Source organism: Cupriavidus sp. WKF15 (genome assembly GCF_029278605.1).
Taxonomy (GTDB): Bacteria; Pseudomonadota; Gammaproteobacteria; order Burkholderiales; family Burkholderiaceae; genus Cupriavidus.
In genome coordinates, this window is sequence record NZ_CP119573.1 from 397,485 (window position 1) to 622,602 (window position 225,118).

The window sequence follows — 225,118 nt, forward strand, 5'->3', positions numbered from 1 at the left end:
GACGAACTCACCCCCACTGCCCGCATCGCCGGCGCCTGCAACGCGGTGCTGCGGCGCGACGACGGCACGCTGGTCGGCGACCAGTTCGACGGCGCGGGCTTCGTGCGCGGCATCCAGCGCAAGGGCTGCCGGCTTGAAGGCGCTCGCGCCATCGTCACGGGCAGCGGCGGCGTGGGCAGCGCGATCGCCGCCTCGCTGGCCGCGGCCGGCGTGGCGGAGCTGGCACTGTTCGACACGCGCGACGCCTCGTCGCTCGCGCTGCGTGACCGGCTGCTGGCGCACTACCCGGCCCTGCGCGTGACCACCGGCTCGGCGGATCCCGCCGGCTACGACGTGGTGGTCAACGCAACGCCGCTCGGCATGAACGCGGGCGATGCGCTGCCCTTCGATGTCGCCCGCATCGATCCGGGCGCCATGGTTGGCGAGGTGGTGATGAAGTCCGAGTACACCCCGTTCCTCGAAGCCGCCATCGCGCGCGGCTGCAAGGTCCAGGTCGGCACCGACATGCTGTTCGAGATGATTCCCGCCTACCTGGAATTCTTCGGCTACGGCACCGCCACGCCGGACGCCCTGCGCGCCGTAGCCCGCCTTAAATACTGAAAGACAGCCGGGGAATGCGCCACGGGCCCCGCACCGTGCGCGCACGCCCGTCACAAAAATACCGGATGCCGCCCCCAGGTCTTCCAGGCATGCCGGAAAGCACATCGCACCCATTGGTGGAGACAGACAAATGACCACAATCAACAAGGAGATCACGGCCCCCGCCGTGGCCGGCCACTCGCTGGCCGACAAGATCCGCGCCGGGTTCACGCTCGGCAAGGTGCGCTGGGGCATGCTGGCGCTCGTGTTCTTCGCAACCACGCTCAACTACATCGACCGCGCCGCCCTGGGCGTGCTGCAGCCAGTGCTGGCCAAGGCCATGGCCTGGACCGCGCAGGACTACGCCAATATCAACTTCTGGTTCCAGGTCGGCTACGCCATCGGCTTCGCCCTGCAGGGACGATTCATCGACATGGTCGGGGTCAAGCGCGCCTTCGCGCTGGCCGTGCTGCTGTGGAGCCTCGCCTGCGGCGCGCATGCACTCGCGGCCTCGGCGGTCGGGTTCATGGTCTGCCGCTTCTTCCTTGGCCTGACCGAAGCCGCCAACTACCCGGCCTGCGTCAAGACCACGCGCATCTGGTTCCCGGCCAGCGAACGCGCCGTGGCCACGGGCATCTTTAACGCCGGCACCAATGTCGGCGCCATGCTCACGCCGATCATGCTGCCGCTGATCCTGCAGGTCTGGGGCTGGCAGGCAGCCTTCCTGATCGTGGGCGCGCTCGGTGCGATCTGGCTGGTGTTCTGGCTCATCAAGTACTACAACCCGGACGAGCATCCCACGGTCAGCCAGGCGGAACTGACGCACATCAGCCGCGATGTCGAGCCGGCGCCGCAGCGCATTCCTTACTCGCAGATCCTGCGCATGCGTGGTACCTGGGCTTTCGCGCTGGCCTATGCCATCACCGCGCCGGTGTTCTGGTTCTACCTGTACTGGCTGCCGCCGTTCCTGAACCAGCAGTACCAGCTCGGCATCAGCGTGACGCAGATGGGCATTCCGCTGATCGTCATCTACCTGTGCGCCGACATCGGCAGCGTGGGCGGCGGCGCGCTCTCGTCCTGGCTCATCAGCCACGGCATGCCTGCCGTGCGGGCGCGGCTGGTGTCGATGCTGGCCTTCGCGCTTTGCATCACCTCCATCACCCTTGCCGCCGGCGCGAGCAGCCTGTGGATGGCCGTGGCCGCGATCTCCGTCGCCATCGGCGCACACCAGGCCTGGACCGCGAACATCTGGAGCCTGGTGATGGACTACACGCCCAAGCACGTCGTGAGCTCGGTGTTCGGCTTCGGCGGGATGATCGGCGCGATCGGCGGCATGTTCATGACGCAGCTGGTCGGCTACGTGCTCACCGTCACGCACAACAACTATGCGGTGCTCTTCACGATGATTCCGTGCGCCTACTTCATCGCGCTGACCTGGCTGTTCTTCCTGGCACCGCGCAAGGTGCCGACCGCCACCACGGCCTGAGCACGCAGGCTGTCACCGTCACAACGAACCGACAACAACAATCCGGGAGACCTTCCAATGCATAAATCCATGGTTGCGCTGCTCGCGCTTGCCGCGGGCAGCCTGCCCGCGGCCGCCCAGACCAACAGCGGCGTCACGCTCTACGGCCTGATCGACACCACCATCCGCTTCAGCACCAACGAGGACGCGGCTGGCCATTCGCGCACGCAGATGACCGACGGCGTGCTCACCGGCAGCCGCTGGGGCCTGCGCGGCACCGAAGACCTCGGCGGCGGCAACAAGGCCTGGTACATCCTCGAATCGGGCTTCGCGCCCGACACCGGCACCAGCCAGCAGGGCGGGCGCCTGTTCGGCCGCACCGCGGTGATCGGGCTCGACGGCGACTATGGCAAGCTCGCGCTGGGCCGCCAGTACACCCTGGCCCACGAAGTGCTCTCCTCCTACGAGGCGATGGCCTTCGCCAACAACTCGATCGTTGGCTACCAGGGCGGCAACTACACCGGGCTGCGCTACGACAACACCCTCAAGTACATCAAGTCGTTCGGCCCGGTGCAGGCCTCGGCAGCCTATACGTTCGGCGAAGTGCCGGGCAGCATCAAGAACAGCTCGGCCGCTGCGGGTGCGCTCGTCTACAGCAACGGGCCGCTTGAAGTCGGCGCGGTCTATCAGCAAACCCAGAACGTCACCAGCGCATTCTTCGGCGCCGTACCCGCGGCGCAGGCCAGCAAGCAGACAGTCTGGGGGCTCGGCGGCACGTGGAAGGCCGCGCGCGCACAGTATTACCTGGGCTACACCAACAACCGGCTGGACGTGGCCGACTACCGCAACAACGTCGGCTATATCGGCACACGCTACACGCTGACGGATGCGCTCGCGTTCATCGGCACGTTCCAGTACGACTGGCTGCGTCATGCCGGGCAGAGCGGCAAGCGGCTCACCACGGCGGGCATGCTGGACTACAGCTTCAGCAAGCGCACGGATGTCTATCTGGAGGTGGATTACACCCACCTGCAGGGGGCGTGGATCGCGCTGAACAGTTCGCCCGCGTTCAACAACAGTGGCAATACGTACGGCAATGGCACGCGGTTGGGCGTGGTGGCCGGCGTGCGGCACAAGTTCTGATGTGGCGGGCGCCGTTGGGGGGCGCCGTGTTCTGCAGCGGCAGTCCGCCCCCTGAAGCCGCTTGTCGGCCGCACCTTGCGGGTGGAATAGGTTCCCCCGCCAGCATTCAGGGTCGAAGTGGAGCGTCGCGGGCGTTCGCCCACCCCGTGCTGTCGGACAATGTTTCAATCAAGGGGCAGGACGCCTCATCGCCATTGGCCTTGCATTGCCCGATCAGATGCGTCAGTTCGGCGCGCAATCGTTCGAGATCCCTCAAACGTTGCTCCACCAGACCGAGCTTTCGCTCGGCCAGTACGCGGGCCCTGCTGCACGAGTCACCATCACTCTGTTGCAGCAGCACCCGGATTTCATCAAGGGTAAACCCGAGCGACTGGGCCCGGCGGATGAAGAAGATCCGCTTCAGGCTCGGTTGCGTATACTGCCGAATGGTTCCATTGACACGCTCCGGCACCGGCAGCAAGCCGCACCGGTGGTAGTAGCGGACCGTCTCCACGCCTACACCAGCCGCCTTGGCCAGCTTACCGATCGTCAGGGTGTGCGCCATCGCTTGACTCCGTACCGTGGTACGGAACTAGTCCAATGCGTCATTGAAAAAGCACCCCGTTCGTGGTTAGATCGGGTGCATGGGAAAAATGAATTTGACCGAGCTCGAGCGTGAACAACTGCTGGCGGCGACTCGCAGCCGAACCATTCGGGCAGCCGACGCGCGCCGGGCCAAGCTGATCCTGATGCTTGAAGACGGCGAATCGCGCGACGCGATCATTGAGCGGCTGGGGTGCGATTCGCGTTTCATCTCGCGTTGGTCGAGTCGGTTTCTGGCCGAGCGGCTTGCAGGCTTGTACGCGCGCCATCCTGGACGAGCGCCCCTGAAGCCGCCTGAAAAGCTCGAGGCGCGTGTTCTGAGCTACACGCTCAAGCGCAAGCCCGCGGACGGGTCGACGCATTGGAGCAGCTACAAGCTTGCCGCGGAACTGGGGGATGTGTCGGTCTCGGCCGTGCAGCGCATCTGGCGCAAACATGGCGTGCGCCCGCACAGGTTGGAGCGGCACATGATCTCCAACGATCCCAACTTCGAGACCAAAGCCGCAGACGTGATTGGGTTGTATCTGAATCCGCCCGCGCATGCGGCGGTGTTCTGCGTGGACGAGAAGACCGCGATCCAGGCCCTGGATCGTAAGGACCGGCTGTTGCCACTGTCGCCAGGGCGTGCCGAGAGTCATGGCTTTGAATACAAGCGTAACGGCACGCTCAGCCTGTTTGCTGCCCTCAACACGGCAACCGGGGAGGTGATTGGCAAGACCGCACCACGCCATACCAGCGAGCAGTTCGTGGCCTTCCTCACCGATGTTGTGGCCAGTCAGCGGCCGGAGCAAGAAATCCATGTCATCTGCGACAACGTGAGCAGCCACAAAACCGAGCGCGTGCAGACCTTCCTCGAAGAACACCGTAACGTGCAGTTGCACTACACGCCGACTTACACGTCGTGGCTCAATCAGGTCGAGAACTGGTTCGCGCGCATTCAGCGCGATGTGATCGCGCGCGGCGTCTTCACCTCGGTGAAGGACCTGGACCGCAAGCTGATGCGCTATATCCGTCAACACAACAAGAATCCCAAGCCAATCAAGTGGAAGTACGACGATCCATCTCGGCGAATTCGCCCGGTGCCAATTCAATGACGCATTGGACTAGGCTACGTCCAAAACCCCTCAATGGGAAAGGGCAGACTGCATTTCGATATGGAACCGGGGGCCGGAACGCCAGGGATGGTGACGTCTGCCGCCTACCGGCCGCGATGGCGAAGGGACGTGATGAGTGCAGTCAAGCTGAAGTCGATCATCACCTGCCCCAAGTGCGCCTATGCAAAAGAAGATACGATGCCGACAGATGCCTGCCAGTGGTGCTATGAGTGCGAGCGCTGCCACATGTTACTGAGGCCGAAGGCCGGTGATTGCTGCGTCTTCTGCTCATATGGGACCGAACGGTGCCCGCCCATGCAGCAGCAAACTGGCTTGTGCTGTTCGCCGGCGGCCGTCACTCGCCGCTGACGCCAGAGCCGGGGCATCATGCAATCACAAATCATTCGCGTTTTTCCCCGGGAATATGGCTGGGCACTGGAGGTCGGCGACCTCAATGCAAAGGTCCAGATATTTCCGACCATGGAAGCCGCAATCGCTGCGGGTTGGGGCCTGGCGAGGCAGGAGAACGCGGAGTTGCACATACACCGCCACGATGGGAACCTGCGCTGGCGCACCAGCGGCTGCGACCAGCACTAGCCGCGGGCGCCGCTATCCGGCGACAGGCGGAAATACGTACCACGCGCCATCGCCATGGCGGAAGAAGGCAATCGACAGGCGCCGCGCGGATTGGGTCGATTCGACGCACACGAGGCAACCCTTGTGGTTGGCAAGGTGCCTGAAGCAGGCAACCCGCGCCGGGCTCTCATCGCTTGGCGACAACCACTTTTCTACCTGCGCGCGTAGTGAATTCTCTGTATTGCGCATCGTGGCACTCCTTCCGAGGCACACCTCACTGGTACCGCAAACAACTGGCACCTCCTTGATTTCAAGGTTAGATGGAGGGCCTCACCAGCGCCTTAGGCAAGGGACAACAATACGCATCGGGACGGACTGAATCGCACGTAGGAAATTCCTGACAGGAGGTGTCCAGGCACCCCGGGGCAATGTATAGGCCGTATCTGCCCTTCAACGCGGCTTGCCGATCGCCGCAAGAAGTTGCAGGCCCTCGCCAGTGATGCAGATGTGCCTGTGGTCAGGCGCAGTAGCCTCCAGCCGGACAAGCTGGCGTTCGACCAGCGCGCCGATGTCGGCAGGGTCCAGTTCCCGGTGGCCTTCCATATCACCGAGAACCATCAAGGCGGCGATCTCATGAGGACTCAGCATCTCCTGTCTCCGGCGGTGATCGAGGGTCGTGTCCGGTACGCCGCCTGAAGCCTCTTGCCGGCCCCGGGCCGGTCGCCGGCACGTCTTCGTCACTATAGGAGTCGACGCCCGAAGAGATGCGAGGGATTCCGCCGCATTTGCGTTCAATCAAATCGGGGCGCGCCATCCACCCCCGCCAGCATGGCCAGCGCCGAAACCGCCACCGCATATCCCTTGACGCCCAGGCCTGCCATCACCGCCTTCGCCACCGGTGAAATCCATGAGTGATGCCGGAACGCCTCGCGCGCATGCACATTCGAGATGTGGTACTCGATTACCGGCACCGCGGCCCCCTTGATGGCGTCATGCAGCGCAATCGACGTATGCGTCAGCGCTCCCGCATTAAGCACCACGCCGGCCATCTCGCCGCGCGCGCAGGCTTGCCCTGCCTCATGGATCCAGTCGATCAGCTGTCCTTCGTAGTTGGTCTGCCGGCATTCGGCCCGCAGGCCAAGCGCTTGCGCGGCCGCCTGGCAGATCCGCTCCACGTCGGCCAGCGTTTCGCTGCCGTACACCGCCGGCTCGCGCGTGCCCAGCAGGTTGAGGTTGGGGCCGTTGAGCACCAGTACTGTCTTCATTGCGTCTCCCGGAATGAACAAGGCCGCGCCTCTGGCGCGGCCGTCACCGATAGCCTATCGTTAAGCCTCCGCATAACAATCCGGCAATATGGAAACTCAGAATGCGCTGTCAGCGAACAATGATCCCTTCCTGCGGGATCTGCGCCTGTTCTGCACGGTGGCGCGCCGCTCCAGCTTTATTGCCGCGGCCCATGAGACAGGCATTTCACCCGCGCACGTGAGCAAGCGCATCGCGATGCTGGAGGCGATGCTCGGCACCCGCCTGTTCCATCGCACCACGCGGCGCGTCAGCGTGACGGCGGAAGGCGAAAACGCGTTCGCGTGGGCCCGCAAGATCCTGGAGGACGTCGACGGCATGCTTGAAGCGGTGGGCGGCGCGGGCAAGGCGGAAAGCGAGCCGCGCGGGCTGCTTCGCATTGCCACCAGCCTGCGGCTCGGGCGCCGCTTCGTGGCGCCGGTGCTGGCGCTGCTGCGGCAACAGCATCCGGGGCTCGAGGTCTGGCTGGAACTGCTGGACCGGCGCGTGGACCTGATCGGGGAGAACTTCGACCTGGACATCCGCATCGGCGAAGTCGAGGAACCGCACCTGATTGCCAGCCGCATTGCCAGCGGCAGCCGCGTGCTGTGCGCGGCGCCGGCCTACCTGGCGCGCCGCGGCGCGCCGCGCCAGCTGGCCGAACTGGCGCAGCATGACTGCCTGCTCCACCGCGAACGCGACCAGGCCTTCGGCGTGTGGCGGCTGCACGGCCCCGCCGGCATGGAAATGGTCAAGGTGACCGGCCCGATGGCGTCGAACCACAGCGACGTCACGCGCGAGTGGGCGCACGAGGGCTACGGCATCATCATGGCCTCGGTCTGGGACGTGGCCGACAGCATTCGCGCAGGCGAGCTGGTGCAGGTGCTGCCGGCGTGGCAGCAGCCGGCCGACGTCTGGGCCGTGACCAGCGCCCGGGCATCGTCGTCGGCGCGCATGCGCGTCTGCATCGACTTCCTCAAGGCCCGCCTGTCACAGGGCCCGTTCGCGCTGGCGAGTTCGCTGCACGGGTAGAAGCCGGCCCGCGCGGCGGCGCGAGGGTCTGTAACAGACCCTAAAGCGTGCGCATGATCGACAGCGCGGTGTCCTGCAGCACCTGCAGCACGCGCGCGCAGGCCGCGTCCGCGCTCTCCTCGCCGATCTGCATATTGACCGACAGCGCCGCAATCACCTTGCCGTGGCGGTCGCGCAGCGGCACCGCCACCCCGCGCACGCCGATCTGCAACTGCTGCTCCACCACGGCATAGCCCTGAGCGCCGGCCTTGCGAATCTCTTGCAGCAGCCGGTCGTGCTGGAGGATCGTGTAGGGCGTATAGGGCGTCAGCACGCACTGGTCCAGCCACTCCCTCACCGTGTCCTCGGGCTGCGACGCCAGCATCATCACGCCGGCCGAGGCCAGCGGGGCCGGCACGCGCGCACCCAGCACGAAGCCCGTGCTCATCACGCGGCTGGTGCTGGTGCGGGAGATGAATACCAGCTCCCAGCCATCGAGCACGCTCAGGTAGGCGGCCTCGCCGACCTGCGCGGTGATCTGCTGCAGGAACGGCTGCACCAGGCGCGGCAGCCGTGCCGAATCGAAGTAGGACCAGCCGACCTTGAGCACGCGCGGCGTCAGGCTGAACAGCGTGCCGTCGCTGGTCGTATAGCCCAGGTGCTCCAGCGTGAGCAGGTAGCGCCGCGCGGCCGTGCGCGTCAGGCCAGTCAGCTGCGCCGCCTGCGACGGCGTGAGGCGGGGATGGTCGTTGTCAAAGGCCTCCAGGATCGCCAGGCCCTTCTCCAGCCCGGCGATCCAGTCGCGCCGGTTCAACGGTTCTTTTTCCATGCTCGCTTATGGTTAACCCGGGTAATGCGCGACAGTCGCGCATGATCGCGCGATTATCGCTCTTTTAGGCGCGAATTGCGATTGTTTGGCGCGCTCGCGACTTCTACGCTTGCTGCATACCGGCCCCGACCTTCACCGCATCATGTCTGCAGCCTCTCGCCCCAAACCGCTTCCGAAGTCGATCGCCACCGTCTCGCTCTCCGGCACCCTTCCCGAAAAACTTGAGGCCGCCGCGGCTGCCGGATTCGACGGCGTGGAAATCTTCGAGAACGACCTGCTCAACTTCGACGGCTCGCCCGCCGAAGTGCGCCGCATGGCGGCCGACCTCGGCCTGCGCATCATGCTCTACCAGCCGCTGCGCGACTTCGAGGCCATGCCGGCGGAACTGTTCGCGCGCAACATGGCGCGCGCCGAACGCAAGTTCGACGTGATGAAACAGCTTGGCGCCGACACGGTGCTGGTCTGCAGCAATGTCCAGGACATCGCCATCGACGACCCCGCGCGCGCCGCCGCGGACCTGCGCCAGATGGCCGAGGCCGCCGCCCGGCGCGGCCTGCGCGTCGGCTATGAGGCCCTGGCGTGGGGCCGGCACACGCGCCGCTGGCGCGAGGCGTGGGACATCGTGCGGCGCGCGGACCACCCGGCACTGGGCCTGGTGCTGGACAGCTTCCATACGCTGGCGCTGGGCGACACCCTGCAGGGCCTGGACATCGTGCCGGCCGAGAAGATTTTCTTTGTGCAATTGGCCGATGCGCCGCGCATGTCGATGGACGTGCTGGGCTGGAGCCGGCACTACCGCAACTTCCCTGGACAGGGCGACCTGCCGGTGACCGACTTCGCGCGCGACGTGCTGCAGGCTGGCTATACCGGCCCGCTCTCGCTGGAAATCTTCAACGACGAATTTCGCGCCGCCCCGGCGCGCCAGACCGCGCTGGACGGGCTGCGTTCGCTGATCTGGCTCGAATCCGAGGCGGGCGGCTTCGCGCTGCCGGCGCCGCCGGTGTTCGAAGGCGTCGACTTCGTCGAGTTCGCGGTCGACTACGTGGCCGGGCGCGAACTCGCGCAGCGGCTGGCGTCGCTCGGGTTCGTGCATGCCGGGCGCCATCGCTCCAAGGCGGTCGACCTGTACCGGCAGGGCGACATCAACCTGATCCTCAATGCGGAGCAGGACAGCGCGGCCGCCGAACACTTCCAGCTGCACGGCCCGTCTGTTTGCGCGATCGGCCTCAAGGTCGACGATTCACGCCGCGCCATCGCGCGTGCCCGCGCGCTGCTGTGCAAGGAGTGGCGCGAACCGGTGGGCCCGCAGGAACGCGTGATTCCCGCGCTGCGCGCGCCCGACGGCATGCTGTTCCACCTGATCGACGACATCGACGCCGCGCGCAGTATTTACGAGAGCGACTTCGAGCTTCGCCCGCTGCCGCAAGAAGCCGCCGCGGGCGCGGGGCTGACGGCGATCGACCATATCGCCCAGGCCCTCCCTGCGCACCGGCTCGACACCTTCGTGCTGTTCTACCGCTCGGTGTTCGGCATGCAGGCCGAGGCCGTCCACGAGATTGCCGATCCGTATGGCCTGGTCAAGAGCCGCGCCATGGTCAGTGCCGGCCAGCGCGTGCGCATTCCGCTCAATGTCTCGGAGAGCGGGCGTACGGCCACGGGGCGTTTCGTCACCGCCTACGCGGGCTCGGGCGTGCATCACATTGCCTTCCGGTCCACGCAGCTCGCGCATACGGTCGAAGCCATCGACCGCAGCCGCTCGGCGATGCTGCATGTGCCCGACAACTACTTCGAAGACCTGGCCGCGCGGCTGGCGCTCGACGATGACCTGCTGGCCCGGCTTCAGCGCCTGGGCCTGCTCTACGACCGTGACGGCCATGGTGAATTCCTGCACACCTACACGGAGCCATTCCACGAGCGCTTCTTTTTCGAACTCGTGCAGCGCGATGGCTACGTCGGCTACGGCGTGGCCAACGCGTCGGTGCGCATGGCCGCTCAGGCGCAGCTGCGCCACGGCTGATGCCGGCCGTCCCGCTTTTTCAAGACAACCATACACTTCCCACAGGAGACTCTGAATGCTCGATCCTTGCATCATCTCGGTTGCGATTACCGGTTCCGTACCGCGCAAGAAAGACAATGCCGCCGTGCCGGTCACGGTAGCCGAACAGATCGAAAGTACTCACGCCAGCTATGAGGCGGGCGCCTCGCTGGTCCACCTGCACGTCCGTGACGCGCAGGAGAACTCCAGCTCCGACCCCGAGAGTTTCGCCGCGCTGCAGGAGGGCATCCGCAAGCATTGCCCGGGCATGATCGTGCAGTTCTCCACCGGCGGACGGGGCCGTGAAGCCAGCCAGCGCGGCGCCATGCTGTACCTGCGCCCGGACATGGCATCGCTGGCCACCGGCTCGGTCAATTTCCCCACCAGCGTCTATGAGAACCCGCCCGACTTCATCCGCTCCCTGGCGGCCAGCATGCGCGAGTTCCAGGTCAAGCCCGAAATCGAGATCTTCGACCTGTCGATGCTGTACAGCACGGCCGAACTGGTAAAGGAGGGGCTGCTCGCGCCACAGCCGCATGTACAGTTCGTATTCGGCATCCGCAACGCGATGCCGGCGCGCCGCGAAGTCCTGGCGTTCGAAGTCGAGCAACTGCAGAAGGTGCTCCCCGGCGCAACCTGGACTGCAGCCGGGATCGGACGGCACCAGCTCGAAGTCAATCACTGGACACTGGAGCTTGGCGGCCATTGCCGAACCGGGCTGGAAGACAATATCCGCTGGGACAAGGACACGCTGGCCCGCAGCAATGCGCAGCTGGTGCAACGCGTTGCGCAACTGTGCGAGCAGTATGGCCGCGCCGTGGCGACGCCCGCTCAGGCCAGGTCCCTGCTCGGCTTGCAACCCCTGGCGGCTTAGCCTCGATATGTCAGACCGGCGGCCCGCCCGGCGGCCGCCCGGGCGTCACGCGGGGACGTTCGCCGCGGGCGTGCCCCGTTCGCGCGCCGCCGCGGCGGTTCCGCCCACGCCGCTGGCGGCGATGAATGCTACGCCGAGCACCGACCACGCATCCGGCACGGAACCGAACACCATCCAGCCGCCGAGCATGGCAAAAGCGATCTGCAGATACAGATACGGCGTCAGGACGCCCACCGGTGCGCGCGCATAGGCCAGCACCAGGCAAAGGTGACCGGCGCAACCGGCCAGCGCCATGCCGGCCAGCATGGCCCAGTGCATTGCGCTGACGTGCCAGACCCACGAGAACGGCAACGCCGCCGTGAGCAGCACCGTCGCCACAGAGCCCGTGTAGAAGTGCGTCGTCCCGACGCCGTCGGCACGCGTCAGCGCGCCGGTCAGCAACTGGTAGCCGGCGTTGGACAGCACCACGCCCAGCGGCAGCAGCATGGCCGGGTGGAAGTCGGGGCCGGGGCGTATCACCATCACCGCGCCGGCAAACCCCAGCAGCAGGAACAGCCACCGCACCGGCGAGACCCGCTCGCCCATCAGCGCTGCCGCGGCGAGCGTGATGGCCAGCGGCGTGAGCATTGCCACCGCGGTGAAGTCGCCCACGGGCAGGACCTTGAGGCTGAAGAACGCGCACAGGCTCGACACCAGCATCAGCGCCGCGCGCATGCATTGCAGGACCGGCCGGCGTGTGTGTAGCAGGTACCGGCCGCGCGCCGGCAACAGGACTGCGCCGGTCAGCGCCGTCTGCGCCAGATAACGCACCCACAGCGCCATGACCACCGGGACGGCGCCGCCGACGCCCTTGGTCAGCGTATCGAGCGTGGCAAAGCAGGCTACCGCCGCGATCATTAGCGCAATGCCTTGCGGCGTGTGGTGGTCCTTCATGGCGGGGTTGGCTGCTTGTTGCGCCGCTGGCAGTGGGTTGCGCGGCGTGGATTGGGGGATGGGAGCAGGTTACTGTTGCCAGCGGGAAAAACAATTGGGCTGGGAGGAAAGTCAGAATGCGCGTTGAGCGAATAATCGGTGGGCTGCCGGACGGCGCTTTTTGTCGTTCTTGGCCGGCGCCGCCGTTTCGCCGGCGTAGCCGGCGGGGTTATCTGGTCCGGATTGGCGTGTCGTGCTTGGCATGCGCTGCTGTTTCGCCGGCGTAGCCGGCGAGGGCTTTGTGGCTATGACTGGCTCGTCGTGCTTGGCAGGCGCCGCTGTTTCGCCGGCGTAGCCGGCGACCTACTTCTTGTCCGAGCGACAAGAAGTAGGCAAGAAGCGCGTCGCCTGGCGGCTGGCCATCAACGATGCGCTTCTTGTGTTCAAGCGGCTTTGGTCTCGCGATGCGTGGATGCCCATTCGACCCTGCTCCGATAACCGGCTCTTGTACGGTCCCCATGTAGGGCTCGGGTACAGCGTTCCAAAAGCGTCAGTGGTGGGACGCCTGCGGCTGCGCTGCGCGCGCGTCCTAGTCGGTTTGCGACGGGCATAATCGTCGCCAGTGCCAATGGTTCGGTTTCTCTGCTTCGCTGCGGCGCGGTTTGCCTGCGGCCTGGGTGCTCAGACTAGGGCTCTGCGCGTAGCGCAGCCGAAGGCGATTACACGATGGCGGTAGCAGCAGGGGCCACGGACAGTTTCGGGGCTCGTTCAATCAGCGCTCTAATCCTGCCCACGGACGTGCACCACGCGGCAGGCAGCCGGGCACACTCTGAAGCCCATACCCGTACAACACCCTTAGCCCACTACGATCAATATTCGCCCGCTAGGGCAAGTAAACGCGCTTTTTGGTTACTTTTTGTCGCTCGGACAAAAAGTGACTCGCCGGCTACGCCGGCGAAACAGCAGCGCCTGCCAAGCACGACAAGCCAGCCTCCCCTAGGCCTACAGTTGCCCCCCTGCCGCCTCCCCCTTCTGTCCTATAGTGAAATGCCTGCGGTACGTGGGAACAAGACACAGGAAGACGCGCCATGACGACCTGGAAGCCGGATCCGAGCTTTTACCCATCCCCCCGCCTGGCAGCCAAGGCCCCGCCGGAGACCATTGCCTACGTGGCGATGTTCGATCCCGAGCGCAAGCAACCCGACGCCATCGCCGTGGTCGACGTGGACCCCGCGTCACCGCGCTACGCCAGCATCGTCGGCAAGGTCGCCATGCCGCATGCGGGCGATGAATTGCATCACTTCGGTTGGAATGCGTGCTCGTCGTGCCTGTGCCCGAACGCGCCGCATCCGCATATGGAACGGCGCTACCTGGTGGTACCGGGGCTGCGCTCGTCGCGCATCTACATCCTCGACACCAAACCCGATCCGCTCAAGCCGTTCCTGACCAAGGTCATCGAGCCCGAGATGCTGGCCGAGCGCACCGGCTACAGCCGCCCGCATACCGTGCACTGCGGACCGGGCGGCATCTATGTGACGGCGCTCGGCAACGCCGAGGGCAAGGGCCCCGGCGGCATCGCCATGCTCGACGCGCAGAGCTTCGACCCGCTCGGCCGCTGGGAGGTCGAGCGCGGTCCGCAGTACTTCGCCTATGACGGCTGGTGGCACCTTGGCTACGACACGCTCGTCACCAGCGAATGGGGCACGCCGGACATGGTCGAGGACGGCCTCGTGCCCGACATCCTGCTCGGCGCGCGCTACGGGCGCCGCCTGCATTTCTGGGACTTCACGCGGCGCAGGCACCTGCAGGAGATCGACTTCGGCGACGAGTACCAGCTCGTGTTCGAGCTGCGCCCGGCCCATGACCCGACCCGGGCCTATGGCTTCGTCAACTGCGTGATCAGCCTGAAGGACCTGTCGTCGTCGATCTGGACCTGGTATCGCGACAAGGACAAATGGGCCGTGCGCAAGGTCATCGAGATCCCGGCCGAAGCCGCCGATCCCGACCAGCTGCCGCCCATGCTCAAGGGCTTCAAGGCGGTGCCGCCGCTGGTGACGGACATCGACCTGTCGATGGATGACCGCTTCCTCTACGTGTCCTGCTGGGGCACGGGAGACCTGCTGCAATACGATGTGTCCGACCCGTTCGCGCCGAAGCTCACAGGCAAGGTGCGCCTTGGCGGCATCGTCTCGCGCGCCACGCATCCGGGCGCGAAGAACGGCGCGCTCAATGGCGGGCCGCAGATGGTCGAGATCAGCCGCGACGGACGCCGCATCTACTTCACCAACTCGCTGTACGGCGCGGTGGACCCGCAGTTCTATCCCGAAGGCATCGACGGCTGGATGGTGAAGCTCGATGCCGCCCCCGAAGGCGGCCTGTCCATCGATCCGAAGTTCTTCATCGACTGGCCGAAGGGCCATCGCCCGCACCAGGTGCGGCTGCAGGGCGGGGATTGCTCGTCGGATTCGTACTGCTATCCGTGATGGGTCCATCGGCCACCTTGGCAACCGCATCGGCCCAGTGGGCGGCATGGTGGCCCTGGGTCGTCATTGCCGCGCTGGGCCTGTTCCACGGCATCAACCCCGCCATGGGGTGGCTGTTCGCCGTGGCGCTGGGCCTGCACCGCCACAAGCGCAGCGTGGTGCTGCTGTCGCTGCTGCCGATCGCGCTGGGCCATGCGCTGGCGGTGGCGGTATTCGTAGCGGCGGCGCTCACGCTTGGCAGTGTGGTGGATGCAAGCCTGTTCGCGCGCGTCGGCGGGCTCGTGCTGATCGGCTGGGCCGGCTGGCACATCCTGCGTGGCCACCGCGGCCGGCCGCGCGTGGGCATGCAGGCCGGCATGGCCGGGCTCGCCTGCTGGTCGTTCCTCATGGCGGGCGTGCATGGGGCCGGGCTGATGCTGGTGCCGGCACTGATGCCGCTGTGCGCGTCGCCGCTATCGGGCCGCATCGTCGGGGGCAGCGCCGTGGCACCCGCCGTGCTTGCGCTGGGCCTGCATACCGGAGCCATGCTGCTGGCCATCTGCGCGGTGGCGTTGCTGGTCTATGACCGCGTAGGGGTGGCCTTCCTGCGCACGGGATGGATCAACCTGGACCTGGTCTGGAGCGTCGCGCTGGCGTTGTGCGGAGTGGCGCTGTTGGTGTGGTGATTGCCGGCCGCCGAACGCTCCCGCCGGGTCTCACCGCAGCAGGAACGGCAACACCGTCTCCAGCAACAACTCCGGCGCCTCCTCGGCAATGTAGTGGCCGCACGGCAGGCCGTGCCCGCTGACGCGACGCGCCACCTTGCGCCACTCGTCGAGCGGGCGGAAACATTGGCCCACGGCGCCCTGCTCGCCCCACAAGGCCAGCATCTCGCACTCGACCATGCGCCCGCCCGCCAGGTCGGCGCGATCGTGTTCCAGGTCGATGCCCGCGCTCGCGCGATAGTCCTCGCACAGGCCGTGGGCGGCGCCAGGGCTTTGCAGGCAGCGCAGGTACTCGGCCATCGCGGCCTCGGTGAACGGCGCCAGCCCGGCGCTGCGTGCGCCCATGGTGCTGCGCAGGTAAAGCGCCGGGTCGGCCTCGATCAGCGTCTCGGGAAACGGCGCGGGCCGGATCAGGAAGAACCAGTGCCAGTACGCCGTGGCGAAGGCCAGGCTGGTCTGCTCGTACATCGCCAGCGTCGGCGCGATGTCTAGCGTGACCAGGCGTTCGATGCGTTCGCCGTGGTCCAGTGCCATGCGGTGCGCCACGCGGGCGCCGCGGTCGTGCGCCATGACGCGGAAGCGCTCGAAGCCGAGCGCTGCCATCAGCCCGACCTGGTCGCCCGCCATGGTGCGCTTGCTGTAGTTGGCGTGGCCGGGCAGCCCGGCGGGCTTTTCGCTGTCGCCGTAGCCGCGCAGGTCAGCGGCCACCACCGTGAAGTGGCGCGCGAGGGTCGCCGCGACCTTATGCCAGATCACATAGGTCTGCGGATGGCCGTGCAACAGCAGCAGCGCCGGCCCCTGACCGCCCACGACGGCGTGGATGCCGACGTCCGCGCATTGCACAAGGCGATGTTCGAATCCCTTGAATCCCTCCAGCACGCATGTCTCCTTTCGTATTCAATGACCCGCAAGAGGCATTGAAGGTGAAGGCAGTGTAATCAGGAAATCGATTGCCATCGTTTCCGACGACGACGTTCATTCATTCCTGCTGCTCACGAATGCGCGCCTGCACCGCGCCCGCGCGAGCGTTGGCACAGCGTCAGGCGACGTTGAAGAAATGCGTGCCGTCGCGCTCAAGCTGGGCGATCAGCCCGAACTCCCAGTCCAGGTAGGCCTGCATCGCGGCGGCCGCATTGTCGGTGCCTTCGTACGGGCGGCGATAGCGGTCCGTGCGCGGCACCGACAGATGGGTCTCGCCGCTTTCCACCGGCAGTCCGGCGGCCAGCCATGCGAGCGTGCCGCCTTCGAGCACGTAGATCCCGGCCTGTGTCAGCGCGCGCAAGTCCTCGGCCGCGAAGCGTGCAAGCTGGCTCGTGCCGCATGTCAGCACATAGCGGCGCGCGGGCGGAATGCGCTTTAGCGCCTGGGCAAGCTGCGCGCGGATGACAAACCACGCACCGGGGATGTGGCGCTTCACGTAATTGGCACTGGCCGTGAAGTCCAGCACGACCGTCTGTCCATCCTGCGCTTCCAGCCACGCGTTCAGCGTGGCCGGCGACACCGCCTCCACGGCCGCCGCATCGGGTGCGGGCACGCGCGGCACGCCGGTTTCGCTGCGCAGCGCCACATCGACTGGTGCCACCACCCACGCGTCCCAGCCCATCTGCGCCAGCCATGACGCGCTCATGTCGGCGCGCACGCCGTCATCGTCGGCCAGCACGATGCGCGCGCCGCGCACGGGTGCGCTGTGATCGGTCTCCTGCACGAGCTGCCCGCCCGGTGCGTTGATGAAGCCGGGCAGGTGGCCGTCGGCGAATTCCTCGGGCGTCCTCACGTCGAAACGGTAGAGCGTGCGTCCCGGCGCTTCCAGCGACTTCAATGCGGCGTGTTCAATGCGCTGCACCCCTGCACGTGCAGCGATCGCGCGTGCGCCGCGGCGTGCCTGTTCGCGATTGGCTGCGCCGATTTCCAGCGGCGCACGGCGGCTCGCGCCGTGGTCCAGCGTTTGCCCCGCCAGCGTCCAGCCGATGGTGCCGTTGCGCAGCGCCGCCACCGGGTTCGGAATGCCGGCATTGATCAGCGACTGCGTGCCGATGATGCTGCGCGTGCGGCCCGCGCAGTTGACGACGACCTGGGTCGAAGGGTTCGGCGCCAGCTCGCGCACGCGCAGCACCAGTTCGGCGCCCGGCACGCTCGTGGCCGTGGGAATGCTCATGGTCTGGTACTCGTCGAAGCGGCGCGCGTCCACCACGACCACGTCGGCGCCGCTGTCGATCAGCGCCTTGACCTCCGGCGCGGTCAGCGACGGCGTGTGCCGTTTCGCCTCCACCACTTCGCCGAAGGACTTGCTGGGCACGTTGACGTCGCGGAACACTTCGCCGCCGGCAGCGATCCACGCACCGAGCCCGCCGTCGAGCAGGTTCACATCCGAATAGCCCAGCTTGCGCAGCACGCTTGCCGCGCGCGGCGCCAGGTCGGCGTCGTCATGCTCGCCATAGATGACGATCCGCGTGTCGCGTCGGGGAATGCGCGGCCATGCTTCCAGCTCCAGTTTCGATAGCGGGAAATTGGCGGCCCAGAGCGGATGCGACTGGGCAAACGGATCTTCTTCGCGCACGTCGATCAGCGCGATCTCCTTGCGCGCGAGCAGCGCCTGGCGCACGGCCTGGCTGGTGATCAGCGGAAACTGTTCAGCGGAAGCGGTCATGATGCGGCGGAATCCTTCGAGCGGTCCCACGGATTGGGCAGGTAGGGGTTGGAGTAGCCCGAGATGAATGGCTTGCGTTCACCGGCCTCGGTATAGACACTGCGGCGCACGCCGCCGATGTTGCCGCCGTACACGTGGATGCTGATCGAGACGCGATCGTCGTACGCGTTGTGCACGCGGTGGATATCGCCCACCGTCGGCGAAACCGCCTCCACCTGTCCCGGCTCCAGCCTGGTCGGCTCGCCGTGCGCCAGCGGGCGTCCTGCGGCATCGATCACGAACGGCTGCGAATACTCGGCGCCGCGCAGCATGCCGATCAGGCCCCAGACCGTATGGTCATGGATCGGCGTGCGCTGGCCCGGGCCCCAGACAAAACTCACGACGGAAAAGCGCTCGGCCGAATCGCAGTGCAGCAGCATCTGCTGGTAGTACTCGGGATGCGGCTGCGCGAACGCATCGGGCAGCCAGTCATCGCGCGCAACCAGCCTGGCCAGCAGCGCCCCGCCTTCGCGCAGGATGCGCGGCTCGCCGGGCTGCTCGTCGAGCAGCGTCGACAGGCCGGTGATGAACTCGCGCAGCGGCGCAAGCGTTGCGCGGCTGGCGGTGGGGGATTCGCTCACACATGTCTCCTGATTGGTCATTGTCCGAGCGCCGCGCGGCCCGCCGCGAGCAGGATCGAATCGTTCTGCGGCGTATGGATGCGGCTGCACAGCACGTCGCGGTAGTGGCGCTCCAGCGGGTTGTTGCGGCTCAGGCCGTGGTTGCCCGAAAGCTGCAGCGCCAGCTCCACCGCGCGGATTGCATTGCCCGTGACCGTGAACTTTAGCAGTCCGCTGTCGACCGGTGTCGGCGGCGTGCCGGCATCGGTGCGCGCGGCGGCATCGTCGAGCAGCGCCTGGTTGGCATGCAGCAGCGCCGCGATCTCGCCGATCGCCTCCTGCACGCGCGGCAGCGTCGCCAGCGGCGCGCCAAGGCTGGCGGGTGTCCGTTCACGCACAAAGCCGCGGATCCAGTCGAAGCCCGCGCGCGCCACGGCGTCGTAGAGACTGCCGAGCAGCACGACCATCCATGCCTGCTGGTCCGCGTTGGCGTCCACATCGGCCTGGCTCGCGCCGGCGGGTGCCCATGCCGAGGGCGCGCGGATATCGACGGCGTTCTCCGGCGGGATCCAGACATTGTCGAGCACGGTCTCATGGCTGCCCGATGCGCGCAGGCCCATGTGGTTCCAGTTCTCCACCACGCGGATGCCGGCCGCATCGGCCGCCGGACGCGGCACCAGAAAGACGCCCACGCGCGGCTGCGGCTCATCGGTGCGCGCCCACACCGACAGCCAGCGCAACGCGGGGATGCCGGTGCTGTAGAGCTTGCGTCCGCTCAGGCGCCAGCCGTCGGCCACGCGCGTCGCGACCGTCGCGGGCAGGCCGCCGCGCGCGGGAGAGCCCAGGTCCGGCTCCACGCGCAGGGAATTGATCAGGCCGCCCTCTTCCACCGCGCTCGCGAACACCTGTTGGCGTACCGGCTCGGACCAGCGTGTATCCGCGCGGCCAATGGCACGGTGTTGCAGGTAGGTCATGGCGAGCACCAGCGCCGTCGCGGCGTCACCGCCGGCCACCGCGCCGATGATGCGGCGCGCCTCGGCCAGGCCGGCACCGCCGCCACCGTAGGCGCGCGGCACGGCCTGAGAGATCAGGCCGTACTGGTGCAGCAGTGCGAAGTTCTCGTGCGGAAAGCTGGCCGCGGCGTCGTGCTGCGCGGCGGTGGCCGCAAAGCGCGGCCTCAGCCCGGCGAGCACATCGCCGAGCCGCGCCTCGCTGCTGGGCAGCCGGCGCAGGGAAGACAGGGACATGGTGGATTCCTGGCAAGGCGCGGTGCGCGAACGCACACCGCTGGTGAACGCCACATAGCGTAACGCCGCCGCGCCGCTTCTGAAACGACGCATCCCGCATATGGTCTGTCGTTTTTATTCGTTCGGTCTTGCCAGGAACGGGCGTAACTTGCGGCTCAGTTCCTTTGTCATTTCCTCGTTTCCTCGTTTCCTCGTTTGACTCTTTCGCACCTCGCCTTGCGCCTTGCGCGCAAGCGCATCGTTGCCCCTTCCCGTCAGGAGAACCACGCATGAGCGTCGATATCATCGGCATGATCCAGAGCCAGAAGCAGTCCGAGATCCACCGCCCCACGGGCCCGGTGATCGACCGCGATTATGTCCGTGCCTTCGCCCAGGCCCACGAGCAGGCGGGCTTCGACCGCATCCTGGTGCCGCACCATTCGACCGGCCCCTCGGCGACGCTGACGATCTCCTACGCGGCCACGGTGACCGAGCGCATCCACTTCATGCTGGCCCACCGACCCGGCTTCACCGCGCCGACGCTGGCCGCGCGCCAGATCGCCACGCTCGACCAGTTCAGCGGCGGCCGCCTCGGCGTGCACTTCATCTCGGGCGGCTCCGACGACGAGCAGAAACGCGACGGCGACTACCTGAACCATGACGAGCGCTATGCGCGCACCGACGAATACCTGGAGATCCTGCGGCGCATCTGGACCGAGGACAAGCCGTTCGACCACGAAGGCAAGTACTACCGCTTCAGCAATGGCTTCTCCGAGGTCAAGCCTGCACAGAAGCCGCATGTGCCAATCTACTTCGGCGGTGCGTCCGAAGCCGCGCTCAAGGTCGCGGGCAAGCACGCCGACGTGTACGCGCTGTGGGGCGAGTCGCTCGACCAGGTGCGCGAGCTGACCACGCGCGTGCGCGCCGAAGCGGCACAGCACGGCCGCGAGGTGCGCTTCTCGGTCTCGTTCCGCCCGGTACTCGCGCAGACCGAGGAAAAGGCATGGGCGCGCGCCGACAGCATCCTCGAGCGTACCCGCGCGCTGCGCGTGCAGCAGGGCTACAGCCGCGGCGGTCCGCAGCAGAGCGAAGGCGCGCGCCGCCTGCTTGCCGCGGCGGAGCACGGTGACCGCGTCGACCAGCGCCTGTGGACCGCGATCGCCCGCGAGACCGGCGGCCGCTCCAATTCCACCGGCCTGGTGGGGACGCCGGAGCAGGTGGCCGATGCACTGCTGCAGTACTACGACCTGGGCGTCACCACCTTCCTGATCCGCGGCTTCGATCCGCTGGAAGACGTGATCGACTACGGCCGCGAGCTGATTCCGCGCGTGCGCGAACTGGTCGCGCAGCGCGATGCAGGGCACCAGTCCGCGCGCAAGGCAGCCTGAATCCGGCAAACAACAGGAACGCGGGAAAATCCATGAGCCAAATCGAACCGGCCGCCACGCTTGCCAGCGCGGCCAGCCACAACGCGCGCCGCCGCTGCGTGCTGCGCGCCGCTGGCGCGGCCGCTATCGCCGCGCCGGCACTGATCCTTGGCCGCCAGGCCTGGTCCGCACCGCGCAAGCTGACCTTTGCCTGGAACCAGAATTCGTTCTGCCTGACACCGGTCGTGGTGGCGCAAGAGCGCGGCTTCTTCGAGAAGAACGGGCTGCAGGTCGAGCTGATCAACTACAGCGGCTCCACCGACCAGCTGCTCGAATCGATCGCCACGGGCAAGGCCGATGCCGCGATCGGCATGATCCACCGCTGGCTCAAGCCGCTGGAAGCCGGCTTCGACGTCAAGATCATCGGCAGCTCGCACGGCGGCTGCGTGCGGCTGGTGGGCGCGAGGGCAGCGGGCGTGACCAGCCTGCAGCAGCTCAAGGGCAAGACCGTCGGCGTGAGCGACCTGGCCGCGCCGGGCAAGCACTTCTTCACCATCCTGCTGGCCAAGCACGGCATCGATCCCGACAAGGACATCACCTGGCGCCAGTATCCCGCCGACCTGCTCGGCGTGGCGGTGGACAAGGGCGAGATCCAGGCCATTGCCGACGGCGACCCCAATCTCTATCTGCTCGAAAAGCGCACCAACGGCGCCTATGTCGAACTGGCCACCAACCTGACCGGCGAGTACGCGCGCAAGGTCTGCTGCGTGGTCGGCGCGCGCGGCGAACTGGTGCGCAATGACCGCCCGGCCGCGGCATCGCTGGCGCGCGCGATCGTGCAGGCCACCGAGTTCGTCAACGAGAACCCGAACGAGGCCGCCAGGGTCTTCGCCAGGTACTCGCCCAAGATCAGTCCCGATGACCTGCGCAAGCTCTACGCCACGCTGACCTACACGCACCACCCGACCGGCCTGGACCTGCAGGAAGAGATCGGCTTCTACGCCGAGGATTTCCGCCGCATCGGCGTGCTCAAGAAGACCACCGATGCCAAACGCCTGGCGCAGCACGTCTACGCCAACGTCCTGGGGTAACGCCATGACCACAAGCCACTCCGCACTCGACCCGGTGCTCGCGCGCAGCGCCGGCGCCGCCTCGGCACCGGCACGCGACGCCTGGCGGCCCTGGCGCGCAGGCATCGCCGCGGCCGGCGCCTGGGCGGCCTTCGGCGCCATCACATGGCGCTGGCCCAACCAGGTGGCGGGCTTCTCCGACTGGGCCTACACCGAGGAACTCGGCATCGCCGCAGTGTCGGTGGCCGTCGTGCTGGCGCTGCTGGCGCTCGCCGGCCGGCGGGCACCGCTGCCGCGCGGCGCGCTGGCCCGCCTGCATGCCGCCGGGCCGTGGCTCGTCGCGATGGCCGTGGTGCTGTCCGCGTGGGAGATCCTGACCGCCAAGACCGCGATCCTGCCCACGCCGTTCTTCGCGCCGCCGCAGGCGCTGATCGAAGTCTATGTCGATGACTGGCCCCGGCTTGGCGACAGCGCCCTCAACACGCTCAAGCTGCTTGGGCTCGGCGTGGCGTATGGCGGCATCGCCGGCTTCCTGATCGGCGTGTCGATCGGCTGGTCGCGCCGCATCGGCTACTGGGTGCATCCGGTCCTGCGCGTGCTGGGCCCGTTGCCTTCCACCGCGCTGCTGCCGCTGACCTTCTACTTCTTCCCGTCGAGCTACTCGGCCGCAGTGTTCCTGATCGCGCTGGCCACGGCCTTCCCCGTCGCGGTGCTGACCTGGTCCGGCGTGGCCAGCGTCAGCAAAAGCTACTACGATGTCGCGCGAACGATGGGGGCATCGGGCTGGTTCCTGGTGTTGCGCGTCGCTATCCCCGCAGCGTTGCCCCAGGTATTCGTCGGCCTGTTCATGGGCCTGGGCGCCTCGTTTTCCGTGCTGGTCACGGCCGAGATGATGGGCGTGAAGTCCGGCCTCGGCTGGTACCTGACCTGGGCACAGGGCTGGGCCTCCTACGTCAATATGTATGCCGCGCTGATCGTGATGGCGCTGCTCTTCTCCGGCGTCATCACGCTGCTGTTCACCGTGCGCGACCGCGCGCTGTCGTGGCAGAAGGGAACCGTCAAATGGTAGCCATCGCTGAACGCCCTGCCGCCGCAAGGGGGCCCACCCCGACGCCGGCAACTGGCGCACACATCGATATCCGCAACGTCAGCCATTGGTTCGGCAGCGGCGACAATCGCTTGCAGGTGCTGGACGGCGTGGACCTGACGGTCGAACGCGGCGAGTTCGTCGCCCTGCTCGGCCCCAGCGGCTGCGGAAAATCCACGCTGCTGCGTCTGGTCGCGGGCCTGGACAAGCCGGTCGCTGGCGAAATGCTACAGGACGGCGCGCCCATCACCGAGCCCGACCCGTCGCGCATCGTCGTGTTCCAGGACCCGACGCTGTACCCGTGGCGCCGCGTGTGGGACAACGTCGCACTCGGGCTGCAGGCACGCGGTATCGTCAGGCAGGAACGCCATCGTGTCGATGGGGCGCTCAGGCGCGTCGGCCTGGAATCGTTCGGGCGCGCCTTCCCGCACCAGCTTTCGGGCGGCATGGCGCAGCGCGTGGCGCTGGCGCGCGCGCTCGTCAACGACCCGCGCCTGCTCGTGCTCGACGAACCGCTCGGCAAGCTCGACTCGCTCACACGCCTGGCCATGCAGGGCGATCTCGTCGAGCTATGGCAGCGCGCGGGCTTCTCGGCGCTGCTGGTCACGCACGATGTGGAAGAAGCCTTGTTCCTGGCGCAGCGCGTGATCATCTTCAGCGACCGGCCGGCGAAGATCCGCGCGGAAATCGCCGTGGACCTGCCCTACCCGCGCCACCGCGGCGATCCGCGCCTGACCGCACTGCGCCACGAAGCGCTGCGCCACCTCGGACTGGATGCAAGCTGGTGACGATGTCCTGGCTTGACGGGGCGGTGCGCCCAGTGCGCCCATGAACGGCCTGCCCGCGCAGGCCTGGCTCAATACCCTGCTGGTCCTGCTCCAGAACGCCCAGCTTGCACTGCTGCGGCTCTGCCATGCACTGGGGCTCAGCGGGGACGCCCACGGCCAGCCCGCCTGGCCGTGGGCGCGGCGTATTGCGGGCGAAACGCTGCTGATCGACCTCGGCCTCGCGCGCCAGCTTGCCTGGTCGCTCGGCGCGACGGTGTTTGCGCTGGCGTTGATGACGCTTGCGATTGCATGGTGCCGCCACCGCGGTGGCCTGCTTGCCGTAGCCGCCCTGGCCCTCGTTGTGGCACCGTGGCCGTCGCCCTCGTTGCTGCTCGGCTCTGCGGCGCCGACCAGCTTCCACACCAGCCCCACACAGTTCTCGGTCGATGCCATCGCGCTCGGCGCCACCGTCTATGCGCAGCGCTGCGCGTCCTGTCACGGCAACGACGGCCGCGGGGAGGGACCACTGGCGGCTTCCCTCAAGCGCTGGCCGCCCACGCTGGTCGGTCCGCTGCTTGCGCGGCGCGCGGATGGCGAGTTGTTCTGGCATGTCGTGAACGGCATGCGGGACGCGAATGGCGAGCCCACCATGCCCGCGTTTGGCGCGACGCTGAGCGACGCGGACACGTGGGCGGTGCTCGATTACATGAAGGCGCTGGCCGCGGGCAGCGGCGCTGCCGCCAACGGCAGCTGGCCGGTGCCGTTGCCATTGCCCGATACCCTGGTGCAATGCGGCGCGGATGCGTTGCCCCTTCCGCTGGCGCAGTGGCGTGGCGGGCAGCGGGTGCGCGTGGTGGCGTTCAATGGAGACCCGGCTTCGCTGCCGATGCTGGATCCGCGGTTCCAGACCTTGCTGCTGACGCGCGATGGCACCTTGCCTGCCGGCTTGCCGCGCTTTCGTACCAACTGCGTGGCGGTGTCCGCGCAGGCGTGGGCCGTCTATGCGCAGATCGCCGGCGTGCCCGCCAACCGGCTGGGCGGGACGGAGTTGCTGGCGGACCGCGGCGGCTGGCTGCGGGCGCGCGGTACGCCGGGCACGAGGGGGTGGTCGGATACGGACATGGTTTGCCGGTCAGGCGCCGCGGCCGGGACACCGCGCGAAGCGCCGCGCGCCGATGGGCTCACGGCGCTGCTCCTGCGCATGGATGCGGAACCGGTCAGGTTTGTGAAGGGAGGCTTTGTTCACTGAGGCTGAGGCTGAGGCCGTGTACCGGCGCGCTCGGCCGGGAAATGACCGGCTTAGCCGCCGGCGCACTGCCTGCGCCAGTCGGTCGCGCTGCAGCCAAACGCGGCGCGGAACCAGTGGCTGAAACTGCTCGGCGTGGAGAAGCCCAGCAAGCCGGCCACTTCGCCGACCGGCTGGTCGCTTTCCTTCAGGTGGCGCATCACCAGTTCCATGCGGACCTGGTCGAGCAGCGATGAAAACGTCAGTCCTTCGGCGCTGAGGTAGCGGTGCAGCGTGCGGCGGTCGACGCGCAACCGGTGCGCCAGTTGCTCTGCCGTGCAACGGCCGGATGGAAGCAAGGAGAGGATCAGCTCGCGGCACGATTCACGCACGCCTTCATCGCGGTGCCGCAGTGCGGCCTCGAGGTAGTCCCGCGCAAAGCGCGCGGCGCCCGGGTCGCCCGGCGTGCGCGGCATCTGCAGGTCGGCCGCCATGCAGACCATGCCGTTGAACGACTGGTTGAACTTCGGCAGCGTGCCAAAGAACGCACGGTGCGCCGCCGCGTCGGCCGGTGCGCGATGCGTAAAACAAACCTCGACCGGCTGCCACCGGGGCCCGATCAGCTCGCGCATGATGCGGAACTTCACGCCCACGGCGAGTTCCATCGCCTGCCGCGTGGACAACCCCGGGCTCGGCAGCAGATCCTCGCGAATGACGACGGTATGCCCGTTGTCGTCGATGTGCGTGACCAGCGTGGCGCTGAGCAGCTTCAGGTAGCGGCACAAGGTATCGAGCGCCTGCCGCGGCGTCGGCTCTTCCCTCAGCACCAGGCTGATGGGCCCCAGGTTCGAGAACGACCGCTGCGCAACCAGCCGCAGCGCGAAGTCTTCCAGGCCGGTGGCGCGCGCGGTGAGTTCCAGCAGCTCGCGCACGGCATGGCTGGGAATCAGTTGCTCCGGATTCTCCAGCAGCCCGGCCGACAGCCCTACCGCGCGCAGGTAGGCGTGGGGATCGTGCCCGAGCGACGCCACCAGCTCGATGTAGCCGTTCAGGCTGGCGCTGCGAATCAGCTTGCCGACGGATTGCATGGCTCCCCCGATTGGCTCCGCCCGGGGGCGGAGCGTGACGTCACGTTCGCTGTGCCGGTAGCCCTCAGTCCGGAGTGAAGTTGATCGAGCGCAGCAGCTTGCCCTGGCGTTCGGACGACTCACGCGCGTCCCTGGCAAGCTCTTCGCTGGAGGCCGCCGAGCCGATCTCCATGCCGAGCTCTTCGATCTTCTTCTGGACAGCGGGCGACTGCATGACCTTGAGCGTCGCTTCGCGAAGCCTGGCGAGCACGGCAGGCGGTACGCCCGGCGCGGACCAGAGTCCCATCCAGCTCACTTCCTTGAGATCCGGAAAGCCGAGCTCGGCAAACGTGGGCACGTCAGGCAGTGCCGGAATCCGCTTCGGGTAGGCAATCGCGAACGCCTTGAGCTGACCCGACTTGATGAACGGCAGCGAGGTGGCCGGGCCGTCGAACATGAGCGGGACGTGGCCCCCCATCACGTCCTGCAGCGCGGGCGGCGACCCCTTGTAGCTCACGGCACCTGCGGTCAGGCCTGCCAGCCGGTTGAACTGCACGCCGATGGTATGGCCGCGCATGCCGGCACCGAAGTTCGCGTAGTCGACCTTGCCCGGGTTCGCCTTGATGTAGGTGATCAACTCGCCGAGGTTCCTGGCGGGCAGGCCGGGCTTGCCGACCAGGATGAGCCCCTGCCGGGTCAGCTGCGCCACGGGCACGAGGTCCTTGAACGGGTCATAGGTGACCTTCATGACCTGGGGCACTTCCGAGACGATGCCCTTCTGGACCAGCAGGAAGGTGTACCCGTCCCGCGGAGCGGACAGCAGGCCATGCACGCCGATGGTTCCCGCCGCGCCGGCCTTGTTGTCGACGATCAGGGTCTGTCCGAGCGGGCGCTGCAGCTCATGTGCGAAGAGCCGCGCCAGGATGTCGGCGGTGCCGCCCGGCGGCGCTGCCACGATGATCCGTACGGGCTTGGTCGGCCATTCTGCGGCATTCGCAGCCGGCAGCAAGGGAACAGAGGCAATCATCAGTGCCAGCGCCTGGCGGGCAAACTTCGGGAAAGGCTTCATCGCGGTTCCTTAGGGGGGTCTCTTGGTCCGTGGCATCGCTGGACGCCTTGGCCTGGCTCTGATATGGCCGTCAGGAACATTCTGTGGGCGCGCGCAGCCGCCCGCTTTGCATCGCGCGACAGAAATGTGCAGATCGTGACAGCGGGCGCTCCGCCCGGCCCCTGTTTCCCGGCGCGGCGCCGGTCCGCGTGCGCATGTGGCGCCCGCGACGCCCGCGCCAGGCCTGTCCCAACTAGACAAATGCATGTCCCGGATCGACAAGCGGTCGCGGCGGGCGCGCCAGATACTCAGTGGACCGGATCACAGCCGGAAACATGGAGACCAGCGCATCGGGCCGACACGGCCGTCTCCTGAACCGACCACAGCACTCCCCTGGAGACACAACATGAACTTTCTCGACGGCCACCTGTTCCCCGAGAACCAGCAGCCCCTGATCATCACCGCGGCGCCCTACGCCCCGGGCTGGCTGCCTTCGGACTTCCCCGAAGACATTCCGGTCACCATGGAAGCACAAATCCAGAAGGCCGTGGATTGCTACAACGCCGGCGCCACCGTGCTGCACCTGCATGTGCGCGAACTGGACGGCAAGGGCAGCAAGCGGCTGTCCATGTTCAACGAGCTGATCGCCGGCGTGCGCAAGGCCGTGCCGGAGATGATCATCCAGGTCGGCGGCTCGATCTCGTTTGCGCCCGAAAACGAGGGCCAGGCCGCCAAGTGGCTGTCGGACGACACCCGCCACATGCTGGCCGAACTCGAACCCACGCCCGACCAGGTCACGGTGACGGTCAACACCTCGCAGATGAACGTGACCGACCATGCGGAAGACGCCGACTTCCGCGGCACCTCGCGCGAGAACCCGGCCATCTTCGAGGCCTACAAGGAAATGACCGTGCCCGCGCAGCCCGGGTGGGTGGAGGAGCACGTCCGCCGCCTGACCGCCAAGGGCATCCAGAGCGCCTTCCAGTGCTACAACACCAACAGCTTCGAGTCGGTGGAACGCCTGATGCGCCGCGGCTTCTACAAGGGCCCGCTGGTGATGAACTGGGTGGCAATCGGCGGCGGCATGGACACGCCCAATATCTACAGCCTGGGCAACTTCATGCGCGGCGTGCCCGATGGCGCGGTGGTGACGGTGGAAAGCAATGTGCGCAATGTGCTGCCGGTCAACATGATGGGCATTGCCATGGGCTTGCATGTGCGCTGCGGCATCGAAGACGGCATCTGGAACCAGAAGCGCACTGCCAAGCAGAGCACGGTGAAGCAGATCGAACAGCTGGTGCGCATCTCGCACGAGTTCGGCCGCGAGATCGCCACGGCCAAGGAGGCGCGCGAGATCAGCAAGATCGGCGTGTTCTACGACACCGTGGAAGAGTCGCTGCAGGCAAATGGCTTCGCGCCCAACCGCAACGGCGGCAACCAGGGCTTCCTGCGCAAGACACAGTGATTCCGCAGCGGCTCCGGGCGCCGGCCTCTCCTGCTAGGTGTTTACGATGAATCCTATATAGGAGGATTGACACGGCACGGGTGCGTGCATACCTTCAGAGCCGGTGACACAGCGCCAGAGCGCGGCACCGGAATTGCCAAGCATCCGCCCCCAAGCCGTCATGAGCACCCTGATTCGCAGCGCCCTCCTGGTCAAGTATTCCGAGATTGCCCGAACCATTGGCGTCGACCCGGAGCGCATGATCCACCACGTCGGCGCCGACCGGTCATGCATCGTCTCGCCCGACCTGCATGTCCCGGAGCCATGGCTCGCGAAGGTGCTGGATTCCACCGCGCAGTCGTCCGGCTGCGCCGCGGTCGGCCTGCTGATGGCCGAGTCGTGGCGGCTGTCCGACTTCGGCCCCATCAGCCTGCTGTTGCAGCACCAGCCGACGCTGCGGCATGCGCTGGGCCAGCTCGAGACCTATCGCCACCTGCTGAGCGAATCCGTATTCGTCCATGTGGAGGAAATCGGCGATACGGCCATAGTCCGGCAGCAGCTGATCACGGAGCGGCCGGTTCCGGGGCGCCAGCCGGTCGAGCTTTCCGTTGGCGCACTGCTGTGCCTGATGAAGTCGATGCTGGGCGGGGCGTGGAAGCCGCGCAGCGTGCATTTTTCGCATGCCGCGCCGGCCAGTCTCCACATCCACCACCGGCTGTTCGGAGCCAGGGTCGAGTTCGGCAGCGACTTCGACGGCATCGTCATCGACCGGCGGGACCTCGACCGGCCCAATCCGCTCGGCGACGTGAATCTCGCGCGCTACGCCCGGGAATTCCTCGAACAGAACCCGCTCGGGCGTCAGCTTTCCACGGCCTCCAATGTCCGCCGCGCGGTCCACATGCTCCTGCCGCGCGGACAGGGCAGCATCGATCATGTCGGCCAGCAGCTCGGCATGAGTCCGCGCACGCTGCAGCGTCGGCTCGAGCAGGAAGGCCTGGAGTTCTCGTCGCTGGTGAATGAAGTCCGGCGTGGGCTGGCCTGCCGCTATCTGGGCGACAGCCGTTATCCGGTGTCGCAGGTGGCCATGCTGGTGGGGTTCGCCGAGGTCAGTACCTTCTCGCGCTGGTTCAGCGCGCAGTTCGGCACGCCGCCGACGCGCTGGCGCGCCGAGCAGAGCCGCTGAAATCCCGGTATCGGTATCGCTCCGGCGCTGGCAACGCAGCCAGCTGGCGCGATCCGCCAAGTTGTGGCGCCACCCGTCAAGCACTGCGGCCTGGAACTGCCGAGAATCGCTGTCAACCGAGTGAAGCAAAAGGAGACAGCATGAAAGCGGCACAAGTGATTCCGGGCGCCGACGGCGGCCGCATCGAGGTGCGGGATATCCCCGTTCCGCAGCCGGGCCCCGAAGATGTGCTGGTCCGGGTTCGTGCCTCCGGCCTCAACTACGGCGAGCTCAAGTACATGGGGGAACACCGGGCCGGCAACCCGATGACCGCTGGCGTCGAGTTCGCCGGCGAAGTCGTCAGCGTCGGCGAGAAGGTCAGGGACTGGCGCGAGGGTGACCGCGTCATGGGCCATGGCCGCGGCTGCCACGCGCAGTTCGTGATCGCGGCGCCGCTGGCGCTGATGCCGGTGCCCGACGATGTGTCATGGGTCGATGCGGCGGCATTCCCTAATGTGTTCATCACCGCCCACGACGCGCTCGTGAGCAATGGCGAGCTGAAGGCGGGCGAATCGGTGTTCATCAACGGCGCCTCGGGCGGCGTCGGCATGGCGGCGATCATGATCGCGTCGGCGCTCGGCGCGCGGCCGGTGATCGCGTCCTCGCGGTCGGCGGAAAAGCTCGAACGCCTCGCCAGGTTCGGCGTGGACGTCGGCGTCAATGCGTCGCGCGATGCGCAGGTCGAGGCCATCATGGCAGCCACCGACAAGCGCGGCGTGGACATCATCATCGACACCATCGGCGGGACCGTCTTCGAAGACCATATCAAGAGCCTCGCGGTGAAAGGACGCCTCGTCAATATCGCCCGGCTTGGCGGCGGCGCCACCGCCCAGGTCGATATCAACAGGCTCTGGCTGAATCGCCTGAAGCTGATCGGCGTCACGTTCCGCACGCGTACCGAGCAGGAGCGTATCGCGTGCATCCAGGCGTGCGCGCGCGACCTGCTGCCCTCGTTCCGCGGCGGCAAGCTGCGCCTGCCGATCGACAAGACCTTCCCCATGGATGCGATTGGCGACGCCTACGCCTATATCGCGAGCAGCCAGCACATGGGCAAGATCGTGCTCACCGCTGACTGACAGCGGACGTCTCAACCGGTCACCAGCCTCGGTTCCCCCCCGACAGTCGAATCCAGCGCAGCAGGCTGCATCGCCCGACCGCGATGCCTGTCGCTTCCAACGTTCAAGGAGTGGTCATTATGCAAATCAATCAACTTACCTGCTCGATCGGCGCCGAACTGACTGGCGTGAGCCTGGCCGACGTCGCGCGCGACGATTCGCTCTTTGCGGAAATCAAGGCGCTGCTGTTGAAGCACCGAGTGCTGTTCTTCCGCGACCAGGACATCACGCGCGACGAGCATGTCGCGTTCGCGCGGCGTTTCGGTGACCTGGAAGACCACCCCGTCAACAATACGGTGCCGGGCTATCCGGGACTGATCGAGATCTACAAGAGCGAAAAGCGCGACCACTTCGAGAACACCTACCACAGCGATGCCTCGTGGCGCGCGAGCCCGCCCAAGGGTGCGGTGCTGCGATGCATCTCGTGCCCCGACGTCGGTGGCGACACCATCTGGGTGAATATGGTTGAGGCGTACAAGCACCTTCCCGAAGAGATCAAGCAGAAGATTGCGCACCTGCGTGCCAAGCACGGCATCGAGCATTCGTTTGGCGCGATCATGACCGCGGAGGAGAGAGAGGAGCTGGTACGCAAGAACCCGCTCGTCGATCATCCTGTCGTCAGGACCCATCCGGAAACCGGCGAGAAAATCCTGTACGTGACGCCGTTCTCGACCCACTTCATCAACTACCACACGCCGGAGAATGTGCGCTTCGGACAGGACAAGACGCCGGGTGCAAGCCTGCTTCTGAATTACCTGCTCAGCCAGGCCGCGATACCGGAGTACCAGGTGCGCTTCCGCTGGCGGCCCAACAGCGTGGCGATCTGGGACAACGTCGCCACGCAGCACTATGCGGTCAGTGATTACTGGCCGGCGCCGCGCCGGATGGAACGCGCGACGATCATGGGGGACCGGCCGTTCTGATTGCGGCAGATGGCCGGCTCGGCCGGCCAACACCGTTGTCTCGTCGATTGCCATACATTGGTTTCGCAGACTGCATTACCATCCATACCTTTCCCAGAAATCCTGGTACATCCCGCCCAGGCTCAGTCCTTCCGCGATCACGCCCAGTGCAATCAGCACCACGGTAATCAAGGGATAGGCCCACCATGCCATGAACATGTCATCGGTGTTCCCCTTGACCTGGAACAGGTCCAGCATAAACGCACCCGCAGCGAGCGCGATCAGCGTGACGGCCCACATCATGCCGAAAATTTGCGGCGCGGATGCGTAGGCGGGACCTGCCACCTGCGGAGCCACCACATGCAGGGTGGCGCCGGGGTTGCCGGGTGTGGCGATCAACTGCGCACCTTGTCCGTGGTGGTGCATCTGCGCGGCCAGTGCGGCTGGCAGCCACTGACTGACGTGCCCCGCTTTGCCGAGACATCGGTCGATATCTTGTATCCCCAAGTTCAACTCAGTATCACTGACCGCCGTCGTCACCGCGTGCCGCATCCGCTTGTCTAACCCACTGAACCAGAAGTGTTTGAGACGCTTCGGTGGCGTCTGCCCGGCGCGCAACAGCGTTGTCAGCGCGGTGTCAAGCTCATCGGCATCGGCCGAGATGGGACGATACCAGTAGCCATGCGGCTTCGTTCGCCCCAGCACATCCGGGTGGCACACCAGCAATGCCAGCGCCAGTTCCGAACAATCCGGCTCCATTTTCCCTTCGTGCAATTGACAGGCCAGGACAAGCAGGCTTCCCGATAGCGCCTTGTCATCCCTCCACAGGTGACGCACAGACGCCGGATCCTTGCCTGAGTCCCACAACAGATTCGACGGCGACAACTCCAGCTTGCGCATGACGCGCTGCAACTCCTCCAAGTCGGCTTCCCGTTCGGTTTGCAGGACGACGCGGAGATTCCCTGCCCGTTGCAACGGCTTCACTGTTTGCACCAGCGGTTGGAGCAGCAGGCCCAGCACGTGGGCCAGTTGGCTCGTGCCCGCGGGCACCGCCAGCTTCAGCGGCAATATCTTGTCGGGATTGGTCGGGGCACTGCCCTCCAGTCCGAGCATGCGCTCCGCGATGTCTTCCTCCGCAGCAAGCACCACGCTTCCCACCACCGCCACGCACTTTTGCGCCCACCTGTGCCAATAGCATTCGCGCTCTTCGCAAAGGTTGTTCCACGCGTAGGTTCTCCAGGCGGGCCTTTCAAACGAGAAGTAATAAAACAAACTGAGAACGACAAAAGACGCGTATGCGGCCGGAAACAACAAGGTCATGTAAAAGTCGAACGTGCCAGCCGGCTTTCCCTTGGGCCATGCGTCGATCACGATCAGAGCGGTGATCGCCTGAATCACCACATAGATGATGAGATAGGGCCAAATGCCGGGCCAGGCAACTTCCGGTCGCTTGCTCGGCACGGGACAGAACCACGGCGATGTCATCTGATCTTGACTCCCGAGTATCGCGGCAGCACGACGCTGCCGCATTGCGAACGGCAGCCCGTGACGACCAGCGGGCGGCCCTCGTCGCTCATGCCTTCACCGCCCTCGGTGAGCGGGTTGTCACCGTGGATGGGGCAGGACACGATGTCGCCAACGCGGGCCGCGCGGCGTCCGTCGAGGATGTAGGTGGATGAGGCGGTCTTGACGCGGCCGCCGTGGGTGGTGGGGTCATTTAGCAGGGCAGGTTCTTTCATTTCTTGGGTGGCAGATTCTTGGGACGGATGGAATCGTCACAGGACAGGTATTCCTGACCTGAGGGTGTACGCAGGCCCTTGAGGTAGTCCGGACGATCAGAGGCGCGAAAACGGTCGCCCTTGATTCCTGGCGGCAGTTCCTTTCTCAGGTCGATGCCGGGAATGAGCGGATACTGCTCAACAGAGTAGTCGCGTGATCCCCATTTCTTTGCGATGTAAATGCGGTCTGCTGTAGCTGTCACGATGTAGTCAGCAGAGTCCAAATAGGGAGTTTGGGTGTTGCTAATGTAATATCCGCCGCTCTGAAATGTGCGTCCGGCGTCCGTCGAGTAGATGAACGCAATATTGCAGCCTTTGTCGGGGCAAGCCCCATTAGGATGGAAGGATGAAGGAACCACGATGTACCGGCCGGATGGATCAGCATTGATCAGGCGGCCACGATAGTTCTCGATACCTCCCCCCCGCCCGAATCTAGTCCGAATGCCCAATTTGATGTCGTTGTAGTACGTCGTGCCATAGTGACAATCCTTGTAGTTCTCCAGCGAGATGAAACGGTGATCGTCGATCCGGTAGATCACCTGCGGCGGCACATCGTAGTGCTGCTCGACGGTGGAAGGATTCGACCCCTGCACAGCGCATCCTGCGGTCAATAGTATGGCGGCAGTGCTGAGGATATTTGCGCGCATCAGCTTCTCTCCCGCTTGGCCCGTTCAGCCTGTGTCCGTGCGATGGCGTCCGAGACCGTCTCTTTGTCGATATAGGCCGTTGGCATGTCCGGCCTGAGCAATACGTCGTTCTCGAAATAGGCATCCGTGCATTGCGTCCAGTCCGCGTCCATCATCAAACCGCGCCAGAATGCTCGGTCGTCGAAGGACTCGCAAAAGCCTATGGGCAAGTCGTAAGATGCCACCCGTTGCATGAACTTTCTATTCATTGGAAGCGTGCTGTGGTCGGCGGGCTCGGCCTTGTAATGCTTCAATCTATCCCGGGCCTCCTCCACTGTTTCCTTCGTTATCACCCGGCGACCGTCGTTGTAGATGTCGGCGCCTCGGTCTAGATATCGCTCCGGCTCGAGGATCGACTCAAAGTAGGGATAATCTCGTTCAAGGTATTCGCCAGTATCTGGGGCAGTCGCGCCCATCTCATCGACCTGCGGGTCCGTGACGGACACATCAAAATCCTTCGTATCCTCGGCCGTCAGCGGGTTCGGCACTGGCTCCGCGTTGATATGTACGGTCTGATTTGCCGACGGCACCGCCCACAATTTGACGGCATTGAAGAACGGCCCCCGGTTACCGTCCCAAAACTCCTTGGGATGGTCCGGGTCGTAGAGCCTGCCGACCTTCATATCGGGCAGAGTGCCGTACGGCTTCTGGCCGGGTGCGTCCCCGCACGGCGTCAAGCGCGCAAGCATGCGCTGCTTGACCGTATCCCCGAGCAGGTCAATCAGCGCGTCGTTGACACCCTGCCAGCCAATGCTTTTCAGCGAAGTCAATCCCATCACGTGATCATGCGGGCTGAAATAGGCATAGAGGCGGCCATGGTTGTCACGCTCCTTGATGTCTGGTGTGATCTGGATATCCGGGTGCCAGCGCTTGCCGTCCGGGCCTTTCCCGACCGCCAGCAATCCCTTGAGCCGATCGTCCAGCATCCGCCGGTCAGCCTTGATCCGGTTGGCGATATTGCAGAACGTCCGGACACGCGCCTCGGCCGTGGGACGGTTATTCCCGCACGCGGCAAAGTCCGTCGGCTTGTCATCCAGCGCGAACGGCGAGTTCATGACGAACAGCGCATCCGGGGCACGCGTCTCGCACAAGGCCGTCGCTGCCATGGCGATCATCGTGCCCTGGCTGTGCGACATGATCGTCACGGTGTCATGCGGATAACTGCTGCGAATCTTGTCGATCAGGTTCGCCAGCCGTTTGGCAGCATGCGGGTAGTAGTCTCGCAGCGGGGCGTTCTGCAACTGGCGCTCAGGCTCGGTGTTCAGCAACTGAAGATCGACCATGCTCAGGATGGTCCGGTCGAACCCCTTGTGGCTCCACATCTGCTGAAGATTGTTTGTGCCGTTCTGGAATGCGCCACCGCCCCAGAACCAGGGGCCGATGTCGTTTTCCGCCCGCTTCCAGAAGTCCGCCCCCTTGAGATTGCGCAGCGGCACCTTGTATCGGCCCTGATGCTCATCGGGCTCGCGGTAGCCCCAGTAGAAGCGGATAACCGGGGATTTTATGGGCTTACTGGAGCTGTATCGACGCTCGTGCATCTGCTTCGTATCCGAGTCGCGGTCTGCATACTCATTGGGCTCCAGCTTGAAATCGGTTTCCTGAAGTCCAAGGCGTTCGTTCAGCCCGTCACATATGGCCTTTTCAGCCGGGTCATACCACTCCCCTTCAGAGTTGACCCCATGCACAAAGATGATCACCCCCGGCATGTGCGGCGGAATCCGCGCTTCGGCCCGCACGCAGAAGCTCGCGGGCGTCATGTACGACTCCCAGAACGGATTGCCATTGACGTCCCGCTGCATCGGCACCACTCGCGTCGCCTCTCTCCGCCAGTCTCGCGGCGGGGCCGTCGCCTCGTTGTCGGCATCCACCTCTGTACGTTCGCTATTGCTGTTCTCACTCATGTTCACAGCCCCAGTTTCACGCGCAGCAGTTCCATACCCTGCGCAATATCCTTGGCCAGCAGCGAGGTCTCGCCATTGACATTGGTCACACCCTCGACAATTTGTCCATCAGCGAAGGAGGAACAGAGGAACAGCACATCCGACAAGCAACGCGACGCCGACAAGAGGCGCAATTCGATTTGCGCACCCCGAGTTGACAATGCCCGATATTCTCGTGCGCATCAGTGTCTCTCCCGCTTTTCCCGTTCAGACTGTTCTCGCGTGATGGCGGGGCGAATCGAATCGTCACAGGAAAAGTATTCCTGACCCGATGGCGTGCGCAGTCCCTTAAGGTAGTCCGGACGGTCAGAGGCGCGAAAACGGTCGCCCTTGATTCCTGGCGGCAGCTCCTTTCTCAGGTCGATGCCGGGAATGAGCGGATACTGCTCAACAGAGTAGTCGCGTGATCCCCACTTCTTCGCGATGTAGATGCGATCCTCCGTGGCCGCGACAATGTAGTTGGCCGAATCCCGATATGGCCTCCATGTATTGCGCATGTAATAGGTGCCCAGGAACGAGCGCCCGCCATCTGTCGAGTAAATGAACGAGATATTGCATCCCTTGTCGGGACAGGATTCTTCGGGAGGGAATGAAGAAGGAATCACAATGTAGCGACCGGAAGGATCAGCATTGATCAGTCGCCCTTGATAATTCTCGATGCTGTCTTCTCCCAGTTCGGTACGAATGCCTTGTCGCGTGTCGTTGTAGTACGTGGTGCCATGATGGCAGTCCGCATAGTTCTCCAGCGAGACAAAGTGGTGGTCATCGATCCGATAGATCACCTGCGGCGGCACGTCGTAGCGCCGCTCAATCTCCGGCGGATTCGCATTCTTTACGGCACACCCGGCGATCATTAGCATGGCGACGGCGCCTAGGATGTTTGTGCGCATCAGTGTCTCTCCCGCTTTTCCCGTTCGGCCTGTGCCCGCGCGATGGCGTCCGAGACCGTCTCTTTGTCGAAATTTGGCTGGCGGCGTCATTTAGCAGAGCAGGTTCTTTCATCTTTTGGGTGGTAGATTCATTGGGCGGACGGAGTCGTCACAGAATAGGTATTCCTGTCCTGATGGCGTGTGCACTCCCTTGAGGTAGTCTGGGCGCTTGGATGCGCTAAATCGATCCCCCTTGATACCCGGTGGCAATTCCTTGCTCAGGTCGATACCCGGAATCAGTGGATATTGCTCCACGTAGTAATCATCCGATCCCCACTTTTCCGCTATGTAGATGCGGTCTGCCGTAGCAGCAATGATGTAGTTGGCAGAGTCCTGATAGGGACTCTGTGTATTGCGCATGTACCATTCCCCCTGGAACGTACGCCCACCGTCTGTGGAGTAAGCAAACGAGACCCGGCATCCCTTATCGGGGCACGCAAATTTTGGAGGGGTGGAATTCGGAATGACGATGTTCTGTCCGGTAGGATCAGCGTTGATCAGACGTCCGCGATAGTTCTCTTTGCTTGCCCACCCCAGTTTGGTACGAATGCCCTGGCGGGTGTCGTTGTAGTACGTCGTGCCATGATGACAATCGGAATAACTCTCCAGCGAGAAAAAGCGGTGATCGTCAATCTGGTAGATCACCTGCGGCGGCACGTCGTAGTTCCGCTCAATTTCCGGGGGATTCGCATTCTTTACAGCACACCCGGCGATCATTAGCATGGCGACAGCGCCCAGGATGTTTGCGCGCATCAGTGTCTCTCCCGCTTTTCCCGTTCGGCCTGTGCCCGCTCGATAGCGTCCGAGACTATCTCTTTGTCGACATAGGCTGTTGGCATGTCCGGCTTGAGCAATACGCCGTTCTCGAAATAGGCATCCGTGCATTGCGTCCAGTCCGCGTCCATCATCAAACCGCGCCAGAACGCACGGTCATCGAAGGACTCGCAGAAGCCTATGGGCAAGTCATAAGCTGCCACCCGTTGCATGAACTTTCTATTCATTGGGAGCGTGCTGTGGTCGGTGGGTTCAGCCTTGTGGTGTTTCAGCCGATTCCGGGCCTCTTCTACAGTTTCCTTCGTTCTCACCCGGCGACCGTCGTTGTAGATGTCCGCGCCGCGGTCCAGGTATTGCTCGGGTTCTTGGATCGACTCAAAGTAGGGATAATCCCGTTCAAGGTATTGGCCGGTGTCTGGGTCAGTAGCGCCCATCTCATTTACTAGTGGGTCCGTGACGGATACATCAAAACGCCGTGTTTCTTCAGCCGTCAACGGTTTCGGCACCTGTTCGGCGTTGATGGTCACCTTCTGGTTCGCGTGCGGCACGGCCCACAGCTTGACAGCGTTGAAGAACGGCCCCCGGTTACCGTCCCAAAACTCCTTGGGATGGTCCGGGTCGTAGAGCCTGCCGCCCTTCATGTCGGGGAGGGTGCCGTACGGCTTCTGGCCGGGCACGTCCCCGCACGGCGTCAAGCGCGCCAGCATGCGCTGCTTGACCGTATCCCCGAGCAGATCAATCAGCGTGTCATTGACACCCTGCCAGCCGATGCTTTGCAGCGAAGTCAATCCCATCACGCGGTCATGCGGGCTGAAATAGACATAGAGGCGGCCATGGTTGTCGCGCTCCTTGATCTCTAGCGTGATCTGGATATCCGGGTGCCACCGCTCGCCGTCCGGTCCTTTTCCGACCGCAAGCAATCCCTTGAGCCGGTCGTCCAGCATCCGCCGCTCACCCTTGATCCGGTTGGCGATATTGCAGAACGTTCGGACACGCGCCTCAGCGGTGGGCCGATTATTCCCGCACGCGGCAAAGTCCGTCGGCTTGTCATCCAGCGCGAACGGCGAGTTCATGACGAACAGCGCATCCGGGGCGCGCGTCTCGCACAAGGCCGTCGCGGCCATGGCGATCATCGTGCCCTGGCTGTGCGACATGATCGTCACCGTGTCATGCGGATAGCTGCTGCGAATCTTGTCAATCAGGTTCGCCAGCCGCTTGGCAGCATGCGGGTAGTAGTCCCGCAGCGGGGCGTTCTGCAACTGGCGCTCAGGCTCGGTGTTCAGCAACTGAAGATCCACAATACTCAGGATGGTCCGATCGAACCCCTTGTGGCTCCACATTTGCTGTAGGTTGTTGGTGCCGTTTTGGAACGCGCCGCCGCCCCAAAACCACGGCCCGGAATCATTCTCGGTGCGCTTCTGGAAGTCCACCCCCTTGAGATTGCGCAGCGGCACCTTGTATCGGCCCTGATGCTCATCGGGCTCGCGGTAGCCCCAGTAGAAGCGGATGACGGGTGAATTGCCAGGTTCCTCAGAGTTATACCTTCGCTCGTGCATCTTCTTCTTATCGGGATCACGGTCGACATATTTGTTGGGCTTCAATTTGAAGTCCGTATCTTCGAGACCAAGGCGCTCGTTTAAACCGGCACACAACGCATCCTCAGCCGTGTCATACCACTCCCCTTCAGAGTTGACCCCATGCACGAAGATGACCACCCCCGGCATGTGCGGCGGAATTTGCGCTTCGGCCCGCACGCAGAAGCTCGTGGGGGTCAGGTACGACTCCCAGAACGGATTGCCATTCACGTCCCGCTGCATCGGCACCACTCGCGTCGCCTCTCTCCGCCAGTCTCGCGGCGGGGCCGTCACCTCGTTGTCGGCATCCACCTCTGTACGTTCGCTATTGCTGTTCTCACTCATGTTCACAGCCCCAGTTTCACGCGCAGCAGTTCCATACCCTGCGCAATATCCTTGGCCAGCAGCGAGGTCTCGCCATTGACATTGGTCACACCCTCGACAATTTGTCCATCAGCAAGCTTGATCCGGTAGGCGCGGTTCGCTGCCGGCTCGCCACTGACGGCATCGGTCAGCACGAAGCGCTCATTGTGTGAAAGGTTTGTCTGCCCGAACCTGGGCATGGGCAATGACAGCGAGCCCGGCCCCGACTTCTGCAACTCGATCATCTTCAGGATGAGATGGCCGGCGCCGCCGATCTCCACGTTGTCGCCTTGCACCTTCACATAGGCGCTGCCGCCACCGCTCAAGATGACGCCGTTCCGGGCATTGGCGGTCAGCGTGCCGCTGGCACTGGTCAACTGCATGTTCTTGTCCGACACAAGCTCCATCGCATCGGACTGGGCCTGAATCAGTACCTTGCCCTTGGCCGCCAACAGCTTGATGCCGAGTTTGTGCGCGAACAGCGACAACACCTCGCCCGCCGTGATGGCGACATTGCGCAAGGCGCTGACATGAAGCCATGCCGCGGTCTTGATGCCGATATCCTTGCCCGCCGACAGGGCAATGCGCTCGGGCGTGGCGGCAGCAATACCCGCCGGCGCCGACAGCACCATGGCCGCCTGTTTCAGTTCCCCGACGCTCTCTTTGAGCCACCGGTTCTCCGCCCGCAGGTCAGCCACTTCCGCCATGGCAACCCGCGCGGCCTCTGCCAGTCCTTGTGCATGGGCCATCGCCAGTTCGAACTGGTTCATGGCGGCGGCCATGTCCACCTGGTGGCCATTGGCGCGCTCCTGCTTGTCAGCCGATAACAGCAGACCCGCGCCGCCGCGCACGCTGCCCTTGAGATCGGTGCGCAGCTCGAAGCCTTCGCCCCGTTTCTTCTTCCTGTGATCCACCAGGTAGCCGAGATTGAGCTGCGTCTTGCCGCCGTATTCCGTTGACAGCTTGATGCTTTCCTGTCCCTGCCAGTCCTCCATGCGCAGCTTGTTGTTGCTCTGCGTGCGGATCAGGTTCCGAGACAGCCACCGGTCCTGGTTCGTGATCGGGTCCGGATGCTGGCTGTTGTGCTGCACGCTGGCGATGTACGGCTTGTTCGGGTTGCCATCGCGGAAGGCCACGTCCACGTAGGTGCCGTCTACGAGCGGAAAGTGGAAGCCCGTCTGCAACGCCCCGGCGAACGGCTTGGCCAGGCGCAGGGGGACGCTTTCCCCGCCGTTGGGCCACGCGTCAAAGTCGAAATCGAAGCGGACGACGTAGTGTCCGTTCTGCGTCAGGTAACGTACTTGTACTGGCCCGGCGAGGTGACGCGGGCGCTCAGCGTGCCGGCGATCCGCGGCCACTTGTCTTCGGCCAGCGGCAGGCGGAAGCGCCGCTCCGAGGGGATGGCCCGGTAGCGGTTACGGTACGCGGCATCGCGCGCGCCGGTGTGGATGACTTCGGTGACAACCTGCCCGTTGGGCGCGTCGGGCAGCGCGAGGTCCATGCGAAGGATGCGCGCCGGACACAGCGCCAGCACATTGCTCTCGCCCGCATAGACCAGTTGCCCGGCCAGCTCCGCCTCGTGTCGCAGTTGCGCCTCCCACCTGGCATCGACAAAGTCCAGGTGGTGCGTGCCGTAGACATAGGACTGGCCGTAGGTCTTTTCCTTGCGCGCGACGTTGGCCTCGCCGGTGAGGCGCTCCCAAGCCTTGTCTGGATTGAAGTCAGCCACACGGAACGATTCGGGGATCGTCCTGGCATGGGTCTTGATCGAGAACACCGTCTCCTGGCCCGACTCCAGTCCCGCCGTCTCGCGGTACGGCACGCGCAGTTCCGGCTGGTAGAGGTAGTGGTCGATATCGTCGCCGAACACGATCATCTCGCCGAACTTGCCCAGGGTGAAATAGCAGTACAGGCCCTCCTGCTCCATCAGCAGCCGGATATAGTCCCAGTCCGAGACGCCGTACTGCATGCGCAACTTGTGTTGCGGATACTGGCGTCGCGTCCTGAAGATGAACTGATGGCCCTTGAGATCATGGCGGCGCAGGATTGCCTCGATAATCTGCGGCGCGGTCTGCTGCTGGTAGATGCGGCTGGCGCGCGTGAGCCTGAGCCGCGCGACCAGCGGCTCGACCACAATCTCGTAGCCGTAAAAGTCACGCGTCTGGCGGGTTTCGCTGAAGTGCGTGATGCAGCCGGCGAACTTGCGCGGCTCGCTGCCGTCTGCGGGATCGATCAGGAATGTGGCGTCGCGGTTGAGGTAGTCGGCCCGGTCGAGCGCCAGCGGGTGCGTGAGCTGGATGGTGACGGTGTAGGGCTCGCCCAGCCGCTCCACCGCCTCGAAGGACACCACCGACAACGCCGCGGCGCTGGCCGTGCCGGGCACTTCAAGATGGTATGCCTGTTGCCCGGTGATCAGCCCATCGGGTGCGCGGGCGCCGGTTGACCTGGGATCGTCAAAACCTTCCGCCATTTTGTTCCCTCCGCTTTTGCTGTGCCGTTACGCCTGGCGCTTCGTGCCAGGCTGAACAGTCACCGTCGTAACCGGACGATGACGGCCTATCCTGCGCAGCAATCACTACGCCCGATTTGATCGGGCGCATCAATCCGTGTAGAAGCATGTGAGGGACATTGCCAGCGCTGAACTGCGTGATTCGCAAGCATGGCGAGCGCTTTCTGCAATCGGACTTGGAGAAATCCGAGTTCACTGGTGGGGAAATTTGCGTTATCCAGTGCAAGCGCTCAGAAGGACCTGAGGTACGTTGTTTAGGCGTACAGGTACATGCGGCATCCCCTGCTCCGTTCGCCTGCCACAGGGCCGCGACGCGGAACAGGGGAGCCATCGATTTCACCGCCGTGCCGGCTCCAGCCCCACCGGCTGCGCATCCGCTGCGACCGTGCGATTAGCCAGCCCAAGCACCACCTGCAGCGCGAACGACACGGCACCGACGATAAACACCACGTCGCCAAACGTGCGCACCCAGCGCAGGGTCTGCAGGATCGGTTGCTGCATGAACGCTTCGCTGCGCGAGTACCAGGTACCGTATTCCACGCTGGCCAGGAACTGGATGATGCCGATCGGCAGCAGGCTGGTGCTGATCATCAGCACGAGGCCGGCGTTCAGGCCCCAGAACGCAGTCTTCATCAGGGCAGGGCTCAGGCGGTAGGCCGGACGCACGTAGCGCAGCACCAGCAGCGTGAAGCCAAGCGCGAGGAAGCCATACACCCCGAACAGCGCGGCGTGCGCGTGCACCGGCGTGGTGTTCTGGCCCTGGATGTAGTACAGCGAGATCGGCGGGTTGATCATGAAGCCGAAGACGCCGGCACCAAGCATGTTCCAGAACGCCACCGCGACGAAGCACATCAGCGGCCACTTCAGGTCGGCCATCCACGGCGCGCGGTCCTTCAGGCGCCAGTTGTCCCATGCTTCATGGCCCAGCACGATCAGCGGCACCACTTCCAGCGCGCTGAACGCAGCACCGACCGCCATCACCGGCGTGGTGGTGCCAGCAAAGTACAGGTGGTGGAACGTGCCCGGAATGCCGCCGAGCATGAACAGCGATGCCGATGCCAGGCTCGCGGCCGTCGCCATCGGGCGCGACACGAGACCAAGCGTGCAGAACACAAAGGCCAGGGCCGTGGTGGCGAACACTTCGAAGAAGCCCTCCACCCACAGGTGGACGACCCACCAGCGCCAGTATTCCATCACCGTCAGGCTGGTGCGCTCGCCGTAGGCCAGGCCCGCGCCGTAGAACAGGCCGATGGCAACCACGGACGACGTGAGCAGCGCCAGCAGGTTCTTGTCGCCGCCGCGCGAACGCAGCGCCGGCCAGATACCACGCATCATCAGCACGAGCCAGATCACGATGCCCGCGAACTTGCCGATCTGCCACAGGCGGCCCAGGTCCACGTACTCATAGCCCTGGTGGCCCAGCCAGAAGTTCAGGTTCGGCGGCAGGATCTGCGCGATGGCCAGGTAGTTGCCCGTGAACGAGCCGACCACCACGATGACCAGCGCCCAGAACAGGACGTCCACGCCCAGGCGCTGGAACTTCGGGTCCTTGCCGCCGTTGATCAGCGGTGCCAGGAACAGGCCCGCTGCCAGGAAGCCCGTGGCGATCCAGAACAGCGCGCTCTGAATGTGCCAGGTGCGCACCAGCGAATACGGGAACCATTGCGAGACATCGATACCGTAGAACTTCTGCCCTTCCACCGTGTAGTGCGCGGTGAAGCCGCCCAGAAATACCTGGAACACAAACAGCGCAACCACCAGGAACAGGTACTTGCCGAGCGCGCGTTGCGACGGCGTAAGCGCCACGGCCAGCAGCGGTTCACGCGTCGGGGCATGCGGCAGGTTCTCTTCCTGCCCGCGCAGGAACGCCCAGGCCCACACCAGCAGGCCGACGCCGGCGAGCAGCACCACCACGCTGACGACCGACCACACCACGTTTTCGCTGGTCGGCTGGTTGCCGATCAGCGGCTCATGCGGCCAGTTGTTGGTATAGGTGGCTTCGTGCCCTGGACGCGCAGTGGACGCGGCCCATGCCGTCCAGAAGAAGAAATGTGTGAGCTGCGCGCGGCGTTCGGCGCTGGGCAGCGTGTTCTCCTTCATCGCGAAGTGCTCGCGGCTCGTGTGCAGGTCGGGCGAGTCGGAGAACAGGCGATCGTAGTAGTCCGCGGTCTGTGCCATGGCCTGCGCACGGCGCGGCGACACGGTCAGCACGCCGGTCTGCGGATCGGCATGGTTGCCGCGGTACTCGGCGCGCAGTTGCTCGCGCAGCCCGGCTTGTGCCGCGCCGTCGAGCTTCGCATACGGCCGGCCGTACTGCTGCCGCGCAGCCAGGTCCAGCCACGCGGTCAGCTCGCGGTGCAGCCAGTCGGCGGTCCAGTCCGGCGCCTGGTAGGCGCCGTGGCCCCAGATGGAGCCAAGCTGCATGCCGCCGACCGATTGCCACGCGGTCTGGCCGTCGAGGATGTCCTCGCCGGTGAAGAGCGTGCGGCCGTCGCTGACCACCACCTTGGCAGGCGTCGGCGGCGCTTGCCGGTAAACCTCGACACCGTAGTAGCCGAGCAGGGAGAACGTGACCGCCAGCACGGCGATCAGCAGAAACCAGAGTCTGCGATAGGGACCCATGATAAGGCTCGCTTTAATGGGAATGTGTTGGCGTTGGCTCAGTCGTTCGCGGCCTGCGCGGTGGCCGGCTCGAACAAGATGTTGTTTTCCAGGTGGATGTGTTCCATCAGGTCTTCGCGCAGCGTGCGCAGGCCGAGGTACAGCGCCCGCCAGGTGTTGCACGCCGCGCGCGGCAGCGTGATGTCGTTGGTCAGCGTGGCCAGGCGCTGGAGGGCTTCGCCGTGGTCGTCATGCTCCATGCGCATCACCGTAATCGGCGCCGTCGCGGCGGCCTGCAGCCCGCGTGCCAGCATCGGGAACAGCACCTGCTCTTCCTTCTGCATATGCGCTTCCAGTTCGTCGCGCATGACCACGAGATGATCGGCCAGGCCAACAGGGCAATCCGGCCGGTCTCCATGCACATGCTCGACACGGCGGGCCAGGCGGATCAGTTCGGGTAGTTGCTCGCGATGGCGCTCGTGGAAGCGCGTCAGGATATGGGCGATCAGCGAGGCCGGCGGCACGGCGTCCCAGTCGGTCTGCACCGGTTCGCTGTCGCGCTGCAAAGTCTGCAGGCGGGTTTCGATGGCTTCGGCATCCAGGCCCTTGGCGGCCGCGGCATCGCGCAGCGTCTGCTTGCCTCCGCAGCAGAAGTCGAGGTCATAGTCGTGGAAGATGCCCGTGGCACCCGGAATACGGCGGGCCAGCTGGCCCAGAGGCTGGTCTTGCAAGCGCATGATGTGCTCCTTCTCGAATGGTTTGCACATCACTATCGCGAGTATCGTGCCAGTTTTTATTTCTTGAAAATCAATTAGTTAAAAAATCACGGTAAAATTCACCCATCCCATGTGTGGGTGTTTTCTACCCTTAAAGGTATTTATGACCCTAACCCAACGGGACATCTATACGGAACTGCTGGCGGATGTGGTCGCCGACCTGCCGCACGCGGTGCGCCTGCAGCGGCTGGTCAGCGCACTGCGCGCGCACTTCGGCTGTGGCGCCGTGGCCTTGCTGCGGCTCGAAGAAGAACACCTGCGGCCCTTGGCCGTGGACGGGCTGGTGCGCGATGCACTCGGCCGCCGCTTTGCGGTCGGTCTGCACCCGCGGCTTGGCGCGATCCTGGCGCGGCGCGGCGTCACGTGCTTCCACCATGACAGCGCGCTGCCCGACCCCTATGACGGCCTGATCGACGAGCACGTGGGCGAGCCGCTGCCCGTGCATGACTGCATGGGCATCAGCCTGGAACAGGACGGCCGCGTCTGGGGCGTGCTGACGCTCGATGCATTGCAGGTAGGCACCTTCGACGATACCGCGCAGGCCGCGCTCGAGGGGCTCACGCTGCTGGTCGAAAGCGCCATCCGCACCACGCGGCTGGAGGCTGAAATCCGCGCGCTGCAACTTTCGCGCGGCAAGACCCCCGACAACGAGCTGCCAGCCGACGAGAGCGAGATCGTCGGCCAGAGCGAGGCCATCACCGGACTGCTGCATGAACTGGACGTGGTGGCCGATTCGGAGCTGCCGGTGCTGCTGCTCGGCGAGACCGGCGTCGGCAAGGAGCTGTTCGCGCACCGGCTGCATCGCCTGTCGCGCCGGCGCGAGCGCCCGCTGGTCCACGTGAACTGCGCCGCGCTGCCGGAATCGCTCGCGGAAAGCGAGCTGTTCGGGCACGTCAAGGGCGCGTTCTCGGGCGCCACGGGCGAGCGGCCCGGCCGCTTCGAGGCCGCCGACGGCGGCACGCTGTTCCTCGATGAAGTGGGCGAGCTGCCGCTGGCGATCCAGGCCAAGCTGCTGCGCACGCTGCAAAACGGCGAGATCCAGCGCCTGGGCTCGGACAAGCCGCGCCGCGTCGACGTGCGCGTGATCGCCGCCACCAACCGCAACCTGCGCGAGCATGTGCGCGACGGCTCGTTCCGCGCGGACCTGTACCACCGGCTGTCGGTCTACCCAATCCCGATTCCCCCGCTGCGCGAGCGTGGCAACGATGTACTGCTGCTGGCGGGGCGCTTCCTGGAACTGAACCGCGCGCGGCTCGGCATGCGCAGCCTGCGCCTGTCGCCGGCCGCGCAGGACGCGCTGCGCCGCTACCGCTGGCCCGGCAATGTGCGCGAGCTCGAGCATGTGGTCAGCCGCGCGGCGCTGCGCTCCGTGAGCCGCGGGGCCAACCGCAATGACATCGTGACGCTGGAGCCCGACCTGCTCGACCTGGACAGCCTGGCGGCGCCGTCCGATGCATCGGCGCCCGTTGCGCATGTCGCGGAGACCGAGCGCCACCCGGTGGCACTGCCTGCCGGTGCCACGCTGCGCGACGCTGTCGAGCAAACCCAGCGCGACTGCATCGACCAGGCGCTGCGCGCGCACCACGGCAACTGGGCCCAGGCCGCGCGCCAGCTCGGCATCGACGCCAGCAACCTGCACAAGCTGGCTAAGCGGCTTGGGTGCAAGTAGGCGGCTCCGGTAAGACGGTGCGCAAGCCGCCTGCCCGCCTCAACGATGCCCCGTCCCCGGCGCCGCCACGCCCAGCCCGGCAGCGAGCCGCGACACCAGCGGTTCCAGCCATGGCGGCCTCGGCGCGGCGTCCAGCCAGTACTTCACTTCAAGCCCCAGTGCGGTATCACCGCTGATCACCAGCTTGCGCTGGAAGAAGAGCGTGTCGGTGTCGCACTGCCCCGCCAGCAGGCGTAGATAGTCGGGCACGCGGGCCCGCAACGTCAGTTCGGGCTCACCGGCGCCGCGGCCGGTCGTACGGAAACGCCCCTGCTCGCAACGAAATGGCACATCCAGGCCGAGATCCTCCACGGTCAGCAGGAAGGTGTGCCCGTCCAGCGCGGCGGGCGGCTCCAGCCACCCGGCGCGCCGCGCCAGCTCCAGTGCCGAGACCAGCGGCATGGCGCGCGCACGGGCAGGCATGCGCCGATGCACGCGGGCCAGCAGTCCTTGCAGCGCGCTCATGGCCGGTCCTCCCACGCAATGCCGGGACGTCCATGCCAGTACCCGTTGCATGGTTGCGCGCCGGCCGGGACCACGCCGCTCGGCGCGGGTGCGCGCTCGCCGGCGCGGATCGCCGCCAGCGCGGCCACCGCTTCGAGCGTCCCCGTCGAATGCGGGCTCACACGCAACATGTCGACACCCATGTGCGCCATCGCCTGCGCCTGGTCGCACAGATCCAGGCACGTCGCCGACTGGGTCTGGATGCCGTTGAGCGTAAAAAAGGCCTGCCCCTCGCCCGTGGCGGCAACCAGGCCGTCCGGATAGTCGAGGCAACGGAATTCGCACGCATCCTTGCGCAGCCGATGGTGGCGCGCAGTGAAGCAGCGCGCCGAGAACGCCAGCGGCATGCGGCCCCAGGCCAGCACTTCCAGTGCCACGCCGGCGCAGCGCCCCGCCGACAGCGCGGCCAGCGTGGCGCCGTCCATCTCGACCGGCACCACGCAGCCCCGGGCGCCAAGGCTGGCCAGCCACGCGAGCGTGTCCGCGTGATAGACGTTCAGATGCGGGCCGCCGATGAACGGGCGCCCGCCCATGCAACGCACCGCGCCGACATCGTTGGCCTCGACCAGGTAGTCGTCCTGTTCGCAGACGCGGCGCATGCAGGCGATATCGGTGTCGGACTCGATCAGCACCGGCGTGGACAGCACCACTTCCTTCCCGGCTTCGCGCAGCATCTGCGCGATCTCGAGCCAGTGCGCATGGCGCAGTTCGTGGCGGCGCGTGCATACGGTCTCGCCAAGGTAGACGCGATCGACGGCCGATCCGGCGACGTCGGCATAGAACTGCGTCACCGCCGCGCGCGGCCAGTAGTACAGCAACGGTCCCAGCGCGATGCCGAACCTGGCCGCGCCGCGTGTGGAGGTTTTCCGCATGAATGGCTCCGTGGTTGGAATTGCCGCGCTCATCGCCACGGCCGGTCGTAGGCGCCCTGTGTCACCTGGTCGCCCTCGGCATGGCGGCCGAGCGTGCCCTGCCATTCCTGGCGCGGCGTAAAACGCGCGGGCTCGGCGCAGGCGGCGTCGATCGCGGCGCGCAGCACGCCCACCACGTCCGCCACATAGCGCGGGCTGCGCTGGCGGCCTTCGATCTTGATCGCGGCGATGCCGATATCGAGCAGCGCCGGCAGCAGTGACAGCGCGTTGAGGCTGGTGGGCTCTTCCAGCACGTAGCCGCGCTCGCCCTCGACCTCGAAGCGCCCCTTGCACAGCGTGGGATATCCGGCAGGCTCGCCGGGCGCGTAGCTGTCGATGAGGATGCCCGACAGGCGAGCGTGCATGGTGCCGTCCTGCTCGGTCCAGCGCACCGCGTGCGCGGGCGAGCAGACGCCCTTGTTATTGGGGGAATCCCCCGTGGCATAGGAGGACAGCAGGCAGCGGCCCTCCGCCATGACGCACAGGCTGCCGAAGCCGAACACTTCCAGCTCCACGCTGGTCTGCCGCGCCAGCTTGCCGATCTGCGCGAGCGAGAGCACGCGCGGCAGCACCACGCGCCTGATATTGAAGCGCTCGCGCATCAGCTCGATGGCATCGGCATGCGTGGCGGAACCCTGCACCGACAAGTGCAGCCGCAGTTGCGGGTGCCGCTGGCTCGCGTAGGCCATCAACCCCGCGTCGGCCATGATGACCGCGTCGGCGCCGAGGTCCGCGGCCGCATCGACGGCACGGTGCCACCTGGCCACCTCCCCCATCTGCGGGAAGGTGTTGATGGCGAACAGCACCTCCGCGTGGCGCGCATGCGCTTCGGCCACGCCGGTGCGGATATCGGCCTCGGTGAAATTGAGCCCGCCGAAGTTGCGGGCATTGGTGGCGTCGCGCAGGCCGAGGTAAACGGCATCGGCGCCATGCTCCAGCGCCGCGCGCAGCGCTGTCAGCGAACCGGCGGGCGCGACCAGTTGCGGTGGGCGCGCCCGTACGGAAGATGAGGTTGTCATGTCGGAGGCGCCGCTTGGGCGGCGCGGGAATTCGGCCAGCGCAGATGCTAGCGAGCCGCTTCACGTGTGGACTTGACCATGCGCAAACCGCGCCGCAACGCCTTGCTGCATAGACCGGTCGGCCTACGCCATTGGTGCAGGCGGTGGCGCCCCATTGACCTGCGGCAAACGCCAGCGCCGGACGCTGTGCCACGCTTGGCCGTTCGTGCGCGGCCCGATATCGCGGGCCGCACGCAGTTCCCAACAAGCGAGACCATCATGACAGAACACTGGCTGAAACTGGCCGGGCGCCGGCTGCTGCCGATCGTCCAGGGCGGCATGGGCATCGGCATTTCCGCGCACCGCCTGGCGGGTACCGTGGCCGCGCACAACGGCGTGGGCACCATTGCCAGCATCGACCTGCGCCACCATCATCCCGACCTGCTCGCGCAGACGCGCGGCACGCGCGACAAGGCACGCATCGAGGCCATCAACCTCGTGGCGCTGGACCGCGAGATCCAGGGCGCGCGCGCGTTGTCCGGCGGGCGCGGCCTGGTCGCCGTCAACGTGATGAAGGCCGTCGGCTCGCACGCGCAGCTGGTGCGCCAGGCCTGCGAAAGCGGCGCCGATGCCATCGTCATGGGCGCGGGCCTCCCGCTGGACCTGCCGGAACTGACCGCGAACCACCCGAAAGTCGCGCTGATCCCGATCCTGTCGGAAGCACGCGGCATCGGCCTGGTGCTGCGCAAGTGGATGAAGAAGGGGCGGCTGCCCGACGCCATCGTGGTCGAACACCCGGCCCATGCGGGCGGGCATCTGGGCGCGCCCGCCATCCAGGACCTTGGCGAGGAGCGCTTTTCGTTTGCGCGCGTGCTGACCGAATGCCGCGAGCTGTTCCAGACGCTCGGGCTCGCGTGGGACAGCATTCCGCTGATCCTGGCGGGCGGCATCAACAGCCATGCCAAGGTGCGCCACTGGCTCGGCGAAGGCGCTGCCGCGGTGCAGCTCGGCACCGCCTTTGCCGTCACGGAGGAATGCGACGCGCATCCGGCCTTCAAGCAGGTACTGGCCACCGCCCGCCCGGAGGACCTGCGCGAGTTCACCAGCGTGGCGGGCCTGCCGGCGCGCGCCGTGCTCACGCCGTGGCTGTCGCGCTACCTGTCGAGCGAAAGCCGCCTGCAGCGCCGTGCCAAGCCCCGCGACTGCCTGGAAGGCTTTGACTGCCTGCACGCCTGCGGCCTGCGCGACGGCGTGTCACGCATCGGCCAGTTCTGCATCGACCTGAAGCTGGCGCAGGCCGTGCGCGGCGACGTGGAGCGCGGGCTGTTCTTCCGCGGCAAGGGCACGCTGCCATTCGGCGAAGCGATCCGCCCGGTGGCGGACCTGCTCCACTACCTGCTCACCGGCGAAAAGCCTGCCGCGATGGCCGCACCGGCCATCGTCGCCACCGCGGCCACCGTCGCCGCATGAGCGGCGGCCGGGGCGTCCGCGCGTGACGCATCGTCAGCCAGGCGCCCCAGCCCATCGGTATCGAGCAGGAAGATCTTGCCGCGCTCGAGCCGCACCAGTTTCTCGGCGCAGAAGCGGCTGACCACGCGCGACAAGGTTTCAGGCGTGATGCCGAGCTTGGAGGCCATCACGCGCTGCGTGCAGGCCAGCCATGTGCGCCGTCCCGCGCGCGCCTCATCGCACAGGAATCCGGCCACGCGCTGCGAGGCGTTGTGCAGGCTCGTGGCCTCGATATCGCGCATCAGCGCATGCAGGCGGCTGGACAGGTTGCGCAGCAGGCGCGCCGACAGCAACGGGTCGCGCGACACCGCGTCCCAAAGCACGGCGCTCCCGATGCAGAGCACGGTAGTGCGCGTCATCGCCTGGCAGTCGGCGGGCTGCGGCGCGTCCATGAACAGCACATCCTCGCCAAAGGCCGCACCGGGGCCAAAGACTTCGATGGCCCGCTCCGCGCCTTTGGCGCCGCCGGCCGCAGCGGGCAGCGAAAGCTTTACCAGCCCGTCCATCACGATGAACAGTCCGCGGCACGGTTCGCCGCGGCGAAACAGGAACTCGCCTTTGTGCAGGCGCCGCTGCGTGGCCACGCCGGCGATCGCGTCCAGCACGCGGGCATCGACGCCGCGGAACAGCGGCAAGCTGTCGAGCATCTCGATCTCAGCCATGGTGAACTCCTTGCGCAAGCGGCTTGCGCGGCGGCAGCCCGCCGCGCGCACGCATGGCGCGCATGCATCGCATTGCCTTCAGCAACTGCAGCCCGAGCCAGCCATTGGCGAGCGCAAACGCCACGCCGCCGGCGCGCGCCAGCCATGCCGGCGCAAGCGGCAATGCCAGCAGCATCGCGAAGGCGGCCAGCAGCAGCCAGGCCTGTCGCCGCTGGGCAGACGGCGTGATGATGGCCTGCATGGCCGGCACGCGCGCGCGCGGCGGCAGCAGCCGGCGCAGGTGCAGCCATACCAGGAACGGAACGATCTTGCCGAGCATGGCGGTCACGGGCACCACGCCGCCGCCGACCAGCGCCAGCGTGCCGGTCCACCATGACAGCACCGCGTGCCACGGCTCCGGTGCCAGCGGCAGGACCGCCGCGAACAGCGCCGCGGCCAGCATGCTCGCCGCGGCAACCGGCCACAGCATCCAGACCGGATCATGGCGGCGCCGCGCGCGCAGCGTGGCCCGCAGTCCGATTCCGGCCACCAGCGCCGCAAACAGCAGCCACGGCAAGAGGCCCCAGCGTGCGAGCGCGCCATCTGGCCGCGCCACCACCAGCACGCTGAATGCCAGCAGGGGCAACCAGTGCCCGAGCGGCAGCCAGCGCTCCAGCCAGCGCGGCTGGCGCGGCGCCTGCCAGAACATCGGCAGCACCGTGGTGGCCACCCCGGTCACCAGTGCGGCCAGCCACCCGCCCAGGCCCCAGGCCACATGCAGCGCCAGCCACTGCGACGGCGGCACCACCCACAGCCCGCCGAACCAGCCCGCCAGGGCTGCGCCGAGCAGTCCGGTCACCGCCAGCGGCATGCCGATACCGGCCAGCGTGCGCGTGGTGGCATCCACCGCGGCGACCCGCCGCCCGGCCAGCAGCAGCAAGCCCCCCGCGAGCGGCAAGAGCAGGCCGCCGGTCGCCGCGGCAACGCGGAACGGTGCGGGGCCGCCACCGAGAAAGCCCGCGGCCAGCGCACCGGCCGTCGTGCCGCCTGCCAGCGCCACCAGCGGTGCGAGGCCGCCCGAGCCCGGCACCGCCACGCCAGCCACCACCGGCATCATCTGGAACAAGGCGCCGAGCATGACCGGCAGCAGCGTGCCGAGCGCCAGCACATGCACGGCCGCAAGCGCCAGCGGCGCGAACCTGTCGGGCAGCCCGGCCACGGGGCCAAGCGCGAGCAGCAAGCCCGCGGCGGCCCCCAGCCAGGGCGCCGGCATCACGCAACCGAACACCACGCCGGGACGCGGCGCGCGTTCGTAGTCGAGGCTGGCGGCTTTCAAGGTGGCGTTCCCTTTTTGAAGACTGTCAGCCGACGTTCGCCAGCAAGGCGTCAAGGCCGGGCACGTGCGCGCGGCACATCGGGAACAGCACGTTCTCTTCCTTGAGGTTGTGCTGCTGCAGCAGCACGGAGAGTGTGTCGAGTTCCGCGGCCAGCGCGTTGGCGTCGCGCAGCTGCAGCCATTCGCGCGCGTTATCGAGCAGCGCGCGCACGTCGCCATGCTCGTGGCGCATCACCGCGGTAGGACCACCGGCGGAGCCGGCCACCTGCTCGAAGGCGGGGAACAGGCGCTCCTCCTCGGCCGTGAAATTTCCCTGCAGCGCGTCTTCGAGGCGCGCGAACGCTCCCGTCGCCGCATCCCAGTCCGGCTGGCGAAGACTCGCTTCGAGGCCTTCAAGGGCTTGATCGCAATCGCGGTGCTGGCGCACCAGGGTCTCAATGGCGCTGGACATGGCGGTTCTCCGGGGTCAGTCGAAGGGATGCTAGGACCCCCATTGCCGTATGGACTTGATCGCGAATAAGTCCGCGCAAGATTCGCGGACATGACCCGGAGCCTTCAGGGTCTATATGGCGCAGGAGAGGGACGCGTGTTTTTATTACATCACGTCGTGATATTTACTCAAGCCGAAACCGGGTGGAGTCGCACAAGCACCGTGTCTCCGTCGGAAGCGCACCATGCAGCACAAAATCATGTCAAGGAATGACGTTTTCTTGATCTGGCGCATGCTGACTCGCCCCGCGCGCGCGGACAATTTTCCATTAAGGTTGACCGCCCCCAGTCCCCAGACCTTGTTCCCATGTCTTTCCCATGTCCAATTCCGACACCGACACTGCGCCCGTCGCGGACAGCAGCCCGTTTCCCGATGCCGCCGGCCTGACACCGCCGCGCTACCGCCTGTCCACGCGCATCATCCTTCTGTCACTGGCTTCGCTGCTGGTGGTGCTCACCATGATCGCCGGCACGCTCTGGCTGTCGTGGAAGCTCGAAGGCGCGGGCGCCGCCATCAATGACGCCGGCAGCCTGCGCATGCGCGCCAACCGCGTGGCGATCGAGCTCGGTCTCGCCGACGTCGGCCAGCCAAGTGAGCGGGCCGCGCAGATCCAGGCGCTCGACGCCACGCTGGCCCAGCTGCGCAAGGGCAACCCGGTGCGGCCCTTGTTCCTGCCGGACGAGCCAGCCATCCATGCGCAACTCGACCGCGTCGTGCATGACTGGCAGCAGGGCCTGCGGCCGCTGGCGCGCGCGGGTGACGGGCCCGCCTACGTGAAGGCGCTGCCGGGGTTCGTCGCCCAGGCCGACCGCCTGGTCATGCTGATCGAGCACGACAGCGCGCGCAAGACCGACCTGCTGCGGCTGTCGCAGGCCGGGCTGGCGGCCATTGCATGCGTGGGCACGGTAGCGGTCATCTACCTGCTCTACCTGTGGATCATCCTGCCGGTGCTGCGCCTGCAGGACGGCCTGCGCCGCATGGCCGCGCGCGAGTTCACGCTGCGCCTGCCCGTCGAAACGCGCGACGAGTTCGGCACCCTGAACGCGGGCTTCAACCGCATGGCCGACGAGCTGCAGGACCTGTACCAGGACCTGGCTTCGCGCGTGGCCAGCAAGACCGCCGAACTGGAGCGCCAGAACCGCGATCTTGAAACGCTCTACGACATGGCGGCCTTCCTCAACCAGGCGCGCGACGCCGAAGCCATGGCGCGCGGCTTCCTGCAGCGCGTGATGCGCCAGTTCGATGCCGATGGCGGCTCCGTGCGGGTCATGGACGCGCAGCACGGCAAGCTCCACCTGCTTGCCTCCGCGGGCCTGCCCGCGGCGCTGGCCGAGGCCGGCAACTGCATGGCGGTCGATGCCTGCCACTGCGGCGATGCCACGCACGAAGGCGTGGTCGCCATTGCCGACCTGCGCAAGACCACGCGCCGCCCGCTGCTGCCGCAGCCCTCGCCCTGCACGCGCGAAGGCTTCACCGCCATGGCGGCCTTCCGCATCGAGAGCCAGCGCGGCGCCATCGGCACCTTTGCGCTGCACTTCCGCGCGCCGCGCGAGCTGCCCGCTTCGGACCGTCAGCTGCTCGAAACCCTCGCCCAGCATCTGGGCACGGCGCTGGAACACCTGCGCCTGTCCGCGAGCGCGCGCCAGCTTGCCGTGGTGGAAGAGCGCAACCTGGTCGCGCAGGGCCTGCACGACAGCATTGCGCAGGGCCTCAATTTCCTGAACCTGCAGGTGCAGCTGCTCGGCGATGCGGTGGCACGCGACGATCTGGCGGAGACGCGCGAGCTCGTGCCGATGCTTCGCCACGGCGTCGAAGAGAGCTACCAGGACGTGCGCGAACTGCTGAACAACTTCCGCTCGCGGCTCACGCCCGGCGAGCTGCGCCCCGCCGTCGAGGAAACGGTGGAGCGCTTCCGCCGCCAGTGCCGCACCGAAGCCACGCTGGTCATCGACGACCATGGCAACCACCTGCCGCTGCAACCCGAGCAGCAACTGCAGGTGCTGTTCATCCTGCAGGAGGCGCTGTCCAACGTGCGCAAGCACGCCATGGCCGCGCACGTCACCGTGTCGCTGAGCTACGGGCACGATTTCCACCTCGTGGTCGAGGACGATGGCGAAGGCTTTGATCCGGCCGAACTCGGGCACGACAGCGACGTGCATGTTGGCCTGAACATCATGCGCGAACGCGCGGCGCGCCTCGGCGCGCGGCTTGCCATCGAGGCCCGCCCCGCGCAGGGCACGCGCATCGAGCTGGTGCTGCCGCGCGGCGGCCAGGCCGCCCGCGCGGAACGCCATTCCACTGCGGGGCAAGCGTTGCCGCGCCCAACCCAGGAGTCCTTGCCATGACCATCCGCATCTTGCTGATCGACGACCACACGCTGTTCCGCTCTGGCATCCGCGCGCTGCTGCAGCGGCAGGCCGACTTCGAGATCGTCGATGAAGCGGCCGACGGCGTGGAAGGCATCAAGCGCGCCAAGCAGCATCGCCCCGACGTCATCCTGCTCGACCTGAACATGCCCGGCCTGTCCGGGCTGGAAGCGCTGCAGCTCCTGGTCGAAGACCTGCCCGACTCCGCCGTCATCGTGCTCACCGTCTCCGAAGAGGCCGAGGAACTGGCCACCGCGCTGCGCAGCGGCGCGCGCGGCTACCTGCTGAAGAACATCGAGACCGAGGCCCTGACCAGCGCGATCCGCCGTGCCGCCGCCGGCGAGCCGGTGATCTCGGAAGCCATGACCGCCAAGCTCGTGCAGCAATTCCGCGCACCGGCTCCGGCGCCCGTGCGGCAGGACGACACGGCGCGGCTGACTGCGCGCGAGCGCGAGATCGTGCAGGGACTGGCACGCGGCGAGAGCAACAAGGAGATCGCCCGCGACCTGGGCGTGGCCGAGAGCACCGTGAAGATCCACGTGCAGAACATCCTCAAGAAGCTCAATCTCGCCAGCCGCGTGCAGGTGGCGGTCTACGCGGTGGAACACGGCCTGAACGAGGCGGGCTAGCCACCCCGGCGCCGGGGCGTCATCCGATTCCTACACCGTTTTCAGCCGCGTTCTGGAAGGATGCGGCTGGCCCCTCGCCTACGCTGAAATTACGTGGCGAAGCCTGTCCACGGCTCCGATTCAGCAAAGGGTGCCCGACAGCGACAAGCCCAGATGACAAGCGTGGCCTATCGGCCAAAACCTGGAGCGCGATATGGGAATCGGCACCATTCTTCTAATCCTCCTCGTCCTGTTGCTGGTCGGCGCCTTGCCGGCGTGGCCGTATAGCGCCGAATGGGGCTACTGGCCAAGCGGTGGACTGGGACTGATCGTCCTCATCGTGCTGCTGTTGGTGGTCCTGGGCCGCATATAGACAGGCAGCCCCGTTCCCCAGTCCATGAACGCGTTGCCGTCCGGCCACCGTTCGGTGGCCGGGCGCAGTGCCTCAGTGAAGCAGGAGATAAACATGCCAGCGAAATCCAAAGCACAGCAGCAGGCCGCAGGTGCGGCGCTCGCCGCCAAGCGCGGCGAGAAGAAAGCCGGCGCGCTTAAGGGAGCGTCCAGGTCAATGGCCAAGTCCATGAGTACCAAGGAACTCGAGAAGATGGCGTCGACCGGGACCAAGGGCAAACCCAAGCACGTATCCGGTCGCTGAGCGCCTGCCAGGCCACCCGGATTCGCCGTGAAGCGCCCGCCCCGCCCTGCGGGGCGGGCGTTCTGGCGCTAGGGGGCCGTGCCGGATCCCTCCTGGGCGAGCGGTTCGCCGTCAGCGGATGGCGCATTCGCGGCTGCAGGCCGCTGCCGCGCCGCAACCGGCCCCGCGCGCGCCCCGGTGACCATCTCGCGCAGCCAGTTCACCAGCAGGCTGGAATAGGCGCGCTGGTGCTCTTCGTCGGCCAGGCCGTGATCGGCGCCCTTGATCACGCGGTAGGTCATGGAATTGGCGTGCACGCAGGCGTCCACGTAGCTTGTGACGGCGGCATGCGGAACGATCTGGTCGCTTTCCGATTCGATGATGAGCACGTCGCCCTCGAATCCGGTGCAGGCCCGCAGCGCGCGATTGGCGTCGGGCGGCACCACCGAGCGCCGGTAGGTCGCCAGGTCCTGGTCGCGGTGAAGCTGGCGCTTGGGCAGCTCCCAACCCTCGTCCATATACAGCGCCGGGGCGCGCAGCGCCATCCAGCGCACCGGGCGCAGCGTCGTCAGCACTGCCGCCAGGTAGCCGCCGTAGCTGCTGCCGACCACGGCAATGGCGTTGCGGTCGACTTCCGGATGACGCACGAGCACATCGTAGGCGGCCACGAGGTCGGCCAGGTTACGCATGCGGCTGACGGTCTCGTATTGCGCACGGGTGCCGGCATGGCCGGTCAGGTCGAAGGTCAGGCACACGCAGCCAAGGCCCGCCACTTTGCGCGCACGAGCCAGGTACTGCTCCTGGCTGCCGCCCCAGCCATGCACGAACAGCACGCCGGGCAGCTTGGTGGCCGGCGCGATCAGCGTGCCCGCAATGCTGCCGCCTTCGCTCTGGATCTCGATCACGTCTTCATAGGTTGCCATGGTCATCCGACTCCAGGAATGCATACTTGGTCAGCGGGCCCATGTCGCGGTCCTCGCCCTGGAAATACACTTCGGCGCCGTCGGGGACCGACACGCCTTCGCCATAGACTTCACGCGTCGCGGCCACCACGCGGTGGCGGCGCGGATCGGCATGCAAGGCCTGCAGCGCAGCCAGTTCGGCGCCGGTCGCACCGCCGACGCGCCAGGACTGTTCGAGTACGCCGCCAAGCTCCCTGGCACCGGCGTCGCCTGACGGCACGCCGAAGGCCACGTCGTAGTTGCAGCGCGACAGCACCATGTCCGGATAACCGTCGAGCGCGGCGTCGTGATAGGCCGTTGCCGCACGCACCGCGGACAGCGCGCATGGCGCGAACGGCTGCGCGAGCAGCGCGTCGAAGCCGCCGCGCACCACCGTCAGTGTCGACCCGCCATAGACCTGCTCGCCGCTGTTGTTTGCGGTGAGATCCTGGATGCCGCAATAGCTGGCCAGCAAGCCGTCCAGCAGCACCTGCCCGACGCTATAGGTTCGCGGCGAAGCCAGGTCGCGTTCGAGCACGAGGCCATTGGCCTCGATGCTGGCCGCCGACATGGCTGCCAGCGCCGCGTCGAGGGCCGCTTCGCTGTCGACCGTCTGTTGGCCGAGTCCACCGATGCCGCACGGATCCTTCAGGCGGACAACGCCCCCGGCCAGCAAGCGCATGCCCGCCTGACGGGCATCTTCGAGCGAGAACGCGGTAAAGCCTGGCAGCACCGCCGCACGGGCCCGCCGCTCGAAGCCCGGATGCCAGCCTTGCGGGGCCGCCGCATCGGGCGCGACCAGCCCGTGCGTGATCGCCTTGGTCGCAACGAAGGCAAACGGCACCACACCGCCATACAGGTCTTCGACCCCGTGGACGCCCAGCGCACGTGCCTGCGCGACACCGACCAGCGTGTCCAGGGGCACAAGGTACAAAGCTGCCTCGGGCGTGCTGGCGCAGGCCTCGTAGGCACCGCCGAAGCCGTAGCCGGCGAGCTGCGCCACCTTCCTGCCGATGCGCTCCAGCGTCACGGCCTGGTGGCTGTCGGGCTGCCCGTAGTCGGCGCAGCCATACACCATCACCTGCCTGGCCTTGCCGCGATCCGCCGGCATATCACGCTTCCTGGCGAGACGTGCCGGGTTCCGGGGAGCCTGCCGGCTGCGCCCCGGCAGCCATCGCAGCCGAGCGACGGCTTACCCGTGCCTCTCGCTTCGCCGCCTGGTTGAGGCGCGCCTCGTCCAGGGAGTGGCTAGTTTTCAGTCCGCCTTCCTTGTCGGCGAGCGCCGCCAGGTGGCGATAGAAGGCGACGAGCTGGCGCAGCTCCTCCTCGTCGAGATCTTCGATCGATACCAGCATATTGCTCGCTTCGCGATGCGAGGCCAGCAGCTCGTTGAGCTTCAGGTGTACCGCAATGGCGTCCTTGTTCTGGCTTTGCTGGATCAGGAAGACCATGAGGAAGGTGACGATCGTGGTGCCGGTATTGATCACCAGCTGCCATGTTTCCGAGTAGTCGAACATGGGACCCGTGAGCGCCCACGCAAGCACCACGACCACCGAGATGACAAAGGCCGCTGCCGAGCCGGCGTAGCGCGTGGCCGCACCGGCAAAGCGGTCGAACCGGTGCATCAGCCAGGATCCTGGCCGTGCGCCTGTCGCGCCGAGACCGTTTCTGCTCATCGCTGCTCTCCTCGTTCGCGGCAAGCAGGGCCTGCCGCCGACACGCTGCTTTCATTGTATGGAGCGCACCGCCCGTGGTTCAGCGGTCGCCGTCCTACAACGGGCAAGCCACTTCGCCACGAAGCCGCCAGATGCGGTGCGGGAACGCATCTTGCGCCGTCCCGTGTTCCTGTTCCCACAGCCGGAGATCGCCATGACGTCATCCAGCGAACTTGAAGCGCAGGTCCGGGCCCGCATCGCCGAGGCGTTTGCTGGCAGCTTGCCGCAGGGGCTTGCCATTGAAGTCGCCGACCGCCGCGTCACACTGACTGGCTGCGTCGACAGCCCCGCCGTTGCGCAGGAAATCGAAAAAGCCGCTGCCATCAGTCCCGGCGTGCTGGGCGTGCACAACGCCCTGCGCACGCGGCACGACGATCCGCCGCTGCCCGCACAACCGGACGCGAACCACACCAACGCGATCCCGGTGGCGCCGCCTGCCGGCCAGATCCACCACAAGGTCTGACCCGGCAATGCCCATGCCTGGCAGGCAAAGCGAGGGCCGGCGCAAATGCCGCCGGCCCTCGCCCCATTCTCCCACCCTGAATCCTGGTCATGGCCGCGCCGCACTTTCCGGCGCGGCCAGTGAGGCCGGTGCGCCGGATCAGTGCCACGGATCGTAGCGGTCCGACTCCCAGTACGGCGATATGCCGTAGTACTCGTGAATACTCGTGGCCCACTGCGAGTCGGCCATGCCCGGCCAGTGGTCCTTGTCGAATCCCGGCGCGGCCTTCAGGCGGTCTTTCTCCACGCCCAGCACGAAGCACTTGCGGCGCGTGTCGAGCGTCAGGGCCGACCACGGCAATGCAAACAGTTTCTCGCCGATGCCAAGGAAGCCGCCAACGGCAAGCACGGCGTAGGCAACGCGTCCGCCCGGCACGTCGATCATGATGTGGTCGATGGTGCCGAGATCATCGCCTGCGGGATCGACCACCTTGTTGCCTTCCAGCGTATCGGCCGCCATCACGAACGGGCCTGGGCCCGGTGAATCGCGGTCGATGCTGCCGACAATCGCCGCGCCGCGCGGCTGCGGTTCCCGGGGCGGGGGTTGGTCTTGTCTCATGGACACCTCCTGAAGTGATGCAAGCAGATGGACGAAAGCAGTCGCCCGTCATTTCCTTGGCCAGTCACGCGTGGCGCTCGCCTTCGCGCCCGGCCGGCACCGGCGGTGCCAGTGGATCAAAATCGGCCCAGCGGCCTTCGCGCCAATGGCCCTGCGCGCGCTCGATGTCGCGGGCGCCGCCCTTGCGCAACAGATCGCATACCAGGCCAGCGTTGCCCGGTTCGACATGCGCGGCCAGCAACACCCCGGCATTGCGCACCGGAGCACGGCCGCGGCGGCCTTCGGCGCGCCCCCCGCGCGTCAGCGACAGCGCGCCCCCCACCAGAGATCCGACATAAGCGCAAAGCCCCGTGGCAAAAACCAGCACGAACAAAGACACTGGCGGCGACACTCCCATGATGGTGATGATCGCCGCGCCAAGCGCGGCGCCCGCAGTGGCGCCTAGCAACACACCCGCGACGGCACCGAAGCCTGAACGGCGCGAGCCGGGATCGACAGCGGTATCGCCGCCGATCGGGTAGGCAGCGTGCTGGCCCGGCGGATTCACGTAGAAGACGCTCAAGTCCTCTTGCGCGACACCTTGCGCGCGCAGGCGGCCCGCGGTGGTTTCCGCCTTGGCGAAACTGTCGAAACGACCGGCGATGATGGCATCAGTCATCGTGGCTCCTCCTGTCTCATGCGCTGTCATCGGACACTTGCGATCGGCGGCCAGGCCATGGCACGCCGCTCAGCTGCGGCCGGTGGCGCCCTTGCGGCGTCCGGCGGGCTTCGCGCCGGCGGGCTGGTGTTCACTGCCGCGCTTGAGCTTCCAGTCGACGTCGTCGCGGTGAGTCCGGGTCTTCCTTTCGGCGTGCATCGCCGCACTTGGCGAGATCGGGTCGCTGGCGGGGAATGTCATTTCCAGCGAGTCATCGACAGCGCCCTGATAGGTCTTGCGCTTGTCTTCGGCGGGCGCGGATGACCTGGCATCTGGCCTGGCCTGCTTCGCGGCAGCAGGCTTGCGCGCGCTTGCCGTTTTCCCGGTATGGGCGGCGGGCTTGCGAGCCGGACTGGCCTTGGCGGGAGCGTGGGCTTTGTGCATGGCTGGGCCTCCGAAAAGGAACGTCCCTCCCTATGCAATCGGTGGGCCAGGCGGGGCGGCGCACGCATTGTGCCGCCCGCTGCGCACATGGCCGTGGGTACGCGGCAATCGACCGCTGACGCGCACGCTTGGCGCGCGCACTTTGTGCCGGGGCGATGTAAAAGCTACAGCCAGCTATAGCCCTGGCGCGCGAAACGCGTGTCGGGGGAACTTCACCGCGATGCAGACCGTCACCTTGTCCGTATTGCAGGTCTCCCCCTCGGAACTCAGGGCGGCGCCGTGCAGTTCGACCATGCGGCGGGTCAGCAGCAGGGCGCTGGACTGCCGCGAAGACTGGCCAGCCTGGGGGGGGCGCCTGCCGAAGAAATCGGACAGCGCGGACAGGCGGTTGGCGCTGCGCGTCTGATCCAGCAGCGGGCTTTCCGTGATGCGCAGCTTGACGTGGTCGGCCTGTGCGGACAAATGGACCGACACGGAGCCGCCAGCCTGTGCGCGCCAGATGCAATGCACCAGCAGATGGCGCAGCAGCGCCGCCAACCGGGCCGGATCCGCGTCGATGAACCACCCGGCCGCGTCGCCGTCAGCCTGCTCCAGCTTCAACTCTACGCCGCGTGCCGTCGCTGCCGGGCGGCGGTCGGCCACTGCCTGCATCGTTGCGGCAAGCAGGTCGGTGCGGCGCCATTGCGGGCTGCCTTCGTCGGCGAGCAGCCGCACCGCCTCTTCCATTTCGTCGACCAGCGCAAGCTGCTGCTGGACGCCCGCGCGCACGCCCTCCAGCGCGCGCCGGGCGGGCCCCGCCTGGTCGACAGCGCGTTCGAGAACATAGGCCCAGCTCTGGATGGCATTGAGGGAGGAACGCAGGTCGTGCGCGGTCTGGTCGATCAGGGCCCCTACCTCGGTGACAGTGCGCACGTCCTGATCCACCAGAGGCCATGGCCCCCCTTCGGGGTTCGGATGCTCGCTGGCTGGCGAATGCTGCGTCATAGTTGTTGGCCCCGCCGTTTTCCACACCGTTGCCATGCAAAAAGCATGCAACGCCAGACAAGGCCGGCCCATGACTGCGCCAGCGCGCCCGCGGGAATCAGCCCCCGGCCGAGGCGCCGGCCTGGCTGCTGCGCGACGCACGCAGCCATTCCGGCAGCTCGCCGCGAGCCGCGTAGTCTTCTAGGCGGTTGTAGAGGGTCTTCAGGCTGATGCCAAGGATTTCCGCCGCGTGCTTCTTCACGCCCGCGCACTGCTCCAGGGTCGCGAAAATGAGCTGGCGGTCGGCATCGGCCAGCGACATCCCCACCGGCACCGACACCATCGCGGACGCTGGTGCCTGCGTGGCCGCGACCTGCAGCGGCACCTGAACCTCGGTGATGAGGTCGTCGTCAGCCATGATGTAGGCCCGTTGCACGAAGTTGCGCAACTCGCGCACATTGCCCGGCCAGCTATGCAGGCGCAGGCTGTCGAGCACGCCCGGGGCAAAGCGCCGCGCCGTGCCCTGTTCGGCATTGAGCTGCTCCAGCATGGTATTGGCAATCTGGATGACGTCGTCGCCGCGCGCGCGCAGCGGCGGCAGTTCGACCGGAAACACATTGAGCCGGTGGAAGAGGTCCGCGCGCAGCTTGCCTTCGGCCACGGCATCTTCGGGATTCCGGTTGGTGGCGGCCAGCACGCGTACATCGGCATGCTGCTCGCGGTTCGTTCCCACGCGCATGAAGGTGCCGGTCTCGAGCACGCGCAGCAGCTTGACCTGCAACTCCGCCGGCATCTCGGTGATCTCGTCGAGGAACAGCGTGCCGCCATGGGCGCGCTCGAAATAGCCCTTGTGCTGGCGGTCGGCGCCGGTGAAGCTGCCGCGCTCGTGGCCGAACATCTCGGTCTCGATCAGGGTCGGCGAGATCGCGCCGCAGTTCACCGCCAGGAAGGGCTGGCGCCGCCGCGCAGACAGTTCATGCACGGTCAGCATGGCCAGTTCCTTGCCGGTGCCGCTTTCGCCGATCAGCAGTACGGTGGCCTCGGTCGGGGCCACGCGCGCGAGCTGGTCATAGACCGCCTGCATGACATCGGAGCTGCCCAGCAAGCGCCCGAAGCGGCCGTAGCGCCGCAATTCGCCGCGCAGCGAATGGATTTCCGCGCGCAGCGCGCCGGTATTGGCCAGGCGCTTGAGCACGATCTGCAAGCGTGCCACGTTGATGGGCTTGACCAGGTAATCGGTCGCACCCGAGCGCAAGGCTTCCACCGCGCTGTCCACGCTGGCATACCCCGTGGTGAGGATGACTTCGACGCCGGCCGACGCCACCTCGGCAAACAATTCCATGCCGCTGCCATCGGGCAGGCGCAGGTCCGCCAGGATCACGTCGGGCATGCGCCAGCCGATCTGCAGCCGCGCTTCGCGCAGGCTGCCCGCGGTAGCGGCTGTGAACCCTTCCAGTGCCACGATTTCGGCCAGCGCGGCGCAGGCGTTTTCGTCGTCGTCGACAATCAGGATATGAGGCATGGATGGCGCGGCCCGACGGCCGGGAAGTTTGCCGGGGAACAGCGGTGGGCCGGTTGGGCCGGTTGGCAAACGCGGCATGCCCGCCTGCTGCGACGCAACACAAACGTTCGCATCGCGGACACGCGAGCGCAACGCAAGGTGCGTACCCGGAGTCTAAACATCCCGGAGACCGATTGTTGCCAGTGTCTCTCTGACACGGCTGTCGGATGTTTCCGCGTGCTGCGCCCGACGTCTGGCAGGGCCCTGCCTATCGGGCTAGCATAGGAACGTCCCGCGCTCCTGGACCCATGCCAACGTGTCGACCACCGCCAGTCCATCCCGACGCGGCGCCGCTCCGCAAGCGGAAGGCCTGCGGGGCCGCGCCATTCCGCCCCAGGTTTCCCGAGCACCGCGCCCGCCATGCGCAGCCTGCTGGCGCAGATCGAGCGCGTGGCCGCCACGGATGTGACCATGCTTGCCATCGGGGAAAGCGGCACCGGCAAGGAAGTCGTGGCGCGGGCGGTGCATGCGCGCAGCAGCCGGTCCAGCGGCCCCTTCGTCGCGGTCAACTGCGGCGCCATCCAGCCCACGCTGATCGAATCCGAGCTGTTCGGCCACGAAAAGGGCGGTTTCACCGGCGCCATCGACCAGAAGGCGGGCTACTTCGAGCAGGCCCAGGGCGGGACACTGTTCCTGGACGAGGTCACCGAAATGCCCCCGGCCATGCAGGTCAAATTGTTGCGCGTACTGGAAAGCTGCACCTTTCATCGCGTCGGCGGCGATACCCTGATCGCCAGCGACGTGCGCATCCTTGCCGCGACCAACCGCGACCCGCTCGACGCGGTCCGCGCGGGCCAGCTCCGGGAAGACCTGCTGTACCGCCTTGCCGTGTTCCCGTTGCATATTCCGCCGCTGCGCGAGCGCGTGGAGGATATCGTTCCGCTGGCCCGCCACTTCCTGGCCCAGTACAACGCGATGGAGCACACGGACAAGATGTTTTCGGCCGGGACCCTGGAGCGGCTGACGCGCTACGACTGGCCCGGCAATGTGCGCGAACTGAAGAACGCGGTCTACCGTGCCTTTATCCTGGCCGACACGGTCGTGGAAATCGGCAACCCGAACCTCGGTACCCAGCCGCAGCGTCCGAGTACGGTCGACGGCGTGGTCAACGTGCGTGTCGGCACCACGCTCGCCGATACGCAGCGCGAGATCATCATGGCCACGCTCGCCCATTTCAACGGCGACAAGCGGCAGGCCGCGCGCGCGCTCGGCATCAGCCTCAAGACGCTGTACAACCGCCTGGAGGCGTACCGGGCCGGCTGATGGCCGGCCCGGGCCGGACGCCGGACGCAAGCTAGCCATGGCGGCCGCGCCGGACCTGCATCACAGCGGCCACCGCCGCGGACGCGCCGACCACCAGTGCGGTGGCCAGCACCGGGTGGCGCGCAGTCGTGGTGTAAGGGCATGACTGCAACGCGGCGCGGTTGCCCGTGCGCTCCTGCAGGCCGTTGCCGCCACCGTACAGCGTGTTGTCCTCAAGCGGGCCCGCCGGGTGGCGGGTCTGCTGCGCACGGCCCATGAAGCGGCGCATGAACTGGTCGAACGCGTGCGGCGCATGATAGGCGGCTGCCGAGAATGCCTTGGCGGCGCCGCCCACGAACAGGTCGCGGCGCGGGTTCTCGGCGGCAAACAGGATGGCGTCCGCCGCCAGTGCCGGGTCATAGAGCGGCGGCGGCAGGCGCGGCTCGACGTCGAGGAAGTTCTTGGCATGCTCGGCCAGCGGGGTTTCCAGCCCGGCCGGCTTGATCAGCGTGACGCTGATCGGCGCCATCTCCTGCTCCAGTTCCAGCCGCAGCGAATCCGTGAAGCCCTTGATCGCGTGCTGCGACGCCGCATAGGCGCTCTGCAGCGGCAAGGGCCCGTCCGACGCTTCGCTGCCGATATTGATGATGGCGCCTCCGCGTTCGCGCAGATGCGCCGCCGCCGCCAGCGAGCCATGCACGGTGCCCCAGTAGTTGGTGTCGAACAGGCGCCGCTGGTCTTCGAGCGGCACATCGGCATGGCGGCCAAAGATGGTCACGCCAGCATTGTTGATCCAGGTATCGAAGCCGCCAAAGCGCTCGATGGCGGCATGCGCCACGTTGGCTACGTCTTCATGCCGGCCCACGTCCGCGGTGACAGTGATGACCTCGGTGCCTTTCTCGCGCAGTTCCTCGGCCAGCTTGTGCAGCGATTCTTCGCCGCGCGCCACCAGCACAAGGCGGGCGCCCATGGCCGCCGCCTTGCGTGCCGTGACCAGGCCAACGCCGCTGGTAGCGCCGGTCAGCACGATGACCTGCGACCCGATCGTTTTCAGAGAGAGTTTCATCTGCTTGCATCCTGATGCCCCGGGCGCGGTGATGACAATCGCCGGCATCCGGGGACGCACTGCCGGCAACGCTCGACCGATATGCAGGGCCAGAAGCCGCAAGGAGCGTTCCCGCGGCGCTGCCGCGGTTTTCCCGTTCAGCGCGTCGCAAGCGCCCGCGCGGATTTACAACGTCCGGTAAGAAGCACACGCGCGCGGCATTGGCCGACCCGGGTGTAGGACTGGCGCCGATTTCGGCGGGCCTGGGCCGTGCCTAAGCTGAAGCCACCGAGGTTCGCCTCCCTTCCCCCATGGAAACCGGTCCACCATGGCAAAAACCACGCGCCAGGCCACAGAAGATGCCCGCACCGCCGGCGGCAAAGCCCCGCCCGCGCGCAAGCGCGGTCCCGACAGACTGAGCCGGTACCGCCAGATGCGGGACTTCGCCGCCACGCCCGAACCGGGCGGCGTGCGTGAGCGCGCCCTGACATCCAGGCGCGGCACCGGGCGCACACGCGCCTTGTCCTTTGTCATCCAGAAGCATGCCGCGCGCCGCCTGCACTATGACTTCAGGCTGGAGCTGGACGGCACCCTGAAGAGCTGGGCCGTGCCCAAGGGCCCGAGCCTCGACCCGGCCGACAAGCGCATGGCCGTGCACGTGGAGGACCACCCGCTCGAGTACGCGGGTTTCGAAGGGGTGATTCCGCCCGGCCATTACGGTGCGGGCACGGTGATCGTGTGGGACCGCGGGGTATGGGTGCCGGATGGCGATGCCGATGCGGCCTATCGCGCCGGCAAGCTGAAGTTCGAGCTACGCGGGGAGAAGCTGCACGGCCACTGGACCCTTGTGCGCATGCATGGCAGCCGCCAGAAGGAACAGGATGCGTGGCTGCTGATCAAGGAGCGCGACGATGCCGCCGTGCCCGCATCCGAACTCGACGTGACCGAGGCCCTGCCGGACAGCGTGCTGGCCGGCACTTCCCGGGCGGCGGCGGCGCGCAAGAGCGGGAAGTCCGAGGCAACCGGCAAGCGCAAGGACCATGACACAGCCAGGGCCCTGCCGCGCCGCGCTGTCGCCGCCGCGCTGCCGCTCGCCCTGTCGCCGCAGCTTGCCACGCTGGTGGAACGCGTGCCCGCCGATGCCGGCGCCTGGCGCTACGAAGTCAAGTTCGATGGCTACCGCGTGCTGGCCCGCATCGACGGCGACGACGTGCGCCTGTTCACGCGCCAGGGCCACGACTGGACCTCGCGCCTGAAAACGCTGGCGCGCGAAGTGCGCTCGCTAGGCTTGCCCGACGGCTGGCTCGACGGAGAAATCGTCGTGCTCGGCAAGCACGGGGAGACCGACTTCCAGGCCTTGCAGAACGCCTTCGAGACCGCGCACGTCGAATCGATCCAGTACTTCGTGTTCGACCTGCCGTTCTATGCCGGCCACGACCTGCGCAAGGTGCCGCTGGCGGAGCGGCGCGCGCTGCTGCGGCACCTGTTCGAATCCAGCACCGCGCCGCGCCTGCGTTTCAGCGAAGACTTCGAGGCCGCGCCGGACGAGATGCTGGAAGCCGCGTGCCGCATGAAGCTCGAAGGCGTGATCGGCAAGCGCGCAGATGCGCCGTATGTCAGCACGCGCAGCAATACCTGGATCAAGCTCAAGTGCACCCAGCGGCAGGAGTTCGTGATCGGTGGCTACACCGAACCGAAGGGCAGCCGCGCCGGCCTTGGCGCGCTGATGCTCGGCGTGCATGACAGCGCCGGCCGCCTGCGCTACGCCGGCAATGTGGGCACGGGGTTCGATACCCGCACGCTCGCGAAACTGCGCGCACAGCTCGATGCGCTGCGCACCGACAAGGCGCCTTTCGACACGCTGCCAGGGTCAGCCAAAGGGCTGTGGGTGCGGCCCCGGCTGGTGGCGGAAGTATCGTTCGGTTCCTGGACGCGCGACGGGCGCGTGCGGCATGCGGTCTTCCATGGCCTGCGCAGCGACAAGCCCGCCAGCGCGGTGTCCGTGGAACTGCCCGCTGCGCCGGCCGGCGGCAAGCGCGAGACCGGTGCCGCGCGCAAAGGCAAACCCACCGCGGCACAGGGCAAGGTTGCCATCAGTCACGCCGAACGCGTCATCGACACGGCCAGCGGCCTCACCAAAGGCGATTTGGTGAGCTACTACGAGCGCGTGGCACCGCTGATGCTGCCGCACCTGCGCGGCCGCCCGATCGCCATGGTGCGTGCGCCTGACGGCGTGGCCGGCCAGCAGTTCTTCCAGCGGCATGGCGACACGCTCAGGGTGGATGGCGTCAACGTGCTCGATCCCAGCTTGTGGCCGGATCATCCGGCGCTGCTGGAGATCGTCTCGGAGCACGCGCTGGTGGCGGCGGCCCAGCTCAATGTCGTGGAGTTCCACACCTGGAACGCCAGCAAGCACAGCATCGACCGGCCCAACCGCATCGTCTTCGACCTGGATCCCGGTGAAGGCGTGCCGTGGCCCCATATGCGCGAAGCCGCGGCGCTGATGAAGGCGTGGCTCGATGAACTGGGGCTCGGTAGCTTCGTGAAAACCAGCGGCGGCAAGGGCCTGCACGTAGTGGTGCCGCTGACGCCACGCGCGGGCTGGGACGAGGTCAAGGACTTTGCCCGCGACGTGGTGCTCCACATGGCCGCCACGATCCCCAGGCGCTTCGTCGCGAAAAGCGGCGCCAGCAACCGCGTTGGCAAGATTTTCATCGACTACCTGCGCAATGGGGTAGGCGCCACCACGGTGGCGGCGTTCTCCGCACGTGCGCGCAGCTGCCTGGGCGTGTCGGTGCCGCTCGCCTGGGACGAGCTTGACGGCCTCAAGGGCTCCGACCAGTGGACCGTGGCCAATGTGGCGCCACGGCTGGACGAGATCGCGCGTCACGATCCGTGGGACGCCTATGCCGGTACGCGCCAGACCCTTACGCGTGCAGCCGCCCGGCTGGCGCGCGCCGGAAGGAGCAAGCCATGACCCGGTCCTTCATCCGCTATATGCGCCACGTACGCCAGGCGCTGCCACGTCCTCCACGGCGCGCGCTGGTCGCGGCGATGCTGATGGCCGTGGCCCTGCCGGCAGGTGCGCGCCTGCCGGCACCCACGCCGGAGCAGCAACAAGCCGCCGACGCGCGCAAGGCCAGGGAAGCCGAAGAGGCAAAGCACCAGGCCGAACGCCTGGCCCAGGCGCAAGACCGGATCGCCGCGGAGTTTGGCAGGAAGGGAGCCGGCACTGCCCCGGCAGCCCCCGACGCGGGCCAGGTTCCGCAAAAGGCCACGGAAGCGCCGCAGTCCGCGGGCCCGCACGGCGGCACTTCTCCGAGCGCCGAGGCACATAGCGGCGAAGTGGCACGGCACTAGCAGAGGCCTGCCGTCGGCACGCCTTTTGCGCATCCCACCCTGTGGTCCCACCGATAAGGGATCGACCGTCCGCTCAGTCACAGAAGGGGGAACGCACCGTGAGCATAGCCAGGCATGTAATTCGTACAAAACCCGCGCGGCTGCACCAGGCAGTTTTTGCAGTCTTTAGCGTCTTGAGCGTCGCATGGCCCCGATGCGAAGGCTGGCGGCCATGAACACGAACGCCTCCCGCAATGGCCCGCTCCTTCTGAACGTCGAGGATCGCGAGGGAGCGCGCTACGTCAAGAGCAGCATCCTGCAACGGGCTGGCTTTTCGGTGATCGAAGCGTCTACCGGCCAGGCTGCGCTGTCGCTGGTGCGCCAGCATGCGCCCGCGCTCGTATTGCTGGCACTGGAGCTGCCCGATATCAGCGGCTTTGAAGTCTGCAGGCGGCTCAAGACCGATCCCATCCTGGCGCGCACGCCGGTCCTGCTGACCTCACCCGCACTGGCCAGTTCCGTGCAGCGCGTGCAGGCGCTCGAGTGCGGTGCTGACAGCTTCATCGCCGAGCCGTCGGAGCCCGAGGAACTGGTCGCAAGCATCCACTCCCTGTTGCGCCTGTGCCAGGCGGAAGATGCCTATCACCGCACCAGCCAAGCTCTGCACGATAACGAGGACATGTTCCGCCAGCTCGCGGAATCGCTGGTCGACGTGGTGTGGCTGCTGGACGCGCGCGAGCGTCGCCTGCTTTTCGTCAGTCCGCGCCTGGCGGAACTGTGCGGCCAGTCGCCTGAAAGCTTGCTCGAAGCCCCGCAACGTTGCCTTGACCGCGTGATCCCGTCGGATCGGGCGCGCGTGGCGAGCGCCTTTACCGCCATGCTCGGCGACGGCAGGCTCGATATCGAATTCCAGCTCATGCATGCCGACGGCGGCATCCGCGAGATTCGCGCGCGCGCCTTCCCGTTGCATCGGGCCGGTACTTCGGCCCTGCGCGTGGCCGGCACCTGCCAGGACGTGACCACCCAGAATCGCGCGCGGCGCACGTTGCGGGGCGAAGAGCACCGCAAGGAACAGTTCCTCGCAATGCTCGCGCACGAACTGCGCAACCCCCTGGCCCCGATGCGCAGCGCCGTGGACCTGCTGGAGCAACCCGCCCCCACGCCCGCGGACATGTTCCGCGCGCGCGACGTGATCGGCCGTCAGCTCAGGCACCTGGCACAACTGGTGGACGATCTGCTCGACATCGCCCGCTTCAATCAGGGAACGATTACGCTGCGGCAGGACCTGGTCGAGTTGCGCGGCGCGCTCAACACCGCGGTCGAATCCGTCCGGCCGGTCCTGGAAGCGCAGCGGCACACGCTGCGCCTGGCGTTGCCCGAACAGCCGTTGCCAGTACGCGGCGACATGGTCCGGCTCACCCAGATCTTCAGCAACCTGCTGCATAACGCCGCTGCCTACACGCCGGCCGGCGGCCAGATCAGCATCGGCGCGACAACCGTCGACGGACGCGTCGCCGTGCGCATCCACGACAACGGCATGGGCCTGACCGGACCCTTGCAGCGCTTGCTGTTCGATCCGCTGGCACCGATGGAGTCCGGTGAGCCCGGTACAGAGAACGGTGCCGGCGGCGCATCGGATACCGCTGGCACGCATCCTGCCGTGCTGGAAGGCCCTGGCATCGGCCTGACGCTGGTGCAGCAACTCGTGCGGCTGCACGGCGGCAGTGTCCGGGCCGAGAGCCCGGGCCCTGGCGAAGGCAGCACGTTCATCGTCGAGCTCCCCGTCGAGCCATGGCAGAACTGGCATCCGGCGGACACCATGACGCCGCGGCCATCCGGTCCGCCGCGCGTGATCATGGTGGTGGACGACAACACCGACGCCCTGGAAGCGATGAGCATGGCCCTGCGCACGCTGGGACACACCGTGGTCACGGCGGCGGACGGAGAGAGCGCCGTCGCGCGCGCGCCGCAAGTCAAACCCGATGTGGTGTTGCTTGACCTGGGCATGCCCGCCATGGACGGCTACGAGACCGCCCGGCGGCTGCGAGCCTTGCCTGAGATGCGCGGCGCCACGCTGGTGGCGCTGACCGGCTACGGCCGGCCGGAGGACCGCCGCCGCGCGCTGGAAGCGGGCTTCGACCGCCATCTGGTCAAGCCGGCCAGCCTGGACGCCCTGACCCGGTTGTTCGAGGAGCCCGGCGGCTGACGCGGCCGCCGCACCAATCAGCCACTACCTGGAGTCCCGGACCATGCATACCACCCCAGATCCCGACATCCCTTCGCGCAAGCCGGAAGTCCCGCCGCCGGAACCGCCGCCGGGGCCGCCCGAACCCGTCATCGACCCGCCACCGGGCGACCTTCCGCCCCCGCCGCCGCAACGCGCGGGCGCTTGAGCTTGAGCCAGGGAGACCTATCGTGTCACGCATCATCTGGAAGGGCGCGATCAGCTTCGGCCTGGTGAATATCCCGGTCGTGCTCCGACCCGCATCGCGCAGCCAGTCGCTTGACCTCGACCTGCTCGACGTGCGCGACATGGCACCGGTCGGCTACCAGCGCATCAACAAAAGCACAGGCAAGCCGGTCGACAAGGCGCACATCGTCAAGGGCTATCAGTACGAGAAGGGCGAGTATGTCGTGCTGAGCGACGAGGACTTCCGGCAAGCCAATGTCGAAGCCACGCAAACCGTGGATATCGTGAGCTTCGTGCCCACCGGCGAGATTCCTCCTTACTACTTCGACACGCCCTATTACCTGGAACCCGACAAGCGCGGCGAACGCGGCTATGCGCTGCTGCTGGAAACCATGCGCCGCACCGGGCGCGCAGCACTCGCGCTGGTCGTGCTGCGCAACCGGCAGCACCTGGCCGCCATGCTCGTCGAGGACGATGCACTGGTGCTGAACACCCTGCGCTTCGCCGACGAAGTGCTGCCGATCCCGCACCTCAAGCTGCCGAAAGCATCCCGCGCCAAGGCCAGCGGCGCGCACGCGCGCGAAATCGGCATGGCCGTCAAGCTGGTCGAGGACATGAGCGAGGCGTGGTCGCCTGAGCGGTACCGCGATACCTATCGCGACGACCTCATGGCGCGCATCGAGGAAAAGATCGAAACGGGTCACACCCATCAGCTCACGCCAGCCGCCGAAGAAGCGGAAGCGCCGCGCCAGGGTGCGAAGGTCATCGACATGGTGGCGCTGCTCAAGAAGAGCCTGGATCACCACGGCAAGCGAGAGACCGCCAGAAGCGAGCCAGCGGAAACGAAGGCGCCGCGCAAGACCACGCGGGGCACCGCGGCGAAGAAGCATGCAGGCGCTGCCAGGCATGCGGCCGGCAGCCGCGCGTCCGCTAAGCGGCCTACCCACGCCGCCGCGGGCAAGTCATCCTCCACTACGCGGAGCCCCGCGCGACGCAAGCACGCATAGAAGCACACATAGCCTGCGCCACTGGCTCGGCTCCGTAGTGGCTACTGGCGCCCGACCGGGCGCCAGTCATTGATCGGCGCAGTCAGCGCGACGACACCTTCAGGCTGTCGTTGACCGACGTTACCCCCTCGACGCCGCGGATCGTCTCCAACGCCATGTCGTGCTGTTCCTTGCTCGGCACAGTGCCGCTCACATTGACCGTGCCATCCTTGGTCTTGACGTGGATGCCCGTGGATTTCAGGTCCTTGGCCGTCAGCAGCCTGGTCTTGATCTTGGTGGTGATAGCGCTGTCCGTCACGGCTTGCTTGGCCTTGTCGGCGCCCATGTCATGGCGGGCCGGCGGCGCCGTGTCGCGGTCGATTTCTGCCCTTCCCGGCATGCCCGGCGCGGAATTGGCCGGCGGCGGCGCGGCCGTGTCGACGGCCGCGCGCAGGAAACCGCCAGAATCAAGCGCGAAAGCGCTGCCCGCGACGGCCGCCAGTGCAGCCGCCAGGCAGGCCTGGCGCAGCATCGGAGCGGTAGGTCGGCTGGTTTGCATGGTTCTCTCCTTGCAAGGTGACCGGAACTGCCACCCCAGCGCGTGCGCTGCTTTCGCGACATGGCGTGGAGCAGTCCTCAAGGTTCCTCTCTGCAAACGCCGTACCTGCGGGTTCCGGAAAGCCGGCCGGCGCCTGGCGCGGTGCCGGCTGCGCAACCGGCCCGTGGCTGTGTAAATCAGAGCAGCGCTTTGTAAATCCGGAGGCAAGCCGTCGCCGCCATCCAGCGGAATCCCGCCACCAGCGGCGTCGCCGGGCCTGGCATGCGGCTTGCGGCAAAGCTTCACGCGGCAGTTCGCCGCGTTATGGAGACAGCAATGGGACAGCAGCAACAGCAGCCGGGGCAATCGCAGCAGGGCCAACAGGGTCAACAGGGCCAGCGGCAGCAGGAGCAGTCGCAAAGCGGCCAACGCAGCGGCCAGCAGGGTTCCAACCAGGGCCAACGCTCTGGCGGCGGACAAATGGGTAATCAGGACAAGGGTAGCGGCCAGCAGCAGCAGGAAAGCGGCAAGGGCTCGCAGCAGGGCCATCAGCAGGGACAGGGAGGCTCGGGCGGTCAACGCCAGCCGTGATGGCTGATGGGCGCCGATCCGGTGCCAACGCCATGTTTCTCCGGGCGGGCAGCAACATGCGGTGTTGCCAGAAGCCGGGAATTGAATGAGCCGGAGTTCTTCGGGATTCCGGCTCTTTTTGTTCTTTTGTACCTGCACCGGCCACGGCGATTGCGCGGTGGGACCTACACGTTCGCGTCTTCCCGTGTATTCTGACCGTGACTCGCAACGCATCCAGCCACCTTTGCCAACTTCCACCGATCCGGCGGCGGGTCGCCGCCAGGGCCAGTATCTCGACCGCATTTCCAGCCGCCTGCGCACCACGGCCGGGGCGCAGGTACGCGCACTCACGCGCAGCAACTCAGGCCTGACGCTCGACTACGACAACCCGCCCGGCGACCCCGGGCTATTTGGCCCCGACGCGATCTGCTGGCGCGTACATGCCGATTTCCCGGCCATGCTCGCCGGCGGCGTCAGCGCCCTGCTGATGCAGACGCTGCACCCGCTGGCGCTGGCCGGCGTCTGGGACCATTCGACCTTTCGCGCCGATATGCAGGGCCGGCTGGGGCGCACCGCGCAGTTCATCGCGGGTACGACCTATGGCAGCCGCGCGGACGCCCTGGCACTGATCGACCGCGTGCGGCGCATCCACGCGCACGTCAGCGGCAGCGCGCCGGACGGCAGGCCCTACGCCGCCGACGACCCGGCATTGCTGACATGGGTGCACGTGGCGGAAGTCTCCAGCTTCCTGGCCGGCTACCTGCGCTATGTGGGACCACTGAGCGAGGCCGAGCAGGACCGCTACTACGACGAGGTTGCGCAGATTGCCGAACGGCTCGGCGCCACCGCCGTCCCGCGCTCGCGCGCGGCGGTGGCGGCCTATCTGGAAGCCATGCGCCCGCAGCTCGAAGCCAGCGCGCGCACGCGCGAGGTAGCGCGGCTCGTGATGAAATTACCCGTCGCCAACCCGATGCTGGTCCCGGCGGTGCGCGTGATGGCCTACGCGGGCATTGCGCTGCTGCCCGACTGGGCGCGCCAGATGCTGAACCTGGATCGCCCGTCGATCCGACGCCCCGCGTCGCTGGCTGGAATGCGCGTGCTGGCGCCGACACTGCGCTGGGCGCTCGGTGCGGGACTGGCCGCGCGCGCGCGGCGGCGGGTGGCGCGCGGCGCCTGAGCCGGCGTCAGGCTACTCGGCCGCCGCCGAGGCCGCGGCAGGGCTGCCGCGCAGCGTGGCTTCGCGCAGGCGCACGACCAGGAATGGCGAGAGCAGCGACACGGCCGCGCTCAGCAGGAACAGCAGCCGGAACGCGCGCTCGGCGGCTGCGCGCACCGCTGCCGCCTCTGCCGGCGGCGTGTCGGCCGCCAGCGCCTGGTGGAACATGCTCATGAGCACGTCTTCGCCGCCGGACAAGTCCGTCACCGTCATGCCGCCGTGGCGCAACAGTGCAATCAGCAGCGTGGTCAGCACCGCCACGCCCACCGCCCCGCCGAGCATGCGCGAAAACGACGTCAGCGCCGTGGCAATCCCCACCTGCTGCGGCGGTACGGCGTTCTGCGTGGCAACCAGGCCACTCGGCAACTGCAGGCCGATGGCGAACCCGAGGGCCACCATCACCAGCGCGCTCAGCCATACCGCAACCGGGTCGACAAAGGCCAGCGCCACGATGGCCAGCGGCGCCACGCAGGCACCCGCCATCTGCAGCGGCTTGTAGCGGCCGGTCCAGGACATCAGCCGCCCCGCCGCGAACGCGCCGAACGGAATCGCCAGCGTAAGCGGCACCAGCCGCAGCGCGGCAGCATCCGCCTGCGCGCCGCCCACGACCTGGAAGCGCAGCGGCAGCAGCACCGACATCGCGATCAGCTGGAAAAAGCAGATGAACAGCGTGGCACAGCAGATGGCCACGGTCGGCACGCGCAGCATGGCGAGCGGAATCACCGGGTCGGCCGCGTGCCGCTCCTGCCAGAGGAACAGCGCCAGCGCGGCCACCCCGGCGACCAGCAGGGCAAGTGAATCGGTGCGCAGCGGCGACTGGCCCTGCCCCAACCGTGTGAGGAACACCAGCACGCCACTGAGCCCGCCACCGAACAGCAGCGCGCCGAGGTAATCGATGCGATGGCGCCGGCCACCGGCCGGCAGGAAGCGCAGCGCGCGCCGCACCACGACCAGCGCCAGCAGGGCAAGCGGAAGGTTGATCCAGAAGATCCAGCGCCAGGACAGGTAATGCGCGAGGTAGCCGCCGATCACGGGCCCGGCCATGCTGGCTACCGCCCACACGCCGCTCACGTAGCCCTGGTAGCGCCCGCGCTCGCGCAGCGGCACCACGTCGGCAATGGCGGCCTGCGACACCGAAATCAGCCCTCCGCCCCCCAGGCCCTGCAGGATCCGCGCAACAATCAGCTGCGGCATGGTCTGGGCCAGCGCGCAGACCACCGAGGCCAGCAGGAACAGCACGATCGCGAAGGACAGGACCGAGCGCCGGCCCAGCACGTCCGAGAGCTTGCCGTAGATCGGCGTGGCCACGGTCGAGGCCACGAGGTAAGCGGAGATGACCCAGGCCATGTCCTCGAAGCCGCGCAGCTGCACGGCGATCTCGGGCAGCACCACGGCAACGATCGACTGTTCGAGCGCGCCCAGCAGGATGGCGAGCATCAGGCCGAACAGGATCTGCATCACCGGCGGCTGAGTCGCTGCGGCCGACGAGGAAAGAGGCGGGGCATTTGCCGCGCGGGGCGGCTCGGAGGGAACTGCGGTCATCGGCACCAGCGGCGGCAGGCATGGCGGCCGCGCGGGGCGCCGCTTGCGCCAGGTGGACCGGCCTGCTCTTGCTTCGAAGATCAGGAAGACCGGTTATTGTAGGCGTTTTGCGACATTGGCGCCGGCGCTGCCCCGCAGATGCCCGGCGCCCGGCGCAGCCGGGTCAGAAGGTTTCCCAGTCGCCGCTATCGGCCATGGCCGGCTGGCTGGGCGCCGCAACCCGGCGCGCCCCGGACTTGAGCACCGGTTCCTGGCGCTGACGTGCGACAGGCTGGCGCTGTGTTGCCGGCTGCGCAGGTGCGCGCCTGGCCAGCACCGGCTGTGGCGTCGCCTTGCGCTGCACTGGCGGACGCACCGCCGCCGGCACGGCTGGCGCACGGGTGCTGCGTGCCGGTACGGCACGTGCTGCCGGTGCCGGCTGCGGCGGCGCCGGCGCGGGTTCCAGCTGCCGGGCCGGCGTGGCGGCGGCCGACGCATGGCCCGCGGCAGAGTTCTGGGCGACGTCGAACCGGCCCACCTCGCTCACCAGGCCGCCGGCCTGCTGCATCAGGCTCTCCGCGGCGGCGGCGGCCTGCTCCACCAGCGCGGCATTCTGCTGGGTCATGCTTTCCATCTGCGTGACGGCCAGGCTGACCTGCTCGATGCCCGAAGTCTGCTCCGAGCTGGCCGCGGAAATCTCGCCCATGATGTCCGTCACGCGGCGCACCGCGCCGACGATGTCGTCCATGGTCTTGCCGGCCTGCTCGGCCTGGCGTGCACCGTCCTGCACCTGCCGCACCGAGCCGCCGATCAGCTCGGCGATCTCCTTGGCCGCGGCCGACGAGCGCTGGGCGAGGTTACGGACTTCGGAGGCCACCACCGCGAAGCCGCGGCCCTGCTCCCCGGCGCGCGCCGCTTCCACCGCGGCATTGAGCGCCAGGATATTGGTCTGGAACGCGATGCTCTCGATGACGCCAGTGATCTCCGCCACCTGCGTGGACGATTTGGAAATGCTGTCCATGGTCTGCACCACGTCGCGCACGACGCGCCCGCCTTCGCTGGCCACATCCGACGCATTGACCGCGAGCTGGTTGGCCTGCCTGGCGTTGTCGGCGTTCTGGCGGACCGTGGAAGTCAGCTGCTCCATCGAGGCTGCGGTCTGTTCCAGCGAAGCCGCCTGCTGTTCCGTGCGCTGGGACAGGTCGGTGTTGCCGCGGGCGATCTCGCGCGTGGCGCCGTCAATCGAGCCGGACGCCTGCTGGATGCCATGCACCAGTGCCGCGAGGTGGCGGAAGGCACGTTCGAGCGCCGCCAGCATGCGGCCCATTTCATCGCGGCTGCGCACGTGGAACGCGTGGCGCAGGTTGCCGGTGGCCAGCGCCTCGGCGGCCTCCAGCGCTTCGCGCGCGGGGCCGGTGATCGACCGCGTGATGGCCGTTCCCATCACCACGGCAAGCAGCACCGCCAGCGCCGTCAGGCCCAGCAGCACGTTGCGGGCCCAGGCGAAACCTTCGTCGGCCTGCTTGACCGCGGCCAGGGACAGGTTGCGGCCGCCGGCCATGATCTCGTCGAGCTTCCCGAAATAGGGGCCTTGCGCCGCGGGCAGGGTCGCCACCAGCGCCGCGCGCGCTCCGGCGAACTCGCCCGAGCCCAACTGGCGCAGCACCATGTCCAGCTGACCGTTATACCCTTCGCGCGCGGTGACTAGATCGGAAAAGGTCTTCTGCAGGTCGGCACGGCCGGAAGCCGCGATCAGCTTGCCCAGCGCATCGAGCGTGCCGCCCATCTCCTTGCGCATGCCGTCGATACGCTGCGTATTCCGCTGGACCAGCGCGGAATCTTCGGTCAGGGCGGCATCGCGCACCATCACGCCGATTTCCAGCGCATTTTCCTTGACGTGGCCCAGGTCGATCACCTTGAGCAGGCGCCCCTCCACGGTCAGGTGCATGGAGGCATTCATGCCCGCCAGCGAGGCCACGCCATATACCGCGACACCGACCAGCAGCAGCACCACCAGCGTAAAGGCCAGGGACAGGCGGGTCCCTATGCCAAGGTTTCTCAACCAGGCCATCTCACTCCCTCCGGACATTCCGTGATCAATCTTCTTGTCGTGTGCGCGCACGGGATCGTTGCCGCTGACAACCGCCGCACGGCTGCCTATCGGCGATGACCGAACACTTCTTGAAGGGAATTTGGAATTGAGGGGGAAAGTGCCCGCATTTCGTCCGATGGGCGCCTTGGACTGTGCCTTTTAATCCTGCCAGGCATCCCGACGGTCACACAGCCGCGGTGCACCGAGAGGCGTAGCCAGTTCGATGTGGGCCCCAAAAAAAGAAGCCCACGCGCGGGGTGCTCGTAGGCTTTCCAGGACTGCTTCAGAGCCAGTTAGCTCTGGTATGAATATAAACGTGCTTACATGAGGTGTAAATCCCGCTTCTATCAGTGAAGGCCCCAATTGAATGCGCATAGAAAGCCACTTTTCGGCGCCGTTCGGCCTGGGTCCGGAGTTTCGGGATCATCCTATGTCAGTGCACACTTATGTGCAAATTGCCAGTTTGTAAGCATTTCAGGAAGTCTTCGGCCGGTCTGTCGGCCTCGGTCGACAGACCTCTAACTCAAACGAGTTAGAAAATGCAACCAATTATCTAGAGCAAAACCTCTAGCTCATTGACGAGGAATCGATCCGTCGGTGTTTGTAAAAATTTGTTACTCTCGTCCCTGAAGTATTCCCCTTCTCACTTGGCCGCACCGGTCGCCGGCAAGCGCGTGAAAGACAAGGACCCACGTCCGGATCCGGCGCACGCCGCGGCGCACACGGGGCCTGCGCCTGTTGCCGGTACCGGGAGCGAATGTTTCGCCCATCGCGCTGACAGGACCATACTAGTTAACAGTACTAGTAGTCGGCGGACCGCCATCAGCCGCCAGAACCCATGCGGGCTCTTCCGGAGTCGTTGTGAAGAAGGAAACCAGGCCCCCGCGAAACAGCCGGAAGCTGCAGCACCAGCAACTTGCGCCCCATGCTGTCAGCCGCGCTCCGGTCGTCGTCTATCTGTGCAATGGCACCCGGCTGCAAGGCGTGGTGATCGCCCTGGACGACTATTTGCTGATGCTCGCGAAGGACGTGCACGACAGCAAGCCGCTTGTCGTATACAAGCACGCCATTGCCATGATCACACCGGCCGGCGCCGGGGGCGAAGCCCTGCCTGCGCCCGAAGCCGATACGGCGCCGGGGTTCGTGCCTATCTATATGCCGCGCAAGCGCCGGCGGCGATAAAGCGCACCGTTACCCCGCGCGGCGACCCAGGGCGCCCCAGACCGCAGTCGCCCCTCTGTTGCGATCCACCGAAAAGATCACTCTAAACCTTTCCGGACACGTGTCGATAACCCAAGCAACGGAGGCACTCTACGCCCTGCAAAGCAGGCTGCCGACGTTACGGCTAGCAGCCGGAATGCCAAAAAACTTTGCATACAGGAGTCGTAAATGGCGCAAGTCATTAATACCAATTCGTTGTCTCTGATGACTCAGAACAACCTGACCGCTTCGCAATCGCAGCTGAACACCGCGATCCAACGCCTGTCGTCGGGCCTGCGCATCAACAGCGCCAAGGATGACGCTGCTGGCCAAGCCATTGCGAACCGCTTCACCGCCAACATCCGCGGCCTGACCCAAGCCCAGCGCAACGCCAACGACGGCATCTCGCTGGCGCAGACGACCGAGGGCGCGCTGACTGAAGTAAACAACAACCTGCAGCGTATCCGTGAACTGAGTGTGCAGGCTGCCAACGGCTCGAACTCGTCGTCGGACCTGAAGTCGATTCAAGACGAAATCACCCAGCGCCTGGCTGAAATCGACCGTACTTCGCAACAGACCGATTTCAATGGTGTGAAGGTTCTGTCGAGCAGCGCCAAGCCACTGTCGATTCAAGTCGGCGCTAACGACGGCGAAACCATTTCGATCGACCTCAAGCAGATCGACTCCTCCACCCTGGGCCTGAATGGCTTCACTGTCGCCAATAATAGCCTGAGCGTCAGCAACCCGATTACCACCGTTGCTGCCGGCGGCGCCGCGGCTGCCGTCAATGTGGACCTGTCGGCCGCTGCCACCTCGCTGGGCGTCAACGCCGGATCGCTGTCGCTGCGCAATGTTACTGGAACTGGCGACTACGTCGTCCAGAGCGGCAACGACTACTATGCTGCATCCGTCGATCAGACCACGGGCGCTGTTAAGCTAAACACCGTTGACATCACCGTCGCAGATGCAGCCAACGGCAATTCGGCTGGTTCCGCCGTAACGGGTATGCTCGTCAAGGTTGGTGCAAACGCCGGTGGTACCGCTACTGGCTACATCACCATCCAGAACAAAAACTACGCGGTTGCAGGTTCTGCACTGGCGGATGGCGGCGCGGCCGGCACGCTGAACGACAACCAGACTGCGACGACGATCAACCTGAGCGCCAACGGTGCTACTGCCGCCAATGCAGAGTTTACTGGCGCTGCTACCGCTTCGCCGCTGGCCAAGATCGACGCCGCACTGAAGACGGTTGATGACCTGCGCAGCTCGCTGGGTGCCGTGCAAAACCGCTTCGACTCGGCCATCGCCAACCTGGGCACGACCGTGACCAACCTGTCGTCCTCGCGTTCGCGCATCCAGGATGCTGACTACGCAACGGAAGTGTCGAACATGACCCGCGCGAACATCCTGCAACAAGCTGGTACGTCGGTTCTGGCGCAAGCCAACCAGACCACCCAAGGCGTGCTGTCGCTGCTGCGTTAATCGCAACTGCGCTGGCAAAAAAGGCTGGGCCGCAAGGCCTGGCCTTTTTTGCCGGGAGCGCTTTGCAGGCAGACCACTGCCTGCAAAGCGTTTCCGACGTTGAACCACGCCAAACCGGACGGAGCAAACCATGGCGTCTTCCCCGACAGTGACCCCGATCGCAGTGCGACTGCCATCCGAAGTGCCCACAGGCGCCATTGCCACACCGGTTGCGGCAGACACCCAGACGCGCGGTGGTGCCCGCAAGCCCGATGCCGAGCGTACGAAAGTTTCCGGCGTACCCGCCGAGACGTCAGCGGCAGTTGGGGAATTGGTAGACGTGCTGAAGTCCACGTCAATCAGTCTTCGCTTCGAAATTGACGACATCACTCACCGCGTCATCACCAAGGTAGTCGACAAGGAAACTGGCGAACTGATCCGGCAGATGCCCACCGTGGAAGTCCTGCGGATTGCGCGCGCCATGGACAAGCTGCAAGGGCTGTTCGTCAGCCAGGCCGTGTAAGCGCGGCCACCACGCAAAGCAACATCAGTTGAAGAAGAGGTAACAAAAAAATGGCATCGATCTCCTCCCTCGGCGTTGGCTCCAATCTGGACCTGAACACCCTGCTTTCCCAGTTGCAAACTGCCGAGCAGGCTCCTCTCGATGCCATCAACGCGCAGGCCAAGAGCTACCAGGCCAAGCTGTCAGCCTTCGGCCAGGTGCAAAGCGTGGTAAGCGCCTACCAGGCCGCCGCCAAGAAGCTCGCCGACGCGACCACTTTTGCCGCCGTCAAGGCGACCGTGGGTTCGACCGACGTCATATCAGTGTCTACGGCGTCCAATGCAGTGCCCGGCAACTACAGCATCACCGTCGGCACGCTTGCGACGGCCCAATCGCTGGTCAGCGGCGGGGTTGCGGACCAGAAGACTGCGATTGCAGGCAGTGGCGGCGATATCGTGTTCGATTTCGGCGAGGCGCTGGCCACCGACGCAACGGCCACGCCGACGAGCACGAAGAAGGTCACCATTGCCGCCAACGCCTCATTGGCCGATATCCGAGATGCCATCAACAAAGCCGGCATCGGCGTCACGGCAAGCATCGTCAACGACGGCAGCAGCACGCCTTACCGCCTGGTCCTGACTTCGGACAAGACCGGTACGCAGGCCACCATGCGCGTATCGTCGGCAACCACCGAGTTGAACAACCTGGTTGCCTTTGATCCTGCCCCGACGGCCACCAGCAACGCCATGGAGCAAAAGGTACCGCCGGCCAATGCCACGCTGAAGATCAACGGCATCGACGTCGTGAGCCAGAGCAATACCGTGGTCGACGCCGCGCAGGGCGTGACGATGAGCCTGACCAAGACCGGCACCACGTCACTGACGATCACGCGTGACAACGATTCCATCAAGTCGTCAATCCAGGCATTCGTCACGGCGTACAACAACATCCAGAGCACGGCCCAGACGCTGACGGCGTTCGACACGACAGCAAAAACGTCTGCCGCGCTGACCGGCGACAGCACGCTGCGCTCGATCCAGCAGCGCCTGCGCTCGATGCTTGGCGGCACCATGCCGAACGGCAACGGCGGCACTATCACGCTGGCGGACATCGGCATCAAGTTCGATGCCAAGGAAGGCACCATGTCCCTCGACGACACCAAGCTGACCAAGGCGCTCAACACCAACCTGGGCGGTGTCACCGCCATGTTCTCGAGCACGACGGACACCGGTGGCATCGGCAAGCGGGTGAGCGACTATGTCGACGGGCTGACCCAGACCAATGGTACGCTCAAGAATGCCCAGGACGGCATCACGCAGACGTTGAAAGACCTGGAAAAGAACTACAACAGCACGCAGGACCGCATTACCGCCACCATGGACCGCTACAAGGCCCAGTTCACCCAGCTCGACCTGCTGGTCAGCCAGATGAACCGCACCAGCAGCTACCTGACGCAGCAGTTCTCCGCGCTGAGCAATTCGAACAAGTAACCGCCCCGGGAGCCAATCCATGTTCGCCCGCCAAGCCATCAACGCCTACGCCCAGGTAGGCGTCCAGACCGGCGCCATGAGCGCCAGTCCGCACAAGCTGATCACGATGCTGTATGACGGCGCCCGCGCCGCCATCGCACGGGCGAAGTTCCACATGGAAGCCGGCGAGATCGTGGCGAAGGGCAACGCCATTTCCAAGGCAATCGAGATCATCGACAACGGCCTGCGCGCAGTGCTGGACCATGAGGCAGGCGGCGAGATTTCCGCCAACCTCGAATCCCTGTACGAATACATGGTGCGCCGGCTGATGCTGGCCAACCTGCGCAGCGATGTGGCGCTGCTCAACGAAGTCGATGCATTGCTGGAGAATCTGGCCTCCGCCTGGGCACAGATCGACGAAGCTGCACAGCAGGCGGACCACCAACCTGCCCTGCAAGGCAACTGAGATGACTCACTTCTCCCCCATCGTCACTTGCTACGAGGAAATCCTCGTGCTGTCTGGCCGCATGTTCGAAGCCGCACAAGCCGCAGACTGGGATACCGTCACCGAGCAGCAGCGCGGCTACCTGGCACTTGTCGACCGGCTGCGCCAGCTCGACCACGAAGCCCCGTTCTCCGACGCCGAGCGCATGCGCCGCTACCAGTTGCTGGACCGCATCCTGACCTACGACGCACGCATCCGTGATCTGGCCGTGCCTGAACTCCGGCGCATCGGCAGCCTGCTGACCAGCTCGCGCCGCCAGTTCGAGCTGTCGGCCGCCTACGGCGCGACCGCATAAGGTCCTGACTGGCGGGCCCCGGTGCCCGCCTCATCGTCTGTTCCGGCCCGATGACCGGCATCCTCCTCCCTCCCGGGCTGACTTCCGCCCAGACGCTCGATCCACAGCAACTGCGCACGGGTCTCTCCACGCTCGACAAGGTCGCGCTGCTCCAACCCGTGCTGGACGCGTCCAAGTCGGGCGTGCAGAACTCGACCGACCAGGCCATCCGCAACAGCCAGGCAGCCAGGGCCGCCAACGGCCAGCCTGGCCAGAACACGCTGCTGCCGGGTGCCTCCACGCGCGAGTCCCTTAGCTTTGCCGCGCGCGCGATCCTGACGCTGATGGATGGCACGCCTCCCCAGCCCCTGCGCTCGGCCGGCCCCGTGCTGCCGGCACCGCCGACGGCGGGCAGCAGCGCGGCCGTGGCGACCGCACTGGCCGCGCTGGTGGATGAGAGCGGACTGTTCTACGAATCGCACCTGTCACAGTGGGTCGCGGGTGCGCGCCCGCTGGCCAGCATCCTGCAGCAGCCGCAAGCGCCGCTCGGGCAACCGGCCCAGCCCAACGCACCGTTCCTGCCGCCAGGCGCCAAAGCCGGGCCGGATGCACCGATGCTGACTTACAGCGGCCCATCGGCCAGCAGCGGTTCGGCACCGCCGGATCTGCCGCGTGCCCCCGGCCCGACCATTCCCGCATCGCAACTGCTCGCCGAAGCGCTCGCTGCACCGGGCAACCCGCGTGTCGCCCACAGCCACGCGCCGGCCGAACAGGGGGTGCGTCAGGGAACGGGTTCGCACTCCTCTTACAGCAAGGACGCATCGCCGGCGGACGGCATGCCGTCGCGGCCCTCCGCCGGCTCGGTCGCGACGCAGGCCTACCAGCCCACTGCCGATGCCGCGCGCGCACCGGCGCAGGCCGCGGCGCCGCGCCACAGTGTGCTGATGGACCTTGGCGCCGGCACCGGGGCCGCCCAGCAGCAAGCACCCCAAGACCCCGCGATTCACCCGTCCACCGAGGCCACCGTGCGCCAGCAGCTCGAACTGCTGGCTACCCAGCAGTTCCGCTTCGCCGGCGAAGCCTGGCCCGGCACGCCGATGGAATGGGACATCACGCGCCGGGACGATGGCACCGCCGGACAGGATGCGTCGGATGCCGCCCGCCAGTGGTCCAGCCGCCTGCAGCTGCAACTGCCCAGGCTCGGCCTGGTGGAGGTCGTGCTGACGCTCGGCCCGAACGGCCTGGAAGCGCGCCTGGCCACCGCCGAGACCGACGTCGCCGCGCGCTTCATCGAGGCACGCCCGCAGTTGCGCAACCAGCTCGAAGCACAGGGCATCGTGCTCCGGCAACTGAACGTGGAAACACGTGACAGCATGGACGACGGAGGTACGGCATGAGCGAAGCCGATCCGGGACGCGGCGCCGCCCTTGCGTTGTCGTACCAGACCGACGACAAGGCGCCGCGCGTGATCGCCAAGGGATACGGCGTGGTGGCCGAGGCCATCATCGCGCGCGCGCGCGAGGCCGGCGTCTACGTGCACGGCTCGCCCACGCTCGTGAACCTGCTGATGCAGGTGGACCTGGACAGCCACATCCCGCCGCAGCTTTACGTGGCCATCGCGGAGCTGCTGGCCTGGCTCTACCAGCTCGAAGCCGGCACCGACGCGCCGGCCTGATCCCACCTCAAACGGAAACAGCCCCTGCCCGCCCGCGCGGCACAGGGGCTGCCTGATAGCCGGACGGATCCGGCTTGCCGGCGCCATGCCGGCATGGCTTACACCGGCATATTCATCATTTCCTGATACGCCTGCACCAGCCGGTTCCTCACCTGCACCCCCGTCTGGAACGATACATTGGCCTTCTGCAGTTCGATCATCACATCATTGAGCGCCACACCCGGCTTGCCCAGTTCGAACGCTTCGGACAGCCCGTAGGCGCGTTCCTGCGACGCATTGATACGGCTCAGGCTGCGCTGCAGTTCGCCGGCAAAGCCGCCGGCAGCAACCGGCGCGGCGGCCTGCGAGCTGTTGCCGGTAGCGGTCTGGGCCAGGCCGCGCAGTTGCTGCAGCATGCCTTCGATGGGAGAGAGCGTGGTCATGAAGCGGTTTTCCCCGCCGGCCCGGGTTGATGCACCGGTGCCAGCGCCTGTGGTTAGACGAATCCGACGGTAGCCACGCGCGTAAAAGTCGTCGAGACGTGCTGCAGAATTCACATCGCAGCCGGCTCGCGCGCCCTGACCACCCAATTTCAGCGGGGCAAGCGTACCTGCCGCCCGCCCCCCTCCATCAGCCGAAATCGGGAGGAAAACCCGGCCTATTCACCAGATTGTGGGCGCCCGCGTTGGCCGATCATCGCTACCGTGCCGGAAAGGCGCGGGCCTCGCCTTGCGTTTCCCGTCCGGTGCGATGTTCCAGAACAACCATCCCGGGAGTACGCGTGTTTTCTCAGCAGCCTGAAGTGAGCCGTGCCGAAGCGAGGCGTGCCGACGTCCATGGCGGTCACCATCGCCAGAGCGATCGGGGCAACGGCCCGTCCGTGGCCGGAGCGCGCGCATGACCGCGGCAATGTCCTTGTCCGGCCGCTCGGGCGACATGATCGAGCGCCTCAAGGCCAACCCCAGGCTCCCCATGATGCTCGGCGGCGCCGCACTGGCCGCGGCCATCGCCGTCGGGGTGCTGTGGTCGCGCGCGCCGGACTACAAGGTGCTGTACAGCAACCTGTCCGAGCGCGACGGCGGCGCGGTGCTGCAGTCGCTGCAGCAGATGAACGTGCCGTACAAGTTCTCCGAAGGCGGCGGCGCGGTGATGGTGCCGGCCGACAAGGTGCATGAGATGCGCCTGCGCCTGGCCTCGCAGGGCCTGCCCAAGAGCGGCACCACGGGCCTGGAACTGATGGACAACCAGAAGTTCGGCATCAGCCAGTTCGCCGAACAGGTCAACTACCAGCGCGGGCTCGAAGGCGAGCTGGCGCGCTCGATCGAGTCGATCGCCGCCGTGCAGTCGGCGCGCGTGCACCTGGCCATTCCCAAGCCGACGCTGTTCGTGCGCGAACGCCAGAAGCCGACCGCGTCGATCGTGCTGCAACTCTACCCGGGCCGCGCCATCGATGAAGGCCAGGTCGCGGCGATCAGCCACCTGGTGTCGTCGAGCGTGCCGGAGCTGACGCCCAAGGCAATCTCCATCGTCGACCAGCACGGCAACCTGCTGTCGAACAGCGGCAACGAGCGCATGCTCGACGCCACCCAGCTCAAGTACGTACAGGCGCTGGAACAGAACTACCTCAAGCGCATTGAATCGATCCTGACGCCGATCGTCGGCAAGGACAATGTGCGCGCCCAGGTGACGGCCGACGTGGACTTCTCGATCGTCGAGCACACCGACGAGAGCTACAAGCCGAACCAGGATCCGACCCACGCGGCCATCCGCAGCCAGCAGACCAGCGAATCGAACCAGCAGGGCGCCACGCCCCCGGGCGGCGTGCCGGGCGCGCTGTCCAACCAGCCGCCGGCACCCGCCGCGGCCCCGATTACCACCGCGCAGACGCCGCGGGCCGGCCAGGCGCCGGGCCAGGCCGGCGCACCGGCCCAGCCGCAGGGAGCGCAAGCGGGCCAGGCCCAGGGAGCGACGACTTCCGCTTCGAGCGGCCCGAGCAGCAACCGACGCGATTCCACCGTCAACTACGAACTCGACCGGACCGTGCGCCACGTGCAGCAGGCGCCGGGCGGCGTGCGCCGCCTGTCGGTGGCGGTGGTGGTCAACTACCGGCCACAGCCGGACGCCAAGGGCAAGATGGTCGCCCAGCCGCTGCCGCCGGCAATGCTGGCCCAGATCCAGAACCTCACCAAGGAAGCCATGGGCTTCTCGACCGAGCGCGGCGACTCGATCAACGTGGTGAACAGTCCGTTCACCGTCGATCGCGAAGTGACGCCTGAACTGCCGTTGTGGAAGCAACCCGAAATGATCGACCTGGCCAAGACCGGCGCGGGCTACCTGCTGCTGGCGCTGCTGGCACTGTTCGCCTGGTTCAAGGTGGCGCGCCCGATCCTGCGCCGCTACACCACGCCGCCAGTGCCGGTGCCTGCACTGGCTGAAGAGACCACGGCCGAACTTCTGCCGCCCGAAGAGCCGGCCAATCCGGAAGTCCTGCGGCTGGCCGCGAAGTATGAAAGCGATCTCGCCCTGGTGCGCGACGCCGCACAACGCGACCCGCGCCTGGTCGCCAGCGTAATCAAGAACTGGATTGGCAATGACCTCCGCTAAAGCCGCCTCCTCCGCCACCGGCCTGCAGAAGAGCGCCGTCCTGATGATGGCGATCGGCGAGGACGCCGCCGCCGAAGTGTTCAAGCACCTGTCCCAGCGCGAAGTGCAGGAGCTGGGCTCGGCCATGGCCGAACTCCGGTCGGTGACGCGCGAAGAAATGGCCGTGGTGCTGAGCGAGTTCCGCGGCGAGACCGAGCAGTACCTGGCGCTGAACGTCGATTCGAGCTCGTTCATCCGCAGCGTGCTGAACAAGGCGCTGGGCGAAGAGCGCGCCCAGTCGGTGATCGAGGACATCCTGGAATCGCGCGACCCGGGCAGCGGCATCGACTCGCTGAACTGGATGGACGCGACCTCGGTGGCCGAACTGATCCGCGAGGAACATCCGCAGATCATTGCCACCATCCTGATCCACCTGGACCGCCAGAAGGCGTCCGAGGTGCTGTCGCTGTTCACCGATCGCCTGCGCAACGACGTGATCCTGCGTATCGCCACGTTCGGCGGCGTGCAGCCGGGCGCGCTGCAGGAGCTGACCGACGTGCTGTCCAAGCTGCTGTCGGGCCAGAGCCTGAAGCGCAGCCGCATGGGCGGCGTACGCACGGCGGCCGAGATCATCAACCTGATGAGCACCGCGCACGAAGAGGCCGTGATCGACGGCGTGCGCCTGCACGACGGCGACCTGGCGCAGAAGATCATCGACGAGATGTTCCTGTTCGAGAACCTCTTGGAAGTCGACGACCGCGGCATCCAGCGCGTGCTCAAGGAAATCGCCACCGAATCGCTCATCGTCGCGCTCAAGGGCGCGCCGCAGGAGCTGCGCGACAAGTTCATCCGCAACATGTCCACGCGCGCCGGCGAAATGCTGCGCGAAGACCTGGATGCGCTGGGCCCGGTGCGCGTGTCGCAGGTCGAGGCCGAGCAGAAGGCCATCCTGCAGGTGGTAAGACGCCTGGCCGATGCCGGCGAAGTCCAGATTGGCGGAGGAGACGATGCCTATGTCTGAGCGCGGCCTGGCCGCACGTCTCGCGCTGCGCGAGAGCCCCGCCGGCGCCGATGCCGACGGCTTTGCCGCCTTCGAGCCGCCGCGCCGCACGCGCGGCGCCGGATGGCAACGCTGGAACATGGGGTCGCTGGACCCGCGCGACGCGATGCGCGAGATCGTGCAGCAAGCGCCCGCCGAGCCGGCGCCGCCCCCGATCGACTTCGCGGCGCTCGAAGCGATGCGCGAAGGCGCCCGCAAGGAAGGCTACGCGCAGGGCTATACCCAGGGCCAGACCCAGGGGTACGGCGACGGCCACCGTGAAGGCTATGCGCGGGGCCTGGAAGGCGCGCGCAACGAGGCCGCGCGCCTGCACGGCCTGGCCGAAAATTTCCGCAAGGCACTGGCCGGCGTTGACCGGGAAGTGTCCGACGCGCTGGTCTCGCTGGCGCTTGACGTGGCGCGCCAGCTCGTGCGCGCGCGCGTGGAAGACGATCCCGAAGTCCTGCTGCCCGCCGTGCGCGAACTCCTGACGAGCGAACCGGCGCTGTCCGGTTCACCCTGCCTGCTGCTCCACCCGGAAGACGTTGGCCTGGTCGAAGCCCATATGCAGGGCGAACTCGATGCGGCCGGATGGACCCTGCGCGCGGATCCGGCCGTCGCCCGCGGCGGCTGCATTGCCAGTGCCGCCAGCGGCGAGCTCGACGCCAGGCTGGAAACCCGCTGGACGCGCGTGGTCAAGGCCATGGGCCGCGACGATCCGTGGGAGCCCCGGCATGACTGACGCCGCCACGGCATCGCGCACGGATGACCAGGACCTTCCGCCGGCATCGCACGCGGAGCACTGGCGCCATGCGTTGAACCTGGCCCAGGCCGAAATCGCCGGTCTGGACAGCAAGCGCAGTTGCGGCCGGCTCACGCGCGCGGCCGGCCTGGTGCTGGAAGCCGTGGGCCTGCGCCTGCCGGTGGGCAGCGACTGCCTGATCGAACTGCCCGCCGGGCAGTTCAGCACAAACCGCGGCGGCCCGCGCACGGCCGAGGCCGAAGTGGTCGGCTTCGGCGCGGACCGCCTGTACCTGATGCCGCAGTCCGACGTGGTCGGCCTGCTGCCCGGCGCGCGCGTCTATCCGCTCGAACCGTCGCCGCAGCCGCAAGGCACCGGCGCGCCGCGCGAACCGGGCTCCAAGCGCCTGCCCGTGGGCGAAGGCATGCTCGGCCGCGTGGTCGATGCTGCCGGCCGTCCGCTCGATGGCCTGGGCCCGATCCGGGCCGCACAGGAAGTCCCGCTGTCGGCCGAACAGATCAACCCGCTGATGCGCGCGCCGATCGACACGGTACTGGACACCGGCGTGCGCGCCATCAACGGCATGCTGACCGTCGGGCGCGGCCAGCGCATGGGCCTGTTCGCGGGCTCCGGCGTGGGCAAGAGCGTGCTGCTCGGCATGATGGCGCGCTACACCAGCGCGGACGTGATCGTGGTCGGACTGATCGGCGAACGCGGCCGCGAGGTGAAGGAATTCATCGAACACATTCTCGGTCCGGAAGGGCGCGCGCGCGCCGTCGTGGTGGCGGCCCCGGCCGACTGCTCGCCGCTGCTGCGCATGCAAGGCGCCGCGTACTCGACGCGGCTGGCCGAGTATTTCCGCGACCAGGGCAAGCATGTGCTGCTGATCATGGATTCGCTCACGCGCTATGCCATGGCGCAGCGCGAGATCGCACTCGCGATCGGCGAGCCGCCGGCCACCAAGGGTTATCCGCCTTCGGTCTTTGCCAAGCTGCCCACGCTGGTGGAGCGCGCCGGCAACGGTCCCGAAGGCGGCGGCTCCATCACGGCCTTCTATACCGTGCTGACCGAGGGCGACGACCAGCAGGACCCGATTGCCGACTCGGCCCGCGCGATCCTGGACGGCCATATCGTGCTCTCGCGCAGCCTGGCCGAGGCCGGCCACTATCCGGCCATCGACGTGGAAGCCTCGATCAGCCGCGCGATGACCGCGCTGATCCCGTCCGGGCAGTTCGCTTCGGTGCGCCGCTTCAAGCAGCTGATGTCGCGCTACCAGCGCAACCGCGACCTGATCAGCGTGGGCGCCTACGTGCCCGGCAACGATCCGGAACTGGACCTGGCGATCCGGCTCCACCCCCGGATGGAAGCCTTCCTGCAGCAGGACATCCACGAGCGCGCCGGCTACGACGATGCGCTCGGACAGCTGCATAGCCTCTTCGACAGGAGCGAACATGGCTAAACCGAATCCACTGCTGACGTTGTCCGAACTGGCCCAGAACGACACCGATGCCGCCGCGCGCGAACTCGGCCGGCTGCAGGGACTGCGGACCCAGGCCGAGAACCAGCTCAACCAGCTCACGCAGTACCGGCAGGAATACCGCGAACGCATGCAGGCGGTGGCGGCGCAAGGCATGACCACCAGCCGCTGGCACGACTTTTCTCGGTTCCTGGATTCGCTGGACCACGCCATCCGCCAGCAGACCGCCACGCTGGACAAGGCCGAGGCCGACCTGCTGGCCGGGCGCAATCACTGGCAGAAGCAGAAGCGCCGCCTGAACTCCTTCGATACCCTGATCGAGCGCGCCGAGGCCCGCGAGGAAAAAGTCGTCGCGCACCGCGAGCAGCGCGCCAACGACGAATATGCCGCACGACTGGCCCGCGACAGCGCCAGCCGACTCAACTGAGCCCAAAGGGCAAGGCTTTCCCATGATCGATATCAGCCAGCTCGTCAGCAACGCGACCGCCCAGGCCAAGCCCGCCAGCCGCATGGCGGCAGACGCGGGGGACAATGCCTTCGGCGCCGCGTTGTCGCGCGCGAAGGACAGCGCGCGCCCGGAGCCGCGCCAGGATTCCGGCAGCAATGCCCAGCCAGCCAGTGATTCACCGGCGCAAGAAGGCAAGTCCGGCAGCACGACCGACGCACAGGACGCAGCCCGGGCGGCAGCCGGCAAGCCGGTGCAGCCCGGACGCCGCAAGGACCAGGACGGCAAGGATCACAAGGACGATGGCAGCGCCCAGGCGGCGGACGCCGGCGCCGCTGCGGCGGCACTGGCCGCGCTGCTGCCGGCCACCCCGCTTCCGGCCGCTTCCGCCAATAGCGCGGCAGGCGCGGCAGGCGTGGCGGACAGTGCTGCAGTCGGTGCCGCCGGCGCCAGCGGCCTCGCCTTGCCGCAAGCCCCGGCCATCGCTTCGGCCGACGCTGCCAGCGCTGCGCTCGCTGAGGTGACACCCGACACCGCCGGCAAGCAGGTCATCCAGGCAACGGTCAAGGACGCCACAGCGGCCAGCGCCGCCGCGCCGACCGCGGCCGACACGCTGGCCAACATCCTGTCGCAGCGCGCAGCGCTGCCGGGCGCCTCGGCGCAGCCGGCTCCGGCCGACAGCTCCCAGACCGCGACCACGTCCGGCACTGCGCTGAACGCCATGCCGGGCGCGCGCCAGGGCCATGCCGGCCAGTTCGCCGATGGCCAGTCCCAGGCCGGCACGGGCCAGTCCCGGCATGCCGCACTGTCGCAGGCAGACGGCACTGCGCAGGGCGGCAAACCCGCTGCCACCCCGTTCACGCCCGTGCAAGTCACCGCCGGAACCGGCGATGCCGCGACGGTCACGCAGAACGATGGTGCCGCGCCGGCCATTGCCGCCGCGCTGGCTAACCAGACACCTTCGGCCGCTCCGGCCGCCGCTGCCGCTGCCGCACGTCCGGTGGTGGCGCCACCGCTGAACGATGCGCAATGGCCGCAGGCACTGGGCCAGCAGATGATCCGCCTGACCACGCAAGGCAGCCAGAGCGCCGAACTGCAGCTCAATCCGCCCGACCTGGGGCCGCTCAAGGTGGTGCTCAACGTCGTCAACGACCAGGCCCAGGCGCAGTTCGTTTCCCCGCACCAGGCCGTGCGCGCCGCGGTGGAAGCCGCGCTGCCGCACCTGCGCACCGCGCTGTCGGAAAGCGGCATCCAGCTCGGCCAGGCCTCGGTGGGCGCCGACAGCTTCGCCGGCCAGGCCGGCAATGGCCAGCAGCAACAGGCCGGCAACGGACGCGGTCACCCGGGCTTCGGCGCGGACCTGGCCAAAGCGGATTCCCGGCCCGCGCCCACTTCCGCACCGGCCCGTCCGGCGCGCATGCTGGCACAGGGGGAAGTCGATACCTTTGCCTGACCGGCAGGCGCTTCAGGCGCCACAATCATGACAAAGGCCGCCACATGGGCGGCCTTCTTGTTTTGCGGCGTGCTGCCGGCTCCGGGATCAGGGCTGGAAAATGTCCAGGCCCGCCAGCGCGACCACGCCGCTCAGCGCGATCATCGAAGCCGAGTCGCGCCCAAGGATCAGCAAGGCTGCAGCGAGCCAGGCGACGAGGCTGAAGGCGAGAAAGCGTTTCATGTTGCAGCAACAGGACTGGAGCGCGCGGCACAGCGCGACGCCATGCAGGCGAGCATTCAGGAAATAGGAATGTAAGTATAAACCCTGATCATGGGCGATCAACGGTATGCAGATGGCCATTGCTGCGAATGTGCGCGACACGACGCCACACTGCCAACGGCACCGCGCCCGCGCCGGGACGATAATGTCTGCGTGACGCCTTGCGATACCCCTGTGCGATGACGTTCGACCTCTTCGACGACCTGGACGACCCCGATGACGGCACGGCCGGCGCGAGCGAGCCGCTGGCCGTCGGTGCCGTGGTGCTGCGCGGCTTTGCGCGCGCGCTGGCACCGCAGTTGCTCAAGGACGTCGGCAACGTCGCCGCGCAAGCCCCCTGGCGCCACATGGTGACGCCGGGCGGACTGCGCATGTCCGTGGCCATGACCAACTGCGGGCAGGCCGGCTGGGTCTCCGACCGGACCGGCTATCGCTACGACCGGCACGATCCGCTCAGCGGCGAGCCCTGGCCCGCCATGCCGGCGGCATTTCTCGGCCTGGCCGCGCGCGCGGCCGCCGAAGCAGGCTTTGCGGATTTTGCGCCGGACGCCTGCCTGATCAACCGCTATGTGCCCGGCACACGCCTGTCATTGCACCAGGACCGCGACGAGCGCGACCTGCGCGCGCCCATCGTGTCAGTCTCGCTCGGCCTGCCGGCGGTATTCCTGTTCGGCGGGCTGCGGCGCGCCGACCGCCCCGCCCGCACGCGGCTCGCGCATGGCGACGTGGTGGTGTGGGGCGGCCCCGCACGCCTGACCTTCCATGGCGTGGCGCCGCTGGCCGACGGCGACCACCCGCTGCTCGGGCACGAGCGGATCAACCTGACCTTCCGCAAGGCCATGTAGCCGCCGCGGCTGCCGCACTTGGCCCTTTTGCGCCGGGCAGCAGGTCTCCTACATTCAATGGCATCCCCGCGTCCCTGAACTGGAGGCCATACCATGCATCTCGAAGGCTCGTGCCACTGCGGCGCCGTGCACTTTTCGCTCGAGTCCGATTCGCCGTACCCGTTCATGCATTGCCACTGTTCGATCTGCCGCAAGACCGCCGGCAGCGGCGGCTATGCCATCAATCTCGGCGGCGATGCCGCGACGCTGCGCGTACGCGGCAGGAAGCACCTGGGCATCTACCATGCGGTGATGCGCGAGCCTGGCAAGCGCGCCACGCGTTCGCCGGCGCAGCGGCATTTCTGCCTCAAGTGCGGCAGCGCGCTGTGGCTGTTCGACCCGCGCTGGCCCCATCTGGTCCATCCGCACGCGTCAGCCATCGATACCCCGCTGCCCAAGCCGCCCGACGTGGTCGAGGCCGGCCTCGATTTCGCGCCCGCGTGGGTGGACGTGCCCCGCGGCAAGGGCCATGTGCATTGCGGCACCTGGCCGGCCGAGTCCCTGCAGGACTGGCATCGCCGGCACGGCCTGTTATCGGGATGATGCATTGTGCACAGGGTAGGCGGCAAAGGCGCTCGCGTATGATGTCACCCGCTTCCGATCCATCGCCCCTGCCCGCTTCACGGCCTTGCCCGCAATGCCCGACCATTTCCTGCTGTCTTCGCTGTTGATCTTCGGTCTGGGCGGTTTGCTGGGCGCCGTAGGCGGGCTGTTCGGGATTGGCGGCGGACTGATCGCAATCCCCGCACTCGGGCTGCTGTTCGGCATGGACCAGCAACTCGCCCAGGGTACGGCGCTGGTCATGATCGCGCCGAACGTGCTGATCGGCTTCTGGCAATACCGGCGGCGCGCGGACATAGCGCTGCGCACGGCGCTGGTGCTCGGGCTCAGCGCCGTACTGGCCACCTACCTGTCGGCACGGGTGGCGACCTCCATGGATGCGCAACTGCTGCGTCGCGTCTTCGCCTGCTTCATGATCGGCCTCGCGCTGTACTTCCTCTGGCGCCTGCTACCGGGACGGGCGGCCACGACGCAGCACGCACGCGTCTCGCCACGATGGATGCCTCTGGTGGGCGTGGTGGGCGGTGTGTTCTCGGGCTTCTTCAGCGTCGGCGGCGGCGTGGTCGCGGCGCCGGCGCTGGTCGGCCTGTTCGGCATGCGACAGGCGGCTGCGCAGGGACTGGCGCTGGCCCTGGTAACGCCCGGGGCCGTGGTGGCGCTCGCCACCTATGCGCATGCGGGACACGTGGACTGGGCCAGCGGCTTGCCGCTCTCGCTAGGCGGCATGCTGACGATCTCGTGGGGCGTGGCACTGGCGCACCGGATGCCCGAGCGCCGCTTGCGCGCGCTGTTCGCCCTGTGCCTGATCGCGACGGCTGTGGTGATGCTGGTACGCGCTTGAAAGGCGGGCCGGCCCGCCTACTTCCGGAACACAAGCATGAAATTGTTGGCGGGCATGGCCACCGGCGCGTCGCAGCGCATGCCCTGCGCCTCGCCCAGCGCGATCACATCCTCCATATCGCGCACGCCCCAGTCGGGGTCCGCGGCCCGCAACTGCGCGTCGAACGCCGCATTGCTCGGTGCGGTATGCGCGCCGCCACGCCGGTAGGGTCCGTAGAGGACCAGTACGCCGCCCGCTTCGAGCAACCTGCCGGCGCCGGCAAAGAGCGCTTGCGCGGCCGCCCACGGAGCGATGTGGATCATATTGATGCAGACCACGGCATCGGCTGCCTCGATGCCCCAGGGCTGCGTGCAGACATCGAGCGCCAGCGGGGCGCGCACATTGGCCAGGCCGGCGTGCGCGATCCAGGCGGCGATCGAAGCGCGCGCCGCTGCGTCTGGATCCGTCGGCTGCCAGGTCAGGCCGGGCAGCGCCGCGGCAAAGTGGACCGCGTGCTGGCCGGTGCCGCTGGCAATCTCCAGCACCGTGCCCTTGGCCGGCAGGACGTTACGCAATACGGCGAGGATCGGCTCGCGGTTGCGCTCGGTGGCCGGCGCCATGCGGCGGGAATCTGGGTCGTGAGTCTGGCTCGGCATGGATATTCCTGCGGGGGATCATCGCGGCGAGAGGCGGGCTGAGCGGAGATCAAACGGGACGGCGCAAAGATCAGCCCTGCTCCCAGGCGCTGCACCAGCCGGCAGCCGCCACCTCTTTGTCGCCGAACAGGACACAGCCGCCGGCGGCGCTGCCCGTGTCGCCCTGGTAGAGCTGGCAGTTGGCGCAGGTCTGGCTGGCCTTGTGGCCGGGATACTTCTTCGGGTCCACCTTGGCGGTGTCGGCCTTATAGCCGAGCTTCTGCGCCTGCGGCTCCTGTTCGCCAAGCATGGCGGCGCTGGCGGGGAGGCTGCCAAGCAGACCGGTGACGGCCACGCTGCCCGACAAGGCGAGCGGCAGGTATCCGAGAAACTGGCGTCTGCACGGCATGGCAGTCTCCTCTGAGGTGGGGGCAAGTGGCGGCCTGTGCCTGCCGCATGGCGCAGAGGTTACTGCGGATTGCAGGGCCGGTGCAATGCCCGGCGCTGCCTGCCTGCCTGCCTGCCTGCCTGCCTGCCTGCTTACAGCTTGAACTCGCCCACCACGCCCTGCAGCTGGTGGGCCTGGTCAGCCAGCGATGCCGAGGCCGCGGCGGCTTGCTCCACCAGCGCCGCGTTCTGCTGTGTGACGGCGTCCATCTGCGCCACGGCCTGGCTGACCTGCTCGATGCTGCTGCTCTGGTCGCGCGAAGCCACCGAGATCTCGCCGAGGATGCCCGTGACGCTGCGCACGGCCTGCTGGAGTTCTCCCATGGTCTGCCCGGCCTTGTCGACCAGCACCGCGCCGCCTTCGACCTGCCTGGCAGAATCGCCGATCAGCACGCGGATCTCCTTGGCGGCGGTGGCGCTGCGCTGGGCGAGCGTGCGCACTTCACCGGCCACCACGGCGAAGCCGCGGCCCTGCTCGCCCGCGCGCGCCGCTTCCACCGCGGCGTTGAGCGCCAGGATATTGGTCTGGAAGGCAATGCCTTCGATGACCTGGATGATCTCGACCACCTTGTTCGAGCTGGCGCTGATCGCCTGCATGGTCTGCACCACGTCATTGACCACCACGCCGCCGCGCTCGGCGATCGCCGATGCATTGGCGGCGATGTCGTTGGCGGCGTGCGCACGCTCGGCGTTGCGGCGCACCATATCGGTCAGGCTGCCCATGCTGGACGCCGTCTCCTGCAGGGTGGCCGCCTGTTCCTCGGTGCGCTGGGAGAGGTCGGTATTGCCGTCCGCGATCTGGCGCGAAGAGTCGGCGATCGAGTCGGTGGAACTCTTGATCCGGCTCACCAGGTCGGTCAGGATGTCCTCCATCTTGCCCATGCCGCCGAGCAGCCGGCCGAAGGCGCCGCCCTGGTCGGTATCGAAGTCCTGGCTGAGGTCGCCGGCGGCCACGGTTTCGGCAATGTAGACTGCGTCGGCCAGCGGCCGCTCTATGCCGGCGGCCAGCCAGAAGGCGCCGGCAACCGCCGCCGCCAGTGCCGCCAGGCCCAGTCCGAGCATGGTGTAGCGCGTCGCGTCGCTGCCCTCCAGCTGCGCCAGGCCCGTGCCGATGGCGGCGCCCGCCAACAGCACGACCAGCCCGAAGGTTGCGCCCAGGCGGGCCCGGATGGTCATATTTGCCTGCGACATTGCTGTTATCCCCCGTGTTGGAACGTCCGTTCTTGATGGTCTGCCGTTGGAGTATCGGCAGTAATGCGCGGAGGTTTAGGAACGGAAGGACTGGGGAAATCCCGATGGTGGTTGCTTCGTGACGCGTCAAAAAGAAAGAGGCGGGCCGCAGCCCGCCTCCTGTTCCCATCGCCAGGTCGATCAACCCTTGGCCAGCTTGACGCTCGTCAGGTCGGCCGTCAGATAGCCAACCGCCGCGCCAAAGCGGTCCTTGTAGTTGGCGCGCACCAGCGGATCCAGCGTGGCCTGGACCTTGGCGTGCAGGCTGCTCCAGTCGCCAGCATGCTGGAAATTGCTCATGATGTAAGTCCAGCCATTGAGCTCGTCCACCGCGTGCAGGCCAGTCGATTCGGCGCCGGCAGGGGTGGACAGCAGGCGCGAGAGCTGCCTGGTGTCCACGTTGTAGGCCCACAAGAAGTTGTTGACGTGCTGGCCGCTGTCCTCGCCAATGAACAGCGTGCGCAGCTTCTCCGAGAACTTCAGGTTGTCCGGGTTGGCGATCCACTCCGGGTCGGCCGTATTGCCGAGCACGTCGCCCAGGATGTCATGGCCGTTGAGCAGGCCCTTGGTATGCACCGGCACCCATTCACTGTTGATGGCGTCGCCGTCCAGGTCCTTCTGGCCACCGTCGAGCTTGTGCTGCATCACCGCGCCGGCATTGAGCGCCTTGTCGACCGAGATGCCGCTCTGCGCATTCCAGCCCTTGCTGTTGTTCAGGACCATCGAGTCCACCACGTTCTGCAGCGCGGAATAGGCGACCTTGTCCTTGATGTTGACCGTGGTGCCTTCCATCTTGGTGAAGCCCATGCTGCCGCCTTTCAGGTAGGCATAGCGGTGGGTTTCCAGGAAGGCCGCTGCTTTCTCCATGCCGGGCTTGAGGCGAACCCAGTTGGCCTTGCCGCCGACGAAAATCTTGGTGTAGCTCACATCGGCCGGATCCACGGTTGCCACATCCATGATATCGGTCGGCGCAGTCGCCTTGGCCAGCGCCTCGATCTCGGCGCTGGTGGCGTGCCCCAGCTTGACCCACGTCAGGTCTGCCCCCGCCGCGGACGGATCGACCGAAAAACCCGGGCCTACCTTGGCCACGTACAGCGTGCCCGCCGACAGGTCCTTCTCCTTGTCGGCCACGAACATGAACAGGCCGCTGTTGGTGGCATCGTCGCCCATCAGCACGGTGCGGTTGTCGGGCATGACCTGCACCAGCTCATGCGAGATGCGGCCCAGGCAGTAGTGCTTGCGGATGGAGCCCGTCCCGTCGGGGTTGACCGTCACCTCCGGCAAGTGGCCGTAAAGGTAGGGATTGGCCGCGGTCTCGCTGCCAAAGAGGTTCTTGCTGTAGGCCTTGAACTGGCTGTTGCTGGCGATCGTGAACGCGTCGGGCTCGTACTCCTCGCTCGACAGGTGCGTGTTCCACGGCGACAGGCTCGCGCCGCACGTGATCCAGAGGCCGTGCACCGACGAGGTATCCACGTTGTGGTACTTGACCAGCGTGAGCTTGCCGGTCGCCGGATCCTGGTCCAGCGTCAGCACGGCGATCGGCGACGGCAGGCGGCCATAGGTGTCGGCGCCGGACTGGTCGCGCGTGGTGTACTCGAACTGCACCACGGCGAAAACCGGGTTGCCCTTCACGCCGGCGACGCTGGCGCCCTCGACCTTGAGCAGCGAGGTGCCGTCGGGCGAGTCGGAGAAGAACTGGCGCTCCTTGCCGGCCACCGACGTATCGAGGATCGGCTGGTTGTTGATGTCGTAGTAGCCGCCGGCCAGGATGGTGCCCTTGCCGTCCGGCACCATGTCGCCGGATACGAAGAACGGCTGGTAGGCCAGCCTGAAGGTCCGGCTGCTGCCGTCGCTGAAATTGACCTTCATGCTCGAGCCCACGGTGGTGGTAGCCATCGCGGCCGGGTTGGCCAGCGTCGGCGCGCTCATGCCGGTGAATTCGGCCGTGGTGAACGTGGCATTCGGGCCCGGACTCGGGGTGTCGGCCGGCGCCGCAATGGCGTCATCGCTGCCGCCACAGCCCACGAGCAGGCCAGCGGAAGCCAGGCCCAGCGGCAGCATCGGCGCACCGGCGAGGAATTTCAGCGCTTTGCGGCGCGAGGCATCAGGTTTGTCGAACATGGTCTTTTCCGGGGAAGGTGGCGATGGCGGGTTATCGGAACGCCGTTCGCTTGTCATGGAAATCAGACATGGCGCGGCAGCCGCGCCCTGGTCGCTGCGCATCCTATGGGTCATATGTGACAGGAAGTTGACGATGAACCACAAAGCCGTCGCGCCATCGGCCGGTTCCGGGGCTGCGGTAAACTTCTGGTTTTTCCCGTCACCCTCGCGGCCACGTATCCGCCTGGCAGATTCCACTTGCCCACCTATACCCTCGCCGCCCCGGTCGAAGCCGAGCTCGAAATCCGCAAGAGCCGCTTCCTGGCCCTGGCGATCCCCGTTCCGGACCGCGACGCCGCCATGGCCGTGCTGCAGTCGCTGCGCGCGCAGCACCCGACCGCCACGCACGTCTGCTGGGCGCTGCTCGCGGGCGGGCAGTCGGGCATGTCGGATGACGGCGAACCATCGGGTACCGCCGGACGGCCGATCCTTGAAGTGTTGCGCCACCATGACCTGGATGGCGTACTGGCCGCCGTGGTGCGCTACTACGGCGGCGTCAAGCTCGGTGCCGGCGGGCTGGTGCGCGCCTACACCGATGCGATCGCCGCGGCCCTGAAGTCGGCGGAACGGGTCGAGCGCATTGCCTACGCCGAACTGGCGGTGGAGGTCGACTACGCCGACGAGCCGCGCGTGCGCCGCTGGCTGGACCAGGCCGCGCAGGACGGCTGCACGCTGGCGGACACCGCCTATGGTGCCCTGGCGCGGCTGGTGATCCGCCTGCCCGCCACGCAGCGCGACGCGGCCCTGGCGGCGTTGCGCGACGCCACGCACGGGCGGGCACAATTTCCGCAGAGCGACGATGACGGCAACGCAGACTGAACCCGGCGACGTCCCGGTGGACGAGCACGCCGGGTTCACCGCGCGCGTGCTGCCTGCCGGTGTGACCTTTGCCGCCCCGGCGGGCCTGAGCCTGCTCGAGGCCGCGCTGCTCGACGGGTTGGCGCTGCCCAACTCGTGCCGCAACGGCACCTGCCGCGCCTGCGCCAGCCGGCTCCATGCGGGCGCCATCCGCTATCGCATCGAATGGCCGGGGCTCAGCCCGGACGAGAAGGATGACGGGTGGATCCTGCCTTGCGTCGCCTGTCCCGTCAGCGATGTGGTGATCGAACCGGGCAAGCTCGAATAGGCGTTGCCCGCGTGGCGCGGCCTGACTGGTTCCGCCACCCTCACCGGTCCGCAAAGAAGCGCAAGGCAATCCGCAGCGCATCGGGCCCGCGCGGATCCGAGAACGCCTGGTCCGCAGGACCGCCGCTCCATGCATGCCCCAGGCCCTCGATCCTGACAAGCCGCACGCAGGTGTCGCCTTCGACGATCCAGTCGGACACCTCGGCCGGCAGCCGCTGTCCGCGCTGCACGCGGCGCGCTGGCGGTACTGCCAGCCGCGCCGATGGCTCGGGCAACAGGTCCAGCCACAAGCGCGCGGCGGCCATGGCATTGGCGAATGCGACCACGACATCCGCGTCGCCATGCAGCAGCAATAGCGGCGGCAGGCGTCGCCCCGCCAGCCACAGGCGCATGGCCTTTCGCGCCGCGGCATCGGGCGCGCGGCTGCCGCGCATGGCCGCGGCGGCCTGGGCCGCATTGCCGGCGCTGTAAGGGACCGCCCCCGAATGCGAGCCAATGGCGACAAACCGGTCCGGATAGCGCAGACCCAGCATCATCGCCATGGCGCCACCGGCCGACAGCCCCATCACGCTGATGCGCTCCGGCTGCACCGGATAGCGTTCGCAGACGTGGTCGATCATGGCCATCAGCAATGCCGCCTCGGCGGCGCCGCGGGTGCGGGGACGGAACCAGTTCCAGCAGCGTTGCGTGTTGGCCTGCGACGACTGCTCCGGCAGCAGGACCACGCAGCCCGCGTCGCGCGCCGCCGCTGCCACGCGCGCGACCACGGCAAAGCTGGCCGCATCCTGGCCGCAGCCGTGCAGCAGCACCAGCATGGGTGCGCGCCGCCTGGCCGTCACGCCGGCCGGAATAAAAATGCGGTAGTGGCGCTGCGCGAGCGGGCCGAGTCCGGCGGCGCCCTCCTCCCAGCGCCCGCTGCCGCGGCTCTGCGGCGCCGGCACGGGAGATGCCACGCCCGACAACGCGCGTTGCGTGGCCTTGGCCACCGCCGATGACTGCTTCACGGCGTTGCGCACGATGGCCTCGGTCATCGGTTGCGTCACCGTCTGGTTAAGTGCCCGGGTCATCTCGCGCCCGATGCGCCGGGCCTGGCGCGTGGCGGTCTTGCCCAGCGCCTGCCATAGCCGTGCCGTGCTGCTGCCGCGGCGTCCCATGTGGCTGGCCTCCCGTCCGGTCCGTTGACGGGGTCGATTGTGTCAGGCTTTGCGGTCAGCCGCGCACGCGGGCCAGAACCTCACAGGCCGCGCAGTGCCAGCTCGCCCCCCAGCACCAGCAGGCCGCAGAAGAACAGGCGGCGGAAGCGCTCCGCGCTGATGCGGTGGCGCAGCCACTGGCCGACGAACATGCCGCCCAGCGCCGGCAGCAGCGCCAGCACCGACGCGCCGAGCACGGGCAGGTGGAGCAGCGCGCCGCCCATGGCCAGGCTGACCGCCAGCGCCATGGTGGAAACGGTGAACGACAGCCCAAGCGCCTGGACCATGCTCTCCTTGTCGAGCCCGAGCTCCTGCAGGTAAGGCACGGCGGGGATCACGAACACCCCTGTCACCGCGGTGATGGCCCCGGTGACCAATCCGGCCAGCGGCCCGAGCCATCGCTCCGCGCGCGGCGGCACGTGGAGCCTGGCCGAGGCCAGCCCGACCAGCGCGTACAGTACCAGCGCCACGCCAAGCGCCGCGGTGGCATGCATCATCATGCGCGCCGGCACCAGCGCGGCACACAGCCAGGTCCCGGCGCAGATCGCCGCCAGCATCGGCCACAGCCGGCGCAGCAACTGGCCGAAGCGCGGGCCGCTGAACAGCTGCACCACGTTGGTCACCATCGACGGCGCCACCAGCAGCGCCGCGGCCTGCGCGGGCGGCATCACCAGGCCCAGCAGGCCCACCGCCACGGTCGGCAGGCCCAGGCCCACCACGCCTTTCACGAAGCCGGCCAGCAGGAAGGTGAAGCCGATCAAGGCAATCTCGGCGACGGGCAGGGACATCGACATGGACATCCCCCCTCAACGCGCAGCGTGGTCATGTACCGCGCGGCTGTCGGCCGGCGCCTGCTCGCGCTCGTCCAGCCCGTAGTCGCGCAGCACCTGCGCCACGCGCAGCCGGTAGTCCGCGAATACCCCGCCGCGTCCGGCCGCCTGGGCCTGGCGGTGCTCCTCGGTATTGCGCCAGGCCATGACCGCAGCCTCGTCGCGGAAGAATGACAGCGACAGGATCTTTCCCGGCGTGGTCAGGCTCTGGAAACGCTCGACCGAGATGAAGCCGTCGATGGCCTCCAGCGTCGGCCGCAGCTTCGCGGCCAGTTCCAGATAGGTGTCCTTGCGGCCCGGCGCGGGCTCGACTTCGAAGATGACGGCGATCATGGCGGAGGTCTCTCTGGTGAATGGATGGGGGGCGGCCGGCGTTTCAATCGAAATGCGGGATACGTGCGTTGTGCGAGGGCCGGTAGCGGAACGCCTGCGCCAGCGCGGCCGGCTGCGCGCCGCGCGCGAGCAGCGCTTCGACCGTCGCGGCGGCAAGCGCTTGCGCCAGCGCGTCGCCGGGGCAGGCATGGCGGCCGGCGCCGAAGGTCCACGCTCGTCCGCCAGCATCGTCGGATGTTGCGCTGGACGCAGCCGCAAGCAGCACGAGCACGGCATCGCCGGCCTTGACCGGCACGCCGCACAAGCGTGCGTCGGCAGCCAGGAAGCGGCGTGTATTCTGCACCGGCGGGTCGTCTCGTGCCACGCAAGCGGCCAGTGCAGGCAGGTTGCCCAAGGCCGTGCCGACGCGGCCGATACGAAGCAGCATATTGCCCGCCAGCCCCGCCGTGGCCTCGCACGCCTGCACCATCAGGCCAATCGCGTTGGCGGCTACCGCTGCCGGTGCGATGCCCTCCGCTTGCGCGGCGTGTCGCAACGCTGGCAGCAAACCCGGCTCATCGGATCGAGATGGCACTTCCGAGGCGGCATGCAGCCATTGCCCGAGCCAGCGTGCCGCGTCGGCACCGGCCGCGACATCGTCAGCCGTGGCCAGCGGCGACTGCGCCGCGGCGTAGGCGGCTACGCGCGCCGCCACGGCCACGGCATCGGCGCCTGCCCGCACCGGCAGGCCGAGCAGCTCGGCCACGGCAACGACGGGCAGCGTGAAGATCCAGCGGTTGACGGCAGCGCCGGCTGCAGTCGCCATGCCGGGCACGGTGTCGAGCGCGGAGGCGAGCATGGCGGCGCGCGCGCTCGCCATGCCGGTATCGATGCCGGCCATCAGCCGCAGCAGGATAGCCTTGAGCGGCGCGTGGGCCGCACCGTCGTTCATGCGGATCAGCCGCCCGAATAGCTCGCCCGCCGCAGTGCCGGCCAGCGTCGGCGGCACCGGCTGCGCCGCCGGACGCACGCGGCAGTCGGGGTGCGCGAGCACGGCGGCGACCTCGGCCGGTCCTGCCGCAATCCACAGCCCCAGCCGCTCATCGAAGCCGAACGGCCGGTGCGCGGCCAGCGCGCGGTAGTAGGGATAGGGATCGGAATGGGTAACGGCTTCCAGCGGGTCGGCGGGCATCATGGCGTAAAGGATTCGGCGGTTGCCTGATCAGCCACCCGCGCCAACAGGCTTGCGGGCAGCGACAGCGTATGACGAATCTTTGCACCGTCCCGTGCGAAGAAGCTTCGCGGCGAGATGAAATGTCGAATGCATCAGCCCCGGCGTAACAGCCGGGGCCGGGGCAACGCTATACCAGGCCGGGCAATGGGGCGTCCGCGGCGACCAGCGTTTGCGCGCGCAGCGCCTGCCAGAACGCCCGCGGAATCTCCGCCTGCGCGAGCGCCAGGTTGCCGGCAATGCGCTCCGGCCGGCTCGCGCCCGGGATCACCGCCGCCACGGCAGGATGCGCAAGCGAGAACTGCAGCGCAGCCGCGCGGATATCCACGCCGAACTCCGTGCATAACCGCCGCAGGGCCTCGACGCGCGCGAGTATCTCCGGCGTCGCCTTCTGGTACTCGTAGTGCTCGCCACCGGCGAGGATGCCCGAGTTGTACGGGCCGCCGACCACGATGCCCAGGCCACGGCCGATGCTGGCGGGCATCAGCGCGCGCAGCGCATCGGCGTGGTCGAGCAGCGTATAGCGGCCCGCGATCAGGAAGCCGTCCGGGTCGGCCTGCTGCACGGCCATTTCGCATGGCTCGACGCGGTTGACGCCAAGTCCCCAGGCCTTGATCACGCCCTGCTCGCGCAGCCGCGTCAGCGCGGCCGCGGCACCGGTCATCGCGGTCTGGAATACGTCACGCCAGGCATCGCCGTGAAAGTCCCTGGCCGGGTCGTGGATCCAGACGATATCGAGCCGGTCGGTCTTCAAACGCTGCAGGCTGGCCTCGATCGCGCGCAAGGTGCCGTCTGCGCTGTAGTCGTAGACGATCTTGTTGGGCAGGCCGTGTTCGAACAGGCCGCCCTTCTCGCCCAGGTCGCGGCTGGCCGTGTCCTCGGTCTCGTCGAGAACCAGCCGGCCCACTTTGGTGCTGAGCACGTAGGCGTCGCGCGGGCGATGCTGCAAGGCGTTACCGAGCCGGATCTCGGCCAGGCCGGCGCCATAGAGCGGCGCCGCGTCGAAGTAGCGGATGCCCTGCTCCCAGGCGGCGTTGACGGTGTCGAGCGCCTCCTGTTCGGGAATGTTGCGGTACATATTGCCAAGCGGCGCGGTACCAAAGCCGATCTTGGTCGGTACTGAAATTCGCATATGGGTCATCGGATGAATCGTGGAGCGCGGCTCAGGCATCGGTGCCCGGCAGCGCCGTCAGTGGTCCCTGCATCCGGTAGAACGTCTGGTCGGATGCCGTGAAGAACGCCATGGAATGACCGTGGCGGAAGTCGTCGACGTGCACCACGGTCGCACCATCGGCCTCCTGCCATGAGATCGCATAGACGCCCTCGGCGATCTCGCGCCATTCGCAGCGCGTTTCGCCGCTGGCGCCCGCATACGGGCCGGAGACGATCGCGTAGCGGATCGACTGGCCGTCTTCCGCGTAGATGTTGTGCGCGGACAGGCCGTCGTAGTCGACGCGGAAGCCGCGGCCGGCGAACGGCGGCTTGTCCATAGGGTACTGGTTCGTCATCGGTCAGGCTGCCTTGGCGGTCAATAGCGGATAGTCGGTCAGGCCGCGCGCACCGCCGCCAAACAGCGTGTCGCGGTCATGCGGGGCCAGCGTGGCACCGGTGCGCAGGCGCTCCGGCAGGTCCGGGTTGGCCACGAACGGGCGGCCGAACGCGATGAGGTCGGCCCAGCCTTCGTCCAGTGCCGCCTGCGCGCGTTCGGCGGTGTACTTGCCCGCGTAGATCAGCGTGCCCGGATAGACCTGGCGCAGCCGCTGCTTGAATGCGACAGGCATGTGCGGCGCGTCGTCCCAGTCGGCTTCGGCGATGTGGAGGTAGCCCACCCCGATCTCGCCAAGCATCTTCGCGGCAGCGGTATAGGTGGTCTCCGGATCGGCATCGACACAGCCGTTGAGCGTGGTCAGCGGCGCCAGGCGGATACCGACGCGGTCCTTGCTGCCCGTGCCTTCGATCAGCGCCTTGGCCACTTCCCCGAGGAAGCGCAGACGGTTGTCGAGCGAGCCGCCATACTCATCGGTGCGGTCGTTGGCCTCCGAATCAATGAACTGGTTGACCAGGTAGCCGTTGGCCGCATGCAGTTCGACGCCGTCGAACCCCGCGGCCATCGCGTTGCGCGCGGCCTGCCGGAAGTCGTCGACGATGCCGTGTATCTCTTCGACCGTCAGCGCGCGCGGCTGCGACGCCTGCATGAAGCCGGGCGTGCCGTCGTGCCCGGCCACGAACACGTTGACGCCCTTCGCCTGCAGCGCCGATGACGACACCGGCGCCTGCCCGTCGAGCAGGCTGACATGGCTCAGGCGGCCGACATGCCAGAGCTGCGCGAAGATGCGCCCGCCCGCCGCATGCACGGCGCTGGTCACCTTGCGCCAGCCATCGACCTGCGCCGGCGTGTGGATGCCTGGCGTCCAGGCATAGCCCTTGCCGAGCGGCGAAATCCAGGTGCCCTCGCTGATGATCAGGCCAGCGCCGGCGCGCTGCGCGTAGTACTCGGCCATCAGCGCATTGGGCACGTCGCCGGGCTGGCTCGCGCGCGAGCGCGTCATCGGCGGCATCACGATGCGGTTCGGCAGCGCCAGGTTGCCGAGCGCATGCGGCTGGAACAGCGGGTTGCGCGAATCGGACATCATCGCCTCCCTTAGTCCCACACCGGGGCCAGGCCCTCGGGGCTGACCTCGCGGCCGTTGCGTTCGAGCGTGGCAATCTGCGCCATGTCGCCGGCGTCGAGCTTCAGGTCGCGCGCCAGCAGGTTGCTGGCCAGGTTTTCGCGCCTGGTCGACGACGGGATCACCGCGTAGCCGAGCTGCAGCGCCCAGGCGAGTGCCACCTGCGCCACGGTCGCGCTGTGCTTCGCCGCGATCTGCGCGAGGACCGGGTCCTTCAGCACCTTGCCGTAGGCCAGCGTCATGTACGAGGTCACGGTGATGCCCTGCTCCTTCAGGAACGCCGTCAGCTTGCGGTTCTGCAGGTACGGGCTCAGTTCGATCTGGTTGGTCGCGATCTCGCCCTTGCCGACCGCCTCGATGGCCTGCCGGGTCAGTTCGATATTGAAGTTCGAGATGCCGATCTGGCGCGTCAGCCCCAGCGACTTGGCCGCGGCCAGCGCTTCCATGGACTCGCGCAGCGGCACGCCGTTGCCGGGGGCCGGCCAGTGGATCAGCGTCAGGTCGACATGGTCGGTGCGCAGCTTGTCGAGGCTTTCGCGCAGGCTCGGCACCAGCTTGTCGGCGGCGTAGTTCGCGGTCCAGATCTTGGTGGTGAGGAACAGGTTTTCACGCTTCACGCCGCTTTCGGCAATGGCCTGGCCGACGTCGGCCTCATTGCCGTAGATCTGGGCGGTATCGACGGCGCGGTAGCCCAGGTCCAGCGCATTGCGCACGGAATCGACCGCGGCCTGGCCGGTCAGGCGGAACGTACCGACACCAAACGAAGGAATGCTCATGGGGTAACTCCTGGTACAGAGACAAGAGAACACTTGTGATGGACGCAGTTTGCCGGCTTTACATTTGCAAATTAAGCCGTGTATAAGTCAAATTCATTTGATTTGAAATCAACAATGAAAACGACCATCGACGAACTGCTGGCCTTTGCGGCCGTCGTGGACACGGGCTCGATCACGGCGGCGGCGGAACAGCTCGACCTGACCGTGTCGGCTACCAGCCGCACACTGAGCCGGCTGGAAGAGAAGCTGCAGACCACGCTGCTGCGCCGGACTACGCGGCGTCTGGAGCTGACCGAGGAAGGGGCGGCGTTCCTGGCCCATGCGCGCACCATCCTTGCCATGGTGGATGAAGCGGAAGAGCAGATGGCGGCACGCCGCATGCGCCCCGTGGGTCGCCTGCGCGTGGATGCGGCCACGCCGTTCATGCTGCATGTGCTGGTGCCGCTGGTGGAAGGGTTCCGCGCCCGCTATCCGGAAGTGGAGCTGGAGCTGCACTCGACCGAAGGCATCATCGACCTCATCGAGAAGCGCACCGACGTGGCCTTCCGCATCGGCTCGCTCAAGGATTCGACGCTGCATGCACGGCCGATCGGCAGCAGCCGCGTGCGCGTGCTGGCCAGCCCGGGGTACCTGAAACGGCACGGTACTCCGACCAAGCCGGACCAGCTCGCGCAGCATGCGCTGCTGGGCTTCAGCCAGCCAGATTCGTTGAATGACTGGCCGCTGCGCAACGACGACGGCAGCATCCTGCACATCAAGCCGGCCATTGCCTCATCGAGCGGCGAAACGCTCCGCAGCCTGGCGCTGGCCGGTCTCGGCATTGTCTGCCTGTCGGATTTCATGACGCGAGATGATCGCCAGAGCGGCAGGCTGCTGCCGCTGTTCGGCAGGCAGACGCTCGATGTGAGGCAGTCGATCCATGCCGTCTACTATCGCAACACGGCGCTGGCGTCGCGCATCACATGCTTCGTCGATCATGTGGTCGGCGTGCTAGGGAAGCAGCCGTTCGACGAATAGGTGTTGCGCCCCCTGTCCAGCGCTGTCCAGCGCCGTATGGCGGGACTGATCCTCCACGATGCGCGATAGCGTCGCCGGTCGCTCCTACTGCGCGGCAATGTACGTGCCGAGGCCGTCGGCAAGCGCGTCGAAGACCGTGCGACATGCAAGGCTGTGCCGCAGGCTCTCGTGCATGGTGATCCAGGTTTCGAGCCGCATCGAAAACTTGCGTGGCAGGAGCCGCCGCAGCGCCGGCTGCCTGGCCGCCAGCCCCGTCTGGCAGATGCCGATGCCGGCGCCGGCGCGGATCAGCGACAGTTGCGCGACGTCGCTGTCGGCACGCAGTGCGAACGCGGCGCGCTCAGGCCAGGGCAACGAGCGCGCCGCCTCGCGGATGAACGGGGTGGACTGGTCATAGCCGATCAGCGCGTGGCTGCGCAGCGCCTTCGCATCTCGCGGCACGCCGTGGCGCGCCAGGTAGTCCTCGTGCGCATACAGGCCCAGTTCGATGGCGCCGACGCGGCGCGCCACCAACTGCTCCTGCACCGGGCGCCGCATACGCACTGCGACGTCGGCTTCACGGCGCAACAGGTCATGGATGCGGTTGCTCAGCACGAGTTCGATGACGAGCGCCGGATGCTGCGCGCGCAGCGCGGCCAGCACGGGCGGCAGCACTTCGATGCCGACCACCTCGCTGGCCGAGATGCGCACCGTTCCCGACACGTCCCCGCCCGCACCCGTGACCGTGCGTTCCATGGCGGCGGCAGTGCTTTCCATCGCCTCGGCATAGTCGCGCAGCGTCAGGGCGGCCTCGGTGGGCAGCAGGCCCGACTGCGAGCGCGTGAACAGGATCGCGCCCAGCTCCTGTTCCAGCGAGTCGATATGCCGGCCGACGGTTGGCTGCGACAGCCCCAGTTCCCGCGCCGCGCCGGAAAGCGAGCCGGTGCGAAGCACGCCCAGCAAGCTCCGGTAGAGTTCCCAGCTGATTTTCGATGTCATACGTAAATGTATAGCGTCTCCACATTCTTATCCAATTCCATTTACCCCGGACAACTCCCACAATGCCTGCATGGCAAACGCAGGGAGCAACAATCATGGCAAACGGAAAGTCCGCGCTGGTTCTGGGTGCAACCGGCGGCATCGGCTCGGAAGTCGCGCGCCAGCTGGGCGCGGCGGGATGGCAGGTCCGCGCGCTGCGGCGCGGCGGAGCGCCGGCTGGCGCGCAGCCGGGCGCCATCGAATGGGTGTCTGGAGACGCCATGCAGCGGCAGGACGTGCTGTCCGCCGCGCGCGGCTGCGGCGTGATCGTCCACGCGGTCAACCCGCCCGGCTACCGGCGCTGGCCGGAGCTCGTGCTGCCCATGCTGGACAACACCATCGCCGCCGCCCGCGCGACGGGAGCCACGATCGTGCTGCCCGGCACGGTCTACAACTTCGGGCCGGACGCCCTGCCCGAGCCGGCCGAAGGTGCGCCCCAGCACCCTGTCACGCGCAAGGGCGCCATCCGCGTGGAAATGGAGCGGCGCCTGCGGGAAGCGGCGGAGCACGGCACGCGCGTCATCATCGTGCGCGCGGGCGACTTTTTCGGGCCGCAAGCCGGCAACAACTGGTTCTCCCAGGCGCTGGTGCAGCCGGGACAGGCGGTGCGAACCATCCGCTATCCCGGCGCGGCCGGCGTGGGACACCAGTGGGCCTACTTGCCTGACGTGGCAAGCGCCATGGTCAGGCTGCTGGAGCAGGCAGCGATGCTGCCGCCCTTCGCCGTGTTCCATATGGCCGGACACTGGGATGCGGACGGCACGGAAATGGTCCGGGCCATCCAGCGCACAGTGGCCCGCCGCGGCGGCCAGGTGCCGAAGGTACGGCCGTTTCCGTGGTGGCTGCTGTCGGCAGCGGCCCCCTTCGTCGCCACGTTCCGGGAAATGCAGGAGATGCGCTATCTGTGGCGCGAGCCGGTGCGCATGCGCGGCGGGCGCCTGCCCGGAGGCGAGCCCCATACGCCGCTCGAGCAGGCCGTGGAAGCCACGCTGGAAGGCCTTGGCTGCGTTGAAGCCGCAACTGTCGCCCGCTGCGCGTCTTTGGCGCGCTGACAGACGGCGCACCGTGACGCCGCCAACGGTGCCGGTGCCATCGGCGGCCGCGAAGATGTGCGGCAAGTCCGCCCCGGGGACCTGCCGCGGCCGAAAGCCTTGCGGCTCAGATAACGTTGATCATGACATCGATGTTGCCGCGCGTTGCCTTGGAGTACGGGCAAGTCTGATGCGCCTTCTCCACCACGGCCTGGGCGACGTCCGCCGGCAGGCCCGGCAGGCTGACATTGAGCCGCGCCTGCAGGAAGTAGGCGTCTCCGGTCATGCCAAGGTCCACTTCGGCATCGACGGCCACGTCGGACGGAAGCCTGACCTGCAGCGCGCTTGCCGCCTTCCCCATCGCGCCGATGAAGCAGGCAGACCAGCCCGCGGCGAACAACTGCTCGGGGTTCGTGCCGCTGCCGGTGCTGCCCGGGGGCGAGAGCCTGAGGTCCAGGCGCCCGTCGCTGCTGCGGGACGCGCCGTCGCGTCCGCCCGTGGTGTGCGTCTTGCCGGTGTACAGGACTTTTTCGATCTTGGTCATGATGGAATCTTCAGCGTGTGTGTTCGTGGGTTGAGTTCTTGTGTTGCGTGGCTACAGGTTGCAGTGGTGCGGATGCTCACGCGACATAGCCGTCGCGATTGCTGATGCTGGCCAGTGCCGTGCCGGAACCGGATGCCGCGATCTGCGCGTCGGCGACGAAGCCATCGCGGTTGCTGATGCGCGCCACCGTGGCGCCTTCCGGTTGGCGTGCGCCATCGAGGAATGGATCCGGCGCGGCGACGCGGCTGCCGCTGGTGAACGGATCACGATCCGCGTGGGCGGATGCTGCCGTGGCAGCGGCCGCGTGCGGGACGAGGCCTGCCGCGTGCACCGCCTGCATGCCGCTTGCGGCGCCGACAACCGCGGCGATGGAAATGACGTGGCGGGCAAGCTTCCGGGCGTGGATAAGGTTCATGCTGAGGTTCATGCTGTTCTCCTGGGGTTTCGGACCACTGAGGCATCGGGCCTCAGCGCAACGCTGGCGGGAGCCTCTGGATCGCTGCGGCTCCCGTCACGTTGATGCACGTATTTAAGGTGACCGATGTATCGCCGCTGTAGCGGCAAGCCGGCGATGTTGTGAGCCCAGGTATCGGCATCTCCGGTTGATACACAGGCATACAAAGGCCCCGCGGCGATACTGCCTTTCGCCTGCGACGAGCGGGCACTTGTTCCGCGATGTACCAACTGCTGTGCGCCGCAATGGCTTTATCCGTGGCCGGCGCAGCCCTACAGTGCCCTTCATGTGCAACAGCCGCTTCATGTAAGGAGGCACGATGTCGATCGAGGAAAAGCTTGCAGCACGCGGCCTGGCGCTGCCTGACCCGCCGCAACCGCTGGGCAGCTATACGGCCGTCAGCCAGGCCGGGGACCTGCTGTTCATATCCGGGCAACTGCCGCTAAGAGACGGCAAGGTGGTCTGGCAGGGGCAGATTGGCAGGGACCTGACGCTTGCGCAGGGCCGGCAGGCGGCAGAACTGGCGGCGCTCAACGTGCTCGCGCAGATCCGTGCGCACCTGGGCGGCTTCGACCGCCTGGATCACATCGTGCGCGTGGAAGGGCACGTCACCAGCGCCGAGGGCTGGCTGCAACAGCCGGCGGTGCTCGATCGCGCCTCGGACCTGTTCGCCGACGTGCTAGGAGAAAAAGCCGGCCACGCCAGGGCCGCGTATTCACACTTCCAGCAGCCCGGCAACGCAGCCGTGATCCTGGTCGTCATCGCGCAGCTCCAGCGCGACTGACCGCGGCGCCCCCGGGTGAATATGCCCGCTACGCGGCGAATTTTTCGATCAGGAAGTCCACGAAGGCACGTACGCGGCGCGTGACGTGGCGCGCGCTCGGATAGAGCAGCACGAACGGCCGCGTGCTGCCGCCATACGCCTGCAGCACTTCGACCAGCGCGCCATCGCGCAGGTCCTGCTCCACGACGAAGCGATACGTCTGGAACAGACCCGCGCCCGCGCGCGCCAGTGTCGCGCCGCCCAGCGCATCTTCAGACGTGCCGTAGGCACCGGTGGTCGGCACGTCGGTCTCCGCGCCATCCACCCGGAACGTCCACGGTATCTTGCGGCCACTGCTCGGCCGCACGAACTGGATGCATTCGTGCCGCAGCAGGTCGTCGAGCGTTTTCGGCGTTCCCGCACGCCGCAGATAGTCCGGCGTGGCCACCACCACCATCTCCGCATCTTCGAGCTTGCGCGCAATCAGGTTCGAGTCGTCGGGCGCGCGCCCGCGCACGGCCAGGTCATAGGCGTCGTCGGCAAGATCGACGTTGCGGTTGCTGATGTGCACGTCGATTTCCACGTCCGGATACATCGCGCGGAACGCGGGAAGGATCGGCAGGACCCGGTAATGCGCGTAGGGCGTGGGCAGGCTGATGCGCAGCAGGCCCGCCGGCGACGCCTGCTGGCCGCCGGCCAGACGCTCCGCTTCCACGAGCTGCGCCAGTGCGCGGCGGCTCTGCTCGAAGTACAGGCGCCCCGCCTCCGTCAACCGCACCTGCCGTGTGGTGCGCTCGAACAGGCGCACGCCCAGCCGCTCTTCGAGCCGGAACACGGTGCGGCTGACTGCCGGCGGCGTCACGCCGGCGGCAACCGCCGCCGCGCTGAAGCTGCCGAGTTCGGCGGCCAGGCAGAACAGCTCGATGGTGCCAAGCTGAAGGTCGTCGAACTGCCGCTTCATGTCGGAAAGTACCGGATGGGATGCATCGTCGCTGCTCGGAAACAGGGTTCGAAACTGGATCATAGTCCCGGATGCCGCACATCGCACGCCCCTGCCGGCCGCGATACCAGTCGCGACACCGGCCGCCGCCGGGGCGCGGGTCCGCCGACTTGTTCCCGCGGCGCATAACTGTTTGGTCCCGGGCGCTATTCATCGGCCGCCGCCTTTCACCTAGATTTGGATCCATCGGTCCCGTCGGTCCGATTGGCAAGTCAGCCAAGTCCATTTACGCAGAGGTTAGCAATGAGTGCTTCACAGAAGGTTGCCGTCATTACAGGCGCATCGCAGGGTATCGGTGCAGAGCTGGTCAAGGCCTATCGCGAGCGCGGCTATCGCGTCGTCGCGACGGCGCGCAGCATCCAGCCGTCGGACGATCCCGACATCGTCAGCGTTGCCGGCGACATCGGCGACCGCGAAACCGCGCGCCGCGTGATCGCCGCCGCGCTGGAACGATTCGACCGCGTCGATACGCTCATCAACAACGCCGGCATCTTCGTCGCCAAGCCCTTCACCAGCTATACGGACGAGGACTACGCCGCGGTGACCAGCGTGAACCTGTCCGGCTTCTTCCACATCACGCAGCTCGCCATCGCCGAGATGGAGAAGCGCCGCAGCGGCCATGTGGTCAGCATCTCGACCTCGCTCGTCGACCATGCGATCAGCGGCGTGCCATCGGTGCTGGCATCGCTGACCAAGGGCGGCCTGAATGCCGCGACAAAGTCGCTGGCTATCGAGTATGCGAAGACCGGTATCCGCGTCAATGCCGTATCGCCGGGCATTATCAAGTCCCCGATGCACGCCCCCGAAACCCACGCCGCGCTCGGTTCGCTGCATCCGGTGGGCCGCATGGGCGAAATGCGCGACATCGCGGACGCCGTGCTCTATCTCGAATCCGCCAGCTTCGTGACCGGCGAGATCCTGCACGTGGACGGCGGGCAAAGCGCCGGGCATTGAGGCCGGCGTCAATCCCGCAGGGCGCCGCCATGGCGGCGCCCTTTTCCTGAACGTTGGCGGGTCTAGCCGCCGCGACCACTGCCCCCGCCAATCCCCAGCCTGCGCACCAGCGGCCGCAACGTCAGCCCGTTGCAGGCAAGATTCGCCAGCACAAACCCCACCGCCACTGCAGATGCCAGGTGCCGCGCCTGCGGCGGAAGATAGGGAGCGCGCGCCGCGCACAGTGCCAGCACCAGCGTCACCGGCCCGCGCACCCCGCCCCACGTGATGACCAGCCGGTGCGCCCGCGGCAGCGGTGCGCACATGCCGATGCGGCTGAGCAGCGGCAGGCTGCACCCAAGTACCGCCCAGCGGCTGAGCAAGGCGGCAACCAGCACCGCCAGGATCAGGAAGAGATCCGGCACACGCAGGCTGCGCAGCATGCCCGGCACATGCATCGCCGCCAGCAGGAACACCATCCCGGTCGCCATGCCCCCCAGATGGCGCCACAGATGGCGGAACATGTCATGCTCGTCCGGCGCACTGGAGCGCCGCAGCAGCGCCCCCGCGGTCAGCCCGGCCGCCACCACCGTCACCACGCCCGACACATGGAGCCACAGGTCGGCGATCGGATACAGCAGGTTCGGCAAGGCCAGCGACAAGGAGAAGCGAGACAGTGGCGCATGCGGAATGGCGCGGCATACGCGCGCCAGCAGCATGCCCGCCAGCGCGCCCAGCAAGCCGCCGGCCAGCAGCGAGCCGAACACGTCGCCGAGCACCGAGCCCGTCATGCACGCCTCAGGCTGGCCGGCGATGCGCGCGGTCAGGTGCGACGCCAGCGCGATGGCCGCCGCATCGTTCAACAGGCTTTCACCTTCGACCAGCCGCACCATGCGCGCCGGCACGCCGCTGCTGCGAAACAGCTCGATCACGGCGGAGGGATCGGTGGTACTTACGATGGCGCCCACCAGCAGGCATACCGCCAGGCTCGCGCCGGTGACGAAGTGGGCTGTCAGGCCGACCAGCAGCGTCGCCGCGAACACCGCGCCGATCGCCAGCACAAGGATGGGCAGGATGTCCCGCGCCAGGGCGCCGGCATCCGCCTCCAGCGCCGCCTGGAACAGGATGGGCGGCAGGAACAGCCAGAGATAGCCAGCGGGCGCCAGCGCGGGCGACAGCAGCGGCTGGATCACCCGTGCCGTGAACGCCGGCGCGAGGTCGCCGGCAAGCAGAAAGGCCGTGCCGAGCACCATGCCGGCAGCGGTACGCGTAAGAGCATCCGGCAGCCGCAGCCTGATGGCGGCGACGTTGCAGGCAGCGATCAGCGCCAGCAGGCATCCGATGCGCAGGGTCAGTTCGACAGAGACTTCCATGGAGCAGGCATGAGCGTCGGTGCGACGTAGTCTGTCAGACCCGCCACGCTGGCCGCATGTTCGTGCCGATTCCGGAAACGCATCATTCCGCCGCGCACGGTTGACGCCGCGCGCTGGCGGCGGGCCCATATGGCGAGGCGACTGAGCCGCCTGCCATGTGGGCCCGCCGGACGCCGCCCATGTCAGGCGTAGGCACCATCCAGGTACGGATCGGCCTGGCGTGCCGGCGGCGCCGAGACGCCGGTGCGGTCCATGCCGGCGAGCGTGCGCGCGCCATCGGTGTACGGATCGCGGCGGTCCTCCACCGTGCGGGCACCTTCGGTGTAGGGGTCGCGTGACGACTGCACGGTGCGGGCGCCATCCGTGTACGGGCTGGGTGTCGCCTGCACCGAACGCGAACCGGCGGTGTAGGGGTCGGTCGCGCCCCCATAGGACAGCCCGGCTGCCTGCGCACTGGCGGCAGCGGCAGCACCGGCGACAAGGGTAACGGCGAGGGCAAAGTGCTTGACGAAGTGAGTACGCATGATTGGCTTCCTTGAAAGATTGCGTTGAAGTCCGGGCTGCCGGGAGTCGCTTCGTTGCGGTCCACCGCCGGCCACGGAACGTATTTAAGGAGACCGACGTATCGCGCCTGTAACGCGCGGGACGTGCTTCTGTCAGGGCTTGTATCGCCCCGTCGGCGTGATACAGACGCATACAAGAAACCCGGTGAACTGCGGGTTCCTTGCTCGGACAGGCTCACCACTTGACACTTGATACTTGACACTTGACACGAAGTTCTCAATTTACAATACTTATAAACCTTTCATTCTTTATTTGAGAACGACACCGCAAGCGTGTCGTGAGGCAGCGTGGAACTCGCAGAACTGGAAATCTTTCGGGCCGTGGCGCGCGAACAGAGCATCACACGGGCGGCGAAGACGCTTGCGCGCGTGCAGTCCAACGTCACCACCCGCGTCAAGCAGCTCGAGGAAAGCCTTGGCGTCGCCCTGTTCCAGCGCGACAGCAAGAAGATGATCCTGACGCCGGAAGGACAGCGGCTGCTCGGCTACGCGGAGCAGATGCTGGCGCTCGCGGAAGAAGCGCGGCAATCCATGCGCCTGAGCGCGCCGAGCGGCACGCTGCGGGTCGGATCCATGGAGAGTTCCGCCGCGACCTTGCTGCCCGGACCGCTTGGCGAGTTCCATGCCGCATGGCCGGACGTGGAGCTGAACCTGGCCACCGGTACGACGGGCTTCCTGGTGGATGCCGTGCTCGGCCACCGCCTCGACTGCGCGGTGGTTGCGCACCCGGGCACCGGCTCGCCGCAGCACATGGACATGGCGGAGCTTGGCGAGGGACTGGAGGGCGTGTTTCTTCGGACCGAAGAGCTGGTCCTGGTGCTGCCCGGCACCCACCCGAAAGTACGCGGCCCGCAGGACGTGACGCTGCGGCACCTGGCTGCGTTCTCGAAGGGCTGCACCTATCGCCGCTGCGCCGAGGACTGGCTCGAGCAAGGCGGCGAAGACCTGCGCCGCCGGCTGTCGGTGGTGGAGATGCCGTCGTACCACGCGATCCTGGCTTGTGTCAGCGCAGGATCGGCCGTGGCGATCGTGCCGCGCGCGCTGCTGGCGCTGTACCCGAATGCCGCCGAATTCCAGACCGTGGCGGTACGCGCCGCGCACACCTTCCTGGTCAGGCGCGCCGGCTTCTCGACCTCGGCGTATGAAGCGTTCGTGCGCGAGTTGCGTCATGCCTGAGCAGCGGCACCGCCAGTTCTGAATCCATCATCCGACCTCAACAGGGAATCATCGTCATGGACACCACAACGCGTTCCGGCAATGGCCGCAACCTGCTTTCACTGCTCGGGATCACCACGCCGATCATCCAGGCGCCGATGGCCGGCGTCAGCACGCCGGCCTTGGCCGCTGCCGTGTCGGAAGCAGGCGGACTCGGCTCGCTCGGCGTCGGCGCCATGGATGCGGACGGCGCGCGCAAGGCCATTCGCGAGACCCGCGCGCTGACGGGCAAGCCTTTCAATATCAACGTGTTCTGCCATGTTCCGGCAGTCGCGGATGCGGCGCGGGAAAAGGCCTGGCTCGACTATCTCGCGCCGCAGTTCGCCGAGCATGGCGTCACGGCCCCGGCAAGCTTGCGCGAGATCTACAAGACCTTTGTCACCGACGAAGCCATGTTCCAGATGCTGCTGGAAGAGAAGCCGGCGGTGGTGAGCTTCCATTTCGGGTTGCCGGCGCAGGAAAAGATCGATGCGCTGCACGCGGCGGGCATCGTGCTGCTGGCCAGCGCCACCTCGTTGCATGAAGCCCGCCAGATCGAAGCCGCTGGCCTTGATGCGATCATTGCGCAGGGAATCGAGGCCGGCGGTCACCGCGGTGTCTTTGAGCCGGCCGTCTACGACGAAGGCCTCGGCGCGTTTGCCCTGGTGCGCTTGCTGGCCCGGCACACGCGCCTGCCCGTGATTGCCGCCGGCGGCGTGATGGACGGCGCCGGCATTGCCGCGGCGCTGGCGCTCGGGGCACAGGCCGCGCAGCTGGGCACGGCGTTTGTCGGCTGCGCGGAGTCCGCGGCCGACGCGGCCTACCGCGCAGCCTTCTCCGTGCAGCCGGCACGGCCGACCACGCTGACAAGCGCGATCTCCGGCCGCGCGGCGCGCGGGTTCACCAACCGCCTGACGGAACTCGGCGAAGCGCCCGATGCTCCCGCCATCCCTGACTATCCGATCACGTATGACGCCGGCAAGGCCCTGCACAGCGCGGCCAAGGCGAAGGGCAACAGCGACTACGCCGCGCAGTGGGCCGGCCAGGCGGCTTCGCTGGCACGACAGCTCCCCGCAGCGGAACTCGTCAGTCAGCTGAAGGCGGAACTGAAGGAAGCGATTGCGCGGTTGAATGCCATGCAGGACATGCTGGCTTAGTCCGGCGCGAACAATCCATCGCAGGACCGCGCATTCACGAGCCGGGCAGCCGATCCGGCTCGGCCCGCTGATCCAGCTCGATCTGCATGAATGCGAGGTCCAGCCATTTCCCGAACTTCGTCCCGACCTCCGGCAGCAAGCCAACCTGCCTGAAGCCAAGCTTTTCGTGCAGGCGGATGGAACTGGCGTTCTGCGCCTCGATGGCGGCCACCATGACGTGCTTGCCAAGGCCGCGCGCGCGCTCGATCAGCGCGATCAGGAGCGCTTCGGCGATGCCCTTGCGGCGCTGGTCCGAGCGGACATAGACCGAATGCTCCACGGTATGCCGGTAGCCATCGAATGCGCGCCAGTCGCCGAACGACGCATAGCCCACCACGCCGGCATCATCGTCGACCGCTACCAGCACGGGGTAGCCTGACTTGCGGCGCGCATCGAGCCATTCGATGCGATTCGCCGTATCCACGGGGATCTCGTTCCATATCGCTGTCGTGTTGGCAACGGCGTCGTTGTAGATGACCGTGACCGCTGGCATGTCGTCAGGGCTTGCGTCGCGAATCTTCATGTCGCTCTCCAAAGCTGTTTCTCTTATGATACCGATACCGAGACCGGCTATACGCGACGCGCCGTGTCGCCGCGCAGCGGCAGCATGCTCGAACTGGTGGAGGTCACGCTGCCCCCGAACGCGCGGGTCTCGTATCCGTCCTCGGCGTTCACATTCCTGCACCAGCAGATCTGGGTGCGCAACGGGTCGCTGGTGTTCGAAGAAGGCGCCATGACGCACGAACTCGAAGCGGGCGACTGCCTGCAACTTGGACCGCCGGCGCCATGTACCTTCTTCAATCCGGGAAGCAAGCCCTGCAGCTATGTGGCGGCGCTGGTCCGACGCTAGCGGACGGCTTAAAGGGCCTAACGCTTCTTAGTCCAGCTGGCGCGCCATATAGTGAGTACGGTCCCCGAAGCTGCGCAGCAGGGCCAGCGACAATTGGGTCTCCCGTGCCAGGATGTCGATCGGGGTCAGGGTAAAGCCGTGCCGCGCGAAGAAGCCCGGATGCTCGTTCGTAAGCACCGTGGCATTCAGGCAGCCGCCGGATCGCGCTCTCATCAGCAGTGCGCTGACGATGTAGGTGGCCAGCCGCCTTCCCCGGAATTCAGGCAACACCGCAACAGTGTGAATGGCGAACGTATGGCCGTACCGTTCCCCGTAAGCACAGCCAATGATCTGGCCATCAAGCTCCGCAACATGGGAAAGCCGACACGTGTCGCCGGCGGCGGAGAGGGTCAGGCCGCAGGTGGCCAGTACACCGGCGATTGCTTCCATGTCATGTTCCGTAGCGGCACGGAGGCGAACGTCTCTTATCATTTTGAATGCTGCATTGTGATACTCGCCGACCTCAGTGAGCAAGCCGCGACGACTTCCGGCAACTATGCGTCGGTCCCAATGAGACTGTCATCACCCGAGTGAGTCGATTGTGCGGCGTACGGCACCGTGCAGGAACGTGCAGGGACCGGGAACTGTATTCATGTCCCGCGACGGCAACTGTGTGCTAGCGCCTCGCTCTGCTGCGCATAAAGTTTTTCCTGTCGCGGTGCACGAGCCCCGCAAGCTTCCTCCGCTTGCAGTCCTCCCTCCCTCACAGGACATCCCTCCACCCTGGGGCTCTCCCGCGACCCCTCGACGCACTCGAAGCGGTCGACATGCGCGACGTTCCACCGGCGCCCCTCGTCACGTGGAAACGGCTTCGCTCGCCCGGGTGGTCGCCCTATACTGGCAGAGTCCGGTACCCTCAACCAATACATTGCGCAGATGAAGGGTGACATGCCAGAAGCAGGCCTCGCGAACGGCATGACAGGCATGCCGGTCCAGCGAACGCTCGCCGTCAGGCGGTGGGTCCACGGCACCGTAACCGCCATGGATGATCAGTTGGCCGAAGAGGTTCCCGTCGCGCTCGAGTACAACGGGATCTCCCATGCGGTGATGCTGGCCACACCCGCGGATCTTGAAGACTTTGCGATCGGATTCAGCCTGACCGAAGGCATCGTCGGACGCGTCGGCGATATCTACGGCATCGACATGAAAGCCGCTGAGAGCGGCATCACGCTCAGGATCTCGATCGCCAGCGCGGCATTTGCCGAACTCAAGGCCAGACGCCGCGCGCTGGCCGGCCGCACCGGTTGCGGGCTGTGCGGGACCGAGTCGCTCGACCACGTCTTGCGCATACCGCCCCGCATCGAAAGCACGACCGTACTCCATCCGGCGGCGTTCGAGCGCGCCTTTTCCGAGCTTCACGCCAGCCAGGCCTTGCTTCACGACACGGGCGCAACGCATGCTGCCGCCTGGATGCGCGCCGACGGCGAGGTCACCATCGTGCGCGAGGATGTCGGCCGCCATAACGCGCTGGACAAGCTTGCCGGGGCACTTGCCCGCAGCAACGAGGATCGGGCCAGCGGTGCGACGATCGTGACGAGCCGCGCAAGCTACGAGATGGTCCTCAAGACCGCGTCGATCGGTACAGGAATCCTGGCGGCAGTATCCGGCCCGACCGGGCTGGCCGTGCGGCTGGCGGAAGCTGTCGGGGTTACTCTGGTCGGCTTCGTACGGAATGGAAGCCTGGTGGTCTATGCGCATCCGCAACGGTTGCGCTTCTTATAGCACCAGGCGTTGCCCGTATATCCGCTCCGTTGCGCGGCGGCATATCAGGTACCCGATGTCCTACGTCAGCTGGTACTGACGATCCGGCACCTTGGGCGCAGGAACTTCACTATCGCAAAGTTCAAGCAGCGAGCGCTCGATATTGCAAGCTATCGCATCCAGAGCCAACGCGTTGGGTGCTTTGCTGAACGGCTCCGAGACCTCGTCGGCAATCGCTTCCAGCGCAATCAGCGTGTATGCGACGAATACGGAAACAATCGGCGTGAACAACTCTGTCGAATCAACCAGCCCGAACGGAAGCATGATGCAATAGGCGTACACGGTACGATGCAGCAGTACGCCGTATGCGAACGGAATCGGTGTCGAGGCAATGCGCTCGCAACCGCCCACGGTGCCCTCCAGCTCATTGAGTTGTGTGTCGAACACCCAGAGGCCGGAATCCGAGACGATACCGGTGGCCACGAACCGGCCCAACTCGGACCGTATGTCATTGAGAAGCGCAACCGGCCGATACTGTTTCCTGCACAACCGCTCTGCCTCCTCGCGGCCCAGCAGCCGCGCGAAATCCGGCGTCGGATCCGTTTTGCGAAGTTCATGCTTCAATGCATAGACAAAGGCGATGAGCTTGCGAATCAGCCGGATTCGGTCAATGCCTTCGTTGTCCGGTATGTAGCTCAGGACTTGCGATGCCAGTGACCGGGACGCGATCAGGACATGCCCCCAGATCAGCCGCGCTTCCTTGAAGCGCTCATAGCTTGCGTTGTTGCGGAAGGCCAGGAAGATGGTAAGTGCCACGCCAAACAGTGTAAACGGCGCTGTGTTCAGCGGTATCTTCTCTCCCAATATGCGTCCCTGGGTCAGGACAGCAAAGCCACTGACAAAGGCCAGGAAGACAAGTTGTGGAATGATCGCTTGCAGCACCGAACCATTCCACACAAATAACATGCTGAACCAGTTCCTCTTTGGCCGCACTATCATGATTCTTCTCTAGCGAACGAAGCAGCGTTCGAGCTCTTCCAGAAGCCGGAATCCCATCCCCGCGTTCAGGAGCCCGCAGCGCCGGATGGTGCCTGACTGTCAGCAGTCGCACGGCTCGCCTTCTTTGTCGTGGCGCTCTTCGCGGCGGTCTTCGCAGGACTGGCTTCGCCCTTATCGGGCTGAGCCGTGGCAGCCTTGCTGATCGTTACCTCGGCTCTTTCCTTGTCATACCCGATTTCAACGCTGTCACCGGCCGCCAGCTTGGCTCCCAGGATCTCCCTGGCCAGCCTTGTCTCCACCGACTGCCGGATCTGGCGCTTCAGCTCGCGGGCACCGAACTCCGGCTGGTAGCCAACCTCGACCAGGTGGTCAAGGAGGGCGTCGCTCAGCTTCACTGTAATGTCCTGCGCCGCCGCGGTGCGGACCACGCGATCGAGCTGGATCTGCACCACTGCGCGGATGTTGTCCCGCGACAGCGCATGGAACACGATGATGTCGTCGATCCGGTTCAGGAACTCTGGCCGGAAATGGCCTTTCAGCACCTTCATCAACGCCTCCCGCAATTGCTTCTCGGGCATGCGCTTGCCATCGGGCTTCTCCAGGTCTTCCATGATGATCGACGCACCAAGATTGCTGGTCGCAATGATGACGGTGTTGCTGAAATCCACGACCCGGCCCTTGCCGTCAGTCAGCCTGCCATCGTCGAACACCTGCAACAGGACATTGTTCACGTCCGGGTGGGCCTTCTCGATCTCATCGAGCAGGATCACGCTGTAAGGGCGCCTGCGCACGCGCTCGGTCAGTTGCCCACCTTCGTCGTAGCCCACATAGCCAGGCGGCGCTCCGATCAGCCGTGCTACCGCGTGGCGCTCCATGTATTCCGACATGTCGATGCGTATGATCGCCTGTTCGTCGCCAAATACGGTCTCGGCGAGCGCCTTGGCAAGTTCGGTCTTGCCGACGCCGGTCGGTCCGAGGAAAAGGAAGGTCGCGATCGGGCGGTTTTCTTGCCCGAGTCCGGCACGGGACAAGCGCACCGCATCGCTGACTGCAACCACCGCATCGTCCTGCCCCACCACGCGCTCGCGAAGCTTTTCCTCCATTTGCAGCAGCTTCTGACGTTCTTCCTGTGTAAGATCGGAGACCGGAATGCCTGTCAGGCGCGACACTACCTCGGCAATGGCTCCGACCGTGACCTCCAGCGTTTCCGAGCCTGTCTTGCGCTGCCAGGCTTCGGTCTTCTCGTCGAGTTGCTTCTGCTTGTCATTGATGCGCTCCTCGAAGCCCTTGGCTTCGTCAAAACGCTTGCGCGACGAGGCATAGTCCTGCTCGCGCTTGAGCTGGGAGATTTCTGCCTCCAGCTCCTGGATGTCGGCGGGGCGCGAGGTGGAACCGATGCGCACGCGCGCCGCCGCCTGGTCGATCAGGTCGATGGCCTTGTCCGGCAGATAGCGAGACGTGATGTAGCGGTCCGACATTTCCGCAGCCGCAACAAAGGCATCGTCCGCGAAGGTGACCTGGTGATGCGCTTCCAGCTTGTCACGCAATCCCCGCAGGATGACGATGGTCTGCTCGACCGTCGGCTCCGGTACCAGCACCGGCTGGAAGCGCCGCTCCAGGGCCGCGTCTTTCTCGATGTATTTCTGGTACTCGTTCAGTGTGGTCGCGCCGATCAGGCTCAGTTCGCCCCGCGCCAGCGCGGGCTTGAGCACGTTGGCGATGTCGAGCCCGCCTTCCCCGCCACCTTGTCCCGCCCCGACGATGGTGTGCAGTTCATCGATGAACAGGATCAGCTCATCGTTCTTGGCGGTAACCTCGTCGATCAGCTGCTTGGCTCTTTCCTCGAACTCGCCCCGATACTTGGCGCCGGCGACCATCGAGTTGATATTGACTTCCACCAGGCGCTTGCCCCGCAGCACCTCGGGCACGTCGCCATTGACGATGCGCTGGGCCAGGCCTTCCACAATGGCCGTCTTGCCAACGCCCGGCTCGCCGATCAACACCGGGTTATTCTTCTTGCGCCGTGCCAGCACTTCGATGGTGTTCTCGATTTCCAGAGAGCGCCCCAGCACCGGATCCAGCTTTCCCTGCCGCGCCATGGCCGTCAGGTCGCGTCCGAACTTGTCGAGCGTCGGCGTGCCGCTCGGTGTATCGACCCGTCCGTCCTCGGCGCCCTTGCCTACGACCTTCACGACCTTCTGTCGCAGTCCTTCCGGCGTTACGCCATACTTCTTGAGCAGCGTCCCCGCGATGCTCTCCGGCACAGCTGCCAGACCAATCAGCAGGTGCTCCGGACCCACGTAGGAATGTCCAAGTTCGCGTGATGCCTGGAAAGCGTGCTGGAACACTTTCTTCAAGCGCGGCGAGATGCTCATTCGTTCGACGGGAGCATCCTCGGCTGCCGTACCGGTCTGGGCGTGCTGGTCGATATAGCCCTTGATGTCCTGCGGAGAAAGCTTCAGCTCCTTCAGCAAGGCCGTGACGACATCGGTATCGGCGAGAACGTAAAGCAAATGCTCGGTGTCGAGCTCATTGCGCCGGAGCTCGTGCGCCTTCTCCGCGGCACGTTGCAGCAGCTCCAGCGTCTGCTCGCTGAACGCGTCGGTGACATCCACGGACTCGCGTGGCACCTCGGCCGCCATCCCGGCTTCGTCGTGGCCCATGTCATCGAAGAAGCGGGATAAGCCACCGCCGCCCAGGAGCGAATCGAACGGATTCAGCATGCTCTGGTGGCGCATCAGCTGCCGATAGTCATAGTCGCAAATCGAAATCGACTTGCGCTCGCCGTTCTGGACGACGGTCACACGGGCCACCGCGGGGCGGGCGTGGCAGATTTCACATAGGGTCGGCATGATGGACTTGTCTCCTTGTCAGGGATCACGGCCCCAAGCAGCTTTCGCCTTCAGCAACGGCTTTCGTGTCACGCAGCTAGCCATGAGACCTGTTGTATCAGTTCGATCGACTGCGCTTTGACCGCCCCTTTTTACCCGCCCCCTCTCCGCTCAACGCACGTCATGGCGATGCCGAGCGCACCACGCGCACAGGGATCGACTTATAGGACGGCGTACCGCTTTCCTTGTCGATATAGTCCAGCGGAACCAGCACGTTTGCTTCCGGATAGTAGGCCGCCACGGAGCCTCGCACGATGTTTTCGTACGCGATCGCGGTGAGCCCTTTCAGCCGGAGTTGCCGGCCTGCCATGATCGTCTCGATATCGACCACGTCCCCATGCTCGAGTCCGCGCGCGTTCATGTCGGCTTCGTTCATGAAGAGCACGTCGCGCCGCCCGAACACGCCGCGATAGCGGTCATCCAGCGCATAGATCGTGGTGTTGTACTGGTCGTGGCTGCGAATCGTCATGAGGCGAAGGACATTCTCGCCGCCCAGGACGTCTGCGTCTTCCTTCACGCCGCCATACACCGAAAAGACCGCTTTGCCCGAAGGGGTCGTCCACTTGCGCTCCGTCGGCGGCAGCGGCAGGCGGAACCCGCCAGGCACTCGGATGCGGTCATTGAAGTTCTCGAAGCCCGGCACCGTCTTTTCGATCAGGTCGCGAATCCGGTCATAGTCGGCAACCAGGTCTGCCCAGGCCACCTTGGTGTTGGGCAGGCTGGCCTGCGCCATGCCCGCGATGATCGCCGGCTCGGAACGCAGATGTTCGGAAGCCGGCGTGAGCTTCCCGGCCGATGCATGGACCATCGACATCGAATCCTCGACCGTCACGGATTGGGGCCCGTTGGCCTGCACATCGAGCTCCGTGCGCCCCAGGCAGGGGAAAAGATAGGTTTCCTTCGCGACCAGCAGATGCGTTCTGTTGAGTTTCGTCCCGAGGTGCACACTCAGGTCAAGCGTCTTCATCGCCGGGAAAGACTGCCCTGAATCGGGCAGGGCCACCGCGAAGTTGCCCCCAAGACAGATCAACGCCTTGCACTTGCCGTCGATCATGGCCTGCGCCGTCCTGACGGCATCGCGCCCATGCGCTCTCGGCGGCGTGAATCCGAACACGTCTTCGATGGCTTTCAGGAAGTCTTGCGACGGCTTTTCCGTAATGCCGACAGTCCGGTTGCCTTGCACGTTCGAATGGCCGCGCAACGGACATATCCCGGCACCGGGCTTGCCGAAGTTTCCCCTCAGGAACAGCAGGTCGGCGATCAGCCGGACATTCGCCGTACCCCGGCTATGCTGGGTGACGCCCATGCCGTACGTGACGATCGTCGCATTCGACTCGGCATAGAGCTTTGCGACCGCCTCCAGCTCGGCACGGGGCAGGCCGCTGGCCTTCTCGATGTCTTCCCACGACGTCGCGTTCAGGTCGGCGGCAAAGGCATCGAAGCCTTCGGTGTACTTGGCGATGAAATCGCGATCCAGGATGTCTCCCTGGGCCGCGTCCATGGCCAGCAGCGCCTTCATGATTCCCTTGAGTGCCGCGGCATCCCCGCCAGCATCCACCTGATAATAGGTCGAGGCAATCCTGGTCGAACCGTACGTCGCCATCTCGAGCCAGTTCTGGGGATCGGCGAATCGTTCCAGGGCGCGCTCGCGCAGCGGATTGAAGACAATGATCGGGACATTGCGGCGCGCCGCTTCATGCAGTGTTCCCATCATGCGAGGATGATTGGTGCCCGGATTATGTCCGATCGAGATGATCAGCTCGCATTGCTCGAAGTCGTCCAGGGAGACCGTACCCTTGCCGATGCCAATTGACTGCGGCAAGCCGACGCTGGTCGGCTCGTGGCACATATTGGAGCAGTCCGGGAAGTTGTTGCTCCCGTATTCCCGCGCAAACAACTGGAACAGGTACGCCGCCTCGTTGGAAGCCCGGCCGGACGTGTAGAAGTCGACCTGCTCGGGCGATAAGCCGCGGAGGATTTCGCCGATCCGCGCGAATGCATCCTCCCACTCCACCGCCCGGAACGTGTCGGTCGCGCGATCGTAGACCATCGGATGGGTCAGGCGGCCCATGTCTTCCAGTTCGAAATCGGACATCTGCAGCAGCGAGGACACCGTGTGACTCGCAAAGAATGCCGGCGGCACCCGCTTGGTGGTGGCCTCCCACGTGACCGCCTTGGCGCCGTTCTCGCAGAACTGGAAGGTAGACCGGTGTTCCTTGTCTGGCCACGCACATCCCGGACAGTCGAAGCCGTCAGGCTGGTTGGTCCGAAGCAGCGTGATGGGGGCTTTCACGCTATCCATCTGCAGGCGAATCGCCTGTGTTGTCGCCCGAAGCGCGCCCCAGCCGCCGGCGGGGCCGTCATACGGACGGATACCGGGGACTTCTCGTCGAATAGCCATGCTTGCTCCCATAAGCAATCAGCACATCCGGAGTCAGCGATAGACTCTTTCCAGCCAGCTTGATTGGCTGAAGCTAAAGATAGCGCGTCCCGGTTCTCATGCGCCAGGCTGTTACAAATAAATGCGCAATGAATTATGAAAGTGAATGAATATTCACCCACATAACTACCGTATATAAAAATCAACCCGGTTCCTAGCAAGTTATGAAGTTGCAAACTACACTGCGACTGCATATAAATGGCCGGCATTGCGCCCGGGTAGAAGCATAGACGCACAAGAATGCTTTCGGCGTTCTCTGTTTTTACGCCTGTTTTTACGCATTAACAGCGTACCGACACCCACCATTGCGCGGTGAAATCAGCATGGACACCTACAGCTCGACGGCGATGGACCTGGCCCGCCTGCAGTTTGCCTTCACGGTGGGCTTCCATATCATCTTTCCCGCCATTACTATCGGCCTGGCCAGCTATCTTGTCGTACTGGAAGGGTTGTGGTTAAAAACCGGCAATGGCGTTTATAAAAATCTCTACCATTTCTGGTCAAAGATTTTCGCCATCAATTTCGGCATGGGCGTTGTATCCGGATTGGTAATGGCATACCAGTTCGGCACCAACTGGAGCCGTTTCTCATACTTTGCCGGCGGGATTACCGGTCCGCTTTTGACTTATGAAGTGCTGACTGCATTCTTCCTTGAAGCAGGGTTCCTTGGCGTCATGCTGTTTGGATGGGAACGTGTCGGCAGGGGTCTGCATTTCTTTGCAACTGCGATGGTCGCGCTCGGAACGCTGTTTTCCACGTTCTGGATTCTGTCTTCCAACAGCTGGATGCATACGCCGCAGGGTCACGAGATCATCGACGGAAGAGCCGTTCCGGTTGACTGGCTTGCAGTCATCTTCAATCCATCGTTCCCGTTCCGGCTCGCGCACATGGCGATCGCCGCATTCCTGGCAACCGCCTTCTTCGTCGGCGCTTCCGGCGCCTGGCAGATCCTCAAGGGACGGGACGCGCCGGCCAGCCGCACCATGCTCTCGATGGCAATGTGGATGGCGCTCATCGTGGCGCCGATCCAGGCCGTGGTTGGCGATGCCCACGGCCTGAACACGCTCGAACATCAGCCGGCGAAGATTGCGGCCATCGAGGGCCACTGGGTGAACATTCCGGGAGCGCCCTCGCCACTGGTCCTGGTCGGCTGGCCGGATATGAAGGCGGAGAAGACCCACTTCGCCGTCGAGATACCAGTCCTTGGCAGCATCATCCTTACACACAGCCTCGATCGGCAGATTCCGGCCTTGAAGTCATTCCCTCCGGAGGACCGCCCGAACTCGACGGTCATATTCTGGACGTTCCGTCTGATGGTAGGCCTTGGCATGCTGATGATCCTCGCCGGGATATGGAGCCTCTGGCTGCGCAGCCGGAAGGCACTCTACACCTCGCGCCTCTTCCTGTGCTTCGTGCTTTGCATGGGGCCGGCAGGCCTGGTTGCGATGCTGGCCGGCTGGGTCACGACCGAGATGGGACGCCAGCCCTGGGTCGTCTACGGACTGCTTCGGACCGCCGATGCCACCTCTCCCCTGGATGCCGCCCAGGTGGGCCTGAGTCTCATCATCTTTGTCGTCATCTACTTTGCCCTGTTCGGCACCGGCATTGCCTTCATGCTGCGGCTTGTGCACAAGGGACCGCAGGCGCACGAGCCGGAAGTCACCATCGACGAGGGCGGTCATCCCCGCAGACCCGCACGTCCGCTATCGGCTGCCGGGGACCGTGTGGTGGCGGCAGACGGGGATCATGTGGCGGCAGAGTTCGATGCCGGCATAAGGGGCTAGGATCATGGGTGTCGACCTTACTCTCATCTGGGCGGTAATCATTGCCTTCGGCGTCATGATGTATGTGGTCATGGACGGCTTCGACCTGGGAATTGGCCTGCTCTTCCCGTTCGTCAAGGACAAGGAAGAGCGAGACGTCATGATGAACACGGTTGCCCCCGTCTGGGATGGCAACGAAACGTGGCTGGTACTCGGCGGCGCCGGGCTCTTCGGGGCATTTCCGCTGGCATACTCGGTGATACTGAGCGCGCTGTATCTTCCCCTGGTTCTTATGCTTGTCGGGCTCATATTCCGCGGCGTTGCTTTTGAATTCCGCTTCAAGGCGACCGACGAGAAGCGCCACCTGTGGGACAAGGCCTTTGTCGGTGGATCGGTCATAGCGACTTTCTGCCAGGGTGTCGTGCTGGGCGCGTTCATCGATGGCCTTCCCGTGGCAAACAATTCCTATGCGGGTGGCGGCCTGGACTGGTTTCGGCCGTTTCCGTTGTTCTGCGGTGCAGCCCTTCTGATTGCATACGCCCAACTTGGGTGTACCTGGCTGGTCATGAAGACGGAAGGTCGCCTGCAGGCCGATATGTACCGCTTCTCATCGTACGTCGCCTGGCTATTGCTCATCGCGATTGCAATTGTGAGCCTGTGGACGCCCTTGGCACATCCGGAGATTTCCGCTCGCTGGTTCAGCATGCCGAACTTGCTGTATTTCCTTCCCGTGCCAGTCCTTGTGATCTTCAGCTTCATTGCCACGTTGCGCGCCCTGGCCCATCGGGCGACCGCAACGCCGTTTCTCATCACGCTGCTGATCATCTTCCTCGGCTACAGCGGCCTTGCCATCAGCGTGTGGCCAAACATCATCCCGCCCTCCGTCTCCCTTTGGCAGGCAGCGTCGCCCGTACAGAGCCAACTCTTCGCCTTGATCGGCACGCTCTTCATCCTGCCATTTGTCCTCGTCTACACGAGTTGGAGCTATTACGTCTTCCGCGGGAAGGTCAAGATCGGCGAAGGCTATCATCACTAACGACTGCTTGCCGGGTTTCAGGGTTTCAGGCCATCAGGACTGCAGGGATAAGACAGCATGCTTGATCGCAACTCAAAAAGAGGGAGCCGCTGGAAGCAAGTCCTCTGGCTGTTCGGACTCTGGGCAACAGGCGTCGCGACCGTCGGGCTGGCGGCGGAGCTGCTCCGCCTTGTGATGCAGGCAGTAGGTTTCAAATCCCATTGAGACCCTCACACGTACCACCGCCAGCAGGCTGTTCCGAGACGCCGAGCGCTATCTCTGCGGCCCAATTCCGTTCATGTGCATGCAGCATGACGCACTGAAGTAGTTGGGCGTTCCGGCAAACACGCGTGTCGGCCTTTTCCGTCACGGGATCGAGGTAGATAATGCTCCTGTCCCCTAACGAGCAAGGAGCGATGACGTGACCGAAAATTCATCCTCTGCCGCCGGCCCCGACCTCGCTCAAGGCGTTCCGCTGGAGAGCATCGTGGAGGGCGGTATCGTGACAGGCCATGTCCGCGGCGATCCGGCCTTGCTCGTCTGCCAGGGCGGCGAACTCTTTGCCGTCGGGGCGACCTGTACGCATTACGGGGCGCCGCTGGCGACCGGCTTGCTGGTCGGCGACACCATCCGTTGCCCCTGGCACCATGCCTGTTTCAGCCTTCGCACCGGGCAGGCCGTCCGGCCCCCGGCGCTCGATAGCCTAAAACGTTGGCGGGTGGAGCGGCGCGATGGCCAGGCCATTGTCGGCGAGGAGGTGCAAGCGGCCCGGCCACCGGCGCTGGCCGCGGCGCAGATGCCCGAATCCGTGGTGATTATCGGAGGCGGCGCCGCAGGAAATGCTGCCGCCCTGACGCTACGGCGAGAGGGCTATGAGGGTCCCGTTACGCTGCTGAGTGCGGATACCTCGCTCCCGTACGATCGCCCGAATTTGTCTAAAGACTATCTGGCGGGCACCGCGCAAGCGGACTGGCTGCCCCTGCGGTCTCCCGGGTACTACGCGGACCACCACATCGACGCGAGATGCGATCAGCGCGTGGTCCGGATCGAGCCTGCCGCGAAGACCGTCACGCTGGCGAACGGCAGCCAGATCGGCTATGGCGCGTTATTGCTTGCCACGGGTGCCGAGCCGGTACGGCTCACCGTTCCAGGCGCGAGCCTGCCGCACGTGTTCGTCCTCCGCTCGCTGGCCGACTGCGAGGCCGTGATTGCGCGTCTCGGCACTGTGCGTCAGTGCGTGGTGGTGGGCGCAAGCTTCATCGGACTCGAAGTCGCGGCTTCATTGCGCACGCGGGGCCTCGAAGTGCATGTGGTCGCACCGGAGGCGCGTCCGATGGAACGCGTCCTCGGCGCCGAGCTGGGCGACATGGTCAAGGCGCTGCATGAATCGCACGGTGTGCGTTTCCATCTTGGCGCCACGGTCACGGAAATTCGTTCGGATCGCGTGACATTGTCGACAGGCACGGAATTGCCCGCCGACCTGGTGGTCACCGGCGTCGGCGTGCGCCCCGATGTCGCGCTGGCACAAGACGCGGGCCTGACCATGGATCGCGGCGCAGTGGTCGATGAGTATCTCCGGACCAGCGCTCCGGCCATCTATGCGGCCGGCGACATTGCTCGCTGGCCGGATCCTGGAACCGGCGAGCGTATCCGCGTCGAGCATTGGGTGGTCGCCGAGCGCCAGGGCGTGGTCGCTGCACAAAACATGCTTGGACAGCAGCAACGTTTCGCAGCGGTTCCGTTCTTCTGGAGCCAGCATTACGACATCGCCATCAACTATGTGGGCCACGCGGAGCGGTGGGACCGCATCGACATCGACGGCGATCCCGGCTCGCACGACTGTATGGTGACCTATTGGCGCGGTAATCAGCGGCTGGCCGTCGCAACGGTCGGACGCGACCTGGCCAGTTTGCGCGCGGAGGTGGCTCTCGAGCAGCAGACGCCGGCGTGAGCCGCCGCTTGCGAAGCGTGCCTTCGTCAGCGATAGCGCTTCGCCAGCGTCTCCAGCGCGATTGGCTTGATGCGCGAAGCCTGCCCGGCACAGCCAAACGCCTCGAAGCGCAGCTTGACGACGCTCCTCGCCCCTTTCTTGGCCGCCAACAGCGCCTTGCGCGGGTCGAATTCGCTCCGGTCCTCGGCGAGTGCCTGACGAATGGCGCCGGTCATGGCCAGGCGGATGTCGGTGTCGATGTTCACCTTGCGCACCCCGGTCTTGATACCCCGCAGGATCTCCTCGACCGGCACGCCGTAGGTCTCCTTGATGTCGCCACCATACTGGCGGATGATGTCCAGCCACTCCTGCGGCACCGAGCTGGAGCCATGCATGACCAGATGGGTGTCTGGAATCTGTTCGTGGATCTCGCGGATGCGGTCCATGGCCAGGATGTCGCCGGTGGGCTTGCGCGAGAACTTGTAGGCACCGTGGCTGGTGCCGATGGCGATGGCGAGCGCGTCCACGCCGGTGCGGGCAACGAAGTCGCGCGCCTGCGCGGGGTCGGTCAGCATCATGTCGTGCGACAGCGTGCCGGCCGCACCGACACCGTCCTCCTCGCCGGCCTGACCGGTTTCGAGCGAGCCCAGGCAGCCCAGCTCGCCCTCGACCGACACGCCCACCGCATGCGCCATCTCGCACACGCGCCGGGTCACGTCGACGTTGTAGTCGTAGTCGGATGGCGTCTTCATGTCTTCGCGCAGCGAGCCGTCCATCATCACGCTGGTGAACCCCGAGCGGATCGATGCCTGGCATACCGCCGGACTGGAGCCGTGATCCTGGTGCAGGACGATGGGAATGTCCGGATGCGTCTCGGCCGCGGCCAGCACCATATGCCGCAGGTACGCTTCGCCGGCGTACTTGCGCGCACCGGCCGAGGCCTGCAGGATGACCGGGCTGTCGGTCTCTTCGGCCGCCTCCATGATGGCGTGGATCTGTTCCAAGTTGTTGACGTTGAAGGCCGGCACCCCGTAGCCGAATTCGCCCGCGTGGTCCAGCAGTTGGCGCAAGGATATGAGTGACATGGTGACGCTCCTTAAGTCGAGGCAGATTCTGTAAAGCGGATGCCGGCCGCGGCGCGCTGCGCCAGCACTTGCAGCGCGGGCAGCGTCTTGCCTTCCAGGAACTCCAGGAAGGCGCCGCCACCGGTCGAGATGTAGCCGACGCGGTCGGCAATGCCGTACTTGGCGATGGCGGCCAGCGTGTCGCCGCCGCCGGCGATCGAGAAGGCCTTCGATTCGGCGATGGCCTCGGCCAGCACCCTGGTGCCGTTGCCGAACTGGTCGAATTCGAACACGCCCACCGGTCCGTTCCACACGATGGTGCCCGCGGCCTTGAGTTGCTCGGCGAGTTGCGCGGCGGTCTTCGGACCAATGTCGAGGATCATGTCGTCATCTGCCACGTCCTTGACGTCCTTGACCGTGGCCGCCGCGGTGGCGCTGAATTCCTTGGCGCAGACCACGTCCACGGGGATAGGCACCGAGGCGCCGCGCGCGGCCATGATGTCGATGATGGCCTTGGCGTCCGCGACCAGGTCGGCCTCGGCCAGCGACTTGCCGATCTTCAGGCCGGCAGCCAGCATGAAGGTGTTGGCGATGCCGCCACCGACGATCAGGTTGTCCACCTTGTCCGCCAGCGACTTCAGGATGGTCAGCTTGGTCGAGACCTTGGAGCCGGCCACGATGGCCACCAGCGGACGCGCCGGCTGGCCCAGTGCCTTGCCCAGCGCGTCGATCTCGGCGGCCAGCAGCGGGCCGGCGCAGGCGATCGGGGCGTACTTGGCGATGCCGTGCGTGGTGGCTTCGGCGCGGTGGGCGGTGCCGAAGGCATCGTTGACATAGACGTCGCACAGCCCGGCCATCTTTTGTGCCAGCTCGTCGCTGTTCTTCTTCTCGCCAAGGTTCATGCGGCAGTTTTCGAGCAGCACCACCTGCCCCGGCGGCACCTGGAAGCCGCCCTCCATCCACCCGGAAAGCAGCGGCACGTGGCGGCCCAGAAGTTCCGACAGGCGGCGGCCCACCGGCGCCAGGCTGTAGCGCGGGTCCGGCGCCCCTTCCTCAGGCCGGCCCAGATGCGAGGTCACCATGACCGCCGCGCCGGCCTGCAGGCAGGCCTCGATGGCCGGCACCGACGCGCGGATGCGGGTATCGTCGGTAATCCGCCCGCCAGCGTCCTGCGGGACATTGAGGTCGGCGCGGATGAAGACGCGCTTGCCAGCCACCCCGCCGGCGTCCAGCAGTGCGGCCAGCGTCCGCGGCGTGGCGGCTTGCGGATCCTGGAACGCAGCATTGGAATCATGCATCATGGCCACCTCGCTAGCGGGCATGGGCCAGCGCCACCGCGGTGTCCAGCATGCGGTTGGAGAAGCCCCATTCGTTGTCGTACCAGGCGGACACCTTGACCAGGTTGCCCGACACCCTGGTCAGCGTGGCATCGAAGGTCGATGAGGCCGGGCTGTGGTTGAAGTCCACCGATACCAGCGGCTCGGTGTTGTAGTTCAGGATGCCCTTGAGTTCGCCATCCGCCGCGCGCCGCAGGATGCTGTTCACCTCCTCCACCGTGGTCGGCCGGGCCGCCACGAACGACAGGTCCACCAGCGACACATTGATGGTCGGCACGCGCACGGCAAAGCCGTCCAGCCGCCCCTCCAGCTCGGGCAGGACCAGGCCGACCGCGGCGGCCGCGCCGGTCCTGGTCGGGATCATCGACATGGTGGCCGAGCGCGCGCGGCGCAGGTCCTCATGGTAGACGTCGGTCAGCACCTGATCGTTCGTGTAGGCATGCACCGTGGTCATTAGCCCGTTGACCACGCCCAGCTCCGCATGCAGCGGCTTGACCAGCGGCGCCAGGCAGTTGGTGGTGCACGACGCATTGGAAATCACCGTGTCGCTGGCCTTCAGCACGCCGTGGTTGACGCCATAGACGATGGTGGCGTCCACGTCCTTGCCGCCGGGCGCGGAGATGATCACCTTCCTCGCACCGGCCCGCAGGTGGGCCGAGGCCTTCTCCTTGCTGGTGAACAGCCCGGTGCATTCCATCACGACGTCCACGCCCAGTTCGTCCCACGGAAGCTCGGCCGGACTGCGCCGGGCCAGCACACGGATGAGGTCGCCGTTGACGCGGAAGGCGTCCCCGTCCACCGCCACCTCGCCCGGGAAACGGCCGTGGACCGTGTCATACCGGGTCAGGTGCGCATTGGTGCCGGCGTTGCCGAGGTCGTTGATCGCGACGATCTCCAGGTCATGCCGCTTGCCGCCTTCATAGTGGGCACGCAGAACATTGCGGCCGATGCGCCCGTAGCCATTGATGGCAACCTTGATAGTCATGCTGTCTCCATTTGCCTTTATGTGTGTTTGTGCGGTCCGTCCGGGGCGGCCTCAGGCGGCCGGTGCAAGCCGCGCGGGCGCCAGCAGCGCGGGCAGCCCCTCGAGCGAATCCACCAGCGCGTCGGCCCCCAGCGCCGCCACGCCGTCCGGCCCGGCGTAGCCATAGCGCACCAGACAGACCGGCATGCCGGCCGCGCGCGCCGCGGCCACATCGACCGGAGAGTCGCCCACCAGCACGCCCTGCGCCGGGTCTGCCTCGAGCAGCCGGCAGGCATGGCGCAGCGGTTCGGGGTCCGGCTTCATCTGCGCGATCGAGTCCCCCGCCACCAGCACCTCCAGATAGCCGGCCAGGCCGGTCATGGCCAGCAGCGGCGCCGCCAGCGCGCGCGGCTTGTTGGTCACGCACGCCAGCCGGTAGCCCTGGCGCCTGAGCGCGGCTAGGCCGGCCTCCACGCCGGGAAACACCTGCCCGAGGCGGCCGTTGACTTCGGCATAGTGACGGTGGAACAGCATCTCGGCCGCAGTGGCGTCGATGCGCTGTGCCAACTGCGCGGTGTCGAGCACGCGCCGCACCAGGTTTGGCACGCCGCGGCCGATGAAGCCGGCCACGGTATCGAACGGCAGCGGCGCGCTGCCCAGCTCCGCCAGCATGCGGTTGGCGGCCGCGACGATGTCGGGCGCGGTATCGACCAGCGTGCCGTCGAGATCGATCAGCACTGCGGTGCAGGCCAGGGACGGGCGCGTCATGATTGCTCCTCCAGCAGCGCGCGCGCCGCGGCCACGACGTGCGCCGGGGTCAGGTCGAAGTGCTCGTACAGCGCCTCGGCAGGGGCCGATTCGCCGAAACTGTCGATGCCCAGCGCCACGCCCCGGTCGCCCACCACGCCACGCCAGAACCACGTCACGCCCGCCTCGACGCTGATGCGCGGGATATCCGGCGGCAATACTGTCTCCCGATAGATGGCGTCTTGTGCGTGGAACAGCTCCACGCAGGGCATGGAGACCACGCGTGCGCCGATGCCCGCGCCGGCCAGCTCCTGTGCCGCATGCACGGCGATCTCCACCTCCGAGCCAGTCGCCACCAGCACCACGTGCGGCGCATCGGCCTGCGGCACATCTCGCAGGACATAGCCGCCGCGAGCGATGCCCGCGCGCTGTCCGGCGTCGCGCTCGAACGGCGTCAGCGCCTGCCGCGACAGCAGCAGGCAGGTCGGCCCATCGTCCCGCCGCAGCGCGGCGAGCCATGCGTACGCGGTCTCCGCGCCGTCGCACGGGCGCCAAACCCGGTTGTTGGGAATCAGCCGCAGGCTGGCCGCGTGCTCGACCGGCTGGTGCGTGGGACCATCTTCGCCAAGGCCGATGGAGTCGTGGGTCAGCACGTGCACCACGCGCAGGCGCATCAGCGTGGCCATGCGGATGGCATTGCGCGAATAGTCCGAGAAGGTCATGAAGGTGCCGCCATAGGGAATCAGCCCGCCGTGCAGCGCGATGCCATTCATCACCGCGGCCATGCCGAATTCGCGCACGCCGTAGCTCACGTAGTTCCCGTGTCCGGCATGGTTGACCCAGACCGACGCCTTGACGCTGGTCAGGTTGGATCCGGTCAGGTCGGCCGAGCCGCCCAGCAGTTCCGGCACGGCGGGCGTCAGCGCCTCGAGGCACAGTTGCGAGGCCTTGCGCGTGGCGATCCTGTCCAGCAGCGGCGATGGCGCTTCCAGCAGCGCCAGCAGTGCCGCGTCGAAACCCTCCGGCAGCCGGCCCTCGATGCGGCGCAGGAATGCGTTGGCGAGTTCCGGGTGCGCGGCGCGGTAGGCGGCAAAGCGCGCTTCCCATTCGGCCTCGTGCGCGATGCCCTGCGCGCGCGCGTCCCAGGCGTCCGCCACGTCCGCCGGCACCGTGAAGGGCTCGGCCTCCCAGCCCAGCGCCGTGCGCATGGCGGCGATCTCGGGCACGCCCAGCGGAGCGCCATGCACGTCGTGGCCACCCGCCTTGGCAGGGGCGCCCTTGCCAATCACGGTGCGGCAGCAGATCAGCGTGGGGCGCCCGCGCTCGGCCCTGGCCGCGCGGATGGCGGCATCCACGGCGTGCGCGTCGTGCCCGTCGACATCCGCTAGCACGTGCCAGCCGTAAGCCGCGAAGCGTTGCGCGGTATCGTCGGTGAACCATCCGGCCACCTCGCCATCGATGGAGATCCCGTTGTCGTCGTACAGGCAGATCAGCTTGCCCAGCCCGAGCGTACCGGCCAGCGAGCACGCCTCGTGGCTGATCCCTTCCATCAGGCAGCCATCGCCGAGGAAGACGTACGTGTGGTGGTCGACGATATCGAAGCCGGGACGGTTGAAGGTCGCGGCGAGCAGTTTCTCCGCCAGCGCCATGCCCACCGCATTGGCCAGCCCCTGCCCCAGCGGCCCCGTGGTGGTTTCCACGCCTGGCGTCACGCCCACTTCCGGATGGCCGGGCGTGGCCGCGTGCAGCTGGCGGAAGCGGCGCAGCTCCGCCATCGGCAGGTCGTAGCCGGTCAGGTGCAGCAGCGCGTACAGCAGCATGGAGGCGTGGCCGTTGGACAGCACGAAGCGGTCGCGGTCGGGCCAGGCCGGGTTGACGGGGTTGTGGCGCAGGTGGCGCCGCCACAGGACCTCCGCCATCTCGGCCATGCCCATGGGCGCGCCGGGGTGGCCGGACCTGGCCTGCTCCACCGCGTCCGCGGCCAGGAAGCGCAGCGCGTTGGCACAGCGCGCCGCGGAGTCGATGCGTTCGGGTGCGTTCATCTGGAGTGTCCTTGCATCACGTCGGTTCACAGCGCGGCGCGCTTGCGGCGCTCCATCATGCGCAGCACGAAGGGCGTGAAGATCAGCTGCATGGCCAGTTCCATCTTGCCGCCCGGCACCACGATGGTGTTGGCGCGCGACATGAACGAGTCGTGGATCATGCTCAGCAGGTACTGGAAATCGATACCCTTGGGATTGGCAAAGCGGATCACCACCATGCTTTCATCGGGCGCGGGGATTTCGCGTGCAATGAACGGGTTGGAGGTGTCCACGCACGGCACGCGCTGGAAGTTCACATGCGTGCGCGAGAACTGCGGGCAGATGTAGTTCACGTAGTCCGGCATGCGGCGCAGGATGGTGTCGGTCACCGCTTCCGTCGAATAGCCGCGCTGCTTCTTGTCGCGCCACAGCTTCTGGATCCATTCCAGGTTGATGACCGGCACCACGCCGATCAGCAGGTTGGGATAGCGGGCCACATCGACCTCGCCGGTGACCACGCCGCCGTGCAGGCCTTCATAGAACAGCAGGTCGGTGTCTTCGGGCAGTGGCTCCCACTCGGTGAAGGTGCCGGGCTGCTGCCCGAACGGCGCGGCCTCTTCCGCGCTGTGCAGGTAGTGGCGATGCATGCCGGTGCCGGACTCGGCGTACGAGCGAAACAGGTTCTCCAGCTCGCCGAACAGGTTGTTCTCGGGTCCGAAATGGCTGAAGTTCATGTTGCCGGTGCGCTCGGCCTCGGCCATCTTGACCTTCATCTCGGCGCGGTTGTAGCGGTGGAAACTGTCGCCTTCGATCACCACGGATTTCACGCCTTCGCGGCGGAAGATGTTCTCGAAGGTACGGGTGACGGAGGTCGTGCCGGCGCCCGAGGAGCCGGTAATGGCGATGATGGGATAACGTTCTGACATGGCCGTGCACCTCAGGCGGACGCGCGAAACAGGCTGCGCTCGTTGAACAGGGGATTGGGAAGATCGGGGTCCGACGGGTCGGTGTGGTAGCCCTCGATGCGCTCGACCTCATTGCGCGAGCCAAATACCACGCCGATGCGCTGGTGCAGCGCCCGCGGCGCCACCGTCATCAACGGCTGGCGGCCGGTGCTGGCGCGCCCGCCGGCCTGCTCCATCAGGAATGCGATCGGGTTGGCCTCGTAGAGCAGGCGCAGACGCCCCGGCTTTGCAGGATCCCTGGTATCGCGCGGGTACATGAAGACGCCGCCACGCATCAGGATACGATGCGCCTCGGCCACCATCGAGGCGATCCAGCGCATGTTGAAATCCTTGCCGCGCGGACCGGTCTGTCCCGCCATGCATTCGGAGATATAGCGCCGCACCGGCGCTTCCCAGAAGCGGCTGTTGGAAGCGTTGATGGCGAATTCGTGGGTATCGGCAGGTACCTGAAGGTTCGGATGCGTGAGGAAAAACTCTCCAAGGTTCGGATCCAGCGTGAAGCCACTGACGCCGTTGCCCACGGTCAGCACCAGCATGGTGGTGGGGCCGTAGAGCGCGTAGCCGGCCGCAACCTGGGCCGTGCCGGGCTGCAGGAAATCCTGCTCGCTCACGGCGTCGGTACCCTCCGGCGCACGCAGCACCGAGAAGATGCTGCCCACCGAGACGTTGACGTCGATGTTCGACGAGCCGTCGAGCGGGTCGAACACCAGCAGGTACTTGCCGCGCGGGTAGCGCTCGGGAATCTGGTATGGCTCGGCCATTTCTTCCGACGCCATGCCGGCCAGGTGGCCGCCCCACTCGTTGACGCGCACGAAGGCCGCGTTGCTGAGCACATCCAGCTTCTGCTGGATTTCGCCCTGCACGTTGATGGCAACACCGGCGCCGGCACCGGCGTCTCCTTCGGCGCGGCCGTGCAGGCCGCCCAGCGCGCCGAAGGCGACCGCGCGCGCGATCTCCTTGCAGGCCATGGCGACATTGAGAATCAGGCCGTTGAAGCCGCCGCTGGCGTTGGGGTAGCGGCGGCGCTCCTCGATCAGGAACTGCGTCAGGGTCATCCTCTGGACTTCTGGCATGACAGGTCTCCTCTTGCTTTGCTGTGTGTTCTGGTCCGGGCGGGGCCGCGTCAGAGCATGGCCGCCTCGCGCAGGCGCCGCAGGATGCCGCGGTAGCCGCCGTCGGCATCGGGCGCGCCGAACACGGCACTGCCCGCGACGAAGGTGTCCGCGCCGGCGGCCGCGACGTCGCCGATGTTGTCGGCCTTGACGCCGCCGTCGATCTCCAGCCAGACCGGGCGCCCGCCTGCCTCCACCTGGCGGTCGATGCGCTTGCGTGCCTCGCGCAGCTTGTCCAGCACGCCGGGGATGAACGCCTGGCCGCCAAAGCCGGGGTTGACGCTCATCAGCAGCACCAGGTCGAGCTGCGCCAGCGTGTGGTCCAGCCATGCCAGCGGCGTCGCCGGGTTCAGCACCAGGCCGGCCTTGCAGCCGTGGTCGCGGATCAGGCCGATGATGCGGTCCACGTGGCGGCTCGCCTCGGGATGGAAACTGATGATGCCGGCGCCGGCTTTCGCAAACAGCGGGATCAGCGCATCCACGGGCTCCACCATCAGGTGCACATCGATGGGGATCGAGACATGCGGGCGGATCGCCTCGCACACCAGCGGGCCGATGGTGAGGTTGGGCACGTAGTGGTTGTCCATCACGTCGAAGTGCACGAGATCGGCGCCGGCCGACTCGATGGCGCGGACCTCTTCGCCCAGCCGCGCGAAGTCCGCCGACAGGATCGACGGCGCGAGCCGGATCACGCGTTCGCTGGCGTGGTGAGCTGTGGTGAGCATGTCAGCGCGCCTCGGACAGGTCGCCCCGATGCCAGCGCCGCAGCGCGGCCAGGTCGGCCCAGCGGTGGTCTGCGCCGGCCAGGTGCCGGGGCATCGGCTGATCGGGGTCGCCCAGGTGCGGCAGCACCATCAGGGCGTCGTCAAACCGGTCCTGCGCGCTGTAGGCAGTGGGCGTGACCACGGCGGGAATGCCTGCCGCCTGCGCCGCGCGCAGCCCGTTCTCCGAATCCTCGATGGCCAGGCAGGCGCCGGGCTCCAGGCCAAGCCGCTGCAGCACCGCCAAATAGACATCTGGCGCCGGCTTCTTGACCGCGGTGGTACCCGCGTCGCAGATGGCGGCAAAGCGCCCGCGCCAGCCGGCACCGAGCGGCGCCTCCAGCAGTGCGTCGAGATTGGCCGGCGTGGTGGTGGTGGCGATGGCGAGCGGCAGGCCGGCCCGCGCGGCTTCATCGAGCAGCCGCGCGATGCCCGGGCGCAGCGGCAGCCCGCCCGCGCCCACGCGCGCGGCGTAGTGGCGCGTCTTGATGGCGTGCACGGCGTCGATGGTTGCCTTCACCTGGCTGCCGCAGCCTTCTTCCGGGTCGACCATGCGCCAGTAGTGCAGCAAGCGTTCCTTGCCGCCGGCCACCTTGAGCAGGCGCGTGTAGAGCGCCTCGTCCCAGTGCCAGTCCAGGCCGGTCTCGGCGAATGCCGCGTTGAAGGCCTCGCGGTGCGCGGTCTCGGTATCGGCAAGCGTGCCGTCGACATCGAAGATCAGGGCTTGCATGGCTTACTCCGCGGCGGGCGCCGCAAACACGCGGCTGGCGAGCAGGTCGCTGGCGGTGATGGTGGTCAGGGCCTCGTCGTCGACGATCATGGCCGGGTCATCGAGCAGCCGCGAGGCATGGCGCAGCCGCGCGCGGTCAAGCGCGTTGCGCACGCTGCGGGCATTGGCGAAATGCGGCTGCGCCATGCGCCGCGCCAGATAGTCCGTAAACATGGCGCGGCTCTCGTCGTCGAAGTGGTACTGCATCTCGGCCAGCATCAGGTCGGCGATCCGGCGCAGTTCCTCGAGCCGGTAGTCGGGAAAACTGATGTGGTGGGCCACGCGCGAGGACATGCCCGGATTCGATTCGAAGAATCGGTCCATGCGATCCTTGTAGCCGGCCAGGATCACCACCAGGTCGTCCCGGTTGTTCTCCATCACTTGCAGCAGGATCTCGATGGCCTCCTGGCCGTAGTCGCGCTCGTTCTCGGGGCGGTACAGGTAGTAGGCCTCGTCGATGAAGAGCACGCCGCCCATGGCCTTCTTCAGGATTTCCTTGGTCTTGGGCGCGGTGTGCCCGATGTACTGGCCCACCAGGTCATCGCGCGTCACCGCCACCAGATGGCCGCGGCGCACGTAGCCGAGCTGGTGCAGGATCTGCGCCATGCGCATGGCCACCGTGGTCTTGCCGGTGCCGGGATTGCCGGTGAAGCACATGTGCAGGCTGGGCGCGCCCGCGCTGAAGCCGCGCGCAGCGCGAAGCTTGTCCACCAGCAGCAGCGCGGCAATGTCGCGGATACGCGCCTTTACCGGCGCCAGCCCGATCAGCTCGCGATCCAGCTGGGCCAGCAGCTCGGTGATGCCCGAGCTGGCCAGCGATGCGGCCAGGCTACCCTCGGGCTGGAGCAGTGCGGTCGGTTCGGGTGCGGACATGGAAGCCTCCGGTAAGGTCGAATCGGTCGAATCGGTCGATGCAGGGCGCAGCGTCCCCCGTCGCGCGGCCGTGGCAGCGCGAACGTGGTTCCTGCGGGGTTGGGGTTGGGCTAGGCGCCGGCGACAGCGCCGGGCGGCGCGGGCAATGCGGCTTAGTAGCGACTGCCTTCGGGCCGCGCCTGCGCGGCGTAGCTCTCGATCGAGTAGCGCAGCGTGCGGCCCGCCTCTTCCTGCCGGACCAGCCGGAAGCCAGGTTCGTCCGCGGGACGGTTGACGATGAACGACATCACCACCGACTCCACCGTATGGGTCGAATCGAAGGCCGTGACGCGGATGTAGTGGTTCGGGAAGGTGTTACGCGCGTTGTTGATTTCCATCAGGATGCCGGCCGCGTCGCGCAGGTCGAACATCGGCAGCCCGAACATCTCCCAGTACGTATTGCGCGGATGCGGGTCGTCGGTATATTCGATGCCCACCGCCCAGCCCTTGCTCAGGCAGTATTCGAGCTGGCTGGTGATCTGCTCGTCGGTGAGGTCGGGCAGGAAGGAAAAAGTGCCTTGAGTGATGCGCATGGTGTCCTCTCGTTCTGTGGGTTCGCTGCGATGCCGCCCCATGGTGCCGGTGCCGGCGGCTGCCTCAGGCCACCGATGCGGTGGGCACGAAGTCCGAGGTATCGGTCGGCGTGTAGTTGAAGGTGATGTCGCCCCAGGTGTCGAGCGCCGCCCGCAGCGGCCCGCACCAGCGCGCGGCGTCGCGCAGGATCTCCGGGCCTTCGTTGAGGATGTCGCGCCCCTCGTTGCGGGCCAGTACCATCGCCTCCAGCGCGACGCGGTTGGCCGTGGCGCCAGCCTGGATGCCCTGTGGATGGCCGATGGTGCCGCCGCCGAACTGCAGCACCACGTCGTCGCCGAAGAGGCTGATCAGCTGGTGCATCTGGCCGGCGTGGATGCCGCCCGAGGCCACGGGCATCACCTTGCGCAGCGAGGCCCAGTCCTGGTCGAAGAACAGGCCGCGCGTCAGGTCGGTGTGGGTGTAGGCGTCGCGGCAGACGTTGTAGTAGCCCTGCACCGTCAGCGGATCGCCTTCCAGCTTGCCCACCGCGGTGCCGGTGTGCATGTGGTCCACGCCGGCCAGCCGCAGCCACTTGGCGATCACGCGGAACGACACGCCATGGTTCTTCTGCCGCGTATAGGTACCGTGGCCCGCGCGGTGCAGGTGCAGGACCATGTCGTTCTGGCGGCACCAGTTGCTCATCGACTGGATACAGGTCCAGCCGACGATCAGGTCGATCATGATGATGACCGAGCCCAGCGACTTGGCGAACTCGGCGCGCCGGTACATCTCCTCCATGGTGCCGGCGGTCACGTTGAGGTAGCTGCCCTTGACCTCGCCGGTGGCGGCCGATGCCTTGTTGACCGCGTCCATGACGAACAGGAAACGGTCGCGCCAGTGCATGAAGGGCTGCGAGTTGATGTTCTCGTCGTCCTTCATGAAGTCCAGCCCGCCCTTGAGGCCCTCGTACACCACGCGGCCGTAGTTGCGTCCCGACAGGCCCAGCTTGGGCTTGGTGGTGGCGCCCAGCAAGGGGCGGCCGAACTTGTCCAGCCGTTCACGCTCGACGATGATCCCGGTCGACGGACCGGCGAAGGTCTTCACGTAGGCTACCGGGAAACGCATGTCTTCCAGCCGCGCCGCCTTGATCGGCTTGAAGCTGAAGACGTTGCCGATGATCGACGCCGTCAGGTTGGCAATGGAGCCTTCCTCGAACAGCGACAGGTCGTAGGCCACGTAGCAGAAGAACTGCTCCGGGTTGTTGGGTACCGGCTCGACCCGGTATGCCTTGGCGCGATACATGTCGCAGGCAGTGAGACGGTCGGTCCAGACCACGGTCCAGGTCGCGGTCGACGACTCGCCGGCGACCGCGGCCGCGGCTTCGACGGGATCGACGCCTTCCTGCGGGGTGATGCGGAACAGTGCCAGCACGTCGGTGTCCTTGGGCTCGTAGCCGGCATCCCAATACCCCATTTCCCGGTACTTCATGACGCCGGCATCGTAGCGCTTGCGTGGCTTGGCTTGGATCGTCTCGGGTGCGTTCATGCTTGTCTCCCTTCCGTGGATTCCCTGGTTCAACGACGTGACTGCGTTGAAGAAAAGATATCCGCGCCCCCGCATAAGGTAAATTCAGATATTCTTACCCCCTGCATAAGCAATTGCTTAAGCATGAGCCGGGCTTCACAGTAAGTGACGTTCCATCCCCCGCTTCGCCCCATGTCCTTCCTGCGCGCACTTACCCTTCGTCAGCTGCAGATCTTCGTGACCGTGGCCCGGCATGCCAGCTTCGTGCGCGCGGCGGAAGAACTGCACCTGACCCAGCCGGCGGTATCGATGCAGGTCAAGCAGCTGGAGTCGGTGGTTGGACTGGCGTTGTTCGAGCGGGTCGGCCGTCAACTCACGCTGACCGAGGCCGGCGACCGGTTGCTGCATCATGCTTCGCGCATCCTCGGCGAGGTCAAGGATGCCGAGGAAGGCCTGCAGGCCGTCAAGGACGTCGAACAGGGTTCCATCACCATCGGGCTGATCAGCACCGCCAAGTATTTCGCGCCCAAGCTGCTCGCGGGCTTCAACACGCTGCACCCGGGCGTGGAGTTGCGCATCGCCGAGGGCAACCGGGAAACCCTGTTGCGGCTGCTGCAGGACAATGCCATCGATCTCGCGCTGATGGGCCGCCCGCCGCGCGAACTCGATGCCGTGTCGGAGCCCATCGCCGCGCATCCGCACGTCCTGGTGGCCTCGCCCCACCACCCGTTGCGGGATGCGAGAGAATTCGACCTTCAGGAGTTGCGTCGCGAGACCTTCCTGCTGCGCGAGCCGGGCTCGGGCACGCGTACCGTGGCCGAGTACATGTTTCGCGACCATCTTTTCGCGCCGGAAAAGATTGTCACGCTCGGCAGCAACGAGACCATCAAGCAGGCGGTGATGGCCGGAATGGGCATCAGCCTGCTGTCCCTCCACACGCTGTCGCTAGAACTGCGCACGCACGAGATTGCGCTGCTGGACGTCGCCGGCACGCCGATCGAGCGCACCTGGCATGTCGCGCATATGACCAGCAAGCGATTGTCGCCGGCCAGCGAACGCTGCCGTGCCTACCTGCTCGAACACACGGCGGAATTCCTCGGCAAGGAATATGCCGGGCTGCTGCCCGGGCGGCGCGTTGCATAACGGCCGAAAGGCATTGGTGAGACGCTACCCGGTCAGGGTTGCGCAGAGGTACCGTCTCCCGCTTCCGGTACCCCATCCTCGCGCAGCCACACCGTGAACTCCGTCCCCTGGCCCGGTGCGCTTTCGACCGTGATCCGGCCGCCGTATTGCTCCACCAGTGCATAGCTGATGGACAAGCCCAGGCCGGTTCCCTTCTGCTTCTTGGTGGTGAAGAACGGATTGAAAATGCTGGGCAGATCGTCCGCGCGAATACCGTGGCCACTATCGCGCACATGCAGCGTCACGCCGTGCGGCGCCCAGTCGCGCGTGGCGAGTGTCAACGTCCCCCCGTCCGGCATGGCGTGGATAGCGTTGGTCAGCAGGTTGACCACCACCTGCTGCAGCTCGCTGCGGCTGATGCGCACCAGCCGCGTCGCACGCAAGTCCAGCTCGATGCGGATCGCCGTTCCTTTCATGGTGTGCCGCACCAGATCCAGGCAGCGCGTGGCCACTTCGCCGGCGTCCAGGCTTTCGGTACTGCCGGCGAACGCCTCGGGCCGCACGAACTGCAGCAGCTGATTGACCAGCAGGTGGATGCGGCGCACCTGTTCGTCGATCAAACGCAGTTCATGCTGCACCGGCTCCGCCGCGGTGCCGAGGATGTCGCGGGCTACGTCGAGGTTGCCCTGGATTACCGCGATCGGGTTGTTGATTTCATGGGCTACGCCGGCAGTCAGCTGCCCTGCCACCGCCAGCTTTTCAGACGTAATCAATTGCTGCCGGGTCGCGCGCAGGACGGCATTGGCATGCTCCAGCTCGTGGGTACGCTCGGCGACCTTGCGGTCCAGCGCGTCAGCCCATTCCTTCAACTGGTCATTGCGCTCCTGCAGGTCCGACAGCAGCTGGTCAAACTGGCCTGCGAGCTGGCCGAGCTCGTCGTGGCTGCGAACCGGTCCTACGCGCGCCTGCGCATCGCCGGCCTTGAGCGCGTGCATCGTGCCGACCATGCGCGCCATCGGCTCGAACACGCGCCTGGCCCACAGCAGCGACAGCAGCGCTCCCGCCAGGGCCAGCAGCACGAACAGGCCGACCAGCAGTGCCAGGGCCACTTCCTTGACCTGGGCGATTGGTCTGGCCAGATAGCCCACGTAAAGCATGCCGATGCGCTCCCCCCTGCTGTCGGCGATGGGCTCATACGCACTCATGTACCAGTCATTGACCACGAAGGCCAGGTCCAGCCATTTCTCGCCGCGCAGCAGGACCTTGTCGCGCACTTCACGCGAGACCCGCGTCCCCAGTGCGCGCTCGCCATGGAACAGGCGCACATTGGTGGCAATGCGAGTATCGTCCAGGAATAGCGTCGCCGTGCCCTGGCTGCCTCTGGGCAAGGATTCGGGCTGGTAGACCAGCGCATTGATGGCATCGATAAACGCGAGGTTGTGGTTCAGCAGCGTGCCGCCGTGCAGGATGGCCACCAGTTTCCCGCTCGCGTCGAACACCGGGGCCGCCGCATGCACGACCATGCCGCGGCTTTCGAGGGACCGCTCGGTCGGCACCGCATTCGGGGTCGACCGCAGGGCCACCTGTGCGCGCTGGCCCAGTTCGCCCGAAACACTGGCGAGCTGCGCGGCGGACCACGCATCGGTGGCGGCATCGGCGCGCCCAGCGGCCGCGCTGGCAACGACACGCCAGCTGGCGTTGCCGCTTGCGGCCCCATCTGCCGCCGGGGCCAGCGGCCGCCCTTGCGGGTCGAGCAGTTGCAGGAAGTCCAGCCCATGCGTGCGCTGCGCCTCCTGCAACATCGGCGCCGTGGCGCTGCCTGCCGACAGCCGGTCCACCAGTGCGTATGAACGCGCCTCCTGCAGAACCCGGTCGCCCACGCCGTCGACCATATGCGCGAAGTACTCGTGCGCGACGAGCAGGTCGCTGTTGACTTTGTATGCCAGCAGCGCCTGGAATACCCGGTCGCCCCACACGGCCATCATCAGCAGCAAGGCCGCCAGCGCAACCACCAGCGGTGCAACGACGATCGATACCAGCTTGGCGCGCAGCGAGCCGCGGTACCGGTGCAGGAGTGCCGACATGCTCAAGGGCGCAGGCCCCACTGCAGGCACTTTCGGTCCAGCGTGCGTCGCGAAATGCCAAGCCGGCGCGCCGCCTCCGCGCGGTTGCCACGCTCGGCCTCCAGGACCCTCACGATATGGCGTCGCTCGACTGTCTCCAGCAGACTCGGATCATCCGCCATGGCGGATGAGTCCGGCCCGGTTGCCGCCAGGTCTTCGGCCTCGGCCCCCGCGCCGTGACCGGCGCCCTGCATTCCATCCATTCCTTCTGCTGCGGCGCCCCCTGCCCCGGCCACCAGCGACTCAATCGGGTATTCGCCAAGAATCAGCGCGCGCTCGACCAGGTTACGCAGTTCCCGGGCATTGCCCGGCCAGTCATAGCGCTTGAGCAGGCGTGCCAGCGAAGGAGGCAGTGCCACCGTCGGCAACCCGAGCTGCGCCGACAATTGCTCCGAAAAATGCTCGGCCAGCGGCACGATATCCTCCGGACGCTGCCGCAGCGGGGGAATAGCGATCGATACCACGTCGAGGCGGTAATAGAGGTCCTGGCGGAAGCGCCCGGCTGCGACCTCGTTGGCAAGGTCGCGGTTGCCGGCCGCAACGATGCGTACATCCACGCCGATCTCGCGCTCGGTGCCCAGCGGGCGGATGCGCCGGTCCTCGATCACCCGTAGCAGCTTGGCCTGCATCGGCAGCGGCAGTTCCGCGATCTCGTCGAGGAACAGCGTACCGCCGTCCGCGTAGAGGAACAGACCGTGGCGAGCGCCAGCGGCCCCCGTGAACGCGCCCTTCGCGTGGCCAAACAATTCGCTCTCGATGATGTCGGGCGCCATCGCTCCGCAGTTCAGCGGTACGAACTGTCCCTGCCTCCCGCTGAGCCGGTGCAACTCGCGCGCGACGACTTCCTTGCCCGTGCCGGACTCGCCCGTCACCAGCACGGTCGATGGCATCGGGGCTACGCGGGCCACCAGCGCCATCACCTTTTTCATGGCGTCCGACTCGCCGATGAAATCCTTGTGAATGGTGTACTTGTCCAGTTCACGGCGCAGGAGATAGTTCTCGCGAGCCAGGCGAGCACGGTCGAAGCAACGCCCGATGGCGTTGAGCATCTGGTCGACGCGGAAAGGCTTGACCACGAGATCCGAGGCTCCCGAACGCAACGCCGCGATAGCAGTCTCGACGTCGGCAAAGGCCGTCATCAGGATGACGTCGGTGGGGTTGCCGGCGCTGCGCAGCGCCTGCAGCCACTCCAGGCCACTGGAGCCCGGCAGCGCGACATCAAGCAGGATCAGGTCGACATGCTGCTTCTCGAGCAGCGCGGCGCCAGCCTCGGCGCTGTCTGCAACCAGGACGCCGGCCACCTTGCCTTCCAGTGCGCGCGACAGGAACGAGCGCATGCCGGCCTCGTCGTCCACCACCAGGATCGTGCGGCGCTGCCAGTTGTCGGAATCGGCCGACGCGCTTTGTCTTTCGCTCATCACTCAAGTTCTGTTGCACCCGGCAGTCCGGCGCAAGGACGCCGTCCCCGCCGCGGGCGGATGGAGAGTCTAGCCACATTCGCGCAATGGGCAGTATTAGGAGTAATCCGAGCCCGCCGCGTCGTGCGGAACCGCTGGTGGACAGATTGTCGCGTGCGCGGCCCGCACCCGGACATTTTGTCCATCGCCATCCCATGCGCCACCGCGAAGCACATGCTGCAAGTGCTTGATGGCAAAAGAAATCAATCCTGGGCATGGCTTTTGCTGAAGGGCGCACTCCAGCCCCGTCGCACCAGACGACAGTCAGAAGCTGCCACTTTAGCCAGGAGACAAAGACATGCCCTCTACCGCCCAGGCGCAAGCGCCTTCGCAAACCCAGGCCCCGGCGTCTGCATACCTGCCGCATGCCCCCCGTCCTTCGGCCTTCTCCAAGGAGGCGATCATTGCCAGGCCGGGCTTCAACCGGTGGATGGTGCCGCCTGCCGCGCTGGCAGTGCACCTGTGCATCGGCCAGGCCTATGCGTTTTCGGTATTCAATGAACCGCTCACCCGGATTCTCGGGGTGACGCGTTCCGTGCCCGGCGACTGGCAACTCACCACGCTCGGCTGGGTATTCTCCCTGGCGATCTTTTTCCTCGGCATCTCGGCCGCCTTCGCCGGCAAGTGGCTGGAGAAGGTCGGGCCCCGGCGCACCATGTTCACTGCCGCTTGCTGTTTCGGCGGCGGCTTCCTGGTATCTGCGCTTGGCATCTGGCTGCACCAGATCTGGCTCGTCTACCTGGGCTACGGCGTGCTGGGCGGCATCGGCCTGGGCCTGGGCTATGTCTCTCCGGTGTCGACGCTGATCCGCTGGTTTCCGGACCGGCGCGGCATGGCCACTGGTATGGCGATCATGGGCTTCGGCGGCGGCGCCATGATTGGCGCGCCGCTTTCGGTCGCGCTGATGAACCACTTCAAGAGCGCAACCAGCACGGGCGTAGCAGAAACGTTCCTGGTGATGGGGACGATCTACTTTCTCTCGATGTCTATCGGCGCTCTGGCTATCCGGATCCCCGCGCCGGGCTGGGCACCCGAAGGCTATGTGCCGGCGAACAAGCCGGGCAAGATGGTCACGCACGCCAATGTGCACATCGACCAGGCACTGAAGACACCGCAGTTCTACCTGCTCTGGCTGATCCTGTTCCTGAACATCACCGCCGGCATCGGCGTGCTGAGCCAGGCTGCGGTGATGATCCAGGAAACCTTCAAGGGTGCCATCACCGCCGCCGCGGCAGCCGGCTTCGTCGGCCTGCTCAGCATCGGCAACATGACCGGGCGCTTCCTGTGGAGTTCGGCCAGCGACTACCTGGGCCGCAAGGCGACCTACGCGGTCTTCTTCGCCCTGGGCGCCGCGCTCTACCTGGCCGTGCCGGCCATCGGCGCCGCCGGCAACGTCGCCATGTTCGTCACTTGCTACTTCCTGATCCTGACCATGTACGGCGGCGGCTTCAGCACCATTCCTGCCTACCTGGCAGACATGTTCGGCACCGCTTATGTCGGTGGGATCCATGGCCGGCTGCTCACTGCCTGGGCAGCTGCCGGCATCGCCGGCCCGGCACTGGTGAACTACATCCGGGAATACAAGCTGGCACTCGGGGTGCCAAGGTCCGAGGTCTACGTGGATACCTTGCACATCATGGCGGCGCTGCTGATGGTCGGGTTTATCTGCAACCTGCTGGTGCGCCCGGTTCATGCTCGGCACCATCTGCGCGAAGTATCGAGCGTCGCGTGAGCGCGCCACGGCTTGACCGCAATCCTTGCACCCACAACACACGAGCCCCGACATGCAAGACAACAACCGCACATTCGCCGAGACCACGCTCTTGATCGCATTCTGGGCCTACGCGCTCATTCCGCTGGGCGCGGGTATCTGGTCCACCCTCGGCAAAGCCATGACGCTGTTCAGCTGAGCAATACTTGCTGCAAACCGGCTGGCCGCCGCTCTCGGTGGCCAGTACCTGTTTCACGCGCCACCCCATGCGCGTGGCTCGCTCGGCGTAGCAGCGGCTATGGCAAGCGAGCCAAGGTATCTTCCTTCACTGGCCTGTGCCGGCAGTGGCGCCGGCAAAGCCGGAGTCGCCGCTCCGACCACGCTGCATGTCCTTGTCGCCCTGCATGCTTTCGATCGTGGCGAGGATGCGGTCGCAGGTATGGTTGCTCGAGAGGCCCAGCAACTGCGATACACGCTCGCGCGGCACGCCGGCGAGCAGCGCGCGCCGGCAGTAAGTATTCCGAAGAATCCGCGGGCTCATGTCCGGGGCCTCATAGCCGATCTTTCCGAATGCTTCCCGGACGATGTTGCCGAGACTCATGGCGGTGACAGGCTTGCCGCTGGCGCGCAACGCGAAGAGCAGGTTGCCTTCGATGGCCAGCAATCGGCGCCGGGCCCGCCATGCATTCAGGGCGTCAATGCTGAAGCCTTCCAGCGGCACTCTCCTGGCGGGCTTTCCGCGCCCGGCCGCGACAACCAAGTAAGGCGCATCGTCAGCAAGATGAAGATCGCCCAGCTCCGCCGCGCGCCCTTCCGCAGCGGTGATCCCCGAACCAAGAAACAGGCCGACAACCGCGCGCATGCGCAGGCTCGCCACATCGCCATCCAGATCCATCCTGACGAATTCCTGCAGCCGCAGATCTATCTCCTCCGGCAGGAATAGCGGAGTGCTTCCCTGACCGGACCACCCTGCATCGCTTACCAGGGCGGCGACCGGATTGTCGTCCCTGAGACCAATGTCGATCAGGTACCGGCAGAGACGATCGAGCAATTGCACATAGCGCGTGCGCGTGTCCGCGGCGTGGGAAGCGACCTCCGGCTCAAGCCAGAATGTTTCGATATGCCCGCTGCCAAAGTTCGCCATCGTCACGCCGTGGGAAACGAGATGCCGGTGGAACCTGTCCAGCATGGCACGATGCTGGATGATCGACTGCGGCGCAAAGCCACTGTGTCCTGCGCCCGTGCGCTCCCGGGATTGCCAGGCCACATAGGCAAGAGATGGATTTCTTAGCCACAGATCACTCATTTCCGACTACCGTCCAACGCGATGATTCATGCTTCGACATCCGCGCTGGCAAGAACCTTGCGCGCGGACTCTGTCCGTTAGGCAAAATGGTAAGGAGCGTCCGGAGGCGCGAAAGAGTACAGTCGCCGTGCCGACTGAGCGGAACAGTTTGCTAGTGTCTGTCTTGCTTCGCCGTGAACCCGCTCCAGCGAGTTCGTGGACCGGGCAACGTCAGGGCAGCAACTACAATGGCGACTGTCAGAAAGCAGCAGAATATTGAATGCGGCCCGTCAGCCACTTACCAGAGAAGCATCGTTCGCGCTTCTCACCTGCGGGACTTATCGTCCCGGCGGCCATCGCTCTAACGTGCGTTGTTGTGGGTTTAGTCGCGATGGCGCTCGTCCAGATGCGCAGTGATGCCCTGACCAGAGCGGGCGAAGCCGCTTCGAACATCGCCCTGACCCTGGAGCGCAACATCTCGCGCAATTTGCGCATCTACGAGCTCGCACTCGGCGGCATGTCCGACGCGATGCATGACCCGGAAGTGATGGCCATGCCCAGGCAGCTACGGCAACGCCTGATCTTTGACCGCTCAATGAACGCCGAGGACATGGGGTCTTTGTTAGCGACCGATGCGCAAGGCAACCTGGTGCTGGATTCCGCTGCCTGGCCGCCCCGTCCCAACAATGTCAGCGACCGCGACTATTTCCAGGCGCATGCGAAATCGGCAACGCAGAGCATCTTTCTCAGCAAGCCGTTTCAGCCACGTGTGACAACCGGGACAGCATCCATCGCGCTGAGCCGCCGCCTGTCCGGGTCCGACGGCAGTTTTCATGGCATCGCGGTGGGCACGCTGCGGCTGGATTACTTTCGCAAGCTCTTTGAAGGCGTCAACCTGGGCGCCGGCGGCAGCATTACCTTGCTGCGCACGGACGGCACTGTCATCATGCGTCGCCCGTATGCCGAGGCGGATATCGGACACAACATCTCCAGCAGCGCCTCCTTTCCCCCGCTACTGCACGGCACGGAAGGAAACTTCATCGGTATCGCCGCGATTGATGGCGTGCAGCGCCTGTATAGCTACCGGAAGGTCCCCGGCTATCCGCTCGTGATGGTGGTGGGGCTCTCCGTGCAGGACGTCCTCGATCCATGGTATCGGCGCGCCTGGTGGTTTGCGGGCCTGGCCAATGGCATCGGCATCCTGATCATTGGCCTCGCTGTGATGCTGTCCCGCCAATGGCAACGCCGCCTCGAGATGGAAGAGCACCTTCGATCGATGGTCGCTACCGACGGGCTGACCGGCCTGGGAAGCCGGAGGGCGCTCGACGATGCCGCGGACCAGGAATGGCGTCGGGCACGGCGCGACGGTACGGCGCTCTCCCTGCTGATGCTCGACGTAGACCACTTCAAGCAATTCAATGACGTGTACGGACACCTGGCGGGAGACGACGCCCTGGTTGCCGTCGGGCAGTGCATTCGGAGGCATATCCGTCGCCCTGGAGACTATGCGGGCCGCTACGGAGGTGAGGAATTCGCCATCTTGCTTCCTGGCACCGATGAAGCCGGTGCGCGTAAGGTCGCCGAAGCCATCAGAGCCGCTGCTCAATCGTTGCGCATTGAAGTCGGCGCCGCGGCATCCGCCACGCTGACGGTCAGCATCGGGGTCGCGACTGACGCCCAGGCCGGAACGGAGCATCGCACCTTCTCCGACTTGCGCGCGTTCTTCCTGGCAGGTGACGAAGCGCTGTATCTGGCCAAACGCGGCGGCCGGAACCGCGTCGTCGAAGCGCACGCCCACGCTGCGGGCATCGCCGGACCTGAGCCCAGCACAGTTGCGCAGCTTCCACATTAGTGGATATATTCTCATCACGATGGACTCCCCCGGGGAGACTCTCCATGAGCGTATACGTCGCACGAAATCGAGCCAGCGCGATCGAGCACATCAGATCGCATGCGGAAGGTACGGTTGACCTGGACTACGAGACGGCATGGGAAGACGCCCTGGAGCTTGGCCGGCTTGGACAGCAGTGCGGCATCGCCGTCCAGTTCAGGACGATCGAGCATATCGCGGTGGAATCGCCTGACGCCCTCGCTCGGGGGTTACGCGGGGAGAAACGCACATTCCGTCAGCGCTACCTGTATTGCAAGTTTGATATGACCACGCTTGCGGAGGATTGCCTCTGCGAGCTGGAATCCCTCGCCATCATGCACGGCGACTACATCCTGCCAGGCCATATGCTTGAGGATGCAACCTTGACCTGGGGTTGAACGGCCGCGAGAGGCATCCCGAGATGGCATCCCGTTACTCGGCTGCCTCGCGACATAGCAACTCTACTTAAGAAGAATCCCTGAAAGCGAAAACAGCCCGGCAAAAGTACGATACAGGAACGCTTGTATGAAGGAATGCATCATGCGCCCTCACTATGCGTCCGAAGAAGACTGGCCGGATGTTGAAGCTCTGCTGCGCGCGTCATCGCTCTCCATCGAGGGAGTACGCGATCGGATCGATCAGTACATCGTGGTCCGCGACAATGCCGGGCTGCTCGGTTGCGCTGGCGTCGAGCGCTATGAGACAACGGGGGTGCTTCGCGCTCTCGTCGTTGCGCAACGGGGGAGATCGGCGGGTCTTGGCGAGCTGATGCTGTCGGCCATCGTCGCGGATATCCGGCTGCAAGGGGTCGACTCCATCGTCCTTCAGACTGAAACCGCTTCGGGCTATTTCGCCCGCCTGGGATTCTTGCCCATCAGCGCTACGGATCTCCCCGCTGCCGTGCGCCCGTCTCCGGCATTCAAGCCGGACGAGATGGGCGCCGGTACCCTGATGCAGATTGCCTTGTGAAGCCATTGCTCGGATTCGTTAAGCACATCCAGGATGCTGATCTGCGGTGCATCTTGTTAGGTGGGTCCGACACTTTGCCGGGCTTGTGGATGACCAGTCCCTGTTCGCAAAGCGACGCAGATACGCGCCCAAGCCGGGGGCCGGAATGGTCGGCCCCGACGTTGAGTATTAATCGCGGTAGGAATGCTCATTACTGAGCACCCCCCGCACAGATCCGTACGAGCCCGATTCGGGCATACGGCTCCTACCTTGGGTGTTTGACGTCAAAGCGCCGGTCAGGCCACGGATGAAGGATTCGGGGCGGCGGGAGCCAGGCATCCGCGATCCGCTCGACCCGCTTCCACGTCATGTGATCCTTTTGACTGCGACGCCGAAGCGCACGCCGCCAGAGGTCCATAACGTGGTAACGGAAAGCGCCGAGTGCTCGCGAATTCGTTGGTACTGCGTGGTACGCGAAGTATCCGCGCACCACCTGCCTGAGCCATTTTCCTTGCGCAGGAATCGGCTCGTGCATGCGCTGCCGCAGATCCTCCTTGATCTGCCTGAGCTTCGCCCGCATACGATCACCTCGGGTCTTCCGCTGCAACTGGAAGGCACCGCGACGCGATCGTCCGCAGATAAAGATGAAACCCAGGAAGCCGAAGGTCTCCGGCCGGCCAAGGCCTCGACTCTGGCGGTTGGCCGCTGCGTTGCGACCAAACTCCAGTAGCCTCGTCTTGTCCGGGTGAAGCGCAAGCGAGAACTCCTCCAGCCTCTGTCGCATCGCGTCCCAGAAGCGCCGCGCGTCAGCTTCGTGCTCGAAACCAACCACAACATCATCCGCGTACCGCAGAATAATGACGTTGCCCTTAGCTTCCCGCCGTCGCCATCGGTTGGCCCAGAGATCAAATACGTAGTGCAGATGCACGTTCGCGAACAGTGGCGACGCCACCGAGCCCTGCGGTGTACCTGTTTCACTGACGCTCAGTTCTCCGTTCTCCAGAACGCCCGCCTTGAGCCATTTCCGCACAAGACGAATGACGCGATCGTCGCCGATTCGATGCTCCATGAACCGAACCAGCCAGTCCTGGCTGACCGAGTCAAAGAAGCTCCGGATGTCGGCGTCTAAAATCCAATTCACCGGGGTGCGGGTGATCGCCGTTGCCAATGCGTCCAGCGCATCATGCTGACTGCGTCCGGGTCGGAACCCGTACGAGAAACCGATAAAGTCTTCCTCGTAGATCGCGTTTAGCACTTCAACCACCGCGCGCTGGACGATTTTGTCTTCCAGTGCGGCAATCCCCAACGGGCGCTGTTTGCCGTCCGGCTTGGGTATGTACTGCCGCCGAACGGGCAGTGCCCGATACGCTCCGCTGAGTACTTGCGTGTGCAGAAGCTGAAGATGCTCCTCCAGTTCCGCCTCATAGTACCGCCACGTCATGCCATCCACTCCGGGCGCCGCGTTGCGTTTGAGCGCATAGAACGACTCCCGAAGCCGGTCGACCGTGACGTGATGCAGAAGCGCGGTGAACCGTTCCTTCTTCCGCTGCCTTGCAGCTTGACGTACACGTTCCAGTCCCTGTGGCACGCTTACCCGGTTCTGTGCCCGGCACGTGTTGGACTGACCCATGCTCCCCTTGGTCCCCGCCCTTCGCTCCACCCACTCCGCAGCCTTCACGGCGTTGTTCGCAGGCTTCTTCGCTACTACGGCGGAGTCTGACTTCTCCCGTCCGTTCATCATCGGCTACGGCTCCTCGCCTTCCCGATGCGGACCAGCCCATGCCGCGACTGGCCAGACGAGAGATCTCCCGGTTCCCGTGCAAAGAGCGTCCGTGCGTGCCAGGGTCTTCGACCACGCCGGGTCGTTGAGGCGCTCGCGCTCACGCGCCTCTTCGTATTGCCTTCCGCGTTCTGAACCGCGTCGGCACCCGGAATTGCATATCTATCGCGGCTCAATGGCTGGCCCGCACGCTCCCCTACCGACGCTTCGCCGACCACCTCGCGGCGGCCTGCGCACGGCTCGGGGCCGATGTGGTTCGCTATTCCTTCATCGTAGTGGACTCTCACCACCTACTCCTTGCCGGTCTCCCGGCGCACTCAGAAGATATGGCGGACACCTGCTGCAACGCCGATCATAGACGTCTGCCCGTTCGCCGGCGCGTAAGTGTTATTGAGTAAGAGGCTGGCGCCATAGCCAGACGCCCCGGATTCGAGCATCAGTCCGGCGTTCCGCGCATAGGCCGTGGACACATACAAATCTGTCCTCTTGCTCAGGCTATATTTGGCCATGAAGAGCAATTGCCAAGGGTTCGCCACCGCAGCGTTGCCGTTCAGATTTCGGACTTTCTGGTAATCATATTCAAGCGTCAGTTCGACGGATGGCGTCAATTGATAATTCGCCCCAAGCCAGTGATAGTCATCGCGTAAAACTGTCAGGCTATTCTGATCCTTGTTCTGTCCCCAACGATACCCGCCCATGACCTTGGTCTTGCTATCGAACATATAGCTCGCGGCGACCGCTACGCGCCGATTGGTACCGCTGCCCTGGGCGATTGACGGATTGTACTGATCGTAGTCGATGGTGAAGCCGAACGCGCCGGGCATATAGATCAGCGCGGCGCCATACCCCGTGTCATTCCTGGCTCGCCCCGGAACCTCGCCATTGCCTCCGACCACGACTTGCTGAGCGAACGGACTGGTAGGGGGCAAAGTCATCCCGACACCAAAGGACCAATGCGCAATCGCCGTCACCGGCCCCACCACGGCGGCGTACTGAACGGCATTGTTTTCGCGGAAGTTTGGACCGGCTATCACACCGATCGGCTCATACTGAACCGAGTAGGCCCCCGGCATGAAATTAGCCAATCCGAGAAAGAGGGAAGTATATTGCCGGCCGAATGTGAGTTGGCCAAACTTGTTGCTTCGCAAACCGACGTACGCCTGTCGGTCAAACAGTGTGTTGTTCATCTCCAGAGCACCTGTATCGGCCTGAAAGCCGCTTTCCAGTACGAATAGCGACTTCATGCCCGCGCCCAGGTCCTCTTCTCCGCGCAAGCCCCAGCGGGATCCCGCAAGACCGCCGCTGTTCAATCGGGTGACGCTGTGCCCCATCCCAGGGTTGTAGAGATTCGTGGGTAACGGAACAGATCCAACTCGATTAACGTATTCGAGATTGGTGTCAACAACCCCATACAGCGTGACACTGGACTGGGCGTGGGCTGCCCCGGAAAACAATCCGACGGCTGCGCAGGTAAGAAGGCGCTCTTTCATGCTGCAATGTCTCCTCGTTATCGTAGCGGTGGTCATGAAAGCATGTGGAAAGAGATCTGGAAGGGTCGTCACAGCGTGCAGCCGCGCACCATCGAGACACAGCAACGCAAACGCCGAACGAGAGTTCGCGGCCGTGTACCCCGGGTCTCGCCGGACCCGGCTGAAAAGTGGCGATGGGAACGGCTATCTCAGCCGTGGCGTCAGCTCATCGGGGCGCGCTTAGCGACGGATCCCGCTTCCACGTCCGACGCCGTGGGAACTAGAACGATTTCGCCGAGATACAGGCTTTCGTGCAGTTCGCATTCCCTGTGCGCCGTTCCTGCTTTGTGATGGATTTCAATGCGATAGACGCCGCTTTTCGCGGGCAGGTCGCCAAAGCGGAAGTCGCCGAAATCATCGCTTGCTGTCATGGCAATCTTCTTGTCGCCCTGGTACAGCGAGACTTCGGCGCCCGCAACACAATCGGACTTGCCAGATGCCTTGACGCTGACGCTGCCGCCGATGAAGCAAGTTTCCCAGCGCTCCAGCCCCCGGTAATAGACTCTCGGCCTTGCGCCAAGCTTGGGCAGCAGCACCTTCAATCCCTCGGCGCTGGCCTTCCGGGCCATGGCGCTGTCGTCAAGCTTCACCGCCTCGAAGACATCGGTTGGGCATGCTTGCTGACAGCGGGGGCGCTGCCAACCGTTGTCGAGCAAGTGGCCATCGAAGATCCACGTCTGGGGGAGCTGGAGCTCCTCGTTCCAGACAATGGCCTTGTAAGGGCAGGAACGCACGATGTCCTTGCGGCCCTTGCCCTTGACGGGGTCGATAATGACGATGCCGTCCTTGCGCTTCGTGATCGCGTCACCGCCCACCTTCATGCATGGCGCGTTGTCGCAATGGTTGCACATGACGGGCAGATAGGTCGTCCGGACCATTGGCGCGTGACCCTCGACGCGGCGCAGAATGCGGATCGTGCTTTCACCGGACACGGATGCGGGGGCCGCATACCCGGGAAAGTCGTTGCCGACGTGTTCGTCCTTCTCGGCAATTACGCAGTTATAGCAATTCTCGCAACGGCCGACGTTGATGATGAGATTCCACTTAGTCATGAGCGATCCCCGCGGGGGCGCGGAGCTTGAATTGCTCGGCGCCATGCCATTTTTCAATCTGCACCAGACATGAATTGGGGCTCATGCTGCTTGTGCCCCGCGTCTGGGGGCGGTCCGGCGTGAGGATATTCATGCAGCCGCCGATCTCGACCGTTTCGCCTCCGACGTCCACCATCTGGAACTCGGCACTCGCCTCATGCGACTTCACCACGCCCGGAACCATCAGCGGCGAGATATCCGCCGCACAGATCACGGCCCCGCGGTCGTTATAGACCTTGACCAGGTCACGGTGGGCAATCCCGCGTTCTTTCGCGTCGACGGCATTGATGCGCAATAGCCAGAAGTCATGACCGGCGATTCGGGCACGGTGGTCTCGCACGTGATTCACGGCGCTGTTCTTGCCATCACTCGACGTGTGGAAGCTATAGCGAGAATGCGTAGCGATCATCTGCAGGGGATACTTGCCCGCCAGCGTGGTCGTCCCGAGACCTTCCCACGAGGGGATGTAGCGATTGAGCGCCGGCCGGTCGGGATTGTCTGCTGTGTGGCGCCTGAGAGTTTCAGGAACGAACTCGATCTTGCCACTGGGCGTTTGCAAGCCCGTGCCGAATTCCTCGGCAAATTGGCTTGGTAGCGGATGCGGCTCGGGGAGGTCCTTCTGGCGGCCTTCCGCGAACCACCGCATATCCACCGGCTGGCTGAAATCCGGCCCTTCCGGCGGGACAACGTAGTAACCCTTGCGACAGAACTCCTTCCAGGAGATGTGATTCGGCAGATCGGAGCCATCGAACACGCGCTTGACCCAGTCAAGTTCCGAACCGCCTTCGGTAAACAGTGCGCCGAGACCGAGTCGCTCCAGAATTCCGGTGAATATGTCGTAGTCAGACCGCGACTCACCGAGTGGATCGATGCACTTGTGTTGCAGCGTTATAACGCGATGATTGACGCCGGCAATCCCGTGATGCGCGTACCCCCCCGAATTCGACCATTCGCCAATGTCCCAGCGCTCCAGCGAGGAGCATGCCGGAAGAATGATGTCAGCGAACTGGGCCTCGCCCTCCATCCAGATCGATTGATTGACGACAAATTCAATGCTCGGGTGACGATAGGCATCGATCCATCGGCCGGACTTGGTGACGGTGCTGAATGCCGAGCCTCCGTACCGGTAGATCATGTGGATGGGCGAATAACCTGGCATCGGATACGTGAAAGGCGCGAATTGCGCTTCCTGCGAAATACCGTCCCAGAGATAGCCGCTGGCGTGGCCGTTGATGATGGCGTCGGGCAGCTGCTGCCGCGGGACCATTTGCTTGACGGGGTTCATCGTCAGAATGTGTGGCATCCGCTGATAGTTATTGACAGCGTTGCCAGTCCACATCAGATCACCGGAAATCCCTCCATCCGCGTACCCCGGAAAGTAGAAATGGAGGTCCACCGGCGTGCCGAGCTGAAGGCATCCGAAATTGACCCCTGGCTTGCCCCAGCCCTGCATCGCCATCATCATGATCATGCAGCGCGCCCACTGTTGCCCTGTGGCGCCGCGGCCAGCGCCGCCGAATCCTGCGCCCGTCATGCCGGCTGCCAGATAGACCTTCCTGTTGCCCCACTTTCGCGCGAGGGCGCGCACGTCCTTCGCGGGAACGCCCGTTTCGGTTTCTTGCCACTCCGGGGTCTTGGGGATACCGTCGGTTTGTCCCAGCAGATAGGCCTTCCACTCTTCGAAGCCCGTCGTGCGGGTCGCAACGTAATCCTTGTCGTACAAGTCCTCGACCGCCCACACATACATGATTGCAGTAGCCAGAGCGGCGTCAGTTTGCGGCCGTACCGGAATCCAGCGCCCGCCGAGCAATTGCGCCGTCGGATTGTTGTGCGGGTCGATGTGTATGAACTCGATGCCGAGTTCCTTGGCCCACAGGCGCCGTTGCGTCCCTTCGAACCCCGCATAGGCACCATTTGTGCTCTCCGGATCGCAGGACCAGAAGACAATCAGCTCGGCTTCCTTGAGACAATCCTCGACTCCACCATAGCCCGCCGGTACGCCTATTCGCATGGAGTTGCCGAAGTGATGCATCGCGCCCCAGTACCAGCCCTCCCAACTGTCCGGATTGGCTGCGACACGGGTGAAACCGATCAGATTGGCGAAGCGCGTCAAGGCGCTGAGGTAGTAGCCGACGTTGCCCCACTGATGGTGGGACGACATCGGAAAGGTGATGGCGCCAGGACCGTGAACCCGTTTCTGCCGGTTGATTTCCCTGGCGACAATATCAAGGGCTTCGTCCCATGAGATCTGCACGTAACCTGATTTCCCTCGATTCTGCGGATTGCGCTCGCCATCGGGATCGAAATCCACGCGCTTCATCGGATGAAGAATGCGTTTGTCCGAGTAGACGACCGACTTCAGCGTCATGGCATGGGGCGCTACCAGTGCACGGCGCTGCGGTCGAAAGGTCTTCCCGCGCGCCCTGATCTCCCAGCCTTGGGCATCGTCGGCGTCGAACTCGAGAGGTGTCACGCGTAGGATGCGCCCCGCTTTTACATAGACGAACAGCGGCCCGCCATTCGTGCATGTCGTGAAGCGGCGCGTTCCGTCGGCCATCGGCTTACCCATCGAGACGCCCACAGTCTGGCTGAGGTTCAGCGTTTGCATGAACCAGACCACCAAGGGATCCGGCCCCTTCGTGATGACCTTGAAATTCTTCGCGGCGTGGATGATATCGCCCTGATCCGGGTTGGGCATGAGGAATTTCAGGGCCGTGGGGAGATCCCTGAACAGCAGGCTGACGTCGGGTTCGACGCTTTTAGCGTTCCGCGATCGCACCTTCCCCCCCTTAATCTCGAGGTTCAGACCAACACTTCCGTCCAGCAGACCGATGAAGGCGGTACAGTTCTTATGCTTCAGTCGCTGGCGAAAATGCGGGTGCTTCCAGGCGGTCAGATTGAGCACCCTTGGCAAGGCGAACAAGATGGTTCGAAGGACAATCTTTTTCATCACTGGATCGCGCTGGGGGTTACGCCGGATGAGTGAAGTCGAGCGGGAATGGAAACCGTCCGGCCAGGAGATCCCGCACACGTTCTGCGTCGGCGGCGGCGCATTGGACGAAAGCCACCGTACCCCTCCGGATATCGGGACCAACGCGTACGCTGGCGGGCACACCGGCCTGTGTCAGCTGTTCCTGGAATACTTCCTCGACAGCGCGCATGCGCAACTCCGCGCGCGCCACCTTGCCAATTGGGGTCAGCGGTAGCGCTTGCAGGATTTCAATACGTGCCGGCACCGCGGCGCGCTCGGGTACGAGCGAGCGCGCCGCAGCGAGCAGTTCATCCGCAGAGAGCGCGTGCCCCGGCTTGAGCGTGACGTAGGCAACAGGCAATTCACCGGCGTGCGCATCCGGCTGGCCGACTGCGGCAGCCATGGCCACAGCCGGATGCTGAAGAAGCGCTTCCTCGATCATCGCCGGATCGATATTGTGACCGCCACGAATAATCAGTTCTTTGACACGGCCCGTCAGGTGCAGGTAGCCATCCGTGTCGAGATAGCCGAGGTCGCCGGTGTTGAGCCATCCCGGCTTCAGCCAGATGCCGCGGTTATCCTGCTCTCGCAAGTAACCGGGGAACACATTGGGACCATGAACGCCGATAACACCGGTTTCACCAGGAGCGGCCGGTTCAGCGGCAAGGCCGGCGGTGTCAGACTTCCAGACTCCGATGGCCTGGTGGGGAAGACGCAATCCAACGCTACCAAGGCGGCGCTCGCCCAGCGGCGGATTCAAGGCCGAAACGCAGGCGGCTTCCGTCATCCCATAGCCTTCGTATAAAGGGATGCCGGCAGCGGCTTCGAAGCGTCTCGCAACTTCGGCCGGCAGTGGCGCGGCGCCGCAAAAAGCGAAGCGCAGCGAGGAAATGTCGACGCCATCGCGAGGCAGGTCAGCTAGCGCGCTATAGATTGTCGGCACACCACTGAAGCTGTTTGCCCGGAACCGTTCAACCAGTTTCCAGAAGTTCGGCATCACGCCGTTACCGCGATAGCCGGCCGCCGTGAGCATGACGACCTCCCAGCCGCTATGGAAGGCGGCCAGGCCCGTCACCATTGCGCCGTTCACATGGAACAGCGGAAGACCGCACAGGATTGTATTGGGGGACGGGGTTAGCGCGCCCAGCATGGACGCAACGAACGCCTCGTTGAGATGCGCGTGCATCGCGACTTTTGGCAGCCCGGTGGTGCCACCGGTATGGAAGTACGAGCAGATGTCGGTTGGCAAGAAGCGTCGCTGAGAGACCAGCATGTCCGAAGGCTCGGCCGCCAACGCCTGTTCGAAGCTGACGATATTCACGTCCGCGCGAGCCGGCCGCGACGCGGCTTCGAATGCTGCCTCCAGGCGCTTGCGCTCTTGCTCGCCAACGTACGGCGTAGCGCTGACGACGAACAGCGTCCGCACCCCAGGACAGCGGTTGACCACAGCGATAGCTTTATCCCAAAGCGTACTGTCTTCCATCGGCGCGCAGGCGACCAGCACCTGGGCCCGGGTCTCTTCGATGATGGCGGCGATATAGTCCACCTCGAGCATCGGGTTGATGGGACTCGCGATACCCGCCGCCTGGGCGCCTAGCAAGGCATAGTGGGTCTGAGGGAGATTGGGAAGCAGCACGGTTACCGCAGTGCCTGGTGTCACACCGACGCGGAAGAACGCGTTGGCGGCTTGCGTCACGCGTGCCTTCAGGCTTGCGTAATCCACCGTGAACTCGGAAGCGTCTGGCGCTCCGGTCATGACAAAGCGAAGTGCGGTCTTCTCCTGATGGCGATCGCAGGCTCGGCACAGGAGTTCGTATGTATTTTGCGCGGGAACCTTCTCTTGCCAGGGCGTGCGCTCAAAGGCGTCGATATCGGCCTGGGTCCGGATTGAGGCGGACAGAGTCCTGCCGCCCACCGTTGTATCGGGCATGCTTGTCTCCTTGTTGAGAGGCTGTTTTCTTGTCAGTGTTGCAGTGGCAACAGAACTGCCCGCCGCGGCTCGCGCCGGGTGACGTGCAGGTATGCCTGCTCAATCTGCGAAAGCGGGAAGGTCTTCGCGCAAAGCGGAAGCAGGAACGCTGCGCAAGGGTCAGCGATTCCAATACGGCTTCGCTTGAGCGGCAGGTCCCAGGTCGTGGGCGTTCATGCCGACACCACGCGATTGCGCTGCTCGCCCAGCTCGATCGCACCATCGTCGGTGCGTATCGAGGCAGTCATGATGTCCCCAGGCTGCAGGTACGCGGGGTTCGAGCGACCTTTTTTGATGAAGAGTTGCCACTTCGTACGGTCGGACAGTACATGGCGAAACATCCACATGGCCAGCTTGCCCGGCGCCCGCGCTGCACAGCCCGCCGGAGTCCCGGTAGCGATAAGGTCACCGGGCTGCAGATCGTGCAGAGCGGACAACTCCGTCAGCGTCTGGTGCGGTTTGAAGATCATGTCGCCGCAGTAGGTATCCTGGCGGGGCTGGCCGTTGACATGTAGCCGCATGCGCAGCTCAGGCCAGCGTGCCCATTCCTCTGCATTCAGCAGTACCAGGAAAGGACCTACGGGACCGAAGCTGCGATAGCTCTTTCCTTTGTAGAACTGAGCCTGTGGCAACTGGACGTCGCGGGCGGAAATATCATTGACAATGGTTACACCCGCGAGAAACTCATGAAGCTGTTCCGGGCCGATGCGGAGGGCGCCCGTCAGCGGCTTGCGCACAACCAGACCCAGTTCGATTTCGTAGTCGAGCAGGTGCACATGCCCAGGCCTCACGACGTCGGCGTCAGCCGCGGCCAGACACGACGGAGCCTTAGTGAACAGCGTGTTGAAGCCGATCTTGTCGGGGTCCATGCCTGACTCGCGTACATGACTTGCGTAGTTGATGCCCTGGCACAGAAACTGGCGGTCTGGGGTCACTGGCGGCAGCAGCGTGACACCATCGAGCGCAAGGGTTGCCTCGCCCGGCGTGCTGCGCCAGGCCGCTTCGAGGCCATTCGTGACGAAGTCGGCAGTACTGGCGCCATCGCAGTGCAATGGTGCGATACGGCGGTCGTGGACCACGCCCCAGCGGGGTTCGCCGGCATGGATATATCGGACGACCTTGACAGCCATTTCTTCTCCTTGATGTGAGGGGTCTTACAGGGACGGCGACGGAGCGCTCACAGCCACGGTCGCGCAGGACTCATGGCGCGCCCAAGCAACTTCAGGCGCTCCAGCGAGAGCCGTCCGGACCGCAGCAAGCGAGCCAGGCGGAGCACCGTGTCAAGATTGCGCTTGACGCCCATGCTGGCCGGGACGTCGTCGCCCCAGGCCCAGATGCCGGACATGTCGAGGGGGACGTAATGGGTCTCATGATCAGCCGTGAAGACATCACCGTCGGTGTAGTGCTCAAACTCCATGCCGTCGGGGTCGAACCAGTAATCGAAGAGCTGGCTTCCAAGGACGTGCCGGCCGATGCCCCACATATGCCGATGGCCGTTTGCACGCAGTACGTTATGGCCCTGTCCGAGCGCGTCAAGGTCGAGCACCTCGTACGCACTGTGCTCGTACTTTTCCTCGATGCCTCCTGCCAGAACGAAGGTGTGATGGTCCGCGGGCGTGCTTCCCAGATCGAGCCGGAAGAAGCAGAGGTTGGGTGACCCATCCTCGAGATACTGAACATCGGTCGGAATCAGGCCGAGATGCCGCATGTACCAACGCGCCATGCCAGCAAAGTCGACGGTCTGCAGCACGACGTGGCCGAGCTTCACCACGGCTGCGGGCTCCAGCGGCGGCCGCACCATGGCGTTCACCCTGCGAAGCTGCCTGGGGTCATTGGTGAGAGCATGTGTAGGTTCCCGCAATGGCAGCGGATCGAGCGGCTGCTGACCCGTGACCAGCCACAGGAGATTCCCGGCGGGGTCGGTCAGTTCGACACCAGTTCCGCCTCCCGGAACAGAGCCCTGTGGCAGTCGGCGTGCGTTCGCCTCGGCTTCAAGGCGAACCAGATCAGCCTCGTTGCGAACGGTAAACGCGGCGCCGACATAACGCGAGCGCTGCCCTTTCCGTATCAACAGCAGGCATGGCTGTGACCCGGCGCCGCGCATCAGCAACTGCTTGTCGGTGCGCGACACGCTACACATGCCGAAATCCGACAGGAAGCCCTCTGCAGCGCGCAAGTCATGTTTTTCAAAGATGAGAAAAGCAAGCGCCTGGGCTTTCGCCATGGCTTCCGGCCGCGAGAGTTTCTGGACCGAGAAAGGTAGTGCGCTTTCTGGAAATGCTGGCGGCGTGCGCAGCACGCTGCGAGGCTGGCGGGTCATGTCGTCTCCTGGAAATAGCCGGGCATTGCCTGAAGCAACCCCCGATCTTTTTATGACATTATGGTCATCTTGACGTTTAAGTCAATATGAAAATATAGGCCGCGGTGGGAATTTTCTGGCGTGGTGCGGGGCGCGACACTCTGCGCGCCGTATGGTTCTCTTGCCCGGATACTGTCGTGTCCGGACTGCGTGGCCGCCGGTGCAGCGGCGCTGGGCCAGCTGCGTCGGCTGCCAAGCGTCTGGCCGTTCGCAGCCTCAGTGAGGTGCCGCGCAACGCAAGCAATAGTCGAAGGCCGAATCAAAGTCCTTCTCCCTTTGCTCAAGTGTGAGCCCTGCCGATGTACGTCGGTAGACGTGAAACCATTGCGCGTCAGACTGTGATGCAATCATTTCGCGCGAGGCGATTGAACGCATTGCATGAATATGCAGCTTTCCAACAATGGCAGTAAAACCCTTCAAATGCATAGCAAACCTCATCGTTCGAGCCAACCTCGCCTCGCACCGGCTTGCGCCAATTGCATCACTCGGTGGTGCCCGCGTGCAGGCCTGGGCAGGCCTCAGCCCGCTCCAGGCTTTCTCTCAGCCGCAGGAATTCGGCCGAATCCCGCAGCGCCTCGCGCATCACGACGCCAGCCACACGCTCAATGCACGCAGGCTGTCCTCATTCAGTTCGCCGGCCGCCGCTTCGAGCCGGAGGCGACCCATCAGATAGTCGACGCGTGCCTGGATCAGATCCAGCTCTGCGCGATACATGCGTTGCTGCGCGTCAAGCACGTCCAGTTGCGTACGCGTGCCCACGTCGCGCCCGAGAGTGGTTGACTCCAGGGCGCTGCGCGCAGACACGAGCGCCTGATCGAGCGCGGAGATGCGAGACACACCAGTCTTTACCGCCAGGAACCCGTCCTGCACCTGCAAACGCACGTCACGCCGCGCCGCTGCAAGCTCCTGCTCGGCCTGGCGCCGCTTTGCGGCGGCCTCGCGCTCGCGCGAGTCGATCCCGCCGCCGGCGTAAATCGGGATATTGAGCTGGAGTCCGATCAGCGCCGTGCGGTTGCCCTCCCGCGCCACCAGCGGCGACAGGTTGCCGTTCTGGTCCTCGGTGCCATAGCCGGCCACCAGGTTCAGCGTCGGCCGGCTCGCGAGGCGAAACTTGTCGATTTCCGCCCCGGCAATTTCCAGTTCGGATTGCCTGGTCTTGACCGCCGTGTTCTGGTTCTCGCCCTTCATTTGCCAGGCACTCAGATCGTCCGGCAGCGGCGGCTGCGCGGCGAAGGCAGGCGCCAGGGGCGAGAGCCGATCGGGCGCAACCCCAATCGTCTCGCGATAACTCGTGCGTCGCAGTTCGAGCGCCGACTTGGCCGACACTTCCCGCGCTTCCACGCCGTCGAGCCGTGCCTGGGCCTCTTGCAGGTCCGTGATCTTGCCCTGGCCCACGTCAAAGCGCGCCTTGGCACGGTCACGCTGCTGTCCCAGCGCGCGCTTTTCGGCCTGTACCACGCGCAGCGTCTCTTCCGCCACCAGGACACCGAAATAGGCATCAGCCACCCGCAGCGCTAGATTTTCCCGCGAGTGATCGAACTGCGTCTGCGCGAGTTCGGACTGCTCGCGCCACTGCCGCCGGGTCGCCCCCGCGGCCTTGTCGTAGAGCGGTTGCACCAGCTGCACCGAGGCCTGCCGGACCGTGCCATTGGTATTGGACGGGGCCAGCCCGGACAGCGATGCGGGCAAGTCGGCGGAAGAGCGATTGTTGATCCTGGACACGCCGGCCTGCAGGTTGACGCGCGGACGCAGTAATGCGTTGCCCTGCACCGCCTTCTCGCGGCCGGCGGTGAGCGCCTCGTCGGCGGCGAGTGTTGCCGGATCGTTGTGCAATGCCTGCGAATAGGCTTCAACCAGGTCCATCGCACCCGCCTGTCCGGCCCCAGCCGTCAGAAAAAGGGCGAACGCCGCCTGTGCCGCCCATCGGGCGGAGTTTTTAATGGTCATCATTGCGAAAACTCTTTTGTCTTGAATGCCCGTCAGTCCGCGCTCGCGCGTTGGGCGCGGTAGCAGGTCGCGTACAGTGCAGGCAGGAACACCAGTGTCAGCAGAGTTGCCACGGCGAGGCCGCCCATAATGGCCCAGGCCATCGGGCCCCAGAACACCGAGTGGGTCAACGGCACCATGCCGAGAATGGCGGCCAGCGCGGTCAGTACGATTGGCCGCAGCCGGCGTACGGCGGATTCAACGATGGCCGTCCACAGCGGCACGCCCGCCGCCACGTCCTGGTCAATCTGCACCACGAGAATCACCGAGTTGCGGATAATCATGCCGGCCAGCGCAATCACCCCGAGCATGGCCACGAAACCGAAGGGAATGCGGAAGGCCACCATGATCGCGCTCACGCCGATCAGGCCCAGCGGCGCCGTCAGCAGCACCAGCCCCATCTTCTTCATGTCCTGCAGCTGGATCATCAGCAGCAAGAGCACGATGATGACGGTCACCGGCATGACGGCGAACACGGACTTCTGCGCTTTCGCACTCGATTCGGTCGCGCCACCGACGTCGATGCCATAACCCAGCGGCAGTCCCTTGGTCAGTGCCTCGATCTTTGGCATCAGCGCCCGCGTAATGTCCGGCGCCTGGGCACCCGAGACGTCGGCACGTACGGTCAGCGTCGGGATGCGGTTGCGCCGCCACAGCTCGCTGTCCTCGCTCTGCAGCGACAGCCTTGCGACCTGCGAAACCGGCACGAACTTTCCGTCGCGAAGGTAGATCTTTGCATCCTTGAGGTTATTCAGGTCGGTGCGTTCAGCCTCAACAAGGCGAGCGACCACGTCGAGCCCTTGGTCCCCTTCGCGGTATTGGGTGACCGGCGTGCCGGACAGCGACGCCTGCAGTGCCTCCTTGATCTGGCCGGAGCTGACCCCGAGCACACGTGCCTTGTCCTGGTCGACATCGACCTGCATGCGCTTGACCCGCTCGCCCCAGTCGACATTGACCCGGCGCAGGTTCGGGTTATCCCGCATGATGGCCGCCACGCGTTCACCGATTTCCCGAACCTTGGCGTTGTCGCTGCCGTAGACGCGGAACTGGACGGGATAACCCACGGGCGGACCATTCTCCAGCCGCAGAACGCGGCCACGCACGTTCGCGAAGCGCTCGTCAAAGAGCTTGTCGATCTTCGCCATGACACGTTCGCGTGCCTCGCCACCCTTGGTCATGATCATCAGCTCGCCCAGGTTCAGATTGGGCGTCTGTACGTCCAGCGGCAGGTAGAACCGGGGCGCGCCATTGCCAACGAAACTCGTGACGGCTTCGATATCGGCGTCGCGCTTGAGCAGGCGTTCGAGATCACGGACTTCGCGCTCGCTGGCGTCGAACGTCGAGGCCTTGGGCATCCACAGATCGACGATCAGCTCGGGGCGGTCCGATGCCGGGAAGAACTGCTGCGGCACGAACTTGAACAGCGCCAGCGAGCCGGCAAATGCCGCGAACGTAATGGCGATCACCCAGCGACGGTGGCCCAGGCAGAAGTCGATGAAGTGGCGAAACTTGACGTAGAAGCCGCGCTGATACACCGCATCTTCGTCGTGCGAGGCATGCGCTTCCTGCTTGAGCAGCTTGAAGCCGATATATGGCGTGAACAGAACCGCGACCACCCACGACAGCAACAGGGAAATGCCTACGACCTGAAACAGCGAAAACACGTACTCACCGGTTCCTGACTTGGCGAAGCCCACCGGCAGGAAGCCTGCTGCAGTGATAAGCGTGCCCGTCAACATCGGGAACGCGGTCGCCGTATAGGCGTAGGTGGCGGCGCGGAACTTGTCCCAGCCCTGTTCAAGCTTCAAGGCCATCATCTCGACGGCGATGATCGCGTCGTCCACCAACAGACCCAGTGCAATGATCAGGGCGCCCAGCGAAATCCGCTGCAGGTCTATGCCGAGCACATACATCGCAAGAAAGGTCATGGCCAGGACCAGCGGGATGCTCATGGCCACCACCAGCCCACTGCGCACGCCCAGTGAGAAGAAGCTGACGGCCAGCACGATCACCACGGCCTCGGCCAGGCTCTTCTTGAACTCGAAGACCGAGTGCTCGACCACACGCGGCTGGTCGCTGACGGCATGAATCTCCACGCCGACTGGCAGTTCGGCACGGATACGCCGCACGGTTTCGTCAAGTTGCTGGCCCAGGTGGATCACATCGCCCCCCTTGCGCATGCTCACCGCCAGGCCCATCGTCTCGGTGCCGTTGAAACGCATGCGTTGTGCTGCCGGCTCGATAAAGCCTCGGTGGACATCGGCAATGTCGCCAAGCCGGAACGTCCTGTCACCGGCATGAATGCCGATCGCGCGGATAGTTTCGACCGAATCAAACTCACCACCCACTGTCAGGCGCACCTGCTCGCTCGTGGTCTGTACCGTGCCGGCAGCGGTCACTGCGTTGGTCTGGGCCAGCGTCGAGGCGATGAGGGCGGGATCCAGGCCGAGCGATGCCAGTTTGGCGGTGGACATCTCCACGTAGATCTTCTCTTCCTGCTTGCCGATCAGGTCCACCTTGTTGACATCGGACACGCGCAGAAACTCATTGCGCGCGGCGTCGGCAAAGCGGCGCAGGTCCTCATAGGTGAAGCCGTCGCCGGTCAACGCATACATGTTGCCGAAGGTATCGCCAAACTCGTCGTTGAAGAACGGGCCTTGCGTGCCTTGCGGCAGGGTCTGGCGGATATCGCCCAGCTTCTTGCGTACCTGGTACCAGACGTCGGGAACCGCTTTGGGCGGGACGTCCTCGCGCAGGTTGACCTTGACCTGAGTCTCGCCCGGCTTCACATAGCTGGACGTGTAGTCGATCTCGGCGACTTCCTGTAGCTTGCGCTCGATCTTGTCGGTGACCTGATCGGACATCTGCTGCGCCGAACTGCCGGGCCAGTAGGCCTGCACCACCATGGTCTTGATGGTGAACTCGGGGTCTTCCTTCTGGCCCAGGCTGGTGTAAGCCAGGATGCCGGTCACGGCCAGGAGCAACAGCAGGAAGGCGATCATCTGCTGATGTTTGAGCGCCCATTCAGAGAGGTTGATACCTTTCATTTGTCGCTCCCTGCCTGGGCCGCAGCTTCCACGACTTTGACGCGTTGGCCAGCCTTGAGCATATGCACGCCGGCCGTCACCACGGTTTCGCCGCCGAAAAGGCCAGCCGTGACCAGCACGCTGTCCTTCTGCGCGCTGCCAAGCTGGACATCGCGCGCCTGGACACGCCCGCTTTTGGGAGGAATGATCCATACCTGGCGACTGCCGTCGCGATCCACGATCGCGGTCAACGGCAGCCGGATCGCGCGGTTTCCGTCTACGTCTGGCGCGAACACCGACGCCGTCATGCCGAGTCGAAGCAGCGTCTCATCTGGATGCTGAATCGAAATGCGGGCTGAATAGGTGCGTGTCACGCTATCGGTGTCCGGGGCCAGCTCACGCAGCGTGCCGGTCCACGCCTTGTCCGGATGGGCCCAGACCGAAATCTGCAAGGACTTGGCCTTGCGCAGTTCTTCAACGCGGGACTCAGGAATGCTGATCGCCACCTCGCGCTCACCGTCCGCGGCCACTGTCACGACGGACTGCCCTGGCGAGACGACCTGGCCGGCCTCGGCGCTAATCGCGCTGACCACCCCGTCGCGGTCTGCCACCAGCGTGGTGAACCCCTCCTGGTTTGCATTCAACCTCTGATGCGCAAGCGCTGAACGCAATTGCGCTTCGGACTGGTCAAGCACAAGTCGCTGCTGGTCCAGCTCTGCCTGCGAAGCAAAATTGCGCGCCAGCAGTTGTTCGATTCGCTTTACGTCCACACGCGCCTGCGCGACCCGGCTGCGCGCCGCATCGACATCAGCGGCCGCGGCTGTCACTTGCAGGGCCTCCTGCGTCGGATCAAGCCGTAGTAATACCTGTCCGCGCTTGACATGGGCGCCCACGTCGACGAGCCGCGCGACGATCTTCCCGCCCGTGCGGAAGCCAAGTCGGCTCTCGTACCGGGCGCGGATTTCACCTGAATAGCTGGCGCCGACAGTGCCTGGCGTCTGACCAGCAATGATGGTGCGCACCGGACGCACTTCCTCATGCTGAGGCGGCTCGGCCTGAGAACACGCGGCGACTGCGCAGGCCGCGATCAGTGTAAGGGCTAGGGTTCTAGGGTTCAGGGTCAATTTATGCCTTCCTTTCAGATCCGCTGCAGGGGCGGCCGTTGTGGGGTCCTGGCCACCGTGCGCCAATCCGCCAAAAGTGCGTCGAGCCGCATGCAGTCCGGATTACCTGATGAGGTAGTGCTCCGGGACGGGGGCGTCGGTATCGACGGAACGAACTATATATCATCCTTTACGTTTTGTCAGGATGACGATTAGTGTATTATTAGAAAAGTGGGCGGCAGGCCGTGTGCGAAGACTGCAATGAGCCTTGACGGGTTTTACCTTCGTCTCACCGTCGCTACGGCCGCCAAGGTCGGCGTGTGATGTCAGCCTTGCGTATCACGCGACGCAACGAGAAGACGACGCGGAGTTGAAACTTTCATAATGACGATAACTACATCATGACAAAGACGGCTATCTCATCGAAGACCGAGGCGGAGCGACAGGAAGTTCCGCCGAACGAGCATTCAGGTGTCGAAAGTCCGCTGCCGCACATGGACCACCGCCAGCGCGTCGGCGCTGAACGTCGCGAGCGAATGCGTTGGCGGCTTCTGAACAGTGCACTGAAGCTGGTAGCGAGCAAGGGCCACGCCGCCATGTCGGTGGACGACGTGATCCGGGAGGCAGGGGTGTCCCGGGGGACGTTTTACAAGTACTTCGCGTCTCCAGATGTCCTTATCCGGGAGTTGGCCACTGAGATTGCCAACCAGATCGTCCGCACCGTTGATCCTCTGGTACGCGGAATTGACGATCCGGCTCGCCTGGTGGCACGCGGCATTCAGCTCGCGTCGCGGCTTGCATTGCACTACTCAGCCGTGGCTGACTTTCTGGTGGATGTGGGATGGCCAGGCGAGCAGGGGCCGAATATGCTGGAGTTTGTGCGCACTGACATCGAGGAGGGCTTCCGACAAGGGCGCTTCACGCGTATGCCGATGGCCATCGCGCTCAATATCGTTGTCGGCGCCGTGCTGGGCACGATCCAGAGAATGCAGGAATCGGATAGCCGGGAAGACTATTCGGAGCAAGCGGCCGCGATGGCGCTACGCGCGCTAGGGATCGACTCGCATAGCGCCGACGAAATCGCGAGGACGTTGCCCGATGGAGACGAAGCTCAGCTTGTCGGGGCCTTGGCCGCTACCCTTGGTATTGCGGTAGATGAAACTGTCCGCGTACAACCCTTTCCGTAGCCGATGAGTCAGGCGGAGGCACCGTTCGCGGACTCCATTCGTGCCTGCGTCTTGGCCAGCATCGATTCGGGCGGTGCTGTCAGCTTTGGCATGGGCGCTTCTGTCAAGGCGTGGGCCATGGCTGCGCCGATGCCGAGCCCGCGCAGCATGGCCTCGACAAGCGTTTCCGGATAGCGCTTGGCCGTACGACTGTTAGTCATTCGATGCACGGCAATGAGGCAGGTGCCCGCGATCAGGTCGACAGCGGCGTCGACCGGCATGGGGCTGAAGAATCCTCGCTTCTGGCCTTCCTTGAGGTCCGGCGGCAGGTAGTCGAACATGGCACTGCCCTTGCCGACCAGGCTAAGGCCGGCGCTGCAAAGAAAGCGGCCGACGACCGGATAGGACCGCACCAGATGCAGGTACGATCGGACGCCGGTGGCAACTCGCAGCGCAGGGTCTTCTATCTCGCCCACGGCGCCTTCGATCAGCGCCAGCATCTCATTGCTCAATTCCTCGCTGACCCCTGCGAGCACTTCCTCGTTGGTGCGGAAATAATTGTAGAAGGAGCCTTTCGAGACTTCCGCCGCAGCGACCACTTCCGGAATGACGCTCGCCCCCAGACCTTTCTGCGCGAACACGATCATCGCGCTTTCCAGCAGCCGTTTGCGCATGCGGGCGCGTCGTTCGGCGGCGACGCGGGGACGGTGATCGGTGGGGGAGACAGCGGCAGGCATCTTGGGGTCATAGCCATCCAGAAGCCGCCGAGTTTACCAGTTCCGGGTGGATGTCGGCCGGCACGGCGAGTCTGCGACGCGGCCGGCCGTGCGTCGCCGAAACAGAGGCCATCTGTATGGCAGGAATGAGTCTCCAGCCCCCAAGAGAAGACACACCGTACTTTGGTCCGTTCTTCTGGTGCATACTCCACTGTCTGAATGGTAGGCAATTGGAATGGCGGACGATCAAACTACGGGGATAGAACGCCCAGAGCTATTAGCTGCACGAGGCGTTACGCAATATCAGCGGCTGGCTTCGTTGCTGAGGCACCGGATCGCAAAGGGCGAGTATCCGCTTGGCATGCTGCTGCCGCCGATCACGCACCTAGCGGCCGACCTGGGCGTGGCCGTCGTCACCGTCCGGCAGGCTTATGAATTGCTTTCACAGGAAGGACTGATCCGTAGCCAGCGGGGTGTCGGCACCCACGTGGCTGCTGTCCCCGCAGCCACCGGCGACATCGAACTGGCAATCAACGATCCCTTTGCCGCGCCGGAGGCGCTGGGCTTTGAAGTCCTTGAAGTCCGGCGCGACGCCCGAGTGCCGCAGGCGCTGCTCGGACCGGGCGATCAGTCGAGCGGCGACTATGTCTGCGTCCGCAAGCTGCACACCTACTCCAGCGAGCCGTTTTGCTATGCGGAGATTTATGTGTTGGCCCAGGTCTTCGACTCGTTGCCCAAGGACATCGCCAAAAAAAGGAAGCTTCTCGCCGCGGTCCTTGACGAACAGGGTTCGCGAAACAAGCGTGTACGCCAACGCACAACCGTGATGCCGGCGGATTTTCCTCTGTGCGACATGCTGAAAATCCCTTTCGCCTCCCCCGTCGCAAAGATGTCGAGGCGACTTCTTGACGGCAAAGGCACCGTTCTGTACGCCGGCGTCACCTGGTATCGAGGTGACCGTTACGTCTCCGAGATTGATATCCCCGCCTCCGCGTTGAAAACAGTACCCGCCATCACCGAGCCTCAATGGCGGAAAGCTGGCGAGCGCAAGCAAAGCTAAAGGATTCAGGGTAAACAACGGGTGGACATTTCTTTTGCGGACCCTAAACTCCCATCATTAGAACTTTAGGAGTTTAAGTGCATTCGGGCTGCCGACGACAGCCCACGCTTTATCGTCGAACTGGCCGCCCGCCTTCATCGGCGCTTTGCCGCCGCCCCAGCCTGAAGTGCATTGCCAGTTTGACTGCCGCTTGTGTTCCACCAAAGGACAGTTTCCGCTCTCAATTTTTGCCAGTGAAAGGAACAATACAATGACCGCAAGACCCGCGACCCAACCGTTCACGTCCTCCGGCGCGCCGCTGCCGCTGCCCGCGCTGCCGCAGGACAAGCTCCTGACCGTCAACATCGAGCAGATCCCGCTCATCAAAGATGTATTTCCGGGCATCCATATCAAGCCGCTGCGCCTCGACCCGGAGCGCGGAGAGTGGGTCTTCATGGCCATCGTCGAACCCGGTTGTTCCTTGCCAATTCACTACCACACCGGTACGGCGCAGGTGTGGACGATCCAGGGCTGCTGGAAGTACCGCGAGTACCCTGACCAGCCGCAGACGGCGGGCTCCTACCTGTACGAGCCCGGCGGCTCGGTGCACACCTTCTACACCCCGGAAGACAACACCGAGGACACGATCACCATTGCCTGGATCGAAGGCGCGCAAGTGAGCTTCAACGAGGACGGCACGTTCCACTCGCTCAATGACGCGCTCTCGATCCAGTACGCGATCCAGACTCTCGCCGCGGCGCGCGGCATCGGACCGGTGCCCTACGTCCGCGGCAACGGCGCCGACGTTATGGAGTGAGAAAAGGCGACTGACAGGCGGGCCGCCCGTCGGCCTGCGCGGTGCCGTCCCCTGATCCTTACCGGCCAGCGTACGACACCGATCAGATCAATCAGTAACGACCTGTCGATCCGCAGGATTGAGCGAGTGCAACATGAGAATGATCAAAGCCCCGAGTATGCCGATACTGCCGACGCTGATTCTGCTCGCGTTGCTATCGACGCCGATAGCCGCAAGAGCGTGGGAGCGCGGCAAGGTTGAGACATTTGCCACGTTGCCCGCGGGTGAGGCACATCCCGAGGGCATCACCGTGGACCGCGAGGGGAACGTCTACGTCGTCACGGTAGCGGTGAACAAACCGAGCACGAGCGAGGGATCGCTCATTGTGTTTGACGCTCATGGAAAGCACTTGCGCACTGTCAGCATCAAGGGCGCGAGCAGAATGTTGCTCGACCTCGGATTCCATCCTGCGACGGGCCAATTGCTCATCGTCGACTATCTGGGCGCGAAGGTCCTGAGCGTCGACCCGAGGACGGGTGTCTCGTCCGTGTTCATGACAGTTTCCGGAAAGAACCCCGGTCTCGACGGGATGACGTTCGATCCTGCGGGGAACGTCTACGTGACCGACGCTCACCAGGGCATCATCTGGAAAGTCGGGCCGCACGGCGGCGAAGCATCCCCCTGGGTCACCAGCGCGCTTTTGAAGCCCACACGGATACCTCCGACCATCGGCGCCAATGGCCTGGCGTTCAACAACAAGAAGACGGCTTTGTTCGTCGCCAATACGGCGAATGACGTCGTTGTCAGGATCCCCGTAACGGGCGCGACGCTGGAGCCCGGCACGCCCGAAGTCTTCGTCAACCGCATCGGCGGCGGACCCGACGGCCTGATCATCGACGAGCACGACAATCTCTGGATCGCCTGCAATCAGTCCAACGAGATTCAGGTGCTCGAGCCAACGAAGGGGCAGGTAATTGCCAAGCTCGGCGACTTCGGCGGCATCGACCGCAAGGGAGCACCCATCGGCTTTCTCTGGTCGAACAGCCTCGTCTTCCACGGCGGCGACGTTCTTGTCACCAACCTCTCGCTCGATGTCGAGACGTCTATTGCGAAACTCAGTGACGAGCTTGGCCTCGCACATCTTGCGGGCAAGAATCTGCGCACCATCGACGGGCCGTGGGCGCAGCGGGTGAGGCTCCACACCATCTCGAAAATCAAGAAGCGGATACCCGAGCTGACCAGCCCGGAGACGGACCGATGATCGATCTGTTGTTGCAAGCCGGATGTCGCGGCCAGTCGGCAGGCAACGGTGTCCCTCATGCCAGCCGCCACACATCGCCCCACCGAGATGAAAAGGAAATGAAGAAAGATCAGACAAACGGGCCTCTGGCCGGCGTGAAAGTGGTTGACATCACGTCAGTCTTCATGGGGCCTTCAGCCACCCAGATGCTGGCTGACCTTGGCGCCGACGTGATCAAGGTCGAGGCGCCGGGCGGAGACAGCACGCGCGGCATCGGTCCCTGTGGCGATGAAAAGCTGGGGCCGCTCTTCCTGGGCCTGAACCGCAACAAGCGCAGCATCGTGCTTGACCTGAAAGCGCCGCAGGGGCGAGAGGCCCTGCTCCGCCTGGTGCGGGATGCCGACGTGTTGGCCTACAACGTGCGCCCACAGGCCATGCAGCGGCTGGGGCTGGACTATGAAACGCTCTCGGCCATCAATCCACGCCTGGTCTATGTTGGCATGTTCGGCTTTTCGCAGCGGGGCCGGTACGCGCCGCAAGCTGCCTTCGACGATCTGATCCAGGCCGCGACCGGCCTGCCGCTGGCCGTTTCGCTGGGCAGTGGCGACAGCCCTCGCTATCTGCCAATCACTATCGCCGATCGCTCGGTCGGACTCTATGCTTTCGGCGTGATCTGCGCCGCCTTGTATTCGCGCATCAGCACCGGCAAGGGTCAGCGTGTCGATGTCCCGATGTTCGAGACAATGGTGCCCTATGTGATGGGGGACCACCTGTATGGCGAGACCTTCGTCCCGGCAAAGGGCGGCTTCGGCTATCCGCGCCTGCTCTCGCCAGAGAGGCGCCCGTACCGGACGAAGGACGGGCATGTCTGCTGCCTCATCTATCACGATCATCATTGGAAGGCCTTCCTCAAAGTCATTGGCAAGGCGGACTTGTATGGCTCCGATCCGCGCCTCGCCAACATCAACACCCGTACCGCCAATATCACCGACCTGTATGCCATGGTCAGCGACGAAATGGCCAAGCGCACCACCCAGGAATGGCATATCCTGCTCAAGGAGGCCGATGTTCCGGTCTTTCCGATGCACACGTTCGAGTCGCTGCTGGACGATCCTCATTTGCAGGATATCGGCTTCTTCAGCGAATCTCACCACCCGGCTGTCGGCCGTATCCGCGAGATGGCGGTGCCCAGCGAATGGCATGGCACCCCACCGACAAGCCGACGCCATGCGCCCCGGCTGGGCGAGCACAGCCGTGAAGTTCTGCGTGAGGCCGGCTACGACGATACCGCCATTGATACGCTGTTCGCATCGGGGATCTTGGGGGATGGGTCAATAGCGCTAAAAACCCAGGGAGAACCCCGCCATGAATGATGAGTTGCTGTGCGAGGTCCGGGATGCGGCACTCTACCTGACCATCAACCGCCCGCAGCGCCGCAATGCCATCACGCCGGCAGTGCTGCAGGGAATCTGCGACGGCATCCTGCGCGCCAATCGCGATGCCGACATCCGCGCTGTGATCATTACGGGCATTGGCGAGCAGGCATTCTGCGCCGGCGCCGATCTGCAGACCGGAACATCCTTCACGTTCGATTACGCCGATCCCTACCAGGGAATGGCGAACCTGTTCCGCTGCGCCAGGCAGTCAACCGTGCCGCTGATTGCGCGCGTCAATGGGGCCTGCATGGCGGGTGGCATGGGACTGATGGCGATGTGCGATCTGGCCGTTGCGAGCGAAAGCGCTGTCTTCGGCCTGCCGGAAGTCAAGGTAGGCCTGTTTCCGGCGCAGGTCCTCAGCGTGCTGCAGCACGTGGTGCCACGTCGCAGGCTCACCGAAATATGCCTGTGCGGCGAGCCGTTTTCGGCGAGGGAAGCGCTCGCCGCCGGACTGCTCAACTACGTCAGCGAGGATCTCGACGCCGAGCTGGACCGGTTGCTGGCCCGCCTGCTGAACAAATCGCCGGCCGCCATCCGTCGCGGGCTGTACACGCTCAAGCACGTGGAAGCCATGTCGTTCGAGCAGTCCATGGCATTCACGGAAAGCCAGATCGGGCTCTTTGCACTGACCGAGGATGCGCGCGAAGGCCAGCTGGCATTCCGCGAGAAGCGCCAGCCCATGTGGACTGGCAGATAGGGAGATGGGAATGAACACGAAAACGGTACGCATTGGCGGGGCTTCCGGCTTCTGGGGCGACAGCAGCGTTGGCGCGCCACAGCTGGTGCGCCACGGCGATATCGATTACCTGGTTTTCGACTACCTGGCCGAGCTGACCATGTCGATCCTGGCCGCAGCCCGATTGCGCAAGCCGGAACTCGGTTACGCCACCGATTTCGTGACGGTGACAATGAAGGCCCTGCTCGCAGAGATTGCCGCACGCGGGATCCGTGTAGTCAGCAACGCCGGTGGCATGAATCCGCACGGCTGTGCCCAGGCCATTGCCACTCTGGCAGCCGAACAGGGCCTGGCACTGAACATCGCCGTGGTCGAAGGCGATGACGTGATGCCACTGCTTCCCCAGCTGCGCGAAGCCGGTACTCGAGACATGCAGAAAGGCGCCCCCCTCCCGGAAAAGGTGGTTAGCGCCAATGCCTATCTGGGCGCGTTGCCGATCAGGCAGGCGCTGGACCAGGGGGCACAGATCGTCATCACCGGACGCTGCGTGGACAGTGCCGTGACACTCGGCGTGCTGATGCACGAGTTCGGTTGGCAGGCGGACGACTATGATCGCCTGGCGCAAGGCAGTCTGGCCGGCCACATCATCGAGTGCGGTTGCCAGGCAACCGGCGGATTGCATACCGACTGGGAAAGCGTTCCGGACTGGCACAACATCGGCTATCCGATCGTCGAGTGCCATGCCGACGGCACGTTCCTTGTCGGCAAGCCCCCCGCCACCGGGGGACTGGTCAATACCGCGACGGTGGGCGAGCAGGTGTTGTATGAGATCGGCGACCCGGCCAACTACCTGCTGCCCGACGTCACCTGCGATTTCACGCAGGTCGCCCTCCGGCAGGCCGCACCGGACCTCGTCGAGGTCAGCGGCGCACGGGGACGGGCCCCGGGCAATGCCTACAAAGTCTGCGCCACCTACGTCGACGGCTTTCGCTGCAACGCGCAGCTTTCCATCGTCGGCGTCGACGCGGTCGCCAAGGCCGAACGTACGGCGCAGGCGATTCTCGCCCGCACGCGCGAGCTTTTCCGGGAGAACGGCTGGGCAGACTACAGTCGCACCCGGATCGAGGTGCTGGGAGCTGAGTCCTGCTTTGGGCCGCACGCTGCCGTCCGACATACCCGCGAGGCGGTGATGCGGCTGGCGGTGATGCATCCCGACAAGGCGGCGCTGGAAATATTTGCGCGGGAGATTGCCGCTGCGGGAACGAGCTGGGCGGCTGGCACGACGGGCTCTAGCGGCGGGCGTTCCAGTCCCTCGCCGTCGATCCGACAGTATGCGTTCCTCCTCGACAAGAGCGCCCTGACCCCGATGGTGGTGATAAACGGTGTACGCAGTGGCGTAACCATTCCTCTGGGTGGGCCTGCAATACCGATCGTGCCCGCGCCTGCAGTGGCTGAACAATCGGGCACGGACCTCGCTGAACACGACACCGTAGAAGTCCCGTTGATACGGCTAGCTTATGGCCGCAGCGGCGACAAGGGCGATACCTCCAACATCGGGCTGATTGCTCGCCGACCGGCGTATTTGCCCGTGCTGCGGGCACAGGTGACAGTTGACCGTGTTGCCGACTGGCTCCGTCACTTGGTCAAGGGGCCGGTGACCCGCTACGATCTGCCCGGCTTCCAGGCTATGAACTTCGTATGCGACTCGGCACTGGATGGCGGCGGCATGGCATCGCTGCGTAATGATCCCTTGGGCAAGGGTATGGCGCAGATTCTGCTTACCATGCCGGTGCGCGTGCCACGGGAGCTGGTGTCGTGACGCGGAATTCGTCCAACGCGGCAGCCAACGGGGTCGTCACTCTGGCCGACGACGTTACAGGCGGCGTGACGCGATATCGGCAACTCGCCAGCGTCATCCGGCACAAGATCGTTTCTGGCGAGTACCCGGTGGGCATGCAACTGCCCACCGTGGACGAGCTGGCGCAGACTCACGGGATCGCCAAGGTAACCGTGCGCCAGGCCTTTGCGGTGCTGACGGAAGAGGGCTTAGTCAACAGCCAGCGCGGTCGTGGCACCCACGTCATCAAGCAGCCGTCAGCACCCGGAGAAGGGCTGCGCTCGGCCATCAATGACGAGTCGGCCCACGGCGGCGAGTTGGAGATCCGCATCCTCGAAATGCGCAAAGGCGTGGCGCTGCGGCCAGGTCTGGCCAGGCGCGGCACGCCGCTGGATAGCTATGTGATGGTGCGCAAGCTGCATTTGCACGGCGGCACGCCGTTCTGCCTGATCGAGATGTACGTCGCCTCCTCAGTGTTTGCCCGCTTTCCGCCTGGCGGCGAAAAGCACCACAAGCTCGTTCATCTGCTTCGCCAGGTCGAAGGCGATCGCCTTGGCATGATGCAGCAAACCATGACGGTCGAGCCAGCCGACTATATCCTGGCACGCGATCTCGCCTATGGCTTCGGGGCGCCAATCGCCCGGATCGTCCGAGCGACGCTGGACGTCGACGGCAATGTGCTCATGGCGGGGCAGTTCTGGTATCGCGGCGACCGATTCATCCTGGATGTGGAGATGCCAGCCAAGCTAACCGAGCACTACCCGGCGCTCGCCATCCCCGACAGCCGCCGCTGAACGCGACAGATTTCACTATTTCACCATTCGATAGAGGAGACATCGGCATGACATCAGCCTTTGTACGGAGGGCCGCCGACGTGGCTGCGTACGCACCGGCCAACCACACGGGAACGGCGAACCAGCGCATCATCGGCAAGGAGACCGTCGGTGCGCGCCGGCTCGAAGTCTTGCTGGGCACGATTTCGCGGGGTAACGGTGCATTGCCGCATGCACACCCAGGCCTGGAGCAGGCGTCGTTGATGCTAGCCGGCGAGGGTCTCGGCGAACTCCCAGGCAAGCAGCAGGTCTTGCGCGCAGGCGACTGGAGCTTCAATGCGGCCGGAGTCTTCCATCGCTTCGAGGTCATCAGCGACGAACCGGTACGGGTCATGGTCATCTACGCACCGCCGTATAGCGAGAATCCTAACGCAGCAGTGCTCGCAAGCGGCCCTGACGATCCGCGCCTTCAGGCTGGTGCCGCCGAAGTTCTCGACATTCCTCGCAGCGCTGATGCGATCACGCTACCGCACTACCGTGGCGCGCTAATCAGACCGGTCATCACACGGCAGACCGTCGACTCCCGGTTTCTCGACATCTATACGGTAGACCTGGATCCGGATGGCGGCGCAGAGCCGCACAGGCTTGGCGAGACCGAGCAGGCCATCTTCGTGCGCAGTGGCACGATCCACGGCCACATTAATGGAGAGCGCTTCGCCGCCGCAGCTGGGGAATGGGTCTACATTCCCGACGGTGCGGAACTCAGCCTCGAACCGGAAGGCGTCCTGCGAGAGCTGATTGTCATTCGTGCACACGATCCGCTGCCCTGACGAAAGCATGGCAAGGAAACTCATTCAGATCCCGAGATGCGGGAGGAGACAAGATGTTCCAGCGATATTCCCGGCGACGCATGCTCGCCATGCTGTCCGGACTCACGGCTGCTTGCGCGGCACCGCAATTGGTGTGGGCCGCTGGCCCGAGCCAGTATCCGAGCAAACCTATCCGTGTCGTGGTGCCGTTTCCGGCGGGCAGTGGCACGGATAACACCGCGCGCTACATCGCGCAGACCATCACTGCACAAACCGGTCAGTCCGTCGTCGTAGAAAACCGTCCCGGCGCCAACGGGTTCATCGCGGCGACGGCCGTCGCGACAGCGCCCGGCGATGGCTACACGATGCTCATTACAACAAATACCACCCACGCGGCCAATGCGTCCCTGTTCAAGAAGCTGCCCTATGACCCGATCAAGGACTTCGCGCCGGTGTCGTTGATTGCCAAAAGTGGACTGGTCCTGGTGGTGCCGTCAGACAGCCCGGTGCAGAAGGTGACAGACCTGACCACACTGGCAAAGAACCGGCAAGGCAAGATGACCTTTTCCAGCGGCAGTTCCTCCACGCGGGTAGCCAGTGAACTCTACAAGATGATGAGCGGCACACCTGCGCTGGATGTGCCATATAAGGGCGTGCCGCAGGCCTTGACCGACTTGATGGGGCATCAGGTCGATTTCATGATTTCTGACATCAACCCAGCGCTGCCGCTGATCCAGAACGGCAAGCTCCGCGCAGTAGCCGTGACCACATCAGGTCGCAATCCCCTGCTCGGCAATGTGCCAACCATGGCGGAAAGCGGCCTGCCGGGGTATGAGATGACGGCGTGGGTGGCTGCCTTCTTTCCTGCCAATACGCCAAAGCCTGTCGTCGCGCGTATGAGCCAAATGATTCGACAGGGGCTGACGGGGCCTGCAGCAATCGAACACTTCAGTCGGACAGGTGGCCAACCCTTCCCTTCGACGCCAGAAGAGTTGGCTGCGTTCATGCATAGCGAGACAGCGAAATGGGCAAAAGTGATCAAGGCCGCCGGCATCGAGCCGGAATGATGCAATGCGCGCCACGCCAGGCAATCAATGGCGGCCCGGATGCGAGTTCGGCATTAGAAGCCCAGACACAACGAGGCCTACATAAACGCTCAGTACGTGTCTCGCAATGACGTTTGAACGGCCCGCCAAGCTGGGAAGTCGAGGCAGTTCGCCGGAGGATGGAGCCGTTCAAACTTAGCAATGACCTGGGCTGGCGCCGGCAGCCCACCCGGCGTTTCTAGCCAGCTATATACGCGGTCTTAACGGCCGTATAGAACTCGGCGGCATAGCTGCCTTGCTCCCGCGTGCCCAGGCTGGACGCCTTGCGGCCACCGAACGGCACATGGTAATCAACCCCGGCCGTCGGCACATTGACCATCACCATGCCTGCCTGGGCGTGCCGCTTGAAGTGCTGCACATGCTTGAGCGAGGTCGAGCAGATGCCCGCAGCTAGACCGAACTCGGTATCGTTGGCGAGCGCAAGCGCATGCTCGTAGTCGCGGGCCGGGATCACAGTGGCGACCGGCCCAAAGATTTCCTCGCGGCAGATGCGCATCTCGTTGCTGCAGTCGACAAAGACCGCCGGCGTCAGGTAATAGCCCGGCGTCGCGCGCGCGACCTGTTCACCGCCGCACAACAAGCGGGCGCCCTCCTCCTGTCCAATGGCGATATAGCGCAGGTCCTGGGCAAGCTGCTCGGCGCTCGCCACCGGTCCGATGTCAGTGCCGGTTTCGAGCGCGTGGCCGATCTTCAGGGCCTCGGTGCGCCGCTGCAGCTTGCTGACAAACGCCGCATAGACGCCCTCTTCCACGATCAGCCGGCTCGACGCCGTGCAGCGCTGGCCGGTGGAAAAGAATGCGCTCTGCACCGCGCAGTCCACGGCGATGTCGAGGTCGGCATCATTGAGGACCACCATCGGGTTCTTGCCGCCCATTTCGAGTTGCACCTTGGCCATGCGCTGCGCGGCCGCCTGGGCGACGCGACGCCCGGTGGCCACCGACCCGGTGAAGGTAATGGCGTCGACACGGGGGTCGTCCAGCAGTACCTGGCCGACCTCGGCGCCGCGACCCATGACGAGGTTGAAGGTGCCTTGCGGCAAGTCGGCGCGGCTGATGATCTCCGCCAGCGCCCAGGCGCAGCCAGGCACGATCTCGGCCGGCTTGAACACCACGGTGTTGCCAAACGCCAGCGCCGGCGCGATCTTCCACGCGGGAATGGCCATCGGGAAGTTCCAGGGCGCGATAATCCCGACCGTACCCACGGGCTCGCGTGTCACCTCGATTTCCACACCCGGCCGCACCGAGCCGAGCTTGTCGCCGCGCAAGCGCAGCGCCTCCCCGGCAAAGAACTTGAAGATATTGCCTGCGCGCGTGACTTCGCCAATGCCTTCGGGCAGGGTCTTGCCCTCCTCACGCGCGAGCAGCCAGCCGAGTTCCTTCCGCCGGGCCAGGATTTCACTGCCGATTCGGTCCAGCGCATCCGCGCGCTGCTGCGGCGTGCTGCGCGCCCACACAGGCGCGGCGAGTCGGGCAGCGGCTATGGCTTCCCTGGCCTGCGCCGCGCTCGCCTGCGCGTAGTGGTCGATGACGTCGTTGGTGTCGGATGGATTGTGGTTGATCGCGGCGTCCGTGCTGTCGTGCCATTGGCCGCCAATGTAGTGGCTTTTCACTGATTAGTTTCCGTTGATTGGATTGTGACCACGTCCCGCAGGCGGGATGGTCGCTCAGGTCGTCAGGGACAGCTCCACCTGCTTGAGCCGGTGGACGAGACCCCTGACGAACTCCGTTGTGACGCTGGACATCGCCCGCTGGCATGGCGTAATGATGCCGACGGTCAGTGCGTTGATGTTCGGCTCGTCGAAGGGCCGCCAGACCACCTCGCCGCTCGCAATCTCGTCAGCGAAGGCCAGCTTCGAGAAGAAGGAGATGCCGCGGCCCGAGGCCACCAGGCGCTTGAGCAGGATGGTCGAATTGCAGACGACGCTGGGCGTCACCAGGTCCCAGAATTCGGCGAAGCGCGGCGAGACCACCCCTTGCAGTGGCGACGGCCCCTCCAGGCGAAGGAACGCGTGGTCACGGCAATCGGCAAAGCTGAGCCGCTCCTTCCTTGCAAGCGGGTGTGAGGAAGCCATCACCACGCCCGGCGGCAATGCCACCTGCGCGGCGATTTCCAGGCCGGCGGGCAGCTTCGACATGAACGTCACGCCGACGTCGTATTCGCCGCCCAGGACCTTGGCCGCGACCTCGGAAGGTGTCACTGCCGCAATCGCATAGGTCACGGCGGGATACATTTCCGAGAAGTCGTCGACCGCGGCGGGCAGGAAGTCCACGAACAGCGAATCCATCGCGACGATGGTCAGGTGGCCCTTGCGCTCGTCCTTCAGTTCATCCAGCTCGCCACGCATCAGGTGGTAGTCGTTGAGCGTCGCGCGGATATGCCGCAGCATGCGCTCGCCCGCGGCGTTCAGCCGGATGCCGTTGGGCAACCGGTCGAAGAGGTCGGTGCCCATCTCCGCTTCCAGCTTGAGGATCTGCCGGTTGACGGCACTGGAAGCCACATAGAGATTCTGCGCGGCCTTGCGGATCGATCCGCAGCGGGCCACCTCGACAAAGTACTTGAGGATGCTGGCATGCATGGCAAATGTCTCCGCCGGGACCTTCTGGGGGCCTAGGCCCGCACTGCAGTGGGATACGCTGACACCACGGGATGATCGCACGCGACCGGCCCGATGTAGTCGGCGCCGCCCGGCGAACCGATGCCGCTGACCGCCGGGCCGAAGAACTCCCGGTTGACGGCGGCAAAGACCACCTCCGCTTCCGGCAGTTCGTTGTCCGCGTGGATCGCTTCGGTCGGGCATACCGAGACGCAGATGCCGCAGCTGATGCACTCGTCCGGATGGATGTACAGGGTACGCCCACCCTCGTAGATGCAGTCGACCGGGCAGCACTGGACACAGGCGCGGTCCTTGATGTCGATGCAGCCCGAAGCAATGACGTAGGCCATCACCGACCCCGCCACACAGGCTTGCGTTTTTGCTGGAAGGCCAGCACGCCCTCGTGCGCGTCTTCGGACTGCAGGGCGCTGACCAGCGCCGGCAGCCGCAGCGCCTGCGCATCGGACGGCGACAGCGTGGCGGTGCGGCGCACGACCTGCTTGATGGCCTGCTGCGACAGCGGTGCGCACGCCAGCAAGGCACCGATCCAGCGTTGCACCGCGTCGTCCAGCTGTGCGCGCGGCACGACTTCGTTGATCAGCCCCATTCCCTCGGCTTCCCGCGCTGATACGCGCTTGCCGGTAAGCAGCATCGCCATGGCCTGGCGATAGGGAATCTGGCGCTGCAGCAGGGTCATGCCACCGTCCAGCGGCATGCGCCCGACCAGGGCTTCGGGCAAGCCGAAGCTCGCTTCCTCGCATGCCACGACGATATCGCAGCCCAGCACCATCTCGAAGCCGCCACCCAGCGCAAAGCCGTTGACGCGCGCGATGACCGGCAGGTTCAGCGATTCCCGCAGCGCAATCCCGCCGAAGCCACCGGGACGCGAAGCGCCCCAGTATTCGAGGCCCGTGGTAGCGGGATTCTTCAGGTCCGCGCCCACGCAGAACGCGCGCTCCCCGGCGCCGGTCAGCACCACCACGCGCACATCGTCGCGACGCTCGAGTTCGGTCCAGATGGCCTGCAGTTCGGCTTCGGTAGCGAGGTCGACAGCGTTCAGGACGTCCGGGCGCGACAGCGTGACCGTTGCGACATAGTTCCCGACTTGCAGACTGACGCTCATGATGCCTCCGTTTCCGTCGCCACCGGCGTGCCGGCGTGGCCGGCCAACTCCGCCAGTACTTCCTGGTTGTGCTGGCCAAGCCGGGGGGGCGCGCGGCGCAGCGTCACGCGTGCGCCCGACATGCTGATCGGGCTGTTGATGAACCGGACCTGCTGGCCTTCGCCCTGCCCTTCCAGCAGCATCCCGTTGTGGTGGGTCTGGGGATCGACCAGCGCCTCGCGCAGGTCGCGCACCGGAGCGCACAGGATGTCCTGCGCTTCCAGCCGGGCCAGCCAGTGCTCGCGCGTATTGCTGGCGAAGCGCTCGCGCAGGGTGGCCTGCAACGCGGCCTTGTTCAGGAACTGCTGGCCGAGGTCGCTGTAACGGGGATCGGCCGAGAGGTCTTCGAGTTCCAGCGCTGCACAGATATCGCGCAACGGGTTCTCCTTGAAGGCGCCGACCATCACCAGCGGTCCGTTCGTGGCCTCAAACGCCCCCGATAGTGGCATGGCCGCCCAGTTGACCTCCGAGTCCTCCATCATGATCATGGCCGCCTCCTGCATCTGCATGGCGAGCATCGAGTTGTAGAGCGAGACGCTGATCTTCTGCCCTTCGCCGGTGCGGGCCCGGTCCAGCAGCGCCAGCAGCACCCCCTGGACCATGTGCATGCCCGCGGAATAGTCGGCCAGCGCGGTCGGGTAGACCGAAACCGGCAGCGACTCGTCGGCACGGCGCGCCATCAAGCCCGTGATGGCTTGCGCAAGAACGTCCTGGCCGCCCTTGTGCGCATAGGGCCCGCTTTCGCCAAAGCCGGTGCCCACCGCATAGATGATCCGGGGATTCATCTCGCGGCATGCCTCATAGGACAGGCCCATGCGCTCCATCACGCCCGCGCGGAAATTGTTGACCACCACGTCGGCGCCGGCAATCAGTGCCTTGACCTGGTCCATCGCGTTCGGATCGCGCAGGTTCAGCGCGACGCTGCGCTTGTTGCGGTTCAGGCTGCAGAAGATCGGGTTGTCGGCGCCCGCAACCGGCTCGAAGGTGGACCGGCTGAGATCCCCGGCCCCCTCGCGTTCGATCTTGATGACATCCGCGCCATAGTCAGCCAGGGTCTGCGTGCAGACCGGCCCCATCATGACCTGGGTGAAGTCGATCACGCGGACGCCGCTGAGCGGGAGATTCCTTTGCATGGCTTGCGTGGTCATGCTGCCTCCACCTGCACATAAGTCGCCAGGGCCGGAACATCGGCATTGCGTCCGGTCTGGTCACCGGGGTCTGCGCCTTGCGCGCGAAGCGTCTTCTGTACCGCGCGCACATCCACGTCGCGCACCGAGACCCCGGCATTCAGCGCCAGCGCGGCGGCCACGCCGGCGGCTTCGCCCATGGCCATGCAAGGCGGGATCTCGCGCGAGATCTTTTGCGCCTGGGAGGTGGCGGAATAGTGGCGCCCTGCCACCAGCAGGTTATCGACCTGCTTGGGCAGCAGCACGCGATAAGGCATGTAGTAATCGCGGCCGCGCGCGATGCTGTCGTCAAAGCGCGCGCGCTGGGCCACGTCTTCCTTGGACATCATATACTCGCCGTCGAGCAGGCGGGTCTGGCGCACGCCGGTCTGCGGCGCCACGTCGATGACATAGCACTGCTCGAAGCCGGGCATCTTCTCGCGCACGAAATCGACCACCGCGTGGATATGCTTGCGGCCCTGGATCTCCGCACGCGTCAGGTCTTCCGCCTTGAGGCCGTCGATGCCGGCCATATGCGGGCAGTTGCACCACACCACGCCCGGCAGCGGGGTTTTCAGCCACCACAGGCCCCAGGAACCGCCCAGGACCCGCTTGACCTGGCGGTCGAGCTCGGCGTAGGTTTCCGGCTCCTCGCGCTCGAAGCGCTCGGCTGCTTCCGTGTCGACGCCGCCAAGGCGGAACACGGTGGTGGTGATATAGCTGCCGCCGATATGCGGCGCGCCGGCGGAGGCGGCGACATCGAGGTCGCCGGTGGTGTCGATCACCACGTCGGCGAGGATCGCTTCGCGGCCGCTCTTGGTCTCGCAGATCACGCCCCTGACCTTGCCGTCTTCCACCAGCGTCTGCGAGAACCAGGAATGCAGGCGCAGCTCGATGCCGGCTTCCTGCACCATCTCCAGCGCCACGCGCTTGTAGGCGTCGGGATCAAAGGCCGCGGCAAAGCAGATCGGGTGGGGCGTCTTCTGGCTGTGGAAGTCAAAGGTGCCCCAGCGCCCCCAGCGCCGGTAGGCCGCGGGGTCGTCACCCCACTCGTCGGCGCGCGGAAAGCGCGCCAGACCCACGGCAGCCATGCGTTCGATCATGGTCATGCAGTTGCCGCGTACCGAGATTTCCTGCAGGTGGCTGTCCCACATATCGTCAAGCACCAACACCATGCCGCCCGACGCCAGTCCGCCCAGATGGTTGTAGCGCTCCAGCAGGATGGTGCGTGCACCGTTGCGCGCCGCCGCCAGCGCGGCGGACAGGCCGGCAGGGCCGCCACCCACCACCACCACATTGGCCTGCGCCGCCACGCGCACATCCCTGGCGGGCTGGCGGATCCAGTCATTGATTTTGTTCATGCTTGTCCTTGGAATCGTTGTTGTCGGGCGATGCCCGGCGGGCGCTCAGTGGGCACTCGCCGGTTGCCATTTGATGATCCGGCGCTCAAGCGCCGCGATGACGAGAAAGAACATGCCGGACAGGGCCGCGCTCATGAGGATGGCCGCGTACAGCAAAGCGGAGTCAAACGCGTAGGTGGCCTGGATGATCATGGCGCCGATGCCTTCGGTGGCGCCGATCCACTCACCCACCACGGCGCCGATGACCGACATAGAAGCCGCGATGCGCAGCGCCGAAAACAGGTATGGCAGAGAATTGAACAGGCGCAGCTTGAAGAAGATCTCGCGCCTGCTGGCGGAAAGGACCTGCATCAGTTCGAGCGACTGCGGGTTGACCGCCTCCAGCCCGCGTACCATGTTCACTAGGGTGGGGAAGAAGCACACGATGGCGGCAATGGTGATCTTGGGCGCGATGCCATTGCCCATGATCAGCACCAGGATCGGCGCTTTGGCCACCACCGGGATCGAATTGATCATCACGGCGACCGGGTAGAAGATATCCTGCAAAGTCCGGTTGTGGACGAACACCGTTGCCAGCACGATGGCCATCAGGTTGCCCAGCAGGAAGCCACCCACGGCTTCGGTTGCGGTCGGAATGAGGTTCTGCAGCAGGATGTCGCGCTTGTCGAACAGCGTCTGCAGCACCAGGCCGGGCGAAGGGGCGATGAAAGGCTTGATGTCGAAGCCCGCGACCACTACCCACCACGTGAATGCCAACGCGGCAATGCCGAGTGCGGGCAGCGCCCGCGCACGCCACAGGCGCCGGCGGCGACTGGCGCGGTAGGCGTCGGCTTCGGGGTCCGCTCCGGTGGCGGCCAGGCCCACCTTCATTTCCGTGGCACTCATCAGCAGGTCTCCAGCACGCGCCGCAAATGGGCGGATAGTTGTACGAACTCGGTTGTCTCGCGAATGTCGAGGGTGCGGTCCTCGGTCAGCGTGACCGGCACGATTTCCCTGACCCGGCCAGGATTGGCCGCAAGCAGCAGCACACGCTGGCCGAGGAAGGCGGCCTCATAGATGCTGTGCGTGACGAACAGGATGGTCAGGCCCAGCTCGCGCCAGACGCGGCGCAGTTCCTCGTTCAGGCGGTCGCGGGTGATCTCGTCAAGGGCGCCGAAGGGTTCGTCCATCAACAGGATGCGGGGGTCGCTGACAAGCGCGCGTGCGATCGCCACTCGCTGCCGCATGCCACCCGACATCTCGTGTGGATAGGCGTCTTCACGTCCCTTGAGGCCAACCAGTTCCAGCAATTCGCGCGGCGTAGCCTTGCCCGCGCGGGACTTGCCCTTGGCGACCTCCAGGGGCAGCTCCACATTCTGCAGCGCCGTGCGCCACGGCAGCAGTGCGGCGTCCTGGAACACGAATCCGATATCGCGCCTGGCGCGTGCCACGGCCGGCGTTTCGTCGAGCACGCGAATCTGACCACGGCTGGGCTTGACCAGGTCGGCGATAACACGCAGGAAGGTGGACTTGCCGCACCCCGACGGGCCGAGCAGGGTCAGGAACTCGCCCCTGGCCACGTCGAGGCTCAGGCCCTCGATGGCAGTCGTGCTGCGCCGGTCGGTAAAGAAGCGGACGTTGACGTTACGGCACTGGATTGAGAGTCCCGCATCTGTGTCGCGCACGAGCGGGGTGTTGACGGCGCGCGCCGCGCCGACGGTCTCCGGTAGGATCGCTTGCATCGTTCAGGCTATGACTCTGGCGGATTGCGTGGCTTTCAGGACGTCCATGGTCATGACGTCCTCAACTTTGGGCGTGCGCGCGCGGAACTGGCCAAGCTGGGCGTAAAGCGAGATCTGCTCCTGCCACACTGCCGCGTCCATGCTGCCCCATCCGTGCGTGCTTCCCTCTTTTTGAAAGGCGTAGTTCATGAACGTGTCGATCGCCGCACGCTCATCGGCGCGGTTCAGTGTGGGAAATTCCCTGACCAGAAGGTCAGTGGCCTGATCGCGGTTCTTGTGGGCCTGAATCCAGCCACGCGCGGTCGCGCGCAGGAAGCGCTGCAGCACTTCGGGATGCTTGCGCAGCGTGTCGGTATGGGCGTAGTAAGGCAGCGCATAGAGCCGCACCCCGGAATCCCACAGGCTCAGCTCGACGCGGTCCGCACCCAGTGTCTTGAGCGCCGAAACGTTGGTCTGCCAGCCGGTGACAGCATCCACGCGCCCGCTCAGTAGCGGCATCATGTCGACGCCGACCGGCACGATGTTGACCTGGCTTTCGGGAATCTTGTGCTTGGCCAGCAGGGCTTTGAGCAGCACCATACCGGTTGCTTGGATGCCGATTCGCTTGCCGATCATGTCCTGCGGCGTGCGAATGGGTGACTTCTTCAGCGAAAAGAAAGCGTAGGGATGCTGCTGCAGGCCCACCGCGAAGCATTTGACGGGCAGGCCTTCCGACACTGCCAGCATGATCGACGGACTCGACGAGATCTGCCCGACCTCGCCCCGGCCGGAGGCCACGATGGCAACGCCATCGATATTCGGCCCGCCCGGCATGATGCTGAAATCAATACCTTCCTGTTCGTAGTAACCGAGTCGCTTTGCCACGACTTCACCTACCTGATTGCCGCCCGGTACCCAGCCCAGTTGCATGCTGACAGCCGCCTTGTCGGCGGCAAGGGCGCGCACCGACAGCATTGTGCCGGAAGCAGCCAGCCCGCCGGCCAAGAACGCTGTCTGGATCACGCGTCGGCGCTGTGGATTCTCTGGAACTGCCATCTCATCTCCTTGAATTGCGTATCAATTTTCCCTGCCGCGTTCGCGAGACATTGCTGCGACGGGCCTATTCTGATGGCCGCCTAGTGCTCTAACAAGAATCATTATTAGAGCAATGGCGATGCCAAAATTAGATCGCGCAACAATGGTGCGAAGGCTCCCATGGACGGTGCCATCCATGCCTCGTGCCGGTGCAAAAATCAGCGCTGCCGAGGTACTCCCGCGCAATAAATTCGCTCGGGCCTCGTCAAAAACGATGCTTCCCACAAGACAGATTCCGCGCGGAGAATCCGTCCAAATCTCATCGATAAGAGATTCAGAGGAAACAGGCATGCACACTGGCCATCAAAAAGACCCATGCGCCCGAACGGGCATCACGCATCGGTACGGGAGCTGCATCCGTGCCAGGATCAAGACGATCGTCGGCCCCAGCAAACCTGTCGCGCAGGCGCCGGACCGGTGCCGCTTCCCCCTGTGAATACTGCGGGCTAGTCACTCGCCGCAGACGACTCCCCTCCCAGCTCAGCTTCCACTACGCAGAACCCATGCGCCGCGGCGCACGGGAGAAGCGTGTTCAACCGTTTTTCACAGAAGAAAAGGTAACCATGAAGCGAACTGCCATCCTCGCCACCTCACTCCTGCTGGGCTGCTCGGCAGCGCGGGCTGAAGCCGGCGTGAACTTGTACGGGTTAATTTCCACTGGCATCCTCTATGCCAATAACCAGAACGGCCATTCCCAGGTGCAGATGCCGAACGGGCCGATGCAGACGCCACGCTGGGGGATGCGAGGCACGGAAGAACTTGGCGGCGGCAACATCGCCTTCTTCACCCTGGAAGGTGGCTTTGCCATTGATACGGGCACCCTTTCCCAAGGCGGTCGCCTGTTCGGCCGACAGGCCTTCATCGGTCTGCAATCGCCTGAACTGGGTACCGTCACGCTGGGCCGCCAGTACGATCTGCCGGCGGCTACCTTGTGGCCCTATGAGTCGGGGACACAGTTCGCCGCGTTTGGCACGCACATCGGTGATAGCGACAACGTCTTCAATACCTTTCGCGTCAACAATACGATCGCCTACAAGAGCCCGTCATACGGCGGCTTCCAGGTTTCCGGCATGCTCAGCCTTGGCGAGCAGCCGGGCAACTTCAAGTCGAACAATGCGTTCAGCTTCGGCGCATCGTACAAGGCAGGCGATTTGTCGCTTGGCATGGCGTACGAAGAGCTGAACACACCCAATGCCGCCAGCAATCAGTCCGGCGCGGTAGTGGGAGATTACGGATTCAGCTCGCCGTTCGTCACCAGCCCGACCAATGGTGCAAAGGTCAATCATCAGCGAATCTTTGGCACCGGCGGGGCCTATCAGTTCGGGAAGGTGGGGACTTCACTGCTTTACACCAATGTCCGATTCGACTACCTCGACAATACGCACCTGACGCTGAACAATGCCGAGTTTTCCCTGACTGACTACATCACGCCCAACCTGCTGCTCGGGGCGGCCTACATATTCACCTGGGGTGAATATCAGCCGACGGGCACCATGCCGCAGTGGCACCAGGTGAACCTTGGCGCTGACTATTTCCTGAGCAAGCGCACCGACCTCTTCCTGGTCGGCATTTACCAGCGCGCCGCGGGAGACGCAAAGTTCGCGCAGATCTACACCCTGGCCCCATCGTCGACGAAAAGTCAGGTCACCGCCGTTGTGGGGATGCGGCACAAGTTCTGACTGTGCGACCCAGGCGGAGCCCAACGGCTGATGGCCGAATTGCCGCCATTCGCGAGTCCTGCTACGCCGCCAGCGAGGGCGAGGTGGATTTCACCCGCGCCCTCAATGCCGCGCTCGCCAAAGTGACGGCCGATGGCGGATGGCCAAGCTGCCCGTGTTGATGGAGCAGGCCATTGGAATCCTCAGCCGCCGCCTGCACATTCCGGATTAGCATGGCTACGGAGGTCAAACTCGTGCCTCGCCTGTTCAATGTCCGAGAGATGCGCAACGGCCCAAAGGCCAAGTTCCTCCAAGGGTCTCCTTAGCGAGTGACCGAGCGAGGTCAACGCGTAGTCGACGCGAGGCGGAACCGTACCGTAAACGGTTCGGGCGACGAGTCCATCCCGCTCCAATCCCCTTAACGTCAGTGTCAGCATCCGCTGCGAGATGCCGCCAAGCTGGCGCTTCAGTTCGTTGTATCGCATTCTGCCGGTGGCCAGGCGCATGAGGATCAGGACGCTCCACTTGTCGCCGATGCGGACCAGGACCGCGCCCGCTCGCTGGCAGGCTCCGGGATACTCAGTCCCCATGTCCGATATGCCGGGCAAGGTACCCTTGTGGTCAACGACAATGCCAGTGGCGTTGTCTAACTCCTGTTGATTGGTCGCAGGTAACATCGGTGTGCCTTCTTGTAGCGGATGCTAAAGCTCGGTATGTTGGGTGCAAGCCATCACGCAATCGCACCCATTGAATTTGGATGGTTCAACGCCGCGATGGTCCGCCCTACATTGGAGATTCCCGAGTGACCACGAAGCTTCTTCACATTGACTCCAGCATCCTTGGAGGCAATTCCGTAAGCCGTACCCTGTCGGCCGCCATTATCGACAGGTTCAAGACCGCGCATCCGGAGGCCGATGTCATATACCGTGACCTCGCCACCACAACCATTCCACACTTGTCCGGCGCATATCTGGCTGCGTCCCTGGATCCTGCATCGGCGAACAGCGCAGAGCTTCTGCAAGATATTGAGCTGGGACGCACCATCCTCGAAGAATTCTTGGCGGCGGACATTGTTGTCATTGGTGTCGCGTTCTACAACTTCGGTATCGCCAGCCAGCTGAAGGCCTGGATTGACCGCATTGCCGTTGCGGGAAAGACCTTTCGCTATACGGCCGGAGGACCGGAAGGACTCGCCGGCGATAAGCGCATCGTGCTGGCTATCGCCCGAGGCGGATTCTACGGAACAGGTTCGCCCAACGCTGCGCTGGAGCACGCAGAAGCCTATCTGCGAAGCGTATTCTCCTTCGTTGGCATATCCCGGCTCGAAGTCGTTGCCGCCGAAGGGGTGTCGGTCGGAGCCGAGCAGAGGCAGGTCGCTATCGAACAGGCCCAGCGAAAGATCGACGATTTGCTCGTAGCCTGAAAGCAACCGCTTCATGGATCCAAAGGAGACGGTGAAAAACGATGACAGTGGTTTCGCCATCTCCGCCAGAATGGCTTGATCACGTGAAACTGCCATGCTCAGTGACCTCTTGCAGGCGATTCACGACTAGCGGGCAAAGGATTGCACGCCGGCTGCTATGTCGGCTGCAGTCGCGGCGAGGATCTGGCGATATGCCTGTACCACGCCATCGAGCTGCCCCGGAGCGGGCGCTTCTGCTTCGGTGCGGCCGCTCAGGACCTTACCGTCCGGCAGTCGCCGCACGGTCCAAGTGATCGTTGCCGCGGCACGCTTACCCACTTCGGCATCAAGGCTGACCACTTCCGTTGCCACGCGGAACGCTGGTTGCGTCGCGGACACGCCCTGCTGGTAGACATCCACCGCATCAAGGGTCGATTGAAGTCGCTGTGACAACGCATCACGTAGTTCATCCGGCAATGGTGACGTCCAGCGCGATGTGTCGAACAGCTTGACGCCACCAGTGCTACCGTCACGCACCACCAGCTGAGTCCGGTTCAGGCGTTCCGGCACCCGTACCGGCCTGACCTCGATCCATAGCGGATGTTCCGTCCGACTGTCTCGCCTGCCCACGTCCGTCGCGGCGTTCGTGGAATCCGTGGCCAGCGTGTAGTAGCGTGGCTCAGGAGAGGCGCAGCCGTTCATCAAGGCGGCGGCCGCAACGGCCAGTGGAACCAGTTTCGTCAGACGTTTCATCATTTCTCTTCCCTTTTTCCGCTCAGTAGTGCTTCCGGATGCTGCTCGAGATAGTCGGTGAGCATGCGCAGCGAAGCCGCCGTTCGGGTGAGTTCCTGCATCATTCGTCGCGTATCCTGCTGCAGTGAGGCGTCCGGCCCCAGCGCTTCATTGGCCGTGGCGAGCGTACGGCGCGCATCGTGCAGCGCGGCGAGCACCTGTGGAGCCACGTCGCCATTGACCTGTGTCACCAGCTTGTCCGCGTTGACGAGCATCTTGTTCATGGACACCATCGCCGTACGGGCGTCCTGTCCAATCTGGTCGAACGGCACCTTGCCCATCTTGGTCACGATGTCGCCAAGCTTCGCTTGCAGCTCGTCGAAGGCACCGGGTGTGGTCGGGAGTTCAGGCAGCGATGCGTTCAGATCCAGATCAGTCGGCAAAGACGCCTTCGGGAAGAAATCGAGCGCCACAAACAGCTGGCCGGTCAGCAGGTTGCCGGTGCGCAGCTGCGCCCGCATGCCACGCTGTACCAGGCTTTGCACGATGGCGCGTTTGCGCATGTCGTCAGCCACATCCTTCTCGTGAAGACCCATGCGAGACGGATATAGCTCCACCACGACGGGCATGCGGAAAGCCTTCTTGTCACTCTGGTATTCGATCCCGATCGAGCGTACCTGCCCAACCGTTACGCCACGGAAATCGACCGGCGCACCTGGAGACAGTCCGCGCACGGACTGGTCGAAGTTGAGCACAGCCAGCGCCGGGGCAAGTTCCTCCGGTTCCTTCATGGCTTCGGACTGATCTGCCGCCAGGAGGAACTCGGTGTTCTCCGCGGCCGAGGTTCGCACGGTCGAATGCTCCGGCGCCTGGAACGCGACGCCGCCAAGCATCACGGTGACAAGCGACTGGGTGGACAACTTCAGCCCGTTCGCGTCGAGCTTGAGGTCGACCCCGCTGGCGTGCCAGAAGCGCGTATCGGCGGTGACAAGCTTGTCATATGGCTTGTTGACGAAGACCCGCAGCGTGATGTCGCGGCCGTTCGGCTCGAGCTGATACGCCACGACATGGCCGACCTGCACGCGACGAAAGAAGAGCGGCGAGCCGATATCGAGCGAGCCCAGGTCTTGCGCACGGAGCACGAACTGCCTGCCCGAGGAGTCCGTGGTGATAACGGGCGGAGCTTCGAGCCCGGTGAACTTGTGGGACGTCTCGGTAGACCTGCCCGCATCCACTCCGATGTATGCGCCGGACAGCAGCGTCTCCAGACCGGACACGCCGCTGATGGCAAAGCGCGGCCGAACCACCCAGAAACGTGTGTCGGCGACGGCGAAGCTCTTGGCATCCTTGGTGAGAGCAACTGTCGCGATCACGTGAGAGCGGTCCGCTGCCAGCCGCGCCGACTTGACTACGCCGATATCGAGGTCCTTGTAGCGCACTGGTGTTTTTCCGGGAGTCAGGCCTTCGGCAGTACGAAATGTGACAGTGATCTCGGGCCCACGCGAAACAAGTGCGCTGACGAGCAGCGAAAGCCCGACCACCGCCGCAACGATGGGGATCAGCCAGACGATGGAAGGTAGCCAACGCGCAGGAGGCTTGCGTTCAGGCTGCGGCAGGCCCGCGGGCAGGAGACGATCAGTGTGTTCCGGCATAGTCGGTGTGCGGATATTGGATGGTAGACGGCGACGTCTCGAGTGCATCCCACAACAAGCGGGGATCGAAGCTCAGTGACGACAGCATGGTCAGTACTACGACCGAGGCAAAGGCGACGGCCCCGCCCCCTGGCGCGATCGTGGCCAGAGTCCCGACCCGCACCAGCGAGGCCAGCAGCGCCACCACGAAAATGTCAAGCATGGACCACCGGCCGATGATTTCGACGAGTGCATAGAGCCGGGTCTGCTCGCGGATGCGCCAGCTCGATTTGCGGCGAACCGATAGCAGCAACAGCGTCAGGATCACCATCTTGACCAGCGGTACGATAACGCTGGCGATCAGCACCACGAGGGCCAGCATGTGCGAACCGGACAGCCACAGATAGACCACGCCGGACATGATGGTGTCGCGCTGTGTGCCGAAAATCGACTGCGTCACCATGATCGGCAGCAGATTGGCGGGGATATACAGCAAGTAGGCAGCCAGCAGGAAGGCCCAGGCGCGCGTCACGCCGCCCGGCTTCCGATGATGCAGTACGGCGCCACAGCGCGGACACGGTTCGCCCTCAAGCGCCATTGGACTGAGCAGGTCGCAAGCGTGGCATGACAGCAGTCCGCACGATGTGGCGGTAGCGTGAGGCGATTGAATCGCGTTCATGATGCGGCATCCGGCCGGGAGGGCGGCACATCGTAGGTACCGTGCGCGTCGAGGTGGTGCCACAATTCGCGCGGGTCAAAGGACAGGATGGCGGCAAGCACGGCAACAAGCGCGCCGAACGACCAAAGGGCCACACCCGGCAGTACCTGCGCAATGGTGGAGAGCTTCACCACGGTGACCAGCACACCGATCATGAACACTTCGATCATTCCCCACGGACGCGTCTGGCGGATACCACGCACAATGCGCTCGAAGCCGACGGGCTTGCGCTGTCGCGCCATCGGCACAAGCAGGTAGCACATCAGGAGCAACTCGACCAACGGAAGCAGGATCGTCGTGGCGAACACAAGCATCGCCACTATCGCCATGTCGTCCGCGCAGAGTGCCTGTACTGCGCCCCATAGTGTCGTCTCGGTGCGCGCCCCCTTGAGTTCCATCACCACAATCGGGCATGCGTTCGAGATCAGAAACAGGATCAGGGCGGTCACCACGAGCGGCAGCAGGCGCCGATAGATACGGGAGCCGTCGCGATATAGCGCACCGCCACAGCGAACGCACGCCGCACGTTCGCCCGGCTTCAGCGCCACGCGCGTATGGAGAGCGTCGCAGTACTCACAGGCGACCAGCCGTTGCGAGCCTTGTCGTCGGGCTCGCAGCCGGATGCGGTTCTGATGCACGGAGTGTCCGGGAATGGTCATGGGCGCGGGTGCAGAAGGCAAGCCGTGAGCAAGCCCACTCGAATTTTTCAACATCCCGGCATTCTGCTACAAACTGACTAGTTTGTCATCATGACGTTTGGTGTATTATATAAAGCAAAGCGTCGGTGCGAAGCGGCCGGCGTCGCGGGTATGCCGCAATACGCACTTACTCCGGTGCGGCCACCCCCGCGTCTCACGGGGTCGGGATGACCTCTGAGCTGCCGCACTTCCCCCAAGGCCAAACAGGTCACTGGCGGTGTGATCGCGCTTTCACTTTATACCAGTAAGATAGTGGACGAATTTGATGAGTATCTTCCGACGCTGTTTCGCTATTGCCCTGATTAATTTCTTCTGTGCAATTGCAGGCGTTTATGCGCACACACTGTTCCCGATAGATATTGACCTTTCGATAGACGCAATCAGGTCAATCTCATCATTGATTGGAACGCTATTCGCCATTGTTCTTGGTCTGCTTGTATCTTCCTCTTATGCCGCATTCAACAACCACCAGGCGGATCTGAACTCGCTCGTCAGCGCAATAGCCAATATCGATCTTTTGCTAAAGCACTTCCCTGACGTGTCAGCACGTCCCAGAATGATATTGCGTGAGCTCGTTGTCGACCTTCTGGGCCGCTATTGGCCAAAGAATGGTCACAGGCATGGTGGTCAGATCACCTACAATCAAGTATCAGAGGATGTCGGAAAACTGCTTGAGATAAACGATATATCGGTCGGATTCAAGAACATGAGTCGCGATGACATAAAAGCACTTCGCGACTATTCCAGCAATTTTGTCAGCGTCCAATCCAATATTGTTCGCAGTCTCTCGAATCAAGTTCCAGCTTTACTGCTTGTCATTGTATTTGGATGGGCGTGCCTGCTGTTCTTTCTCTATGGAAGCTTCAGCGGCGGACATATGGTCGCGTTGATCTTTATGCTGCTAGGCGCTATCGCCATAGCCAGTGCCAGCTTTCTCATCCTGGAATTAACACACCCTTATCACGGCATCTTCAAGGTTTCCTGTGCTCCATTGGAGTTGCTCCTCCAATCCATGATCCAGGAAGCCGAATTTGTCAAAGCAGAGCCCAGCGGAGAATCGCTAAGCTTCGTGGGGCTCGGCGATCCATCCGGTTGCACAGGGAGACACTTGCGCGCGACCGATCATCATTGAAAAGACGCCTATACTCCATTCCATCCTTCACCTCATGCTGAATCATGGAATACACCCCAGGCATCAGCCAGCTGGCCGGCCTGCTGGCCGACCCTGGCCGCGCGGCCATGCTGTGGGCGCTGATGGACGGCAGCGCACGCCCGGCTGGCGAACTGGCGCTGATTGCGGGCCTGTCCGCCTCGTCCGCGAGCGGACATCTGACCCGGCTCAGTGAAGGCGGGCTGCTGGCCGTTGAGACGCGCGGACGCAATCGCTACTACCGGCTGGCCGCGCCCGAGATCGGCGTCGCCATCGAGGCGCTGGCCTCGGCCTCGCTGGCGAGCCGTCCGCCGCGGCTGCGCGATGTGCCGGTGTCGCGTACGGCGCCGCCCGCGCTGAGGCAGGCACGCACCTGCTACGATCACCTGGCCGGCGAACTCGCGGTGGCGCTGTTCGATCGCATGACGCGGGCGGGCTGGCTGCTGGTCGACGGCAATGCCGTGGACCTGAGCGGCGATGGCACGCAAGCCATGTTGCGGCTTGGCATCGACGTGGCAGCGGCACGCCGCAAGCGGCGCCAGTTCGCCTGCACCTGTCCCGACTGGAGCGAGCGCAAGCCCCACCTTGGCGGCGCGCTCGGTGCCGCGCTGCTCGGCAGCCTGCTGCAGCGCGGCTGGGTGGAGGCCACGCCGACATCGCGCGCGCTGCGGGTTACGCCGCGCGGCCAGCGCGAGATCGTCGGCATTGCCGCCTGAATGGCAAGAATCAAACAAGGAAACAGAAAATGGTCACACCACTGGACGAAGATAAACAGGACGCGCTCCACCGCTTTTTCGCACTGATCAACCTTGGCGATATCGCGCAGAGCGCAGCGCAGGCCGCGCTGTTCGAAGACGCGCTGCTGGATGCCGAAGACGACGACACCGAGGGCCAGGAGCTGCTATGGGTGATCCGCGAGGTGATCGACTGGCAGTCGGGCTTCTTCGTCGACTGGAAGGACTGCCAGTCCTTCATCGGCTGCATGAACCAGCTTTGCGAGCGCCTGGACCTGGAAATCGACTGGGGCAGCGAAGACCCCGAGGATGAGAGCTTCCTGGATAGCACCAGCGTGCCCGAGCTGATGGAGCTGGCCCACCGGCAACTGCGCGTAGCCGGCTACACGCTGTGGAACTGGGACACGGAGGGCGATGCCTACGGCGGCTGGATCACGCGTAGCGAGGACGATGAAGAGATGACGGATATCGCCGATACACTCGGCTTCAGTATCCGTCCTGGCGACCAGCCCTACTGAAGCGGCTGTCCGGCACGCCTGCCTGACCGATATCGGCCAGGCGCTCATTGCGCAAGCGGCGCAGCGCCATTGTCCACGCTGTGGGACAATCTGGCCGCAAGCGCCCCCTTCTGCCATTTCAGCTGGCCGGAAATTCATCCGGGGCGCTGCTGACGCCGGGGCACCGCATGAAGACGATCGAATGGAAGGATTGGGAGATATTCTGCCGCGTTGTGGAAGGCGGCGGCTTTACCCAGGGAGCGGAACTGGCCGACGTGCCCAAGTCATCGGCCAGCGCGGCGGTGGCGCGGCTGGAGAGCCAGCTTGGCGTGCGGCTGTTCGAACGGACCACGCGGCGCGTGCGCGTGACCGAGCGCGGCCAGCGGCTCTATGACCGCGTGGCGCCGCTGTTCGCCGAGCTGCATGAGATCAGCGCGGAAGCGGCGTCGGTCAGTGATGAAGTCTGCGGCGTGCTGCGCATCTCCACGCCGTACGAAGTCGGGTCGCAGCACCTGTCCGAAGGGCTCAGCCGCCTGATGCGGCTGCATCCGCGCCTGCGCGTCCATGTGGACGTGAGCTGGGACCAGCCCGACCTGATCCGCCACGGCTACGACCTGGCTTTTGTCATGACCAACACCCGGCTGCAGGACACCTCGTTCGCCAGCAAGCGGGTCGTGCTGATCGAGCGCGGCTTCTATGCCGCGCCTTCCCTGATCCGCGACCGCGGCCTGCCGCGCACCCCGCAGGACCTGACCGGCTGGCCCACGCTCGGCAATGCCGACGATCACTTCTGGGAATTCCTGCGCGACGATGTGGAAACCGCGCGCCTGGATGTCGAGCCGCGCATCTGCACGCATAACGCCGAGCTGCGCCTGAAGGCCGCCATCGACGGCCTGGGCGTGGCGCGCCTGTCGCCGCGCTTCGTGCACGAGCAGGTCCAGCAGGGGCAGCTCGTGCGCGTGCTGCCAGCCTATGCGTCGTCACCGCTGAAGGTCTACGTGCTGATGCCGGCGCGCAAGCTGATGCCGGCCAGCGTGCGCGTGTTCCTGGACGTGCTGGAGCAGACGCTGGGAGTGCCTGAAACGAGGCGGCCGGCGGGCAGGAAGCGGGAGGCGGTGCAGGCGTGAAGCCGGCCTGCCCCGGATCGCTCAGTCCCCGAACACCACCACCGACCGGGCCAGTTCCCCGCGGCGCAGTTCATCGAACGCGCCGTTGATGCCTTCCAGTGGCAGGCGCCGCGAAATCAGCTCGTCCAGCTTGAGCCGCCCCGCCATGTAGAAATCGACCATGCGCGGCATATCCACCGGGAAACGGTTGGATCCCATCAGAGAACCCTGGATCTTCTTCTCAGAAAGGAAGTCGCTGCCCTTGAGCTCGATCTTCACCCCCGGCGCGATCATGCCGATCACCGTCGCCGTGCCGCCACGGCGCAGCATGGCGAAGGCCTGCTCGGCGGTCTGCTTGAGGCCGATGGCCTCGAACGCGTGGTGAACGCCCCCACCGGTCAGCGCGCGTACCGCTTCCACCGTATCCTCGCCGGCCTCGACGACGTCGGTCGCCCCGAACTGTCGCGCCAGCTCCAGCTTTCCCGGCACGCGGTCAATGGCGATGATGCGCCCCGCACCCGCAATGGCGGCGCCATTGATGGTGGCCAGCCCGATGCCGCCGCAGCCAATGACGGCCACGGTTTCGCCGGGCTGCACGCGCGCGGTATGCACCACCGCGCCGAAGCCGGTGGTGACCGCGCAACCGATCAGCGCGGCGCGATCCAGCGGCATGTCGCGGCGAATCGCTACCAGCGCGTGTTCGTGCACAAGCATTTGTTCCGCGAACGCGGAAAGATTGAGGAACTGGTTCATCACGCCGCCGCGGTGCGCGGCCAGGCGCGGCGCTTCGCTTTCTCCGCGGCGCGTATCGGGCTCGGTGCACAGCGACAGGTGCCCCGTCAGGCAGTGCTCGCAATGACCGCAGTAGGCCGACAGGCACGTGATCACGTGATCGCCGGGCCGGACCGTGCGCACCAGCTCGCCGACCTGCTCCACCACGCCGGCGGCTTCGTGCCCGAGCACGGCGGGCATCGGGTACGGGTAGGCGCCATCGAGGAAATGCAGGTCGGAATGGCACACGCCAACGGCAGCGGTACGCACCAGTACTTCATGCGGGCCGGGCTTGCCGATTGCGACGTCTTCGATCACCAGCGGGGACTTGGGTTGATGCAGGACAGCGGCTTTCATGGATCTCCTTGTGTACGGGCCGCTCGCGATGCTGCCCGGGGGCAGCGCAGGCGGCCGCCAGTGGGTTCCGGGGCGCAGACGCCGACATTACCGCCGATCGGCGATTCATGTATGACGCTGTGCAGCATCCCCCCAAGCTCAGAGTTCTTCCTTAATCGGGAGCACGCGCAGCAAGCCGATGCCGAGGTGTTCCAGCGGACCCATGCCCGGTTCGCTCTCGTAGGTCTTCAGCTGGCCCTGCTCGCGCGTGACCCAGACAAGATGGCGCGAACTGCCGTCCGGGTTCTGGCGCAGTTCGACCCGGTAGGTGATATCGAGCAGGCCATCGTTCATGCCTTTCAGGATTCGCTGGGCCAGTGCAGCGCTGTCCAGCACCACGCCCATCTCGGTATTGAGCTTGGCCGAGCGGGGGTCCATGTTGAGCGAGCCGATAAACACCAGGTGCTGGTCGACGATGTAGTTCTTGGCATGCAGGCTCGCGCGGCTCAACGCCAGCCACGCGCGCGAGTTCGGGCCCGAGCCGCCACCCTTGCCGCGCTGCGCGAGTTCGGCATAGGCGCTCGGCTTCAGTTCGTACAGCTCGACGCCGGCCGCCACCAGCGCCTCGCGGTGGGGCGCGTAGCCCGCATGCACGGCACTCACGTCGGTCGCGGCAAAGGAATTGGTCAGGACGCGCACATGGATGCCGCGCTTCGCCATCGCGACGAGCCACGCCTCGCCGTCATCGTCCGGCACGAAATAGGGCGACACCAGCACCACCTCGTTCTTCGCCGCACTGATCAGGCGCTCCAGGCGTACCGTGGCATAGCCGTCGCCCGGGGTCTGCTCGGTGATCTTGCTGGCCTTGTCAGATACCACGGTGGCCTTGCCGGTGTAGGCCGGCATGTGGCCGCTTTCGATGCCCTTCGCCAGGCCCGAATCGAGCAGCTCCTGCACATAGGGGCTGGCCTTCGCCCGATCGCCGCGCGCTTCGAGGCGCTTGCGCAGGGCGCGCATCTCAGCGGGCGCGTCCTTGCCTTCCGGGATCAGCGCCACCACGGGGTAGGACGAGACATCGTTCCAGTATTCGTCGAACACCGCCGACACCTGCGGCACCGCCGGCCCCGCGACGAGCACGTCGAGGTCGCTGAAATCCATGTCGATGCGCGCGGAAAAATAGGCATCGCCCACGTTGCGCCCGCCCACCAGCGAGATCTGGTTGTCCACCGTCATCGACTTGTTGTGCATGCGGCGGTCCAGCCGGTTGAAGCTCCACAGCATCTCCAGCCAGCGCGCGCCGCGGTTGGCGAACGGATTGAACAGCCTGACCTCGATATTGGGATGCGAGTCGATCGCGGCCAGCACCTTGTCCAGGCCGCTGGTATGCAAGTCGTCCAGCAGCACGCGCACGCGCACGCCGCGGTCGGCGGCATCGATGATGTCGCCGAGCACGGCGGCGCCGGTGCCCGTGGGCTCGAAGATATAGGTCTGCAGGTCCAGGCTGCGCTGCGCGGCGCGCGCCATGGCAAGGCGCGCGGTAAGCGCGTCGGGGCCGGTCGACAGCGGGTAGAACAGCGACTCGCCCGGATGCTGCGCCAGGCGTGGTGCCAGCGCCTTGCCCAGCGGCGTGTCCGTGGTCACGGCCGGGGCGCTTGAGGGCGTGCGCTCGGCGGAGGCTGGCAAGCTCGCACAGCCGGCCAGTGCACCGGCGCAGGCGATTGCCGTGGCAACTGTGGCCAGGCGCCGCCGGCAGGCTCGCCAGCCACGCCAGGCGTGCGCCGGACCCGTCAAGGTTGGCGACAGGCTGGACGCATTGCAGTTTGGGTGCATTGGGTTGTCTCCGCAACGCCGCGCAGGCGCCGGCCGCCCGCATGGGACGCGGCTCCGATATCTCACAAGATACACCGCCGCGCGCAGGCAGAGGTAGCCGTCAGGCCACATTGCGGCGCAGCATGTCCACGGCGTCCGCACCCACTCCGTTCACAATATGCACAGTCTGGGCCGCGTTGCTTGCCGCGGCCCGCCACCATGGGCTTGAATCGCTCCACCTTCCGGCACAGGAAGGATGGAGATGATGATGACCCTTACCGCTACGGCGTCCCGCCCAGACCGCGCCGCCCTGTCCCGGCTGCTGGAACCCGCTTCCATTGCCATCATCGGCGCCTCGCGCGACACCAGCCGCATCGGCGGCGTGGCGCTGGACCACCTGCAGCGCCTTGGCTACCGGGGCACGGTCTATCCGGTCAATCCGCGCTATGCGGAAATCGCCGGGCTGGCGTGCTACCCGGATGTCGAGTCGCTGCCGGCGACGCCCGATGTGGCCGTACTCGCGCTCGGCGCTGATGAAGTCCTGCCGCAACTGCGGCGCTGCCACGCCGTGGGCATCCGCGCGGCGATCCTCTATGCCTCGGGCTTTGCCGAAGCCGGCGCGGCCGGCGTGGCCCGCCAGGCCGGGCTGACCGCCTTCGCGCGCGAAACCGGCATGGCCATCGCCGGCCCCAACTGCATGGGCCTGGCCAACCTGACCACGCGCGCGATCACCGCGTTCGCCACCACCTTCCGCGCCTTTCCGCCCCAGGACGGTCCCGGCCATGTCAGCCTGCTGACGCAAAGCGGCAACGTCTGCGCCATCGTCTACGCCACCGGCCGCCAGATGGACGTGGGCTTCCACCAGTTCATCAACACCGGCAACGAAGCCTGCCTCGACTATGCCGACTACCTGGACTACCTGGCCGATGAGGCGCAGACCGGCGCCGTGGTCGGCTACGTCGAAGGCCTGCGCAATGGTCCCCGCTTCATTGATGCCGCCGCGCGGCTGCGCGCCGCCGGCAAACCGCTGATCGTGCTCAAGGCTGGCGAAAGCGAGGCCGGCTCCGGCGCCACGCAATCGCACACGGCGGTACTGGCCGGCAACCAGGCCATCTACCGCGCGGCCTTCGCGCAGCTCGGCGCCATGCAGGCGCGCGACCCGGCGCACCTGACCGACCTGGCCTACCTGTCGGGCTTCCGCCAGCGCAGCGCCGGGCGCCGCGTGGTGGTGGCATCGGTGTCGGGCGCCATGGGCGCGCTGTCGGCCGACCTGCTCAGCGCCGCGGGCCTGGAAGTGCCGCGCCTGTCGGATGCAATGCAGCAGCGCCTGCAGGCCGCGGTGCCCGAGATCGGCGGCGTGGCCAACCCGGTCGACATGACGGGGCAGCTTTTCAACCGCGATGGCCTGGCCTATGCGGTGCTGGACAACCTGGCCGCCGATGGCGGCACGGACGTCATCTTTCTCTACGCCACGGCCTACCTGCTCGACCGCGTCGCCGACGAGCTGATCGAAGTGGCCGCGAAGACCAGGCGCCTGATCGCGGTGGCAACCACCGGCGAGCCCGCCAGCCGGCAGCGGCTGGCAGCGGCCGGCGTGGCACTGTTCCCCGACGTCGCGCGTGCCGCGCAGGCGCTCGGCACCTACGTAGGCTGGCTCGGCACGGCCGCGCCGACGGCGCGCTGGATGGACCTGCGCGCCCAGGCTTGCATGGGCGCCGCCGGCTATCTGCCCGCGGCGTCCACGGACGAGCACCAGGCCAAGCTGTGGCTGTCCGGCTTTGGCGTGCCGATCGGCGACGAAGCCGTCGCCGCCACGCCAGACGAGGCCGCCAGCGCGGCCGAGCGCATCGGCTATCCGGTCGTGGTCAAGGTGCTGAGCCCGGACATCGCGCACAAGACCGAGGCCGGCGGCGTGCGGCTGGGCCTGGCGGATGCGCAGCAGGTGCGCACGGCTGCTGGCGAAGTCGTTGCCAATGCGGTGAAGGCAATGCCGCTGGCCGAGCAACGCGGCGTGCTGGTGCAGAAGATGGCCAGCGGCGTGTGCGAGCTGATCGTCGGCGTGACGCGCGATCCGGTGTTCGGGCCGGCCATGACGGTGGGGCTGGGCGGCATCTTCACCGAAATCTTCCACGACGTCGCGCACCGCCTGCTGCCGGTAGACCGCACCATGGCGCACGAGATGCTGTCGAGCCTGCGCGGCTACCGCCTGATGACCGGCTTCCGCGGCAAGCCCGCCGCCGATATCGAAGCCGCCGCGGCCGCCATCTCCGCACTATCGGACGCCGCCATGGCGCTGGGCGACCGGGTCGGCGAAATGGAAGTGAACCCGCTGCTGGTCCGCCAACAAGGCCAAGGCGCGGTGGCATTGGATGCATTGATTGTTCTGAACGAGCAATAGCCCGGCAACCCGAACGCCGACACCGCGTGGCGGGCGCCGTTGAACAACCTGACGAACCGGCAGCCTGCGGAGTAGAGCTAGGGATGCTCTGCACAAACGCGAATCGAGTGTGCTTGGCCGTTTAACAGGAAGCTGAATGCGCCACGACGCCAACCTGTCAGCCCGGGGCGAAGCTGTCTGGCACGCGCGGAGCAGCACTCGCGGGCTACGCGCGAGGCATCGGCATGAGCCTGAAACGCGCTCATGCCTCAGCAGCCAGCAGTTTGCCGCGCGCCATCCACAAGTTGGACAGCGCGAACAAGGTCATGACTTGCGCGGTGTTCTTCCTCAGCCCTCGATAGCGGACCTTGGTGTAGCCGAACTGCCGCTTGATGACCCGGAACGGATGCTCGACCTTGGCCCGGATGCCCGCCTTGATTCGCTCGACTTGATCGACGAGCGCGCCAAGCGGTTTGCTTTGGTCCAGAACGCGACGTTTGCCTGGCTTCATCGCCACGTGCCAGTTCACGTCCGCCCGCGCGTCAGGACGCTTCTCCACGCCCTGATAACCCGCATCGCCAAACGCGTCGGTTTCCTCGCCATGCAGCAGGCTGTTGGCCTCAACCACGTCGTTGATGTTGCCAGCCGTGCCCCGCACCGTGTGCACCAGCCCGCTTTCGGCGTCCACGCCAATGTGCGCTTTCATGCCGAAATACCACTGGTTTCCTTTCTTACTCTGGTGCATCTCCGGGTCGCGTTCGCCCGACGCATTCTTGGTCGAACTCGGTGCGCTGATCAGCGTCGCGTCCACCACCGTGCCCGCGCGCAGCATCAATCCCTTGTCGCGAAGGATGTCGTTTACCAGCGCGAGAATCTGAGCGGCCAGCTTGTGCCTCTCCAGCAGGTGACGGAACCGCAGGATGGTGCTCTCGTCGGGCAGCCTCACCGTCCAGTTGTCCAGCCCGGCGAACTCCCGATACAGCGGCACGTCGTGCAGCGCTTCTTCCATCGCCGGGTCCGACAGGCCGAACCATTGTTGAAGAAAGTGGATGCGCAGCATTGCCTCGACCGCGAACGGGGGACGGCCGCGCTTGCCCTCCGGGGCGTACGGAGCGATCAGCATCACCAGATCGGCCCACGGCACCACGCGGTTCATCTCGTCCAGAAATTCGCGCTTGCGGGTGCGCTTGGTCGACAAGTTCAGTCCAAGGTCAGTTTGCTTCATGCGCTACATGCTCGCTGGCTCGACGATTCATTGCAAGCACATCCGCCGGCTAATTGTGCAGAGCATCCCTAGAGCGCACGGGTGGCGTTTTAAGTATTTTTCCGCGGGGCCTGTGGCGATGGGGCGATTGTCGTGCCTGGCGGGCGCTGCTGCGAGCGGCGCATGCCAAGAAGGCCAACACAGCCGCCCTGCGCAATCTAGACTGGTTAGCGTAACAACGGGGCCAACGCCCCTTGCCGGAGGCCGCGCCATGCCAGACCCCGCAATCTCCACTACCCACCATTCCACCCTGGCCTTCGGCCGCCTCTACGCCGACGAATCCGGCGAATCGCATTTCGGCGCGCTGTCGACGGAAATGTCGGAGCGCAATTTTGCGCCACCTGCCCCATCGTTCTGGGTGTCGTCAATGACGCCCGCCGTGCGCCAGGGCTTCCTGGTGGTGCCGACCGGCTGGGTGGGCGACCTGCATCCATCCCCGCTCAGGATGTGGATGTTCATGCTGGACGGCGAGATGGAATTCGAGGCCTCCGACGGCGAACGCCGTTCGCTGGTCGCCGGCAGCGCGCTGCTGCTGGAGGACACGACTGGCAAGGGTCACCGCAGCCGCGTGGTGGGCGGCCTGGTAGCCACGCTGGCCGTGGTCGAACTACCGGCAACGCAACCGTAACGCTGCGCCCGATGCCCGCGCCCGACACCCCGCCGCAGAGCGCTACGCCCGCGCCACAGATGGTATCCGCGGGCTATCGTCAGGGCATCATCACGGCAATCACCGTGCTCCTTGGCTTCTCGCTGGCCTTCTGGCGCTTCTGGGGCTTCGAGAGCCCGGGACACTGGAACGCCCGCGCGGCGTTTGCCGCGCTTTCCCTGGTCGGCGCGGTGGTCCTGCAAATCGTCGCGCTGTTCCGCGCCTTGCGGATCGAGGACGATGCCGTCGCCGAGTATCGCCAGACCGTACGCTGGTTTGTTGCCTCCGCGATCGCATTGCTCGTCGGCCTGGCGACCGCCATGCTGGACGCCGCCCTCAGCGCGCCGGCGGAGTGAGCGCAGCGTGTCACGGATTTCGCGGTGCTGAAGCCGGCCAAGCCGCAGCGGCGCCGGTACGGGTGAATGGCCGGCGCCGCCGGTACCCGCCGCGTGCCAGCAGCAATGCGGCGCACGATTCAATCGCCGCGCACGCAAGGAAGTAGAGCAAGGCCACGGCCGCGAAGACTTCGGCCGCATAACCCATATTGCGCCCGTTGATCTGCGCGGCCAGTGTCGACAGCTCGGTCACGCCGACGATATAGGCCAGCGACGTATCCTTGGTCAGCGATACCCAGGTGTTCGCGAGCGATGGCAGCATCGCGCGCAGCGTCTGTGGCAGCACGATATGCCACATCGCCTGCAGCGGCGTGAAGCCAAGGGCCAGCGCGGCATGCTGCTGCCTCTTGCCGATGGCGGCAAACCCGGCATCAAGACTCTGCGCGATGTAGGCGGCGCCGATCAGCGCCAGCGCGATCACCACGGTCTGCACCTCGCCGACCTGCACGCCAGCCAGCATCGGCAGCAGGAAATAGGCCCAGAAGATCAGCATCAGCACCGGGATGGCGCGCAGCACTGCCAGCAGCGCGCGCACCGGGCGCGTCACCGGCGGCGGCGCCAGCGCAAGCAGCAGCGCGAGCACAATGCCTGCCGCCGTGGCACCCGCACAGGCCATCGCGGCCATGGCCAGCGTGAGCGCCGCCCCCGCGAGCGGCCCTTCGGGAAAGGCGCCTTTGAGCAGGAACGGCAACTGGCCGAGCACCAGCGCAAGGCCCGCCGGCAGGCCCGCGGCATCAGCCATGCTTCACCTCATGCCAGCCCAGTTGCCGCTGCACCAGCGGCGCCAGCGCCTGCAGCAGCAGGATCAGCGCGACATAGAGCAGCGTGGCCACGCCGAAGGCCTGGAATGCCATCAGGGTGTCGGTCTCCACCTGCCGCGCGGCATAGGACAGCTCGGCAAAGCCGATCGCCATCGCCAGCGAGGTGTTCTTGATGGTCTGGCAGAACTGCCCGACCATCGGCGCCGCCGCGATGCGCAGCGCCTGCGGCAGGACAATGCGCCACCACGCCGCCTGTGTCGAAAAGCCAAGCGCGAGCGCGGCCGCGAACTGGCCGCGCGGCACGGCGGCGATGCCGGCTTCCAGTTCCTGCGCATAGAAGGCGCTCGCATACAGCGCGATGCCAAGCGTGCTCGCCAGCGCCTCCAGCGATGGCGCCGATAGCATCATGCCGGCGCCGATATCGACGCCGCGCCAATCCGATATGCGGGCGATCGCCGCATTGCCGAGCCATTGCGCTGCGCCGAAGTACCAGAAGAAGAGCTGGACCAGCAATGGCGTCTTGCGCACGAAGCCGATCGCTGCATCCACGGCAACCCGCACCGGCGTGCGGCGCAATGCCAGCCACGCGCAGGCAAGCAGGCAACCAAGCACGAACACGGCGACCGACAGCGCGACGGTCATGGCAAAGCCCGACAGCAGCCAGTGCAGGTATTTCTCTTTCAGCGGCTGAAAGAGGATGGACGCAGTCATTCCCATTCCCGCTTCATGCGTGCGCCAGGCAGCATCAGTTGACCTTGTCGCCGATGCGGAAGTCCCTTGCCAGTGGCGCCGAACTCTTCGGCCCGAACCACTTGTCGTAGATCTGCCCCGCCACGCCGTTCTTCTCGAGCTCCGCGAGGATCTGGTCGATCGTCGCGGTCAGGCGCGCCTCGTCCTTCGGAATGCCGATGCCCATGTATTCGCGCGTCAGCGTGAACGGCGAGATCTCGAACTGCTCCTTGTTGGGCAATGTCGCCAGCAAGGCACCGAGCTTGGCGCCGTCCTGCGCAAAGGCCTGGATCGCGCCGCTGCGCAATGCGGCCAGGGCGAGCGGCGAATCGTCATAGGCAATCACGCGCGCCTCCGGATACTTCTGCCGCAGCGTGGTTTCCTGCGTGGTGCCCTTGTCCACGCCCAGGCGCCAGTTCCTGAGATCGTCCGGCTGGCGCAGCGTGCCGCTCCTGGCGATGAACTGCAGGCCGCTGGCGAAGTACGGCGTGGAGAAGGCGATCTGCTGGCGGCGCTCTTCGGTGATGGTGAAGTTCGCGGCCACGATGTCGACTTTCTGCGAAGCCAGCAGCGGGATCCGGTTGGCCGGGTTGGTGGCACGGAATTCGACCTTCACCCCGAGCCGCTTCGCAATCTCGCGCGCGTAGTCCACATCGAGGCCGGCCGGCGCATTGGTCTTCGCGTCGACAAAGCCGAACGGCGGGTTGGCGTCGAACACGCCCACGCGCAGTACCCCGGCCTTGCGGATGTCGTCGAGGCGGTCCGCCATGGCGGAGCCGGAAGCGAGCACGGCCAGGCCGGTGATCAGGGTCAGCGCTGCGCGCAGCAGCGGGGAACGGGTACGCATGGATGCCTCACGCTAAGGTTGGATGGGCAGACGATAGCGGTGTGCACCGGCACAGGGAACGAATGCTTTCGCAGATGGATATGCCGCGACACTGTCGCCGTATGGCAACGAAGCCATGACTGCCGTCAGGGCCTTGCCGCGGCAAGCGCGCGCAGCCGTGCGAAAATACGGCTTCGTGCATCCGCGGTTGCACTGCGGACTGCGCACCGACTGAGTTTTCCCGGAGGACGGCGCATGTATCGCGGCGAACGATTCAACGGTTACAGCCACCTGGCCGGTGCCATCCTGGCGGCCGCCGGCATGGCGGTGCTGGTGACATCCTCGGCCCTCTACCACGACGCGTGGAAGGTGGTCAGTTCAGTGGTCTACGGCACCACGCTGGTTCTGCTCTACACCATCTCCACGCTGTACCACAGCCTGCGCGGCCCGGCCAAGGACGTATTCCAGCGGCTCGATCATTGCGCCATCTACCTGCTTATCGCGGGCAGCTATACGCCGTTTGCACTGGTCACGCTGCGCGGCCCATGGGGGTGGGCGCTATTCGGGATCAACTGGGGACTCGCCGCCGTCGGCATCGTGCAGGAACTCTGGATCGGGCGGCGTACGCGGGTGTTTTCGTTGTCGATCTACGTGGTGATGGGATGGCTGGTGCTGATAGCGTTCCAGCCGCTGGCGGCAGCGTTGCCGGCGCCCGGCATGTGGTGGCTGGTAGCGGGCGGCGCACTCTATACGGCCGGCATCGGATTCTTTTTGTTTGACGAGAAGGTCCGGCACTTCCACGGTATCTGGCATCTGTTCGTGCTGGCGGGCAGCACGTGCCAGTTTGTCAGCATTCTCTGGTACGTGGGCTGACGCGGCTGGCTAATAGACGTCGCGCCGATAACGCCCCTGCTCACTGAGCCGCCGCAACCGCTCCGCCCCGAGCACCTCGGCAAGCGCATCATCGACGCCGCCAGCCATGCCCTGCAGGCTGCCGCACACGTAGATGGCGGCCCCGGCATCGACCCATTCGCGCAGCGACGGCGCACGCTCGCGCAGCGCATCCTGCACGTAGCGCAAAGCGCTGCCGTCGCGCGAATAGACAACATCCACCCGCTCCAGCACGCCATCGCGCTGCCAGCCAGCGAGTTCGTCAGCGAAGAAGTTGTCATGCCGCGCTGAACGCTCGCCAAAAAACAGCCAGTTGCGATGCCGCCCAGCCAGCGCGCGCGCCTTCAGGTGGCCGCGCAGTCCGGCGAGGCCGGTGCCATTGCCGACGAGCACCAGCGGACGATCATCGGGCGGCGCATGGAAGCCCCGGTTAGTGCGAATACGCAGCGCAATGCGCGCCCCCACGGATGCATGGCTGGTCAGCCACCCGGATGCCAACCCGAGCCGCCCGTTGGCATGACGGGTCTGCCGCACCAGCAGTTCGAGCTGCCCATCCTGCGGCAGCGAGGCAATCGAATACTCGCGATGCGGCAGCGGCGACAGCGCGTCGACAAGCTGCTGAGGCGGCAAGGCCCGCATCGTGGCCAGGTGCGCTTCGGGCAGCAGCAGGCGCGTGGCGAGCGCTTCGACCAGTGTCATCGTCTGGCTGTCGCAGCGCACGGACGTGGCGCTGTCCATGGCCAGCTTGTCGAGCAGGCGGCCGATCTCGGCCGGGTCGTGGCAGGGACCGATCTCGGCGATGTCGCCGGCTTGCCAGTCCGGCAAGTCGGCCTCGGGCCTGAGCGCGAGATGGAACGCCGGCGCGCCCTGGCTGCCGGGGTTCAGATGATGGCGCTCCGCGAGCTGCCAGCGGTCATAGCGCGGACGCTCCCAGTCGGCGATCTCCGCGCCGCCGCTGAGCGCGGACAGGTGGTTCTGCCAGTGGCGCAGCGCGCCCGCGTCGCCGTTGTCCACTTCGATCAGGTCGAACAGCGGCTGCGCATGGTGGCGCTGCAGCCAGTCGGACAGCGCATGGCCGAACGCGCAAAAGCGCGCGTAGCTGCTGTCTCCCAGTGCCAGCACGCCATAGCGAAGCTGACGCAATGCATCCTGACCACCCGCGGCCAGCAGGCGGCGCGCGAATCCCGAGGCACTATCGGGCGCGTCGCCTTCGCCGGTGGTGCTGACCACGAACAGCGCCTGCCGGAAGCTGGCCAGCCGGCAGGCGTCCAGCTCGGCAAGGCAAAGCATGTGCACCGGCATGCCGGCACCCTGCAACGCGGCGGCGGTCTGCATGGCCAGTTGCTCGGCAAAGCCGGTCTGGCTCGCGTAGGCCACCAGCGTGGCGCCATGCTGGTCCGCGCCGCCGCCGGCAAGCGCCGTGACGCGTGCGAGCCGGCGGCGGTGATGATCGAACACGGCCGCGCAGAAGCCCGCATAGGCGAGCAACACACCAGCCGCCATGCCGGCGCGCGACGGGCTCAGCATGGCCAGGCAGACACCGGCCACGGCGGCCAGCCAGCATGTCAGGAAGCGGTTCATGCCAGCATCGCGGCAAAGGCCGGGGAAAGATGTTCGTCAAAACCGCCCGGTGTACGAACCAGGAAGCGCGCCGCGATGCCATGCCGGCGCGCGTGTTCCATGCCGGCCCGCGGGCCGAGCACGGTCAGGGCGGTGGAAAGCGCATCGGCCATCATGCATTCGACGTGCAGCACGGTCACCGAAGCCAGCGCATGACTGGCGGGATAGCCGGTGCGCGGATCGATGGTGTGCGCATAGCGCCGGCCTTCGCTGTCGAAGAAGCGCCGGTAGTCGCCCGAGGTGGCGGCGGACAGGCCGTGCAGCGCGACCAGCGTCTGCTCCGGCGTGGCCGGCCCGCTGTCAGGCGGCGATTCAAGGGCCACCCACCACGGCATGCCGTCCGGCTTGACGCCGTTGCCACGCAGTTCGCCGCCGATCTCGGTCAGGTGGTGTGCCACGCCCTCGCCATCGAGGTATCGGGCGACAGCGTCCACCGCGAAGCCCTTGGCAATCGCGCAGAGGTCAAGCGATACGCTGCCAGGCTGCAGCGCGCGGCCGCCTTCGCGATCGAGCACGATACGGTCCCAGCCGCATTGCCGCCTGGCCAGCGCGACCTCGTCCGGCGCCGGCGGCGCGCTGCGCTTCGGCGCGGGACCGAAGCCCCACAGGTCCACCAGCGGCCCGGCGCTGGGATCGTAGGCACCGCCGCTGTCGCGCGCGACCTGCAGCGCGCACGCCAGCACGCGCAGGCAGTCGGCCGGCAGCGCGACCCACGTGCCGGCGCAGGCGCGGTTGAAGCGGCTCACGTCCGAGTCCGGCGCCCAGTTGCTCATCTGCGCGATCACGCTGTCGAGCGCGGCGCGTATGCCCTGTTCCAGCGCGCCGGCGTCCACCGTCGGCGGCAGCATGGCCACCACCGACCATGTGGTACCCATGGTCTCGCCGGCCCAGCGCTGCGCGCGCGCCTGCGCGCCGGGCGGTACCGGCGGCGCTGACAGCGTGAGCGGGATCAGGACGCGGTTCAAGCAGGCAGATCCTGGCAACGGCTCACTGCGGCAGCACTTCGACCGTCACCACATAGGTGGCGCGGCGGGTCCTGGCGGCCTTGACCGAGGTCTTTTCGTCGCGGACCTCGGCCTCCATCCAGTACATGCCGGGGGCCGGCCACTTCACGCTGAACTTGCCGTCGGCGTCGGTGGTGGCGCTGAATTCCTGCAACTGGTCGCGGTAGCGGATGCCGCCCGGCACCACGGCCACTTTCAGGTTGGTGGCCGGCTTGCCGTCGAGCAGCAGGCGGAAGCTGGCCGTGTCGCCGGCCACGAGGTCGTTCGGGTGCGTGATCGGCGCCAGTTACAGGCCGCGGCCGCTGGCGGCCAGGCCCCGGCTGCTCGGCTTGCCGTTCGTGACGAAGGACTCGACGCGGCCTTCGGCCTGCGTCACCTGCAGGTCCGCGGCGTTAGCGGGCACTTCCTTCGCGAACGCTTCCGCCGTGCCGCGCCAGCGCCTGGTCTGGCCGTTTTCCTTGTAGCTCGCGAACAGGCCCTGGTTGACCACCGCCACGCGGTAGGTACCGGGCTGCGTCAGGTGCAGGTCGAAGGTGCTGCGGTAGCGGCCGGTGGAGGCGTTCTCCGCCTTCAGGGCGCTTCCGTCCGGGCCGGTCACGACCAGGTTGTCCAGGCGCAGCGGCACGTGCTCGAAGTAGAACAGGTCGTTGGAGACCGCGGCATCCACGGTCACCCAGGTGTCGTTGCCGGACAGCACCGTGGCCGACGGCAGCAGCCACTGGCGGTGCGCATGTGCCGCCAGCGGGGCCAGGGCCGCCACGGCCAGCAAGGCCAGGCGCGTGGACAGGCGCGATTGGAAGGTCTTCATCGTCGGTCTCCGGTTGGGATCAGTGCATCAGGGGCTTCGGGGGCATCAGGGCTTCAGGTCGACAATCACGCCACCCAGCTCGTGCTCGCCCTTGGCGCGGGCGGTCTGGGCCGCTTGCGGCGGCCAGTTAAAGGGCACGCGCACCAGTTCGCGGCCACCGACTTCGCGCGCCGCTTCGACCACGAGTTGGTACTCTCCGGCCGGCAGCTTGCCCAGGGGCGCCTTGCCGTCCGTGAAAGTGAGCGTGTGCTCGCCAGGTGCGCGCGTGGCGCCGGAAATGCCGTCGGCGGGCATCTGCGTGTCGCGGCCGGCCTTGCGCCACCACTGGCGCATGTCCTTGAGCCACTTGGTGCCTTCCTTGTTCTTGACGTCGTACCAGACCGCCAGCGTCGACACCGGGCTCTGGTCGGCGCGCTCGACCCAGACCGAGACATAGGGGCGGTGGTATTCCGCGACGTTCAGGCGCGGGATTTCCACCGTCACGTTCATGTCTGCCGCGAAAGCCGGACCGGCCAGCGGGGCGGCGGCCATGCCAGAGAGGGTGACGGTGAGCAGTCGGCGCATATCGGAATAACCTCGTCAGGAAGATGCAGGAAAGATCGCAGCGGATCGGCTCGATCCGGTCAGTGGATGAACAGGATGGCCAGCAGCAGCGGCACCACCAGCCCCAGGCCCACCAGCGGCCATGTGGCCACGCGGCCAGCGGCGTGCAGCTTGAGCAGGAACAGGCCGGTCACGCTGAACACCAGGCAGGCCAGCGCGAACACGTCCAGGAACAGGCTCCACGCACGGCCGGTGTTGCGGCCCTTGTGCAGGTCATTCAGATACGAAATGACGCCACGCGTGGTCTTCTCGTACTGGGTCTCGCCGGTGTCCAGCGCCAGGCTGACCCAGGCGTCGCCGCCCGGACGGGGCAGCGACACATAGACTTCATCGGCGGACCATTCCGCCTCGCGCCCGCTGGCGTCGATACCGAGTTCATGCGAGAGCCAGTCGGCCAGCGCCGGCGGCACCGCGCTCCTGGCATCGCGCCCGCTGCCCGAGGCGGCCGGCATGGCGGATTTCAGCGCCGAAAGCAGGCTGGCCGGCGCCGTGGCCTGGCGTGTCACCACGCTCGGCAACGCCTCGATCTGGGCCGCATGGTTGAGCGTGAAGCCGGTCGCGGCGAACAGCAGCATGCCGATCAGGCAGATCGCGGAACTGATCCAGTGCCACTGATGGAGATGCTTGAGCCAGAAGGCGCGACGCTGCTGGCCGGATGCCGGCTCGGTTTCGGTCATTGCAATGGATGGGCGGCACGGGCTCCAAAAGGCTTTGTGACCCATTGGTCACAAATGAGATCGAAAGCAAAAGGATAATCGTTCTCATTTGAAATCACAACGAGATGACGCCCGCGCCGGTTTACAGCCCGTTACAGCAAGTGACCGTTGTTGAGCGGCCTGATCCCCGATTTCGCCGGGCGCGTCAGGTCAGGAGCCCGTTGCGGGCTCCGGCAGATGGTCGAGGTAGCCGCCGACCACGCGCTCCAGCGCGCCGAGCTTTCCGGTGAAGAAGTGATTGGCGCCCGGCACCACCACGACGGGCAAGTCCTGCGGTCGCGCCCAGTCGAGCACGGCGCCGAGCGTCACGCGCTCGTCGTTCTCGCCATGCACGACCAGCGTCGTCGGCGGCACGGCCGGCGTCTCGTAGCTCCTGTGACCGGGAATGGTCCCCCACGGCATGCCGGCGAGGATCAGGTGCTGGCATGACAAACCCTGGCCGCGCAGCACTTCCACCGTACGCGCCACGACGTAGGCACCGAACGAGAAGCCGGCCAGGACCAGCGGCAGTCCGGGGTACTCCTGGCGCAGGTAGTGGACGACGCCAACCGTGTCCGCCGTCTCGCCATCGCCGGTATCGTGCTCGCCTTCGGTCTCGCCGACACCGCGGAAACTCGGGCGCACTGTCACATAGCCCCTCGCGGCCAGCGCCTTCGCGAGCACGTGCGGGACCTTGTGGGTGGCCGTGCCGCCTTGCAGCGGATGCGGGTGCGCGACGACGGCGATACCGCCAGCCACCGTGCGCGGCGCATCGACGATCAGCTCGATCCTGCCCGCCTCGCCCGACACAAAAGTCTTTCCGGTTCCCGCCTGCAATGCCATTCCCTTCCCCACGAATTTCCAGTCTGCCTGTCGCTGCCAACGGGCCATGCGGCCCAGACGCGATGGTACAGGCTGACGCCCGTCCCCGCTTTCGCGCCATGCACGCAAAAGGCGCCGTGAAGGGGCGTTGCGACAAGGGCCATTTCGCTACAATCGTCGCGACCGCGCGGCCACGCTCCGTGCATCGGCAACGGTCTTCCGGCCGGCTCCACGGACACGACTTCACAGACGCAGACAGGCGATGGACATCAAGCACCTACAACTGTTATCCGACATCGTCGAAGCCGGCAGTCTGAGCAAGGTCTGCGCGTTGCGCGGCATCGCGCAGTCCGCGCTCAGCAAGCATATTGCCGCGCTGGAGAGCGAGTTCGGCGCGAAGCTGTTCTATCGCACCGGGCGGGGCGTGGTGCTGACGGAGTTCGGCCAGTCCATCATGCCGCGCGTGAAGACCCTGCTCGGCGAATTCGACCAGTTGAAGAACGATATCCGCGACCGCGCCGAGGTCCCGAGCGGGCCCGTCAGGCTGGCCCTTCAGGCGTCGATCACGCAGCATATAGTCGGTCCGCTGTTCCAGCGCGTGCGCGCGGACTTCCCGAAGATCGAACTGCGGCTGATGGAAGGGTTCGCGGGCAATATCGAAGAGGCGCTGGCCAGCGGCCGCACGGACGTGGGCGTGTTCTCGCGCTACGGCGAGCGCATCCACAAGACCGATGAAAAGCTCGCCACCGACGAGCTCTACCTGATCGCGCGGGCGGGAGATCCGAATGTGGCCAGGCCCAGCTGCCGTTTTGCCGATGCCGCGGCACTGCCGCTCGTGCTGCCCGGCGCGCCGGACGGCTTCCACATGATGCTGCTGGACGAGGCGAAGAAGGCGGGCGTCCACCTGAACACCCAGATCGAGGTCGATTCGCTGACCGCCATGCGCGAGATCGTCGCGAACGGGGCCGCCTATACGATCCTCACGCGGCAGGCGGTGGAAGTCGAGATGCAGCTCGGGCGCATCGCCGTGAGCCGCATCACCGATCCCGTCCTGACGCGCACGCTGGTGCTGGCCACCAGCACGCAGCGGCCGCTGACCTATGCCAGCCGCACGGTCATTGACCTGATCCGCAAGCTAACGCAGGCCAAGGGCTGAGCCGCAGCGCGGCGGCGTAACGCTGGTCAGTCCGATGCAAAGGCCGTGCGGACCACGCCGAGGCCGGCGATGGTGGTGTCGATGACATCGCCCGGCGCGACCGTGACCATGGGCCCGAGCGCGCCGGTCATGATAACGTCGCCCGCCTGCAGCGGCCGGCCCACTTCGGCCATCTTGCGGGCAAGCCACAGCGCGGCGTTGAGCGGATGCCCAAGGCAGGCCGCGCCCACGCCGAGCGAAACGACCTCGCCCTGGCGCTCCATGAGCATGCCGCACGTACGCAGGTCCACTTCCGACAGCTTGCGCGGCTGCGTTCCCAACGCATACAAACCGGACGACGCGTTGTCCGCCACCGTGTCCAGCAGGCGGATGTCCCAGTCACGGATGCGGCTGCCCACGATCTCGACGGCCGGCAGCACATAGGCAATGGCCGACATCAGCTGCGACAGCGTCACCTGTTCGTGCTTCAGGTCGCGCTCCAGCACCACGGCAACTTCGGCTTCAACCTTCGGCTGCAGCACGCGTCCGAGTGCCACCTCGTCATCGGGCGCGAGCTCCATGTCGGCGAACAGCATGCCGAAATCGGGCGCGTCGACGCCAAGCTGCTGCTGCACCGATTTCGAGGTGAGGCCGATCTTGCGGCCCGTCAGCCGCCGTCCGCTCTCAAGG

207 protein-coding genes and 3 pseudogenes (2 of these 210 only partly in view) are annotated in these 225,118 nt (G+C 65.7%); 92 read left to right on the forward strand and 118 right to left on the reverse strand.

Translation table 11 applies throughout. The features are described from left to right. From CupriaWKF_RS19160 to CupriaWKF_RS19170, 3 genes are all read left to right on the forward strand, one after another. Window positions 1-600: the 3' portion of a shikimate dehydrogenase gene (locus CupriaWKF_RS19160; RefSeq protein WP_276102350.1), read on the forward strand. It extends 234 nt beyond the left edge of the window; 600 of the gene's 834 nt are visible here — the last part of the coding sequence; the start codon falls outside the window, past its left edge; the stop codon is at window positions 598-600. Window positions 601-730: 130 nt separating this feature from the next. Next, window positions 731-2,065 carry an MFS transporter gene (locus CupriaWKF_RS19165; RefSeq protein WP_276102351.1) on the forward strand — a complete coding sequence of 445 codons (1,335 nt, stop codon included), beginning with the start codon at window positions 731-733 and terminating at the stop codon, window positions 2,063-2,065. 57 nt (window positions 2,066-2,122) lie between these two features. Next, entirely contained in the window at window positions 2,123-3,187 is a 1,065-nt protein-coding gene (locus tag CupriaWKF_RS19170; RefSeq protein WP_276102352.1) for a porin, read from the forward strand. Window positions 3,188-3,293: 106 nt separating this feature from the next. Here the strand turns inward: CupriaWKF_RS19170 and CupriaWKF_RS19175 are convergent, their stop codons facing one another. Then, entirely contained in the window at window positions 3,294-3,731 is a 438-nt protein-coding gene (locus CupriaWKF_RS19175) for a MerR family DNA-binding protein (RefSeq protein ID WP_276102353.1), read from the reverse strand. Window positions 3,732-3,801: 70 nt separating this feature from the next. On the opposite strand from CupriaWKF_RS19175, the gene CupriaWKF_RS19180 reads away from it, so the two are divergent. From CupriaWKF_RS19180 to CupriaWKF_RS19190, 3 genes are all read left to right on the forward strand, one after another. After that, window positions 3,802-4,863, forward strand: coding sequence for an IS630 family transposase (locus CupriaWKF_RS19180; RefSeq protein WP_276103324.1), 1,062 nt, complete (start codon window positions 3,802-3,804; stop codon window positions 4,861-4,863). A 132-nt stretch (window positions 4,864-4,995) separates the two neighbouring features. Continuing rightward, complete coding sequence (locus tag CupriaWKF_RS19185; protein ID WP_276102354.1) at window positions 4,996-5,232, forward strand: GDCCVxC domain-containing (seleno)protein; 237 nt, start codon at window positions 4,996-4,998, stop codon at window positions 5,230-5,232. An 18-nt stretch (window positions 5,233-5,250) separates the two neighbouring features. Next, on the forward strand, window positions 5,251-5,460 hold the full coding sequence (locus CupriaWKF_RS19190; RefSeq protein ID WP_276102355.1) for a DUF2188 domain-containing protein: 210 nt from the start codon (window positions 5,251-5,253) through the stop codon (window positions 5,458-5,460). Between the two features lie 429 nt (window positions 5,461-5,889). Here CupriaWKF_RS19190 and CupriaWKF_RS19195 read toward each other — a convergent pair whose 3' ends face one another. Both CupriaWKF_RS19195 and aroQ read right to left on the reverse strand, forming a co-directional pair. Further along, a complete protein-coding gene (locus CupriaWKF_RS19195; RefSeq protein WP_276102356.1) occupies window positions 5,890-6,087 on the reverse strand; it encodes a hypothetical protein in 198 nt (65 codons plus the stop codon). 143 nt (window positions 6,088-6,230) lie between these two features. Then, on the reverse strand, window positions 6,231-6,704 hold the full coding sequence (gene aroQ / locus CupriaWKF_RS19200; protein ID WP_276102357.1) for a type II 3-dehydroquinate dehydratase: 474 nt from the start codon (window positions 6,702-6,704) through the stop codon (window positions 6,231-6,233). Window positions 6,705-6,792: 88 nt separating this feature from the next. Here aroQ and CupriaWKF_RS19205 point away from each other — a divergent pair, with 88 nt between their 5' ends. Then, window positions 6,793-7,752, forward strand: coding sequence for a LysR family transcriptional regulator (locus CupriaWKF_RS19205; protein WP_276102358.1), 960 nt, complete (start codon window positions 6,793-6,795; stop codon window positions 7,750-7,752). Window positions 7,753-7,792: 40 nt separating this feature from the next. On the opposite strand, the gene CupriaWKF_RS19210 is transcribed toward CupriaWKF_RS19205, so the two are convergent. After that, a complete protein-coding gene (locus CupriaWKF_RS19210; RefSeq protein ID WP_276102359.1) occupies window positions 7,793-8,560 on the reverse strand; it encodes an IclR family transcriptional regulator C-terminal domain-containing protein in 768 nt (255 codons plus the stop codon). A 142-nt stretch (window positions 8,561-8,702) separates the two neighbouring features. On the opposite strand from CupriaWKF_RS19210, the gene CupriaWKF_RS19215 reads away from it, so the two are divergent. Continuing rightward, window positions 8,703-10,577: a sugar phosphate isomerase/epimerase and 4-hydroxyphenylpyruvate domain-containing protein gene (locus CupriaWKF_RS19215; protein WP_276102360.1), complete on the forward strand. Its 1,875-nt coding sequence runs from the start codon at window positions 8,703-8,705 to the stop codon at window positions 10,575-10,577. Between the two features lie 55 nt (window positions 10,578-10,632). After that, window positions 10,633-11,469 (forward strand): 3-keto-5-aminohexanoate cleavage protein, encoded by an 837-nt coding sequence (locus tag CupriaWKF_RS19220; protein ID WP_276102361.1) that lies wholly within the window; start codon window positions 10,633-10,635, stop codon window positions 11,467-11,469. A gap of 45 nt (window positions 11,470-11,514) precedes the next feature. Here CupriaWKF_RS19220 and CupriaWKF_RS19225 read toward each other — a convergent pair whose 3' ends face one another. Next, on the reverse strand, window positions 11,515-12,402 hold the full coding sequence (locus tag CupriaWKF_RS19225; RefSeq protein WP_276102362.1) for a DMT family transporter: 888 nt from the start codon (window positions 12,400-12,402) through the stop codon (window positions 11,515-11,517). A 1,067-nt stretch (window positions 12,403-13,469) separates the two neighbouring features. Here CupriaWKF_RS19225 and CupriaWKF_RS19230 point away from each other — a divergent pair. Both CupriaWKF_RS19230 and CupriaWKF_RS19235 read left to right on the forward strand, forming a co-directional pair. Next, complete coding sequence (locus CupriaWKF_RS19230; RefSeq protein ID WP_276102363.1) at window positions 13,470-14,864, forward strand: selenium-binding family protein; 1,395 nt, start codon at window positions 13,470-13,472, stop codon at window positions 14,862-14,864. A gap of 17 nt (window positions 14,865-14,881) precedes the next feature. Then, window positions 14,882-15,529: a hypothetical protein gene (locus tag CupriaWKF_RS19235; protein WP_346348619.1), complete on the forward strand. Its 648-nt coding sequence runs from the start codon at window positions 14,882-14,884 to the stop codon at window positions 15,527-15,529. A gap of 30 nt (window positions 15,530-15,559) precedes the next feature. On the opposite strand, the gene CupriaWKF_RS19240 is transcribed toward CupriaWKF_RS19235, so the two are convergent. The 4 genes from CupriaWKF_RS19240 to CupriaWKF_RS19255 form a co-directional block, all read right to left on the reverse strand. Then, entirely contained in the window at window positions 15,560-16,447 is an 888-nt protein-coding gene (locus CupriaWKF_RS19240; RefSeq protein WP_276102364.1) for an alpha/beta hydrolase, read from the reverse strand. Window positions 16,448-16,607: 160 nt separating this feature from the next. After that, window positions 16,608-18,215, reverse strand: coding sequence for a rhodanese-related sulfurtransferase (locus CupriaWKF_RS19245; RefSeq protein WP_276102365.1), 1,608 nt, complete (start codon window positions 18,213-18,215; stop codon window positions 16,608-16,610). Next, a complete protein-coding gene (locus tag CupriaWKF_RS19250; protein WP_276102366.1) occupies window positions 18,212-18,835 on the reverse strand; it encodes a cysteine dioxygenase in 624 nt (207 codons plus the stop codon). The genes CupriaWKF_RS19245 and CupriaWKF_RS19250 overlap by 4 nt, the downstream gene beginning before the upstream one ends. A gap of 17 nt (window positions 18,836-18,852) precedes the next feature. Then, the gene (locus CupriaWKF_RS19255; protein ID WP_276102367.1) at window positions 18,853-20,061 is read right to left on the reverse strand and encodes an acyl-CoA dehydrogenase family protein; all 1,209 of its coding nucleotides are present in this window, start codon (window positions 20,059-20,061) and stop codon (window positions 18,853-18,855) included. Window positions 20,062-20,330: 269 nt separating this feature from the next. On the opposite strand from CupriaWKF_RS19255, the gene CupriaWKF_RS19260 reads away from it, so the two are divergent. Genes CupriaWKF_RS19260 through CupriaWKF_RS19280 form a run of 5 tightly spaced genes read left to right on the forward strand, consistent with a single transcriptional unit; the run spans window position 20,331 to window position 25,580 of the window. After that, entirely contained in the window at window positions 20,331-21,428 is a 1,098-nt protein-coding gene (locus tag CupriaWKF_RS19260; RefSeq protein WP_276102368.1) for an LLM class flavin-dependent oxidoreductase, read from the forward strand. Between the two features lie 32 nt (window positions 21,429-21,460). Further along, window positions 21,461-22,498 carry an ABC transporter substrate-binding protein gene (locus tag CupriaWKF_RS19265; RefSeq protein WP_276102369.1) on the forward strand — a complete coding sequence of 346 codons (1,038 nt, stop codon included), beginning with the start codon at window positions 21,461-21,463 and terminating at the stop codon, window positions 22,496-22,498. A gap of 4 nt (window positions 22,499-22,502) precedes the next feature. Next, the gene (locus CupriaWKF_RS19270; protein ID WP_276102370.1) at window positions 22,503-23,546 is read left to right on the forward strand and encodes an ABC transporter permease subunit; all 1,044 of its coding nucleotides are present in this window, start codon (window positions 22,503-22,505) and stop codon (window positions 23,544-23,546) included. Further along, the gene (locus CupriaWKF_RS19275) at window positions 23,540-24,352 is read left to right on the forward strand and encodes an ABC transporter ATP-binding protein (protein WP_276102371.1); all 813 of its coding nucleotides are present in this window, start codon (window positions 23,540-23,542) and stop codon (window positions 24,350-24,352) included. The genes CupriaWKF_RS19270 and CupriaWKF_RS19275 overlap by 7 nt, the downstream gene beginning before the upstream one ends. Before the next feature lie 40 nt (window positions 24,353-24,392). Beyond that, complete coding sequence (locus CupriaWKF_RS19280) at window positions 24,393-25,580, forward strand: cytochrome c (RefSeq protein WP_276102372.1); 1,188 nt, start codon at window positions 24,393-24,395, stop codon at window positions 25,578-25,580. A 50-nt stretch (window positions 25,581-25,630) separates the two neighbouring features. Here the strand turns inward: CupriaWKF_RS19280 and CupriaWKF_RS19285 are convergent, their stop codons facing one another. Together CupriaWKF_RS19285 and CupriaWKF_RS19290 are read right to left on the reverse strand one after the other, a co-directional pair. Beyond that, window positions 25,631-26,644: an AraC family transcriptional regulator gene (locus tag CupriaWKF_RS19285; protein ID WP_276102373.1), complete on the reverse strand. Its 1,014-nt coding sequence runs from the start codon at window positions 26,642-26,644 to the stop codon at window positions 25,631-25,633. 64 nt (window positions 26,645-26,708) lie between these two features. Beyond that, the gene (locus tag CupriaWKF_RS19290) at window positions 26,709-27,692 is read right to left on the reverse strand and encodes a tripartite tricarboxylate transporter substrate binding protein (RefSeq protein ID WP_276102374.1); all 984 of its coding nucleotides are present in this window, start codon (window positions 27,690-27,692) and stop codon (window positions 26,709-26,711) included. 385 nt (window positions 27,693-28,077) lie between these two features. Here CupriaWKF_RS19290 and CupriaWKF_RS19295 point away from each other — a divergent pair, with 385 nt between their 5' ends. The 4 genes from CupriaWKF_RS19295 to CupriaWKF_RS19310 all read left to right on the forward strand — a co-directional run bounded on the left by CupriaWKF_RS19295 (window position 28,078) and on the right by CupriaWKF_RS19310 (window position 32,375). After that, entirely contained in the window at window positions 28,078-29,136 is a 1,059-nt protein-coding gene (locus CupriaWKF_RS19295) for a 3-keto-5-aminohexanoate cleavage protein (RefSeq protein ID WP_276102375.1), read from the forward strand. A gap of 160 nt (window positions 29,137-29,296) precedes the next feature. Continuing rightward, window positions 29,297-30,298: an AraC family transcriptional regulator gene (locus CupriaWKF_RS19300; RefSeq protein WP_276102376.1), complete on the forward strand. Its 1,002-nt coding sequence runs from the start codon at window positions 29,297-29,299 to the stop codon at window positions 30,296-30,298. Window positions 30,299-30,438: 140 nt separating this feature from the next. Next, complete coding sequence (locus CupriaWKF_RS19305) at window positions 30,439-31,413, forward strand: zinc-binding dehydrogenase (protein ID WP_276102377.1); 975 nt, start codon at window positions 30,439-30,441, stop codon at window positions 31,411-31,413. 119 nt (window positions 31,414-31,532) lie between these two features. Next, the gene (locus CupriaWKF_RS19310; RefSeq protein WP_276102378.1) at window positions 31,533-32,375 is read left to right on the forward strand and encodes a TauD/TfdA family dioxygenase; all 843 of its coding nucleotides are present in this window, start codon (window positions 31,533-31,535) and stop codon (window positions 32,373-32,375) included. A 75-nt stretch (window positions 32,376-32,450) separates the two neighbouring features. Here the strand turns inward: CupriaWKF_RS19310 and CupriaWKF_RS19315 are convergent, their stop codons facing one another. The 11 genes and pseudogenes from CupriaWKF_RS19315 to ytfE all read right to left on the reverse strand — a co-directional run bounded on the left by CupriaWKF_RS19315 (window position 32,451) and on the right by ytfE (window position 46,245). Further along, the gene (locus CupriaWKF_RS19315; RefSeq protein ID WP_276102379.1) at window positions 32,451-33,839 is read right to left on the reverse strand and encodes a hypothetical protein; all 1,389 of its coding nucleotides are present in this window, start codon (window positions 33,837-33,839) and stop codon (window positions 32,451-32,453) included. Further along, window positions 33,836-34,093: a PAAR domain-containing protein gene (locus CupriaWKF_RS19320; protein WP_276102380.1), complete on the reverse strand. Its 258-nt coding sequence runs from the start codon at window positions 34,091-34,093 to the stop codon at window positions 33,836-33,838. The genes CupriaWKF_RS19315 and CupriaWKF_RS19320 overlap by 4 nt, the downstream gene beginning before the upstream one ends. Then, window positions 34,090-34,779, reverse strand: coding sequence for a hypothetical protein (locus tag CupriaWKF_RS19325; protein ID WP_276102381.1), 690 nt, complete (start codon window positions 34,777-34,779; stop codon window positions 34,090-34,092). Before CupriaWKF_RS19325 ends, CupriaWKF_RS19320 begins: the two co-directional genes overlap by 4 nt. Continuing rightward, entirely contained in the window at window positions 34,779-36,719 is a 1,941-nt protein-coding gene (locus CupriaWKF_RS19330; RefSeq protein WP_276102382.1) for a DUF3274 domain-containing protein, read from the reverse strand. Before CupriaWKF_RS19330 ends, CupriaWKF_RS19325 begins: the two co-directional genes overlap by 1 nt. Before the next feature lie 2 nt (window positions 36,720-36,721). Further along, a complete protein-coding gene (locus CupriaWKF_RS19335) occupies window positions 36,722-36,865 on the reverse strand; it encodes a hypothetical protein (RefSeq protein ID WP_276102383.1) in 144 nt (47 codons plus the stop codon). A gap of 75 nt (window positions 36,866-36,940) precedes the next feature. After that, window positions 36,941-37,648: a hypothetical protein gene (locus CupriaWKF_RS19340; RefSeq protein WP_276102384.1), complete on the reverse strand. Its 708-nt coding sequence runs from the start codon at window positions 37,646-37,648 to the stop codon at window positions 36,941-36,943. A 108-nt stretch (window positions 37,649-37,756) separates the two neighbouring features. Continuing rightward, window positions 37,757-38,440: a hypothetical protein gene (locus tag CupriaWKF_RS19345; protein WP_276102385.1), complete on the reverse strand. Its 684-nt coding sequence runs from the start codon at window positions 38,438-38,440 to the stop codon at window positions 37,757-37,759. Continuing rightward, complete coding sequence (locus CupriaWKF_RS19350; protein ID WP_276102386.1) at window positions 38,440-40,380, reverse strand: DUF3274 domain-containing protein; 1,941 nt, start codon at window positions 40,378-40,380, stop codon at window positions 38,440-38,442. Before CupriaWKF_RS19350 ends, CupriaWKF_RS19345 begins: the two co-directional genes overlap by 1 nt. A 2-nt stretch (window positions 40,381-40,382) precedes the next feature. Continuing rightward, a pseudogene (vgrG, locus tag CupriaWKF_RS19355) lies at window positions 40,383-42,868 on the reverse strand (type VI secretion system tip protein VgrG). A 375-nt stretch (window positions 42,869-43,243) separates the two neighbouring features. Next, on the reverse strand, window positions 43,244-45,529 hold the full coding sequence (locus CupriaWKF_RS19360; RefSeq protein ID WP_276102387.1) for a nitric-oxide reductase large subunit: 2,286 nt from the start codon (window positions 45,527-45,529) through the stop codon (window positions 43,244-43,246). 38 nt (window positions 45,530-45,567) lie between these two features. Beyond that, window positions 45,568-46,245: an iron-sulfur cluster repair protein YtfE gene (gene ytfE, locus CupriaWKF_RS19365; RefSeq protein ID WP_276102388.1), complete on the reverse strand. Its 678-nt coding sequence runs from the start codon at window positions 46,243-46,245 to the stop codon at window positions 45,568-45,570. A 142-nt stretch (window positions 46,246-46,387) separates the two neighbouring features. Between ytfE and norR the strand changes: the two genes are divergently transcribed. After that, window positions 46,388-47,953 carry a nitric oxide reductase transcriptional regulator NorR gene (norR, locus tag CupriaWKF_RS19370; RefSeq protein WP_276102389.1) on the forward strand — a complete coding sequence of 522 codons (1,566 nt, stop codon included), beginning with the start codon at window positions 46,388-46,390 and terminating at the stop codon, window positions 47,951-47,953. 39 nt (window positions 47,954-47,992) lie between these two features. On the opposite strand, the gene CupriaWKF_RS19375 is transcribed toward norR, so the two are convergent. From CupriaWKF_RS19375 to CupriaWKF_RS19385, 3 genes are read right to left on the reverse strand one after another with little or no spacing between them, the layout of a single operon-like run. Next, window positions 47,993-48,457 (reverse strand): SCP2 sterol-binding domain-containing protein, encoded by a 465-nt coding sequence (locus CupriaWKF_RS19375; RefSeq protein ID WP_276102390.1) that lies wholly within the window; start codon window positions 48,455-48,457, stop codon window positions 47,993-47,995. Then, window positions 48,454-49,368 carry a U32 family peptidase gene (locus CupriaWKF_RS19380; RefSeq protein ID WP_276102391.1) on the reverse strand — a complete coding sequence of 305 codons (915 nt, stop codon included), beginning with the start codon at window positions 49,366-49,368 and terminating at the stop codon, window positions 48,454-48,456. Before CupriaWKF_RS19380 ends, CupriaWKF_RS19375 begins: the two co-directional genes overlap by 4 nt. A gap of 29 nt (window positions 49,369-49,397) precedes the next feature. Next, complete coding sequence (locus CupriaWKF_RS19385) at window positions 49,398-50,426, reverse strand: peptidase U32 family protein (protein ID WP_276102392.1); 1,029 nt, start codon at window positions 50,424-50,426, stop codon at window positions 49,398-49,400. A 258-nt stretch (window positions 50,427-50,684) separates the two neighbouring features. On the opposite strand from CupriaWKF_RS19385, the gene CupriaWKF_RS19390 reads away from it, so the two are divergent. After that, window positions 50,685-51,875, forward strand: a complete 1,191-nt coding sequence (locus tag CupriaWKF_RS19390; protein ID WP_276102393.1) for a nitronate monooxygenase family protein — start codon at window positions 50,685-50,687, stop codon at window positions 51,873-51,875. Here the strand turns inward: CupriaWKF_RS19390 and CupriaWKF_RS19395 are convergent. From CupriaWKF_RS19395 to CupriaWKF_RS19405, 3 genes are read right to left on the reverse strand one after another with little or no spacing between them, the layout of a single operon-like run. Further along, entirely contained in the window at window positions 51,797-52,576 is a 780-nt protein-coding gene (locus CupriaWKF_RS19395) for a Crp/Fnr family transcriptional regulator (RefSeq protein ID WP_276102394.1), read from the reverse strand. The genes CupriaWKF_RS19390 and CupriaWKF_RS19395 overlap by 79 nt on opposite strands. Further along, window positions 52,569-53,891 carry a hypothetical protein gene (locus tag CupriaWKF_RS19400; RefSeq protein WP_276102395.1) on the reverse strand — a complete coding sequence of 441 codons (1,323 nt, stop codon included), beginning with the start codon at window positions 53,889-53,891 and terminating at the stop codon, window positions 52,569-52,571. The genes CupriaWKF_RS19395 and CupriaWKF_RS19400 overlap by 8 nt, the downstream gene beginning before the upstream one ends. Window positions 53,892-53,916: 25 nt before the next feature. Continuing rightward, window positions 53,917-54,342, reverse strand: a complete 426-nt coding sequence (locus CupriaWKF_RS19405) for a hemerythrin domain-containing protein (RefSeq protein ID WP_276102396.1) — start codon at window positions 54,340-54,342, stop codon at window positions 53,917-53,919. A 356-nt stretch (window positions 54,343-54,698) separates the two neighbouring features. Between CupriaWKF_RS19405 and CupriaWKF_RS19410 the strand changes: the two genes are divergently transcribed. The 4 genes from CupriaWKF_RS19410 to CupriaWKF_RS19425 all read left to right on the forward strand — a co-directional run bounded on the left by CupriaWKF_RS19410 (window position 54,699) and on the right by CupriaWKF_RS19425 (window position 58,010). After that, window positions 54,699-56,726 (forward strand): type IV pili methyl-accepting chemotaxis transducer N-terminal domain-containing protein, encoded by a 2,028-nt coding sequence (locus tag CupriaWKF_RS19410; RefSeq protein ID WP_276102397.1) that lies wholly within the window; start codon window positions 54,699-54,701, stop codon window positions 56,724-56,726. Next, a complete protein-coding gene (locus tag CupriaWKF_RS19415) occupies window positions 56,723-57,376 on the forward strand; it encodes a response regulator (protein ID WP_276102398.1) in 654 nt (217 codons plus the stop codon). Before CupriaWKF_RS19410 ends, CupriaWKF_RS19415 begins: the two co-directional genes overlap by 4 nt. 193 nt (window positions 57,377-57,569) lie before the next feature. Beyond that, window positions 57,570-57,728, forward strand: coding sequence for a DUF3309 family protein (locus CupriaWKF_RS19420; protein ID WP_276102399.1), 159 nt, complete (start codon window positions 57,570-57,572; stop codon window positions 57,726-57,728). A gap of 93 nt (window positions 57,729-57,821) precedes the next feature. Then, the gene (locus CupriaWKF_RS19425) at window positions 57,822-58,010 is read left to right on the forward strand and encodes a DUF3008 family protein (protein WP_276102400.1); all 189 of its coding nucleotides are present in this window, start codon (window positions 57,822-57,824) and stop codon (window positions 58,008-58,010) included. 68 nt (window positions 58,011-58,078) lie between these two features. On the opposite strand, the gene CupriaWKF_RS19430 is transcribed toward CupriaWKF_RS19425, so the two are convergent. The 3 genes from CupriaWKF_RS19430 to CupriaWKF_RS19440 are packed head-to-tail and all read right to left on the reverse strand — an operon-like array spanning window position 58,079 to window position 60,606. After that, a complete protein-coding gene (locus CupriaWKF_RS19430; RefSeq protein ID WP_276102401.1) occupies window positions 58,079-58,912 on the reverse strand; it encodes an alpha/beta fold hydrolase in 834 nt (277 codons plus the stop codon). Continuing rightward, the gene (locus CupriaWKF_RS19435; protein WP_276102402.1) at window positions 58,899-60,041 is read right to left on the reverse strand and encodes a DUF3182 family protein; all 1,143 of its coding nucleotides are present in this window, start codon (window positions 60,039-60,041) and stop codon (window positions 58,899-58,901) included. Before CupriaWKF_RS19435 ends, CupriaWKF_RS19430 begins: the two co-directional genes overlap by 14 nt. Before the next feature lies 1 nt (window position 60,042). Next, a complete protein-coding gene (locus CupriaWKF_RS19440; RefSeq protein ID WP_276102403.1) occupies window positions 60,043-60,606 on the reverse strand; it encodes a low affinity iron permease family protein in 564 nt (187 codons plus the stop codon). A gap of 58 nt (window positions 60,607-60,664) precedes the next feature. Between CupriaWKF_RS19440 and CupriaWKF_RS19445 the strand changes: the two genes are divergently transcribed. Continuing rightward, window positions 60,665-61,108: a BON domain-containing protein gene (locus CupriaWKF_RS19445; protein WP_276102404.1), complete on the forward strand. Its 444-nt coding sequence runs from the start codon at window positions 60,665-60,667 to the stop codon at window positions 61,106-61,108. Window positions 61,109-61,246: 138 nt separating this feature from the next. On the opposite strand, the gene CupriaWKF_RS19450 is transcribed toward CupriaWKF_RS19445, so the two are convergent. From CupriaWKF_RS19450 to CupriaWKF_RS19470, 5 genes are all read right to left on the reverse strand, one after another. Further along, the gene (locus tag CupriaWKF_RS19450; protein WP_276102405.1) at window positions 61,247-61,705 is read right to left on the reverse strand and encodes a PRC-barrel domain-containing protein; all 459 of its coding nucleotides are present in this window, start codon (window positions 61,703-61,705) and stop codon (window positions 61,247-61,249) included. Window positions 61,706-61,769: 64 nt separating this feature from the next. Continuing rightward, window positions 61,770-62,363, reverse strand: coding sequence for a hypothetical protein (locus tag CupriaWKF_RS19455; protein WP_276102406.1), 594 nt, complete (start codon window positions 62,361-62,363; stop codon window positions 61,770-61,772). A gap of 69 nt (window positions 62,364-62,432) precedes the next feature. Beyond that, entirely contained in the window at window positions 62,433-62,786 is a 354-nt protein-coding gene (locus CupriaWKF_RS19460; protein WP_276102407.1) for a hypothetical protein, read from the reverse strand. A 174-nt stretch (window positions 62,787-62,960) separates the two neighbouring features. After that, window positions 62,961-63,770, reverse strand: coding sequence for a sensor histidine kinase (locus CupriaWKF_RS19465; RefSeq protein WP_276102408.1), 810 nt, complete (start codon window positions 63,768-63,770; stop codon window positions 62,961-62,963). 97 nt (window positions 63,771-63,867) lie between these two features. Continuing rightward, complete coding sequence (locus CupriaWKF_RS19470; protein WP_276102409.1) at window positions 63,868-65,271, reverse strand: sigma-54 dependent transcriptional regulator; 1,404 nt, start codon at window positions 65,269-65,271, stop codon at window positions 63,868-63,870. A gap of 279 nt (window positions 65,272-65,550) precedes the next feature. Here CupriaWKF_RS19470 and CupriaWKF_RS19475 point away from each other — a divergent pair, with 279 nt between their 5' ends. Next, window positions 65,551-66,573: a sigma-54 dependent transcriptional regulator gene (locus CupriaWKF_RS19475; protein WP_276103326.1), complete on the forward strand. Its 1,023-nt coding sequence runs from the start codon at window positions 65,551-65,553 to the stop codon at window positions 66,571-66,573. 31 nt (window positions 66,574-66,604) lie between these two features. Here CupriaWKF_RS19475 and CupriaWKF_RS19480 read toward each other — a convergent pair whose 3' ends face one another. Then, window positions 66,605-67,618 carry an SDR family oxidoreductase gene (locus tag CupriaWKF_RS19480; protein ID WP_276102410.1) on the reverse strand — a complete coding sequence of 338 codons (1,014 nt, stop codon included), beginning with the start codon at window positions 67,616-67,618 and terminating at the stop codon, window positions 66,605-66,607. Between the two features lie 307 nt (window positions 67,619-67,925). On the opposite strand from CupriaWKF_RS19480, the gene ligD reads away from it, so the two are divergent. The 5 genes from ligD (at window position 67,926) to CupriaWKF_RS19505 (ending at window position 74,353) form a co-directional block, all read left to right on the forward strand. Beyond that, window positions 67,926-70,574 carry a DNA ligase D gene (ligD, locus tag CupriaWKF_RS19485; protein WP_276102411.1) on the forward strand — a complete coding sequence of 883 codons (2,649 nt, stop codon included), beginning with the start codon at window positions 67,926-67,928 and terminating at the stop codon, window positions 70,572-70,574. Then, the gene (locus tag CupriaWKF_RS19490) at window positions 70,571-70,957 is read left to right on the forward strand and encodes a hypothetical protein (RefSeq protein WP_276102412.1); all 387 of its coding nucleotides are present in this window, start codon (window positions 70,571-70,573) and stop codon (window positions 70,955-70,957) included. Before ligD ends, CupriaWKF_RS19490 begins: the two co-directional genes overlap by 4 nt. Before the next feature lie 211 nt (window positions 70,958-71,168). After that, the gene (locus CupriaWKF_RS19495) at window positions 71,169-73,142 is read left to right on the forward strand and encodes a response regulator (RefSeq protein ID WP_276102413.1); all 1,974 of its coding nucleotides are present in this window, start codon (window positions 71,169-71,171) and stop codon (window positions 73,140-73,142) included. Between the two features lie 43 nt (window positions 73,143-73,185). Further along, on the forward strand, window positions 73,186-73,329 hold the full coding sequence (locus CupriaWKF_RS19500) for a hypothetical protein (protein ID WP_276102414.1): 144 nt from the start codon (window positions 73,186-73,188) through the stop codon (window positions 73,327-73,329). A 22-nt stretch (window positions 73,330-73,351) separates the two neighbouring features. Beyond that, on the forward strand, window positions 73,352-74,353 hold the full coding sequence (locus CupriaWKF_RS19505) for a Ku protein (RefSeq protein WP_276102415.1): 1,002 nt from the start codon (window positions 73,352-73,354) through the stop codon (window positions 74,351-74,353). An 82-nt stretch (window positions 74,354-74,435) separates the two neighbouring features. Here the strand turns inward: CupriaWKF_RS19505 and CupriaWKF_RS34375 are convergent, their stop codons facing one another. After that, window positions 74,436-75,599 (reverse strand): BON domain-containing protein, encoded by a 1,164-nt coding sequence (locus tag CupriaWKF_RS34375; RefSeq protein ID WP_346348620.1) that lies wholly within the window; start codon window positions 75,597-75,599, stop codon window positions 74,436-74,438. An 85-nt stretch (window positions 75,600-75,684) separates the two neighbouring features. Between CupriaWKF_RS34375 and CupriaWKF_RS19515 the strand changes: the two genes are divergently transcribed. Beyond that, entirely contained in the window at window positions 75,685-76,617 is a 933-nt protein-coding gene (locus CupriaWKF_RS19515) for an oxygenase MpaB family protein (RefSeq protein WP_276102416.1), read from the forward strand. A gap of 12 nt (window positions 76,618-76,629) precedes the next feature. On the opposite strand, the gene CupriaWKF_RS19520 is transcribed toward CupriaWKF_RS19515, so the two are convergent. Further along, window positions 76,630-78,198 carry an MDR family MFS transporter gene (locus CupriaWKF_RS19520; RefSeq protein ID WP_276102417.1) on the reverse strand — a complete coding sequence of 523 codons (1,569 nt, stop codon included), beginning with the start codon at window positions 78,196-78,198 and terminating at the stop codon, window positions 76,630-76,632. 163 nt (window positions 78,199-78,361) lie between these two features. Further along, on the reverse strand, window positions 78,362-80,248 hold the full coding sequence (locus CupriaWKF_RS19525) for a methyl-accepting chemotaxis protein (protein WP_276102418.1): 1,887 nt from the start codon (window positions 80,246-80,248) through the stop codon (window positions 78,362-78,364). Between the two features lie 882 nt (window positions 80,249-81,130). Between CupriaWKF_RS19525 and CupriaWKF_RS19530 the strand changes: the two genes are divergently transcribed. The 8 genes from CupriaWKF_RS19530 (at window position 81,131) to CupriaWKF_RS19565 (ending at window position 87,355) form a co-directional block, all read left to right on the forward strand. Further along, the gene (locus CupriaWKF_RS19530) at window positions 81,131-81,451 is read left to right on the forward strand and encodes an RNA chaperone Hfq (RefSeq protein WP_276102419.1); all 321 of its coding nucleotides are present in this window, start codon (window positions 81,131-81,133) and stop codon (window positions 81,449-81,451) included. Between the two features lie 207 nt (window positions 81,452-81,658). Then, window positions 81,659-82,951, forward strand: coding sequence for a FliC/FljB family flagellin (locus tag CupriaWKF_RS19535; RefSeq protein ID WP_276102420.1), 1,293 nt, complete (start codon window positions 81,659-81,661; stop codon window positions 82,949-82,951). 130 nt (window positions 82,952-83,081) lie between these two features. Further along, window positions 83,082-83,453, forward strand: coding sequence for a flagellar protein FlaG (locus CupriaWKF_RS19540; RefSeq protein ID WP_276102421.1), 372 nt, complete (start codon window positions 83,082-83,084; stop codon window positions 83,451-83,453). Between the two features lie 50 nt (window positions 83,454-83,503). Next, window positions 83,504-84,922, forward strand: a complete 1,419-nt coding sequence (fliD, locus tag CupriaWKF_RS19545; RefSeq protein WP_276102422.1) for a flagellar filament capping protein FliD — start codon at window positions 83,504-83,506, stop codon at window positions 84,920-84,922. A 19-nt stretch (window positions 84,923-84,941) separates the two neighbouring features. Further along, window positions 84,942-85,367 carry a flagellar export chaperone FliS gene (gene fliS / locus CupriaWKF_RS19550; RefSeq protein ID WP_276102423.1) on the forward strand — a complete coding sequence of 142 codons (426 nt, stop codon included), beginning with the start codon at window positions 84,942-84,944 and terminating at the stop codon, window positions 85,365-85,367. A gap of 1 nt (window position 85,368) precedes the next feature. Next, complete coding sequence (locus CupriaWKF_RS19555; RefSeq protein ID WP_276102424.1) at window positions 85,369-85,701, forward strand: flagellar protein FliT; 333 nt, start codon at window positions 85,369-85,371, stop codon at window positions 85,699-85,701. Between the two features lie 50 nt (window positions 85,702-85,751). Next, window positions 85,752-87,077, forward strand: coding sequence for a flagellar hook-length control protein FliK (locus tag CupriaWKF_RS19560; protein ID WP_276102425.1), 1,326 nt, complete (start codon window positions 85,752-85,754; stop codon window positions 87,075-87,077). Next, window positions 87,074-87,355, forward strand: a complete 282-nt coding sequence (locus CupriaWKF_RS19565) for an EscU/YscU/HrcU family type III secretion system export apparatus switch protein (protein ID WP_276102426.1) — start codon at window positions 87,074-87,076, stop codon at window positions 87,353-87,355. The genes CupriaWKF_RS19560 and CupriaWKF_RS19565 overlap by 4 nt, the downstream gene beginning before the upstream one ends. 98 nt (window positions 87,356-87,453) lie before the next feature. Here CupriaWKF_RS19565 and fliE read toward each other — a convergent pair whose 3' ends face one another. After that, complete coding sequence (fliE, locus tag CupriaWKF_RS19570; RefSeq protein ID WP_276102427.1) at window positions 87,454-87,777, reverse strand: flagellar hook-basal body complex protein FliE; 324 nt, start codon at window positions 87,775-87,777, stop codon at window positions 87,454-87,456. A 454-nt stretch (window positions 87,778-88,231) separates the two neighbouring features. On the opposite strand from fliE, the gene fliF reads away from it, so the two are divergent. The 6 genes from fliF to CupriaWKF_RS19600 are packed head-to-tail and all read left to right on the forward strand — an operon-like array spanning window position 88,232 to window position 95,073. Beyond that, window positions 88,232-89,938 carry a flagellar basal-body MS-ring/collar protein FliF gene (gene fliF, locus CupriaWKF_RS19575; protein WP_276102428.1) on the forward strand — a complete coding sequence of 569 codons (1,707 nt, stop codon included), beginning with the start codon at window positions 88,232-88,234 and terminating at the stop codon, window positions 89,936-89,938. After that, complete coding sequence (fliG, locus tag CupriaWKF_RS19580) at window positions 89,925-90,938, forward strand: flagellar motor switch protein FliG (RefSeq protein ID WP_276102429.1); 1,014 nt, start codon at window positions 89,925-89,927, stop codon at window positions 90,936-90,938. The genes fliF and fliG overlap by 14 nt, the downstream gene beginning before the upstream one ends. Then, complete coding sequence (gene fliH, locus CupriaWKF_RS19585) at window positions 90,925-91,698, forward strand: flagellar assembly protein FliH (protein WP_276102430.1); 774 nt, start codon at window positions 90,925-90,927, stop codon at window positions 91,696-91,698. The genes fliG and fliH overlap by 14 nt, the downstream gene beginning before the upstream one ends. Continuing rightward, window positions 91,691-93,157 carry a flagellar protein export ATPase FliI gene (fliI, locus tag CupriaWKF_RS19590; RefSeq protein WP_276102431.1) on the forward strand — a complete coding sequence of 489 codons (1,467 nt, stop codon included), beginning with the start codon at window positions 91,691-91,693 and terminating at the stop codon, window positions 93,155-93,157. Before fliH ends, fliI begins: the two co-directional genes overlap by 8 nt. Continuing rightward, window positions 93,150-93,602, forward strand: coding sequence for a flagellar export protein FliJ (gene fliJ, locus CupriaWKF_RS19595; protein ID WP_276102432.1), 453 nt, complete (start codon window positions 93,150-93,152; stop codon window positions 93,600-93,602). Before fliI ends, fliJ begins: the two co-directional genes overlap by 8 nt. A gap of 22 nt (window positions 93,603-93,624) precedes the next feature. Continuing rightward, window positions 93,625-95,073, forward strand: a complete 1,449-nt coding sequence (locus CupriaWKF_RS19600) for a flagellar hook-length control protein FliK (RefSeq protein ID WP_276102433.1) — start codon at window positions 93,625-93,627, stop codon at window positions 95,071-95,073. An 87-nt stretch (window positions 95,074-95,160) separates the two neighbouring features. On the opposite strand, the gene CupriaWKF_RS19605 is transcribed toward CupriaWKF_RS19600, so the two are convergent. Continuing rightward, window positions 95,161-95,436 (reverse strand): hypothetical protein, encoded by a 276-nt coding sequence (locus CupriaWKF_RS19605; protein ID WP_276103363.1) that lies wholly within the window; start codon window positions 95,434-95,436, stop codon window positions 95,161-95,163. Window positions 95,437-95,513: 77 nt separating this feature from the next. Here CupriaWKF_RS19605 and alkB point away from each other — a divergent pair, with 77 nt between their 5' ends. From alkB to CupriaWKF_RS19620, 3 genes are all read left to right on the forward strand, one after another. Continuing rightward, a complete protein-coding gene (gene alkB, locus CupriaWKF_RS19610; protein ID WP_276102434.1) occupies window positions 95,514-96,179 on the forward strand; it encodes a DNA oxidative demethylase AlkB in 666 nt (221 codons plus the stop codon). Between the two features lie 93 nt (window positions 96,180-96,272). Next, on the forward strand, window positions 96,273-96,761 hold the full coding sequence (locus tag CupriaWKF_RS19615; RefSeq protein WP_276102435.1) for a GFA family protein: 489 nt from the start codon (window positions 96,273-96,275) through the stop codon (window positions 96,759-96,761). Between the two features lie 94 nt (window positions 96,762-96,855). Then, entirely contained in the window at window positions 96,856-97,620 is a 765-nt protein-coding gene (locus CupriaWKF_RS19620; protein ID WP_276102436.1) for a sulfite exporter TauE/SafE family protein, read from the forward strand. 17 nt (window positions 97,621-97,637) lie between these two features. Here the strand turns inward: CupriaWKF_RS19620 and CupriaWKF_RS19625 are convergent, their stop codons facing one another. The 4 genes from CupriaWKF_RS19625 to CupriaWKF_RS19640 all read right to left on the reverse strand — a co-directional run bounded on the left by CupriaWKF_RS19625 (window position 97,638) and on the right by CupriaWKF_RS19640 (window position 102,032). After that, the gene (locus CupriaWKF_RS19625) at window positions 97,638-98,255 is read right to left on the reverse strand and encodes a DUF938 domain-containing protein (protein ID WP_276102437.1); all 618 of its coding nucleotides are present in this window, start codon (window positions 98,253-98,255) and stop codon (window positions 97,638-97,640) included. Window positions 98,256-98,325: 70 nt separating this feature from the next. Then, on the reverse strand, window positions 98,326-98,643 hold the full coding sequence (locus CupriaWKF_RS19630; RefSeq protein ID WP_276102438.1) for a high-potential iron-sulfur protein: 318 nt from the start codon (window positions 98,641-98,643) through the stop codon (window positions 98,326-98,328). Between the two features lie 131 nt (window positions 98,644-98,774). Continuing rightward, window positions 98,775-99,872 carry a methyl-accepting chemotaxis protein gene (locus CupriaWKF_RS19635; protein ID WP_276102439.1) on the reverse strand — a complete coding sequence of 366 codons (1,098 nt, stop codon included), beginning with the start codon at window positions 99,870-99,872 and terminating at the stop codon, window positions 98,775-98,777. A gap of 180 nt (window positions 99,873-100,052) precedes the next feature. Next, window positions 100,053-102,032 carry an alkaline phosphatase PhoX gene (locus tag CupriaWKF_RS19640; RefSeq protein WP_276102440.1) on the reverse strand — a complete coding sequence of 660 codons (1,980 nt, stop codon included), beginning with the start codon at window positions 102,030-102,032 and terminating at the stop codon, window positions 100,053-100,055. 237 nt (window positions 102,033-102,269) lie between these two features. Between CupriaWKF_RS19640 and CupriaWKF_RS19645 the strand changes: the two genes are divergently transcribed. Together CupriaWKF_RS19645 and CupriaWKF_RS19650 are read left to right on the forward strand one after the other, a co-directional pair. Next, complete coding sequence (locus CupriaWKF_RS19645) at window positions 102,270-102,890, forward strand: YigZ family protein (protein ID WP_276102441.1); 621 nt, start codon at window positions 102,270-102,272, stop codon at window positions 102,888-102,890. Beyond that, window positions 102,871-103,197 carry a 2Fe-2S iron-sulfur cluster-binding protein gene (locus CupriaWKF_RS19650; RefSeq protein ID WP_276102442.1) on the forward strand — a complete coding sequence of 109 codons (327 nt, stop codon included), beginning with the start codon at window positions 102,871-102,873 and terminating at the stop codon, window positions 103,195-103,197. The genes CupriaWKF_RS19645 and CupriaWKF_RS19650 overlap by 20 nt, the downstream gene beginning before the upstream one ends. Before the next feature lie 40 nt (window positions 103,198-103,237). Here CupriaWKF_RS19650 and CupriaWKF_RS19655 read toward each other — a convergent pair whose 3' ends face one another. The 8 genes from CupriaWKF_RS19655 to dkgB all read right to left on the reverse strand — a co-directional run bounded on the left by CupriaWKF_RS19655 (window position 103,238) and on the right by dkgB (window position 110,207). After that, window positions 103,238-104,350, reverse strand: coding sequence for a PHB depolymerase family esterase (locus CupriaWKF_RS19655; RefSeq protein ID WP_276102443.1), 1,113 nt, complete (start codon window positions 104,348-104,350; stop codon window positions 103,238-103,240). Window positions 104,351-104,430: 80 nt separating this feature from the next. Continuing rightward, window positions 104,431-105,183, reverse strand: a complete 753-nt coding sequence (locus CupriaWKF_RS19660) for a sulfite exporter TauE/SafE family protein (RefSeq protein ID WP_276102444.1) — start codon at window positions 105,181-105,183, stop codon at window positions 104,431-104,433. 12 nt (window positions 105,184-105,195) lie between these two features. Beyond that, window positions 105,196-105,552 carry an antibiotic biosynthesis monooxygenase gene (locus tag CupriaWKF_RS19665; RefSeq protein ID WP_276102445.1) on the reverse strand — a complete coding sequence of 119 codons (357 nt, stop codon included), beginning with the start codon at window positions 105,550-105,552 and terminating at the stop codon, window positions 105,196-105,198. Window positions 105,553-105,595: 43 nt separating this feature from the next. Further along, window positions 105,596-106,726, reverse strand: coding sequence for a cytochrome P450 (locus CupriaWKF_RS19670; RefSeq protein ID WP_276102446.1), 1,131 nt, complete (start codon window positions 106,724-106,726; stop codon window positions 105,596-105,598). A gap of 166 nt (window positions 106,727-106,892) precedes the next feature. After that, complete coding sequence (locus tag CupriaWKF_RS19675) at window positions 106,893-107,894, reverse strand: aldo/keto reductase (protein WP_276103328.1); 1,002 nt, start codon at window positions 107,892-107,894, stop codon at window positions 106,893-106,895. 31 nt (window positions 107,895-107,925) lie between these two features. Continuing rightward, the gene (locus CupriaWKF_RS19680) at window positions 107,926-108,270 is read right to left on the reverse strand and encodes an adenylate cyclase (protein ID WP_276102447.1); all 345 of its coding nucleotides are present in this window, start codon (window positions 108,268-108,270) and stop codon (window positions 107,926-107,928) included. 3 nt (window positions 108,271-108,273) lie between these two features. Continuing rightward, window positions 108,274-109,395: an alkene reductase gene (locus tag CupriaWKF_RS19685; RefSeq protein WP_276102448.1), complete on the reverse strand. Its 1,122-nt coding sequence runs from the start codon at window positions 109,393-109,395 to the stop codon at window positions 108,274-108,276. An 8-nt stretch (window positions 109,396-109,403) separates the two neighbouring features. Next, complete coding sequence (gene dkgB, locus CupriaWKF_RS19690; RefSeq protein WP_276102449.1) at window positions 109,404-110,207, reverse strand: 2,5-didehydrogluconate reductase DkgB; 804 nt, start codon at window positions 110,205-110,207, stop codon at window positions 109,404-109,406. A gap of 114 nt (window positions 110,208-110,321) precedes the next feature. On the opposite strand from dkgB, the gene CupriaWKF_RS19695 reads away from it, so the two are divergent. Further along, window positions 110,322-111,224, forward strand: a complete 903-nt coding sequence (locus tag CupriaWKF_RS19695) for a LysR family transcriptional regulator (RefSeq protein WP_276102450.1) — start codon at window positions 110,322-110,324, stop codon at window positions 111,222-111,224. Between the two features lie 84 nt (window positions 111,225-111,308). On the opposite strand, the gene CupriaWKF_RS19700 is transcribed toward CupriaWKF_RS19695, so the two are convergent. Next, entirely contained in the window at window positions 111,309-112,202 is an 894-nt protein-coding gene (locus CupriaWKF_RS19700) for a LysR family transcriptional regulator (protein ID WP_276102451.1), read from the reverse strand. A 95-nt stretch (window positions 112,203-112,297) separates the two neighbouring features. Here CupriaWKF_RS19700 and CupriaWKF_RS19705 point away from each other — a divergent pair, with 95 nt between their 5' ends. Further along, window positions 112,298-113,293 carry an NAD-dependent epimerase/dehydratase family protein gene (locus CupriaWKF_RS19705; protein ID WP_276102452.1) on the forward strand — a complete coding sequence of 332 codons (996 nt, stop codon included), beginning with the start codon at window positions 112,298-112,300 and terminating at the stop codon, window positions 113,291-113,293. 106 nt (window positions 113,294-113,399) lie between these two features. Here the strand turns inward: CupriaWKF_RS19705 and CupriaWKF_RS19710 are convergent, their stop codons facing one another. Both CupriaWKF_RS19710 and CupriaWKF_RS19715 read right to left on the reverse strand, forming a co-directional pair. Beyond that, window positions 113,400-113,816 carry an organic hydroperoxide resistance protein gene (locus CupriaWKF_RS19710; protein ID WP_276102453.1) on the reverse strand — a complete coding sequence of 139 codons (417 nt, stop codon included), beginning with the start codon at window positions 113,814-113,816 and terminating at the stop codon, window positions 113,400-113,402. Window positions 113,817-113,892: 76 nt separating this feature from the next. Then, window positions 113,893-114,243, reverse strand: a complete 351-nt coding sequence (locus CupriaWKF_RS19715) for a hypothetical protein (protein ID WP_276102454.1) — start codon at window positions 114,241-114,243, stop codon at window positions 113,893-113,895. Between the two features lie 346 nt (window positions 114,244-114,589). On the opposite strand from CupriaWKF_RS19715, the gene CupriaWKF_RS19720 reads away from it, so the two are divergent. Continuing rightward, complete coding sequence (locus CupriaWKF_RS19720) at window positions 114,590-115,054, forward strand: RidA family protein (protein ID WP_276102455.1); 465 nt, start codon at window positions 114,590-114,592, stop codon at window positions 115,052-115,054. 28 nt (window positions 115,055-115,082) lie between these two features. Here the strand turns inward: CupriaWKF_RS19720 and CupriaWKF_RS19725 are convergent, their stop codons facing one another. Next, window positions 115,083-115,994 carry a LysR family transcriptional regulator gene (locus CupriaWKF_RS19725; RefSeq protein ID WP_276103329.1) on the reverse strand — a complete coding sequence of 304 codons (912 nt, stop codon included), beginning with the start codon at window positions 115,992-115,994 and terminating at the stop codon, window positions 115,083-115,085. A 282-nt stretch (window positions 115,995-116,276) separates the two neighbouring features. Between CupriaWKF_RS19725 and CupriaWKF_RS19730 the strand changes: the two genes are divergently transcribed. Continuing rightward, window positions 116,277-116,987, forward strand: a complete 711-nt coding sequence (locus CupriaWKF_RS19730; protein WP_276102456.1) for an SDR family NAD(P)-dependent oxidoreductase — start codon at window positions 116,277-116,279, stop codon at window positions 116,985-116,987. A 62-nt stretch (window positions 116,988-117,049) separates the two neighbouring features. On the opposite strand, the gene CupriaWKF_RS19735 is transcribed toward CupriaWKF_RS19730, so the two are convergent. Continuing rightward, on the reverse strand, window positions 117,050-118,339 hold the full coding sequence (locus CupriaWKF_RS19735; protein ID WP_276102457.1) for a cation:proton antiporter: 1,290 nt from the start codon (window positions 118,337-118,339) through the stop codon (window positions 117,050-117,052). A 182-nt stretch (window positions 118,340-118,521) separates the two neighbouring features. Continuing rightward, the gene (locus CupriaWKF_RS19740; protein WP_276102458.1) at window positions 118,522-118,863 is read right to left on the reverse strand and encodes a hydroxyquinol 1,2-dioxygenase; all 342 of its coding nucleotides are present in this window, start codon (window positions 118,861-118,863) and stop codon (window positions 118,522-118,524) included. A gap of 327 nt (window positions 118,864-119,190) precedes the next feature. On the opposite strand from CupriaWKF_RS19740, the gene CupriaWKF_RS19745 reads away from it, so the two are divergent. Both CupriaWKF_RS19745 and CupriaWKF_RS19750 read left to right on the forward strand, forming a co-directional pair. Beyond that, the gene (locus CupriaWKF_RS19745; protein ID WP_276102459.1) at window positions 119,191-120,078 is read left to right on the forward strand and encodes a LysR substrate-binding domain-containing protein; all 888 of its coding nucleotides are present in this window, start codon (window positions 119,191-119,193) and stop codon (window positions 120,076-120,078) included. 56 nt (window positions 120,079-120,134) lie between these two features. Beyond that, the gene (locus CupriaWKF_RS19750; RefSeq protein ID WP_276102460.1) at window positions 120,135-121,253 is read left to right on the forward strand and encodes a nitronate monooxygenase; all 1,119 of its coding nucleotides are present in this window, start codon (window positions 120,135-120,137) and stop codon (window positions 121,251-121,253) included. Between the two features lie 34 nt (window positions 121,254-121,287). Here the strand turns inward: CupriaWKF_RS19750 and CupriaWKF_RS19755 are convergent, their stop codons facing one another. Next, window positions 121,288-121,815, reverse strand: coding sequence for a GNAT family N-acetyltransferase (locus CupriaWKF_RS19755; RefSeq protein ID WP_276102461.1), 528 nt, complete (start codon window positions 121,813-121,815; stop codon window positions 121,288-121,290). 30 nt (window positions 121,816-121,845) lie between these two features. Here CupriaWKF_RS19755 and CupriaWKF_RS19760 point away from each other — a divergent pair. After that, window positions 121,846-122,142, forward strand: a pseudogene (locus CupriaWKF_RS19760) (cupin domain-containing protein); the annotation flags it as partial. 27 nt (window positions 122,143-122,169) lie between these two features. Here the strand turns inward: CupriaWKF_RS19760 and CupriaWKF_RS19765 are convergent. Beyond that, window positions 122,170-122,571 (reverse strand): GNAT family N-acetyltransferase, encoded by a 402-nt coding sequence (locus CupriaWKF_RS19765; protein WP_276102462.1) that lies wholly within the window; start codon window positions 122,569-122,571, stop codon window positions 122,170-122,172. A 486-nt stretch (window positions 122,572-123,057) separates the two neighbouring features. Here CupriaWKF_RS19765 and fdhD point away from each other — a divergent pair, with 486 nt between their 5' ends. After that, window positions 123,058-123,903, forward strand: a complete 846-nt coding sequence (gene fdhD / locus CupriaWKF_RS19770) for a formate dehydrogenase accessory sulfurtransferase FdhD (protein WP_276102463.1) — start codon at window positions 123,058-123,060, stop codon at window positions 123,901-123,903. 60 nt (window positions 123,904-123,963) lie between these two features. Here fdhD and CupriaWKF_RS19775 read toward each other — a convergent pair whose 3' ends face one another. The 3 genes from CupriaWKF_RS19775 to CupriaWKF_RS19785 form a co-directional block, all read right to left on the reverse strand. Next, complete coding sequence (locus CupriaWKF_RS19775; RefSeq protein WP_276102464.1) at window positions 123,964-124,881, reverse strand: bestrophin family ion channel; 918 nt, start codon at window positions 124,879-124,881, stop codon at window positions 123,964-123,966. A gap of 65 nt (window positions 124,882-124,946) precedes the next feature. Further along, window positions 124,947-127,733, reverse strand: a complete 2,787-nt coding sequence (locus tag CupriaWKF_RS19780; protein WP_276102465.1) for an AAA family ATPase — start codon at window positions 127,731-127,733, stop codon at window positions 124,947-124,949. A gap of 160 nt (window positions 127,734-127,893) precedes the next feature. Further along, window positions 127,894-130,173, reverse strand: coding sequence for an FdhF/YdeP family oxidoreductase (locus CupriaWKF_RS19785; RefSeq protein ID WP_276102466.1), 2,280 nt, complete (start codon window positions 130,171-130,173; stop codon window positions 127,894-127,896). 362 nt (window positions 130,174-130,535) lie between these two features. Between CupriaWKF_RS19785 and CupriaWKF_RS19790 the strand changes: the two genes are divergently transcribed. The 4 genes from CupriaWKF_RS19790 to CupriaWKF_RS19805 all read left to right on the forward strand — a co-directional run bounded on the left by CupriaWKF_RS19790 (window position 130,536) and on the right by CupriaWKF_RS19805 (window position 134,941). Next, window positions 130,536-131,996 (forward strand): cytochrome ubiquinol oxidase subunit I, encoded by a 1,461-nt coding sequence (locus tag CupriaWKF_RS19790; RefSeq protein WP_276102467.1) that lies wholly within the window; start codon window positions 130,536-130,538, stop codon window positions 131,994-131,996. A 4-nt stretch (window positions 131,997-132,000) separates the two neighbouring features. Then, window positions 132,001-133,011: a cytochrome d ubiquinol oxidase subunit II gene (gene cydB / locus CupriaWKF_RS19795; protein ID WP_276102468.1), complete on the forward strand. Its 1,011-nt coding sequence runs from the start codon at window positions 132,001-132,003 to the stop codon at window positions 133,009-133,011. Window positions 133,012-133,068: 57 nt separating this feature from the next. Next, window positions 133,069-133,215: a DUF2474 domain-containing protein gene (locus tag CupriaWKF_RS19800; protein ID WP_276102469.1), complete on the forward strand. Its 147-nt coding sequence runs from the start codon at window positions 133,069-133,071 to the stop codon at window positions 133,213-133,215. A gap of 196 nt (window positions 133,216-133,411) precedes the next feature. Continuing rightward, window positions 133,412-134,941, forward strand: coding sequence for an FAD-dependent oxidoreductase (locus CupriaWKF_RS19805; protein WP_276102470.1), 1,530 nt, complete (start codon window positions 133,412-133,414; stop codon window positions 134,939-134,941). A gap of 26 nt (window positions 134,942-134,967) precedes the next feature. Here the strand turns inward: CupriaWKF_RS19805 and fba are convergent, their stop codons facing one another. From fba to CupriaWKF_RS19865, 12 genes are all read right to left on the reverse strand, one after another. Beyond that, window positions 134,968-136,005 carry a class II fructose-bisphosphate aldolase gene (gene fba, locus CupriaWKF_RS19810; protein ID WP_276102471.1) on the reverse strand — a complete coding sequence of 346 codons (1,038 nt, stop codon included), beginning with the start codon at window positions 136,003-136,005 and terminating at the stop codon, window positions 134,968-134,970. A gap of 11 nt (window positions 136,006-136,016) precedes the next feature. Beyond that, window positions 136,017-137,285, reverse strand: a complete 1,269-nt coding sequence (locus CupriaWKF_RS19815) for a phosphoglycerate kinase (RefSeq protein WP_276102472.1) — start codon at window positions 137,283-137,285, stop codon at window positions 136,017-136,019. A gap of 10 nt (window positions 137,286-137,295) precedes the next feature. After that, on the reverse strand, window positions 137,296-138,306 hold the full coding sequence (gene gap, locus CupriaWKF_RS19820; protein WP_276102473.1) for a type I glyceraldehyde-3-phosphate dehydrogenase: 1,011 nt from the start codon (window positions 138,304-138,306) through the stop codon (window positions 137,296-137,298). Window positions 138,307-138,357: 51 nt separating this feature from the next. Then, complete coding sequence (gene gph, locus CupriaWKF_RS19825; protein ID WP_276102474.1) at window positions 138,358-139,053, reverse strand: phosphoglycolate phosphatase; 696 nt, start codon at window positions 139,051-139,053, stop codon at window positions 138,358-138,360. Then, entirely contained in the window at window positions 139,050-141,074 is a 2,025-nt protein-coding gene (tkt, locus tag CupriaWKF_RS19830) for a transketolase (RefSeq protein ID WP_276102475.1), read from the reverse strand. The genes gph and tkt overlap by 4 nt, the downstream gene beginning before the upstream one ends. A 26-nt stretch (window positions 141,075-141,100) precedes the next feature. After that, entirely contained in the window at window positions 141,101-141,979 is an 879-nt protein-coding gene (locus tag CupriaWKF_RS19835) for a phosphoribulokinase (RefSeq protein WP_276102476.1), read from the reverse strand. Between the two features lie 11 nt (window positions 141,980-141,990). Next, a complete protein-coding gene (locus CupriaWKF_RS19840; RefSeq protein ID WP_276102477.1) occupies window positions 141,991-143,091 on the reverse strand; it encodes a class 1 fructose-bisphosphatase in 1,101 nt (366 codons plus the stop codon). 50 nt (window positions 143,092-143,141) lie between these two features. Further along, window positions 143,142-143,855 carry a ribulose-phosphate 3-epimerase gene (rpe, locus tag CupriaWKF_RS19845; protein WP_276102478.1) on the reverse strand — a complete coding sequence of 238 codons (714 nt, stop codon included), beginning with the start codon at window positions 143,853-143,855 and terminating at the stop codon, window positions 143,142-143,144. Window position 143,856: 1 nt separating this feature from the next. Further along, window positions 143,857-144,621, reverse strand: coding sequence for an HAD family hydrolase (locus tag CupriaWKF_RS19850; RefSeq protein WP_276102479.1), 765 nt, complete (start codon window positions 144,619-144,621; stop codon window positions 143,857-143,859). Window positions 144,622-144,624: 3 nt separating this feature from the next. Next, on the reverse strand, window positions 144,625-145,533 hold the full coding sequence (gene cbbX, locus CupriaWKF_RS19855; protein ID WP_276102480.1) for a CbbX protein: 909 nt from the start codon (window positions 145,531-145,533) through the stop codon (window positions 144,625-144,627). 152 nt (window positions 145,534-145,685) lie between these two features. After that, window positions 145,686-146,105: a ribulose bisphosphate carboxylase small subunit gene (locus tag CupriaWKF_RS19860; protein ID WP_276102481.1), complete on the reverse strand. Its 420-nt coding sequence runs from the start codon at window positions 146,103-146,105 to the stop codon at window positions 145,686-145,688. 64 nt (window positions 146,106-146,169) lie between these two features. Then, window positions 146,170-147,630 (reverse strand): form I ribulose bisphosphate carboxylase large subunit, encoded by a 1,461-nt coding sequence (locus CupriaWKF_RS19865; RefSeq protein WP_276102482.1) that lies wholly within the window; start codon window positions 147,628-147,630, stop codon window positions 146,170-146,172. Between the two features lie 171 nt (window positions 147,631-147,801). On the opposite strand from CupriaWKF_RS19865, the gene CupriaWKF_RS19870 reads away from it, so the two are divergent. Then, complete coding sequence (locus tag CupriaWKF_RS19870) at window positions 147,802-148,752, forward strand: LysR substrate-binding domain-containing protein (RefSeq protein WP_276102483.1); 951 nt, start codon at window positions 147,802-147,804, stop codon at window positions 148,750-148,752. Window positions 148,753-148,784: 32 nt separating this feature from the next. Here the strand turns inward: CupriaWKF_RS19870 and CupriaWKF_RS19875 are convergent, their stop codons facing one another. Together CupriaWKF_RS19875 and CupriaWKF_RS19880 are read right to left on the reverse strand one after the other, a co-directional pair. After that, window positions 148,785-150,815 carry a cache domain-containing protein gene (locus CupriaWKF_RS19875; protein WP_276102484.1) on the reverse strand — a complete coding sequence of 677 codons (2,031 nt, stop codon included), beginning with the start codon at window positions 150,813-150,815 and terminating at the stop codon, window positions 148,785-148,787. 2 nt (window positions 150,816-150,817) lie between these two features. Further along, entirely contained in the window at window positions 150,818-152,272 is a 1,455-nt protein-coding gene (locus CupriaWKF_RS19880; protein WP_276102485.1) for a sigma-54 dependent transcriptional regulator, read from the reverse strand. Between the two features lie 337 nt (window positions 152,273-152,609). On the opposite strand from CupriaWKF_RS19880, the gene CupriaWKF_RS19885 reads away from it, so the two are divergent. Both CupriaWKF_RS19885 and CupriaWKF_RS19890 read left to right on the forward strand, forming a co-directional pair. Further along, entirely contained in the window at window positions 152,610-154,043 is a 1,434-nt protein-coding gene (locus tag CupriaWKF_RS19885; protein WP_276102486.1) for an OFA family MFS transporter, read from the forward strand. 52 nt (window positions 154,044-154,095) lie between these two features. Next, complete coding sequence (locus CupriaWKF_RS19890) at window positions 154,096-154,221, forward strand: hypothetical protein (protein WP_276102487.1); 126 nt, start codon at window positions 154,096-154,098, stop codon at window positions 154,219-154,221. Window positions 154,222-154,347: 126 nt separating this feature from the next. Here the strand turns inward: CupriaWKF_RS19890 and CupriaWKF_RS19895 are convergent, their stop codons facing one another. After that, window positions 154,348-155,328 (reverse strand): site-specific integrase, encoded by a 981-nt coding sequence (locus CupriaWKF_RS19895; protein ID WP_276102488.1) that lies wholly within the window; start codon window positions 155,326-155,328, stop codon window positions 154,348-154,350. Between the two features lie 370 nt (window positions 155,329-155,698). On the opposite strand from CupriaWKF_RS19895, the gene CupriaWKF_RS19900 reads away from it, so the two are divergent. From CupriaWKF_RS19900 to CupriaWKF_RS19910, 3 genes are all read left to right on the forward strand, one after another. After that, a complete protein-coding gene (locus CupriaWKF_RS19900; protein WP_276102489.1) occupies window positions 155,699-157,159 on the forward strand; it encodes a sensor domain-containing diguanylate cyclase in 1,461 nt (486 codons plus the stop codon). 44 nt (window positions 157,160-157,203) lie between these two features. Continuing rightward, entirely contained in the window at window positions 157,204-157,575 is a 372-nt protein-coding gene (locus CupriaWKF_RS19905) for a PHA-granule associated protein 4 (protein ID WP_276102490.1), read from the forward strand. Window positions 157,576-157,702: 127 nt separating this feature from the next. Further along, on the forward strand, window positions 157,703-158,146 hold the full coding sequence (locus CupriaWKF_RS19910) for a GNAT family N-acetyltransferase (protein WP_276102491.1): 444 nt from the start codon (window positions 157,703-157,705) through the stop codon (window positions 158,144-158,146). A gap of 244 nt (window positions 158,147-158,390) precedes the next feature. Here the strand turns inward: CupriaWKF_RS19910 and ltrA are convergent, their stop codons facing one another. The 10 genes from ltrA to CupriaWKF_RS19960 all read right to left on the reverse strand — a co-directional run bounded on the left by ltrA (window position 158,391) and on the right by CupriaWKF_RS19960 (window position 175,858). Beyond that, a complete protein-coding gene (gene ltrA / locus CupriaWKF_RS19915) occupies window positions 158,391-159,866 on the reverse strand; it encodes a group II intron reverse transcriptase/maturase (RefSeq protein WP_276102492.1) in 1,476 nt (491 codons plus the stop codon). A 356-nt stretch (window positions 159,867-160,222) separates the two neighbouring features. Next, a complete protein-coding gene (locus CupriaWKF_RS19920) occupies window positions 160,223-161,395 on the reverse strand; it encodes a porin (protein WP_276102493.1) in 1,173 nt (390 codons plus the stop codon). 200 nt (window positions 161,396-161,595) lie between these two features. Beyond that, window positions 161,596-162,486, reverse strand: a complete 891-nt coding sequence (locus tag CupriaWKF_RS19925; RefSeq protein ID WP_276102494.1) for a 4Fe-4S dicluster domain-containing protein — start codon at window positions 162,484-162,486, stop codon at window positions 161,596-161,598. Continuing rightward, on the reverse strand, window positions 162,479-165,475 hold the full coding sequence (locus CupriaWKF_RS19930; RefSeq protein ID WP_276102495.1) for a molybdopterin-dependent oxidoreductase: 2,997 nt from the start codon (window positions 165,473-165,475) through the stop codon (window positions 162,479-162,481). The genes CupriaWKF_RS19925 and CupriaWKF_RS19930 overlap by 8 nt, the downstream gene beginning before the upstream one ends. Before the next feature lie 19 nt (window positions 165,476-165,494). Further along, on the reverse strand, window positions 165,495-167,426 hold the full coding sequence (locus CupriaWKF_RS19935; RefSeq protein ID WP_276102496.1) for an acyl-CoA synthetase: 1,932 nt from the start codon (window positions 167,424-167,426) through the stop codon (window positions 165,495-165,497). 212 nt (window positions 167,427-167,638) lie between these two features. After that, entirely contained in the window at window positions 167,639-168,595 is a 957-nt protein-coding gene (locus CupriaWKF_RS19940; RefSeq protein ID WP_276102497.1) for a fumarylacetoacetate hydrolase family protein, read from the reverse strand. Window positions 168,596-168,642: 47 nt separating this feature from the next. After that, window positions 168,643-169,785: a VOC family protein gene (locus CupriaWKF_RS19945; protein ID WP_276102498.1), complete on the reverse strand. Its 1,143-nt coding sequence runs from the start codon at window positions 169,783-169,785 to the stop codon at window positions 168,643-168,645. 621 nt (window positions 169,786-170,406) lie between these two features. Further along, window positions 170,407-171,687, reverse strand: coding sequence for a TolC family outer membrane protein (locus CupriaWKF_RS19950; RefSeq protein ID WP_276102499.1), 1,281 nt, complete (start codon window positions 171,685-171,687; stop codon window positions 170,407-170,409). A gap of 116 nt (window positions 171,688-171,803) precedes the next feature. Further along, window positions 171,804-174,857 carry an efflux RND transporter permease subunit gene (locus CupriaWKF_RS19955; RefSeq protein ID WP_276102500.1) on the reverse strand — a complete coding sequence of 1,018 codons (3,054 nt, stop codon included), beginning with the start codon at window positions 174,855-174,857 and terminating at the stop codon, window positions 171,804-171,806. Continuing rightward, entirely contained in the window at window positions 174,854-175,858 is a 1,005-nt protein-coding gene (locus tag CupriaWKF_RS19960; protein ID WP_276102501.1) for an efflux RND transporter periplasmic adaptor subunit, read from the reverse strand. The genes CupriaWKF_RS19955 and CupriaWKF_RS19960 overlap by 4 nt, the downstream gene beginning before the upstream one ends. Before the next feature lie 482 nt (window positions 175,859-176,340). Here CupriaWKF_RS19960 and CupriaWKF_RS19965 point away from each other — a divergent pair, with 482 nt between their 5' ends. Beyond that, window positions 176,341-177,126 carry a TetR/AcrR family transcriptional regulator gene (locus tag CupriaWKF_RS19965; RefSeq protein ID WP_276102502.1) on the forward strand — a complete coding sequence of 262 codons (786 nt, stop codon included), beginning with the start codon at window positions 176,341-176,343 and terminating at the stop codon, window positions 177,124-177,126. A gap of 8 nt (window positions 177,127-177,134) precedes the next feature. On the opposite strand, the gene CupriaWKF_RS19970 is transcribed toward CupriaWKF_RS19965, so the two are convergent. Further along, window positions 177,135-177,842 (reverse strand): TetR/AcrR family transcriptional regulator, encoded by a 708-nt coding sequence (locus CupriaWKF_RS19970; protein ID WP_276102503.1) that lies wholly within the window; start codon window positions 177,840-177,842, stop codon window positions 177,135-177,137. Window positions 177,843-178,056: 214 nt separating this feature from the next. Here CupriaWKF_RS19970 and CupriaWKF_RS19975 point away from each other — a divergent pair, with 214 nt between their 5' ends. The 9 genes from CupriaWKF_RS19975 to CupriaWKF_RS20015 all read left to right on the forward strand — a co-directional run bounded on the left by CupriaWKF_RS19975 (window position 178,057) and on the right by CupriaWKF_RS20015 (window position 187,494). Then, on the forward strand, window positions 178,057-178,881 hold the full coding sequence (locus CupriaWKF_RS19975) for a GntR family transcriptional regulator (RefSeq protein ID WP_276102504.1): 825 nt from the start codon (window positions 178,057-178,059) through the stop codon (window positions 178,879-178,881). A gap of 250 nt (window positions 178,882-179,131) precedes the next feature. Further along, window positions 179,132-179,677, forward strand: coding sequence for a 2,4'-dihydroxyacetophenone dioxygenase family protein (locus CupriaWKF_RS19980; protein WP_276102505.1), 546 nt, complete (start codon window positions 179,132-179,134; stop codon window positions 179,675-179,677). A 133-nt stretch (window positions 179,678-179,810) separates the two neighbouring features. Further along, window positions 179,811-180,917, forward strand: a complete 1,107-nt coding sequence (locus tag CupriaWKF_RS19985) for an SMP-30/gluconolactonase/LRE family protein (protein WP_276102506.1) — start codon at window positions 179,811-179,813, stop codon at window positions 180,915-180,917. Between the two features lie 98 nt (window positions 180,918-181,015). Further along, window positions 181,016-182,269, forward strand: a complete 1,254-nt coding sequence (locus tag CupriaWKF_RS19990) for a CoA transferase (RefSeq protein ID WP_276103330.1) — start codon at window positions 181,016-181,018, stop codon at window positions 182,267-182,269. Continuing rightward, complete coding sequence (locus tag CupriaWKF_RS19995; protein WP_276102507.1) at window positions 182,262-183,029, forward strand: enoyl-CoA hydratase/isomerase family protein; 768 nt, start codon at window positions 182,262-182,264, stop codon at window positions 183,027-183,029. The genes CupriaWKF_RS19990 and CupriaWKF_RS19995 overlap by 8 nt, the downstream gene beginning before the upstream one ends. Before the next feature lie 10 nt (window positions 183,030-183,039). Continuing rightward, window positions 183,040-184,827, forward strand: coding sequence for an acyclic terpene utilization AtuA family protein (locus CupriaWKF_RS20000; RefSeq protein WP_276102508.1), 1,788 nt, complete (start codon window positions 183,040-183,042; stop codon window positions 184,825-184,827). Between the two features lie 134 nt (window positions 184,828-184,961). Continuing rightward, window positions 184,962-185,639, forward strand: coding sequence for a GntR family transcriptional regulator (locus tag CupriaWKF_RS20005; protein ID WP_346348621.1), 678 nt, complete (start codon window positions 184,962-184,964; stop codon window positions 185,637-185,639). 47 nt (window positions 185,640-185,686) lie between these two features. Next, window positions 185,687-186,448: a cupin domain-containing protein gene (locus tag CupriaWKF_RS20010; protein WP_276102510.1), complete on the forward strand. Its 762-nt coding sequence runs from the start codon at window positions 185,687-185,689 to the stop codon at window positions 186,446-186,448. Window positions 186,449-186,501: 53 nt separating this feature from the next. Then, window positions 186,502-187,494 carry a tripartite tricarboxylate transporter substrate binding protein gene (locus CupriaWKF_RS20015; protein WP_276102511.1) on the forward strand — a complete coding sequence of 331 codons (993 nt, stop codon included), beginning with the start codon at window positions 186,502-186,504 and terminating at the stop codon, window positions 187,492-187,494. A gap of 217 nt (window positions 187,495-187,711) precedes the next feature. Here the strand turns inward: CupriaWKF_RS20015 and CupriaWKF_RS20020 are convergent, their stop codons facing one another. From CupriaWKF_RS20020 to CupriaWKF_RS20060, 9 genes are read right to left on the reverse strand one after another with little or no spacing between them, the layout of a single operon-like run. Beyond that, complete coding sequence (locus tag CupriaWKF_RS20020; protein ID WP_276102512.1) at window positions 187,712-189,142, reverse strand: aldehyde dehydrogenase family protein; 1,431 nt, start codon at window positions 189,140-189,142, stop codon at window positions 187,712-187,714. Window positions 189,143-189,196: 54 nt separating this feature from the next. Then, window positions 189,197-190,108 carry a LysR family transcriptional regulator gene (locus CupriaWKF_RS20025; protein ID WP_276102513.1) on the reverse strand — a complete coding sequence of 304 codons (912 nt, stop codon included), beginning with the start codon at window positions 190,106-190,108 and terminating at the stop codon, window positions 189,197-189,199. A gap of 32 nt (window positions 190,109-190,140) precedes the next feature. After that, window positions 190,141-190,476: a ferredoxin gene (gene fdxA, locus CupriaWKF_RS20030; protein ID WP_276102514.1), complete on the reverse strand. Its 336-nt coding sequence runs from the start codon at window positions 190,474-190,476 to the stop codon at window positions 190,141-190,143. After that, the gene (locus tag CupriaWKF_RS20035; RefSeq protein ID WP_276102515.1) at window positions 190,476-191,249 is read right to left on the reverse strand and encodes an enoyl-CoA hydratase-related protein; all 774 of its coding nucleotides are present in this window, start codon (window positions 191,247-191,249) and stop codon (window positions 190,476-190,478) included. Before CupriaWKF_RS20035 ends, fdxA begins: the two co-directional genes overlap by 1 nt. Then, on the reverse strand, window positions 191,246-192,436 hold the full coding sequence (locus CupriaWKF_RS20040) for a CoA transferase (protein WP_276102516.1): 1,191 nt from the start codon (window positions 192,434-192,436) through the stop codon (window positions 191,246-191,248). Before CupriaWKF_RS20040 ends, CupriaWKF_RS20035 begins: the two co-directional genes overlap by 4 nt. Continuing rightward, on the reverse strand, window positions 192,433-193,815 hold the full coding sequence (locus CupriaWKF_RS20045; RefSeq protein ID WP_276102517.1) for an FAD-dependent oxidoreductase: 1,383 nt from the start codon (window positions 193,813-193,815) through the stop codon (window positions 192,433-192,435). The genes CupriaWKF_RS20040 and CupriaWKF_RS20045 overlap by 4 nt, the downstream gene beginning before the upstream one ends. Window positions 193,816-193,860: 45 nt before the next feature. Beyond that, window positions 193,861-194,700: an ABC transporter permease gene (locus CupriaWKF_RS20050; protein WP_276102518.1), complete on the reverse strand. Its 840-nt coding sequence runs from the start codon at window positions 194,698-194,700 to the stop codon at window positions 193,861-193,863. Then, on the reverse strand, window positions 194,700-195,536 hold the full coding sequence (locus tag CupriaWKF_RS20055) for an ABC transporter ATP-binding protein (protein WP_276102519.1): 837 nt from the start codon (window positions 195,534-195,536) through the stop codon (window positions 194,700-194,702). Before CupriaWKF_RS20055 ends, CupriaWKF_RS20050 begins: the two co-directional genes overlap by 1 nt. A gap of 3 nt (window positions 195,537-195,539) precedes the next feature. After that, window positions 195,540-196,538, reverse strand: coding sequence for an ABC transporter substrate-binding protein (locus CupriaWKF_RS20060; protein ID WP_346348622.1), 999 nt, complete (start codon window positions 196,536-196,538; stop codon window positions 195,540-195,542). 575 nt (window positions 196,539-197,113) lie between these two features. Between CupriaWKF_RS20060 and CupriaWKF_RS20065 the strand changes: the two genes are divergently transcribed. After that, window positions 197,114-198,289, forward strand: coding sequence for a porin (locus CupriaWKF_RS20065; RefSeq protein ID WP_346348623.1), 1,176 nt, complete (start codon window positions 197,114-197,116; stop codon window positions 198,287-198,289). Between the two features lie 182 nt (window positions 198,290-198,471). Here CupriaWKF_RS20065 and CupriaWKF_RS20070 read toward each other — a convergent pair whose 3' ends face one another. Further along, window positions 198,472-198,858 carry a helix-turn-helix domain-containing protein gene (locus CupriaWKF_RS20070; protein ID WP_276103332.1) on the reverse strand — a complete coding sequence of 129 codons (387 nt, stop codon included), beginning with the start codon at window positions 198,856-198,858 and terminating at the stop codon, window positions 198,472-198,474. 212 nt (window positions 198,859-199,070) lie between these two features. Here CupriaWKF_RS20070 and CupriaWKF_RS20075 point away from each other — a divergent pair, with 212 nt between their 5' ends. Further along, on the forward strand, window positions 199,071-199,691 hold the full coding sequence (locus CupriaWKF_RS20075; protein WP_276102521.1) for an FMN-dependent NADH-azoreductase: 621 nt from the start codon (window positions 199,071-199,073) through the stop codon (window positions 199,689-199,691). A 126-nt stretch (window positions 199,692-199,817) separates the two neighbouring features. Here the strand turns inward: CupriaWKF_RS20075 and CupriaWKF_RS20080 are convergent, their stop codons facing one another. From CupriaWKF_RS20080 to CupriaWKF_RS20095, 4 genes are read right to left on the reverse strand one after another with little or no spacing between them, the layout of a single operon-like run. Beyond that, the gene (locus tag CupriaWKF_RS20080; RefSeq protein ID WP_276102522.1) at window positions 199,818-200,426 is read right to left on the reverse strand and encodes a PqiC family protein; all 609 of its coding nucleotides are present in this window, start codon (window positions 200,424-200,426) and stop codon (window positions 199,818-199,820) included. Next, a complete protein-coding gene (locus tag CupriaWKF_RS20085) occupies window positions 200,423-202,054 on the reverse strand; it encodes an MlaD family protein (RefSeq protein ID WP_276102523.1) in 1,632 nt (543 codons plus the stop codon). Before CupriaWKF_RS20085 ends, CupriaWKF_RS20080 begins: the two co-directional genes overlap by 4 nt. Then, a complete protein-coding gene (locus tag CupriaWKF_RS20090; RefSeq protein ID WP_276102524.1) occupies window positions 202,038-202,712 on the reverse strand; it encodes a paraquat-inducible protein A in 675 nt (224 codons plus the stop codon). The genes CupriaWKF_RS20085 and CupriaWKF_RS20090 overlap by 17 nt, the downstream gene beginning before the upstream one ends. Next, window positions 202,709-203,410 carry a paraquat-inducible protein A gene (locus CupriaWKF_RS20095; protein WP_276102525.1) on the reverse strand — a complete coding sequence of 234 codons (702 nt, stop codon included), beginning with the start codon at window positions 203,408-203,410 and terminating at the stop codon, window positions 202,709-202,711. Before CupriaWKF_RS20095 ends, CupriaWKF_RS20090 begins: the two co-directional genes overlap by 4 nt. 304 nt (window positions 203,411-203,714) lie before the next feature. Between CupriaWKF_RS20095 and CupriaWKF_RS20100 the strand changes: the two genes are divergently transcribed. From CupriaWKF_RS20100 to CupriaWKF_RS20115, 4 genes are all read left to right on the forward strand, one after another. Next, window positions 203,715-204,581 carry a hypothetical protein gene (locus tag CupriaWKF_RS20100; RefSeq protein ID WP_276102526.1) on the forward strand — a complete coding sequence of 289 codons (867 nt, stop codon included), beginning with the start codon at window positions 203,715-203,717 and terminating at the stop codon, window positions 204,579-204,581. A 44-nt stretch (window positions 204,582-204,625) separates the two neighbouring features. Next, window positions 204,626-205,315 (forward strand): helix-turn-helix transcriptional regulator, encoded by a 690-nt coding sequence (locus CupriaWKF_RS20105; protein WP_276102527.1) that lies wholly within the window; start codon window positions 204,626-204,628, stop codon window positions 205,313-205,315. Window positions 205,316-205,344: 29 nt separating this feature from the next. Beyond that, entirely contained in the window at window positions 205,345-205,851 is a 507-nt protein-coding gene (locus CupriaWKF_RS20110; protein ID WP_276102528.1) for a hypothetical protein, read from the forward strand. 167 nt (window positions 205,852-206,018) lie between these two features. Further along, the gene (locus tag CupriaWKF_RS20115; protein WP_276102529.1) at window positions 206,019-206,957 is read left to right on the forward strand and encodes a LysR family transcriptional regulator; all 939 of its coding nucleotides are present in this window, start codon (window positions 206,019-206,021) and stop codon (window positions 206,955-206,957) included. Window positions 206,958-206,978: 21 nt separating this feature from the next. Here the strand turns inward: CupriaWKF_RS20115 and CupriaWKF_RS20120 are convergent, their stop codons facing one another. Both CupriaWKF_RS20120 and CupriaWKF_RS20125 read right to left on the reverse strand, forming a co-directional pair. Next, on the reverse strand, window positions 206,979-208,064 hold the full coding sequence (locus CupriaWKF_RS20120) for a Zn-dependent alcohol dehydrogenase (protein WP_276102530.1): 1,086 nt from the start codon (window positions 208,062-208,064) through the stop codon (window positions 206,979-206,981). A gap of 138 nt (window positions 208,065-208,202) precedes the next feature. After that, complete coding sequence (locus tag CupriaWKF_RS20125) at window positions 208,203-209,873, reverse strand: phospholipase D family protein (RefSeq protein ID WP_276102531.1); 1,671 nt, start codon at window positions 209,871-209,873, stop codon at window positions 208,203-208,205. Window positions 209,874-210,120: 247 nt separating this feature from the next. On the opposite strand from CupriaWKF_RS20125, the gene CupriaWKF_RS20130 reads away from it, so the two are divergent. Beyond that, entirely contained in the window at window positions 210,121-212,250 is a 2,130-nt protein-coding gene (locus CupriaWKF_RS20130) for an acetate--CoA ligase family protein (RefSeq protein WP_276103333.1), read from the forward strand. A gap of 241 nt (window positions 212,251-212,491) precedes the next feature. Here the strand turns inward: CupriaWKF_RS20130 and CupriaWKF_RS20135 are convergent, their stop codons facing one another. Next, on the reverse strand, window positions 212,492-213,454 hold the full coding sequence (locus CupriaWKF_RS20135) for an IS5 family transposase (RefSeq protein WP_276099037.1): 963 nt from the start codon (window positions 213,452-213,454) through the stop codon (window positions 212,492-212,494). A gap of 250 nt (window positions 213,455-213,704) precedes the next feature. Between CupriaWKF_RS20135 and CupriaWKF_RS20140 the strand changes: the two genes are divergently transcribed. Next, window positions 213,705-214,121: a cupin domain-containing protein gene (locus tag CupriaWKF_RS20140; RefSeq protein ID WP_276102532.1), complete on the forward strand. Its 417-nt coding sequence runs from the start codon at window positions 213,705-213,707 to the stop codon at window positions 214,119-214,121. A gap of 11 nt (window positions 214,122-214,132) precedes the next feature. Then, complete coding sequence (locus tag CupriaWKF_RS20145) at window positions 214,133-214,495, forward strand: hypothetical protein (RefSeq protein WP_276102533.1); 363 nt, start codon at window positions 214,133-214,135, stop codon at window positions 214,493-214,495. A 10-nt stretch (window positions 214,496-214,505) separates the two neighbouring features. Here CupriaWKF_RS20145 and CupriaWKF_RS20150 read toward each other — a convergent pair whose 3' ends face one another. The 3 genes from CupriaWKF_RS20150 to CupriaWKF_RS20160 are packed head-to-tail and all read right to left on the reverse strand — an operon-like array spanning window position 214,506 to window position 216,871. After that, window positions 214,506-215,276 carry an ABC transporter permease subunit gene (locus CupriaWKF_RS20150; protein WP_276102534.1) on the reverse strand — a complete coding sequence of 257 codons (771 nt, stop codon included), beginning with the start codon at window positions 215,274-215,276 and terminating at the stop codon, window positions 214,506-214,508. Beyond that, on the reverse strand, window positions 215,269-216,012 hold the full coding sequence (locus tag CupriaWKF_RS20155; protein ID WP_276102535.1) for an amino acid ABC transporter permease: 744 nt from the start codon (window positions 216,010-216,012) through the stop codon (window positions 215,269-215,271). Before CupriaWKF_RS20155 ends, CupriaWKF_RS20150 begins: the two co-directional genes overlap by 8 nt. A gap of 28 nt (window positions 216,013-216,040) precedes the next feature. Continuing rightward, window positions 216,041-216,871 (reverse strand): ABC transporter substrate-binding protein, encoded by an 831-nt coding sequence (locus CupriaWKF_RS20160; protein WP_276102536.1) that lies wholly within the window; start codon window positions 216,869-216,871, stop codon window positions 216,041-216,043. Window positions 216,872-217,105: 234 nt separating this feature from the next. Here CupriaWKF_RS20160 and CupriaWKF_RS20165 point away from each other — a divergent pair, with 234 nt between their 5' ends. Continuing rightward, window positions 217,106-217,723 (forward strand): hemolysin III family protein, encoded by a 618-nt coding sequence (locus tag CupriaWKF_RS20165; RefSeq protein WP_276102537.1) that lies wholly within the window; start codon window positions 217,106-217,108, stop codon window positions 217,721-217,723. Between the two features lie 9 nt (window positions 217,724-217,732). On the opposite strand, the gene CupriaWKF_RS20170 is transcribed toward CupriaWKF_RS20165, so the two are convergent. The 6 genes and pseudogenes from CupriaWKF_RS20170 to CupriaWKF_RS20195 all read right to left on the reverse strand — a co-directional run bounded on the left by CupriaWKF_RS20170 (window position 217,733) and on the right by CupriaWKF_RS20195 (window position 223,314). Further along, the gene (locus CupriaWKF_RS20170; protein ID WP_276102538.1) at window positions 217,733-219,322 is read right to left on the reverse strand and encodes a flavodoxin domain-containing protein; all 1,590 of its coding nucleotides are present in this window, start codon (window positions 219,320-219,322) and stop codon (window positions 217,733-217,735) included. Beyond that, complete coding sequence (locus tag CupriaWKF_RS20175) at window positions 219,319-220,326, reverse strand: FAD:protein FMN transferase (protein WP_276102539.1); 1,008 nt, start codon at window positions 220,324-220,326, stop codon at window positions 219,319-219,321. The genes CupriaWKF_RS20170 and CupriaWKF_RS20175 overlap by 4 nt, the downstream gene beginning before the upstream one ends. 22 nt (window positions 220,327-220,348) lie before the next feature. After that, window positions 220,349-221,173: pseudogene (locus CupriaWKF_RS20180) on the reverse strand (DUF4198 domain-containing protein). Window positions 221,174-221,218: 45 nt separating this feature from the next. Next, the gene (locus tag CupriaWKF_RS20185) at window positions 221,219-221,737 is read right to left on the reverse strand and encodes a DUF2271 domain-containing protein (RefSeq protein ID WP_276102540.1); all 519 of its coding nucleotides are present in this window, start codon (window positions 221,735-221,737) and stop codon (window positions 221,219-221,221) included. Between the two features lie 59 nt (window positions 221,738-221,796). Then, window positions 221,797-222,453, reverse strand: coding sequence for a PepSY-associated TM helix domain-containing protein (locus tag CupriaWKF_RS20190; RefSeq protein ID WP_276102541.1), 657 nt, complete (start codon window positions 222,451-222,453; stop codon window positions 221,797-221,799). Between the two features lie 189 nt (window positions 222,454-222,642). Then, on the reverse strand, window positions 222,643-223,314 hold the full coding sequence (locus CupriaWKF_RS20195) for an alpha/beta fold hydrolase (RefSeq protein ID WP_276102542.1): 672 nt from the start codon (window positions 223,312-223,314) through the stop codon (window positions 222,643-222,645). Between the two features lie 241 nt (window positions 223,315-223,555). Between CupriaWKF_RS20195 and CupriaWKF_RS20200 the strand changes: the two genes are divergently transcribed. Continuing rightward, window positions 223,556-224,449: a LysR substrate-binding domain-containing protein gene (locus tag CupriaWKF_RS20200; RefSeq protein ID WP_276102543.1), complete on the forward strand. Its 894-nt coding sequence runs from the start codon at window positions 223,556-223,558 to the stop codon at window positions 224,447-224,449. Between the two features lie 26 nt (window positions 224,450-224,475). Here CupriaWKF_RS20200 and mhpD read toward each other — a convergent pair whose 3' ends face one another. After that, a protein-coding gene (mhpD, locus tag CupriaWKF_RS20205) for a 2-keto-4-pentenoate hydratase (RefSeq protein WP_276102544.1) crosses the window boundary here: on the reverse strand, window positions 224,476-225,118 show its 3' portion. 152 nt of this gene lie beyond the right edge of the window; 643 of the gene's 795 nt are visible here — the last part of the coding sequence; the start codon falls outside the window, past its right edge; it ends in the stop codon at window positions 224,476-224,478.

Bases quoted from the DNA above. Each gene is read 5' to 3' on its own strand.
- CupriaWKF_RS20085 (WP_276102523.1), bottom strand. From the start codon at position 202,054: ATGCCGGAACACACTGATCGTCTCCTGCCCGCGGGCCTGCCGCAGCCT.
- CupriaWKF_RS19790 (WP_276102467.1), top strand. From the start codon at position 130,536: ATGGACACCTACAGCTCGACGGCGATGGACCTGGCCCGCCTGCAGTTT.
- CupriaWKF_RS20040 (WP_276102516.1), bottom strand. From the start codon at position 192,436: ATGACCACGCAAGCCATGCAAAGGAATCTCCCGCTCAGCGGCGTCCGC.
- CupriaWKF_RS20155 (WP_276102535.1), bottom strand. From the start codon at position 216,012: ATGGGAATGACTGCGTCCATCCTCTTTCAGCCGCTGAAAGAGAAATAC.
- CupriaWKF_RS20195 (WP_276102542.1), bottom strand. From the start codon at position 223,314: ATGGCATTGCAGGCGGGAACCGGAAAGACTTTTGTGTCGGGCGAGGCG.
- ligD (WP_276102411.1), top strand. From the start codon at position 67,926: ATGGCAAAAACCACGCGCCAGGCCACAGAAGATGCCCGCACCGCCGGC.
- CupriaWKF_RS19300 (WP_276102376.1), top strand. From the start codon at position 29,297: ATGAGCACCCTGATTCGCAGCGCCCTCCTGGTCAAGTATTCCGAGATT.
- CupriaWKF_RS19405 (WP_276102396.1), bottom strand. From the start codon at position 54,342: ATGTCCAGCGCCATTGAGACCCTGGTGCGCCAGCACCGCGATTGCGAT.
- CupriaWKF_RS19725 (WP_276103329.1), bottom strand. From the start codon at position 115,994: ATGAAGCGGCAGTTCGACGACCTTCAGCTTGGCACCATCGAGCTGTTC.
- CupriaWKF_RS19225 (WP_276102362.1), bottom strand. From the start codon at position 12,402: ATGAAGGACCACCACACGCCGCAAGGCATTGCGCTAATGATCGCGGCG.
- CupriaWKF_RS19875 (WP_276102484.1), bottom strand. From the start codon at position 150,815: ATGTCGGCACTCCTGCACCGGTACCGCGGCTCGCTGCGCGCCAAGCTG.
- CupriaWKF_RS19860 (WP_276102481.1), bottom strand. From the start codon at position 146,105: ATGCGCATCACTCAAGGCACTTTTTCCTTCCTGCCCGACCTCACCGAC.
- CupriaWKF_RS19740 (WP_276102458.1), bottom strand. From the start codon at position 118,863: ATGCGTACTCACTTCGTCAAGCACTTTGCCCTCGCCGTTACCCTTGTC.
- CupriaWKF_RS19615 (WP_276102435.1), top strand. From the start codon at position 96,273: ATGCATCTCGAAGGCTCGTGCCACTGCGGCGCCGTGCACTTTTCGCTC.
- CupriaWKF_RS20070 (WP_276103332.1), bottom strand. From the start codon at position 198,858: ATGGGGACTGAGTATCCCGGAGCCTGCCAGCGAGCGGGCGCGGTCCTG.
- CupriaWKF_RS19310 (WP_276102378.1), top strand. From the start codon at position 31,533: ATGCAAATCAATCAACTTACCTGCTCGATCGGCGCCGAACTGACTGGC.
- CupriaWKF_RS20130 (WP_276103333.1), top strand. From the start codon at position 210,121: ATGACCCTTACCGCTACGGCGTCCCGCCCAGACCGCGCCGCCCTGTCC.
- CupriaWKF_RS19185 (WP_276102354.1), top strand. From the start codon at position 4,996: ATGAGTGCAGTCAAGCTGAAGTCGATCATCACCTGCCCCAAGTGCGCC.
- CupriaWKF_RS19780 (WP_276102465.1), bottom strand. From the start codon at position 127,733: ATGCCGACCCTATGTGAAATCTGCCACGCCCGCCCCGCGGTGGCCCGT.
- CupriaWKF_RS19685 (WP_276102448.1), bottom strand. From the start codon at position 109,395: ATGATGTCCGATTCGCGCAACCCGCTGTTCCAGCCGCATGCGCTCGGC.
- CupriaWKF_RS19385 (WP_276102392.1), bottom strand. From the start codon at position 50,426: ATGACAACCTCATCTTCCGTACGGGCGCGCCCACCGCAACTGGTCGCG.
- CupriaWKF_RS19920 (WP_276102493.1), bottom strand. From the start codon at position 161,395: ATGAAAGAGCGCCTTCTTACCTGCGCAGCCGTCGGATTGTTTTCCGGG.
- CupriaWKF_RS19765 (WP_276102462.1), bottom strand. From the start codon at position 122,571: ATGGAAGCAATCGCCGGTGTACTGGCCACCTGCGGCCTGACCCTCTCC.
- gap (WP_276102473.1), bottom strand. From the start codon at position 138,306: ATGACTATCAAGGTTGCCATCAATGGCTACGGGCGCATCGGCCGCAAT.
- CupriaWKF_RS19840 (WP_276102477.1), bottom strand. From the start codon at position 143,091: ATGCCAGAAGTCCAGAGGATGACCCTGACGCAGTTCCTGATCGAGGAG.
- CupriaWKF_RS19985 (WP_276102506.1), top strand. From the start codon at position 179,811: ATGAGAATGATCAAAGCCCCGAGTATGCCGATACTGCCGACGCTGATT.
- CupriaWKF_RS19245 (WP_276102365.1), bottom strand. From the start codon at position 18,215: ATGACCGCTTCCGCTGAACAGTTTCCGCTGATCACCAGCCAGGCCGTG.
- norR (WP_276102389.1), top strand. From the start codon at position 46,388: ATGACCCTAACCCAACGGGACATCTATACGGAACTGCTGGCGGATGTG.
- CupriaWKF_RS19850 (WP_276102479.1), bottom strand. From the start codon at position 144,621: ATGCAAGCCCTGATCTTCGATGTCGACGGCACGCTTGCCGATACCGAG.
- CupriaWKF_RS19710 (WP_276102453.1), bottom strand. From the start codon at position 113,816: ATGACCAAGATCGAAAAAGTCCTGTACACCGGCAAGACGCACACCACG.
- CupriaWKF_RS19620 (WP_276102436.1), top strand. From the start codon at position 96,856: ATGCCCGACCATTTCCTGCTGTCTTCGCTGTTGATCTTCGGTCTGGGC.
- CupriaWKF_RS19490 (WP_276102412.1), top strand. From the start codon at position 70,571: ATGACCCGGTCCTTCATCCGCTATATGCGCCACGTACGCCAGGCGCTG.
- CupriaWKF_RS19665 (WP_276102445.1), bottom strand. From the start codon at position 105,552: ATGATCGCCGTCATCTTCGAAGTCGAGCCCGCGCCGGGCCGCAAGGAC.
- CupriaWKF_RS19680 (WP_276102447.1), bottom strand. From the start codon at position 108,270: ATGACGAACCAGTACCCTATGGACAAGCCGCCGTTCGCCGGCCGCGGC.
- fliD (WP_276102422.1), top strand. From the start codon at position 83,504: ATGGCATCGATCTCCTCCCTCGGCGTTGGCTCCAATCTGGACCTGAAC.
- CupriaWKF_RS19905 (WP_276102490.1), top strand. From the start codon at position 157,204: ATGAGCGTATACGTCGCACGAAATCGAGCCAGCGCGATCGAGCACATC.
- CupriaWKF_RS19670 (WP_276102446.1), bottom strand. From the start codon at position 106,726: ATGATGCCCGCCGACCCGCTGGAAGCCGTTACCCATTCCGATCCCTAT.
- CupriaWKF_RS19940 (WP_276102497.1), bottom strand. From the start codon at position 168,595: ATGGCTGTCAAGGTCGTCCGATATATCCATGCCGGCGAACCCCGCTGG.
- CupriaWKF_RS19190 (WP_276102355.1), top strand. From the start codon at position 5,251: ATGCAATCACAAATCATTCGCGTTTTTCCCCGGGAATATGGCTGGGCA.
- CupriaWKF_RS19360 (WP_276102387.1), bottom strand. From the start codon at position 45,529: ATGGGTCCCTATCGCAGACTCTGGTTTCTGCTGATCGCCGTGCTGGCG.
- CupriaWKF_RS20015 (WP_276102511.1), top strand. From the start codon at position 186,502: ATGTTCCAGCGATATTCCCGGCGACGCATGCTCGCCATGCTGTCCGGA.
- CupriaWKF_RS19555 (WP_276102424.1), top strand. From the start codon at position 85,369: ATGACTCACTTCTCCCCCATCGTCACTTGCTACGAGGAAATCCTCGTG.
- CupriaWKF_RS19735 (WP_276102457.1), bottom strand. From the start codon at position 118,339: ATGGAAGTCTCTGTCGAACTGACCCTGCGCATCGGATGCCTGCTGGCG.
- CupriaWKF_RS19520 (WP_276102417.1), bottom strand. From the start codon at position 78,198: ATGACCGCAGTTCCCTCCGAGCCGCCCCGCGCGGCAAATGCCCCGCCT.
- CupriaWKF_RS19230 (WP_276102363.1), top strand. From the start codon at position 13,470: ATGACGACCTGGAAGCCGGATCCGAGCTTTTACCCATCCCCCCGCCTG.
- CupriaWKF_RS19880 (WP_276102485.1), bottom strand. From the start codon at position 152,272: ATGAGCGAAAGACAAAGCGCGTCGGCCGATTCCGACAACTGGCAGCGC.
- CupriaWKF_RS19660 (WP_276102444.1), bottom strand. From the start codon at position 105,183: ATGTCGATGTCCCTGCCCGTCGCCGAGATTGCCTTGATCGGCTTCACC.
- CupriaWKF_RS19945 (WP_276102498.1), bottom strand. From the start codon at position 169,785: ATGACCCGCCAGCCTCGCAGCGTGCTGCGCACGCCGCCAGCATTTCCA.
- CupriaWKF_RS19260 (WP_276102368.1), top strand. From the start codon at position 20,331: ATGAGCGTCGATATCATCGGCATGATCCAGAGCCAGAAGCAGTCCGAG.
- CupriaWKF_RS19785 (WP_276102466.1), bottom strand. From the start codon at position 130,173: ATGGCTATTCGACGAGAAGTCCCCGGTATCCGTCCGTATGACGGCCCC.
- CupriaWKF_RS19700 (WP_276102451.1), bottom strand. From the start codon at position 112,202: ATGACATCGAAAATCAGCTGGGAACTCTACCGGAGCTTGCTGGGCGTG.
- CupriaWKF_RS19445 (WP_276102404.1), top strand. From the start codon at position 60,665: ATGGAGCGCACCGCCCGTGGTTCAGCGGTCGCCGTCCTACAACGGGCA.
- CupriaWKF_RS19320 (WP_276102380.1), bottom strand. From the start codon at position 34,093: ATGAAAGAACCTGCCCTGCTAAATGACCCCACCACCCACGGCGGCCGC.
- CupriaWKF_RS19435 (WP_276102402.1), bottom strand. From the start codon at position 60,041: ATGCCGGCGGATCGCGGCAAGGCCAGGCAGGTGATGGTGTATGGCTGC.
- CupriaWKF_RS19465 (WP_276102408.1), bottom strand. From the start codon at position 63,770: ATGACGCAGCATTCGCCAGCCAGCGAGCATCCGAACCCCGAAGGGGGG.
- CupriaWKF_RS19755 (WP_276102461.1), bottom strand. From the start codon at position 121,815: ATGAAGATTCGCGACGCAAGCCCTGACGACATGCCAGCGGTCACGGTC.
- ltrA (WP_276102492.1), bottom strand. From the start codon at position 159,866: ATGATGAACGGACGGGAGAAGTCAGACTCCGCCGTAGTAGCGAAGAAG.
- CupriaWKF_RS19870 (WP_276102483.1), top strand. From the start codon at position 147,802: ATGTCCTTCCTGCGCGCACTTACCCTTCGTCAGCTGCAGATCTTCGTG.
- fdhD (WP_276102463.1), top strand. From the start codon at position 123,058: ATGAAGGGTGACATGCCAGAAGCAGGCCTCGCGAACGGCATGACAGGC.
- CupriaWKF_RS19650 (WP_276102442.1), top strand. From the start codon at position 102,871: ATGACGGCAACGCAGACTGAACCCGGCGACGTCCCGGTGGACGAGCAC.
- CupriaWKF_RS20035 (WP_276102515.1), bottom strand. From the start codon at position 191,249: ATGAGCGTCAGTCTGCAAGTCGGGAACTATGTCGCAACGGTCACGCTG.
- CupriaWKF_RS19380 (WP_276102391.1), bottom strand. From the start codon at position 49,368: ATGCGGAAAACCTCCACACGCGGCGCGGCCAGGTTCGGCATCGCGCTG.
- CupriaWKF_RS19925 (WP_276102494.1), bottom strand. From the start codon at position 162,486: ATGACTAAGTGGAATCTCATCATCAACGTCGGCCGTTGCGAGAATTGC.
- CupriaWKF_RS19560 (WP_276102425.1), top strand. From the start codon at position 85,752: ATGACCGGCATCCTCCTCCCTCCCGGGCTGACTTCCGCCCAGACGCTC.
- CupriaWKF_RS19295 (WP_276102375.1), top strand. From the start codon at position 28,078: ATGAACTTTCTCGACGGCCACCTGTTCCCCGAGAACCAGCAGCCCCTG.
- fliE (WP_276102427.1), bottom strand. From the start codon at position 87,777: ATGACCACGCTCTCTCCCATCGAAGGCATGCTGCAGCAACTGCGCGGC.
- CupriaWKF_RS20115 (WP_276102529.1), top strand. From the start codon at position 206,019: ATGAAGACGATCGAATGGAAGGATTGGGAGATATTCTGCCGCGTTGTG.
- CupriaWKF_RS19425 (WP_276102400.1), top strand. From the start codon at position 57,822: ATGCCAGCGAAATCCAAAGCACAGCAGCAGGCCGCAGGTGCGGCGCTC.
- CupriaWKF_RS19730 (WP_276102456.1), top strand. From the start codon at position 116,277: ATGAGTGCTTCACAGAAGGTTGCCGTCATTACAGGCGCATCGCAGGGT.
- CupriaWKF_RS19955 (WP_276102500.1), bottom strand. From the start codon at position 174,857: ATGAAAGGTATCAACCTCTCTGAATGGGCGCTCAAACATCAGCAGATG.
- CupriaWKF_RS20100 (WP_276102526.1), top strand. From the start codon at position 203,715: ATGAGTATCTTCCGACGCTGTTTCGCTATTGCCCTGATTAATTTCTTC.
- CupriaWKF_RS19210 (WP_276102359.1), bottom strand. From the start codon at position 8,560: ATGGAAAAAGAACCGTTGAACCGGCGCGACTGGATCGCCGGGCTGGAG.
- fdxA (WP_276102514.1), bottom strand. From the start codon at position 190,476: ATGGCCTACGTCATTGCTTCGGGCTGCATCGACATCAAGGACCGCGCC.
- CupriaWKF_RS20110 (WP_276102528.1), top strand. From the start codon at position 205,345: ATGGTCACACCACTGGACGAAGATAAACAGGACGCGCTCCACCGCTTT.
- CupriaWKF_RS20055 (WP_276102519.1), bottom strand. From the start codon at position 195,536: ATGCAAGCGATCCTACCGGAGACCGTCGGCGCGGCGCGCGCCGTCAAC.
- CupriaWKF_RS19695 (WP_276102450.1), top strand. From the start codon at position 110,322: ATGAAAACGACCATCGACGAACTGCTGGCCTTTGCGGCCGTCGTGGAC.
- CupriaWKF_RS20065 (WP_346348623.1), top strand. From the start codon at position 197,114: ATGCGCCGCGGCGCACGGGAGAAGCGTGTTCAACCGTTTTTCACAGAA.
- CupriaWKF_RS19440 (WP_276102403.1), bottom strand. From the start codon at position 60,606: ATGAGCAGAAACGGTCTCGGCGCGACAGGCGCACGGCCAGGATCCTGG.
- CupriaWKF_RS19815 (WP_276102472.1), bottom strand. From the start codon at position 137,285: ATGATGCATGATTCCAATGCTGCGTTCCAGGATCCGCAAGCCGCCACG.
- CupriaWKF_RS20050 (WP_276102518.1), bottom strand. From the start codon at position 194,700: ATGAGTGCCACGGAAATGAAGGTGGGCCTGGCCGCCACCGGAGCGGAC.
- CupriaWKF_RS19975 (WP_276102504.1), top strand. From the start codon at position 178,057: ATGGCGGACGATCAAACTACGGGGATAGAACGCCCAGAGCTATTAGCT.
- CupriaWKF_RS19890 (WP_276102487.1), top strand. From the start codon at position 154,096: ATGCAAGACAACAACCGCACATTCGCCGAGACCACGCTCTTGATCGCA.
- CupriaWKF_RS20105 (WP_276102527.1), top strand. From the start codon at position 204,626: ATGGAATACACCCCAGGCATCAGCCAGCTGGCCGGCCTGCTGGCCGAC.
- CupriaWKF_RS19895 (WP_276102488.1), bottom strand. From the start codon at position 155,328: ATGAGTGATCTGTGGCTAAGAAATCCATCTCTTGCCTATGTGGCCTGG.
- CupriaWKF_RS20200 (WP_276102543.1), top strand. From the start codon at position 223,556: ATGGACATCAAGCACCTACAACTGTTATCCGACATCGTCGAAGCCGGC.
- CupriaWKF_RS19910 (WP_276102491.1), top strand. From the start codon at position 157,703: ATGAAGGAATGCATCATGCGCCCTCACTATGCGTCCGAAGAAGACTGG.
- aroQ (WP_276102357.1), bottom strand. From the start codon at position 6,704: ATGAAGACAGTACTGGTGCTCAACGGCCCCAACCTCAACCTGCTGGGC.
- CupriaWKF_RS19625 (WP_276102437.1), bottom strand. From the start codon at position 98,255: ATGCCGAGCCAGACTCACGACCCAGATTCCCGCCGCATGGCGCCGGCC.
- CupriaWKF_RS20160 (WP_276102536.1), bottom strand. From the start codon at position 216,871: ATGCGTACCCGTTCCCCGCTGCTGCGCGCAGCGCTGACCCTGATCACC.
- CupriaWKF_RS19675 (WP_276103328.1), bottom strand. From the start codon at position 107,894: ATGCGAATTTCAGTACCGACCAAGATCGGCTTTGGTACCGCGCCGCTT.
- CupriaWKF_RS19330 (WP_276102382.1), bottom strand. From the start codon at position 36,719: ATGAGTGAGAACAGCAATAGCGAACGTACAGAGGTGGATGCCGACAAC.
- CupriaWKF_RS20045 (WP_276102517.1), bottom strand. From the start codon at position 193,815: ATGAACAAAATCAATGACTGGATCCGCCAGCCCGCCAGGGATGTGCGC.
- CupriaWKF_RS19835 (WP_276102476.1), bottom strand. From the start codon at position 141,979: ATGTCAGAACGTTATCCCATCATCGCCATTACCGGCTCCTCGGGCGCC.
- cbbX (WP_276102480.1), bottom strand. From the start codon at position 145,533: ATGTCCGCACCCGAACCGACCGCACTGCTCCAGCCCGAGGGTAGCCTG.
- CupriaWKF_RS19900 (WP_276102489.1), top strand. From the start codon at position 155,699: ATGGCGCTCGTCCAGATGCGCAGTGATGCCCTGACCAGAGCGGGCGAA.
- CupriaWKF_RS19990 (WP_276103330.1), top strand. From the start codon at position 181,016: ATGAAGAAAGATCAGACAAACGGGCCTCTGGCCGGCGTGAAAGTGGTT.
- CupriaWKF_RS19775 (WP_276102464.1), bottom strand. From the start codon at position 124,881: ATGATAGTGCGGCCAAAGAGGAACTGGTTCAGCATGTTATTTGTGTGG.
- CupriaWKF_RS19950 (WP_276102499.1), bottom strand. From the start codon at position 171,687: ATGGACCTGGTTGAAGCCTATTCGCAGGCATTGCACAACGATCCGGCA.
- CupriaWKF_RS19885 (WP_276102486.1), top strand. From the start codon at position 152,610: ATGCCCTCTACCGCCCAGGCGCAAGCGCCTTCGCAAACCCAGGCCCCG.
- CupriaWKF_RS19630 (WP_276102438.1), bottom strand. From the start codon at position 98,643: ATGCCGTGCAGACGCCAGTTTCTCGGATACCTGCCGCTCGCCTTGTCG.
- CupriaWKF_RS19340 (WP_276102384.1), bottom strand. From the start codon at position 37,648: ATGCGCACAAACATCCTAGGCGCCGTCGCCATGCTAATGATCGCCGGG.
- CupriaWKF_RS19930 (WP_276102495.1), bottom strand. From the start codon at position 165,475: ATGAAAAAGATTGTCCTTCGAACCATCTTGTTCGCCTTGCCAAGGGTG.
- CupriaWKF_RS19635 (WP_276102439.1), bottom strand. From the start codon at position 99,872: ATGTCGCAGGCAAATATGACCATCCGGGCCCGCCTGGGCGCAACCTTC.
- CupriaWKF_RS19195 (WP_276102356.1), bottom strand. From the start codon at position 6,087: ATGCTGAGTCCTCATGAGATCGCCGCCTTGATGGTTCTCGGTGATATG.
- CupriaWKF_RS20000 (WP_276102508.1), top strand. From the start codon at position 183,040: ATGAACACGAAAACGGTACGCATTGGCGGGGCTTCCGGCTTCTGGGGC.
- fliG (WP_276102429.1), top strand. From the start codon at position 89,925: ATGACCTCCGCTAAAGCCGCCTCCTCCGCCACCGGCCTGCAGAAGAGC.
- CupriaWKF_RS20120 (WP_276102530.1), bottom strand. From the start codon at position 208,064: ATGAAAGCCGCTGTCCTGCATCAACCCAAGTCCCCGCTGGTGATCGAA.
- CupriaWKF_RS19170 (WP_276102352.1), top strand. From the start codon at position 2,123: ATGCATAAATCCATGGTTGCGCTGCTCGCGCTTGCCGCGGGCAGCCTG.
- CupriaWKF_RS19565 (WP_276102426.1), top strand. From the start codon at position 87,074: ATGAGCGAAGCCGATCCGGGACGCGGCGCCGCCCTTGCGTTGTCGTAC.
- CupriaWKF_RS19255 (WP_276102367.1), bottom strand. From the start codon at position 20,061: ATGTCCCTGTCTTCCCTGCGCCGGCTGCCCAGCAGCGAGGCGCGGCTC.
- CupriaWKF_RS19420 (WP_276102399.1), top strand. From the start codon at position 57,570: ATGGGAATCGGCACCATTCTTCTAATCCTCCTCGTCCTGTTGCTGGTC.
- CupriaWKF_RS19935 (WP_276102496.1), bottom strand. From the start codon at position 167,426: ATGCCCGATACAACGGTGGGCGGCAGGACTCTGTCCGCCTCAATCCGG.
- gph (WP_276102474.1), bottom strand. From the start codon at position 139,053: ATGACGCGCCCGTCCCTGGCCTGCACCGCAGTGCTGATCGATCTCGAC.
- CupriaWKF_RS19800 (WP_276102469.1), top strand. From the start codon at position 133,069: ATGCTTGATCGCAACTCAAAAAGAGGGAGCCGCTGGAAGCAAGTCCTC.
- CupriaWKF_RS19455 (WP_276102406.1), bottom strand. From the start codon at position 62,363: ATGACTGATGCCATCATCGCCGGTCGTTTCGACAGTTTCGCCAAGGCG.
- fliH (WP_276102430.1), top strand. From the start codon at position 90,925: ATGCCTATGTCTGAGCGCGGCCTGGCCGCACGTCTCGCGCTGCGCGAG.
- CupriaWKF_RS19375 (WP_276102390.1), bottom strand. From the start codon at position 48,457: ATGAGCGCGCTGCAAGGACTGCTGGCCCGCGTGCATCGGCGCATGCCT.
- fba (WP_276102471.1), bottom strand. From the start codon at position 136,005: ATGTCACTCATATCCTTGCGCCAACTGCTGGACCACGCGGGCGAATTC.
- fliI (WP_276102431.1), top strand. From the start codon at position 91,691: ATGACTGACGCCGCCACGGCATCGCGCACGGATGACCAGGACCTTCCG.
- fliJ (WP_276102432.1), top strand. From the start codon at position 93,150: ATGGCTAAACCGAATCCACTGCTGACGTTGTCCGAACTGGCCCAGAAC.
- CupriaWKF_RS19535 (WP_276102420.1), top strand. From the start codon at position 81,659: ATGGCGCAAGTCATTAATACCAATTCGTTGTCTCTGATGACTCAGAAC.
- CupriaWKF_RS19450 (WP_276102405.1), bottom strand. From the start codon at position 61,705: ATGAGACAAGACCAACCCCCGCCCCGGGAACCGCAGCCGCGCGGCGCG.
- CupriaWKF_RS19285 (WP_276102373.1), bottom strand. From the start codon at position 26,644: ATGCAATCCGTCGGCAAGCTGATTCGCAGCGCCAGCCTGAACGGCTAC.
- CupriaWKF_RS19205 (WP_276102358.1), top strand. From the start codon at position 6,793: ATGGAAACTCAGAATGCGCTGTCAGCGAACAATGATCCCTTCCTGCGG.
- CupriaWKF_RS19175 (WP_276102353.1), bottom strand. From the start codon at position 3,731: ATGGCGCACACCCTGACGATCGGTAAGCTGGCCAAGGCGGCTGGTGTA.
- CupriaWKF_RS20150 (WP_276102534.1), bottom strand. From the start codon at position 215,276: ATGGCTGATGCCGCGGGCCTGCCGGCGGGCCTTGCGCTGGTGCTCGGC.
- CupriaWKF_RS19715 (WP_276102454.1), bottom strand. From the start codon at position 114,243: ATGAACCTCAGCATGAACCTTATCCACGCCCGGAAGCTTGCCCGCCAC.
- CupriaWKF_RS19270 (WP_276102370.1), top strand. From the start codon at position 22,503: ATGACCACAAGCCACTCCGCACTCGACCCGGTGCTCGCGCGCAGCGCC.
- CupriaWKF_RS20145 (WP_276102533.1), top strand. From the start codon at position 214,133: ATGCCCGCGCCCGACACCCCGCCGCAGAGCGCTACGCCCGCGCCACAG.
- CupriaWKF_RS19350 (WP_276102386.1), bottom strand. From the start codon at position 40,380: ATGAGTGAGAACAGCAATAGCGAACGTACAGAGGTGGATGCCGACAAC.
- CupriaWKF_RS19305 (WP_276102377.1), top strand. From the start codon at position 30,439: ATGAAAGCGGCACAAGTGATTCCGGGCGCCGACGGCGGCCGCATCGAG.
- CupriaWKF_RS19415 (WP_276102398.1), top strand. From the start codon at position 56,723: ATGACCATCCGCATCTTGCTGATCGACGACCACACGCTGTTCCGCTCT.
- tkt (WP_276102475.1), bottom strand. From the start codon at position 141,074: ATGAACGCACCCGAACGCATCGACTCCGCGGCGCGCTGTGCCAACGCG.
- CupriaWKF_RS19525 (WP_276102418.1), bottom strand. From the start codon at position 80,248: ATGGCCTGGTTGAGAAACCTTGGCATAGGGACCCGCCTGTCCCTGGCC.
- alkB (WP_276102434.1), top strand. From the start codon at position 95,514: ATGACGTTCGACCTCTTCGACGACCTGGACGACCCCGATGACGGCACG.
- CupriaWKF_RS20005 (WP_346348621.1), top strand. From the start codon at position 184,962: ATGCAACTGCCCACCGTGGACGAGCTGGCGCAGACTCACGGGATCGCC.
- CupriaWKF_RS20165 (WP_276102537.1), top strand. From the start codon at position 217,106: ATGTATCGCGGCGAACGATTCAACGGTTACAGCCACCTGGCCGGTGCC.
- CupriaWKF_RS19540 (WP_276102421.1), top strand. From the start codon at position 83,082: ATGGCGTCTTCCCCGACAGTGACCCCGATCGCAGTGCGACTGCCATCC.
- CupriaWKF_RS20170 (WP_276102538.1), bottom strand. From the start codon at position 219,322: ATGAACCGCTTCCTGACATGCTGGCTGGCCGCCGTGGCCGGTGTCTGC.
- CupriaWKF_RS19470 (WP_276102409.1), bottom strand. From the start codon at position 65,271: ATGCCTCATATCCTGATTGTCGACGACGACGAAAACGCCTGCGCCGCG.
- CupriaWKF_RS19345 (WP_276102385.1), bottom strand. From the start codon at position 38,440: ATGCGCGCAAACATCCTGGGCGCTGTCGCCATGCTAATGATCGCCGGG.
- CupriaWKF_RS20125 (WP_276102531.1), bottom strand. From the start codon at position 209,873: ATGCACCCAAACTGCAATGCGTCCAGCCTGTCGCCAACCTTGACGGGT.
- CupriaWKF_RS20080 (WP_276102522.1), bottom strand. From the start codon at position 200,426: ATGATGAAACGTCTGACGAAACTGGTTCCACTGGCCGTTGCGGCCGCC.
- CupriaWKF_RS19500 (WP_276102414.1), top strand. From the start codon at position 73,186: ATGCATACCACCCCAGATCCCGACATCCCTTCGCGCAAGCCGGAAGTC.
- CupriaWKF_RS19265 (WP_276102369.1), top strand. From the start codon at position 21,461: ATGAGCCAAATCGAACCGGCCGCCACGCTTGCCAGCGCGGCCAGCCAC.
- CupriaWKF_RS19220 (WP_276102361.1), top strand. From the start codon at position 10,633: ATGCTCGATCCTTGCATCATCTCGGTTGCGATTACCGGTTCCGTACCG.
- CupriaWKF_RS19390 (WP_276102393.1), top strand. From the start codon at position 50,685: ATGACAGAACACTGGCTGAAACTGGCCGGGCGCCGGCTGCTGCCGATC.
- CupriaWKF_RS20095 (WP_276102525.1), bottom strand. From the start codon at position 203,410: ATGACCATTCCCGGACACTCCGTGCATCAGAACCGCATCCGGCTGCGA.
- CupriaWKF_RS20010 (WP_276102510.1), top strand. From the start codon at position 185,687: ATGACATCAGCCTTTGTACGGAGGGCCGCCGACGTGGCTGCGTACGCA.
- rpe (WP_276102478.1), bottom strand. From the start codon at position 143,855: ATGCTCACCACAGCTCACCACGCCAGCGAACGCGTGATCCGGCTCGCG.
- CupriaWKF_RS19290 (WP_276102374.1), bottom strand. From the start codon at position 27,692: ATGAAGCCTTTCCCGAAGTTTGCCCGCCAGGCGCTGGCACTGATGATT.
- CupriaWKF_RS19980 (WP_276102505.1), top strand. From the start codon at position 179,132: ATGACCGCAAGACCCGCGACCCAACCGTTCACGTCCTCCGGCGCGCCG.
- CupriaWKF_RS19970 (WP_276102503.1), bottom strand. From the start codon at position 177,842: ATGCCTGCCGCTGTCTCCCCCACCGATCACCGTCCCCGCGTCGCCGCC.
- CupriaWKF_RS19280 (WP_276102372.1), top strand. From the start codon at position 24,393: ATGAACGGCCTGCCCGCGCAGGCCTGGCTCAATACCCTGCTGGTCCTG.
- CupriaWKF_RS19750 (WP_276102460.1), top strand. From the start codon at position 120,135: ATGGACACCACAACGCGTTCCGGCAATGGCCGCAACCTGCTTTCACTG.
- CupriaWKF_RS19865 (WP_276102482.1), bottom strand. From the start codon at position 147,630: ATGAACGCACCCGAGACGATCCAAGCCAAGCCACGCAAGCGCTACGAT.
- CupriaWKF_RS20190 (WP_276102541.1), bottom strand. From the start codon at position 222,453: ATGACCGAAACCGAGCCGGCATCCGGCCAGCAGCGTCGCGCCTTCTGG.
- CupriaWKF_RS19410 (WP_276102397.1), top strand. From the start codon at position 54,699: ATGTCCAATTCCGACACCGACACTGCGCCCGTCGCGGACAGCAGCCCG.
- CupriaWKF_RS20090 (WP_276102524.1), bottom strand. From the start codon at position 202,712: ATGAACGCGATTCAATCGCCTCACGCTACCGCCACATCGTGCGGACTG.
- fliS (WP_276102423.1), top strand. From the start codon at position 84,942: ATGTTCGCCCGCCAAGCCATCAACGCCTACGCCCAGGTAGGCGTCCAG.
- CupriaWKF_RS19325 (WP_276102381.1), bottom strand. From the start codon at position 34,779: ATGCGCGCAAATATCCTCAGCACTGCCGCCATACTATTGACCGCAGGA.
- CupriaWKF_RS20185 (WP_276102540.1), bottom strand. From the start codon at position 221,737: ATGCGCCGACTGCTCACCGTCACCCTCTCTGGCATGGCCGCCGCCCCG.
- CupriaWKF_RS19965 (WP_276102502.1), top strand. From the start codon at position 176,341: ATGACAAAGACGGCTATCTCATCGAAGACCGAGGCGGAGCGACAGGAA.
- CupriaWKF_RS20135 (WP_276099037.1), bottom strand. From the start codon at position 213,454: ATGAAGCAAACTGACCTTGGACTGAACTTGTCGACCAAGCGCACCCGC.
- CupriaWKF_RS20025 (WP_276102513.1), bottom strand. From the start codon at position 190,108: ATGCATGCCAGCATCCTCAAGTACTTTGTCGAGGTGGCCCGCTGCGGA.
- ytfE (WP_276102388.1), bottom strand. From the start codon at position 46,245: ATGCGCTTGCAAGACCAGCCTCTGGGCCAGCTGGCCCGCCGTATTCCG.
- CupriaWKF_RS19995 (WP_276102507.1), top strand. From the start codon at position 182,262: ATGAATGATGAGTTGCTGTGCGAGGTCCGGGATGCGGCACTCTACCTG.
- dkgB (WP_276102449.1), bottom strand. From the start codon at position 110,207: ATGAGCATTCCTTCGTTTGGTGTCGGTACGTTCCGCCTGACCGGCCAG.
- fliF (WP_276102428.1), top strand. From the start codon at position 88,232: ATGACCGCGGCAATGTCCTTGTCCGGCCGCTCGGGCGACATGATCGAG.
- CupriaWKF_RS19495 (WP_276102413.1), top strand. From the start codon at position 71,169: ATGAACACGAACGCCTCCCGCAATGGCCCGCTCCTTCTGAACGTCGAG.
- CupriaWKF_RS19705 (WP_276102452.1), top strand. From the start codon at position 112,298: ATGGCAAACGGAAAGTCCGCGCTGGTTCTGGGTGCAACCGGCGGCATC.
- CupriaWKF_RS19395 (WP_276102394.1), bottom strand. From the start codon at position 52,576: ATGGCTGAGATCGAGATGCTCGACAGCTTGCCGCTGTTCCGCGGCGTC.
- CupriaWKF_RS19720 (WP_276102455.1), top strand. From the start codon at position 114,590: ATGTCGATCGAGGAAAAGCTTGCAGCACGCGGCCTGGCGCTGCCTGAC.
- CupriaWKF_RS19275 (WP_276102371.1), top strand. From the start codon at position 23,540: ATGGTAGCCATCGCTGAACGCCCTGCCGCCGCAAGGGGGCCCACCCCG.
- CupriaWKF_RS19165 (WP_276102351.1), top strand. From the start codon at position 731: ATGACCACAATCAACAAGGAGATCACGGCCCCCGCCGTGGCCGGCCAC.
- cydB (WP_276102468.1), top strand. From the start codon at position 132,001: ATGGGTGTCGACCTTACTCTCATCTGGGCGGTAATCATTGCCTTCGGC.
- CupriaWKF_RS19640 (WP_276102440.1), bottom strand. From the start codon at position 102,032: ATGTTCGACAAACCTGATGCCTCGCGCCGCAAAGCGCTGAAATTCCTC.
- CupriaWKF_RS19315 (WP_276102379.1), bottom strand. From the start codon at position 33,839: ATGACATCGCCGTGGTTCTGTCCCGTGCCGAGCAAGCGACCGGAAGTT.
- CupriaWKF_RS20140 (WP_276102532.1), top strand. From the start codon at position 213,705: ATGCCAGACCCCGCAATCTCCACTACCCACCATTCCACCCTGGCCTTC.
- CupriaWKF_RS19430 (WP_276102401.1), bottom strand. From the start codon at position 58,912: ATGGCAACCTATGAAGACGTGATCGAGATCCAGAGCGAAGGCGGCAGC.
- CupriaWKF_RS19600 (WP_276102433.1), top strand. From the start codon at position 93,625: ATGATCGATATCAGCCAGCTCGTCAGCAACGCGACCGCCCAGGCCAAG.
- CupriaWKF_RS19460 (WP_276102407.1), bottom strand. From the start codon at position 62,786: ATGCACAAAGCCCACGCTCCCGCCAAGGCCAGTCCGGCTCGCAAGCCC.
- CupriaWKF_RS19215 (WP_276102360.1), top strand. From the start codon at position 8,703: ATGTCTGCAGCCTCTCGCCCCAAACCGCTTCCGAAGTCGATCGCCACC.
- CupriaWKF_RS19655 (WP_276102443.1), bottom strand. From the start codon at position 104,350: ATGGGACGCCGCGGCAGCAGCACGGCACGGCTATGGCAGGCGCTGGGC.
- CupriaWKF_RS19480 (WP_276102410.1), bottom strand. From the start codon at position 67,618: ATGAAACTCTCTCTGAAAACGATCGGGTCGCAGGTCATCGTGCTGACC.